Genomic DNA, 230,686 nt, shown 5'->3' with positions numbered 1-230,686 from the left:
ATCCGAATAGTCGCCGCCGGCGACGCGGCGGTCGCCCCTGCCGTCACCCGCCGCCTGATCGAGAAGTTCGCCGACCACCTACCGTCTCCCGGCGTACCGGCCTCGGATCCCCCGGCCGGCCTGACTCCCCGCGAACGCGAAATCCTCCTCGAAATCGCCCGCGGCCACTCCAACAAGGAGATCGGCCGACACCTCCACCTGTCCGAAGCAACCGTCAAGGTCCATGTAGGCCGCCTCCTCACCAAACTCAACCTCCGCGACCGAGCCCAAGTCATAGTCCACGCCTACGAAACCGGCATCGTCCGCCCGGGGAGCTAGCCACCCAACCATTCAGCGGCTTCATCACGTCAGGGCGGATACAAGGGCCGAGGTGAGGAGAACCGATGGCAGGCAGGACGGACCGATCCGGGTTCGAGGAGTTCGCCACCACCAGGCACGGCGCGCTCTATCGCTACGCCTTTCTGCTCGCCGGTGAGCGCGGCCTGGCCGACGACCTGGTGCAGGAGGCGCTCACCAAGACGTACGTCGCCTGGCGGCGGTTGAGCGACCCGACCAACGCCGAGGCCTACACCAGGCGGGTGATCACCAACACGGCGATCACCTGGTGGCGGCGGAAGTCGTGGCATTTCGAGCGCCCGCAGGACGACGTACCGGAGCAGGCCTTCACCGGTGACGACGCGACCGCCCGGATCTGGCTCTGGCACGAGCTGATGCGGCTGGCGCCGAGACAGCGGGCCGCGATCGTTCTGCGGTACTACGAGGACCTGACGGAGGTACAGACCGCCGAGGTGCTCGACTGCTCGGTCGGCACCGTCAAGAGCCAGGTCTCCGACGCGCTCAAGAAACTCCGCAAGAACCTCGGCGACGCCGGACAGATCATCGAGAAGGCAGGACTGAAGTCATGACCGACTTGCTCAAGGACACCCTGGTCGAGCGGGCGGACGCCACCGAGCCGTCGACCCTCGACCTCGACACCATCATGACCACCGGCGAGCGCCGGATGCGCCGTCGCCGGGCCGTCGGCGTACTCGGCGTCGGGGCGATCGCGGCAGTAGTCGTCGCCTCCGGCCTCGGCGTGCTGAACGAGACCAGCCACCGCTCCGGCACCGCCGACCCCGCCGGCCAGACGGCCAAGCCGTTCGCCCAGCGCCGCGCCACCTATGCGGTCCGCGACCAGCTCCATTACGGCCAGGAGGTCTTCTCGATCGGCAAGGGCGAACTGTTCAACAACTACGTCCAGACCGATGCCGGCTTCGTCTACGTCACCATGCCGCACGGCGACGGCGGCCTGGACGGCAAGCCCGCACCCGACGGCTCCGACGCCGGCCGCGGCTACGTCACCCTGCTCGACCGCACCGGCAGCCACCGAATCGGCGGCAAGTACGCGCGCAGCAACCTCGTCGCCGACGATCACGGCAGCCTGGCCGGCTGGGCTGAGTTCGCCACGAAGCAGACCGGCCCGCCGACCGCCATCGTCGTGTACGACGTCGCCGCCCGCCGCCAGCTCCTCCGAATCCCGACCGGGCAGCCAGTGCCCGGAGTCGCCGGCAGCCCCAACGTCAGCCGCCTGCTCGCCATCGACGAAGGAATGGCCTATTTCGCCGCCGACAAGCGCGTCTTCCGCGTCGATCTCAGGACCAAGCAGGGCAAGGTCTTCTCCTGGCCTGCTACCCCCATCCTCATCCTGGACACCCAAGCAATCTCCGACGGCAAGTTCCTGTACCAAACCCTCGACGCCAAGGCACCGAACGGCCGCCTGGTCGTCAGCCCGACTCTCGACCCCGCCGATGGTCACCCCCTCCAGCTGACCTTCCCGCAACCCACCCAGAGCCTCACTGGCGCCTTCTCGCCCGACGCCGAACACGTGGTCGTCACCCGACCCGAGCCAGGCGACCCCAGCGAAACCGGCATCCAACTGTTCGCCACCGACACCGGCCGCGAGATCCCCCTACTGGCAACGGGCTACCAACACCAGCGCTTCGGCCAATGGCTCGACAACGAAACCTTCACCACCGCCGGCACCCGAGCCAACCACCGCACCGACCTCCTCCGCTGCTCCACCCAAACCCTCCGCTGCGACGTCATCGGCCGCGGCGTAGCCGAAAACTTCTCCACCGACCGCGCCAACCTGAACGGCGAACACTTCGCCTTCCCCGTCGGCTACCGAGTCGACTGACCAAATAGGCCCACCCCGACCCACCGAACTGTCCACCCAAACCAATGGCGAGCAGCCCGCCGACGCCAACCAACCCACATCGCGCTCCTTCGACCCCGCCCACGCCAGCACTCAGGCCCCGAGTCAACGAATCGCGCCCACCCGGCCACTAGCCTCGCGTGGGCGGGTGGGCGCCAGCGCCACAGGCGGCGACAAACCATACGATCGGCTCCTACATTCAGTTGGACGCTGGGGGCGAAGTGAATCAATCGTTCGGGCAGCAATTGCGGCGGCTCAGGCTGGCCGCTGGGCTCACCCAGGCGGGGCTGGGTGAGCGGGCGGGGCTGACCGATCAGGCGATCAGGCTCCTCGAGCACGGTGAGCGCCGGTATCCGCGGAGCGGCACCGTGAGGCGGCTGATGGACGCTCTGCAGCTGGACGAGCCGAGCCGAGCAGCCTTGTTGCGATCGGTACCGAGGCGGGGTCGGGGCAACCGACCCCAGCCCACACGGGACGGCCTCGCAGGGCCGCCGTGGACGGTTTCCCAGCAACTGCCACCGATACCGGCGCATTTCACGGGCCGCCAGGCAGAGTTCGAGCAGGCCAGTGAGGTGTTCACCGCCCCACTGATCTCCCCCGGAAGCCCACCTGTGGTGACCATCCAGGGGATGGCAGGCGTCGGAAAGTCTGCCTTGGCATTCGCCGTCGCAGCACATGTAGCAGAGCGGTTCCCGGACGGTCAGCTGTACCTCGACCTGGGCGGCTTCGGTCCTTCACCTCCGCTCCGTGAGGACGAAGCGCTCTACTCGTTGCTTCGCGCAACAGGCCTGGCCGACTCAGAACTCCCCACCCAGGTCGCCGAGGCCGGCGCGCTGCTGCGGAGCAGGTTGTCCGGTCGGCGGGTCCTCATCGTCCTCGACAACGCCACCGGCGCCGACCAGGTCACGCCTCTGTTGCCCGCTGCATCGACCTGCGCAGTCCTGGTAACGAGCCGGGTCTGGCTCACTCTGCTGCCGGCGCAGACCCACCTCCAGCTCGACGCTCTCGACGATTCCGCCGCACTGGAACTCTTTCGTCGTATCGTCGGCGCGGACCGTATCGACGCGGAACCCGGCGCGGCGGCGGAGCTGGTCGAGAATTGTGCCGGGCTGCCGCTGGTGATCCAGATCGCGGCCGGCCGCCTGGTCGCCCAGCCACTCTGGCACGTCGAACGACTGGTCGAACGGCTCCGTGATCAGCGGCATCGGATCGACGAGCTCGCCGTCGACGACGTCACCGTGCGGGCCAGCCTGGCGGTATCGTTCCCGCGCCCAGGTGAAGAATCCGCCTCGGCCGGGGAACCATCCGAGCCCGCCTTCGCCGCTCTCGGTCTCATCAACGTCACCGACCTCACAGCCGCTGCGGCTGCATGCCTCATCGGCACCGAGCAGGCAACTGCCCGCGGTCAGCTCGAGCGCATGGTCGATGCGAACCTGCTCACCTCGTCGGGCCCAAGCCGCTACCGCCTGCACGATCTCCTGCACCTTTATGCCCGTGAGCTGGCGCAGCAACTGATGCCCACGGCCGACCAGGACGAGGCGCTGGACAGACTCCTCGGCCTCTACGAAACGATCGGCTGGCGGACCACCAGGTTGATCGCACCGATGAGCTACATCCGACGCATCGAGCCACCTGACCAGCCTGAGGTCGAGCCGGCGATCACTGAGGTGCCAGATCTGCTCCAATGGCTGGGCGTGGAGCACGAGACCATCGTCAAGCTCGCGAAGCAGCTGACCGAGGCCGGGGTCGACCGCTCGAACCGGCTCGCCGGTCTGACGATCGGGCTGACGCCGTACTTCATCTCCTGCGGCCGCTTCATCGACCTGGCGGCGCTGGCCCGGCAAGCACTCGAGGCCACCTCCAGTCAGGACCTCAAAGCCATCCTGCGTTGCAGTCTCGGCATCGCCCAGGCCGAGCTCGGGCAACCGGACGAAGCCCTGGACAGCTTCCGCACCGCCGGCTCCGAATTCCGCGAGAACGACGATCGGCACGGTGAGGCCGCGGCTCTGAACAATGCGACGCGGCTCCTGGGCGATCTCGGCCGGTCCGCCGAGGCGATCGCGACCGGCGAGCGAGCGCTGGAGGTGAGCCGGTCATCCGGGAACGCCCACTCCATCAACCTGGCGCTGAACAACCTCGGCAACGTTCATTGCCTTTCCGGTGCGTTCGAGACCGGCCGGGACTACTTCGTCCAGAGCCTGAGCCTCTACACCGAAACCGGAGAAGAAACCGGCCGCGGCATCGCCCTGCACAACCTCGGTTGCGTCACGATGGATCTGGGCCGGCCCGACGAAGCGGTTCCGTACCTCGAACAGTCGGTCGGGGTGCTCCGGGCGGTCGGAATGCAACTGACCCTCTGCAACGCGCTGATCGACCTCGCGGACGCCTATTGCCGGCTGCACGTCCACGAGGACGCGGTGGACCGTGTACAGGAAGCACTCGCCATCGCGACCTCGGCCGACGACCGGCTCCGCCTGGCCAGAGCCTCACTCCAACTCGGAAAGATCTACTCCGAGCTCGACGACCCCGCTTCCGCACGCGACCACCTGGAAGACGCTCTCGCCTACTTCGCTTCCCGCGACGAGGCCGCCGCGAACCGGGTCAAGCAGGTCCTTGACAGCTTGCCGGCCGAGTAGCCGTCCACAGAACAGCCGGAGAGTCTCGGATGAGATTCTCCGGCTGCGGGTTCCGATCAGCTTGTGGTCGCCTTGCGGGGAGCCTCGGCGCCGGGCTGGTTTTCTGGGAAGTGGCAGGCTGTTTGGTGGCCGGGGGCGATCTGCAGGAGCGGGGGTTCTACTGTTTTGCAGATGTCCTGGGCTTTCCAGCAGCGGGTGTGGAAGCGGCAGGCCGGCGGCGGGTTGATCGGGCTGGGGACGTCGCCCTGGAGGCGGATGCGTTCCTGTTTGCCGCGGCGCTTGGTGTCCGGGATCGGTACTGCGGACAGCAGTGCCAACGTGTAGGGGTGCATCGGCTTCTCGTAGAGGCTGACGCGGTCAGCGATCTCTACGATCTTGCCGAGGTACATGACCGCTACCCGGTCCGAGACGTGGCGGACTACCGAGAGGTCGTGGGCGATCATCACGTAGGTGAGGTCGAACTCGTTCTGCAGGTCTTCCAGAAGGTTGACCACCTGGGCCTGGATCGAGACGTCCAGGGCCGAGACCGGCTCGTCGGCGACGATCAGCTTCGGGCGCAGGGCCAGCGTGCGGGCGATGCCGATCCGCTGCCGCTGACCGCCGGAGAACTCGTGCGGGTAGCGGTTGTAGTGCTCCGGGCTCAGGCCGACGAGTTCGAGCAACTCCTGGACGGCCTTCTTGGTGCCGCCCTCGGTCTTCACGTGCTGCAGCTTGAACGGTGCGCCGACGATCTTGCCGACGGTATGCCGCGGGTTCAGCGAACCGTACGGGTCCTGGAAGATCATCTGGACGTCTTTGCGCAGCGGCCGCATCTTGCCCTCGGACAGATGACTGATGTCGCGGCCTTCGAAGATGATCGTGCCTTCGGTCGGCTCCAGCAGCCGCGTCAGCAGCCGGCCCGTGGTCGTCTTGCCACAGCCAGACTCCCCCACCAGCGAGAACGTCTCCCCTTTGGTGACGGTGAAGTCGAGGCCGTCGACTGCCTGGACCGCACCGCTCTGACGCTGCAGCAGGCCCTGCCGGATCGGGAAGTGCTTCTTCAGACCCGTGACCTTGAGCAGCTCCTCGCCTGCCGGCGGGGTCGCGGTGCCCGATTCGGTTTCGGTAGTGGTCACAGTGGCGCTCCGTCGTTCCCAGAATCGGCGATGATGGCTCGGGTCTGCACAGGCTCGGCCTTCACAGCTTCGGCTTGATGTCGGTCTCCCAGGCATGTTTGCGCTGCTCGGGCGACAGGTGGCAGGCGACCTGATGACCGCCGCCGATGTCGAGCAGCTCCGGCCTCTCGGTCTCGCTGGCTCCACCGTTCAGGTGCGCGTAGTTGCAGCGCGGGTTGAACGCGCAGCCCGGCGGCACATTGATGAGGCTCGGCGGCGTGCCCTTGATCGGGATCAACCGCTCGGTCCGTTCCCGGTCGATCCGCGGCATCGAGCCGAGCAGGCCCCAGGTGTAGGGGTGCTGCGGCCGGTCGAAGATGTCCTCGGCCGTGCCGTACTCGATCGCGCGGCCGGCGTACATCACCTGGATGTCGTCGGCCAGCTCGGCGACCACACCCAGGTCGTGGGTGATGATGATGACGGCCGAGTTGAACTCGCGCTGAAGATCCCGGATCAGGTCCAGGATCTGCGCCTGCACGGTCACGTCGAGCGCCGTGGTGGGCTCGTCCGCGATCAGCAGGTCGGGGTCGCAGGACAGCGCCATCGCGATCATCGCGCGCTGCCGCATACCGCCGGAGAACTGGTGCGGGTAGGCGTCCACCCGCTTGTCCGGCTGCGGGATGCCGACCCGGTCGAGCATCTCGATCGCGTGCTTGCGGGCGACCTGCTTGGTCACCTGGTTGTGTACCCGATACGCCTCGATGATCTGCGCGCCGACCGTGTAGTACGGATGCATCGCGGACAGCGGGTCCTGGAAGATCATCGCCATCCGCTTGCCGCGTAACAACCGCACCTCTTCGCGGGACGAGCTGATCAGATCCTGCCCGTCGAGCAGGACCTCGCCGCTGATCCGCGCGGTACCGGCCTTGTGCAGGCCCATGATCGACAGGCTGGTGACGCTCTTGCCGGACCCGGACTCGCCGACGATACCGAGCGTCTTGCCACGATCGAGGTTGAAGGACAGACCGTCGACGGACTTCACCACTCCATCGTCGGTCGGGAAGTGGACCCGCAGGTCGCGAACCTGCAGGAAGGCGTCGGAGCTCCGCGCGCTGTCGGTCGGACGCAGGTTCTCGGTCACTGGAGCCGCACTCTCGGGTCGACGACCGCGTACAGCAGGTCGACGACCAGGTTGGAGATCACGATGAAGAAGGCCGCCAGCAAGGTGACGCCCATGATCTTGGGCATGTCCTGGTCGGAGATGCCGGTCACCGCGTACTTGCCGAGGCCGTTCAGGCTGAACACCTTCTCGGTCAGGATCGCGCCACCGAGCAGCAGGCCGAGGTCGAGACCGAAGATCGTCAGGATCGGTGTCAGCGCGGCGCGCAGGCCGTGCCGGACCACCACGACGTTCTCCTTCAGGCCCTTGGCCCGAGCCGTCCGGATGTAGTCCTCGTTCATCGTCTCGAGCATGCCGGCCCGGGTCAGCCGCGCGTACTGCGCCGAGAACAGGAACGCGAGCGTGATCCAGGGCAGCAGCAGCGACTGGAACCAGGCCAGCGGATCCTGGGTGATCGGCTGGTAGCTGGCGCCGTTCGCGAAGATGCCGAACTTGTAGCTCAGATAAGCCAGCGACATCAGACCGGTCCAGAAGATCGGCATCGAGACACCGGCCAGTGCCAGCGTCATCGCAGCCCGATCGAACAGAGATCCTCGTCGCAACGCGGACAGCACACCGATCGAGACACCCGCCAGCAGCCACAGCACCGAAGCGCCCGCCGCCAGGGACAACGTCACCGGCGCTCTGTCGAGCAGATCGGGCCAGACCGGTTGCCGGGTGATGAACGAGTACCCCAGGCAGGGCGCGGGGCAGTGCTCGATCTCGGCACCCATGTCATAGCTGGCACCGACGAAGATGCCCTTCGCCCAATGCCCGTACTGGACCACGATCGGATCGTAGAAACCGAGGTTCTGCGCCGTCAGCTTGACGGTCTCCGCGGTCGCCGTCCGGCCGACGTACCTGGTCGCGAGAGTCTCCGGCGTCGCGCCGGCCAGCCTCGGAACGAGGTAGAAGATCGAGAACGTGATGGCGCTCACGACGAACAGCAGTCCGACCGCGGCGATCAGCCGCCTGATGATGTATGTGACCACAGACCTCGGCGTCGGTGGCCGGTCCGGAAGTGACTTCCGGACCGGCCACCAAGTGCCTTCACCTACCTAATCTGAAGAAGACGGAACGAGTTACGGCTTGCCCAGGGACAGGTAGTCGTACATACCGAACTGCTCGTTGACGAAGACGTTGGTCAGGTCCTTGCCGCGGATCAGCAGGCTCTTGGCGTAGACGCCCGGGTAGATGACCGCCTGCTCCATCACCTTCTGGTCGATGACGGACCAGTCGGCCTCGCGCTTGGCGGTGTCGAGCTCACCCTGCGCCTGGTCGAGCAGCTTGTCGACCTCGGGGATCCGGACGCTGGTGTTCGACGAACCACCGGTGTCGCGGATGACCCGGGAGTCGGTGATCTGGGACAGGAAGCCGAAGCCGTCGTTCCAGTCCGCACCCCAGCCGTTGACGACCAGGCCGAGACCGTTCTTCGCCACGTACGGCGGGTTACCGGCGTAGGTGGAGAAGTAGTCCTTCTTCGGGAAGCCCTTGACCGTGACCTTGATGCCGATCTTGGCCAGCTGCTGCTGGAACGCCTCGGCGGTCGCCTTCTCCTTCGGCCGCTCGTTGCGGTAGGAGATGTTGGTCGAGAAGCCGTTCGGCTGACCGCACGAGGTCAGCAGCTCCTTGGCCTTGTCCAGATCGCCCTTACCGTCCTTGGTCGGGTACAGGTCGAACTGCTTGTAGCCCGGGATGACCGGCGGCAGCAGGGTCGTGGCCAGCGAACCACCGGCGAACTCGCCGCCGTAGGCGGTCTGGTAGGACGTCTTGTCCATCGCGTACTCGACCGCCTTGCGGCAGTCGATGTTGTCGAACGGCTTCACCGTCGGGTTGATCGAGGTGTACCAGAGCCGGCCCAGCGTCGGGTTGTCGGCGCGAGCCTTGAGCGTCGGGTCGCCCAGCACCCGGCTCTGGCTGGCGGCCGACACACCGGTACCGGCCGTGGCGATGTCGAGGTCGCCCGAGATCAACCGGTTGTCGATGTCCTCGGGGTCGACGTTCAGCGAGAACTCGTAACCGTCCGGCAGCGCCTTGCGGTTCGGGTCGCTGGCCTGATCCCAGTTGGGGTTGCGCTTCAGCGTGAAGCTCTTGCCGTCGGCGTACGAGGCGAACATGTACGGGCCGGACGAGATGATGTGCTGCTTCTGCTTCGCGCCCTGGTCCTTGGCGGCCGGCACGGGAGCCGACTGCGGCGTCATGGCCAGGTAGTCGAAGCCGGCGAACGCCGCCTTGAGGTGGAACACGATGGTGGTGTCGTCCGGCGTCGAGATCGCCGAGTCCGTGTTCATACCCTTGGACTTGTACGGGCCTGCCCAGCCTGCCGGCCAGGCGAGCATCGAGTCGAAGTAGGCCGGACCGTCGGGGAAGACGGTCTTGTCGGTCGAGCGCTCGACGCCGTACTTCACGTCCTTGGAGGTGATCGGGGTGCCGTCCTCGAACTTGAGGCCCGCACGGATCTTGTAGGTCCAGGTCTTGCCGCCGTCGCTCGGCGTACCGAGCCCCTCGGCAAGGTCACCGACCAGCTTGCCGCTGGCCGCGCCGGGCGCGACCGCGAACATCGTCAGGGCCCGCGAGTAGAGCCGCACCGTGTTCCAGCTGTAGCCGTAGTAGGTGTCGCCGGTGTCGACCGAGTCGGGTGCGCCCTCGTCGGCGAGCTTGACGATGCCGCCCTTCTTGTCAGAAGGATTGAACACCTTCGTCATGCCGGCGTTGAACTCGGCCTTTGCGGAGTCACCGCCCGACGAAGAACTGTTGTCCTTGCTGCCCCCACAGGCGGACAGCGACAGTGCGAGTACCGCTGTGGCGGCGATCGCTGTCTTGATTCGTTTGGTGTTCATCGTTTCCGATCCACCCCTTCTTCTCAGAGCCAAGTCGAGCAGGAACTGCGGTGAAACTAGCGGGCCTTCGGGTCGAGGGCGTCGCGCAGCCCGTCCCCGAACAGGTTGAAGGCCAAGACCGTGATGAAGATGGCCAGACCGGGCCACAACATGAAGTACGGCATCGTGTAGAAGGTCACGGCGTCCGAGAGCATGCCGCCCCAGGAAGCGGTCGGCGGGCGGATACCGACGCCCAGGAAGGACAGTGCGGCCTCGAACAGGATGTTCGTCGGGATCAGCAGCGTCGAGTACACCAGGATCGGGCCGAGCAGGTTCGGCAACAGTTCGGTGAACAGGATGTACGGCCGCCTGGCACCCAGGCTGCGCGCGGCGTCGACGTACTCACGTTCGCGCAGCGACAGCGTCTGGCCCCGGATGATCCGGCCGATGTAGGGCCAGTTGAAGAAGCCGACGATGAAGATCAGCAGGACGATCCGCAGCGTGTTCCCCTTCAGCCCGAACGCGTCGTCGGGCATCACACCGGCCAGTGCGATCGCGAAGACCAGCAGCGGGAAGGCCAGGAAGATGTCCATCAGGCGGCTGATCACCGCGTCGACCCAGCCACCGAAGAAGCCGGCGACGACTCCCATCGTGGTGCCGATGGCCACCGACAACAGGGTGGCGAAGAACGCGATCAGCAGCGAGATCCGGGAGCCGTAGACGACCCGGCTGAACAGGTCGCGGCCGTTCACCGGCTCCAGGCCCATCAGGTGGTCCCAGCTGATCCCGCCGAAGGTTCCGATCGGGGCCAGCGTGCCGGTCTTGGTGTCGATCAGGTCCTGGTGGAACTCGTTCGGCGGATCACCGAGCAGCTTGACGATCAGTGGCGCGAAGACGGCCATCAGGATCAACAGTCCGATGATCACCGCGCCGGCCATCGCGACCTTGTCCCGCTTGAGCCTGGTCCAGGAGATCCGCCACAGCGACCGGCCCTCGATCCGGGGCATGCCCTGCAGAATCGCTGCCGGATCTCCCGTCGCGCCGGGCTCCTCCTCGAGTGGTGTCGTCACGCGATAGCTACCCCTGTCCGATGTCATGGTCGATCGACCGCCCTGCAGCGGCTGTCGCCTTAACCTGCCGTCATTACTCGCTGGAGTCAAACGCCGAAAGTGCTGCGTTGCCCGATCGTGATGAGCAGGAAATCGTCCCGTATCGTGGGACAACTCGCAGTACAGCATGCACCCACAGAGGGTCGCTGGCGACACACTGTCACTGGCACCGCCGGGCCACCGCGGAACTACTTCCGCAACGGTGAGAAGTACACGAACGACAGCGGATCAAGCGTTTTGTCCACGTTCTCGATCCCCTCCCCCGCGACCACCGTCAGCCGGCCCTGCCAGACCGGGATCACCGGCGCTTCCTGAGCCAGCAGGTTCTGCAGGTCGGTCAGTAACGCTTCGCGTTCGAGCTGGTTCTGCTCGGCGATCTGCTGGTCCATCAACTTGTTCGCCGCCGAGTTGCGATAGCCGTTCTGGAAGAGACCACCGTCGCGGACGAAGGGCTCCAGGTAGTCACCGCTGTCCAGGTAGTCCGGGATGAAACCGGCCTGGTACAGGTCGTACGCACCGGCCCTGGCGAGCTGCTGGTACCTCGGCCAGTCGGCGCTCTTCAGCACGACCTTGAACAGCCCCGACGCCTCCAGTTGCCGCTTCAGCTCCAGTACTTCGGCCTTGGCGCCCGCGCCGTACTGGACCGGCGTCCATCCGACCGTCAGCGTCACCGGCGCGGTGATGCCTCCTTCGCGCAGGATCGCGGTCGCGGCCGTCTTGTTCGGGTCCTTGTACTGCGTCCGGAACGCGTCCACCTGCCCGGCGAACCCGGGCGGCACCACGGAGTACAGCGGCGTCACGTGGTCGCCGTACGCCTTCTTCGCGATGGCCGAGCGGTCGATCAGTTGCGCCACGGCCCGGCGTACCGCGGGCTTGCGCGCGACGAGTGAGGCCATGTGGAAGGTGAAGAACCGGATCTCGGCCGACCCCGCGTCGACGACCTGCAGCTTTCCATCGGCGCGCAATCTGTCCAGCGCGCTCGGTCCGAACCCGTGGACGCCGAAGTCGGCCTTGCCGGTCTTCAGCGCCTGCTCCAGCGACGCGGCCGTCGTCAGCAGGCTGACCTCGACGGTGTCGTTCTGCGCCGCCCGCGGGCCGCGGTACCCCTTGAACTTGCCGAGCACCGCCTCGGAGCCCGCCTTGTACGACTTCAGCTGGTACGGCCCGCTGCCCATCGCGTTGTCGCTGAGCAACTTGCCCGCCGGATAGAACTGCTCGTCGACGATCGACGCGGCCGTGGTGGTCAGCAGATACGGCAGCCGCGCGTCGGGCCGCTTCAACGTGAACACGGCGGTGAGCCGGTCCGGCGTACTGACCGAGGCCACCGAGCTGAACAGTGCGGCCGCTCCGCCGGGCGTCTTCAGCCGCAGCAGCCGGTCGAAGCTGAACTTCACGTCCGACGATTCGAGCTCATGCCCGTTCGGGAAGGTCAGGCCGTCCTTCAGGCTGCACGTGTAGGTCGTGGGCGCGTCGTACTGGCAGTCGGCGGCGTCCGGTACCGGCGTCGGCTTGTCCGGCAGGATCGTGAGCAGCGTCTGGTACAGGTTGGCCTGCAGGGTGCGGGAGCCGATGTCGTACGGTCCGGCCGGGTCGAGCGAGCTGACCGCGTCGGTGGTCGCGACCTTGATGACCATTTCCTTCGGCGCCGTCCCACCCTGGCTCGGGTGATTCGCATCCGGCTTGCCGCAGGCCGCGAGCGACCCCGCCAGCACCCCGACCGCCGCCAGCCACACGGCTCGCCGCTTGAACACCGTCACCACCCTAATCTTGCCCCACCCCTGCCCACTCCCCCAGAACGCCCCCGTAAGCACCCAAAGAAGGTAGCCCCTCAGCGGAGCAAGTCGCGCAGCGCGTCCGGGCTGAGTGATTCAAGTGACTCCAGCACCAGCCGCCGCGGGGCCGGCGGGATCGTCACCCACTGCGGTACGGCGACCACGAACGCGCCTGCCGCGGTACCGGCCTGGGTGCCGCCCGGCGAGTCCTCGATCACTACGCAATTGGCCGGTTCGACGCCCAGTTCTGCCATCGCGGTCAGGTACGGCTCGGGGTGCGGCTTCCCGTTGGTGACCTCGTCGCCGGCGACCACCACGTCGAACAGGTCCGGCGGCAGATGGGACAGCACGGCCTCGATCATCGTCCGGTACGACGCCGACACCAGCGCGCACGGGATGCCCGCCGCCTTGAGCCCGGTCAGCAACTCCAGCGCGCCGGGACGTACCTCGACCTCTTCCTTCAGCGTGCGGATCACCTCGCCGTAGATCCGCCCCGCGAGTTCGTCCGGCTCGATCAGGCCCTCGGGCAACTGCGCCATCCAGACCTTGAGCGCGTCGCTGAGGTCACTGCCGACCAGAGCCAGCGAGTCCTCGGCGGTCCAGGTCGCGCCGAGCTCGGCCAGCACCGCGATCTGGACTCGCACCCAGACGGGCTCCGAATCGACCAACGTGCCGTCCATGTCCCAGAGCACCGCTTGGAGCGTCATGCCCCGATCCTATGTACGCGCGGGGCGACACCTTCCGCTGGCTGCGAAACGACCGCCGCCGGCTGGGCGATGGAAGTAGGCTGGGCAGTCCGACAGTGCACGACTTCGGGGCACAACAGACGACTAGGACAGGGGATGGCGAGTGGCAGATCTCGCGAACCTTAGGGATCCGGTCGTGATCGCCGCGTTCGAAGGCTGGAACGACGCGGCCGAGGCGGCCACCGGAGCAGTTGATCACCTGATCGAGGAATGGGACGCCGAGCTCGTCTTGGCGATCGACCCGGAGGACTACTACGACTTCCAGGTGAAACGGCCGGAGGTCGAGTTCGACGACGAAGGCGTCCGGCGGCTGACCTGGCCGACCACCCGGATCTACCTGGCGCGCCCGGACGACACCGGCCGCGACGTCATCCTGATCCGCGGCATCGAGCCGAACATGCGCTGGCGGGGTTTCTGCCGGGAGCTGCTCGAGGTCGTCGACGAGTCGAACACGCAGCTCGTCGTCGTGCTCGGCGCGTTGCTCGCCGATTCGCCGCACACCCGGCCGATCCCGGTCACGGCGTCGTCGTCCGACCCGGAGCTGAACGCGTCGTGGAGCCTCGAGCCGTCCAGCTACGAGGGCCCGACCGGCATCACCGGCGTCTTCGCGGATCTGTGCACGACTCTCGGCGTACCGGCCGTGTCGATCTGGTCGGCGATCCCGCACTACATCGCGGGTACGCCGTGCCCGAAGGCGTCACTGGCCCTGCTGAGCAAGGTCGAGGCGCTGCTGGACCTGCCGATCCCCGAGGGCGACCTGCCCGAGCTGGCTCGCGCCTGGCAGCGTGGCGCGGACGAGCTGAGCGAGGAGGACCCGGAGGTCGCGGAGTACGTCGCGTCGCTGGAGGAGCAGCGCGACACGACCGATCTGCCCGAGGCCACCGGCGACGCGATCGCCGCCGAGTTCGAGCGGTACCTCCGTCGACGCAACACGGATCGGCCCGAATAAACCGTACTGAGGAGTAGCCTCTTCGCTTCAAGCGTTCTATTGTCGACCGGGACGCTGGGGACCAACGGGGAGCTTTCGTATGCGGAAGGTACGCGCCGACGAGCGCGGCGGTGGATCGATCGGGGCACTTGCCGTGCTCCTGGTCCTCGGTGCCGTCGCGGTCGTCGGGATCCTCGGCAACCGCAAGCACGCCGAGGCCGCGGTCGACCTGTCCACGCTGACCGGTACGTCCACCCAGATGACGATCCCGTCCGCGCCACTCGACCCGGATCCGTTCGCGCTGACCGACGGCCTCGTCGTCCACCCGCGCGCTCAGACCGCCTTGTACTCCGCGCCTGACGGCGACGCCTTCGCCAAGATCGGCCCGACCCAGTTCGGCCCGACCTGGCTGCCCGTCGTCGAGCAGTCGGACGGCTGGCTGCGGGTGCTGCTGCCGTCGAAGCCGAACCGCTCGACCGGGTGGGTCCGCGACGAGGGGCTGGATCGCGCTTCCTCGGCGTACCTGATCCGGGTGCACACGGCGTCGCGGACGATCGAGTTGTTCGAGCACGGCAAGAGTCTCGGCTCCTGGAAGGCCGGCGTCGGCGCTCAGCAGACGCCGACACCGCCCGGGCGGACCTTCCTGCTCGGTTCGATCATCGACAACAAGCGGTCGGCGTCCCCGATCGTGTTGCCGTTGGGTGCGCACAGTCCCACGTTGGACACGTTCGGTGGCGGTCCTGGTACCGTCGCGATCCATGGCTGGCCCCGGCCGGACGTCTTCGGCGCCGCGATCAGCGCCGGCTGCGTCCGGGTGCCGAAGGTCGCGCTGGCCAAGCTCCAGAAGGTCCCGCTCGGGACCCTCGTCCTGATCGACAGCAAGTAAGAGAGCCTTTGAGAGTGGGGATCTTGATGCGACGACAGCTGGTACCGACCATCACGACGTTCGCGGCCGTGACCGGGGTCGTGGCGTTCACCCTGGTGGCGAGTGCTCCGGTGGGCAACGCGGCCGCGCGGCCCTCGTCGGCGTACGCGATCAGCGCCGAGGGACAGGTCCCCGTGGCCCGTACTCCGTACGCCGAATCGCTGGACGGCAAGCGGCACACCACGTCGGCGCTGGAGCTGCCGAAGAACCCGCTGATCTCCTTGCGGGCCGGCACGGCGACGGCAGGCAACGACGCTGCCTCGGTCGAGCTGTTCGACATCACTGTCGGGCCGAACATCCTCGATCAGATCAAGCTCCCACCGGACCTGAAGAAGAGCTGCGACACACTGCCCGCTACGGGTGCCGACGACCTGCCGATCCCGAAGCTGCCGCTGCCCGATCTGGGCATCCCGCTGCCGGACCTGAGCACCATCGACCTGCCGGTCAAGAACCTCCCCGACCTGTGCAAGCTGCTGCTGACGCCTCCGAGCTCCCTGCTCGGCATCGAGGGTGTCAACGTCTGGTGCTCCGGTGACACGGGCGGTGTCGACATCGGGGCGCTGACCCTGCTCGGCCAGCGCATCGCGGTACCGACCGTGAAGCAGAGCGCCTCGATCCCGGCCGCTCCCCTGGCGAACATCACCGTCAACGAGCAGACCAAGCACTCCGACGGCGCCTTCACCATCACCGGCCTGACCATCAACCTGGGCGGCGGCGCCGAGGTCATCCGCCTCGCCTCGGCCACCTGCAACAAGCCCGCAGCCAAGCCGACCCCGAAGCCCACCCCCACCAAGACTCAGCCCCTCCCGCCACGCGAGGCCCCGGCGCCCGCAGCCCCGGTCCCGACCCCGGTCAAGACCCACCACCCGGTCACCGGCTGACCCCCACCATTCACTGTCCAAGCCCACATCTGGTGGGCTTGAACAGGAACGGGTGGGCTTGGACACCAAGCGGCGACCTTGAACACGTTATTTCATGTTCAAGGTCGCCGTTCGGTGTTCAAGGTCGCCGCTTCTGGCCGGTCCGCCGGTCCGCCGGTCCGCCCGTCAGTACGGCGTACGCGTGGCGCTGCTGTCGTGCTGGTTAGAGCTGGACGCCTAGCAGCGCGTCGACGGCCTGAGCGACCAGTGCCGGGGCCTCGGGGTCGTCGCCGTTGGTTTCGGACCACTGGTCGATGGCGGCCAGGGCTGCGACGGTGTCCAGGTCGTTGGTGAGGGCAGCGCGCAGTGCGTCGACAGCAGCGGCCCCATCCGGACCACTGCCCCGGCCGACAGCCCCGCGCCAGACATCCAGGCGCTCCTGGGCTGCCAGCAGATCCGACTCCGTCCAGAACCAGTCGGTGCGATAGTGGTGGGCGAGCAACGTCAAGCGGATCGCCATCGGGTCGGTACCGGCCAGCCGCTCCTTGGAGACGAGCACCAGGTTGCCCTTGGACTTGGACATCTTCTCGCCGTCGAGGCCGACCATCGCCTGGTGCACGTAGGCGCGTGCGAACGGGTGCTCCCCCGTCGCCACCTGCGCCCCGCTCGCCGACATCTCGTGGTGCGGGAAGATCAGGTCACTCCCACCACCCTGTACGTCGAACGTCATCCCCAGATGCTTCAGCGCGATCGCCGAGCACTCCACGTGCCACCCCGGCCGCCCACGCCCGAACGGCGAGTCCCAAGCCGGCTCACCAGGCCGCTCGGCCCGCCACAGCAGGCTGTCCAGCGGGTCGCGCTTACCCTCGCGATCCGGGTCGCCGCCGCGCTCGGCGAACAGCGCCCGCATGGTCTCCACGTCATAGCCCGAGACTCCACCGAACGCCGGGTCGGCCTTCACCGCGAAGTACAGGTCGTCGTCCACGGAGTAGACGGCACCGGCCTTCTGCAGGTCCTCGATCGAGTCGACGACCAGGTCGATCGACTCGACCACGCCGACGTAGTTCTGCGGCGGGATCACCCGCAGCGCGGTCATGTCGTCGCGGAACAACTGGATCTCGGCCAGCGCGAGCTCGGTCCAGTCGACGCCGGTCGCGGTCGCCCGCTCGAGCAGCGGGTCGTCCACATCGGTGATGTTCTGCGTGTAGTGCACGTCGTACCCGGCGTCGCGCCAGAGCCGGTTGATCAGGTCGAATGTGACGTACGTCGCAGCGTGGCCCATGTGGGTCGCGTCGTACGGCGTGATCCCGCAGACGTAGATCCGGGCCGTCCCGTCGGGTCCCGGCGGCACCTCCACCGGACCCGCCGAGGCGGTGTCGTAGAGGCGAAGACGCCGCGCCGGCCCGGGTACGACCGGGATTTCTGGTTTCGTCCACGCCTGCATAGGACGGAGCCTATCCAGTCAGCGAGTTCGCGCCACGACCTGGCTCACTCCCCGATCCGCCGCGCGATTCCGGCGGATCTGCGCTAGCGGGGTCGCCAGGCCTGCGCGGCGTACTCCGCGAAGCCGATCGCCGGCCGCCCGAGCAGCTTCGCGACGGTGTCGGTGGGTTCGGTGATCAGCCCCGACCGCATCACCTCGAACAGCCCGCCCAGCTCTGCCGCGACCTCGACCGGGTAGCCCTCGGTGACCAGCCCCGCCTCGTACTCCGCGCCCGCGATCTCGGCGTACTCCATCGGTCGCCCGCTCGCCTCGGACATCATCCGGACGGCCTCGGCGAAGGTGATCGAATCCGGCCCCGACAGCTCGTACACCTGCCCCGCATGCCCGACCCCGGCCAGCGCCAGCGCCGCCACCTCAGCCACATCCCGTACGTCGATGAACGGCTCCCCCATCGCCCCGATCGGCAACTCCAGCCGCCCCGCCAGCAACGGTTCGCGCCAGGTGTACTCGTCGAAGTTCTGGTTGAAGTTGTTCGCCCGCACCACCGTCCACTCCGCCGCTGACGCTTGGACCACCTGCTCGGCCGTCAGCATCGCGTGCCCGAAAGCGCCACCGGCCTGATCGAGCTTCCGCCCCGACAACACGACGAACCGCTCCACCCCCGACCGCTCGGCCTTGGCCACGAACCGCTCGATCGGCGCGGGATCGTCCGGCGCCACCAGATACACCGCCCGTACGCCGGCCAGCACCGCCTCCCACGTCGCAGGCTCACCCCAGTCGAACCGCACCTCGCCCGACCGCGACGCCGCCCGCACGTCGTTGCCCTCGGCCCGTAATCGCGGAACCAGCCGCCGCCCGGTCTTCCCTGTCGCTGCCAGCACCAGAATCGTCATACCCACAACCCAACCGCGCCGCCCGCGCCCCGGCCATGCGTGAAATCACCACGCGGATGTCCATTGGTCCCACCGTCTAGCGTGGCGCCATGGATCCCCTCGACGAGCTCCTGTACGCCGTCCGCGCGAACGGCGCCGTCCTCGGTACGCCGGTACTCCCCACCGGCTCGGCATTGCGCTTCACCGACGCCGCCGCCCTCACCCTCTGCACCCCACTCCGCGGCGAAGGCTGGCTACTCGTCGACGACCAGACCATCCACCTCAAACCCGGCGACACCGCCGTAGTCCGCGGCCCAGCCCCCTTCGTGTTCACCACCGACCCGACCGCCACCCCAGACCCCATCGACGTCACCTGCGACGGCACCGTCGGTGCGACGCCACTCCGCCCGGCCGACGCCGGCCCCGCCGCCGGCGGGGGCACGGTGCTGCTCGCGGGCGCCTACTACATCCGGCAACAACTCCCCAGGCGTCTGCTCCATGCGCTTCCGCCGGTGATGATCGTCGAGGACGACTACGACTGCGCCCCGCTGCTCGCCTACCTCGAGGACAACCTGGCCGCCGGCAAACTCGGTCGCCAGGTCAGCCTCGACCGCCTCCTCGACTGGCTGATGGTCTGCACCCTGCGCGACTGGTTCGACCTCAACTCCCCGCGCTGGTACACCGCCCTCAGCGACGACGTCATCGGCCCGGTCCTCCAAGCCATGCACAGCTCCCCCGCAGCCCCCTGGACGCTCGCGTCCCTCGCCGAGCACGCGAACGTCTCCCGCACCACCCTCGCCCGACGCTTCACCGACCTCACCGGCGAAAGCCCCCTCGGCTATCTCACCGACCTCCGCATGACGCTGGCCGCCGACCTCCTGGCCGAACCGGGCGCCTCGGTCGCCGCAGTAGCCCGCCGAATCGGCTACGCGGACGCCTACAGCTTCAGCACCGCCTTCAAACGAGAACGAGGAGTAAGCCCCAGCAACCTGAGCCAACCAGCAGGGGTCTAAAACGCCGGCCAGGGAATGGCGGGCCAGTCTTCGCTCGGGGTCGGGAAGTTGCCGGTCTTCAGCAGAGTCGCGCAGCGCTCGCGGGTGACTGCCAGTTCGAGTGGGGTGATCAGGTCGGCCAGCTCAGCACCGACCTCACCAGTCAGCCCGTCGGCCAGTTTGCGGACGTCTTCGAGCAGCTCCGGCGGTACCGGCGTACCGGCCCATCCCCACAGCACCGTCCGCAGCTTGTCGTCAGCGTTGAACGTGACCCCATGGTCGACACCGAACACCCGACCATCCCCAGGGTTCAGCACGTGCCCGCCCTTGCGGTCCGCGTTGTTGACGACGGCATCGAACACCGCCATCCGCTGCAACTCCAGATTGTCCGCGTGCACCAACGTCACCGGCTTGTGCCGCCCGTCAAGCGCGTCGAGCACGCCGACCCAACCGTCAGGCACCCGCCCCTGCGGCACGATGTCGACCAGCTCCGTCTTGCCCGGCGCCAGCTCGATCTCATCGATCCACAGCTGCACCATGCCGACCCCGAGCGGCCCATCCCGAAGCAGCGTCGGCGGTACGACGTGCCACCCGAGCGCCTCGGACACGACGTACGCCGCGTACTCCCGCTCGGCCAGCGTCCCGTCCGGGAAGTCCCACAACGGCCGCTCACCCTCGACGGGCTTGTAGACCACCGTCGCCGACGAGCCGTCGAGGCTCACCGTGCCCTGAAAGGTCCCGTTGGACGCGGCCACCAGCCGGCCGAGCAGATCCAGCTCGCCACGTGCGAGCAGGTCCAGGTCGATCATTCGCGGACGTGCCTGCGGTAGCCGTTGGCGCGCGGGCAGATGTGCCCCTCCGGGTCGATCGGACGGCCGCAGAACGGGCAGCTCGGCCGGCCGGACGCGACCAGCGCGACGGCCCGGCGGGCGAACGCGCGAGCCTGCTCCTCGCTGATCCGGACGATGAACACCTCGGCGTCATCAGCCTCCAGCGCCGCCGCCACCGGGTCGGGCTCCTCCTCGGCCTGCTCGCCGGCCACCACCACCGCGAAGACCTCGATCACCACCTTCTCGGCGTCGGCCTCCCAGGCCAGCGTCATGGTGCCGGCCCGGAACTCCTCCTCGATCGGCTGCTCCAGCGGATCGGTGTCGTCGACCGTGGTCAGCGCGGCCGGCTCGCGGTCGAACCGCCGCGCGACCTCGTCCAGCATCACGTCCAGCCGCTCCGCGAGCGCCATCACCTGTTCCTTCTCACAGGCCACCGAGGTCAGCCGGTTACCCGCCCTGGCCTGCAGGAAAAAGGTCCGGGCACCGGGTTCACCGACGGTTCCGGCGACGAACCGGTCCGGATCGTCATACGAATGCACTACGCGCGCCATGCCTTAGACCCTAGAACATGCCCGGTAGCTTCCTGCAGTCGCGAGCAGATGCCGTGCCGAGTGCCGCGCAGCACGCAGGAAGCTACCGGGCATGTTCTAGTTACCGTCCGCCTACTACGGCGTCAGAGGACTGTACTCCGGACTTCTTCGCCCGGCCCTTCGCCTTCTCCGGCGGCTTCGGGATCAGCGACGTGAGCTCGCTGCCCGAGTCGTTCAGCCGGACCAGGAACGGGCGGGTCTTGGTGTAGGTGATGATCGTGGTCGAGGCGGTGTCGACGACGATCCGCTGGAAGCTGTCCAGATGCTGGCCGAGCGCGTCGGACACGATCGCCTTGATCACGTCGCCGTGCGACACGCCCACCCAGACCGCGCTCTCCCCGTGCGAGGCCGCGATCGCCGCGTCATGCGCGCGGATCGCGTCCACGGCGCGCTGCTGCATCCCGCGCATCGACTCGCCGTTCGGGAACGTGACACCGGACGGGTGCTGCTGGACGACCGCCCAGAGCGGGTCCTTGGCGAGGGTGGCGATCTTCTGCCCGGTCCAGTCGCCGTACCCGCACTCAGTCAGCCGCCGGTCCGTTGCCGGACGCAACGCCGGGTGATGCTTGGCGATCGCCGCCGCCGTCTGCTTGCAGCGGTCCAGAGGCGAGGTGACGATCGCGGCCAGCGGCAGTGCGGCGAGCCGCTCGCCCACCGCGGCCGCCTGCTGGAGGCCGGTCTCGTCGAGCTTCACCCCTGGCGTCCGCCCGGCCAGTACGCCGGAGGTATTGGCACTGCTGCGTCCGTGCCGGACCAGAATCACCGTGGGCATAGACCGCACGTTATCCGGTCGGGCAAGTCACCGATGCCATGATGTGACCGTGATCGTGGATTGCGGGGTCTATTCGGAGGGTCTGCGGCACGACCTGCCCAAGGACCCCGAGACGGTCGCGCGGACCATCGGCGCCGACCAGGAGGCATTCGGCTGGGTCGGCCTGTACGAGCCGTCCGAGGCCGAGCTGGCCCGGGTCCAGGAACTGTTCGGCCTGCACCCGCTCGCCGTCGAGGACGCGCTCGAACCGCATCAGCGGCCCAAGGTCGAGCGCTACGACGACTCGTTCGTGATGGTCCTGCGCACGCTCTGGTACGTCGACGCCGAGGACGCCGTCGAGACCGGCCAGGTCAGCATCTTCGTCGGCCGCCGGTACGTCGTCACCGTCCGGCACGGCGAGGGCGCCCCGCTGACCACCGCCCGCCAGGATCTCGAGGACCGGGCAGCGGTCCTCGGCCACGGCCCGGCCGCCGTGCTCTGGGCGATCTGCGACTCGATCGTGGACGGGTACGAGACGGTCGCGGAGGCCGTCGAGGTCGACGTCGACGAGGTGGAGACCTCGGTCTTCTCCCCCGAGCGCACCAGCGACGCGGAGCGGATCTACACGCTCAAGCGCGAGGTGCTGGAGATGCGCCGGGCGATCGCTCCGCTGCGGGAGCCGATCGAGGCGTTCGCGCACGGCGCCGTACCGGGGATCAGCCACGAGGCCGCGCCGTTCTTCCGCGACGTGGCCGACCACGTGATCCGCGTCTCCGACCAGACCGAGGCGCTCGACACCCTGCTCAGCTCGGCTCTGAACGCGCATCTCGCCCGCGTCTCGGTCCAGCAGAACGACGACATGCGCCGGATCTCCGCCTGGGTCGCGATCGCCGCCGCGCCGACGATGATCGCCGGCGTCTACGGGATGAACTTCCACAACATGCCCGAGCTGCGCTGGCACTACGGCTACTACGCCGTCGTCGCCCTGATGGTCGTCACCTGCACCAGCATGTACGCCGGCTTCCGCAAGGCCGGCTGGCTCGGTCCCTCGTAGACCGACTGAACCAGAACGCTGCCCGGTGCGTCTGAGCCGGTACGACGAGACGCCCGGGCGCTGGGAGCAGCCCGGGCGTCTCGTCGTACCGGCCGTGGCCGGATGCCGGCCGGCGTCAGGTCGCGGTGATCGTGCTGGTGGCGAGCAGGAGCAGGATGACGACGCCGAGCAGGACCCGGTAGAAGGCGAAGATCGAGGTCGAGTGCTTGGCGACGAAGCGGATCAGCCAGGCGACCGAGGCGTAGCCGACGACGAAGCTGACGATCGTGCCGACCAGCAGCGGTACCGGGCCGATGTCGCCGCCGAGCGCGTCCTTCAGCTCGAAGACCGCCGCGCCGACCAGCGCCGGGATGCCGAGCAGGAACGCCATCCGGGTCGAGGCGACCCGGTCCAGGCCGCGGAACAGACCGGCCGTGATGGTCGCGCCGGAGCGGGAAACGCCGGGGATCAGCGCCAGGCACTGGATCAGGCCCATCACGATCGCGTCGATCAGCGTGATCCGGGTCAGCGGCCGCGTCTTGCTGCCCAGTTTCTCGGCCGCGACCATGAAGAACGACCAGACGATCAGCGAGCCCGCGACCCACCACATGCTGCGCAGCGGGCCGGAGATGATGTCCTTGGCCAGGAAGCCGATGACGCAGATCGGCAGCGAGCCGACGATCACGAACCAGCCCATCCGGTGGTCGAACTCACCGCGGTACTCGGGGTGGCGCAGGCCGCGGAACCAGGCGACGGCGTACCGGCTGATGTCCTTCCACATGAACAGCACCACGGCCGCGATCGCGCCGAACTGGATCACCGCGGTGAACGCGGTGACGGCCGGGTCGTCGATCTTCTGGCCGAGCAGCTTCGCGGCGATGGTCAGGTGGCCCGTGCTGGACACGGGCAGGAATTCGGTCAGGCCCTCGACGATGCCGAGGATGATGGCGTCCCAGATCGACATGGGGTGTCAGTCACCGATCCCGGCGAGGTCGAGGGCTTCGGCGACCGTGCGCAGGGTCGCGATGCGCTGCTCCACGGTCGGCTCGAACGGGGTCAGGGCGACGGTCGTCGTCCCGGCTTCGGCGTACGCCGTGAGCTTGTCGGCGATCCGTTCCTTGCCGCCGAGCAGCGAGATCGAGTCGATGAAGCCGAGCGGTACGGCGGCCATCGCCTCGCGGTGCTTCTTGGCCAGGTACAGGTCCTGGATCTCCTTGGCCTCGTCGGCGTAGCCCATCCGGACCGCGAGGTTGTTGTAGAAGTTCTTCTCCCGGCTGCCCATCCCGCCGATGTAGAGCGCGGTGTAGCCGCGGATCGGGTCCGCGCCGGCCTCGATGTCGTCTCCGACCACGACCGGGACCGACGCGACGACGTCGAACCCGTCCATGGCGAGACCAGCTTGGCGGGTCGCTCGACCCGCCTTGATCAAGTTCAACTGCTCTCCCAGGAACGAGGGGTCGTTGAGGATGCCGAGCCAGCCGTCGGCGATCTCGCCGGCCAGCTCGAGGTTCTTCGGGCCGACCGCGGCCAGATAGACCGGTACGTGGTCACGGACCGGTCGGATGGACAGCTTGAGCGGCTTGCCGGGGCCGTCGGGCAGCGGCAGCGTGAAGTACTTGCCCTCGAACTTGACGGTCTCCCTGCGCATCGCCGAGTTCACGATCTCAACGTACTCACGGGTCCTGAGCAACGGCTGAGCAAACCGGACGCCGTGCCAGCCCTCCGACACCTGCGGGCCCGACACGCCGAGGCCGAGGCGGAACCGGCCGTTCGAGAGCCGGTCCAGGGTGGCTGCCGTCATCGCGGTCATGGCCGGCGTCCGGGCCGGGATCTGGAAGACCGCGGCCCCGATGTCGATGGTGGAGGTCTGGGCGGCGATCCAGCTGAGCAGCGTGGCGGCGTCCGAGCCGTACGCCTCCGCGGCCCAGGTGACCGAGAATCCGAGTGCTTCGGCCTCCTTCACCAGCCTCAGATGATCGAGGTGGTCGTCGCCACCGAAGACGAAGCCGATGTTGAGTCCGAGTCGCATGACAGGCGAGCCTAACGAGCCCTTGTCGGTGGCCCGCAATAGGCTCGCTCCATGCAGCAGCGCTATCTCGGTCACAGTGGCCTCACGGTGAGCAGGCTCGGCCTGGGCACCATGTCCTGGGGACGCGACACCGACGAACACGAGGCGCGCGAGCAGCTGGCCGCCTTCGTGGCAGCCGGTGGCACCCTGGTCGACACCGCGGCGGCGTACGGGGACGGTGACAGCGAGCGGCTGATCGGGTCGCTGCTCGGCGACGTGGTGGACCGTGACGACCTGGTGATCGCGACGAAGGCCGGCTTCAGCGTCCGGCGGGGCGAGCGGATCACCGACACCTCTCGCGGCGCGCTCCTACGCGACCTGGAGGGGTCCCTGCGGCGGCTGAACGTCGACTACATCGACCTGTGGCAGCTCCACACCTGGTCGGACGACGTGCCGCTCGAGGAGACCCTGTCGGCGCTGGATCACGCGGTGAGCTCGGGCAAGGTCCGGTACGTCGGCGTGTCCAACTACGCCGGCTGGAAGTCAGCCCGGGCGGTCACCTGGCAGCAGGCCTGGCCAGGGCGCGCCGTACCGGTCTCGAACCAGGTGGAGTACTCGCTGCTCGCCCGGGACGCCGAGGCGGACGCCATCCGGGCCGCTGGTGGGCTCGGCATCGGCGTACTGGCGTGGTCGCCGCTTGGGCGGGGTGTGTTGACTGGGAAGTACCGGACCGGCATCCCGGCGGACTCGCGGGCCGCGTCTCAGCATCTGTCCAGATTCGTCGACCCCTATCTCGACGGGCGAGGTTCGGGCATCGTGGAAGCGGTCGCCCGTGCCGCTGACGGACTGGGCTGGACCCCGCTCGAGGTGGCGCTCACCTGGGTCAGGGACCGGCCCGGGGTGACCGCGGCGATCGTCGGGGCCCGGACGGCGATGCAGCTGAAGTCGGTACTGGGTGTGGAGGAGCTGACTCTGCCGCCGGCCATCGTGGCGGCGCTGGAGGATGTTTCGTGAGGTAATGCTTGTTCCGGAAGGTTCGGAGGTGCGGATGGCCGAATACGAGTTGCAGCAGTTCGAGGTGTCCCGGACGGAGACGCGTGGAGCTGTGCGGCGGCTGCTGACTGAGCATGCCGAGTACGGCGGCTGGGAGCTCGCCCGGCTCCGGCGCTATCCCGACGGCACCCGCCGGGTCTGGCTCCGCCGCCGCATCATCAAGGTGATGCGGACCCTCTAGAGGTCGTGCCGGACCCAGACGTTGGGTTCGACGTACACGGCGTAGTTGTGCTCGACGTCACAACGCACCGGCACCAATGCCTTCGGGACGACGACCTCGCCCGTGCGGTCGAACGGCAGCCCGGTCCATTCGCGCCACTCGGCCAGCGACCCTGCCATCACCATCGACCGCTCCGCGACCTGCACGATCTCGGCGCCGGCCTTCACGTGCACCCGCAGCCAGGGGTCGACCGGCAGGCCGTCATCACGGACCTGCTGGATGTACTCGCTCATCGGCTGGTGCGGATCCTGCTTGCCGTTCGGGCGGACCGGCGCATAGAGCGTCTTCAGGCCCATCGCCTGGACATTGCGGCGCATGGTCGCGAGCATCTCGTGGGACAGTCCCCGGCCGAGGTGGCTGGCGGTGATCGAGATCTCCAGGGCGCTGGCGACTGTCGGCGTACGGCCGTGGCGGTGGTCCGCGACGCCCCAGATCAGCGCCCGGTCCCAGCCTCCGCTGGGGAGGTCGGTGCGGTCCTCGTTCGGGTACTCGAACGGGATGCTCCGTCCGTGCGCGACCAGGACGTCGCCCTCCATCGCCATCAGGCAGTGCTCGGGGAACAGCTCCGGCACCCGGCCCATCAGCGAGCCACCGATCGGGTCCTGCGCCATGAACGTCGGCCAGCCGCCCTTGAACCCGTCCAGCAACTCGAACAGCTCAGGCCGCTCGGCCAGGGTGGTGATCACGATCGCGTCGGACATGAATCGCAGTCTGGCAGGGAGCGCTCTGCGCCGCAGCCGTATTTCTCCTGAGCACCAGGACTGCGAGGGCAACTGCAGCAGTCAAGCAGCCTGCCCCGACCAACGTGTGTTCCGCGCCCGCGGCCGCGATCACCGATCCACCGACCAGCAGGCCGGCCGAGCTGCCCGCGTTCACCACGACGGTCTGCCCGGAGAGCAACGCGCGCCGCTCGGCTCCGGTCGACGATCTCGTGATCACTCGCGAGATCGCCGTGATCCCGAGCACCAGCGTCGCTCCGGAGAGCGCGGCCACGCCTGCGATCGCGGGCGGTGTGGTCCAGATCCCCATCCCGATCCAGCACAGACCCATCAGCGTCCACGCGAGAGCGGCCAGCGGCGCCGGTGAGAAACGCCGGACCACGGCCAGCGACGCGATCGTGCCCACCACCGACCCCAAGCCATAGCCGGACATCCCGGCCGCGAGATACACGCCCGGCCGGCTGCGCTCAGCACCGATCACGGACAACCCGAGCGGAAACGCGAACCAGGTGAAAGAACCGGTACCGCGCGCGATCCAGCCATACAGAACGTCCGGCCGCCCCGCCAGACTCCCCCGGATCGAGGGCGCCTCCACGACATCCGGAGAGCGCTCCCCGACGATGCCGATCGCGAGCAGCCCGGCAATCAATACGGCACCCGCCTCCACCCACAGCATCGAGTCGGTGAACCCAGCCGCCACCGCCAACGCCCCAGCGGGCGCACCCACCACCATCCCGACCCGCCGGATCCCGTCCTGCCAGGTCAGCAACAACACCGCCCGGTCAGGCCCCCACCGATCTCCGGTATCAGCGAGCAGCGCACTCCGCCCCGGAGCCGACAGCGCGTCCGCACAGCCCAGCAGCAGCCCACTCGCGATCAACACCCACGCCTGCAGCAACCCGAACACGGCCGCCGCCGGAACCATCGCCAACGCCGCCGCCTGAACAACCGCGAGCACCGCCAGCCGCGACCCCGAATCAACCCACTGCCTAGCCCGCCGAGCCCACCACGGCGACAACAGAACCGGCACACCAGCACATCCACCGGCCAGCCCGGTCGCCGCCACCGACCCCGTCTGCTGCAACACCACCAGCGGCAACGCCACCTGCGTGAACCGCAGAGCCAGATCCGCGGAACCACTGCCTGCCAACAGAAACAACGCATCCCGGCGAGCTCTCACACCTTCGATGGTCGTCGCGTCGAGTCGCCCCTGGTAGCCGGCAGCAACAGGCCATCAGTCATAGGCTGGGCCTATGGCCTCATTACCTTCGGTCGAGGACCTGCAACTCGTCCTCGCGATCAGCAGAACCGGCGCGGTCGGTACCGCCGCCCGCGAACTGCGGATCTCCCAACCCTCGGCATCCCAGCGCCTGGCTAGGATCGAACGCAGCTGCGGCACCGAACTCTTCACCCGCGACACCCGAGGTGCCCGCCCCACCGCCGCCGGCCACGAACTGGCCCGCCGGGCCGAGCACATCCTCGACCACCTCGACGGGGTCTACGCCGCCACCCGGGCAGCCGTCGCCGGCGAGCGCCTCTCCATCGGCACCTTCGCCAGTCTCGCGCCGGTCCTCTTCCCGGTACTGGACGCCGAGCTTCCCGACGTCGACATCGCCCAAGAGGTCGACCACGGCCGGTTCCTGGTCGGACTAGTTGCCGAGGGCACCATGGACGCCGCCTTCATCGCGATCGCCGACCAGATGGTCCTCCCCCGCGGCGCCGTCGCCCGCCCGGTCGGCCGCGACGAACTGGTCGTCTTCGTCCCAGCCGGCGTCGCCCCACCCGGCACCGGGAAGTACCCGCTGAGAGAGCGCGATCTCCCCTTCTCCACCTACGATCTCGGCGCCGACGAGATCCGCACCCGCCTGATCGCCCACGGCGCCAAGGCCCGCCGCGGCATCACCCTTGCCACCACGGTCGCCATGGCCCGCCGTCGCTCCCAGCTGGCCCTGGTCCCCCGCAGCGCCCTCTCCCATGAGCTCTTCCCCGGCGAACGCCTGGTCCCCGCTCCCTTCCGCTACCGCCTGACCCTCAGCATGATCACCGGCACGACTCCACCCCCACGCCTACTCGCCCTCCTCCCGACCTTGCGGGACGCTCTCCACCTGACGCCTGTGCGTCGTGCCTCGGCACGCTGATCGAGGTCTTGCGCGTCACAGCCAGCCGCGGCGGGCCGCGGTAAGGCTGGCCTGGAAGCGGGTCGAGGCGCCGAGCTCCTGCATCAGCCGATGGATCCGCCGTTGCGTGGTCCGTTCGCTCCAGCCCTGCGAGCGGGCGATCGCCGTATCGGTGAGCCCGGAGGCGAGCAGCTCCAGCAGGCATCGGGTCTCCTCGTCCGGCTGTGTCCCGTCGTCGACCTGCTCTCCGGCCGCTGACAAGACGGCGGCGCGTTCCCATTCGCCTTCGAAGAGGGACTCGAGTGCCACCAGCATCGGCGACTGGCGGATGAGGTACGCCGCCGACTGACCACCGGCCGCCAGGCTGAAGGGGATGATCGCCAGCTGGTTGTCGCTGATCACCAGCTTCAGTGGCAGCTCGGGCCGTACCCGGGCCTTCTCCCCCGCTCTGATGCTGGGCGCGATATCGGAGGTCATCCGGCCCGGCCACGCCACCGCCTCCTGGCTGTAGATCACCCGGTGGCTCACGCCGTGCCGCTGACGCTCGATCTGCAGCTCGAGGTTCACGCCCGGCCTGTCGACGTACGGCGGCCGGTCGAACGCGCGGATCTCCCGGCGGGCGTCCGCCGTCATCCGGGCCACCGCCGAGCTGATGTCGTCGCGATCGGTGAGCAGCTCGACCGCCAGCTCCGGATGCGTGATCCGGGCCGCCTCCCGGTAGGTCTCCATCAGCTGGTGGACCATCGAGCGGGCCTCGTCCAGCCGATGCTGCTGCTCGTCGATCAGTGCGGCGACCGAGACATCGGGGACGGTGGCGGCGAAGCGCGGCGGCCGGCCGGCACTCCGGGTGGCGAGGCCGTCCCTGACCAGACCGGAGAGCAGCCGTCCGACAGTAGCCGCGGTCAGTCCGCAGGCCTCGGCCAGCTCCGAAGCAGTGCAATGCGGCAGCCCGACCAAAGCGGTATAGACGCGCTCCGTTTCGTCGGTGAGTCCCAGCACATCCAGTTTCATGAAACCTCCGCCGTGCCGGTGGCGACTCTCCGCCACCCGGCGTACTTCAGCCACCGGCATTCCTTGTGCCGTTGGCGTCCGCGTTGACATTCTCCATCTGAAGTCCTCCCCACTGTGTCCTATTCGAAGGGCCCGCCAATGCCCCATGCCCAGTTCCGGTACGGCGCCGCGACTCTCACCGTGATGGCTCTGACAGCCACCATCGTCTCCGGCAGCTCCACCCTTGCCTCCGCCGCACCCAGCACTCCGGCTCAGCCGCCTGTTGCCAGTACGCCGCTGGGTAGCGCGGCCACGCCTCCCGGCCAACGGCAGGGCGTAGTACCAGGTCAGGTACTGGTCACTCTGAACCAGAACACCTCGGTGACCGGGCCAGCGCTCGCCGGACCTGCTCAGAGCCGGCTGGCCGCCCGCGCCCCGCAGACCAGCGACAAGACTCTCAACGCCAAGCTGCGCGCGGCGGGCGCAACCTCCCTGCACCCGCTGTTCCCCACGCTCTCCACCGCTGACGCACCTGATCTGTCCAGGACCTACGTGGTCAGCGTCCGGGAGAAGGACTCCGCAGCAGTCGCCAGCACCCTCCAGGGCACCTCGGGAGTCGCGTACGCCGAACCGGATCGCTACGTGAACACCATGAACGCCGGGCCGCAGTCACTGCCCAGCTACGCGACCGAGACGCCGCCTCCACCCGCTGACTCCAGCTCTACCGAAGTACCGACGAACTATGCCGTGTCGAACTCCGCCCAGGCCTTCCTCAACGCCGGCGGGGTCAACGCGATGGGTGCCTTCAGCACCCTTCAGAAGAACTTCGGCCAGCAGCCGGGCACCGGCGAGATCATCACCAACGTGTCCGTCGGCGACCTCACCGACCAGTCGATGGCCGATGCCGGGGACGCCTATGTGAAGGGCTACGGCCCGACCACGGTCCTGAAGGACGGCCGGCGGTACCTCGATCTGCCCTCGATGCCCCTGATCCCCACCTACGTCGCCGGCGCCGACGGTTCGCTCGACCCGGCCGGCTCGACCAAGAACCAGGACCCTGTCCTCGGCGAGGTACTGCTCGACTTCAGCGTGATGGCACCGCTGCCGCACGATCAGCAGCGCGCTGAAGCCACCGGCACCGGCTACACCGACCTGCTCGGCATCGCGCCTGGCGCCGGCTACCGGCTGGTCGTCCCGCAGGAGCCGACGATCAGGCAGATCGCCGGCGCGCTGCTGGCCGCCGCCCACCAGACGCCGCGGCCCAGCGTGATCACCGCGAGCCTCGGCTTCGGCACCGACTCGATCGGTTTCCCGGGCCGCTACCTGGAGGACGACCCGTACGTCCGGTCCGTGGTCGCCTCGATCGTCAAGAACGACGGCATCGTGGTGTCGATCTCCTCCAACGACGGCACCCGGCTCTACACGCCCGCCGCGGTCGGCCCCGACGGTGGCAGCACCCCCACAGACAAGGCCGCGAACGCCGCCTCCGCGACCACGATCGACGATGTCGCGCTGACCACCACGCCGTCACAGGTTCCCGACTCCGGCGCGATCGCCGCCGGTGGGACCACCTTGGACGACACCCTCGCAGTACCGGCGAACTCCGGCGCCGCGCACACCGGCACCTACGCGGAGACCCGGATCAGTGGCTTCGGCACCTTCTCCTCCGGCTTCGGCAGCCGGCTCGACCTGTCCGCCCCGAGTGACAACATCATCGCCTTCCAGCATTCCGCCGGCGGCACCGCGCAGGCGGTCAGCGCGGTGTTCAACGGCGGTACGTCGGCGTCGGCGCCCGAGATCGCCGCGGCTGCCGCAGTGGTGCTGCAGGCCGGTCGGCTGGCAGGTCATCGCCTCACCCCTGGGCAGGTCCGGGACCTGCTCGCGGAGACCGGCCGTAGGGTCGAGACCCCGCCGCAGATCGACCGGAAGCTGCAAGTCGGGCCGCAGATCGACGTGACCGCCGCTACCGAGAAGGCGCTGGGCAGCAAGCTGAAGAACGCCCACCCCTCGATCATCCGGCTCTCGGTCGCCCATCGGGTCACCGTGGGAGGCCTCGGCGGCAACTTCCTCGAGACCACAGACCAGAACCGGATCGACCTCGGTGACATGGCCTCTGGCGGCAACGGCCAGGGCCTGGTCGGCCCCGTCACGTTCGCTGCGGACGTCACCGGGATGCCTCGCGGCGGCAATACGCAGTACCGGCTCACCGTCGGCTCAGACCATCCGGTCAGCTTCACCTCCGCTACCCCGGCGATCAGGGTGACGCCCCGCCAGCTCCTGTCGGCGGCTGGACTTCCGGTGACCTCCACGACCGACCGCAGCGTCGACCTCACCTTCGAGGTGCTGATCAACGGCACGGTGCAGGCCGCTGTCCGCCGTACCCTGACCATTGGCCCGAGCGACGGCCGGTACGTCGAATCCACCGCGCCGCTCGCGCCCGCGACCGCTCGGGTAGGTAAGCCGGTCACCGTCTCGTACGACCTGACCGGCGTCACCACCGCCACCGCTCCCGAACTGGTGGTCTCCACCGTCGGCCACTGGAACCCGTCCCTCGGCCCGATCTTCTCCGCCGGCTGGCACCAGCCCCTGACCGCATCGACCGGCACCGTCACCATCCCGGCCGACGCCTTCAAAGGCGGCGGCGGCCTCTACGGCATCGGCATCGTCCTGTCGGGCTTCGGCGGCAACCCCAGCTTCGTCAAGTACGGCGAATTCGCCCCCATCCGGATCGACGGCGGCTCCGAGTTCAGCCGGCCCGAGGCACCGACCTTCGCCGCGGGTGTCCACAGCGCGGTCGTGACGCGCTCCGCGCCCACCTTCGAGCTGAGCTACGACGTGCACGGCGTTCCCGGCGCGAAGTCGGCGATCGTCGAGTTCTCGGCCCCGGCGCCGACGCTGTTCAACTCGATGAACACGTTCACCAACGCCAACGGCACGACGCTCGACAACGACGGAGTGAACACCCCGTCCGCCGCGACCAAGACGCTCTCGACGACGTCCGGCACCGTCCGGCTCGACGCGCTGTCCCTCGGCCTGGCCACCTCCACCGGCTACAGCGTCCGCGTACTCGCCGTAGACAGCAAGCAGCGCATCACCGGCCAGGCGTCAGCCGTCTCGAACCTGGTCGTCGACGACGGCCTCGCGCCTGAGGGCAGTACGCTCCTGAGCTTCATCGCTGCCGGTGACAACTCGATCGCCGCGCTGCGCACCGTCGCCGGTGGCGCCGAGGTGAGGCGGTACTCGACGGCGACCGGCACGTACGGCGCCGTACTGACCTCGGACCCCGGCGCTGGTTCCGACTACCACGTGATCGGCGTGGCCCCGGACTCGCACCGGGTGCTGCTCGCGCACGCGACCCAGGCGGGTGGCGACGTCCGGCTCGAGACCTGGGACAGTGCGAACGGCACGCTGGTCGGTGATTCGGTACTCCGGGCTTCGGAGTACCGGGTTGTCGCCGGCAGGGTCGATGCCAGGCGCAACCGGGCCGCAGTACTGGTTCGCGCGATCACCGGCAACGTCGACTCGGTCCTGCCTGTCGACCTCGCCAACGGCAGCGCCGGAGGCCCGATCATTGCTGATGGCAACGGTACGGTCGCGGCCGGCACGTACAGCCTGCTGGAGCTGGATCAGTCCACCGGCAGCGTGTTCCTCGGCAAGATCGGCAGCGCGATCCTCTGCCTCGGCGGGGTCGCGCCGGCCAAGATCGACCTCGACACCGCGACAGTGACCACCGTCGGATCGGTGTCGGCCTGTGGTCATGGGATCGCCTCGGACGGGGCGGGCACGCTGTACAACCTGGCGGCCGGCTCGGTCAGCACGAAGATCGCGCCGACGACGACGCTCACGCCGTACGACGAGGCGACCCAGACCGCGGGCGACGGGTTCGCCTTGCGCAAGGGCACGCCGAGCACGCTCGCCGTGGACGGCATCCATCACGTCGCGCTGGTGTCGTTCGCGGCCCCTGAGGGCGCGATCTACTTCGGTGCCCAACAGGGCGTCGTCTCCGACAACAACGCGACCAGCCAGGTGGCGGTCGTCGACCTCGCCAGCGGGAAGGTGATCCGTACGCTCAACACCGGAATTGTCACCAACCGCGGTGGGTTGCTGCTGCACGGCGTACAGGACACCTCGCTCCAGCTGGACCCAGCCAGCCGCTCGGCCTGGACGTACAGCCCGGACGGCACGCAGCTACAGCAGTTCTCCTACTAGCGGTTCTCCTACTAGCGGACCGGGGAGCGGCAGCGCGCCGCTCCCCGGCCTCAGAACTGCACGCCTCGGGTCAGCGCACCGTCGACGACCAGGTTGGTGCCGGTGATGAAGCTGGCGACGGGGCTGGCCAGGAAGACCGCGGCCCGGGCGATCTCGTCGGGGTGGGCCATCCGGCCGGTCGGGTTCAGGGCGAGGGCTTCCTGGAAGAACCCGGGATTGTTCTGCTCGATGCTCTCCCACACGCCGCCCGGGAAGTAAGTGTTGCCGGGCGAGATCGAGTTGGCCCGGATCCCCTTGCCTGCCAGCTGATACGCGAGTCCCTGGGTGTAGTGCACGATGGCCGCCTTGAACGTCCCGTACGCGCCGGCGGCGAAGTCGATCTCGCGGCCGGACACGCTCGACACGGTGACGATCGACGGCGCCCGGCTCTCCTCGAGGAACGGCATCGCGGCGTTGACCAGCCGGACCGTTCCCATCATGTCGACCTGGAAGCTCTGCTGCCAGAACTCCTCGCCCTCGCCGATCGCGAGGGCGCTCACGTTGGAGACCACGATGTCGATGCCACCCAGTTCGGCAGCGCTGTCACGTACCCACTGGGAGAGCGCTTCCGCGTCGCCCACATCCACTGCCCGGCCGCTCACGGTCGCGCCGGCGGCCCTCAATTTCGCTGTCGATGCCGTGACGTCGGCCTCGGTCCGGGCACAGAACGCGACGGCGGCCCCTTCCGCCACCAGGCCTTCGACGATCGCGTGCCCGATCCCCTTGGTCCCACCGGTCACCAACGCCTTGAGCCCCGCCAGCTGCAGATCCATCGTTGTCAGGCCTCCGAGAAGAATCGGTCGAGCACCCGGGAGCCGAACTCCAGGGACGCGGTCGGCACCCGCTCGTCGATGCCGTGGAACATGCCCATGAAGTCCAGATCCGGCGGCAGCTGCAGCGGTACGAACCCGAAGCACCGGACACCGAGCCGGGACCAGGACTTGGCGTCCGTACCGCCCGACATCAGCAACGGCGCCGTCCGGCTCTGCGGGTCCTCCGCCTTGAGTACCGACTTCATGATCTCGACCAGCCGGCCGTCGTAGCCGGTCTCCAGCGCGATGTCCTCGATCACCGTCTCGCGCTGCACCTTGTCGCCGAGCAACTCGTCGATGGTGGCGAAGAACTCGTCCTCGTACCCCGGCAGGAACCGCCCGTCGACATGCGCCTCGGCATCGCCGGGGATCACGTTGACCTTGTACCCGGCGCTGAGCATCGTCGGGTTGGCGGTGTTGCGGATGGTCGCCCCGAACATCCGGCTGAAGCTCCCGAGCTTGGCCAGCGTCTCGGTCATGTCCTCGGGATCGAGCTCGGTCCCGAGCACGTCCTCGAGCGTCTTCAGGAACTCCTTGACCGTCGGGGTCAACCGCAACGGCCACTCGTGGTTGCCGATCCGGGTGACCGCCTCGACCAGGTTCGTCACCGCGTTGTCGTTGTTCACCATCGACCCGTGGCCCGCCGTACCGCGCGCCTTGAGCCGCATCCAGTTCATCCCCTTCTCGGCGGTCTCGATCAGGTACAACCGCAGGTCGTCCTTCATCGTCACCGAGAACCCGCCGACCTCACCGATCCCCTCGGTGCAGTCCGAGACCGTCTCCGGATGGTTCTTGATCAGCCACTGGGCGCCGTACAGCCCGCCGGCCTCCTCGTCCGCCGTGAACACCAGCCGCACCGGCCGCCGCGGCTTCACGCCCGCCCGCTGCCGCGCCCGTACGACGGAGATCACCATCGCGTCGAAGTCCTTCATGTCGACCGCGCCGCGCCCCCACACACACCCGTCGAAGATCTCCCCCGCGAACGGATCAACCTTCCAGTCCTTCGGGTCCGCCGGCACCACATCCAGATGCCCATGCACCAGCAACGGCTCGGCTGTGGGGTCCTCGCCCTCCCAGGTCGCCACCAGCGACGCCCGCCCAGGCTCCGACTCGTAGATCGTGGAGCCGATCCCCACCTCATCCAGCTTCGCCGCGACATACTCCGCCGCGTCCCGCTCCCCGTTGCTCTTCCCGTTCCCGTAGTTCGTGGTGTCGAACCGGATCAGCTCACTACACAGCTCCACCACCTCAGCATCAGGAGCGTAATCCGGCCGGTCCGTGGGGCTCGTAGAAGTCATCCCCCCATCCTGCCAACCCCCGATGTGAATTTCACCCGTGGGGTTTGCTAAGGTTCTCCAGTCGACGTCGCACAACGACAGAGACCACTCGTCCGGGTGGCGGAATGGCAGACGCGCTAGCTTGAGGTGCTAGTGTCCTTTACGGGACGTGGGGGTTCAAGTCCCCCCTCGGACACGCAACTTATCCACACGGTCGGCCAGCGGGTCGACCTCCACGTCGAGAATCTGACCGACGTGGTGATAGACCAGCGAAAGCCTCAGCGCCCGATACAGCTGGCTCCTCTCCTCCGGTTCCGCTCGCTCCAGAGCCCGAGCCATATCTCCCAGCTGATCGACGTACCCCTCCAGTTCCTCGCGGCTCATCACCGCCTCAGGAGGAACCTGTGTGATCGCCGTCTCAGCAGCCCGCTTCTCCGCCACAGCAGCGTTGTACTGCTCCCGCAGCGCCGCCGGATCCCACCCCGCATCCAACGCCCGCTGCAACCGCCCCATCACCACATCTGCCGCCGCTACCCGATCCCGCAACTGCGCCACGTACTCGTCGCGACGCGCCGAACTGTCGTCGCCCTCCAGAAGTAAGTCAATCGTTACCTGCCGATTCAACGGCCCAAACAACTCCCCGATCCACCGATTGATCGCCTGCGTGACCAGGTCCTCCCGAAGATAAATCTGCTGCGGGTGCGCCAGCGCCGTCACCGATTCCGGCAGCAAGGTCCGGGCGTTGCACCGGTAGTACTTCACCTCCTTGTGCCGCGCAGCCCCCTCCATCTTGCGGTCACAGATCCCACACCTGACCCGCCCACGCAGCTCGTAGGTCCGCTTCTTCGAAACCCGCTGGCGGCCCCTGGAGGACCACCCGTTGACCCCGCCGACCCGCCTCTTACGCTTCTCGAGCTGAGCAGCAGTGAATGTCTCCACTGACACGATCGCCGGATGCGCTGGCTCCCGCGACCGCACGATCTTCGCCTGCGGCGACCGCTTGAACCGAGCGATGTAGCCCGCAGCAACATCCTCCGGATCGAGCAACTCCTCGACCTTCTGCCACCGCCCATAGATCGCGTACCCCGTGTACCGCGGATTCTCCAGAATCGCAACGACAGCCGAGTGCTGCCACCCGTCCATCTTCCGGTGCCGATTCTGCTGCGGCGCATGCGCCGACGGACACGGCACCCCATCCCGATTCAACTGCTCCGCGATCGCCTTGCTCCCCCACCCGGCGAGATACATCTCAAAGATCCGCTGAACCACCGCCGCCGCGGCGTCATCCACCACCAACACCCGCAACCGCTGCCCCTCTTGCGCCTTCCGCGGATGCGGATGCGGTCCACCATCAGCAACCAGATACCCGTACGGCGGCCGCCCACCCTGATACCGCCCATCAATCAACACCTGAGCAGCCATCGCCGCCCGAACCCGCCGCTGCACATGCTGCCGCTCAGACTTCGACAACCCACCAGTAATCGTCATCGCCATGTCATGCACCGTGTTCTCCGGATCAAACCGCCCACCCAGACTCGGTATCCACAGGGACACCCCATACCGATCAAACTTCGGCCACGTCAGACTGAACTGATTACTGAACCAACACCGAGTCGCCTCCCCCACCACCAACCCATCCCACCCACGCCCGGGATCCTTGAGCGCCTGCAACACCCGATTGGCCTCGCCCCTACGCTCCCAAGGCAACGACCGAGACTGGCCGATGTCGAAGAACTCCTCAACAATCTCGCCACCCAGCGGCTCAACAAACCGAGCCGCCTCCCCCACCTGCCAGGCCTTCGACGTGGCCGGATCCTGATTGTCCTCAGTCGAACACCGCCCATAAAACGCCAATCGCCCAACCCCACCCGCGTTGCCGGCGTCAGCCGCCAACGCCTCCATCCCCAACAGCTCATCCAAGGTCCCCCACGCTTCAGCCCCATCGCCACTCAAGATCTCTCCTCCTTAGTCCCGCCGGAACCCTCCGCCGGAGGTTCCATCTTCGCCAGCCGCACGACAATCCGGACGAGCAAACGAGCAGCCTGTGGATAGACCACCGGGACCTCGTCCGGAAACACGACATGAACAACACCGTCACCGTCCGGCGTCTCGCTGTCCTCCGCGGATTCCTTGTCAGCCCTCACGCAGTCTCAACGCCTCCGACAGGAGCGTAATTTGCTCCTGTGCCCCACAGCGGACACGCGAACCGAGGATCAATTGCCACCAGCACCCATCACTTTTCGGCGCCACCCATCAAGTCGCGAAGGTGGTACGAACTCGTCTCGGAGGATGGACCATCGCAAGACGGCTCAAGCAGAGGCCCTGAGTCCGCGACGGTGCAGGATTACACCTAGCCACCCGTCGTCCGGCGTTTCCTTCGAAGATGTCGAGGATCTTGCGGGTACAAGCGAGGGCGGATCGGCCACCACGGCTGATCTGCCCTCTGACCTGCGGATTTGTCCTCATTGCTTCTTAGCGCTGATCGTCGTTTGCCGACGTCTCACGGAGCAGTGACGGAGCAGCCAGAGAGTACGCACCTCATATCTCGACCGCATCGCCTGGCCCGACTCTTGCCTTTCTCAGCCAGACGATCAGCCCTCATCGTGGGAGGGCGTCGCGGCGAGCGGCTCCCATAACTCAATAGCCGACGAGGTTGCGACCCAAGGGCGCCCGCTGCGCACGGGCCTTCCTCTTCGCAACGACTCTTCACCTGACCCTGATGGGTGGCAGTCCAGGGTTCGAGCCGCCGCGGTGGGCTCGAGGTTGTGTCCGCACCGGTCGGCTCGGCATTTGCGCAAGTTGACGAAGCTGGTTGCCCGATCATCGGCGGCGCTGGACCTACCAGCCACCCACGATCGAGCGCCACACAACAGGGTCGGCTAGGGCCACGCCGAATATCGCAGTCGCTCAAGACCTAAAGCAGACATCTTAAGCAATTCAGCGGAAACGATGAAACACCAGCCCGACTTGGATACGTGGTATGCCGCTGTGCGTCTTGACCCACGAACTGTCGGACCCACCTGACAGAATCGGCACTCGGACCCACGACAGGACACCGCATGAAGCTTCACTCGGTTTACGCGCGCTTCTACCGATCGCTGAACTACGACTTCATCCGCGCCTCGGGTGAGCACTACGAACCCGACCCATGGGATGAGACGCCTGAGGGCAACTACCCGTTCGTGCGGATCAAACTCCGTCCAGGTATCACGACCGTCGTCGGCGCGAACGAGTCCGGGAAGTCCCAGGTCCTGAGCGCGATCCAGGCGGCCCTCACCGGGATAGGTTTCGAGCGCAGCGACTTCTGCCGCTACTCCCGGTTCTTCGGCGTCCACAACGACCTCGTGCTGCCCGAGTTCGGCGTCGTGTTCGCTGACATCTCCGATGAGGCCGTAAAGCTCATCGAGACCATCTCGGGCCACAGCGATCTTCACGACGTCGAGCGCGTCGCGTTCTTCAGGATGAACCAAACGCCGAAGTTCCGCGTCTACGTTCGCCAGAACGATAAGTGGACCGGGCCAGAGCACGTTGCAAAGCCCTCCGCGCTCGCCGATTTCGGTGTCCCGGTGCCGTTCCGAATCAACGCCGACGTTCCGCTGCCGGACAGCGTCCCCATCGACTACCTCGTCTCGGGTAACAAGACCGCACCGCTCGGTCGCGACCACCTGCGTGAACTCTGGGACGGCTTCCACCAGAACAACTCCTGGTTCCAGTCCGACCAGACCGTTACGACGCACGCCGGCGCAATCTCCAAGATGTTCCGGCCGATTCGACAGGCCACCGAGGACGAGGTCGAGATGTACGAACTCGCCGCCGACCTCATTTTCAAGGTTGCCGGGATCAACAAGGAACTCGTCAGGGAGCTACAGGCACACGTCAAGAAAAAGAACGGCTACGCGAATAGCATTGTCGACACCATCAACAGCGAGCTCGCGAAGGCTCTCGACTTCCCGCACTGGTGGTCTCAGGACTCGCAGTTCGAGCTGTTCGTGGCCTTGTTCGAGTTCGACCTCGTCTTCATGATCCGCGACCGAACCGGACGCACCTATGGATTCGACGAGCGCAGCGCAGGCCTGAAGTACTTCCTCTCGTACTTCGTCCAGTACCTCGCCCACGAAGTTCGGCCGGACGGTCGCCCCGAAATCCTCCTGATGGACGAACCGGACCAGTTTCTGTCCGCCTCGGGCCAGCAGGACCTCCTCCGGATCTTCGACGACTTCGCGGATCCCAAGGATGCGGGTCGCGACCCGATTCAGGTCGTGTACGTTACGCACTCGCCGTTCCTCATCGACAAGAACGAAGCCGACCGCATCCGCGTCCTCGAGAAGGGCGAGCACGACGAGGGCACCCGCGTCGTCACCAGTGCCGCAGCGAACCACTACGAGCCCCTGCGGTCTGCCTTCGGTAGCTTCGTTTCCGAGACCACGTTCATCGGCAACTGCAATCTCATGGTCGAAGGACCGTCCGACCAAGTCCTGATCGCCGGTGCATCGCGGTGGCTGAAGAAGGTCGGCGTCGCCGACCGCGACCGACTCGACCTGAATCACATCACGATTGTTCCCGCCGGCGGCACTCGCCACATTCCGTACCTCGTCTACCTCGCTCGCGGTCGCGACGTCGACAAGCCGCCCGTCGTCGTGCTTCTGGACAACGACAACGCCGGCAACGAAGCGAAGGACGACCTCGCGGCCGGCGGTGCGTACGGCGACAAACTCATCGACTCAGATCTGGTTCTTCAACTCGCACGGGGTCCGCTTGACGGCCTGACAACTGACAACCCGCTCGGCATCGTCGGTATAGAGGACATCGTCCCGTTCCACGTTGCCCTCCTGGCAGCCACGAGCTACTGCAAGGAGTTCGTCCCGAGCGTCAATCCTCTCGCGTTCGGACTGGCCGCAGCGACCGTCTACCCGGACGCAAACGGTCCCGACGGGAAGGCGCCGAAGAACTACGGCACCCTGAAGTTCCTGGAGAAAGCCATCGCGGACAAGTCCGGCATCCCGACCTTCCATCTGGACAAGGTCGCGTTCGCACGTGCCACCGTCGACGCCCTTACCGGCACTGCGGTCGACCTCAAGGTAACCGAGGAAGACCGCGATACAGCTGCCGAGAACTTCAAGCTGCTGCTCAAAAGCATCGCCTTGTGCCAGCGGACGGCCGAGCGGGCCGAGTCCGTCCAGAAGATCTCCGGTCGCATCAACCGCGCGAAGAAAGACTTCACCCGCACGCATGACAGTCAAGCCCGGCGAGAAGACGTGGCGGCACTCATCGAGGAGATCGGCAGCCAGCTCGACCGGAGCCCCGAGGCCGAGGATGTTCGCGCTGAGATGCGCACCTGGCACGCAAAGTTCGAACTCGACACAGACCCACGCAAGCATGTGACCGACTTCGACGGACTCCTCAAGGCGCTCAACGGCCTCGCCTACAAGGCCGTCCGGAAGGCTGCTGCCCGGTAACGGGCGCCCGCTTCAAACCATGAGGACGAACAGATCGCACAGTGCTCCTGGGAGACGACCTGTGGCCTCCATGCTGCGGGGCCGGCTCCGCGATTACGGCGGCCCGATCTGTGTGTGGCTGCAGCGCGCCTGCTGCCCGGGACCGTTGTCAAAGCAGCCGTGCGGAAGCGAACTCGGCGCCCAACGAGGAGCGCTGACCGACGGGCCCTCACCACTATCACTCCACGGTGGTCAGCCGTTGAGCGCCTTCGATTGCGAGAGTGCCTGTGCGAGCGTCGGCGCGGTCTGTAGCTGATCCAGCAGTACCCAGAGTCTTGATGCACGGTACTGGGCGCCGTTCGGCACCTGCTCGAAGGGTGGGATTCGTGGACCGAGTTCATAGATCGCGTGCGGTCGTACCGTGTCTTCGGTCGGCGGAATGTCCGGCCATCGCTCCAGAAGGTTGGGCACCACCTCGGCGGCAATCACTCGATGGATCCGCCGAACCGCGCCACCCCAGCGAAATGCGATGAAGTTGGGCGGTTCGGTCGGCCATCCACTGATGCCGTATGGGTGGAAGTAGCACAGGCGATCGGTGACGAACTCGCGGAACGTCAGCGCGCCACCGCCACCTGGTCGTTGGTCGTTCAAGGCGACGCAGTACGTCCAGCTGTCCGCCACATTCCGCACTTTGATCACTCCCGCAAGGTAGATATCAAGCTGGTCGAGCCACATGCGCTCACGTCCACGGCAAGATCCCCTGACCGCGGAGATGTGCGCAAGGACCTGCCGCCACGGAACGTGGACCACCGGTACACCATCGATCTCGGCAGGTACCTGCGTCCGGGCCAGACTTTCGCTTGCCTGGGACAAGGTGACCAGGGCACCGCCACCACGCATCTGAATCCTCGGTGCGTAGCTCGCGAGTTGGGCAACAGACGGCAACAGCCAGCCGCGCTTCGCCTCAAAGACGAACACCTCGCCCGGGACAGAGATCTCCAGGTCGGTACGTCCTCCGGCGCCACGAACCTCCAGGTCGATGGAGATCTGATCGCGATCCAGTCCGCTCAGTCTCGGCGCGACCCTCCTGACGATCGACTCGAGCAAGCCAGAGCAGTTCGCCAAGGTGAACCCGAGCGCGGCCGTCAGATCGTTCTCGTCGCGCCCGAGAAGGTCGAAGACTGCTCTGACCCCAGTGCCGTGCCTGGTCAGGCTGTCCACAGTCGGCCTCCGGGATTTGGTGTCCAGTGCCTACCCACCTTCCCCGGTAGCGCAGGACCCAACCGCCAGAGCGGGGCCTCGGTCTGACGAGGCCCCGCGTGGATCAGTGGTCAATGCTGCCGTGTCCTCCGTGTCCTCCGCGTCCTCCGGTCCAGAAGTCCCGGAGGACGCGGAGAAGAAGATGAAGCATCCGGCGCAGTTCGCGCAGTACCCGGATACCGCTCTTCCGCTGGGTATCCTTCTTCAGTACGACTGACAGGATCGCCACCGCCGCAACAGTGAGCGAAATGATCAGCACTGCCGCTACCAGGCCGGCGACCAGGACGAGTACGGGGCCGATCGGTTGGGTCGAGACCATGCCGGCGCACAACGCAGGAAGACTGGTCTGCATGGTGAGGTTCCTCCAGAGACGAGTGATGGGTAGGGTCGGCGGCCCTGTGCTAGCCGAGGGCCGCCATGCGCCGGTGCAAGACCATTGGTCCCATGTCCCAACAACGGGCTCTAGTCGTCCCGAGCTCGTCCCAAAGGTCTCTTGTTCCCTGTTTGGGACGAGGGCGAGGCGGGCCCGTTGGGAGCCTGGAAGTCCGAGGCCGGCCAGCTGGGGCAGCAGCGAGCGATGCTGTAGCGATCGGGGAACTACGATTGCGTGATGGTGAGCCAGCCGCCGACGGGCAACAGGGCCGACGGGCCACTCCGAATTCCGGATCCCGAGGTCGAGCGCCAATGGCAAGCTGAGCTCAGTCGGCTGCTGGCCGGTAAGAGGCGTGGGGGTGGGATCAACCCGCCGTGGGACTCCGCTGAGCCGTGCAAACTCTTGAACGCCCACGTCGCCGAGGTACTCGGCATCCGGAGTACGGAGCTTGCCAGCGCAGTTACCTGGCAGCTCATCCTGAGGTCGGTTTCCGCCCATGAGTCGAAAACGGCACCACGGCGGCCGATGCTGGTTGCCTATCTACTGCTCGGACTTGGCACCCCGGGCTTCTACCCGCGGACAGTCAGCGAGCCGTGGCCCGAGATCGGGTGCAGCCTGAAGGAGGCGCAGAAGCGGGTCGATACGAGCATGAAGCCCGCTCTGCACGATCCGCAACGAGCAGGGCACCGGCAAGCCCTAGCGATCGCGGTCGAATACCCCGCCCAGAGCTCGGAGCGCAGCGCTCGCAAGTACTTCTCCGGGTCTGAGAGCCAAGGCGTTCTCGACACGGCGAAGGCGCTCCTCGAGCAGGTCCTCGAACGACTGCGAAGCGACCAGGAGGTCACCGCTGCGAGGGCCGACGCGCTGAAGGCGGTCGAGCGTCGGCGAGCGGGAGCGGTCGCCTCGTCCCACGATTCGACCGATGATGTCGGCGCGCCGTCTACCGCTCCGGGAATTGCTGAGCGACTGTCCCCCGCGATCATCAGGAGCACCCCGTGGGCGCGACTGAAGCACATGTCGCGATTGCTGGCGCAAGATCTAGACAGTGGCGTACTGCGGGACGAGGAGTTGATCGGCCTTTCGGCCGGGTTGTACGTGTCCCGAGAGATCGAGGACGACCTGTTCGCGGAGATTCTGGACCCGCGACAGCCCTCCCAGCTGGTCGTTCGAGCGGATGCCGGCCATGGCAAGAGCAGCCTGTTGTGGTCCCTCCACCGACGATTGTCGGTTCACCAGGTCGAGCCTCTCCTACTGTCGTCGACGTGGCTTCTGTCCGATGACGGTCAGGCACCATCGCTGACCCCGTCGGATCTACTCGACGTCATCCGTGACATTCACCAAGCCGGCCTCAGGCCTGTCGTACTCCTCGATACGGCCGATCTCCTGCTGCACGACGAGAGGCTTCGGCTGGAGACCCGGGTACTGCTCGATTCGATCAGTGACCTGGGCGTCGACTGGGTGATCACTTCACGGCCACACGAGACCCGATACCTGCGACTCGAAGGTGCGCGCTTCGTGCCCTTGGCCGCCTACAGCGACGCCGAACTCGATGACGCCGTCCAGGTACTCGCAGGCGCCCTCTGCCCGGACGTGGACCGTGGTTCTCTCGGTCAACACATCCGCTCGTCGGTGGCCCGAGGCCAGCCGGTTTCCGAGGTATGCCGCAGCCCACTCTTGCTGCGTCTGCTCTTCGAGTTGAACGCACCGAACGAACCTGCTCTGGAGATCGACACCAGCGGGCTCTACGCACGGTTCTGGCAGCGGCGAGTACAGGCCGATCCCAGATCCGATACCGACACCAGCCATCGTCCTGAGAACGACCTCGGAGCGACTGCATCCGCCATCGCGATCGCGATGCTGGCCGAAGGAACACCGGACTGCCCTGAAGCGGTGCTTGCCGCAACAGTCCCCCGCGTTCTGGCGGCGATGCCCGCGGCCGCGAGGCCCACGTATCCGGATGGATTGGAAACCCTCCGCCGCCGAGGAGTCGTTTACGTCACGCAGGGACGAGTGAGATTCCTGCACCAGACGATGTTCGAGTACGCCGCTGCCCAGGGGCTGTTTCAGCGGCACCGCGACAGCGACTTGGACAGTCTCCTCGCCCGGGTACGGACGAAGCCGCAGGACCTTCTCACCGGGGCGGTCCTCGAGCACCTGTTGATCGTCAGCGGCTACGACACAACGGCCCGTACTGCTACGGCGGACGTCGTCCACAGTCTGCTGCAGACAGACGAAGTCGCACTGCACGAGATCGGGCTGACCGCCCTCGCGCACCACCCTCGCCTCCTGCCGACACCCACCGTCATCATCGAAGCCTTGCCGATCTCCTCCGTGCGCCATCTCGCGCACGTCCTGCCGACGATCTACCACAGCGACGAAGCTGCCGTGATGGATCTCCTGGCCTCGCTTTGGATGGCAGATGACGAACATCTGCGGCTCAGCGTGGTCGAGGCCCTGAGCCGGATCTCCCATCGGATCCCGGCCGACGCCGCGCGTTTCGCTCGAGAACACGACATCTGCGTCTATGTCGTCGAGCACCAGGCTGCCAGCCCGACCGCGCAGCGCACCTTGCCTCGCTTGATCTCCCGTACTGCTTCGATCGACCCCTCGTGGGCGCGGGACGCACTGCGGATCTTGCTCGACTCGGCGCTGTCCCTTGGAGAAGGCCGAGCCATCGCTACCGCGTTGCTGACGTCAGGCGGCGCGATCTGGGAGCAGATAGGCAGTGAGCAGTACCTCGACCAGATCGTCGCATCCGTGGTTCTCGGACAGGCCCGCCGCGACACGGACTCGCGATCGGTTCGGGAGTCGCTGGGTGTGCTCTACGCCGCGCAATGGAGACTCAGCGGGCTCCTTGACCGCCCGGATGCATGGAACGAACTGGTTGCTGAGACTCTGGCTGCCCTTCAGGACAACGATGAATCCATCAGTGCCGGCGCCGCCGTCGTCGCCTTGATGTACGTCCTTGCCGAGTCGCCGGACCACGATCCTCGGATTCCGTTGACCCTCGACGCAATGCTCTCTATGGGTCACGAAGCCGCGACTCGCCAACTCCAACGCAGTGCACTACCGGTGGGGCTGGCCACGCCCAGCCCGCTCGCCTCCCAGATCTCGAGGCGACTCCAGGATGCCTTGGAACACCTGGTTGACGAGCAGGCCAGCGAGCTCGAAGTCCGCTTGGGCGAAGTCGCCCGGCTCGCCCTGGCGAACGAACGCGTCACCAGTGACCTGTTCCTCCGAACACTGCCAGACTCCTTTCGCCGCAACGTCGACGTATGGCTCGATCGACGCGGAGTCGTGATGCTCACCGCCCGCGCGTCCGCCCTTGGAGTCGCGGCAGCTCAAGAGGCCCTGGCTGTGGCGATTTTGGAGCCCACACACCTCGACGTCGTGTCCCGAAACCTGCTGCTCGACGGTTGCGTTCAATGGAACAGAAACGATCCTGAGCTCATCCGGGGAACCGTCCAGCTCTCGATCAGCCTCAACCGCATCCCACCGATCCAGGACCTCTGCCGCTCCTCGGACGGACCGGCGCTGCTCGAACGACATGCCGACGACCTTCGTACCATGATCAGCCGGAACCTGGCCTCGAATCCAAAGGACCAGTCGGCAGGCGCCCGGCTGATGCTGGAGCTGATGACCGCCGGCGTTCTACCGATTGACTTGAGCGTCATCGAGTCCTCGATCCATGCGGTGACCCACCCGGAGGCAACAGCAGCGTTGATCAGGTCACTCGCCCTGTTCATCCACGACAGGCAGCCTGCGATCGCCGACGCCATCCAGCTCTGCCGGCGATACTTGAGCATTCGCCCGCATGACACCCCACAGCTCTCGACGAACCCTTCGCATAAACGCCTGGTGCAGCCGGTAGTCCTCGATGCATGTCGCGACACCTGGCTCGAACTGGCGGCGTTCGACGAGTCAGCGACAGCAGGCCACTGGCCGACTGTCTTGACGCTCACGCTGTCGCCTCGGCTTCTAGGTAAGCAAGTGCCGGATCTCACCGGATTCGGGAACGCCGGCCGATTCATCAGCGGCCTCGCTGTTCGAGGCGAACAGACCGCTGCCAGGGACGCGTTGCTCGAGCTTGTCGGAGTTCTTCAGGACGGCCGCTTCAGCAAGAAGCAGATCCATACCGGCATCTACAAACTCCGCTCGGCCGTCAGAACTGTCGTCATCGAGGGCTCGCCCGAGGATCTCAACACCATCCTGACCTGGCTACCTGGTCAAAACCCGGTGGTCGCAGCACTCATGGCGCGATCGATCGTCCAGCACGCCGGGTCCCAGGGAGTCCAGGCCTTGATCGACTCGATCGGATCCTTCCATGACTCCGTTCAAAGCCAGATCAACGAAGAACTTCGCCAACGAAAGCTCGTCACCGGCGCTGGAGCCTTCCCTGAGATCCTGTGACGACAAGCCTGACTTGAGGCGACTTGGAACGGCGACCTCCCGAGCCGGTCCTGGCACGGTTTCACCAGCGACACAGTCGCTGGTGGCGTCACTGAGGTCGCCCCGGTGAGCCGGTCGCCCTGACCCCAGACACTGCTCTGGGATCGGGGCGACCTGGCGTCATGTTCGTCGAACTTTCCGTGCGGCTCAGCAGTGCCCGATCGAGCTGGCCCGATCCTCGGATCGTCCCGCGCTGCCCGTCGATCGCGAGCTCGGGGAGACCCATGAAACCCCGAGTAGCAGGGTCCGTACTGCTGAGCGTGAGGCGGCAGCGCAGCCTGGCGTCATATCGCCGAACGTCACCGCGAGCGGGGGAAGGGTTTGCGGGAGTTGCGCAAACGCGTGGCGGAGCCACTAAACGAGTACTCACTTGACCCAACGCTCCAGGCCGGCAACAGTGACGGCCGCCCCCACCTCGTGGGGGTTGCGTATTCCGCCGCTCGCCGTCCCCCTGGTCCCCGATATATCGTGCTCCGCCGACGCGGGTACACACCCCAGACCAGCAAAAGCTCCTCGCGGACTTGGTCAAGATCGCACTCGGACTGGCAGCGGGAGTTGGCGCCGCGATTTGCACTCGTTGTCGGGTACCGACGCGCACGATTGGAGGAAGCCAGCAGCCACCGTGACGACCGCCGGCTTGCAGGCCTCTGATCCGTGGATCCCTTCCGCCAGGTTCGCTAGTGCTTCGCGAGGCTCTGTCGCGCTACCTTGCGGATGAAGGAGTCAGGGTGTTCCTCCGCTATGCGGCCGACCCGGATGGGATCAGTTTTGCCATCCCACACCTTGGCAAGAGCCCTGATCGATGAACCCAACCTGAGATCCTGCCACCTGCCGAGATCGGCATCGATGATGCTTCGGCAGAATTCGCCTACACGATCGTCACGGATCTTGGCGAGTGAGTCGAACCAGTAGTTCCGGACATCCTCAATATCGCCTTCGAAGGTGAGATTGGTATCGCTGCACATCTCCAGCACGAGATCGAGATCGGCCGGCCCGGCACCGTATTTGAACGCCTGCCCGAGCCTCTCGGCCACACGCAGGAACACGCCCGAGGTGCCGACATCTGCACGCAGTTGATGCAAGACCTGCCAGCCCATCTCTGCGAGCAGACGGTGAACCCTCCTCAGATGGTAGGAGTTGCGTAGCCCTGCGACGAGTTCGGAGAGTACCTCAGGCGACGGCCCAGAGGCGACCAGGTCCTCGCATCGTTTGAGCATCTCGTCGCTAGGTTCAAGAACATAGTCCTCCCCCAACTCGACCTCGGTGAGATCAATGCCCAGGGCAACCTCGAGCACGCTGACCGCGTGCTCCTCGTTCTCACTCATCGCCTGCATCGTGACCTGCCTTTAGCGGTGTGGGACCGTCCCATCAATACCGGACCAACCTGATCGCTCCGGACTGGATAAGAGACTTTAGCGGCCCGCTGAGGTTGACGCCGCGGTTGACCTTGAGGGTGAAGGTTCCGCCGCGCAGCCTGGCCCAGTCTGCGAAATCACGGATCTGTCGGGTCGCGGCCAGTGTCCGTCCTACCCGGTAGTTCTTGACTTCCACGATGTTCCTGCCGTCCTTGCCAGATCTACCGTCGGGGATCCGTGTGCGGCCGTGGATGGTGATCTTCTTGGTGTTCTGGCTCACCTTCGCTTGGTTCATGCCTTTCTTGCCTTGCATCGTGGCATGACGGCTGCGATTGATTCTTTCGAGTCTGTCCTGGATTCGGTTGAGGTGGCGAAGTCCGTACCGGTAGCCACCTGAGGAGCTTGTGACAGTCGTGCGCGTTGGCGGCCTGCGCAGCTCTACTCTGCGGGAGCCGCCGAAGTCGGCGCCTCGGGATCTGCCGCCCTGATCGGCTCGACACATCCGGCCATCGAGATCGAACGTGTTGACGGGGTCAGTCGGATAGGTGTAGTCGTTCGCATTCCCGCCGGGGATTGGGTCCATCGACGTAAATAGACCGGTGGCGGGGTTGTAGAGACGTGCGCCCATCAGTGTCAGGTCCGCACCCGAGTGCGCTCGCTGTCGTGCACCAAGCCAGCCGTACTTCACAGGTGTTGTCGTGGCGGTGTGCTGACGTTGCTGACCATACTCGTCGTAGTCGTTCCAGCCTGAGATGGCGGTGGCAACGGCACTAGCAGTCGACAGGTCAACGGTCGTGACGACGTCGCCATGCAGGTTGCTGAGGGTGAGGTCGCCCGAGCCGTTCTGGGAGACGGTGAGCGCGAGTTCTCCGCCGATCAGTTCGGTGAATCGCTGCGTTGTGGTCCCTTGAGTCACCCAGGTTGGGTTGTCCGACTCATCGGTGTAGTGCCTGACTGATTGGGTGGTGATTCCGCCTGCTACGGCGGTCTCGGTCGCTCGCCGGTCCAGCGCATCGAGCGTGAAGCTGGTGGTGACACCGGCTTGGGTGATGCTCTTGGCGAGATCGTTGTCGTAATAGGCGAAGGTGACGTCGCCATCTTGAGGCGTTGGCGCATCGGCGCCTGGCATCGTGAGAGTGCGGCCGAGTGGGTCGTAGACGTATGTTCCCTGTCCGTTTGCTCCGCTCGTCGGCCGGTCTGCCGTGTCGAACGCACGGTTCGACGCGGTACCGCCGCCGGTCGGGCATGCACCAGTCGAGCCGGATGTGTTAGTTGTCTTGGCCAGCCTGTTGTCGTTGCTATCGAAACTGTAGGTGCGCGTTACGCATGCGGACTGGGCCGGGTCTTCGATGTCGACGCCTGCAACGCCGGTGCGGTCTCTCACCTGAGTGAGGCGTCCTGCTGCATCGTAGAAGTAGGCGCGGTCGTAGGGTGCGGCGTCACCGACGTCGGTTGGGCCGGTGTCGTTGGCTGGTTCAGTGAAGGCTGCGCCGCTGGGCGTCCACTCTCTCGCCAGCCGGCCGTTGACGTCGTTGTCCATCGACCAGGCAAGCCAGCTGCCATCCGGCTGGACCGTCGTGGAGCCGTCTTCGTTTGTCGTGGTGACCTGACCGGTGTATTCCAGACCGACGGGCTCGCCGACATGATCGAACTGATTGATCGCGGTGATCCCGCCGGGAAGCCTCTGCAGCGTCATATCGCCTGCCGAGTCGTAAGCGGCAGTTGACACCCAGGTGCCACCGGCAGTCGTGACCTCGACCTTGGTGGGTAGCTGACGTGTCTCGATGCCTCCGGCCGCGTCGGCACCGGCATAGGTGTAGGTGGTGGCACCGTTGGCATCGACAACGGTTGCTACAGAACCGGCAGCGTTGTAGGTGGTCGTTGTGGCGCTTTCACCTGACGGCTGGTAGCTGACTTGGCGGCCCCAGGTGTCGTAGCCCGTGGTGACAGTACCTGCGACCGAGTTGTCCGCGTTCAAAGCAATCGCGACCGTGGGCAGCCCAGTAACAGGGTCGTAGGTGGTGTCCTTCCGCGTCACTGGTGTCGAGGTGGGTAGGCCAACAACACTGGTAGAGCTGGTCTTCAGACGTCCGTCGAGCTCGTAGCCAAGAGTCGTCGTTCTGGTCACCGATCCGGACGTCTCAGTGGTGACTGTTGGATTCAGCATGTAGTTGTAGCTGCCAACCGTGATCGTCGGAATTGTCGGCGTCGCTGGCTGCCCCGCGGCCGACACCGGTGATCCGCCAGGGTAGGTCGTACAGACCTGTCCAGCCCACTGCGGCTTGCCTCCACAGGCCGGGAAGGCGGAGTTGGGCGCTGCGCTGTAGTGAACGGTCTTTGTCGTCCCCGCGTCGCTGCCATTGCCTGAAGCCGATCCAGCTGCACGGCCCTCGATCACACGCCCCTCGGAGTCGTAGCGAGTGATGTGAATCTGATCTCCAGCACTCTTGGATCCGTCGAGGTCCATGTCCGTGATGGACTCACCGACAAGTCCCCAGTCCCAGCCGTCGGCCTCCCCGGCGAGCGAATATCTGGTCAAGGAGCCGGCGATAACCTCAATGTCTGCGCCCGTACCAGGGTCACTCACTGATGCCTGTTCGCTGGTCTCGAGTCGGTAAGGCAAGGTAGTAGACGGATTGATCCCGTTGTTGGGAGCCTCCTGGTCATACTTCGTCCGGACGTGTCGACGCAGCCACTGGACCGAACCGTCTCTCAACACCGCCTGCCGCGACGGCTCATACGTGTCCGTCACAAGCGTGCCAGCAGGGGTGAGAACCTCGCCGGTAGCGTCCTTGCTGTCAAGGTTGTAGATCGTCAACGTCGCGAGCTGGTCGACGGCTGCCCCGGCAGGAAGCGGATCGTCGATGACCTTCCGTAGAGCACGCGCGTCCAGTTCTCGGACGGCGTTGCCTTGGTCGTTGTAGTCGATTGCGGTGTATTGCCATTTGTTCGCGCCGAACTCTGCGGTGTTGACTGTGTAGCCGCTGGCATCGGTGTACTGGAGATCGGCGTATTTCCAGTCACCTTCAGTTGGGGTTCCTGTGACGGGATGTTCCGGCCCGAAGACCGCAAAGCCCTTGGTGGGGGCGCTCTTCTGATTCCAGCGGCCAACCGATGCGGCCGTCATGTCTGGCAGACCGGCTCCGGACACCGGCACGTCATAAACGAACCTGGCAAGGACGGCCGTCCCCCCTGCCGGGTCGTTCACTGGCCGGGCCCGCGTGACCTCCAAGAGTCGTTCCTGGCCATCCACCAGCTCGTAGTTCAACTGGACTGGCACCTGGCCGGGTGGCTTGATGGAGGTGAGGTGATTGGCAGCGTTGTAGCCGTACTCGGTGGACAGGTTCGAGCGTGGATCCGTCAGCTTCTGGAGCCGTCCCGCAGAGTCGTAGCTATAGGTTCCGACCCTGATGGAATCCATTCCGGCACCGCCGGCTTTGTCTGGGTTGTAGATGTCCAACCAGACACCGGTAAGGCGAATCCCTGGCGTTCCGATGGATGAGTACTCCATCCTGAGCGCTCGACACCCCGGATTCAGCGCGCCAGTTGCCGGGCAACTCACGCCCGCCGGGCTTGGGGCCAGTATCCGTGCCACCCGTCCGGATCCGTCGTAGGAATACGTCGTATCCGTCGCGACGCCTGGGACCGCGATCCCCGTTACTCGGAACGCGGCATCTACTCCGGCTCCTGGGGCCGCCGTCACTTTGAATGTGGTGACCGTGCCGTCATCTTCTGTATAAGCAAGCACCGTTGCAGCTCCGCTGCCGGATACAGTCAACCGGCCGGCATCCAAGTCGGTAGCTTCATCGGCAGGTACCCAATCCCCTACCTGAAAAGCTGCGCCGGTACGCCGTAGCCCGTTCGGCGCCTCATATACCAGACCGGTTCCGTCGCCGCTGAGCAGCGCGATCGATCCGTCGACGCGGCTGGAATCGACCACCTCAAAACCCGCGACGCCATCAGCGATGCCGTCGAATCCCGCCTTCCAGCCAGGTCCGAAGACGCCGTTGACATCATCGCTGGGTCCTGCATAGGTCGAGTGGGTGCGAGACAGGGTCAGATCGTCGGCGTAGCCAGGAACCTCTACGTCGGTCGAACTCACCGTGAACTCGCCGGTCCAGAGCGCCACCTCGCCAGAACCCGCGCCTGCAGTCGGAAATCCATCACCGAACGCATGCGGGACCCGCTGAACGGTCGTGTCCGGTTTCTGCGACCAGGTGCACTGGGAAGCGGTCCCGTAAACGAAGCAGACCTGAACATCCAGGAGCACCGGAACCCGGTCATTCAGCGTGGTGGGTTCAATTACCGGCGTCGACGGGTCCGCGTCGAGATTGGTGTCGATCTTGGCGTTGTTGGTGTCCCAAAGCGTGTCGACGCTGACCCCGCCCGCGCCTTTGTCGACCACGGGGAGCGGTGTAGCGTCTTCATTCCAGCCGACAGTGTCCTGGGAGCCGCCGTACCCGGACAATCTCCACCGAACTCGCGCCGTTGGCGTTGCCGATTGGCCCTTCGGCGGACCGGACGCGGTGATGCGGACCGCGCCACTCGTCGTGACCCGAGGGCTCGCCGCGGGCGAGGTGAGATTGGTGCCGCCCCAACCAACGTTGTGGGTTTTCGTTGTGGACAGCTTCCCGGCGGGTGTTTCGGCCTGGGCAGCGATGGTGTGCAGGCCCGGGGTGTCCTTAGGGAGCGAAACCGAGTACTTCGCGATCGCTGGGTCGCTAGACGGCGTGATCTTTATTTGGCCTGGCGGCCCGCCGACGACATTCGTCGGCAACAGCTTGCCATCAACCGTCACCCGGACATAGCCGGGCGCGGAGTAACTGGCGCCGGTTGCGGCGATGACACACTCCACATTTGCGGTCGGCGCGTTGTCTTGCCAGGTGCCGTCGGAGTATGGGGCAGGACAGGTCACCACAGGCTGCGCAGGCTGCTGGGTGCCGGTGATAACACGCACGAAGTTGGACCAGACGCCGTCGATGCGGCCGTCGTTGGCTTTCGCACGCACATAAATCGGCGTGTTGTCAGGCAGGTCGATGCTCGGTCGGCAGCCCGCAGTGGTGCCGGAGGCATACACCGATGAAGTGCACGTAGCTTTCAGGCTGGTGCTGTTCACCGGCGTGGTGTGGAACTCGTAGACATACTTAACGGTATTGAGGTCTGGATCATTGGCCTTGGTCGTTACCCACGGCCTCAGCGTCGGTGAATACAGCCACGACTCCGTCGCTCCAGGTGCGGCGTAGGCGACAGCCTCGGTGTAGGTCGGGGCGGCCGGCTTGCCCGGCGCCCGGTTCCAGGTAAGCGAGATATAGGGATCGGCGTCGCCCTCGCTGGACACGAACCGCTTCCATGCGTTCGCGTCCGCTTCGTTCGCCGCCTTTAATGCCACGCCCACCGTTGTGTCAGTGGTGCCGGACCAGTACTTGGCCAGCTCAGTGATAGGCACGGCGATTCGCCCACCAGGACACGCGCCCGAAAATCCCTTCGCCGCCGACACCGAGCCCCAGATCTGCTGACTGGTCACCGGCTGCGCCGTCCACCGAGTCGACGTCGACGCCGGCAAAGCGGCGTGCAAATTCATCGGCGTCGCCGTGCACGTCGTCGCACCGTACTGATACAAGAACAAGCTCGCCGATGTGATGTCCTTGCCCTGGAATGTCGTCCCGGCGAAGTTCAGGAAGGAACGCTCAGTCGTGGTGCCGTTCTTGCCGACCCGAAGGTCCACCGTCGTCGACAGGTCCGAGGTGAAGCCGCTCTGCACGAATGTGTCGAAACTCGAATACACCGGTGTGTTCGCATACGTCGGGTCGACCGTGACCGGGAAAACTCGCGCAGAATCGAGGAACCATTGCGCATCCGGGGCGATCACCAGCGTCGCCTTGCCCGCAGAGACCTGCTCCACGGTGACTTTCACGGCCGTCTTGTGGACCGGCTGCCCGGTGGCGGGGTCGGTGACCGAGTCCCACATGTAGCTGACCGGGATCGTCGAACGAACAACATTCTTGGCGTCGAGGAAGTCGATCGACCCATCTGGCAACGCCTTCGGGGTCAGTCCCTTCGTGCGCAGCGGGATCCGCCACACCGGCGCAACGGTCGGGCGTTGTTTGACGATGAAGTCGGTCTCGAACCCCGAGCGGCGCACGTCCATCTTCAGGTCCACACCTGGCTGCACGTCGGCATAGGTCGCCTTCGTGCCGTCCAGCGACGGCTCCGGCAGCTTCCACGGAGCCATCCACTCGACTTGCCGGCCGGTTCCTGCCGACACCGCTGCAAATACCTGACCAGTCGTAGCGTTGCGCTTTCCCAACCGCAGAGCAAGTTTGTGGCCACGTGGAGCGACAAACCCGTCAATGCCCCGTTGCAGCGTCAAATCGATCGACTGCCACTCCCCGCCCGGGGTCTTGAATCGAATCGGCGCCGCATGCGCCTCCGTGGTCATCGTCCCATCAGGATTGACCCACGTGGTCGCGTTCTCGGTCCGCAGCGACTCCACCTCGACCTTGGAACCCTGCGAACGTGCCGTCACCACTGCCGACACCAGATCCGGCCGCGACGAAACCTTCTGCGCCACATGCACAGGATCAGCCAACGGAGAGGCCGCCTCCGCGGGCTGACGCGCCTCGACCGTAGTGGTCAGCAGTGCCAAGACCACCACACCAGCCATGACGCGTGGGAACTTCTGCACCCGCGCACGCTGCGAACGATCCAGAACAAACACGGCAAGCTCCCAGCGCAGTCGCTGACCGGGACGGCACCGGCAACCACACACGGTTACCGAGCGGATCAGCAACCGCTTCATCGCTCACCAAGCGTTAGACGTTACAAACGAGCGCAACAAGCTGTTGCAGCTGAGACATCAACTTGCCATCCGGGTAGGCCATCCTGACAGCTCCTCCCCGTGATGAGAGGCCTGAGCTGCGTGAAGCCCAGGCCGACGCCGGATCCTCCTGGCCGAACCAGGGCGCCAGGCGGCCTCAGCCGTAACCGCTACCGAGGTCGCGGCTGCCGGGGTGACGCGTTCGGGGGCCTCGGGAACCTGCGAACCAGGCAAGGAAATCTCGCATCCGACAGAAGCCATAAGTCAGCGGCCGCAGCGTCGCCAACACACTCTACTTACAAACAGTTCCGCGTGTCGGCGGCGCTCGAAAACTGAACACTTTCGGCGGTGAAAAGTGAGCACTCGACGATGGGAGAGTGATCACTTTGGAGGACTGGGCGCTGATCAGGAGGTTGGCTGCTGAGGGGGTGCCGGAGGCGCAGATCGCGCAGCGGTTGGGGATCTCGCGGACGACGGTGATCAAGGCGGTCAACTCGGATGCCCCGCCGCGGTATGAGCGCAGGCCGGCACCGACGTCGTTCACGGTGTTCGAGGTGCGGGTGCGGGAGCTGCTGGTGCAGACACCTGACATGCCGGCCACGGTGCTGGCCGAGCGGGTCGGGTGGACCGGATCGATCCGGTGGTTCCGCGAGAACGTGGCGCGGTTGCGGCCCGAGCAGCGGCCGATCGATCCGGTCGACCGGATCGTGTGGGCGGCTGGTGATGCCGCGCAGTGTGATTTGTGGTTCCCGCCGCGGAAGATCCCGTTGGAAGACGGCAGCGCGAAGTTGTTGCCGGTGCTGGTGATCACGGCCGCGTATTCGAGGTTCGTGACGGCGCGGATGATCCCGACCCGCAAGACCGAGGACCTGCTGTTGGGGTCGTGGGAACTGATCCAGCAACTGGGGCGGGTCCCGCGCCGGCTGATCTGGGACAACGAGCCTGGCATCGGCCGCGGGCAGCGTCGCGCCGAAGGGGTTGGGTCGTTCATGGGCACGTTGGCCACCAAACTCGTGCTGCTGCCGCCCAGAGACCCTGAATCCAAGGGCATTGTGGAGCGTCGCAACGGCTGGTTCGAAACCTCGTTCATTCCCGGCCGGACGTTCAGTTCACCGGCAGATTTCAACGCCCAGTTCACCGACTGGCTGACGAAGGCGAACGCACGGGTGGTCCGCACGATCAAGGCCGCACCGGCCGATCTGGTCGACACGGATCGGGCGGCGATGCTGGCGTTGCCGCCGATCCCGTTGCACCTGGGCTGGCGCAACAAGATCCGGCTGGGCCGCGACTATTACGTCCGGCTCGACACCAACGACTACTCCGTCGATCCGGCCGTGATCGGCCGGATGGTCGACGTCGCTGCAGACTTGGACCGGGTGCGGGTCCGCGCCGACGGCCGCGTTGTGGCCGAGCACTGCCGGGTCTGGGCCAGAGGAACCACCGTCACCGACCCCGCCCACGTTCAGACGGCCGCCTGGCTGCGCAAACAGTTCCAGCAACCCCGTGCCGTCGTCGCCGGTGATGATCTGGCCCGCGATCTCGCCGACTACGACCGCGCCTTCGGACTCACCGCCGAGGAAGGAATCAGCTGATGGCAGCCACCAACTCCAGCACGAAACCCGCCGCGACCACGGAGGCGGTCAAGCAGATCACCTATCTGGCCGCCGCGCTGAAAGCACCCCGGATCACCGAGGCCGCCGCCCGGCTGGCCGATCAAGCCCGTGACGCGGGCTGGACCCACGAGGACTACCTGGCTGCCGTCCTCGAACGCGAAGTCAGCGCCCGCAACTCATCTGGCGCCCGGCTACGGATCCGTGCCGCCGGGTTCGGTGCCGTCAAAACCCTCGAGGACTTCGACTTCGATGCCCAACCAGCAGCACGTCAACAAATCGCAGCACTCGCATCAGGCGGGTTCCTCACCGAGGCCCGCAACGTCGTCCTCCTTGGCCCGCCCGGCACCGGCAAGACCCACCTGGCCACCGCGCTGGGTGTCGCGGCCGCCAGGCACGGTCACCGGGTGCTGTTCGCGACCGCGACCGACTGGGTCGCCCGCCTTACCGATGCCCACCGAGCCGGAAAGCTCCCCAACGAGCTCGCCAGGCTGCGCCGCTACGGCCTCATCATCGTCGACGAGGTCGGCTACCTCCCGTTCGAGCAAGACGCCGCGAACCTGTTCTTCCAGCTCGTCTCATCGCGCTACGAACACGCCTCGCTGGTCCTCACCTCGAACCTGCCGTTCTCCGGCTGGGGCGGTGTCTTCGGAGACCAAGCCGTCGCTGCCGCGATGATCGACCGCATCGTCCACCACGCCGACGTCCTCACCCTCAAAGGCGCCAGCTATCGGCTCCGCGGACGCGGCATCGACAGCCTCCCCAGCATCCGCACCACCACAGACAACAACGAGTCATAGACTGCCAACAACCGCTCACTTTTCAACCGCCGAAACCGACCAGCTTTCAAGCGCCGTCGACACCGCGTCCCGGCAGCGCGTCATGGCCGCTGGCCGAAAGACCCTGACAGACCTTGGATGAACCCGGGACTCGCTGACGCCATCGCGAAAAGATGCTTGACCGTGAGCCGCTGGGGGCGGGCGGTCGAGGTTCGAGCGATCCAGGCCGTGGGCGGCAGGGTGGAGCCGGATACCTTGGGCTTGTCCAAAATAATCCTACCGAACTGAGCCGCGACGACCGAGGGTCGTCGGCAGGATTCTCAACTACCAGACCGGAACTCGCGCGGGGTGGAGCTACCTAAAGGTTGGTATTGAACCGACCTCCTGACTAACCGGAAGACTGACAGCGTCATGTAGGGCCACTTCGGAGTGTCGCAGGCGAGCTGTGCTTCGTAATATCGAGCACATGACCCTCGATCCGACTGATGCGCAGCAACTTCAGGCTGCTCATCTCGTGAAGCAGATAAGTGATCGCCACGCAGGCCGCCGCGACTACGGCATGGGCGACGGCTGGGTACTTGGCATACTCTTCGACCAAGTCGGACTAAACATCGATTCGAAGCGGTGGGCAACACTTCAACTTGTTCGAGCAAACTGTCTATGCGACGAGGTGACATCGCGGGCGATGGACGAGGCCTGGGTTCTCGACAACTCCCCCGAAGCGCTCATCCCCGCCAGTGAATGGCTGGAGGCATTTGGGGCGACAGGATATCTGAGCGACTGGGATGATCCAGTACCGCAGCCGACTAGCACGATGACGGTCTACCGAGGAGCACCTGTCGATCGGCGTTGCGGCCTGGCATGGAGCGAAGAACGTGATGTCGCCCAAGTCTTTGCCGACGACGCCAGCCGCCGTGAGTTGCCTAGTGCAATATTCGTTGCCGACGTTGAGCCGTGGCGAGTCAAAGCACGATACCGATCTCGCAGTGAGAGCGAAGTGATCGTCGACACTCGTGGACTCATCATGGCAAGCGAAGGACAGGATGATCTAGAACCCTGTTGATCGGTAGGCCGCCAGATAATCAGAGCCGACGATCGAGAACGGACCGACGGCTTGCCACTCACCGGGCGACGTCGTTGGGGCCTGACTTACCTAGCACGGGTTCGGACTGGACGCATCCGCACTTCGCGGACCTAAGTGGCACTAGTCCACTCACCACGACGGCAGACTCAGCCATGCCGCACTCCGCCGCAACGAAGGCCACGACGCCTGATCGTCAGCTACCGGAAATCTCGGGATTTTGTTTTGGCGGCGAGTGGGAGGGGTTGGAGTTTTTCGGCGTTGAGGTTGACTACTTGGCCGGTGCGTTGGATGCGGCCGGTGACGATGACGGCGGCTGCGCCGCGGGCAACCTTGGCGTTGGCGGTCCAGGCGCCGATGGAGACGACGATGTTGGACATGCCGGTTTCGTCTCTTCGACGTTGATGAAGGTGACGCCGGAGGCGGTATTCAGCTTGCCAAGCAGCCCTGCGCTCTTGCTCGCAGGCAGGGCAGCTTGGCAACGACGCCATTTCATCAACTCGACGATTGAAGCGCAGGTCGCAGACCGGACATTTCCACCCCACCTCCCGCCGTCCAGACACCCCCACGGTCTCCCACGAGGCGGAGTCATTCCTCTCCTGATCCCACCAGCGCAGCACGGGCAGCCCAGAGTCTTTGAGCAGCTCCTTACGCCGCGGCCCTGACACGTTGGCCGTCTGACGGTCACGGCGAGGATTGGACTGGCATGAGCAGCCGAAGCTCAGATCGGATAAGCGAGTCGCCGAAATCCGCTGACAGAGCCGGCACCGCACCCGATGTGGATCGTCATGCAATGAAGGCTGGGTCAGTGACCCGAGATAATCGAACCCGCTCGCCTCGGCGTGCGAGCGAGCCTCTTCTTCACTGGCTGCCGAGACCGGGAGTCCTTGTAAGGCTCTGGTCGTTTGTGCCCAGCCCCTCCAGAAACACGCCCGGCAGACCGGTTCGCCGAGTTTGTTGCGGTCCAGGACGTACTCGAGCCGATAGTGCGCCTCACAGTCACAGACCAGGCACCTGGTCAGCCGCCAACTGGTCAACTTGACGAAGGCCTCGAGTGGCTCGATCCCGCCGAGGCGAAGCACCGCGGTGATGTGTTCGTCGCACCAACTGGGTCGCGTCCTCGTCTTGAACACAGCCGCCCTCCTGCAGCCAACCTCGGAGCAGGTCTGTCCAGTAGCGCTCACGCCCCAATCATCCCATCAGGCTCATCGAGCCTTAGATCTGCACAGGAGCCTGTGCAGTTACACGTAACACCGGCGGTTCCAGCGCGATGGGAGACACATCGCTTCGACAGGCCGTCCCGGAGAGACGGGACAGGATCGTGCTGCCACAGGGAACTGGTTGCAGACCGTCGGAGGGCGTGATGAAGGCAACCTCACCCTCGCCCACACAGTGGCCCAGGAATTCCAAAACCGCCGATTCACCCCAGAATCCATCCGCCCAATGGCCGACCGCCCCCTCCACCCCTCCGAAGTCCCCGTCCGCTACGTCACCCGGCCCCGGCACTGGAGCCGAAGATCGCCTAGTAGGGCAACGTGTTGTCTGAGGCATCTTCTCCGCCCGCTGATGTCGTCGGCAGGCCGGCGGCGACCTCCCGCTCAGGAGATGCTGCAGGCGGGGCGGCCTGGGACTCCAGATGTCCTTTGCGCTTCCAGTTCGCGACGAGAGGTCTGATGTCGACACCGACCGCCGTACACATGCCCTTGAAATGCTCCTCGTCGCAGGTCCAGATGAAACGCAGGACCTGGCCTAGTTCGTCGGGGACGTTCGCCGAGAAGGACACCGAAGGGTTCGGTTCCTCTCGGTGCGATGAGCCATGAGCGAAGCGAACGACGCGCTGAGTGAGTTCCTCGGGGACTTTCGCCTGTTTGGCGGTGCTCTCGATCTTGCCCTGGAAGTCACCGCCCGTCGGCGATCTGAACGCCACGAACCCTTCGAGCAGCCGGCGGGCGGCGTTGCCGAGCAGGATCAGGTCAGAGGTGTTGCTATCGGTCACTGCCTCGGCGATGCGATAGAAGATGTAGTGATAGTCCGTCGGCTGATTGAGCAGCCTCTCCGGCATTGCTCGGAGATTCACCCGACGGTCGCCGGCGGGGCCGTCACAGACTCTCGTCTCCAGAAACTGGATCCGGGGGAACTTGATCTCCTCCTGGTCGTTCTTGCCGATCGCACCGCGTGAAGCGCGCAGTAGTTTCTTGTACCGCATCAGGAACAGCCGGAACAGCTCGTAGTCGTGGGTCAGCACGACGACCTGACCGAAGCTCTTGGTCCGCTCGTCCACCAGGGCGTACGCGGCGAAGAGCGCGTCTTTGTCGAGGCCGGTGACCGGGTCGTCGATCACGACAAGGTCGTTGTCCGGAGTCACGCCGTCCGCCTCGAGGCTCCGCAAGAAGTACAGGAGCGCCAGACAGTGTCGCTCGCCCTCGCTCAGATGCAGCGCCGGACCGTTGTTCCGTAGTACTTCGTAGCTGGTCCCATCCGCAGTCACTCGCAGCGACAGATGCACGTGCCCGAAAGCGTCCGCGAGGTCGTCGTTAATTAGCTCCGCCGTCTTGCCCACATCATGTTGCTGGCTCCGCAACTTCTCACTCTCCAGTTGCAATTGCTTGATGCGGTTCTCGAGGCGAACGCCAGCGTTCTTGGCAGCCGGCTCGGTACGCAGGGCGCGGGCGTAGTCGGCTCGGAAAGGCTCGACCAGGTGTGCGATCAGACGGGCTTCTGTCTGCGCTCGCAGACCGGTCTGACTCCCGACATCCGTGTTGTGGCCGACCACTGATCCGGCCAGCTCGTTGAGATCTATCGGAGCAGGTGCCGTCGGCAACGGTTCGAGAACCGGGCGGTAGGGGTCGGTTGTCCTTTTGCCGACCAGCACCGCCAGTGCGTCAAGATACGAGCTCCAGTTGTCGATAGGTACCTTGAGCTCATCCAGCGCGGCTTGGTAGCCAGACCGCTGGTCAGGAAGGACATCATCCGGCGATGGAAGGCTCTCGCGCCAGGCTGAGAGAGCTTGACTCGTTCGAGCAAGGTCCTCCGCTGCCTGCTTCAGATCCGCCTGCAGAGCACTCAGCGACTGGTCGAAATGTTCAGCGTAGGCATCACGCGTCTTTGCCGAGAGCACACCGTCGTTACAGAACCTGCATGGATCGCCGCCTGCCGGGTGCAACGCCAGGCCGACCTGTACCCAGTCCGCCAGCGCGCGGTCGGCTTCCAGAGCTGCGCTTATCCGACTGGTCAGCTCCCGCGCAGCAACCTCGGCCACCCGGGCCGCCAAGACGCTGGCCGCGCCGGTCGGATCTGGTGGGACCTTCAGCGATTCGAACTCTTCGGCCGACAAGAACTCGACATCCGCGGCGACCTGGTCGTCGGCGAGAACCACCGCTGGCGGGTCGATCAGCGCCTTGTGTGCCTTGGCAATGGTGTAGATCTGAGTCGTGTATCGGTTTGGCAAGACCGGACCGAGAACGTCGAGAACTCGACGCTTGGCGTCCCCCTTGAGCTTGTCGACGCGGCCGGCAGACTCCTTGCCTGCGGCCATCACCGCGACGAGCCTTACCCGCTGCCGTTCAACCTCCTGCTCGAGCTCACGACGAGAAGACTCCGCAGCGACGTTCGCGGCGCCCAATTTGAGAATTCCGGCAGAGGATCCGTTGCCGTCGAGAAAGAATGCCAGGTGCTCCTCGATGTAGTACCTGTTGAAGACGCGGACGCACCCGCCGACGGCAGCCGATAGGGCTCCCTTGCGCCAGCCGTTGTTCTCGAAGTACTCGGCCGTCAGAGCTACATCACCGCGGGCCGCCTGTCGGAGCAACTCTGCGAAGGTGGTCTTGCCAGTTCCGTTGCGGCCGTAGACGAAGGTCTTCGCGCCCAGGCAGCAGTCAGTGAACAGATCGTCAGCGATACCGCGAAAGGTTTGGTCCGGTGCAACAAGGCGCACCTTGACCGATGCAATCGATGTCATGCTTCCCCCACCACACGGCTCAGCCGTGCGTGCTTCAGAACTAGGCGAAATGGCGGCGCACCGCGGCAACCTGTCTGTGCAGGTCGCGGGCGCGTCGAAGCTGCCGACGTGATGATCGGCCTCGACGCCAGATGCGTTCCTACCCGAGGAAGCCGGTGCTCCCGAGTTCTGTCCCCCAAGAGAACCGCTGCTGCTGCAGCGGCGCCTCTACTGTCAGTAGCCACTATGCTCCGCAGAGACCCACTTGCCAAGCCCTGAACGCACTTTTGGTCACAGCGAGTACTGACAAGACAATTCCTAATTCTGCCTTCCATCCAGGGCGGCGTTGGCGACATGACGTCTGTATCGTCCTTGCGTGGACAGTTCCAGGGCCTTTCCGCCGGCGCTGGCGCCGCTGTGCACGGCGGCTGTCCACTGGGCAGCCGGTGAGCAAAGTACGGGTCGGGCCGTGACCGACGCCCAGCGGGGGGCGCTGGCTGATCTGCTCGGGCTTGACCGGCTTCCTGCGGAGTTCACGGAGGTCAAGCTGACCAACAGCTCGTTGTCTTCTCTTTACTTCCCTCCATACCGCCCACTCGACAGGCCGGCTCGCGCCGGAGACTGACACTTGACTGTCCACCGTGAGCGTCGACCTACCTGAAAGGAACCGTGGTTCGATTCCCGAGAGTCCTGGATTTCGCCGAGAATCGTGCTGATGCCCGCACGGACGAGGCCGAGCGCTGGGCCCACGTCAGCGCCTCGACCGGCTACTGAACCAAGAAGTCCTCGATCAAGGAGTTCACCTCGACCGGGTTCTCCAGCGCCGCGAGGTGCGCCGTGTTCTCCAGTACGGCGAACCGCGCGCCGGGAATCGCGTCGGCCATCGCCCGCGACTCCGCGACCGGGAACGTCGCGTCCTCGCGGCCGGCCACGACCAGCACCGGTGCCTTGATGGACCCGAACAACTCTCGCTGGTCCGGCCGCTTGGGGACGACACTGGTGACCGCGTGCCGCACCGACCCGACGTCGGCCTGGGAGGCCAGATCGTTGACGAAGGCAACGCATTCGGGCCGGTCGCGCTTGCTGGTCGGGCCTAGGAACGCGTCGCGGACGGGACCGACCAGCGGGCCGCGTAGCCCGCCCAGCAGGCGCGCGGTGACGACCAGCATCGGGTACTCGAGCCGGTGCCGCAGGCCCGCCGGGGAAGCGGTCGCGTTCATCAGGACGGCGCGATCGATCCGGTCAGGATGCAGCGCGGCAAAGGTCCCACCGATCATCCCGCCCCACGAGTTACCGAGCAGGTGGGCGCGGTCGATGCCGAGGGCATCGAGAATCTGCACCACGACTTGGGCGCACTCGGTGAAGCTGAACTCCCGCGTCAACGGGCTGCTGCCCCCGTGCCCCGGCGGGTCCACGAGGACGACGCGGAATCGGTCCGCGAAGTACGCCGCCTGCGCGTTCCACAAGGTCCCGTCCATCAGCAGACTCGGCCAGCAGACCATCGCCGGCCCCTCGCCCCCGACCCGCAGGTGGATCCGCCCGAGCACCGTCTCGACGTACTGGTCTTTCATGAGCGGGACCTTAAGCCCCAAGAAGCCGCAGCGCTACTTCGGTGGCGAGATCACGTCGAATGTGAAGCCCAGCAAGACCCGGCGACCACCGCTAGGCTCGGATTAACTCGTTGCAGTTAGAAGGGCGGTCACCTGTTCCGCGGATCTGCGGGTTGCGTCGGCGAGTGTTTGCAGCATTTGGTAGATCCGGATCATCGGTCGAGGTGCCATGCGTTAGGCCCGCGTCCCACCAGGCCATCAGCTTCTCGAGTCGAGTTCCCCGACCTCGGGAAGGCCTGCGTCGCCAACTCAGCCAGCTTGACGCCACCGCCGGCTTCGTCGACGGGTCAACCGTCACCGTGTTGAGCCGACTGACATCGATCATCAACCCCGGCTTCAGCACCTTCGGCTCGTCTGACATGGCACCGGGGGCGCGCGCCCCCGATTTCGCCGGCTCTGATCCGGATGGTCCGGGCTCGGGCGCTACTCCCCCACGCCGGTGCCCAACTGGAGCAGTGACGGCCGGCGGCGTGTTAACAGTGGGGTACCTGGGATTGGCTGTAGACGCTTGCAGAGTGGACAAATCCGGTGAGCGTTCCGGCTTCGATCTTGAACCAGCGATCTGAGGCGTAGTTGGCTCTCGGGGGCCGCAGCATCTGGTGATCTGACCAGCACAACATCTGGACAGATGCGCGATTCGGAATCCGGCCCACGACGTGAGAGTTGGTCGTGCTGTCAGACCAAACCGTCACATCCGACTCTCCATGCATGAAGACACACGGGCCGCTCTCGCAGTGAGGGTCGCCGGCGAACCTACGGGTCAGTGTTACCCCACCGAACGCGCCAGCCGCGATGACACCGACGACCAGCCCAAGTACGGTCGCTCGACGTCGAGTCAGCCAACGCAACTCGGCCGCGGGCCAACCGACGACCACCTCGTTCGACTTCTCCTTGGCCGGTCCTCGGAGCGGCTGCGGCGCTTCACCACCACGCACCAGATCCCGGGTGTCTTGCCAGTCGTCCAGCCATGAACGAACATCACCGTCGCACGCCATGACGTAAGCCTCGACGGTCTCCCAACTTGGCAGATGGTCTCCACCCGCAGCCTCCGACAAGGCCGTGCGCGACCGGCCAGTACGGCGCTGCATCGACAAATAAGTCGGAGAGCCCGCAGACTTCCGCAGTTCGCGAAGCCTGCTCGCGAACTCCGCGATCGGACCGCCAGCCGGGTCCAGCGGGCGTTCTGGCCGTGACAAGACTCCCCCTCCACCTTGCCGGTATGCATCTTGACCGTCGCAGCAGGTAGTCAAGTATTGATGACCGTCGCCGGATCGGACAACGTCGAACGGCCCTACAACTGAACTGCTGAGCCATTCAGCCAAGGGGCCCTGGCACCGGCCGGGGACGTTGAGGGAGGTCTCCATGGGAATCTCGAACAAACGATCCAACCAGCGGCGAGCCGCTGTCGCCACAGCAGGCGCGGCCGTCCTGATTGCCAGCTTGGCCGTTGCATCCGCGGGTCCTGCGCAGGCCAGCCCGTGGAACTGTCCGGTGAGCGGCAGCGGCGTGAGCCGTTCGACGATGTGCTGGAACGGCACAGGGTCGTACCGGGTCGCGATCCAGTGCAAGAACATCTACACCGGCCTGTGGAGCAAGGACGTGTACGGTCCTTGGATCAAGATCACCGAGGCCAAGCCTTCCGTGGCCTGGTGCGACTGGTGGTCTGAGTCGGTGATGAACGCCTGGGCGCAGACAAAGGACTGACGAGGCGCCATTTGAGCGAGTCTTAACGAGCGAACTGCTAAGCGGCCGCCAGCATCGAGTGTGGCGTGAGCCTGGTGACCTCCACGGGCATGGCAGTCACCAGGCATCCGCGAGGACGGGGAACCGCCGACTTCCTCGCGGGCAGACCAGGACGACGAACTTCGCATCAACAATGTCGGTAGCGCGCTCTATGGTCGGCAGATGTGCATCTTTCAGCCTCAGGCTCAGAGGTTCTCGTTGTGATTGAGCCGATGACGTCCATGGCGGCGGCCATCTCAGGCGGCATCGTCAAGGTGGCGACGCGGTCCGCGAGCGTCTTGATCAAGTCAGGTCTGGCCTGGCTTGTGGTGCTGTCGATCTACCGTCAGCAGACCCCTGCCGAGGTGTTGCAGTCTGCCGTCGACTGGTCCGGTGCCGAGTTGTCGTTGACACCCGTAGTGGACTGGGTTCACACCAGAGGAAGCGTGATCGAAGCGTTCGCTCTCTTTGTCCTGTCCGTGTCCATCTCGGGTGTCCGGTTCGGATCCACCTCGTGGACCAGCACGCACGGTCCGATGGGGATGAGCCTCGGTGTCATCCTTCTTGTCGAGACTGGCGCTCCGAACATCGCGCTGGTCGTCGCGATGACAGCCGGGCCGCTGTTCGCGACAGCCCTCGAGCGAGATATCGGTAGCGGGGCCGTTGTCTTCGTCTCCCCCTGGATCTACCTCATCGCTCCCGCAGTCGTTCTATCCGACCTCCTCGGATTCAGAGGCGCCGCAAGCAAACAGCGATCTCACCATCAAGCGCGCCTGGACAGGACTGGCCCGGCTGCATCTCGTGCCGCACGCGTTGGTGGTGAGGGCTTCCTGGGATCGCCTGCGGATGTCTGATGGCGGCAGCGCCCCGCCAGTTGCTCGTACCTCGCAGGGCGCTGCTGGTCCAACTGCTACAGGAACGGCGGGTACGTCGGGTTCGCGCCGTCCTCGCCGGTGATCTCGTTCAGGACCTCGTCCTCGATCTTCGTACCTGACTGGTCGGTCAGATACTCGGGCTCAGCGGACTGGCCGGGTGCCGAGGCTTCCTTCTTCGGTGACATCTGATTTCCTTCTTCGCTGAATGTGATTGGCTGTATCAGTTCGCCATCGAGCTCTTCAGTTCGACCGACACCGGTACCTCCGAGTAGCTCAGGACTTCCAATCCCTGCCCACTGCTCGCCGCCGGGATGAAGGTCATGAACATGTCGAGGCGAACGATCGTGAAGTACCTCGCGCGTGCGCCGCCCGGGCGCCCGAACTGGGCCACGTCGCCACCGCCGGCGCGCAACGTCCCGCGGAAACCGAAGCCGAGGAACCTTGATCCGCGGCTCAAGGACCCGCGGAGGCTCGATCGATCGGCAACAAGAGGCCTATGTGGTCGATTGGGGCTACCGGCTCTGGTGGGTTCAGGGGCTTGAACCCACCACCATCCCGGTGCCAGTGCTGCGCTCAGCCCTTGCCTACCAGTCGATGCGCGGCAGCGAAGGCGGCGCCCGCAGCCACCATCCCGGCCACGATCGCAGCCGCAACCGGCTGGTGTGCCAGGTAGGTCAGGACGCCGATCGAGACACCGAGCACTAGGGCCAGGAGCATCAGCACGGTAGTGCGGAGGGAGAAGGGGGGATCGGGCTCGTTCGAGTCCGGGGTCGAGTTGTCGATCTGGTCGGACATGGTCACTTTGGTGTCTCCCAACAGACGGTGGAGCAGGTTTGCCTGCGACTATTGAGCCACTAGCGCGCACCATCTGTGGGGGAACCGAACGATGCCGAACGATGCCGAACACCCGCCCGAGGGCGACGAACGGATAGCCAGGTTCGCGGGATGGCTCCGGAGCCTGCATCTGGAGGCTGGCGAGCCTTCGCTGAGCGAGATCTCCAAGCTGAGCGTGGGAAAGTTCGGAATCCACATCAGCAAGGCGTCCCTCTCCGAGTGGCTGACCGGCAAGCGCCTACCGCCGTGGGAGAAAGTCGAGCACCTCGCGCGGTTCCTCGGAGGTGAAGAGGGCGTCAACGAGTGCAAACGCCGCTGGAGGATCGCTCGTGGGGAAATCGCTGAACCTGACCGGCGGTGGCCGGTGTGGATTGGGAGCAAGTTGACTCGTCCCGACTCGTTCCAGCCTCGCCAGGTCGAGCGCGCGGCACTGGCCGCCGCGGGAGTAACAGGACGGGCCGCGATCGTGTCAGGGTTCCCCGGCACAGGAAAGACACATCTGGCCGCCGCCTACGCCGCCGAGCTAATGCCTCATGACGCGGCCGACAGCAGCAAGTGCATGGTGGACCTCACGGTATGGGCACCGGCCGGCAAGCGCGTCGACATCGTCACAGCGTACGCGGCCGCAGCGGCTCAGGTTGGGATCGGTGACCCTGCAGATCCCGACGAGACCGCGCACAAGTTCCTGGACTGGCTGGACATCACCGACGCCCGCTGGCTGGTCGTTCTCGACAACGTCACGGACGCGAAAGCCGTCGCGGGCCTGTGGCCAGTCCCGCGTCCGGGGACAGGACAGGTGATCGGCACCACCTCCCGCACCGACAGCACCCTCTTCGAAGGCCGCGACAAGGTTCTCCTTGAGGCGTTCACCGATGATCAAGCGAACACCTACCTGAATGAGGCCCTGAATCCCAGCCTGTCCGACGATCCCGCAAGTGTCGCTACAGCCCTGCAACGGCTGCCCCTGGCGCTAGCTCACGCCGTCGCCTTCATGAACGACAGACACCTACGCTGCGCCAGCTACCGCGACCTGTTCGACAAGAGAAAACACAGCCTCCAAGACCTGTTTCCCGACGAAGCGGAACTGTTCGGGCGCGAGGCACTGCTCACAGTCGCGGCAACCATGTCCCTGGCCATCGACCGCGCGAACCAGGCCAAACCGGCTGGAGTCGCAGGGGCCTTGCTGGAGCTGGGCTGTCTACTTGATCCGAATGGGATCCCACTTGACGCCTTCCACACCCTCCCTGCACATGCATACATTGCTGGTCGAACAGACCTTGAGATCGACGACGTCACCGCCCTAGTTGTGACCAGCGCCCTGGCCAACCTTGACAGATTCAGCATTGCCACTCGCGATGCCCACGCCATCCGCATTCATGCGCTTGTGCAGCATGCGGCTCACGATCTGCTTCTCGGCATCCCCACACTTGCCGACTCGGCCACGATCATCGCGGCCGAGATGCTTATCGCTGTTTGGCCAGACGTCGAACGCGATCGATACCAAGCGCAGCTCCTTCGCGCCAACACCACCACACTCGCAAGCACACTTCATGAACGGGTTTTGTGGGGACATGGCAGTGGCGCGCATCCAGTTCTGTTCAGGGCTGCCCGCAGCCTCGGGCGAGCTGGACTTCTCGCTGACGCGATCGAGGCCTACCGCGCCCTTCACGTCAGAGCGCTAGAACGATTGGGGCCTGACCACCTGGAGACACTCGGTATTCGCGGCAATCTCGCGTATTGGCGCGGCGTCGCCGGCGATGCCGCGGGCGCGGCAATCGCTTCCGAGGCCTTGTTCAAAGATCGCCTGCGTGTACTCGGCCCTGACCACCCGGATACCCTCAAGTCCCGTAGCAGCCTCGCGCACTGGCGTGCTGAGGCCGGCAACCCAGCTGGCGCAGCAGCCGGGTTCGCGGCCTTGAAGAACGATCACCTTCAAGTTTTGGGGCCTGATCACCCAGATACGCTTGTCACCCGGAACAACCTCGCAGTTTCACGGGGGATGGCCGGTGATCCAGCAGGGGCCGCGGCCGAGCTCGAATCCTTACTTGATGACCGCCTCCGGGTCTCGGGATCTGATCACCCCGAGACGCTCCGAACCCGCAGCAACCTCGCCGACTGGCGTCGCCTGGCCGGGGACCCAGCCGGAGCTCTAGTCGAGTTCGCTGCCCTACTTACGGACCTGGAACGCGTCCTGGGAGCCGAGAACCCCTACACGCTTGATACCCGCGGCAGACTCGCATCCTCGCGCGGCGAAGCCGGGGACCTTAACGGAGCTGCTGAAGCATTCAAGGCCCTGCTCGCCGACCAGTTACGGATCGTCGGACCTGATCATCCCGACACCCTCAGTATCCGCAACAACATTGCCCACTGGCTCGGGCGCGCCGGGGACCCAGCCAAGGCGGCCGTCCTCAGCGAGGCTGTGCTCAAGGACCGCCTCCGGCTCCTCGGACCCGAGCACCCCGATACCCTCCAGAGCCGGAGTAATCTCGCCGCTTGGCGTGGTGAGGCTGGCGACCCGGCCGGAGCCATAGTCGAGTTCGATGACCTCCTCGCCGATCAGATACGAATCTTGGGGCCTGACCACCCCGGCACTTTCAACAGCCGCAGCAACCGTGCCTCCTGGCAGGGCCAAGCTGGCGACCCGGCCGGAGCCGCAGCGAGATTCGACGAACTACTCGCCGACGAGCTCCGCGTTCTAGGACCAGACCACCCCGAGACTCTCGCCACACGAGGAAATCATGCTGGATGGAGCGGGCAGGCCGGAGACCTAGCTGGGGCTAAGGCCGGGTACGAGAAACTGCTCGCTGACCGTCTCCGAATCCTAGGTCCAGACCACCCCGACACCCTGCTGACCCGTGAAAATCTTGCCTATTGGAGGCAACAATCCCTGCGGGATCGCTAGCGGATTGATTCCGGCGGCGTGTTCGACCCCACCAAGGCTTCGAATGATTCCGATCGGAACGGCGATCGCGCTTTCACCTAGCGGAAGTCTCGGGATTTGGTTTTGGCGGCCAATGGAAGCGACTGGAGCTTTTCGGCGTTGAGGTTGACGACTTGGCCGGTGCGTTGGATGCGGCCGGTGACGATGACTGCGGCGGCTCCGCGGGCGACTTTGGGGTTGTGGTTCCAGGCGCCGATGGAGATGACGATGTTGGACATGCCGGTCTCGTCTTCGAGGTTGATGAAGGTGACGCCGGAGGCGGTGGCCGGGCGTTGGCGGTGAGTGATGACTCCGGCGACGCGGACGCGTGAGCCGTCGTCGGCTTGGCGGAGGTCGGCGGCGGACAGGATGCCTTGTTCTTTGAGCCAGCCGCGGATGCGTTGGATGGGGTGGCTGGTGGGGGTGATGCTGGTGGACCAGAGGTCGGCCATGTCGGTCTCGATCTCGGTCATGCCGGGCAGCATCGGTGGTGGCCCGGCGGCGGTGATGCCGGGGAGCCGGTCGGGGCGTTCTTCGGCGGCGGCACCGGCTTGCCAGATGGCTTGGCGGCGGTCGAGGCCGAAGCTGTCGAACGCTCCGGCGGTGGCGAGCGCGTCGACTTGTTTGGCGGTGATGCCGGTGCGCCGGACCAGGTCGGCCATCGACGCGTAGGGACCGTTGGTGTCGCGTTCGGCGACGATCCTCTCGGCGTCCTTCTCGCCTATCGAACGGACATCGGTCAGGCCAAGCCGGACCGCGTAGGCGCCATCGCGGCGATGCGTGGCCGTGGTGAATGGCGCGTTGAGGTCGAACGGTCCGACGACAGGTTGCGGGTCAACGAGGCAAGCTGGGTCGCCGGTCGGGCCGGTGAGTTGCTGGCCGTCGACCAGGGGTTCGAGGGTGGCGTTGATGCCGGAGTGGTCGAGATCGGGGCGGCGGGTCTCAACACCGTGGTGGCGGGCGTCGGCGACCAGCGATTGGGGCGAGTAGAAGCCCATCGGCTGCGCCCGCAGGAGCGCGGCGAGGAAGGCGGCTGGGTAGTGGAGACGGAACCAGGTGGAGGTGTAGACCAGTAGGCCGAAGCTGATCGAGTGCGATTCGGCGAACCCGAAGTTCGCGAACGCCTCGATCTTGTCGTAGATCTCCTCCGCCAACTCGCCGGTGATCCCGTTGGCCGCCATGCCGTCGAACAGCTTGGTTTTCAGGGACGAGATTTTCTCGATGCCGCGTTTGGAGCCCATCGCGCGGCGCAGCAGATCGGCCTCGTCACCGTCGATACCGCCGACGGCCATCGCCATCTGCATCAACTGCTCCTGGAACAGCGGCACACCGAGAGTCCGCTCGAGGACCGGTTCGAGCTTGGGATGCAGGTAGGTGATGGGTTCCTCGCCGGTGCGTCGCCGGATGTAGGGATGGACGGCGCCGCCTTGGATCGGACCGGGCCGGATCAGCGCGATCTCGGTGACCAGGTCGTAGAACCGGCGCGGCAGCAACCTGGGGAGGGTGGCCATCTGGGCGCGGGACTCGACCTGGAACACCCCGACCGAGTCACCGCGGCAGAGCTGGTCGTAGACGCCGGCTTCTTCCTTGGGGATGGTGTGCAGCGACCAGGCCTCGCTGGTGTGGTCGCGGACGAGGTCGATGCAGTACTGGAGGGCGGCGAGCATGCCGAGGCCGAGGAGGTCGAACTTGACCAGGCCCATCCAGGCGCAGTCGTCCTTGTCCCACTGCAGCACCGTCCGCTTCTCTTTGCGGGCGTGCTCGATCGGTACCACCTCCCCCACCGGCCGCTCGGTCAGCACCATCCCACCCGAGTGGATCCCCAGGTGCCGTGGGAACTTCAGCAACTGGGTCGCCAGCGCGGTGACCCGTTGCGGGATGTCGCCGTCTCCCCCGCCGCCGGCTGCGATATCTGCGGACCAGCCGTCGACGTTCTTGGACCAGGCGTCTTGCTGGCCGACGGAGTATCCGAGGGCTTTGGCGGCGTCACGGATGGCGGACTTCGGCCGGTAGGAGATGACGTTGGCTACCTGGGCGGCGTTGCGGCGCCCGTACTTGCCGTAGACGAACTGGATCACTTCTTCGCGCCGGTCGGAGTCGAAGTCGACATCGATGTCGGGTTCCTCGGTGCGGGTCGCGGCCAGGAACCGCTCGAACGGCAAGTCGTACAAGATGCTGTCCACCGCGGTGATCTCCAGTGCGTAACAGACCGCGGAGTTCGCGGCAGATCCTCTGCCCTGGTAGAGGATCTGTTTGTTGCGGGCGAACCGGCAGATGTCGAACACGATCAGGAAATAGCCCGGGAAGCCACGCTCCTCGATCACCGCCAGCTCCCGGTCGAGGCGCTGGTAGGCGTCCGGGCGTTGGCTCCGGGTACCGTAGCGGGTCTTCGCGCCGGTGTAGGTGAGGTGCCGCAGCCAACTCATCGGGGTCTGCCCCTCGGGCACATCTCGCAGCGGCAGCTTGGGTTTGGCCCGGCGTAGATCGAACCCGAGTTGCTCGGCCAGCCGGACCGAGTACTCGACCGCGCCGGGGAAGCGGTGGAACTGTTGGCGCATCTCGGCACCGGAGCGCAGGAACGCCATCCCGGCCGGCGGCAGCCAGCCGTCCATCGCGTCCAGGTCACGCCGGGCCCGTACTGCGGCGAGGGCGGCGGCAAGCTGGTGATCGCGCGGGTTCGCGTAGTGCACGTTGTTCGTTGCCACCACCGCCAGTCCACGCGCCGCAGCCAGGTCGGCCAGGATCCGGTTGCGGGTCGAATCAGTCGGCAGCTGGTGATCGATCAGCTCGACCACGACCCGGTCGGCGCCGAACAGCGCGACCAGACGGTCGAGCTCGCGGTCGGCGGCGGCCGGGCCGTCTGCTGCTCCCCCGGCCTCGAGCGCCCGTCTGATGGCGCCCTTGCGGCAACCGGTGAGAACGACCCAGTGATCCCGGCCGCGAGCTGAGAGCTCCTCCAAGTCATAGACGGGTCGGCCTTTCTCGCCACCCGCGAGCTGGGCTTCGGTGATCGCGCCGGCCAACCGGTGGTAGCCCTCCTGGCCCTCGGCCAGCACCAGCAGATGATCGCCTTCGGGGTCCGCGACACCGTTCTGCGGACCCGACAACCCCAGCGACAGCTCTGCACCGAAGACTGTCGGCACGCCATGCGCGGTAGCCGCCTCAGCGAACCTCGCCGCGCCGTAGAAGCCATCGTGATCGGTCAGCGCCAACCCGTGCAGGCCGAGATCGGCCGCGGTCTCCACCAGCCGCTCCGGCTGAGACGCACCATCGAGGAACGAGAACGTCGAGTGCGCATGTAGCTCCGCGTACGGGACCGCGTCCGCGCGGAGCCGGGCCGCACGATCGATCGGCGACTCACCGTCAGCGGCAGGAACGTACGGGCCGCGATGCTGACTCCACGCCGGCGAATCACCACCGTCACCTGCGGCGGGACGGCCGCCATCGCTGCCCGGCCGCGACCGGTTCGACAGCCGCCGCTCCAGCTCCGACCACTTCACCGGCGGATTGTTGTAGCCCATCTATGGTTTTCCCTGTTCCTCCCGTTGATATCCGAGACTAGAACATATGTTCGAAAATCGGCTATCGTGGGTCCCATGCTTGGACGGTTCACGGTGCGCCCCTCAGACGCCGGCGACGGCACCTACGGCGTGTGGGACGGCGCGGTCAACGGCTGGCGCGTGGCCACCTCGACAAGGCCGCAGCCGAGCAGATGAAGACCGATCTCGATCTGCAGTTCAACGCCCACGGGCCACGTCCGGCGGATGAGATCCGCTCCGTCGACCCGCCCCAGCCCGTCGAGCACCTGGTCGCCTGGGAATCAGGGGAACTGGACGCATGGCTCCGCGAAGGCGGCCAATGGCTCGGCCGCGTCCGCGACCGCGACGGCCACCTCGCCTGGATCCCACAATCGGACCTACGGCCTGCCGGACAGGAGACCCCGTGATGGTAACGAGTGTGACCTGATGGCAGGTGGTCCAACGATCAGGCTCGACGGCGGACCTGGGCACGGCCAGATCTACTTCGAAGCGGAGTTCCGCGATCGGATTAAGGCTGCACAGCGGATGCACCGCACCGAGCCGGATGCCGCTGGGTGGGCGCTCGGCTATGAACCCGGCGGGCCCTCCGCTGGCGGCGGGAGACTGTGGACTTGGCGGGGCGTCAACTGTCACCCTGTCGATCTCGGGGACCCTGACTTGGCTCGCTACGGCGCCGTCTTTGCAGCCGAATTGCATGGCACACCTGCAACTGCCGCGTAGCAGGCTCGGTAGTACTACTTTCGCTCGGATTTCTATCGCAGGCGGCCGAGCAGATCCTGAACTGCAGCAGCCCATGCCGGGTCGTCGGGCTCTGCCCACAGCTCTCGCAGCTCAGAATTCTCGGCAATGACTCGCTCAGCTGCGCGCACTGCGAGCGGAATTAGCTCGACAAGGCCGGACCGGCCAACTGCCCAGCCGAGTGCCTTCTCGTTGTACGGGTTCGATGCAGTCGCCCGCCCGGCTGCAGCAGCGACAACCTCGGCCGCGGCGAGGGCCTCCACACCCTCGGAATACTCGAGATAGTGGACACAGTCAGGCCCGACCGCTCGCTCCAGCGCATCTCTCACGAGCTGTTCGTCGCCGGCATCCACCAAGCCAGCAGCCCAGTCAGCAGCCGCATCGTTGCCGAACACCGTTGCATCCCAAGTACCCATGACCGGCACCGTACCGTCAGCGGCGGAACCTGGTTACGCGGGCGTTGGCGCATGCTCACCGTTCCTGCCGGCAGGAAGCCCACGCACGCCAAACACCGCCGGACACTGCAGTTATCCACAGGTGAGACACCAGTGTCCAGCGTCATTGGGCGCAGAGTCAGTAGCGTGTTGGCCAAGAACAGATGGATCGGGTCGTCGACAGCGGCTTGGTTCGCCGCTAAATGTCCCCAAATGTCCTAGGTTAGGGTCTGTGTCGAAGGAACAGCTGCCGAAGTCACCTAACGAACGGCTGCGGAGGGCGATGGCGGAGCACGGGCTCACGAACCTCGCGCTCGCCGAAGAGCTCGATGTGAATGTGAAGACTGTCGTGCGCTGGATCACGGAGAGCCGCATACCGTACCCGAGGTACCGGTATCAGCTGGCGACCAGATTCAAGGTCGACGAGTCGTACCTGTGGCCGGATGCGCTGCCGCGGAGCCGGGCTGTCGCGGTGTCGCAGAGCGAGATCGTCCAGGTGTATCCGCACCGTGCCGATATGCCCCGCGACGACTGGCTGCGGCTGTTCAAGTCGGCCAAGGACGAAATCGGCGTCTTGGTGTACGCGGGGCTGTTCTTTGCCGAAGACACCGGGCTCGAGCGCATCTTGCTGAGGAAGGCGAAGGCCGGTGTGCGTGTTCGGGTGATGCTCGGTGACCCCAACGATGCGCACATCACTGAGCGGGGTGAGGAAGAGGGAATCGGCGATGGGCTCGCCTCGAAGATCCGCAACGCTCTCCTCCTCTTTCGAAAGCTCCGGGAGACGGAAGGCATCGAGTTCCGTCTTCATCGCACGGTGCTCTACAACTCGATCTATGTCGTCGACGACCAACTGCTGGTCAACACGCACATCTACGGTCTGGCGGCCGCACGTGCTCCGATCTGGCATTTGAAGAAGATTCCTGGAGGCGAGCTGGCGGCCCCGTACCGGGAGAGCTTCGAGGCCGTATGGGACCTCAGCGTTCCGCTGAGTGAGGAGGACTGATGGCCAGGAGAATCGACTACTACGACGATCCTGATGCGCCGGCCGCGAACAGCATGGTGCCGTCGACCAACGTCCTCATCGAGAACGAGGCCGGCGAGCTCCTGATGATCCGCCGCTCCGACAACGGCAACTGGGCCGTTCCCGGAGGTGCGATCGACCTCGGCGAGTCACTCGCTCAAGCGGCGATAAGGGAGACGAAAGAAGAGTCGGGCATCGACTGCGAGGTGATCGATGTCGTGGGCATCTATACCGATCCCAAGCACATCATCCTCTACACCAGCAACGGTGAAGCGCGTCAGGAGTTCTCGATCGTCGTCCGAGCTAGAGCGACGGGCGGCGAACTCACCCCCAGCTCCGAGTCCACCGAAGTGCGTTGGATTTCCCGATCCGAGCTGCCGGATCTGACGATGGACCGCTCGATGCGACGGCGCATCGACTACTACCTCGAGAACCCGGGCACGCCCTACATCGACTGATCGTCAGCTGCCGAAAGACAGCAGCGGTACGTCGTACAGGTCAGGCCGCGGGACTCGGCTGAACTCTGGCGACTTCACCTCGACGACGTACATCTCGGTGAGAAACTGAACCTTGGCGTCGAGGAGATGACTGGTGTGTGCGGTGGCCGCCTGCGCCTTCAAGCCAACTGACACATGAATGTGAGGCCGTACGCCACCTGAGGCTGCGTCGTATGCCAGGGTGCCACCGCCGAACGCCTCCACATTCTCAAGGTGCACGGCACTCCAAACTGGCGCGGCCGGGTCATCCAGCTCCTCGCACGTTCCGACGAGCTGGACCTCGCGCAGGCCGGCGACGAACATCGGAATGAAGCCCTGCCGGACGTCTCGCTCGACACAGAACTTCGCGAGTGCGCTGTAGAAGTCGTCGCCATGATCGAAGCGGACCGCGAAAGTCCGGCCCATTGTCAGCTCAACTGCATGCAAGATAGCTTCCTTCGATCGCATCGATGTGCGCAACGTAGCGAATCGCTGTATCAAGGCCTCGAGTGGACAGATGACGACTCCGCGGCTGAGCGATCCCTTCGATCCCCGCCACAGCCAACTCTTCACACCTACGCCGGAACCATCGCCAAGGCACGCCGAGGTAGTCGGCCATCGCCTCCAACCGCCCCGCTGAGCACTCGACGGCAATCATCGACCTCGCCGCGAGGCGCCTCTCGATCTCTCGGTACTCCGAGACGCGCCGCGGTCGCGGGCGAGCATCAACGCGCCAGATCCCCTCGCCGCCCAACCAATTCGCCTCGATCGCCTCGTCGGCCACAACGAAGCCGCCGACCTCGCTCAACGTCGGGTCCACCGTCAGTTCCACTGTGATCCCGAACGCCTCCATGAGGGCCATCGCCAGAAGGAGAAGCACCCGTTCGTACCGGGGCGAGGCATCGACTTCGGCCTCAGGAATGCAGAACGCCCGACGCATCCGGATGAAGCGCCGTGAGGTGTACCTCAGGTAGTCGAGCTTGTGGTTCCACAACAGCCAGGACGAGGCATCCTCACCTCGCTGTTCCCGGGTCCAGAAGAATGGGGTTTCGGAGAGTCGCCCCAGGTGCCGGCTGATGTGCCGCGAGCAGAATGTCGATCCCAGCCACTGTGCGGCAACCGCGTTGAGTTCGGGCACCTCACTCAACGAAGCCTCAGACGCCGACTGCTCCACGTAGTGGGCCAGCCTCGCCTGGCTCACCTCCAGTTGGGCGTCATCGGCGAGCAATGCAGTGTCCGCGTTGACGACGGCCCAGATGATGCCGGCCGTGAGGTCGTCGATCACGTTGGCGGACGCGACAGGCTGCCGGATAGCGATGCGACTTGCCCGGCGTACGAATCGCCGAGCGTCGGACACGTAGTACTTGCCATCGGCATCGGACGTGACGACGGCACTCCATCGATCCGTGCGGCGAAGCGACGTTGTGAGCTGTTCGGTCGGCTCGACCATCAGCCAATCAAGCCCGGTCTCTTCTGCGCTGCAATGATGCACCAACAGTTCGGCGCCGGCGAACGACTTCCCGGACGGTAGTTCAACGATGTTGCTTGCCTCAGTCGTGAGGAGCGCTCGTCCTCCGATCAGATCCGGCAATGCTGCGGGCGGAACGTTGCGCTGCGTACGCCGGAAGACGAAACCGAGATCCGAGGGGTCGGATACTCGAAGTACTTCACAAAGCGCCGCGCGAACGTCAGCCGACGGCCACGAGTACCACCCACGCTCCCAATCCGAGATCGACTTCGCCGTGATCGTCACTTCGCGGCCCGTTGCGCGGTAGATCGCAGTGTTGACCTGGTCTGCGAGGCTCCCCTGGGACATCGCTCCTCGAGCTCTTCGTAGAGCCTCGTTGGGCTTTCGGTCGCGACCGCTCATTGCCCAAGCCTGCGGCTTGGGCAATGGACGGGGTAAGGGCATGGTCAGACATCTCTAGATGTCTCCGGCCCAGAGATGTCCTATCCAGCAGCCAAACGACGGCGAACGTTCCGCGCGGACTCCAGTAGAACAGGTTTGGCGCGGGTAACTGACCTGTGGACCACATGATCGACGGGATAGCGCGACAAGATTTCGGTCAGACGTTCGTCGACATCGACTGGCCGACCATCGACGCCGGCAGTCAGGTCGCAATATGTCAGCGCGTCGAGCAAATCCTGCCGGGACGGCGCGAACTCCTCCGCCAATGTAGCGATCCCCCGCTCAACCGCCTCGATGACGGCGCAGGTGTGATGCGCTACCAATCGGCAGACACGCTCGTCGACCCCCGCCACATCGCGAAGGTAGCGCGCGCCATCCAGCGGATGGAAGCCCGTGACCTTGATGGTTGAGGCGTAGCCGATGTCGTGCAGCCAACTGGCAACTTCAACCAGCTCGGCTTCCGGACCAAGCACGACAGCAAGCTCTCGTGCGCGACTCGCGACGCATTGGGTATGGGCCCATCGTCTGGGCAACTCTTCGGCCAGCAGGTCGCGCGCCAATGCCTCCGCATCCGTCGCACTGATCATGCTCATGACATTACATGCGGCCGGCTCCCACCGCAGCGGAACGACCAAGTGACCAGATCCGTTCGAAGCTGGTCGCGTATGACTGGAACATCTCGCTGTCGTCGCCTCCACGGAAGCGATACACAGGCGACCGGGCCGCAGGGATGCCGAGCGCGTGCTGGTTGACCAGCAGTTGATCGTCCGACCAATACATCGAGTTGTAGAGCACCGTGTCGTGCAACCTGAGCTCGACCTGGTCGTGCGCCAGGACGGGCTCGAGCAAGGTGATCGCGTTTCTGATCTTCAGGCTCATCGCCTCGCCGATCTCCTCCTCGACCCCTCGGCGGTCGACGTTGTGCCCGCCCGGATCACCGAGGGCGATACGCACTCGCACTCCCTGCTCAGCCTTGTCACCGAGAAGGCGGATAAGCCTCACGTCCTCGGCCAGAAACAAGGCGCTGTAAGCAAGGACCCCGATCTGAGACTCTGCCGAGGCAAAGAAGTCCCGCCACATTGCTTGGGAGATCGACAACCTGCGCGGGTACACGGCAACAAGCTCGGTGGGGTGTTCGACTGGCGAAGCCAGGGCGGGCCAGAGCACGGTTTGATCGACCTCGAGGAGTCGAGCCAGCGCAGCGCGTCTGCCCGGATGTGGCACCTGACCGCGCAACCAGTTCCGGACTGTCTTCGGCTCCACACCCAGCCTCGCCGCCAAATCCACCTCGGTGAGCTGAGCGCCGTACATCGCGCCCCGCAAGACCTCGTTCACCACAGCCGCATCCTTACCAGCGAGTAGATGTCCCTAAATGTCTACTCGGACCGTAACACGAAATGTCCCTAAATGTCCGCGAATGCGGTGCCGCTGTCCGCCCATCCGCGAGCAAGCTTGGGACGCCGCGGCAATAGTCGCCAAGCGAGCTGAGAAGCGAGAATTGAGGAGCCGATGAACGTCGCAGCAGTACCTCGGCGCCCGCCCCAGGAACTCGACGAGTCCAGTGAAGACGACCTCGGGCGGCCTCTGCTACTCGGCTACATCCGGCGCGAGCTGATCGCCACCGCTGGCGATGTCCAGAAGATCGAGCGCCAGATGTCGAGCTTCGCTGAAGCCGAAGGCTTCTCGATGGGCTTCGTTTTCGTGGACGAGCCGGCCATCTGGCCGGCGGTCTTCGAAGTTCTGACCGACGCCGTCCGCCGCCACAACATCACCGCCGTCGTCCTGCCAAGCCCTCTGCATTTTGCAGTACTGGGAGCCAGCAATGACATCAAGGGCACGTTTGAGCGTGCCACTGGCGCCCGAGTCCTTCTACTCAATTCCAGGAGCTGAGAGACCCTCCTCCTCGCTCCGCCCAAACCCGGTCCGGTTGGTGCTCACACCTCTGAGCATCAACCGGACCGGCTACATCCTGAACTCCTGACAGAGAGCTCCAACTGCATGCCTTCTCCCAACCTTGCCCTCCGCGAGGCACGGCGGCGGACGCCATCTCCAAGAGATCCAAGCCGGCCCATGTCTCGTGCAGAACTCGCCGAAGCCGTCTGTATCTGGCTTTGGCACACCAGGCGCGTGCGCGTACCGCTGGACGGTAACTACATCGCCAAGCTCGAGCGGGGAGCTGTACGCCGAACCGGTAGCGTCTACCGGGAAGGGTTGCGGGCTGTGCTCGATGTGCCAACCGATAGCCAACTCGGGATGGATCAAGGAAGCTAGTCATCCCCGGGGAGCTGCCCGTCGAGCTTGTCGAACCACTCGATGACCTCGTCGGACTTGTATCGGAGATGCCGTCCGACCCTACGGGCCGGCGGACCGGACTTCTTGGTCCGCCAACCGTACAAGGTTGCCTTTGGCACCTTCAGGTAGGCCGCCACCTGGTCGGCGTCCCAGATAGGACTCGGCTCAGCTTCCGGCGACATCAGGGTCTCCCAGCCTCGCTTCGCGTTCACGCTCAGCCTTCATGGTTCTGCGGACCTCGCGGATGCTCCAACCGAGGATCTCGGCTGCGGCCTCCGCGGAACCACAGATCCGGGCCAGTTGCGATGCTTCGCTCCCCGATCGAGCCTCCGCGGCAGCTACCCGTTCTTCGCACCGCCGGATCGCCGCTTCCTTGGCCTGGATTGCGCGAGCCAGCGAGGCCTGGGCGTTGATCGCGCGAGCGGTCGCCGCCTCTATTCTCGCCTGGCGCTGACGTGCACGCTGTAGCGCGGCGACCCGCTCACTTGCTCCCATCGCCGGCTCACAGCTCGGGGCCGAGGTACGGAGCCTGCGTTCCCGCCTCGGGCTCAAGGCGTTTGCCGATTGTCTTCGGCATCGGCGAAATCTGATGGCCGGTCGCTTCGAGGAACCTCCTCGAAGCGACCACTGCGCGGGTACCGATCGCTTTGATCACCGACTCGGGTGACCGGGGTTGAACCGCGTCTGCCAGGAGCAGGACGCGATCGAAGGACGATGTCTCCATGGGGAGCCCGAATCGCGCCAGCGCGATGTGTGCGAATGAGTCAGCCTCGACTTCCTCAATGCCGTAGCAGGCCTCGGCCTTGCCTTGTTGACCCGGGTGCATGCGCAGGTGGCCGACCTCATGCGCTAAGCGCGCGACCTTGGCGACAAGGTCTAGTCGGTTCGAGACCACGATCCGTCCGGCGCCGTGATCTGTATAGCTATCCATCTCGGGCGCCGTCCACCGAACGTCCACGGTGAGCCCATGCGCACGCGAATCACCTACCAGGGCATCCCACAGCTTGACGGTCGTTCCCTGCGAGACCATCGCCGGCAACGAGATCCGGGGACCGACGGTATGTGCGACGTCCCACACGTTCGCCACCTTGAACCCGATGATCCCCTGCCGGATCGAACCTTGGGGATCCATCGTCGGTTCCCCGGCCTCGTCCTCGAAGAGCACCTCGGCCCGCACCGGTGCAAGGATCTTGATGGCGCCACTCTTCACGACCTGGCGTCCCAGCCGCGCCCACGCCGGCGCGCCGGCGATGAAGTTCGCATGAGGCATTTGGAGATTGATCAGGACGGCATTCCCAAAGCCGTACGTCGGGAACAAAGCCGCGGCGTCGAGCCACCGTGCCCACCCGACACCTGAGTTCACCTTCCGAATCTCTTGTGTGAGCACGGTGTGCAGAACCTCGGCGCTCACATTCATCTTGGTCACGAGAAACCTCCTGATCGACGGCTCTAGTTGGTCAACGGCCTGGCGGGTCGGGCTCTTGTCCCAGATCTGGCAATCCGGTGCTCTCGGCAACGAGAGCCTTGGAGACCAGCAGGGGCGGCGGATGGAGTCGCGGAGACCTGTCGCCGAACGGCCGGCTGTGGTGGCTGGTACCTGACAAGCGGCGAGCCACGTCTGCGGCAATCGCCAGGTGGGCGGCGCTCTGGGCAAGGGTGCTCGTCAGTTCCGTGAAATACATGGCGACGCTGGTACGCATCCACCGGCTCGCCACCGCGGGACGGGCCACGCGGCGGCTGTAGTGCGGCAGCTCCATGGACGCGATGTCTCGTACCGGCAAGAAGAGGTGACCGCTTCGGATCAGGTCATCAACGGCAGCCTGCTGGAAACGCGCTATCCGCGAAGCAGAGTCGACCATCTCGTCGAGCGCATCCAGCGCTGCGATCGCCTGCCTGTGATCCGGTATCAGATCCTTCGGTGCCAACAGATCGCCGTCGGCCCGCAGGAACACGTCAAAGGTTGACTTCAAATCAAGGAAGGCGACCTCGCCCGGTGTGCCACTCTGGCCACCGATGTCCGAGAGCCTTCGTTGCCACGAGCGGGCCACTCGAGCGGCGGCCGTATCAAAGGCACGCAATGCCTCTCTCAGTCGTGCCAGGTCCAGCCGCTGTTGCGCGTCCAGACCAGCGTTCTCGGCTACGGACGCGATGCAGTCCGTGAGATGCCATGCGTAGCCACAGATCGTCCGAAGCTGAGATGTGCCCGACCGCAGATCTCGCGTCAGCAACGTGTGTGCGTCGATGTCCAGGTGGGCGCGTTCCCACCGCACCGCCATCCAAGCAAGCTGCGACAGCTTGTCAGTCCCGTACTGCGGGCGATTCGTCGCGAGGTTCCGAAGATCGCCGAGCCCAGAGGCGCCGCGGCCTCTTGTGACGATCTCCCCGAGTTGCGCCACCGCCTTGAGTACATGACGGTACTCCTTGCTCCGCTTCGGCATTCCGAGGTCACGGAGAACAGTCCGGCCCGCGATCCGTGCCACGTCGGCGACCTCGGCCCGAGCCGCGAAGAGATCGTGGTAGTTGTCGAGAGCTGCGGCGTTGTACGCATCCTGTGTCGCCAGGAGATCGGCACCCGCACCAAGCGCCCAAGCCACTGGCATCAGTCCCTTAGAGGGATCCAGGTTGTTGAGAGCCACCGCGTCGCCGGTGAGATCGATGTCGCAACGCAACCAGCCAAGATGAGACCGCGTTGCGATCAGGACGGCCTGCCATCCAGACAGGAGCTCGCCGTTGTCGGTGTGCTGGACCTGATGAGCCTGTACTGCTGCCCGACGAGCCGCGCGGAGGAGATCCTCATACGTCGCGCGCATCCCGGACTCTCCGGACGTCGGCCGCAGCCGACCTGAGTGCGTCGCCAAGCGCCAGACGCCACCCGACATCCTCGATTGGCACGTCCAGGTCGTTGAGCGCCTCGATGGCCTCGTCATACAGCGCTGCGGGATCGCCATCCAACGCGCCGTCGTACCTGAGGTACGGGAGGATGCCGAGCAGTTCGCAGACCCGGTACCGGCTGAACGCCGTCATGGCCCATCGCCCGTCGGCCGCGGTGACCTCCGCTGCCTCGACGATCGCCTCAGCCTGGGTAGCCAACTCCGTGATCCGCCGGCGTACGTCGCCGACGTCATTGAGGTTGTTCATCGCACATCCCTTCGGTTGCCCACAGCCACTCAACGGAGGTGACGTCGAAGGTTTGGGCCATGCGAAGGAACAACCACCACTACACTTCTTGCACTTAAGGCGCTTCCGCTTCGGGAACGACGCGAAACGAGCTCTGCTGCGCCCGACCGTTGACCGCTGTATGGAGACCATCCAGCATCGATCCAGCACGCATCGGGCACGGCGGAAGTTGTGCTAGGCATCCATCGGCTATCCGCCGGCGAGGGCTATCTGTACCTGCTGCGGCACGTCGCCTCGGGGGATGTCGAGCGTTCGCTGACCACGCCATTGACGGCGTACTACGCGGCCTCGGGGTACCCACCTGGCCGTTGGGTCGGCGCCGGGTTACCTGGCCTCCCCAGTCGGAGCGTGGCCGTCGGCGCGGAAGTGACCGAGAGCCAGATGGCCGCTCTTTTCGGACGCGCCGAAGACCCGTGCAGTGGACAGCCTCTTGGGCGTCCGTACCCCGTTTTCAAGAGTCCCTCCGTACGGATAGAGAACCTGATCAGCGCCCTAGACCCGGCTCTGGATGACGACTCCAGGCATCAGGCAATCCGTCAGATTCGAGCAGCTGTGATGCGAGAGAAGACCAAACAGGCGGTCGCCGGGTTCGATTTGACCTTCTCCCCTTCGAAGTCCGTCTCAGCCCTGTGGGCGACCACCGACGTCGGGACTCAGGAGCAGATCGTCGCCGCACACCATGAAGCGGTTGACGACGTAGTACGACTGATCGAGCAGCACGCCGTCCTGACTCGCACCGGTGAACACGGCATCGCTCAGGTCGAGACTCGCGGACTTGTCGGAGCCGCCTTCGACCACTGGGACACTCGTGCCGGTGATCCGCAGCTACATACTCACGTCGTCGTGGCCAACCGGGTTCAGGGGCCAGACGGCGCCTGGCGAAGCATCGACGGGCGCGTTCTGTTCCGTTCGGCGGTGGCGATGTCAGAGATCCACAACGTGTTCCTCGCGGACAATCTCAGTCGGCGCTTAGGCGTCGATTGGGAGCTGCGGCAGCGCGGCAAGCGCCGGAACCCGGCCTTCGAACTGACGGTCATTCCCGACCAGCTGATCGAGGAGTTCTCGGCCAGAACCGAGCAGATCGAGTCGAACCTTGCGGTACTTCTCGACGAGCGCGCAGACGGTCTGCCCACACCTAGGCGCAACGAAATGTACGTCCTACGCCAACGAGCGACGCTTATGAATCGACCACCCAAACATCACGCGCGACCGCTTGCAATGCTCATGCAGAGCTGGCGCCGGAGGGCCGATCTCAAGGTCGGCAGGGAGGTCATCGAGACGATTCAGCAGTCCCTTGACCAAGCGGGCGACCGGCCGTTGGCAGCAGCCGATCTCAGCCCACAGACTCTCGAGGCGTACGCCGCTGCGACGGTCATCACCCTGCAGACCAAGCGGGCCACCTGGACTCGCTGGAACCTCCTGGCAGAGGCCGCACGTCAGACACGGCTGATCCGTTTGGTGTCGTCGGCCGAGCGGTTCGCAGTACTGGAATCGATCGTGGCGAGCGCGGAGCAGCAGTCGATCAATCTGACGGCCCCGGCGATCGTCACCGTGCCCGAGACCCGCGCAGACGGCGAGAGCGTCTTCACGATTCACAACGGACAGATCTTCACCTCGCCCGTCGTCCTCGGAGCGGAGTCGCTTCTCCTGGACCTCGCTCGCAACGCAACCGGACCGAAGATTGCTGCTCCGGTGACCGCCGCCGGGTTGAGCGCAGACAAGCAGGCGGCGCTCAGGCGAATCGCCACCAGCGGCCAAATAGTGGAAGCGCTCGTTGGCCCTGCCGGCACTGGCAAGACCAGCCTGTTGGCGGCCATGACAATGGACTGGGAGTCCGCTCACGGCGAAGGTTCTGTCATCGCGTTGGCACCATCGTCGGCGGCATCGGCAGTCCTGTCCGATGCCATCGGATCGCCGGCGGAGAACATCGCCAAGTGGATCTACGAGTCGGCAGGGCTCGGCGCCGAGGAACGTCGCGACCGGATCCGGCAGACGGAGCACGCATTACGGGAGGCTCGTCATGCAGGACGACGACGTCGCGAGTATCGGCTGTCAGAGCTTCTCGCCGCGCTACGCGCCGAGCAGGACCGCTGGAAGTTCCGGTCAGGCCAACTGGTCATCGTGGACGAAGCGTCGATGGCCAGCACGATGGAGCTCGCGACTCTCGCGCGCGAAGCAGACTCCGCTGGCGCGAAACTCCTACTCGTGGGCGATGACGCACAACTCAGCGCTGCTGACACCGGCGGTGCGTTTCGCCTCATCGCCCGCGACACCGAAGCCGCCGAACTCAGCGATGTGTGGCGTTTCAGCAATGCCTGGGAACGCGAGGCGAGCCTCGAGCTACGAGCAGGTTCCGTCGACGTCATCGACGCGTACGACGACCAGCACCGCCTCGCCGCCGGCTCGAGCGACGCCATGGAGGACGCCGCGTACCGCGCGTGGATGGCCGACATCGCAGCTGGCAAATCCAGCCTCCTGATCGCCGCCGACAACGCCACCGTCGCCCGGCTCAACGCCCGGGCCCGGCTCGATCGGATCATCACCGGCGAGGTCGAACCAGACGGAATCGCACTCCATGACAAAACCCAGGTCGGCGTCGGCGACCACATAGTCACCCGCCTCAACAACCGCCGCCTACGCCACGGCCGACACGGATTCGTCCAGAACGGCGACCAGTGGACCGTCGTACATCGCTGGGAGGACGGCTCCCTCACAGTAGAGAACGCTCACCACGCTCAGGTGACTCTTCCGGCCGCCTACGTCCAGCAATCCGTGGAACTCGCCTACGCAACAACCACACACCGAGCCCAAGGCTCAACCGTCGACACTGCCCACCTACTCGTCACCGACCGCCTCACCCGAGCCCTCCTGTACGTCGGCATGACCCGCGGCCGCCACAGCAACCACGCCTACGTCGCAACCCATCAATCAACCACCGACCTCCACGAACCACGCATCGAACAGACAATGCAAGACGTCTTAGAAGCCATCCTCGAAAACCCTGGAGTCGAACTCTCCGCCCACGAAGTCATGCGCCAAGAACTGGACAACGCTACCCGCCTGGACCGCCTCATACCCATCCACGAACACCTCTGCCAACTCGACGCCCGCAACCGCTTCGCCCCCGCGATCTCCGCCAGCGGCCTGGACCGAGTCGACCTGGCCGCACTAGAAGCCTCCACGGCCTACGGCCCCCTAGTCACCGCCCTCCGCCGAGCCGAAACCGCCGGCCTAGACGTCACCGAAGTACTACAACGGGCCGTCCAGCAGTCATCTCTGAACAACGCCGCCGATATCGCCGCAGTGCTGCACACTCGAGTCGAGCGACTTACCTCCCGTGCAGTACGCCGCACGGGCTACCGGCCAACCCTCATCGCCGGCCTCGTCTCCCCGGCTGACCACGTCTCCGACCCAACCCTGATCGGCCCGCTCCGCGAACTCGAAGCCCAAATCGCCCATCGCGGGACCTGGCTAGCCGACCAGGCAATCGCCGAGGAGCCACCGTGGCACAGAGCGCTCCCACGTCAACTGCTCGTCGAGATCGCCGCCTACCGCGAGCGTTACGGCGTCAAGGGTCACCTTGTCTTAGGCGAAAAGCCACCGACTAACGCCTTGACTCGGGCGGCCCATTACCAGCGCCTCAGTCAGAGTATCCAAGTCATCGGACCGCACCCGTCTGCCGTTCGGCAGTCAGCGGAAGATCTCCAGACAACTCGTCCGGCACAGGATCTATGACACTTGGTTGACTGCTCAGTCAACCAAGTCAGGAAGGTCGCCTCTCTTCAAGGGAACTAGACTTTGATCTCGCTAATGATGCAGTCACTCAGGGTCCCCTCCTCGAGGATTCTCATCAACCGATCCGAGACGCAGAGTTCCAAAGAATCATCTAACCAGGCGTCGGCTCCCTCGGAATTCTCTAACTGAAGCCAGAGATAGTTGCGGTGAGGGACTTCGCCGAATGCTGCGAGGAACTCCTCACTAGGTCGTACCTCCGCGTGCGCGAGCCTGATCCCAGTCAAACCCGCCTGGCCGACACGATCCGCCAGTAGATCAGATATGAGATAGACCGGGAAAGACTGAACAAGATCGTCGGTCTCGGGAGAGTCGAGGACGAACTCCACTCGGCTGACGGCCGGCGGGTGCACCGACGAGTCCATCACGGTGCCCTCGCCAAGTTCGCCTGCAACTTGTGGATCTACGGAGTAAGGCACGTGGTCACCTCGATGGTAGGAACTCGGACCCGAACTGCTTGTCGACGGCGGTTGCATGTCGCAGCACCTCTTCGCGAGTCGGAGAGGCGTGTGACCTGTAGAAAGCATTCCACGATCTACGAATCTCACTCAAGTGAATTGTGTTGTTTTTCGCAAGCGGTATGCCGCGGAGGTTCTCCAACGAGTGTATCTCGGACGCAGAGAACAGATTTGGATACCGCTTCAAGACCTGCTGCTCGATCGCGTGATGAACGACGACCTTGCCACGAAGTGAAGGGTGCGCCCCAAAAAATGTCTCGCGATAGTTGCTGGAGGCAGACTTGCCGACAGTTGCGCCGACCTCGCTCGCCTTCGGAGTGGCTGTCTTCGGACCTGGAGTCTCGGTCGGGGGACACTTGTACTGGCCTCGAAGTTTAGCCGGCAAGTGGCGGACGATGTTCTGCTCGACCCATTGGACGGCTTTGGTCTTGGCGAAGAGCTTTCCAAGTCCTTTGGCGCCGAATCCCAGGGCGAGTGTGGTTCCGGCTCCCCAAAGGAAGTCTTTGCCTGCGTCGCTCCAGCTGTAGTCGTCGCCCCAGATGAGGGAGTTGAGGTAGCCGCCGGCGGCGTTCCCGGCGCCTGCGCACGCCGCCATCGCGTAGATGCCGCCACCGGCGCAAAGGCCGGCAGCTCCTCCTGAGAGGCCGCCCTGGATTGCGCCCTTGCCAGCACCTTCCCAGGTTGCACCCCAATCGCCGCCGCTGCTCTTGTAGGCGCTGATGCCACCTGAGATTCCGCCGATGATGGCGCCGCCGACGGCTCCGACCACGCCACAGACCCAGCAGGCTCCGGAGGGGTCTGTGTAGGTGGCAGGGTTGTTATAGCCGTAGGAGTAGGACTGGGCGAAGCCGGCGCGGGGGGATGCCGCGACTGGGTCGGGTCCGGTGAAGCGGCCCTGGGCGGCGTCGTAGTCGCGGAGGCGTACGTCGTAAAGACTCGTCTTCGAGTCTTGAAACTGGCCGTGGAAGCGCAGGGGATTGGTGGCCATAGCGCCGGTGGGGGCGGTGATGGCGGTGCCGAAGGGGTCCCAGGTGGCGGTGCCGGTGAGGGTTGTGCCGGTACCTACCGTGTCGGTGATGGAGCCTTGGTAGTCGCCGAGGAGCCAGGTCGGGGTGGTGCCTACGGTGTCGATGTAGGCGCCGCCGAGGCCGCTGACCGGGTCGTTGGCCCATTGGTGGGTCGCAGTACCCGCAGCGTTGGCTTCGGTGGTGCGGATTGGGAGGGCGCCGGAGGTGTCCCAGGTCCATTTGAACTGGAGTGCGCCGTCGGCGGTGGAGGTCAGGCGGTTGCCGGCTTCGTCGTAGGTGTAGTCGATGACGGTGCCGGCGGTCGTGGTTGTCTGGGCGAGGTTGCCGTCCAGGCGGTAGGTGAAGGCTTCCGTACCAGTGGGGGAACCGCGGTTCTTCAGGTAACCGTTGGCGTCGTAGGTGCTGGTGGTGACACTGGCGCCGGTGGTTTCCGTCTGGATGCGGTCGTCGGCGTCGACGACAGTTGCGGTGACGACATCAGCCTGCCCTGGGGTGACCTTGGTGGTGGTCTTGCGGTTACCGCTGGAGTCGTAGGTGTACTGCGAGCCAGGTGCGCCGTCACAGGTCGTGGCCACAGCCGACGGTGTACAGAAGCTCGTCAGTTGTCCGGCCGTGTCGTAGCCGTAGAGGCTGCGTTTGACGGTCGCTCCGCGCGTGGTGTCGATCGTGGTCGGTCGGCCCGCAGCGTCGTACGCGACCGTTTGGGACATCAGGGCGGTGCCGGAGCGGCCGTGTTCGATCTTGGTGAGCTGACCGGCGGCATCGTAGGTGCGGTCGGTGACCAGTCCGCCCGCGTCGGTCTTCTTGAGGTGACCGGCAGTGTCGTAGGTGTAGGTCGTCGCGATCGGCGTGCTGATCGAGCCGCCGCTGAGCGTCGCTGTCGCGACCAGGCCGTCGGTGTCGTACGTGAAGGCCTGCGAGCGGCCATCCGGGTAGGTGCGCTTGGAGAGCCTGCCTTGCGTGTCGTGGCCGTAGGCGAAGGCGGCGGAGCCTCTGGTCAGACCCGTGAGTCGTCCCGCCTTGTCGTAGCTGTACGCCGTTGACGCTGCCCCGGCCGTCACGGTCTTCGGGCGGCCAGCTGCGTCGTACGTCGAGGTGACGTCCGGTGTGCTGTCGGAGTAGTCGACCTTCGTCGTGTGGCCGAGATTGTCGTAGGTGTACGACACCGATCCCGCAGGCAAGGTAGTCGAGGCGAGGGCACCGGAGGGTGTGTAGGCCATCCGAGTCTCGCGCCCTGTTGGCGTGGTGTTGGTGGCTAGTCGTCCGGCGGCGTCGTAGGTGTTGACGTAGGCGCCGTTGCGGGGCGTGGTGGTCTTGGTGAGATTGCCGGCCTTGTCGTAGTCGTAGGCCGTGACCGCACCCGTAGGCGTCGTGACCGACTTCAGTTGCCCGAGGGCGTCATAGGTGTAGTCGACCTTGCCGCCGGCCGGATCGGTGACCGAGGAGACCTGCCCCGCAGGGTCATAGGTGGTGACGGCTGAGCGACCCAACGGGTCAGTCGACTTGGTCTGCCGACCGTTGGCGTCGTACTCGTAGCTGGTGATCTTGCCCAACGGGTCCATGGTCGAGCTGACCTGACCGTCGGCGTCGTATGACGTCACCGTCGCGCGACCGGACTGGCTCTCCACCCGCGTCTGCTGTCCGGCCTTGTCGAACGTGAAGGTCGTCGTGGTCCCCGCAGAGGTGCTCGTGACGACCCGGCCCAACTTGTCATAGGTCTGCGAGGCCTTCAGACCGGTCGGATCCGTCGTCTCTACCACCCGACCGAGTACGTCGTAGGTGGTGCTCGTGGTGCTCATGTCCGCGTTGGTGACCTGCACCGGCCGGCCCTGATCGTCATACGTGGTGACCGTGGCGAGCTTCTTGGCCGGGTTGTTCGGATCGGACACCAGCGTGTGCGTCAACTGGCCTTCGGCGTCGTAGGTGAACCGTGCCGTGTACTTCTCCCGGGTCGCGGCGTCGGCGCCGGCGACGTTGCCTTCGGGGCCGGTCGTCGAGGACAGGTCGCCGGTGACGGCGTCGTAGGTGTTGGTGGTCTTGGCTCCGCCCGGGGCGGTGGTGCTGATGAGTCGCCCGGCGTCGTCGTACTCGCTGGTCGTTACACGACCTTCGGGGTCGGTGGTTTTGGTGACCTGGCCTGAGGCGTTGTATTCGTACTTGGTGACGCCGCCGGCGGGGTCGGTCGTCGTGAGGATTTGGCCGAGGGCGTCGTAGGTGTTGGTGGTCACCCGGTCGAGCTGGTCGGTGTGGGTGAGGACCTGGCCGAAGGAGTCGTACGTCCAGTGTTCGGTGTTCTGCTCGACGACCTCAGGTGTTGCGCCCGGAACGTTGCCGAGGGGGTTGGTCTGGGACAGGCGCTGGTGTTTGGCGTCGAAGGTCGAGGTGACTACGGCTCCGCCGGGGCTGGTGACCTTGATGGGGTCGCCTTTGGCGTTGTAGGTGAAGGTGGTGACCTTGCCGAGTTGGTCGGTCGACGTGGCGACCTGGCCGAGTGCGGTGTAGGTCTGCGATGTGGTCGAGGCGTCCGGGTAGGTCGTTTTCAGGAGTTGGCCGCTCGAGTCGTACTCATACGTCGTCTCGTTGCCGGCGGCATCCTTGTAGGACGTGACGCGGTTGCCGGCGTCGTAGGTCCACTGTTCGAAGGCGCCGGCCGCGTCGGTGGTGCCGGTGGGGAGGTATTGCTTGAGGAGGTTGCCGCGGGTGTCGTACTCGCTGCGGGTCAGCTCCTGGCCGGGACTGGTCGTCGCGGTGACGTGGTTATTGGAGCCGTAGTACAGGTCTTCGGAGCGTCCGTCGCCGCCGACGTGGGAGACCAAGACGTTGCCTTGGTAGATGTCTTGCGTCTTGACCCCGGCAGGGTCCGTGATCGTCGCGGTTTCGCTGGCCGCGTCCCAGGCGAAGGTCCAGGTGCCGCCGGCCTCGTCAATCTGGGAGATGGCGCGCTTGGTAGTGGGGTCGTAGGTGGTGCGTGCGCTGACGGCGCCGGTTGGGTCGGTGATGCTGTTTAGGAGGCCGACAGTTGCGTCGTACCCGTAGGTGGTGGTTTTGCCGTCGATGCCCTTGACCGAGGTGAGCTGGCCGCCGGTGTAGCCGTATTCGGTGACGTCGCCGGTGGAGGCGGTGATCTTGCTGATCAGCGCGCCGTTCCACTCGATGGTGAACGTCTGGGTCAGGTCGTCGGTGATGGTTGCGAGCTTGCCGCCGGAGTAGGTGAGCGAGACGCCGCGACCTTGGGGATCGCGGTCGGCGATGAGTTGGCCTGCCGCGTTGAAGGTCATCTTGTCGCCGGCAATGTTGGTCAGCACCCAGCCGCCGCCGGACTTGTCCGTGAGCGTCGCAGTGACCCCTGGGTCAGGGGTGACGTAGGCAGTGCCGGATTTCGTGTACTTCGTGACGCCGCCGGTCCCGTTGCGGATGTCGAGGGAGTTGTCGGCGTTCTGGGTCAGCGACACGTCGTACCCGAACGTCCAGCCCTTACCGAACGACCCGACATGATCGTCGAGGCTGTTGTACGTCCTCGTCCCGGTCAGCGAACGTCCCGGGCCGGCGACGGCCAGGTCGGTGAAGTACTCGGTCAGCGAACCGGTCGCCGTGTTGACCGGGTCGGCGGCGAGACGCGTGTTGACCATGCCGCGGCCGTCCCAGCACGAGCAGCCCCAGGTACGGCGCAACGGTTGCGGGTTGGGTCCGCCGTAGCCGCTTTGCGAGATGCTCTTCAAGAAGATCGAGCGGGCGCCGTCGGACTTGGACGCGTCGACACCGTTGTGGCCGGTGTAGTCGCGCTCCTCCATGTGTGCCCAGTCGCTGATCGCCGTACCGTCCGCGGTCAGGTGCTTGAACTCGCCGCCATCGGAGCCGAACCGGTAGAGCTTCGACCGGTCGGAGTACAGCTGATAGTCGGTGAACTGCTGCGTCTCGTCACCGAGTTGCTTGCGCAGGTGGTTGTTGTGGAAGACGTTGTTCTCCCCCGACGACCCCGACCACTTGACGGCCTTCTTGCCCGCCGCCCACCAGATCGGATACCAATCCGAATCGTCCGGATCGGACCCGCCTTCGTCGCCGCAGTTGCTCTGGCAGTTGGAGGACTTGTGCTCGTACGGGACGGTGACCTCGTTCAGCTCGAACAGGTTGTTCCGCTCGAAACCACCGTGCAGGTTGAGGTCGGAGTCGAAGCTGTTCGCGATCGCGACGTTGCCGCTCGACGACCACTGGAACGTGAAGTGCCGCAGATCGCGGGTCGTGTTCCCGGCATACACCGAGTCCCAGACCCGGGAGCCACGGAAGTACCCGTTGCCGCCCTTGCCCTTGTTCCACGAGCCTTCGAGCTTGTTATCGATCACCGAGATGTTCGCCGCGGCCTCGGTGACGATCGGGTGCGACCCGGTCATCTCCGAGTGCACATTGCGGATCCACGAGTTGTTGACCCACTTCAGCACGATGCCGTGCATCGCCGCGGCCGGGTCCATGTTGCCGTAGTTGTGCTTGGCCGACTCCTTGTCCAGCCCAGGCATCACCTGCGTGAAGGCCAGGTCCTCGATACCGACGCCAGTGACCAGGTCGACCATCGGCGACACCTTCGACGGGAACACCTCACCGTTGAGCGGCGCCGAACCGTCCGACGTCGAGTTGACCGGCAGGTCGTACTCGAGCGGCTTGTCCAGCGTGAGCGTCCCGGCCAGCGGATCACCCGACGTCACCATGAACATCTGCTGGCGCATGTGCAGGTTGTCCAACGGGAACTCCGTCGGCGTCGCCTCCATGCTGTCGTAGAACTTCTTCGAGTTCGCGGCCATCACGTTCACGAAGCCGCCGACCTTGAGGTTGTCGAACGGCGTCCCCGGAGCCAGCTGGATGACCTTGTCGCCCTTGCGGGCGCTGTAGTTCGCGTCCCCGGCCTTGCCGCCCAGCAGCAGACCGGTCGTCCAGTGGTCGTTGACGGTGCCCTCGAACAGGTCCTTGCGGTTCGGCGCCGCGGCGGCGTACTGCTCGGCATACTTCGGAGCGACCGCCCGCGACTGCACCCGGATCATGCCGCGACCCGGCCAGATCCACCCGCCGGTCGCCTCACCCGACGTCATCGCGTCCAAGTCCCAGCGCGAACCGTCCTTGGTGATCTTGTCGTAGCGCGTGTTCGCATCCGGCGCGAAGACGAGCTGCGTACCGCCGGTACCGGAGCCCGCACCGCGCAGCAGCATGTAGTCGGCGTCGATGTGGAGCTCGTGGCTCAGGTTGATCTTGCCCGCGGGCAACATCACTTTGGCCATCGAATCGATCCGGGACGTCGGCGAGCAATCCGTACGAATGTGGTCGATGACCGCCTGCAGCGCGTTCGTGTCGTCCTTGTCGTCGTTCGGGATCACGTTGTACGTCGACTGAACCGTCGCCGCCGTCAAGTTGCAGGCAGCGTCGCTGCGGTAGTTCGACGGCGCCGGCAGCGGGGTCCCGCCGCCGAAGCCGGCGTGGCTCCAGTCGTAGACACCCGCGATCGGAGTACGCCGGTTGTCGGACGTGGCCCACAAGTTCTTGATCGCCGGGCCGGGCTCCTCATCCACCGGCGGCGCGACACGGAAGTCCGGCATCGTGCCGACCGTGAAGACCGCGGTGACATCCTTGGTCGCGCCCGTGCCGGTGTTGATCACCCAACGGGCCTTCAACTTGTGCTGTCCATTGGTCGTGGTCACCGTGAACTGATGCGGCGGCGCGGTGCTCTTCCCGATGAAACTGTCGTCCAGCAACCACGTGACATCACCGCTCACACCGACCGGGTTCGACAACACAGCGGTGAACGGCGAGTTGACCTTGCCCGCGTGCAACGGCGTACCAGCCGAGGACAGGAACGGCCCGTCCTGAACGTTGGCAGAGGCAACAACCTCTTTGGCCTGCTGATTCGACGGATCCGTCCACGTCGCCCTCACCTGATGCGAGCCGGCAATGGTGGTGATGTTGGCCTGGAACGGCGACGACGTGTCCTTGATGACCAGAGCACCATCAAGCAGGAACGTCACACCACCCGGGATCGACGTCGGTACGCCGGCCAGGTCCGCGCGAAACGGCGAGTTCACCGTCGCGCCCTGCAGCGGCTCGCTGCCTGCCATGAGAGTCGGCTGCGTCGGCGTCGTACCGACCGTGAAGTTCGCGAACGTCTCCGCCGTCGCACCAGTCGTGGTGTCGATGACCCAGCGCGCCTTCAGCTTGTGCGGACCGGCCGTGTACGTGGCCGAGTACGAATGCGGAGGCGTCGGTGTCTTCGCGGCGAACTTGTCGTCCACCAGCCACGTCACCTCACCCGTGGCCGCCGGAGCATCAGTCAGATCAGCCTTGAACGTCGCCGGCTGCGTCGAACCAGCCAACGCAACACCAGCCACGGTCAACGTCGGCGAGGCAGCAGCCGACGCCGTCGGCGTGACCTTCACCAAACCGGCCGTCAGCAAAGCCGCCGACAACACGATCGCCAAGAATTTGGGCAGGGCAAAAGAACGCAACCGACCAACCACGAGAAACCCCCAGTATCAGCACCCCCGAGGTGCAACTGCCCGGGACGAGGCAGCCGAGCCAGCGTGCGGGCCACCAGCTAGTCCTGACAAGGTGATTCGTAGAAGTTGCAGCAACATGCAATTCCCTTGTGAACAGCGGGAGTCCATGCGGAATCGGATGCGCCAACTCAATTGACATCACCGTCGGCCTGGACTAGTGGAGCTGTCTAGAAATTGCACCCTGGGCAGGGCAGTTCCGGAGGGCTGTGGCAGGTGAGCCATGATGTTGCCTCAGGAGGTCCTACTCATGTTCCGACCACGTAACTCGCTGCTCGAGGCCGCGCTGGCTTATGCGGCAGCGGGGATCGCTGTCCGGCCGGCGCCTGCGCTGGTACGGTCGCCAGCCCAGCACGATGCCTTTGGGCGCTGGATCTGCTCCTGTGGCGATCTGCTCTGCGAACTTCCTGGCGCACATGCTGACGCGGAAGCTGACTGGACAACGCATCCTGATGAAGTCGCTTCTACCTGGCAGACACCGACTCCGCCCAACCTCCTCGCAACATCAGGTTCGCGGGTGTCCTTCTGGCAGGTGCCTCGTATCAGCGGAGCCGAAGGATTGCGGCTCTTCGAGCAGCAGCGTCCTGGACCGTGGACGCCGCAACTGAAGCTGCCCAGCGGAGATTGGGTGCTGGCGACGTTGCCGCCGACGGGAGATATCTCTCTGCCGGCAGGCGTGGTTTACCTGGAGCCTGGGGTGCCGGTGCTCGTGCCGCCGTCGCATCGTACCTCCAGCGCTGCCCTGCTGGGGTCGCGGACGCGCCTGCGCTGGCAGGATGCGTCGCGGTTCCCGAAGGCGCCGCTGCCGTCCGCCGAGGACGTCTTGCGACTGGTGGGTCAGGCGGAGCAGGAGCGGCTTGAGTTGCTCAGCGGCGTCCGCAACCTGGCCTAGTCGAGCAGACCGTCGACGATCGCAGATGACGGATTGGTTGGCGCGTCATAGGCCGACCATTCCGCAGTCTCGAAGACCATGTCGATCGCATCCCGCCGGCTGTAGGGTTCCCATCTCGTGAGGCTCGGATGGATCAGCCACCGGATCCTTTTGGTAGCCCCGATCTTGGTGCTGGGCGTCGGTACCCATCCGTCGGGACCCGAGATCACCCGGCCTCCAGCGTGCTCGGCGAGTTCGGCGGGCACCGAGCCTTGGGTGACGAAGAACTGCCACGTTCGGCTTGCAGGGACGATGGCTGTGGGGCAGGTGCCCTTCAGCTGGTCGTGGAGCGGAGCTCCGAGTCGTGCGGGTAGTTCCAGCACGTCGAAGTGGTGAGTGGTTAGTGCGATCTCCCACCTGCCATCCGAGAACGCTTCCGCGGCCTCGTCTTGCGTGTGGATCGCGGGCACGTCCGCAAGCACCAAATGTGGCTCAAGGCAACCGACGAGACCGCAGGCACAGCCTGTGCTGTGAGGAACGGCCAGCCGAGCGATCGGCCAGTCGTTCTGGACGTACCGCATGGCGAGGCGCCGCAGATGATCTCTGCGGCGCCTTTCCAGCGGGGAGAGTCGGTCAGGCACGCCTACCTATTGCGAGGAGCAGGGAGCTGGCGTGGACGAGGTGGGGCTGCCCGTCGGCCAGCCGCGAGCACGCAAGAGCGGTCTCAAGGGGATCCGGGGCACCGATCGAGGGCGGTAGCGGCATGTCCTTGAAGTGCGCATCGATCACGACCGTCAACCAGCCACCTGGGCCGGTCAGTCCGGAGATCCGGACCCGGTCGACGAATGGCGCAAGCTCGCTCCGGAGCTGAGCGACCGTGTGGTACGTCGTCTCTGCCATTCGCTCGTTCTCGAAGCTGTACCCGTCGTTGAGGATGTCCTCGACGACTTCACGCCGGGTCTGCAGCGTGTTCGCCAGCGTTGAGCCGATCAGGTTTGCGTTCCGGTTGATCGCTATGACCGCGAGTACGCCGCCAGGACGAAGTACCCGAACGGCCTCGCGGACTGCCAGGCGTCGCTCCTCGTCCCTGGTCAGGTGGTACATCGGACCAGCCATGAGGACAACGTCCTTGCTCTCGTTGTCCCATGGCAGCCGACGCGCATCCCCGATAACGGCGTTGATACCGGCGGCCCTCGCCTGCTCGACATGCCGCTCGACCGGGTCCAGGAGTACGACGTCGTGGCCGAGTTCAGCAAGCCATTCAGCGTGCCTTCCAGGTCCTCCGCCGACGTCCGCGATCTGGGCCGGTGCTGGTGGGAGATGCTCGGCGAGCAACTCCTTCAGCCGTTGGAGTTCGAGGCGACCCTTGAGTGTTGTCTGCAGCCGGTCGGCCTCGTTGTGACGATCGGTGTAGTGGTCCCGGATCTCGCTGACGATATCGGGAGGCCCTGGCTTGGTGCTTTGCACGTTTGGGTCCTTTCATTCGCGCTGCTGGACTTCGGAGGTGGAACGGCGGGCGAGCGGCCCTCGGTCGGACACTCGCCCACCGGCTTGAGAGGAGTCCTCGGCCGTGCGCCCCACAGGGGAACGGGAGATCTCACGGACGAGGACTCCGACAGTGGGATCCGGACCTGGTCCGGCGCGGAATCAAGTCGCGCCCACCAGGCAGAGGGGCCTTGTCCCACTGGTTCGGCTACAGATCCTCGGGATCGGCGATTGGCGTGCAGGTGACCAGCAGATTGGGGAATCGGCGCCTCATCGCGGCGGCATACCGCTCGGCCAGTGCCGGCTCTGCGGCGTACTCCGCGATCGCGAACTCGCCGTACAAGACCTGAACCAGGTGGCGAGGTTCTGGAGTCAGCAAGGTCGGCATCACTGTCCCCGGACTTCCTGAGCAACATCGCGAGCGATTGCGAGGTACGCCAGTACGGCAAGGACGATTAGGCCGTCGCGCACGACGGGGGCTGCGGTCACGAGCCAGTAGCCAGTCATGGGATTCTCTCCGATGGTTGGGCGATTGGATCTGCATAACCACCAAAGCGCAACTCGGCGAGTTGCGAACAGAGATCGACTGTTGCCTCGCTGTTGCCTTCTCCACTTGATGTTGCGTCGATGTTGCGCCGAAATCGATTGCCCTCGGCATGGATTAATGACACGACAAAAAGCCGCACAGCCAAGACGGCATGTACGGCTCATGGATCGAAGTGACTAACGCCTAACCGCTCCGAGCCAGAAAGTCTTGGGCCGACCGGGTAGTGCGATAGGAAGCCAGAGACTTGCGGAAGTCATCCAACGCACCGGCTGGCCGAGAGGAGTCGACTCCATCGCTTTGGGCGAGGGCCTGTGAGGCTGCAGCACAGGCAGCATCGACGTCACCCAGCCTCAAGTGGGCATCGGCCGACCTCACGAGGAAGAGTGCGTTGTCCCGCGCATAGCCGTCGGCGGCATAGGAGTTCTCGCGGGCTGCCGCGAAGCTGGCCAACGCCTGGCGCGGGTTCTCCAGCTCCAGGGCTGCCGAGGCGGCAGTCATCTCGATCTCCGCCGCTGACATCCAGTACGCCCACGACGGATCGTCGTCGCTGCTGCCGGCCGCGTAACTGGTCCTCGCAGCATCGAGTTCGCGGGCGCTTCCCACCCGGTCACCGATCTTCGACAACGCCCGCCCAGCCCGCATGTGAAGCATCGCCTGTACAAGCGGAGTCGCCGTCCGTGCGTCTCGCTGGGCAGTGCGGACCAAGTTGACAGCATCTTGCGGGTTACCCACCGAGTACGTCTGAATCGCCATGAACGCGAGCACGTTGGCACCGCTCGCGCGATCCCCTGCCGACGCCGAGGCACGCAGGGCGGAGATGTAGTACGACTGCGCGGCTGCGTGTCGGCCGGCGTCGAAGTGGAGCCAGCCGCAGATTCGCGCAGCCTCGGCCAAGGTGGAGAACAACCGACGCCCGGTCTCAGCGTCGTACACGGCATCGTCGGCCAGTTGGCTGAGGAGGTTGAACTCGGCGACCGCCAGCGGACGAATCTCGCCGCCGCCGAGGACGTCATCTAAGCGACGCAGGTCGTCCAGCCGCCGCTCGAGACGGGTGATCGTCGCCTCGGTGACCCGACGTCTGCCAGTAGCGACCGCAGCCGGCGGATCCGCGAGCGCGCCGGCCCAGTCCGCACCGAGCGACGACAGCGTCGCACCGGTCGCGATCAAGAAACCACGACGGTCCATGGATCCTCCCTGCGCGGCAGCGGCGGTTGAGACCACCGTACCTTCGGGAGTCCATGGACTGTGGAGGACCGCGTGGTCGTCTGGGAACGCTTGTAGCAACCACCCCGGCCAACCGAGTTGCTTCACTACCTTGTGAGGTACGCCGTGCAGCTCCCCCATTGCGTGTTGCGCCGCCGCGTCCGGCACAACGCTGCCTGACTCCCAGCGAGTCACCTTCTCGCGCCGGAGCGCCATCGGTCCGTAGCCCAACCGACGGTGCTGCTCGTCGACCTTGCGGAGATATGCCAGAGCCGGCAATCCAGCCTGATGACGCAGCGCAGCGAGCGGGTGGCGCAGACGCCCCGTTCCCATCAGCTGCCGCCTTCTCCGTCTGGGTGTGTCGGCACCCTGATCAGCCCCACTTCCTGACCCCATCGGGAGCCTCGCTCGGAAGATTGCTCTCTGTGATCAAGTCTGGCCCTCTTGACAGGCTCCGCACTCGCAGAGTTTTTGCGACTCCACGCTGCATGGTCAGAGGCAGTGAGAGACTTTCCAGTGGGATGCAGCAGTCCGTATGCGGAGAGGCAGGGACGATGACGAGCAAGACCGCCGGGGAGCGGGTCGCCCGTGCGCGTAAGCGCAGGGGCTGGACTCAGCGCCAACTGGCCGACGCTCTCGGGTACTCCGTCAGCTGGGTCAGTCAGGCCGAGCGGGGCGCCATCCCGCTCGACCGCTTCAGCGTCCTCGACCGGGTCGCCGACGTACTCGGCGTCGAAATGGTCGAACTCACCGGCCAGCCCTACCGGCACGGCACCCCAGACCTCGACTCCGGCCACAACGGCATCCCCGCTCTGCGGCTCGCACTCCAGCGAGCCCTCATGCCGACGTACCGCGACCCCGCACGCGCCCCGCGGACACTCGCCGAGCTTCGTACTGAGGTCACCGCAGCCGAAGACCTCCGCCAGGCCGCCAACTTCACCGCCCTCGGCGGCATCATGCCCGCCCTGGTCGACGATGTCTCAGCCGCTCTAGGGGCCGCCGAAGGCCCTACCCACGACGAACTCGCCGCACTCTTCGTCCGCGTCTGCCACATCGCCCGCGTCACCGCCGACCTCACCGGCCACCACGACCTCGCCTGGACAGCCGTCGAACTAGAGGTACGCACCGCCGAAACCCTTGGCGCCCCCGCTCCCCTAGCCGCAGCGTCCTGGGACCTGTGCGGCGTGTGGCTCCACGCCGGCGGCGACGCCCTCCGCTCAGCTCGCTCAGCAGCAATCGACGGCATTGACCGCCTCGAAGAGCACGTCGGCAAGGATGCCGAACTATCCGCCCTCTGGGGTGCCCTCCACCTACGAGCCGCCGTCACCAGCTCCCGCCTATGGGCCGAAGACGACGTCCGCACCCACTTAGCCGAAGCCGCCCGCGTTGCCCCCGCCTCAGGCAACACCTGGCAAACCCAGTTCAACGCCTCGAACGTAGCCCTGCACGCCCTAGAGACTGCCGTAGAACTAGGCCAACCAAACGACGCCCTAGGCCTCTCAGACCGAGTCCCAGTAGACGCCATCAGCTCCACCGAACGCCGAACCCACTACTGGACCTGCCGAGCCCGCAGCCTAGCCATGGTCCACCAGGACGACGCCGCCCTAGACGCCCTCCTAACCGCCGAACGCCTAGCCCCCGCCCACGTCCACAACCGCCCCATGGCCCGCCAACTAGTCATGGACCTCCTCCACCGAGGAAAACGCTCAGCGCCTCCGGTCCGCCAACTCGCCAGACGGATGGGCCTGACAACCTGAAGCAGTGGATTCGAGCAGCCGACTCACCGTAGGCGATCGGAAATTGCAGGAACGTGCAACAGCCTCATCATTGACGAGGATCCACAGACAGCGGTTTGGTGACAGCACGACCTTCGCGACGGTTCCGTGAATCATCAATGATCATCAGCCACCGGTACCTTTACCGCTAGCGGATGATCCCCACTGCTTGGACTCGGGCGTCGGACCGTCGTTGCCTGGCGCCCACAACCCGTTCAGGGGGAATCGTGAGGCGTAAGAAAACTGCACTACTCGTGACATTCTTTTTGACAGCCGGACTGCTACAGACGCCGTCGGCCGTGGCATCAACTCCACCACCGGCACCCGGCGTTCAGCTGGACGACAGCGCACAGCGTGCCTGCATCGCTGAAGCCAAGCGAATGCCGAAGTCTGCTTGGACCTGCATGGCTGGAATGCTCACGGCCCGCATCGAGGTCCCTGGCGGTGCGCCTCGTACCGAGATCAAGGAGTTCGGATCCGGGATCGTACAGCTGACGCCGCCACCAGCCACCAAAGCTGCAGCCGGCGCCGACATCCTTGCCGACGACTACGACTCCTGGTGCGAGGATGGAACGGTCTGCGGCCGAAAGATCAGCGACTACATCGCCGAAGTGAAAGGCAATGGCGTATACGGTGTCGGTGGCACCGTCATCGGCAGGGTCGATTTCATCGTCCGCCAAGCGTTCAACGGACCGTACCCACGCTGGCGGGGATTGCTGATCTGGGACAGTGGCCCAACCATCCGCCCGAATGCCTTTTGGGCGGACTGCCGGATCAACCGCAGCGGACCTGACGGATTCTGCGACAATGTTCAGCTCGACTTCTCCCCCATCACCTCGACTACCTGGCGATCGTGGGCGCCGTCTTCGACGGGCTACGAACAGACGGATACCAAGCTGTCCAACAACACGACGTACCACGACGATCTACATGGCAGCTTCAAAGCCGACGGCCACTCGGAACTGTTCGCGGCCGGCACCATTCACACCGGCCGTTGGCGCCAGTGCGGACCGAACTGCAAGTACTACCAAGTTCCTTGGGTGCCGTGAGCAATCACCTACCGAACAGCTCCTGAACCGTTCGCTGCGCATGTCGTACGAACTCAGGATTGCAACTCGGCACAAGCTCGCTACCCGCCGCTAGTGCCAGCTCGATCATCTGGTCGATGACGTCCTGCACCGAGGTGAGCCCGGGCGGCGGCTTCAGCAGCCAGAGCCGGCCCGCTGGCCGAGGCGGAACCCCCGCTTCGGCCAGCAGCGCATTGAGGTCCGACTCGATCTCTTCGTACAGGTCCGCAGACCACGGCACTCGGTCGAGCACGACGCCATCACGTGAATTCTCAACCCACCTCGTTGAACGATCCGCTACCCACGCTCGATGGGTACCGGGCCAGATCGCAGGTAGGAAGACCCACATCGGCTCGTCCGGCGCGAGGGTCCACCCCTGGCTCTGCAGTTCGGTCACCTCGGGCAGGTCAGCAGCCTCGACGGGCAAAGGTTCGCCGGTGGGCGCCGCTGGCTCATCGCTGACCCCCCAGTCAAAAGTCGCCATGAGCACCACGTTAACGGGTACCACCGCCGAGCTGGAACTCCCGCAGCTGGGATGAAAGCGTGACCCCCGTGTATCACTCTGGTCTGTGTAACGTTCGGGAGCAACCGAGCATGGAGCTCCAATCTCGGAGGCGACGGAGAGCCAGAGTCAGGTCTCGATGGAAGCTGAGCGGGTCTGATGGGGATGCATCTTCTAGGTAGCAGGCTTCCCAGAAGGTGCGGAGGGCGGAGAGTTCTTCGACTAGGGCACCGTGGTTGGGCCAGCAGGGTGGGATGACCTTGTGGTCTAGGCGGTAGCGGTCGGTGGCCCAATTGACCCAGGTGGTGAGGCGGTCGAGCTCGTCGCCTAGGTCTGCGGCGTCTAGGTCGCGCCAGCAGACCACGTACGGGTCGTTTGTTGGGATCAGGCCTAGGGCTTTGGTCAGGTCGTCGGTCACGAGGTTTCGAGGATGCTGCGGCGGATCTGGTCGGCGTCTGGGCGGTTTGGCCATGGGGTCATCTTCAGGAGGATTGGTGGAGCGGTACGGGCTAGGAGTACGCCGGTGCCGAAGGGCAGGGTGCGGATGACGTCCGCAGGGAGGATGGGCAGCCTGCGGGTGCTGGTGGAGATGGTGCGGGCGCCGTCGGGGCCGCGGCTCCAGTTGCGTAGCTCTTCGTCTCGTTCGCCGCAGACGGCGGCGAGGTCTTGGAGGTCGCGGGGTTGGGCGGAGCCGCCGAGGATCAGGCGGAGGGTCGCTGCGTCCCACATTGCTGCGGCGGCTTGTTCGCCCCAGCGGTCACGGGCCTGGGCAAGGGATTGGATGACCACCAGCGTCGAGATGCCCGAGCCGCCGCCGTCTGCCATGAGGCCGGGCAGGGACGGTACTGCGCAGAGATTGGCTATCTCGTCGAGCACCATCGCCAAAGGTGGTTCCAGCCGGCCGCCCGTGTTCCCTGCGGCCATCTGGCGCGCTGACTCGGTGATGTCCTCCAGCAGAGCTGCGATGAAAGATGAGGTCGCACTGGCGCCGGCTCCAGTTCCGAGGAGGTAGATGGTGCCCTTGGCCTGGATGAAGGTCTTCGGGTCGAGGCCCTCCCCCGGCGGCGGGTCGAAGGCCTTGCGAACGGCGGGATCGGCGAGGGCGGAGAGAGCTGAGCGGACGCCGGCCCAGATGGCGTCGCGTGTACGGCTCTCCATTCTGACGATGCCATCGAGGGTGTCGCCCCAGCCTTCGGCGGCTAGTGAGGACTGGTTGAGGATGGTGACGGCCTCGATCGCAGATGCTGGCTCGAGTCCCCATCGGTACAGCTGGGAGATACCCGTGTCATCGATCGCGGCGGCGTGGAGAAGACCTCGCAAGGCCATCTCGGTCTGACCGTGCCAGAAGGCACCATCGCTGACACCGCCCTTGGCGAAGCCCGCGCCTGCAGCAAGACCACTTGCTCTGACCATCGCGGTCGTCGGGTTCTCGCATCCACGGACCGGGGACCAGCGAATGCCCTCTGCCTTCGAAAGCCCTTGCGGATCGAAGATCGCGACCGGGCCGGTCTTCCGGCGGAGCCCGAGCGTCGCGATCAGGTTGTCCGGCCGGGTGGAGGTCGTCACGGCGGCGCCAGGCGCATCGATGATCGTGCCGATGATCTGGTGGAGGCCTTTGCCCGCGCGAGGTGGACCAACGACGATCACCGAGTCCTCGACTGATGCCCAGCACTCACGCCTCCGCGAGTGGCCGAGCAAGTTCCCAACCTCAGAAGGCGAACTGCTTGGCGCGAGTGGCCGCGCCGAATGTCCCCGGCGTACGACCTGCTGGCGCCCAACGGTCGCTTCGATATCGGACTTCGTGGCGAGCCCTGGGCGACCCGCAAGAGCACGCCCTCGACTCGCGGCACCTGCCCGTCTTCGCAAAATCAGCTGCCCGACTGCCGTCCCGCTCACCAGCGGCAGAGCGATCAACAGGCCCAAGATCGTCCAATACGTCGCCGGCGGCAACTCGTCTCGCTGAAGCCCGAAGGCCGAGGCGGGATCACTCGGATTGAACAACACGCCGAGGCCGTCTATCCAAGGCGCGTTGACCCACCTGCCGGTGGTCACCAGGCAGCCGAGACCGCCAGCCAGATGCAACATGCCGGCACATCCCAGCAGTACGGCTGCTCCCGCGATCAGGAGGTCGGACGGTTCAAGCGGCTCGGAGCTCCTAGGAAAGCGCATCGCTACATCCGCCCGTCAGTGTCGAACAACTCCACCTCGCGAACATGCCGCACCAACTGGACGACGAACGAACGGCTTGGCAGCCGCCAGAGCGCCCGTCCCTTCGGGAGCTTCGCTATCGTCGCTATCTCGACGTCGGTGAGTCCCAGCAGACTCGCGGTCCGTTCGAGCTGGTCCGATTCCTGACGAAGCATGATGCGTGTCGAACAGTCGGCCAGGAGCCCCTCGGCCAGCGCTCTCGCCTCAGAACCGAGATCGCCAACTGCCGCCAGATCCGACAGACGATGGACGATGATGACGTTCGAGATACCCCAGGCCCGGGACAGCTTCCACTGCTCCTGCATCCGGCGCAACAAGGCAGGATCACGCATCACACGCCAGCCCTCGTCGTACACGATGTAGCGGTTGCCGCCTGCCGGATCAGCTACGGCGGCCTCCATCCAGGAAGACGCACAGGCGAGCGTAAGCCGGAGTGCCTGGTCGTTGCCGCCACTGCCGATCCATGACGAGTCCAGAGAGACCATCGGGGTAGCGGGGTCGAACTCAGTCGTGGACGGTCCATCGAACATGCCGGACAGGTCGCCATGGACCAGACGTCTGATTGCGTGGGCGACCTCGCGCCCATCGTCAGTCAAGCTCCTCGCGGTCAGGCCCGCGCGCTCAGCCCACCTGGTGTCTGGCGTGAAGAGGGCAACCACTACGTCTGGGATCGTGGGAGCAGCGACCTGTGCCGCGACCGTCTCGAGCGCGAGATCCAGCGCAGTATGTTCGATGGCGGCTAGTGAGCGCCCCAGGGTGGATTCCGCCAAGGTACCCAGCAGAGCGCGACGTCGGGTCCAGACGACTCTGTCCCATTCGTCGGCTGCGATCGATTGGGGTCGAGGTCCGGCGTCTAGGGGGTTCAGCCGGGTGGGAAGGCCAGGACCGAGCTTGATCGCGGTACCACCCATCGCTTCCGTGACAAGGGTCCACTCCCCCTTCGGGTCGCACGGGACGTAGGCCTTGTGGCCGAGGGCAATCGACCTCGTGATGAGAGCCTTGGCGGTGGACGACTTCCCGCTCCCGATCACTCCGGCAAGAAGGATGTTCGGGTTGGTGATCACCCGAGCCTGATAGAGAACCCACGGGTCGTAGACGAACGAACCGCCGCTGAACACGTCGGAGCCGATGTAGGTGCCGTCGGCCCCGAGCCCGCCCTCCGCGAGGAAGGGGTAAGCGACTTGGGCGATCCGGGTCGTTGCCCGGTGCGCATCGAGGAGAAGTGCCATCAGAGTCCAATCCCGAAAGGAAGGGCCGCAGCCAGAAATCCGTCGGCCTGTTGACCCACGAGTCGGCGAAGGTCCAGCAGCGATTGCGTTGCGGCGATCTCGATCTCCATGCAGGCGTCGTCGAGCTTCTCCTCGTCATCTGCCGAGACAACGACGAGCCCCAGCCACCGGACGTCGCCGTGGCCGGCGGCCAGGTCGCGTTCGCGCTGTGCGACATCCGCGTCGTACTGCCGGTCTTCCTCTGTTTCCAGCCGCCCGATCCGAGCGCGGGTACTGCGGTCTGTGATCCGCTCGACCTGGTGCCTACGGGCGTCGCGCATGGCCTTGGCCATCGGAATCGGCTGGAGAACCAGCGTGAAGGTGCGTCGGATGCCTGGCCTCAGCAGCAGCGGGCTCAGGAAGGACGGTGTAGTGCGCACCCGCGGCCACTCGGAGATGACATAGACGCGATGGAACGACGAGTCCGTCCGCAAGAGGTCCCAGTCCGCATCCATGGCCAGCGGACCAACGTCAGCGGCTTCCAGCACCTTTGATCCACGAGCCGCAGTCGGGTCGAACGCCAGACGCAGGCTCATTGTCAGATCCTCGGCCGACAGCCACGAACCTGTGACCCCTGCGGTACCGAGGGAACTCTGGAACGCTCTGGCCTCGGACTCGAGTACGGCGACCGCTCCAGTGATGCCGCCGCCATGCTTCCTGACTTCGCGCGATACCGCGTCGAGGTTGATCGCGAAGGCGAAGAGCGTCTCGTGCCTCGCAGCCGCGGGTGCCGCCCGGTCGAGCAGCTCGACGTAGACCGAGCCTGCTGGTGTCGATGGATCAACGTTCCTCATCCTCGCCCAGGCGCCGACTTCATCCCCGGCATCGGGAAGCGTCCGTTCGAGAATCTGCGCTCGAGCGATCCGGTTGTTCTGGCAAAGACCCGCGATCATCCGCCCGTACGCCGTGACCCGCCGGTCCTGCTCATCCGAGTTCTGCAGCAGGTGTGCCGGCCCTTCTATCCTCGCCACCGCGATCAGCCGTCGTCTCTTCAGGTCGTGGACGATCCCGATCGAGGAGTTCCAGCTCAACAGATTCAGCTTCTCGCCAGGCAGCTCCAGCCGACCGTGCTTGCGTGGCTGCATCACCTGCGCACGGTACGAGCGTGGTCGCCAAAACTGAGCAGCTCGCAGTACGAGCCACCGGTGCATCTCCACGCCTTCCACCCGCGTGAACGCCACCGTCACGAACAGGGCCGAGACCAGCAGTCCGACCGCCTTCATCGTCGACGTCGTGTCCATGACCACCGCGAGCGTCATGACGAGTACGCAAGCGGCGATCAGAGCGAGCTGGATCGGCCGGAGTCCGAGGAGCACCGTGGTGCGTTCCGGTCGTGGGAACCGGGTCGAAAGCGTGCTCATCAACGACCCTCACCGTGGTTGGATCCAGCCCGGTCATCCGAAGGCTCCGAGGCCTTGCCGGTCACATCTCCGATCGGGTTTGTGATCACACTCGCGTCGTCACGATTCGGCGCCGGCGCACCGCCGACATCGGCACCGCTCCCAGATCCCACTCGACCGGTAGTCGGTCTGGCTGCTGTCTCCGATGATTCAAGTCCTGAGGGCGCGACCAGCGGCTCCCCTTGTGTCGGCGCACCAGACACCCGACCGCCCTTCTCGTGACGATCAGAGTCTCCGCCCTCGCTCCCCTGCGGCGTCGTACCGCGCGAGCCGTCTCCTCCCAGGTCGTCCTCGCTCCAACCAACCACGGTCGAGCCGTCGGAGTCCTCATCGGAGTCGCCTCCGACGATCGGGTCCATAACGCCACCGCCGGAGCTGCCGAAGTGCTCCGCGCGCCACTGCTGCACCTGTGCAGCCTTCTCTCTTCCCGACGCGGCACCAGCCAAGCTTTGCTCGAGGGCCTGCCCGGCGGCCTGGGCGTGATCCCCCATCCAATACACGAACTTGAGCGTTGCCAGCGGCGTCAAAGCAGCCATCCCGAGCAGCAGAACGCCCGCAAGGAACGTGCCGATGCTGGTTCCACCAGTCGATCCACCATTGCCGAGGGCGGAGACACCGAGAGCGAAAACGACTGCCATGGGGGCCTTGCAAAAGACCAAGGCGCCGACGACCTCGAGATAGCGGCGAAGCCAGTGCCTCGTTGCGTCCCAGGTCCAGCTGCCCAGCGCCAGCGGCGCGAACACGACGAACGCGATGATCGCTACATCCCTGAGCAACATCACGACGTACAGGGAGATGGTGGCGATCAGCCCGAGGAAGACCGCCACAAGAACGTAGCCGCCCAGGGTCCCTGCAGAGAGCACCACGCTGAGGTCGACCATGCGCTTCAGTCCGTCTGCCGTTGCCTGGTTGCCAAGGATCGCCAGAGCGATCTCGTCAACTGCTTTCCCGCACGAGGCGATGACCGCAACGGCGAATGGCACTCCCGCGGTGCCGATCAAGACGCCAACCAAGGCGCGTCCGAGACCGCCGGGTTCGCGGCGTATGGCGGCGGAAACACATTGCAGAATGAACAGCCCAACGAGGATAGGCAGAGAGATCGCGACCAGCAGGCCCAGATTGTCCTTCCACCACTGCTGGTCGAATCGTGGAGACGTACTGGAGCTGAATGCTTTGAAGACGAAGTTGGTGAGGTCGGTCAGGCCGCCGGCGGCCCAGCGCAGGAACGAATCCCAGACTGAGCTGGCAGCGGCACCGGCGGTGTTGTCGACGACACAGGACACTGGATTGAGAAGACAGTCGGACCAGGCCATCGCGATCAGGCAATCGGGATGTTGCTGAAGAACGCGACGATCTTGTTCGACGAGGCGATTAAGATCGCGGCACCTGCAGCAATCAGGCAGGCGATCTTGCCCTTGCCTGCGTAGTGGGGACTGCTGTTGAGGCTCCCCAACGCCCACGCTGCTGCGCCGACGACAACGACGCCGACGCAGACCACCAGCGTCATCGTTTGGAGAGCACCTACCATCTGCCGGATCGCAGACAGACCAGGAAGGCCGTTGCTGTTAGGGGTCACGCCCGGGTCTTGGAGCGGATGGATATACACGTCAGGTCCTTCAGTAGATGGGAGGCGCCCAGCCGAGGTACGTCGCACCCCAGCGGGTCTCGATCAGGCCGAACGCGACGTCGTAGACGCCGCCCTCACCGGGGTATCGGTCGTTGATGTCGTTGGAGACGATGCGGCCGTCGCCGATGTACACGGCGACATGCCCGTACGGTCCGCCGGTCGCCCAGAACACCAGGGCTCCAACGGGTGGCCGCATGTCGTTGCGATGTGCCTTGCCCAGGGCAACCATCTGCCGCCATTGCTCGGCGGCCGAGTAGTAGCCAGCCCGTGGGCGGCCCCAGATATTGGCGGCCAGCCGTGCACACAACTGGTAGTAGCCATGGCTCCCCACCAGTCGGAGTGCGCGCGCGACAGCGCCTGGCGCATCAGGTAGCTCACCGGTGCCGCTTGGCGCCGTGGTTTCACTAGGCGGCTTGCAGTCCTTCGGTGCCGCTTCGGCCGGCGTGGCAATGCAGGTGTCAGAGCCGCCAGCCGCCATCGCGAGTGGAGCCACCAAGCCGACGCCGCTGATCAGCAGCGCGCCCGCCAGGGCGGCCTTGGCGATCACGGGTTGATCTGGGCCGACGCCGACCAGAACTTGCAGATCGACGTACAGACGATGCCGACTGCCATCTGCCTACTGGAGACGATCGTGTCTGTGTCGAGCAGAGTCGTCTGCTTCCCATGGATGACGTAGCCGGTCCAACCGTCGGGCGCTGCCTCGCTCTGCTGGAGCCGCTTCATCTCCGGAGTGATCTCTGCAGTGATCTGATCGACGGTTGCTTTCGCATGGTGGAGCTCGAGCTGTTGCCACTCCCCCATGAGCGGCAACAGGCTCCGGGCAACCCGTGGACCTTCGCCGTACGGATCGGCGAAGACGCTGACCGCGTCCTGCCAGTCCTTGAGGCTGTGCTTCGAGGTGTCGTATGTCCAGATCGCCCGGGCGTACCCGATCGCCATCGGCTTTGGATCTGACGTCGTGGGTCGCTTCCACGCCTCGAGTTGTGCGGGCTCATCGTCGGCCAGGCTCGGTACGAGCGTCGGTTGGGACGTCTTCGCTTGTTCCTCGTCCCGGCCATTCGATCCGAAGACCAAGATCGAAACGATCGTGATGACGGTGAGAAGGATCGCGATAGGGAGCACGAAGCGTGCCCAGCTGGAGCGGTTCACGTGAGTTTTCCTCTCTTGGGGACTGCGGTACGCCGGAGCCACCGGAGGCCGGCCAACGCAACGGGAGGCGGCAACAGGCGCAGGCCGGCAAGCAGGTACAGCCAGAACTTGAACTGCGCGCGGTAGTAGCGGACGAGCCAGTTGCGACGGCATGAGTCGGTCATGCGGTCTCAACGGTCTGGCCCGGAAGACTTTCCTCAGGCGGATCTAGCGAGGTCGTTCCACCGGTTCTCGCTAGTCCGTTGTCCGAAAAACAGCAGGTCACGGCCGGTGGCCGCCTTCAACCAGTTCCGGACAGCTGGATCAGCAAAGACCTGCTCAGGTGGCTGACCGGCTGCGAGTCGGGCTAGCGCAGAGGGTCTGGCCGCACCGCCACGGAGGAGCCAAGCGAGTCCCTCTGCCCGAGATCGGGTGACCCCTATCCCTCGCAGCCTGCTGATGATGGCTGCCCGATAGAACGGGGGCCCGTCGGCAGCCGTACGGACCAGTTGCCGGCCTATCGCGCTCGAGATGCCGTGACGCTCTAGCTCGGCGACGATCTGCTCCAGGTGCAGGCCGAGCGTCGGCAGCTCCGGCAACTCGGAGTCCGGTGCTGCCGGAGTCAGGGGGAATCGCTGGCGATGGCGAAGCTCCGTCAACGCCGCATCCTTCACACGCCAGCGGACATGGTTGGCGAGATATCCCCATGAGACACCGCCCCGAGGTGGATTGACCGCCAGGACCTGACACTTGCGCCAAGCAATCACCCGAGCGAGCTGAGCGGCCTCATCGCGCCCGAGAACCGTCTTCATCCAGTGCGGTAGCGGTACGACGATGTGCTGCTCGATAGCCTCGATCAACTCGACGGACGGCTCCTCGGCCCACGCCGACGTCGCCGCGGCGCTGATGAGTACCTCCAGCTCGTCATCCATGAGCATCAATCTGCTGTCTGCCGAACCCGTTATGAACCTGGATCCCTGTTCTGAAACGTCCTGGAACCCAGATCCAGGTCGGCCTCCAGGTCATCGGCGGACGCGCCTGCTCTCGGCCGGCGGCCGACGCAGGCCAGGAGCTCCCGCGACACCACTCGTTCTTCGAGGTTGAGGTGAGCGGCCAGCCGGACAACCTGGGTCCCAATCCGGTCGCTTGGAAGCCTCACCACGAGAGGCGCCACGGCTCGCAACGCATCCACCTGTCCGCTGACGTGGTCGAGTACCCTTACCCACCGCGCCAGCTCGGCGTCTATCGCAAACTCGAGTAACGGTCGTGTTTGCCGGATCGCGGTGCGCAGCAAGCCGGGATCGGCGGAGTACAGAGCAGCTGGGTCTCGGCGTTCGGGAAGCTCCGCGATCAGGACCGTGCCGAACAGCGGGGCCAGCAGGGCAAGGCTCCGTTCTGCCCCCGCCCGGCCGCCCGCGTCGGCATCGAACATCATGATCACCGAGTCGGCGACGGCGTGCTCCCTGATCATCAACGCCTGATGTCGCGTGAGCGCAGTACCGCACGGCGTGAGGCCCGCCCATTGATCGCCGAGCAGGCTGACCGCATAGGCATCCATCGGCCCCTCGACAACCACCGGGACCGCGCCGGAGGCGAGCCGCTTCCTTTGCGCGACGAGGCCGACCAGGGACCTGCCCTTGGTGTAGACCTTCGTCGATCGAGTGTTGAGGTAGCGCGGCTCACCGCTTCGCGACCGCGCGACGAAGCCCACCGGCCTCAGGTCGATGTCATGAGCCACAAAGGTGATGCGGTCGCGGAACCTGGCCGCGAGGTAGCCAGACGGTGTCGGGCTGGCCAGGCCGGCTGCCACTATGACGTCGTCGTCAACGCCGTTCGATCGCAGGTGATCGACCAGCCGGGTCCACCTGTCAGGAGCGAAGCCGATCTCCCAGGTGCTGTCGGAGTTGAGTGCTGCACCCAATCGTCTCCTGATCAGGTGGTCGGCCGCCCAGCCGGAGCGACGGTTCCGCAACTCGCGACGAAAGAGTTCTGCGGCCAGTTCGTTGGCCCGAACCAAGGCATTCATCGATCACAGACTCGGTCCAGGGTCTTCATTGCCCAAGGTGGCGTCGTGATCGTTGTCGCTGCTCGGGCCGCTGGATCGGCTGCTCACCACCAGGTCGGCGATTACCTGCATCTGCTCGGCGTTCCCCAGCAACGGACCAGGCGGCCGTTGGTAAACCCGGATCTCGTCGAAGGCGAACGTCAACTCGAGGGCGTTCTCCAGTGCAAGTTCGGCCGGCTCCACCTCATGGGAAACTGTGACGATCAACCGGCTGGGGTCGCTGTGCTGCTGCAAGATCCGCGCCTGAACCTGCGACACTGCGCCGAGCAGCGGAATCCCGACGTACCTCGAATCTCGCGCATGAGCGACGGCAAGCTGAACCCCGATCGCGTCCAGGGGATGATCGACGATCACGGCCATCGCGCCCGCCTTGAACGCGTCGGCCTGCTCCAGTACGCCGACAAGCGACGCGGCAGGCCGATGTACTGGCGTCTCTGGCGTGATCACCGTCGCCTGACCGTGACAATCGATCCCCACGAACCCCACTGGCTCCAGCTTCTGGTCACGGGAAACCATGACCAGCTGGTCCTGGTAGCGGTCGGCAACCCCACGATCGTTGGTCCAGCTCATCAGTCCTGCCCGCATCAGGGTCTCTCGTCCGAAGCCCTGCTTCTGCAGGTGGTCGATCAGCCGAGTTCCGCTGTCCGGCGCATATCCGATCGACCATGCCGACCCCGGATCCAGCACCTCCTCGACGTGCCAACGTTCAAGAACCGCGGTTGGCCAGTCCGGTGCCGCATGCAGCAACTCCTCCCGATAGAAGGCCGCCGCCGCGGCATTTGCCTCATGCAACCATCGCTTCTCCCCCTCGGACGTACCGCGTCCAGCCTCCTGGTCACCCATCACAACCTCCGAAACGCGAGCTCAAAGCCTTCACTTCGAAGGTCCCGGCTCGGCCGCTGCGCCAGAACCTGGATCATCGGTTCAAGGAACATGGCCAGGGCCGTCCGACCCGTGATCGATCTCTGGATCGAGATGCTGTGCAAGGTCGCCTCGCCGATCAGCCTCCGGCGGGTTCAGGTACAGGTCGGCGAGGAATTCCAGCCGCGACGGGTTCGCCACCAGGGGTCCGGGAGGGCATTCGAGCATCCTGACGCGGTCGAAGTGTTCGGTCAGGTTGACGGCACTACGCAGTGCCCGCTGCCCACTCTCCGGCTCAAAGGGCACCGTCACGATCACCCAGTTGGTGGCGGTGTACTGCCGCAAGATCGAGGCCTGATCCTTCGAGATCGGCACCCCGCACAACGGAATCCCGACGTGCCTCCTGCCGCCCTCACGACTACCAATCTCGACAGCGACCGCATCGAGCGGGTGGTCGACGATGACCGGCGTCGCTCCCGACTCAAGCAAATCGATCTGCTCCAGTACACCGATGAGTGCAGCCGGCTGACGAGGTACCGGTGCCTCCGGCGAAGTCTGCCGGGCTCGTCCATCACGATCGATACCGACGAACCCCACCGGATCCAGCCGTCGATCGTGCGATTGCATCACCAATTGATCCCGGTACCGATCCACCAGCCGGCCATCGTCGGTCAAGCTCGCCAGCCCAGACCGCAGGAGAGTCTCGTGCCCCAAACCGGCTACTCGTAGGTGATCGACCAATCGGGTACCACCATCGGGTGCAAGGCCCACCTGCCAGACTGACCCTGGAGTCAGAACTCGGCCGACACCCCAACTCTCAAGCACAGCGGCCGGCCATGATGCCGTCGTACGCAGCAGTTCTTGCCGGAAGAAGATGGCTGCTACGACATTGGCCTCCTGGAGCCGCCGCGCCTCATCAGGATTGATGCTGCCTGCGTCACCGATACTCATCACAAGCCCAGCCCAGGACCCGGATCGTCGATCTCCAAGGAGGTGTGCTGGGTTCCGTTGTCGTTGACGCCGTCCTGGTGGCCGATCAATGGTTTGGCCAGTGAGAGGTACGTGAGCATCGTCTGACGCTCGCGCGGCGAGTGCGTCAACGTGGACATCGCATCATCAGGCGGCAGCGGAATGATGCGGATACGGTCGAAGAAGAGCGCGAGGTCGAGCGACGCACCGATCGCTCTTTCGCGGCCGGCACGTTCGGGCGGGATCATCACGATCGCGTGGTCGGTCTCGCTGTGTCGCGCCAGCATCCGTGCCTGGGCGCTGGACAGCGGAGACTCGGCTAATGGAATACCGACGTGCTCCTTCGTCGTTGCCCGGCTCAGCTCCTCGATCGCCAGAGCATCCGTCAACTTGTCGACGATGACCGGAGTCGCGCCGGCTTCGAGCAGATCCAGCTGGTCGTACAGCCCGACCAGGCCATTCGATGGATGATGCGCGGCTGTTGGTGGCGCTTGCGAGGCCACCCTGCCATCTCTGTCGATCCCGACGAAGCTGACCAGCTCCAGCTGGGCGTCGCGCGAGACGAACATGATTTGGTCACGGTGCCTGTCGATCGGCGCCCCCTCGTTCGTCCAGGTCATCAGGCCAGCTCTGATCAACGTGGCGAAGTCGAATCCTTGCTTCTGGAGGTGATCCGTCAGCCGCGAGTAGCTATCTGGGGCATAGCCGACCCTCCATGTCGCGCCTGGGTCAGCGGAACTCTCCAGCCCGCGCTCCTTGAGAAACTGTCCCGGCCAATCGGCGGTTGCTCTCAGCAACTCCGCCCGAAAGAACCTGCCGGCCTCTTTCATCGCCGCATGGACCCGAGCTCGCTCCTCGTTCGAGGGAACGAATCCGGGATCGATGACCTCACCCATCAAAACCTCCGATGTGCACCAGATTGCTGTCGCACTCGAAGATCGCCGCCGGATCACGCGTCAAGAACCCTGATCCCACCCTCAAGGACTCAGTCCCCGATCTGGGTCCGAGTCAGGATCATCGCGAGGCGCCTTCCCCACCGGAGGACGCCATGCCTTAAACGGCTCGCCTCTCGAGAGCTGCTCGCCAGCCGCATCGATGCCCTGATCAACCAACTCGATCAGCCGCTGGATACTCCACCGCAGTATCTGAAGGTCCCGATCCCCACTCATGCCAACGAACATCCGCCTAGCAAGAGAACTCGGCGACCAGGATTCAGCGATCCAGGACAGACGTGGCCTCGACTGACGCGAACCGGTCAAGTACGTCCGCCCGGAATTTGCCGCGGCAGGAGTCCGAGAGTGCGCGTTTCCCCAACAATGGGTCGTAAAGGCGCTGCACCAGGTTGGCACCCCAGCCGAGCCTGTTCGGCGACTGACCCACGGAAACGGTGCCCAGCACTGCGATGCCGACGGCGACACCTACCTGCCGGGCGGTGCTGATCGTGCCGGCGGCCGTGCCGGCGCGCTCGGCCGGGACGCTGCCCATGGCGGTCGAGGTAAAGGTCGGCGCGGCCAGCCCGGTGCCGATGCCGGCCAGGGTGAAGCCGGCCGTCAGCGCGGGCCAGCTCGCGCTCCGTGTGCAGCCCGGTTGCCGGCAGGAACGCCTGCTGGGAAAGCCGCCTAGCGACCTCTGGCTGAAATCGGTCAGTAGCCGCCACCGCTGACAGATGCGGGCGCCATTCCTCCAACACATCTGCGGGTTGGTCGCCGGCCTTCAGATGGTTGTAGAGCATCTGCTGCTTCTCAGCGGCGCTCAGCTTGGTGACGTCGATGACGACTTGCTGTTCCTGCAACCTTGGGTAGGCATAGACCTTCAGCCTGGGGCGGGCATCGCGATAGATGTAGTCGCGGCTGGTCATCAGCACACGAGCCCCGTGTCCGACCGCGGTCATGACTTCGGACATGCGGCGCGCCCAGCGGTCGGTCAGGTATGGGTCATGCCTGATGCTACCGAAGGCGTCATCGATCCAGAACATTTGCCGTGGGTCGTCCGGATTCCAGTGGGCGAGCATGTCCTCCGGGCCATCTACCCGCATTACGTCGCACTGCCAATTGTCGAGTGCGGTCATGCACCGCATCGCGGCGATCGTCGACTTCCCACAGGCCGGTTCTCCCAGGAGCAGAACGAATCCGTGGTCCGCGATCGCGTCGCTCGCCATTCGATACGCGTTGGTGGGACGAACGTCTCCAGCTCGCGGGTCAAACTCGTCAGGAGCGCGCGGGCCTGGCGCATCCGCCGCTCGTCCAGGATGGTCGACAGGTCTCCGAGCCCATACACGCGGGGCACATCGCGGCGCAGATTCCAGTTCTTCTCAATCTGGGTACAGATCCAGGGGCCGTCGAGTATCAGCGCCGCCTTCGGGCCGCGCTTGCGAACCCCCTCGACGAACCAGGCTCGAGTCCGGCCAGTGACGCGCAGGTTGGTCAGTACCAGGTAGCCCTCGCATAGACCCCGGGCGTGCAGGTCCTCGATCTTGGCCAGCTCGCCGGTCAGATCCGACGGAGTCAACGTCCCGGACGGGGCGGTACTGAACTTGCACTGCGCGACAACGGGCATAGCACTGGATGCGAAGCCCCCAGCTCCGGCGCCGGTGCGTCGCCGGACCCGGCCCAGATGCAGTGGAAGGCGCCGTCCTGTCCGGCGTCGTTCGTGTCCGCGAACACGGTGAATGTCTGACCCAGGACCTCCTGCAAGACGACACCGCACAGATCCTGGAAGGCGCGCCGACCGAGCTTGTGCAGGTCGTAGTTCGGTTCGGGCACGCGGATAATCTAGACGAGCCGCCATTGAGGGAACCGCGGCCCGCTAGCTCGACGTCACATCGGCTGGACCGGGAGTGGAGGACACGGGTTTGGAGTTCTTGGTTACGACGATCCTCGCGGTCATCGCGGCCGCTCTGACAGGCATCACTCTCCTCTGGCAGAAGCGAGGAACCGGCTTCAAACGAGTGCATTACACGGCGGCCTGCGACCAGCTTCTCCTCGACCGGGACGATGATGCCTTGGCCTCGTTCCTGAGCGGCCCCGTTTCCGTCCACTTGGAGCCGAGCGGCACCAAGCTCGTCTGGCCGATGGCATTCAAGCTGAGACTCGCGAACACAGGTATGGCTCCCATCCAGCCGGGCGACTTCAGCAGCACGCTCAATATCGACTTCGGGCGGTATTGCGAACTCCTGGGAGGATCCATCACGGTCAACCGGGGCCGCGCGGACGAGTTCCTCGGCACCGATTCCGCGGTCCTCGACCACGGCTGCCTCAAGCTCACTCCGTTCCTGCTCAATCCTGGTGACGAGATCACGATCTCCGGCATGCTGAACGGAGTTGTCCCCGACGAGGGAATAGTCGTCAGCGGAAGAGTTACCGGCATGGAGGCATTTGTTCGCCTGCGAGCTCAGGACCGTGGCCCGAGAGCGAAGCTCGTGGTCAACTCATTGATCTACGAGCTGGTCGAGCAGCAGCCCGTCGCACCCGACATCGATGTGAAGATCTTCGTCCTACCGAAGTTCCTCCCCTTCGAAGACCTGGGATCCGCCCCCAGTGGCGGGCGCGGGATCTCCACCCGTCTCAACGGCTCTGTAGTAGAGCAGATGCACCAAGTCTCGTTCCAGATCACGAACTGCAGCAGGAACGAGGTGGACCTCGCGGACTGGCTGAGATGCCAGGTGGCGGACAAGACGTTCTTGCATCTCCACGAAGTCCGTCGATCGCACGAAACGATCGCGAGCGACTCACACTCCGAGTTCGTCGACTGGGACTCGCGATCCGTTGGAATTCGACCTGGAAAACTTGGCCCGCGTGAGACCTTCAGCGCAACGTTCATCGCCGAAGGCACCCTGGAGGACATCGAGGTGAGCGCCCGCCCCGAAGAGATCGAAGACGTACAGATCGCTAGGATGGCCTTCCCTGACACGTCGCTGGAGCGCCACCTCGCGGCGATGCGGCCCCGAGTGATCCTCATCACCCCAGGAATCCATCGGGGACTTCAGAAGCTCAAGGATGCGCTGAGCGGTTCGTCGCGGTAGCCGGTGGTCACTGGCGTCAGCGGAGGCTGCGAGGTAGTCGCCGAGGGGACTGAGCTGGGTCGAACAGCCCCGATTCAGCGATCAGAGCGTCCATCTCGGTGTCCGCAGCGTAAGCCCGGCCGTCGTAGATCACGTCCACCAGCTCCTTGGTGGACTCGTCGAAGACAAAGATGCACCCTCGATCAATCTGCAGTTGATACTTCTTCGCCCGTAGGTACTCACCGAGCCGACCGGCGAACATCTCGGGGTCTTGCCTTGCAGGACGCCCTACCCAGACCAGCACCCACGCATCCTGCTTGGTCGAGCCGATGGCGGTCGTCATGCTCCGGCCGCGCCCCGTCGGATCAGGCGTCGCCAGAAGCTTCTCGGCAGCGCGGACCAGCTCCTCTTGAACATCACCTGAGGCAGACAGCAGGGTGGCTCCGATGCTGAGCCAGGCCTTGGCACCCGCGTCTTCGAGCTTTTGGATGAAGCCACTCATGGCTGCCTTCGACATCGTCGGCTTCGGAACGTCCGAACGTCCGGCCAATTCCCCGTAGTACCAGGCGTCAAGGGCATCGGTCCGGCTGGTGAGGTATCGCCAGCGCTGTCGTTGGCGGCGCTTGACGTCAGTCGCACGCACCTTCACATAGGGCAGATCCTTGCGTACCAGCCGCGGGTCGGGCTCCACATAGAGGCCGGTATCGAGGAAGTACAGAAACAGATCCAGCTCGTCTGGTGCGGCATAGTAGGCGGTGGTCTCCGGGTCTCTGCGGCGTCGCAAATAGAGGAGGAACTCCGACGGCAGATCGACCAGGTCGCAGATGAGCTGGAGGTCGTGCAACGAGACGGTCCAGGGGACATCAACCGACTCCAGCAACCCGGCGTCGACCAGCTCCTGAGAGGTCGTCGCGACGCCTGTCAGGTCGTCCAGACTGACCGCGACGGTGTGAATCTCCCGCACGTCTGGCAGGGCGACCCAATCGTTGCCGCGGGTGCGAAATCCGCCGTCCCTCTCCAGGATCGACTTCAGCCGGCGAGCCTGGGCAGCGGCGCTCGTGATGATCCTCGTCAGGTCGCTCTGCAGCCGGCCTCTGCTTCCGGCCCTGGCCTTCGAAGCAAGCGCCACCGCCTTCGCCTCGACGATCAGTGCTACGTCGTCCTTGACCACCAGCAGGTCGCCCTCGACCAGCTTGGAGTAGCCGGACGGGACACCAGCTGCCTCGTCGGCATTCGCCGGCACGAAGTACTCGAAACCTTCCCAAGACTCGGCGTCGGGTATCACTCGAGCCAGGTTCTCCGAGATCCTGCGCTCAAGCACCTTGCCCCGGTGGGCCTGGTATTGCTCCCATCCGGGCGTGGCTTTCAAGACCTGTTCAAGGTTCTCGCGTACCGCGTCCAGGGTCAGCGCATCATGCACCAGCATCAGCCGCCCCGAGTCCGTCACGAGCAAAGGATTCGTCCGCAAGGGATTGTTGCCCGAGGTGAACTCGCGAACGGCCTGCAGAGGTGTCCAGTCGTCGATGTCGAGACGGAACTGCCGCACGACCGCAGCTACGACCGCCGGCTCGAGACCGGCGGCCGCAGCGACAGCCTCCTGCGCGACCGACACCGCCTGCTCGTCGGGCTCCTGAGCTGCATCGAGCTTGGCCCGGAGACCCTCGCGCCGGTCTTCAGTGAGCTCGGCTGCCTCAGCCATGGCTTCTTCGATCGACCCGAGAAACGAAAACTGCCGATGGTTGAAGGCTTGAACCTGCAGGTCATGGCATGCCTTCAGCGCACGCACTGCATCATCAGCGTCGAACCCGACCTGACCCCGCAGCGCTGCGCGGACGCTCTCCGGGTCGAAGAGCTGTCCTACGGTCTCCTCGACCATCTCCGGATACGACGAGTTGCGGATCCAGATCTCACGACCGCGGCTAGCCGCAAGGATGTACCCGAGCGGGTCTGGCTCCGTGGCCGCTGCAGCGGTGAGGATGTGCTCCGCGGTTGATAGATCGATCAGCTGATGAGCTTGATCAGCCATCGCTGCCAGGCGCCGCGGCAGCCGCTCGTCCGTGCTGTTCACATCCTCGGCTTGCCCGGCGAAGGCCATCAGGGTCAACAGCTCGGCCTTGGTAGCCCCGCCTTCAGTTCCGGGTCGCGGCGGACCTCCGGCGCTCCACGGCAGGCAGGCAAATCGCACGCCTTCGCAGAGCTCAAACCTGTTGTACGCCCGTACCTCGCTCGAGAGGGCGATCTCGTGACTGTTTGCAGGCGACGATCGGCTTCCTCGAGCGGGTCCTCCGCCCGAAGGATGTCGCGAATCTTCGCGTCGATCCCCTGCAGCGACTCGAGAACCGCCAGAAGGTGCCGATCGATCGTCCCGGCACCCCGCGCCGCCGCTCGACGCTCCCGCTTGCGTCGCCGCTGTGCTTTGCTTTTCCGCCCCATGCCCCGATCAAACCACGGGTCGAGTGCGCCCGGAAGCGTCGCCATCCCGTGCCGCCGCTCGTGGCGGCAGATGGCTCCGGCGCGTCGCCCGCACAGGAACCGGACGTTTGTTCGGCAACCACGGCATGATGGCGCCATGGCGGGTGAGTTGGAGGTCGGTAGCCCACGGATCGGCGTGTTCTGGTGCAGGCCGTCCCTGATGGCCATCCGGCTATGCTTCACGACACCGGCTCTCAGATCGAGCTGTCGTTTATGTTCGAGTATGGGACGGAACTCGAACGCATGGTGACCGGCAGGATGGTCGTCTGGGGCGACGACCCCGAGTATCGCAATCACGACTATGAGCTGCCTGAGGTGGCTTGGTTCGCGGACGCCCGTGGCAGCTTCTGTCTCGTCGATCCGCGCGGCTGGCGAACCATCGGCGGGCTCGGTCGCGAGGGACGTATCCGGTTCCGGACGGCGGTCCTGACGGGGCACCGTGGTATCACCTACGCCAAGATCAACGCAGTCCGATCGCGCGTCGAAGGGCTCGAGCGGTGGATGGCGATCACGTCGGTCCACCATGAACGCCTCCGGAATCGCGACGACGGTGCGACCGACCTGATCACGCTCAAACGCCACGAGCCGGTTGTCTTCTCGCGTCAGCTGAACGCCGCCCTCGTTCCCAGCTATGTGTTCAAGGAGTCCGGCGTTCCGGGACAGAAGCTCATCAACGACGAGATCCACGTCCTGACCAAGGCAACGACCGCGCGGGACTGGAACGATGACCTCGACCTGCACCGCAGCATCCGCGAACTGTTGGTCGTCGCCGGCTGGGAGCGCTGTGGGATCAAGGACATCGAGGTCCGCCGCGACAGCGACCCGGAGCGCGCAATCGCCGGCAACGTCCTCGCGCCACGATGGGCTCCGGTCACCACCTACGCTCTCGACCGGCCCAAGGGCGCTGCGCATCAGGACCGGTTTCTGTTCTCGTACGACGACATCGGCGCGACCGGCGTACGGCGTTGGGCGCGGCTTCGCGGCACCTACCGCCGCGGGCGACCCGCGTTATCCGTTTCCGGCACGGGCGTTGCTCTCCGCCTGCGGATCGGCCGGATCCGGAGGCGGCGGCTCCGGAGAATGGCTCGGCCTAGCTGCCGCAGTGCTGTGGGCCGGCGCCCGCGAGGTCGTCGCAACCGCTTGGCCGATCTGGGACCTGCCGTTCACGCGCGACTTCGACCTCAGGCTGGCTGACGCACTGCGATCCCCCGACTCTGCCGCGGCAAGCCTTCGGAAGCTCCAACTCGAGTGCCTCGCGCAATGGCGTGCGTCAACACATGACCTCACCTCAGACCGAAACCTCCCACCGCACCTGCACAGCCACGCCTTTCCCTTGGTCTGGGCCGCATACCAGGTAGTTGGCGTGTGCTGACGCAACTGCCGGCCCCTACTCAGCTCATGCGCGACGCGGGCCTGCACAAGCGCACGACGCGGGACTGACCAGCAAGCTGTACCGACCGCCGCCTACCTCCTCCCCTCCCCCCACGACCGCCTCCGCCCTAGCGTGACCGTGTCGACGTACGTCTCGAGGTCCTCGCGGGTGTCCGCGCTGCCAGCAGGCGTAGGTGGTCCTCGACCAGGGTCAGACCGCTGCGGTTGATGTCGCGCTTGACCTCACGCATCACGCGCTCGGTCTCCACGATCTCGTCGGCGGTCGCCTCCGCGGTGCCCTTGGCGGCCGAGCGGCGCTGTTCCTTCGCGCTCTTGCGGGTCTCGTCGACCAGGTGCCGCGCGGTCTTCTTCGTCAGGACGCGGAACCGGACCGAGGCCCACTGTCGTACCAATTCACACGCAGCAGCGGCAGTGCATTCGCGGTCTCGCCCTGAGCCATGAGCTCGTGGATGTGCATCGCGTGATCCACCTGGACGCCGCTGCGGAGTGAGGTGCCGGTGACCCTGGGTCGCCGCGGCCGCGAGCACGTAGCCGACGTCGACATACTTCGCACTGTGCGATCGCATCCGGGGGTCCCGAGGCTCGTAACGTTCGGCCGCACCATCCGATAAGCCAGCAAGGGCGCACTTCGGCGACCTGCCATGAGGTAGAGCATCACCCTTGATGCTGATGCGAAGAAACCGGAACCCCACCAATGTTTCCATCCCGCACGTCGTCGGGTACCACCTTGGCTGCAGTGGCCTTCGCGGCCCTCGCGATTGGCTGCTCGTCCGTCGGCGGCAAGACCAACACGGACCCAACGGTGCCGCCCACGGTCCTGGGTGCCACCGCCACCCAGGGCCAGGCAACCCAGTCGTCGTCCACCGAAGCACCGACCACGCAGGAGGACAGCCCGGCGCCAACGACTCCGGCCGGCCCCAAGATGCCCTGGCCGGAGATCAAAACCACTCATCCGCACACCGTCCGAGTGACCGGCCTCGTCCTCGAGCAGATCGAGGCCGAGTGCCCGACCGACCCGGGTAAGGCGATTAACGCCAGCTGGAACCCCAACACGACCGGCGGCAACAAGTACTCGGATGACGGGGTGGGGTTCATGGTGGGGAAGCGGAGCATCACCATCGACAACGACCCGCGGACGAAGGTTCACTACCTGTCCGTTGTCTTCAGCGACGGCAGCGGTCCACAGTCAGCGGTGGACTTCAAGGTCCTCAAGCCGGTCGCGGCCGGTACCTGGAAATTCACTGGAGTCGGCGACGGGTTCATCACTCTGGTGAACGTTATTGCCTGCGCTCCGTATCTCTACTAAGCGGTCAAGCCGCGGCATCGTCACCAGGAGTTCCTCGCGTTCCTCAAACAGTTTGCCGCGCCCACCCAGACCGCGAGTTGCACCTGGCGGTGGACAACTACCCCGCCCACAAACACCCCAACGCCTCGCTGGCCGGCGACCCGCGCGCGAGCGTTCACCTCACCCCGACCCGCGCGTCATGGATGAACCTGGGTCGAGGTGTGGTTCTCGATCACCAAGCGCCAAGCCATCCACCACGGCACCTTCCGGTCCGTGACCGACGTACACCAAGATTCGGGTTTTCATCAACGGCTGGAACGACCGATCCCACCCCTTCGCCTGGACCAAAACCACCGACCCAGATCCTCAAGAAAGCCAACCGTCAGACGCGGCACTAGGTTCCGAGGCCATGCTCGAGCTCTAGTGCAGCACCTCGGCACGCTTCGACCCTTCTCGCACACCGCAGTTCAGTGGGGAATAACACGGGGACGACCCAACGTCGAATCGAGTCAAATGGAGTTGAAACCGGTCAAACTGGTGATGCCTCGTTAGGCTCGCAAGGGCTGGTGTCGATGGGTCCCTCGGTTTCCTAAACGAGCGTCTGTCGGTTCCGGCTGAATACTGACCCTCTGGTTCCGGGTGAACTTTGACCCACCTCCGTGACGATCGTGAGGTGTTGAACGTGGAGGACTGGGCGGAGATCCGCCGGTTGTATCGGGCGGAGGGATGGCGATCCGGGCCATTGCTCGCCGGCTGGGGATCTCGAGGAACACGGTGCGCAAGGCGTTGGGTGCGCATGAGCCGCCGCGGCATGTGCGGGCGGCGAAGGGCTCGATCGTGGACGCGGTCGAGCCGCAGATCCGGGCGTTGCTGGCGGAGTTTCCCGAGATGCCGTCGACGGTGATCTTGGAGCGGGTCGGCTGGCAACGCGGGAAGACGGTGTTCTTCGAGCGGGTTCAGGCGTTGCGGCCGTTGTTCGCGCCGGCCGATCCGGCGTCGCGCACGGAGTATCAGGCCGGTGAGTTGGCGCAGTGCGATCTGTGGTTCCCGCCGGTGGATGCGCCGCTGGGTTTCGGGCAGCTCGGCCGGCCGCCGGTGCTGGTGATGGTGCCGGGGTACTCGCGGATGATCACCGCGCGGATGCTGCCGTCGCGGCGGTCACCGGATCTGCTGGCCGGGCATTGGGTGCTGATCAGCGGGTGGGGTCGGGTTCCGAGAGCGCTGGTGTGGGACAACGAGTCCGCGGTCGGGCAGTGGCGCGGTGGGCGGCCGCAGCTGACCGAGGCGATGAACGCGTTCCGCGGAACGCTGGGGATCAAAGTGATCCAGTGCCGACCGGCCGATCCGGAAGCCAAGGGCCTGGTGGAGCGGGCGAACGGATACCTGGAGACCTCGTTCCTGCCCGGCCGCAGCTTCACCTCACCCGCCGACTTCAACGCCCAACTCACCGACTGGCTCGGGCGGGCCAACACCCGTCGGCACCGGCGGCTGGGCTGCCGCCCTGTCGACCGGTCCGCAATGCTCCAGCTCCCGCCGGTCGATCCGGTGGTCGGGTGGCGGCTGACGACCCGGCTGCCGCGCGATCACTACGTGCGGCTGGACTCCAACGACTACTCGGTGCACCCCAGCGCGATCGGTCGACGAGTAGAGATCAGCGCCGGCCTCGATCGGGTGACGGTGACCTGCGACGGGCGCCTCGTTGCCGACCACGAGCATTGCTGGGCCGATCATCAGACCATCACCGACACGATTCACGCCGCAGCAGCTGCTGAGATGCGCCAAGCACGCCGGCTGCGCGAGATCATCGCCTCGACGCCGGTCGACACCGGCGTCGAGCAACGCAGCCTGGCCGACTACGACCGGATGTTCGGCCTGGACCAGCACAACACCACCGACGTCACGGCCTCCACCAGCACCAAGGGGGTGGCGTGATGGCCACCAAATCCAACGCCAGCAACACAGCCGGCAACACGAACAGCCGCAATATGACCTCCGAGCTCGCCTATCTCACCCGCGCGTTGAAAGCGCCGTCGCTGGCCGGCGCGGTCGAGCGGCTGGCCGAACGCGCCCGCACCGAGGGCTGGTCGCACGAGGAGTTCCTGGCCGCCTGCCTGCAACGCGAGGTTGCCGCCCGCGAAGCTCACGGCGGCGAGGGCCGGATCCGCGCCGCCCGGTTCCCCGCCCGCAAGTCGCTGGAGGAGTTCGACTTCGACCACCAGCGCTCCCTCAAACGCGACACGATCACCCACCTCGGCACCTTGGACTTCATCGCAGGCAAGGAGAACGTCGTGTTCCTCGGCCCGCCCGGCACCGGCAAGACCCATCTGTCCATCGGGCTCGGGATCCGCGCCTGCCAGGCAGGCCACCGGGTCGCCTTCGCCACCGCCGCCGAATGGGTCGCCCGGCTCGCCGACGCCCACCACACCGGCCGGCTCCAAGACGAACTGGTCAAGCTCGGCCGGATCCCGCTGCTCATCGTCGACGAGGTCGGCTACATCCCGTTCGAGGCCGAAGCCGCGAACCTGTTCTTCCAGCTCGTCTCCTCCCGCTACGAACGCGCCACGCTGATCGTCACCAGTAACAAGCCGTTCGGCCGCTGGGGCGAAGTCTTCGGCGACGACGTCGTCGCCGCAGCCATGATCGACCGTCTCGTCCACCACGCCGAAGTCATCTCGCTCAAAGGCGACAGCTACCGACTCAACGACCGCGACCTCGGCCGCGTCCCCGCAGCCACCAAAACCAACGACTAACAACAACCAACCCGGGTGGGTCAACCTTCACCCGGAACAACTGGGTCAAGGTTCGACCGGCGTTGACAGCGTCGGCTGACCTTGCCGGCGCAGGCGGCCGTTGCGTTGGGCTAATCGCCTCGGCGGGGGTACGCCGCCGACACAAGGATTGCTGAACATCCCATGAGACCGCACAAGGAACGCAGTCCGTGGCAGTCTGCTCGAGGCGGTCGCCGTAACGCATAGCGGTCGCCTTCCGATGTAAGGAGCAAGGGGCTAGGGTCGTCAGCCGCAGTCGGGCAGCTGGGCAACCCGCAGCCCTGGGGGTGACTGTGGTGTTAGGTACGAGTCGAAGGATGCTATGCCTTGTCGCGGCAGGTGCAGCAATTCTCGCTGGCTGTGGTTCCAGCGAAAAGGAGTCCACAGCCGCGCCGAACCAACCCAGCCGGGCCGCCACTGCGTCGTCGGAGCCGGTGCCTAGCCCATCCCCGGCTCCGGTTCCCCCAGCCACCTCAGCGGCGGTCGGTCACGCCGATGGCAACCGCGTGTTCGATGACCTATGCCAGACGCCTAGCGCGAGCGAGGTGTCCGCTGGCCTACATTTCAAGAGTCGCGCTCAGACGACCCCGAAATTCGAGTTCTATTGCATTTATGAGGACCCGTCTACGGGTCTAAGCGTGTCCCTCCCGGTTTTCTACATGTCTGCGGATCTCCACCACACCGACGTCGAGCACCTCGACTCCGCCGCCCACCTCAGCGGGTTCCCAGATGGCACCGATGCTTGGGCACGAGTGCAGTCTGATGGCGTCAAGTTCGTCTCTGTCTGGCTATCCAGGCAACTAGTGCGCGCCGACTGCCGTTCGGTCATGCCTGACAACGGCGACAGTGAGGCGTTCAACGAAGAAGCTTGCCGATGGTACGCCGATTACTTGCTCGGAAAGCTTCCCGCTCTTGAGTGAGCGACGCACCTCCCCTGCCAGCTGGGGCTCATGTGGACGGCAGCCCTGGCCCCGTCGGTCTCGACTCGCCAGTACCAGTACGTCGCCAACAAGCTGATCCACCACTAGGGGCAAGAGGGCGCTGGCGCGGGACCAAGCCGTGCTGCTCGCGCCAAACTATCACCGTCGGTGGCCACCCGGTCAGGCTCGCCGAGCTCGCCTCGAGCCACCATCCGTCAATCATTGAGATCTTCCGGCTGCCGTCACCGGCATCAGTCGCCTGAGGAAACCGTTGCACCTGAAGGGCAGGAATCTGCTATGCGTTTTCGATCTCGAACCACCAAGTTGGCGCTGGGGTTCATCGCCACGCTCGCAATCGCAGGGGTAGCGACGTTCACCTTGGTCCGCGATCCCAAGCACCACGGTGGGAATGTCGTCGCCACGGGCATCCCGTCCTCGTCCACCTCTGCTTCGGCGCCAGGCAGGCCGCCGGCGCCCCACCTCACTGAACGAGCGGCCAACCGGCTCGGCCAGGAACTGCGCAGCCACAACGCCAAGCGCGTCGCGGCGGCCATCCAGTCGCCAAAGGGCTGGAAGGCTCCGCCGGCCACGGTCGACGCGTTCGCGCGTTACCGGTCCATGACCGTGGAACCGGGCAGCGTGCGCATCACCGGCAACGGCATGGCCACCGCGATCTACCAGACCGTATCGTCCTCCGGCACCAACCGCTGGATGGTCAGCCTGGTCTACATCGACGGCCAGTGGAAACTGGTCACCAGCCCCGAGGAGGACTGATGAAGTTGCGCACGCTCACTGCATCACTCGTCCCAGTGGCGCTGGCGGCCAGCCTGATGGCCGCGCCCACGACTGCCGCAGCCGCCGACTGCCCCGCTCAGTCGATCGGCCACCTGTCGGCTGGTATCCAGCCAGTCGTGCTAGCCCACGGGTGGAACGGCAACGCCAACAATATGGACGCGGTCGCTACCTACCTCGAGCGCGCACCCAAGTTGGCCGTCACGACGCATCAGTTCAACTACGGCAGCGTCAGTTACAAATGGGCATCGCAGTCCGGCATCGCCGACTGTCTGGCGGAGTACATCACCCAGGTCTCGACCGCGCACAAGCGGCTCGGCGGCAGCGGCAAGGTCATCGTGGTCGCCCACTCCATGGGAGGGCTGGCCGCGCGATTCGCCACCGACTCAAGGTACGCGAACTTGCCCATCGACGACATCTTGGGAGGGCTCGTCACCTTCGACACCCCCCACCTCGGCTCACCGTTCGGCAGCCAGCCGATCGCCCGAGCGGCCGAATTGAAGAACCCGGGCGCCTGGTGGCCGTTCCCGAAGGCCGGCACCGACGGGTCGCGCTGCCTCGCGCTGCACGACCGCCAGAGCCCCCTGCCCAATGGTTGTGCCTATCCGCCCTACCTGCCCACGAGCGTCCCGCTCACACAGATAGCGGGAGATATCACCGTCAAGCGCAGCCTCTTCGGCGTTCCCCTCTACGACATCAACCTCGGCGGCGACGGCATCGTGTGGACCGACTCGTCTCAGGGCTACCTGGAGTCAGGACCACTCGATACGCGAGCAGCCAAAGGAAGCCAAGTCACCCTGCGGCCCGAGCCCTGCTCAATCAACCTCGATCAGATCGGTGCCATCGCGGTCGCTCAGGGTCTCGTCGACCAGGGCGGCTGGGGATCCATCGCCAACGTCGTCTCCGGTCTGAATCTGAGCATCTTCACCGACAACATGGCTATGGACGACATCCTGGGCGACCGGCAAGGCCCGACGCTCATGCCGATGCTCCTCGCGGCCAACATTGGCGCCAAGTGCTCGCACACGAATGTGCTGCACAACGCATCTGCACTAGACGACGCGGCAGAGGCCATTCGGGGGTACATCCAGCATTTCCGCGCAGCCAGCCCCAACCGGTTCGTAGGGCACTGGACTACCCACGGGGGCCTTCTCGACATCAAGTCAGACGGCACCGCGACGGAGTCCTTCAACATAGGGCCCTGCCACCCGGAGCACTTGGCAGACTCTGCGATGTGCAACACCAACGTCGATCTCAAGGTCACCCCGACCAAGAGCGGCGTGCTGCTCACGGTTACAAGAGTCTCGTACTCCACCTGGGACGGGATACCGCAACCGCCCCCGCCTGATCCGACCACGCTGCCCGGCGATCAGTCCGAGCTGACAGTGAAGGATACGGGTCTGCTCTTCGACCGCGTCGTCAAACTCAGCGGCCCACGCATCGACTACGACACCGGTTTCTACTGGTGCGGAAAAGGAGTAAGCAAATTGAGCGTCAGAAACTGCGGCGCCTAGTACGGCAGTCGAACTTCGTGATGATGGGCACATTGGCGTGAGTGAGCGCGGCCACCCGCTCGATGATCCCGGTTTGTGCGGACGCCAGATGATGTGGCAGGGCCTGGGCTGCGCGTGACATGGCTCGTGACATCAAATTCCGTCAAACAGAGTGGATCGAGTCAGGTAGAGGTGTCGCTGCTCGAACTCCGGAAGCCTGAAGTTGACCGTGGCAAGTGGCGTGGCTCTCACAATTCTTGCCGCCCCGGGCAGCAAGGTAGGTGGTCCTGCGCCCGGCGCCCACCTAGCCATTTGAGATTCGTCAATGGGGACGGCGTCGCCTTGTCGGCCAGAGTCGAATATTCCCAGTGGGCTTTCGGTCATGGAAGGCCAATGCGCGATGCAGATACGCCCTTCGCAGGTAAACACCAACCGAGGCCGCGATATTGAGGAGGAAAACTGTCACGAGACACGCCCAGACGACGGACCTAATACCTAGTACCGAGTAGCCGCCCGGAATCTTCCGATCAGTCACCATTTTCGCTGCACCAAGGTACAGAATGCTTGCACCGATCGATGATGCAATCGTAACCACCTGCGAAACGGTAGCAATGAGCGAAGTAGAGCCTCAGGCATTGCAGATCTGGCTAAGTAGGTGTAAGCCGAAGTTGTAGGGGGTTCGGCGGGGAATCGATCGATGTCGCAGGTTGCTCGACAAGGTAGCTGCAAACACCTTCACAAGCCGCAGGGACCCGGGACGCACGGTGGGGAAGGGGCGGTGGGATCGAGATGACCGAAGACAACCTGGCGAGACTCGCGGAGAAGGCCAGAAGCGATCCTGAATTTTTCCACGCACTAATTTTCAATCCTGAGCGTGTGCTGGCTGACCTGGACTTCCTCGACAAGCGCACCAGAGGTGCGCTGGTCGCGTTGGACCCGGACAGGCTGCTGGGCATGTTGACCGGCAGCGGACTGAGCTATTGCGATGTCACCTGTACCAGCAGCTGCGGCGTCACATGTAGCGGATCCAGTTGTGGGTACACCACCAACTTGACCGCCGAACAGATCCTGGGACGAGTAGGTGGCGTCGGACCGATCAGCGGGTGCGATGTCACTTGTACCAGCAGTTGCGGCGCCACCTGCGGCTCGAGTTGTGGGTACACGACAAACCTTCAAATGGACCTGTTTTCCCGATATGCACGCTGAACGCCTGAGAACCTTCAAGAGATGACGTTGACCAGCGACTTAGCTGTTCGAACTCATCCCTCCGGAAGGAGTCACGGATGAGCTACGAGAGCGACTTCTTATCCGCGGTCCACGACCGAGTTGCTCAGAGCCCGACGTTGCTACACGCGCTTCTATTTGACCGGCAAGAGGCGATCCGGCTTCTTAGCGACCTACCCGGGGCTGCGCAGCGGCTCGCGAAGCCAATCGACCCCAGCCGAGTCTGGCTACGTCTAGCCGACGTAGCGTTCGCAGCCGGATGTGACGCCTCACAAACGTGCTCGTGCACGACCGGCACCTGCGAGGGGACCTGCGGCGGAAGCACATGCGGCGTCACTTGTTCGGGCGAGAGCTGTGGGAGGACGTGTGATGACAGTTGCGGCCACACGACCAACTGGGCGGCTGCTTACATGTGGCGCTTCGGCCAGCAATGACGATCACACCGGACGTCATCGAGGACCTTGCTGCCGACCTGGAAAGGCGCGGGCTGACAGTGTCCGTGAACGGTCCTTGGGCCGTTCACGGACAGCCGAAGCGAACCGGAGGATGGAAGCTCCATCTGTCCTCCACTCCGGTGTGCGCGGGTCGCGTGCTCGATGCAGCGGTGCCGGTTCTCGCTGAGGCCCGTGTGCCGTTCAAAGTAGCTAAGTCCATTGAGATCTTGATATTGCTCAACGAAGGAGAGCTCGGCGAGACCCAGGTTGGGAAGTTCCTTACCGTCTACCCGACGAGCGACGAGCAGGCCGTCGACCTAGCAGACAAGCTAGTAGCGGCCACAGCGGGTCTGGATGGTCCCAGCGTTCCATCAGATGCTCACCTCGGCTCGGTGGTCTACGCGCGAGTGGGCACGTTCAAGCCGATCGTGCGCCGCGATGTCCTCGGCCAGCCGAGCCTTTGGCTCCATGCCCCGAATGGCACCCTAGTGCAGGACTCATACTCGGTGCCGTTCGTTCTCGACTCCAGGTGGACCTGGCCGTTCCGAATGCATCCGCCGCATCGACGAGATGAGACGCCGGCCGCACGATTGCACGGGCCGGGCTACCTGCTACTGGAGGTGGCCAAGGCACACCCGAAAGGCTGCGTGTTCACCGCACTTGATTGCCGCAATCAGGAGGAGGTTCGGCCAGTCATCGTCAAGCAGGGGCGCCGCCATTGCCTCAGCGACCGACTAGGACGGGATATGCGCGACCGCCTCGCCGCCCAGCGTGACTGGTGGCCCACACTGGCTGGGCTGGGTGTTCGAACCCCAGCGGTTCTGGATTATTACGAAACCGATGACGGTGCCTATCTGGTAACTGAATATGTGCCCGGAGCAACGATCGAGGCGACGGCCGCAAAGTCACACGCCGCGAACACCGATCTCGGCCAGCTACACCACCTGTACGTGTGCCTCGTCGATCAAGTCCGGCAATTACATGACGCCGGGATCATTCATCGGGACCTGAGTGCGTCTAACATTTGGATCGACCAACTGGGTTTCCCGCAACTGCTCGACTTCGAGTTGGCGTGGGACCTCTCCGACCCGCATGGTCCCTTCACTGGCGGCACCCCTGGCTTCATGTCACCACAGCAGCAACAACGAGAGCCTCCTGCAGCTAGTGACGACGTCTACTCGCTCGGTGCGCTCGCGTTCCTACTCCTGACTGGCATTGATCCGCGCCGTGTAACCGGCGAGCATGCAAATCCCGGACTGGCACTTCGCACGATCACGCGAGCGGAGCTCACCGGCGAATTCCTTGACGCTGTCGAGTCATCCCTGGCGCCGAACCGAGAGGAGCGACCAAGGCTCCAAGAGCTGCAACAAGCCCTCGGAGCCGCGACGTGGCATCGGCGCGTGGCCTACCCGAAGGCACCATCCGTTACCAAAACGGCGAACCTTTGCGACCGGTTAATGAAGGGCCTCCTCGAGGCGCCGACTAGCCCTGGGTCCACTCTGGGTCTCGGCCGCGCTCGGAAACGGCGCGAATCCGGCAGGTGAGTATGAGGTACGTCGCAGCGCCAACCGCGGCGTCGCAGGCGTCATCATCGCCTTGTCTCGGATCTCCATGTATTCGTCAACCAGCCCGCAAGCCGTTGACTACATTCATTCGGCCCTCGACTGGCTTGAAGATGATCAGGCCTCAGCGGACGCCGGGATGGCAGGACTTCACTTCGGAGACGCCGGCGTCACGGTCGCCTTTGCTGAGGCCGCCAGATCCGGATTCATCACCCAGTCGCGAGCACTCACCTTCGCGAGACGCCATCTGACCGCTCCCTGCGACTGGCTTGACGTGACACATGGTGCAGCAGGTCAAGCCCTCGCCGCGTTGTCGTGCACGCGGCTGCTCGGCCCTGACCCGATCTTCCGGAATGTACTTGGAGAAGCAGCGCGGCATCTGGTCACTACGCAAAACTCAGACGGTGCGTGGATCACACCAGATGGTGTCGCTGGCATGTCCGGTGACATCCTCACTGGCTTCGCACACGGCGTTGCCGGCTGTGGGTATGCCCTTGCTCAGGTGGCAATGGCCACGAAAGACGCTGAGGCGTCGGCGGCGGCGGAGGCCGCGGGAGACTGGCTATTGCGGACCGCCGCGCGTGACGGGAACTCTATTGCCTGGGCGTACAGCGTTCAGGAGCCCAACCGGTGGTCATGGTGGTGCCACGGTGCGCCGGGCATCGGACTTACGCTAGCCGCGCTGTACACCTTAACCGGCCGAGGCCGGTACGCCGACGCCGCCCGCGCGACCATCACCGACCCTGAGTCGGCACATAGCAATCTTTCCCAGTGCCACGGCACCAGCGGGCTGTTGGAGGCTGCAATCGATGTCCACCGCGCTCTCGACACGACCAGTCGGCCGGCGTATTCGAGATTGACCCAATGCTTGCTATCGATGGCTCGAGAGACCCGTGGGCACGGACTGACGTAGCTCGCCGAAGACCCGTGGGTCATCACTGCCGATCTGATGGTCGGATCAGGAGGCGTCGCCCATGGCATTCTTCGCGCCATCCTTCCGAACGACGAAGACCCTGGGCCGCTACTGCGTGAATGACGGCAATGTTCTAGGTGACCAAGGTCGAGCCTGCCAGGTTCAACTCCAGTGAGCCCAATGCTCGCCCTCCGTATCACGCGTTTCTTGACGACGGTGGGCTCCCCTGTCCAGCCCCGTGGGAATGAACGATCATCGAAGGAATCGATTGGCGCAAGTAGGCAACTTGCATCCCAGCTTTCGCTGGTCAGGGGATGGATCGAGCCAGGAGTCAGCAGCACCCGAGCATCGTGAATCGGAATCGGCGGCTACGGGGTTCGCTCGACAAGATCCAGGCTGAGTTGGAGGCGTGTGGTTAAGGTGTGTGTCCTCCTCGGACACACGTGCTAACCACACGCGGGACAGGCCGGATAGAAACATCGGCCGCCCGCGTTTCGTGGTTATAGGAGACTTCTAGACCCAGCGCTCTGTACAGCTCCGCGAGATCCCCGCGATCCGCCTCGTCCAGCGCAATCTTCATCGCGCCCAGCTCTTTCACCATCGCCTGGATATCAACACCACTCATCCACTCGGCCGGCTCGAGAGCATCCAACCCCGCGAGCGCAGCCTTCCTCTCAGCCACAGCCGCGTTGTACTGACTCGTCAGCGCCTCCGGATCCCATCCAGCCTCCAGTGCCCGCTGCAGCCTGGCCATCGCCGCATCGGCAGCCGCGATCCGCTCCCGGAAGGTCCGCTCAGCCGCATCAAGCGCGTCAGCCTCGCCCTGAGCACCGGCCAGAACTGCAACGGTCTCATCAAGATTCTCCGGACTGAACAAACTTGAGATCCACTCATTCACACCATCCGACAGGCGGTCCTCCCGGAGATACACCGTCCGCGGGTGACCAAGCAGGCCGACGGATGCTGACGGCCGAGTTGGCCAAGCCGCAGAGTGCTCACATGGTGCTAGCTTTGGCAACCGGACGCATTGGCGTCAACGACGTCCCGCGATGGCGTCCACGTGACGATCAGTTCGTCCGAAACGACAGCTGGGGCGCGTCCTACGACTCCACGATCGTGACTACCGATGGCGCACCTGCGATCCGCGGATCTCTCCAGTACCTGATGCCCCACCACATGCTCTCGACCGTCACCGCGGTCGTTGATGCCGAGATCGACTTCGAGCGGTGCCAACCAGATATCTCGGTCCCGAATCCGCTGTCTCTCACACAGATCGTCAACTTCTTCGCAACCGCGTGGGCGATCGCGTTCGATATTCTGCCGCTGGCACTCGGCAATCCCTCCGCACCGGCCGATTCTGCTGGCCGGCCGCGAGTAAGCCTCCACATCATCAGCGAGCACCCATCTAGCAATGGCGAAGGCAGGACCCTCCGCCTCGCAGACCTGGTTGACCTCAGCCCGTTCGGCATGACCCACAAGCAACAACTCGGACGGCTCGATATCGGCGTACTTGGCCGCGCTGCGCTACCCGACTCGGAGGCACTCCTCGTGGTCAGGCAAGCCCTCGCCCGCGTAGCCGAGGATGCCGGCTTTGACGCCGCCGACCTCGTACAATGGTGACTGGCGAGTCAGCACTGATCGGCTAGCCCGAGGGCAAACTAGGCGACATGGTGAAAGTGTCCGAGGAGCAGGGACACCGTCGACGGCTGCCGCAACTCGCCGACCGTGCAGGTCATGACAGCGACCGGTACATCCTCCAGCCGGATTCTCACTGAAGCCATCCACCGTAGCGTAGGGCTGACCAGCGCGAACGGGATCCGATAGGGACGACGATCAAGTGTTGCTATCGGCAATAGCGTCTGGCTCGTCAGTTCAGCGAGCGGCTTCCTGCTTTGGCCAGACCGACCACGAGCAGACTGGAGACCGCCCATCCGGCGAGTGTGGCCACGTTGAACCAGGCGAGCATCCACGCTCCACCGGCGTCGCTGCTCGGAGACCAAGTACTACGTTGTTTCAGGTCGACAATGGGTACGACAGTGTCGACGGCGTACAGCCAGGGATTGAAACAGCGCACCTTGCCCTTGCCGCACGTCTCGCCTGGCTGCTGACCGGACTCGACCAGGCTCAACTCCCCTCGCGGTGTATAGACAACACCCGATGGATCCGTCGCACGCATGACCTGGCTCTCGCGAGCCGGGAGAAGTGGGCCGGCGACAGCGATCACCAACAGCGCGAGCGGGATGAGCGCTCGAAGTGGCCGGTAGCCGTATCCACGGAACCAATCGTTGAAGATCCTGTCCAGCCCGCGCAGCAGGCGACTGCGAGCCCATCCGACCCGCCGTTGACGCTTCGTCCGCTGATATGCCACCAGTATCTGCTCGGAGCCAGTCGAGTCGCCGTGGTTCTTGAGTATCTGTGCGGCTTGCTCCCATGGCCCAGTATCTCCAGGCTCGTCACTTGCCGCTGGGTCGCGGTCGCGTAGCCAGCGCACACGAGCCTTCCATCCCCACTCTCCTGACCCGTGCATCGAAATGCTCGCATAGCGTTCGTACTTGAATCCGCTCAGATAACTGTCATGCAGAGGCCAGTCCTGTGCTGGCCCGTCGGCCAGATACGTGGTGCGAGCGTCGGTAAAGTCAACAGCGCCCACGATCGACCAGCCGAGCCCCACACCGCCACGAAACGTCGCTGAGATGGACTCAAAGGCCACCGCGCGATCGTTGCGCTCGGTGAGTCGGCTATCTCCCGCTTCCCGGGGATGCCACTCGAACGTGCCTCCATCGCACCGTAGCCGTCCTTCCACCAAGGCTCGATTCAAGGCTACGAAGCCAATGGAGCGGAACCCGTTGCACAGCCGCAGATTGCCCGAGATTCGCGCTTGGTGGAGGTTCAAGGACTTATCGCCAGGGCTGACGACTTGCGCCCCCTCGGCGTTGAACATTCCGCGGAGCTCAGCTCCCCGGAAGCCGACACCACCGCTGCCTCCAGGGATCGTGGCTGGGTAGGTGCCTCCGATCTTTGCATCGACCAGCCTCACGTCACCGTGCACTACGGCGCGGATTGCTGTCAGGCAATACCGCCTGACCGGTCGGCCGATCTCGGCCCTCGTCAGGTCGAGCGGACCCGCTACCTCGGCGCCATCCAGATCCACCGTCCCGTGGATGTTCGCTGCCACGGCGGAGAGTTTCGACCCGATCTCCGCGTGCGTGAGGTCCAGGGCGACGTCAGATGCGTTGTGGATCGTAGCGCCGTCGATGAGGATGCCGCCGCCGATCGCTGCCCCAGCGAAGGTTATGCCGCCGTCCACCGATGTCTTCTCATCGATACTGAGTTCGCCGCGGATGCTGGCCCCCTGTGCCACGATCGCCAGCCGCTGAGCGGGATCCTTGGCGTTGTAATGGTGCCGCCCGACACCGGCAGCCGGCGCGCTCAAGGTGGCCTCGCGAACGAGCACGCGACCGTTGATGGAGGCACGTCCCAGCTCCAGGCGGCCCCGGATCAGTGGCGCGTGTCGAGGGCTGTCATTGATGAACAGACTCCCTCCTATAGTGGCCTCGGCAAGGTCTAGGGCGCGTCCGTTGCGCGGCACCAGCTGACAGCCGGCGAGGTCCAGTGAACCGCCCAGTTGAGCACCGATGAGCCTGATTTCGGCGTTGGCTGTAAAGCCTTGAATGAGTCTGACGTCACCGGTGACCTGACATCTGTCTGCCTGGATCGCGCGATCGCCCGTCGCGTCGATGACTGTGCCTACGGCGAGGACCCGGCCGCCGATCTCAGCCTCGGTCAGCCAGACCGCGGATGAACTGCTGATAGAGGACGTGGTCTGATGCGCGCCGGTGATCAAGGTGTGTGACAGCAGGAGATCGCGTTGGATACGTACGCCGTTGCCGAGGATGCCCGGCACCGACGACTTCGCGGTATTTCCTTCTGTCGGCGGCGTACCAACGAGAAAGAGCGAATGAAGGGCGCCTCCTTCGATCAGGATCGGCTCGACGAACCGGCAGTCGTGAAAGTAGATAGGAAAATCGACACGACACGCGCTCAAGTCCAGTTGCCCAGTAATCCGTGCGTTGCTGATCCGTACTCCGAACTGGCTCACCTCGGCGGCCCGCTCCACGATGACCCCTCGTAGGCTGACAGCGGCAACTTCTCCAGCCAAGCCTGACGCGGCAGCACAATCCAGCACGACCCTGCGGCGTGATGCAGCGATGAGCGCGCTGCCTCCCGCATGACGCCGAGAGTTAAACGACACGTGGCGAACCCCCTAGCTAGCCTCAGTGCCGCCAGAGCACCGTATGGGTCAGCATCATCGCTGCCGAAACACACGACCGTCTACGGGCCTGGACCATCCCAGTCGAGGTAGTCAGGGCTGCATCGTGATCCCGACCTGAAACCGCTTATGCCTTGCAGGCACTCGCGGCGTTGGAGGTCCCGACAGGCGCGTTGTCTTGAGAACGCCGCTGTCGATGCGACCTACCTGCACAGTCGCCTTCACCCGAGTGCAGGCTTCGCGCCGCCCGTCGCAGATTCTCTCGACAGCCCCGCCACAGCCTCGCGTGCCAGCGACTACCTATCCCCCGCGACCGAACCAGCGCCTGCGGCAGCGCAGCCTAGATGGGGCCCGAAGAGGCCGAGAGCGCCGGCCCGCCTGGTCCACCCGCGAGACGTTGACGAACGCATGATCAGTGGGTTGCCACGCGCGCACCGCATGAGGATCCGTGCTTGAGAAGTCGCTCAGGCGTAGGTCGAAGACCTGCGCCCTCGGCCAGAGAGCCGGCTACCCAACGTTGTCGAGCGGAAACTCTGGCGGCGGGTGCTCCTGATCCCAGGGCTCCTCGATCGTGGGCAGCATCCGAACCATGACGTACACCGGGCCAGTCTCGCTGACGGATTCATCGGTGTATTGGCGGACGGCGTTGCGTACCTCGGTCCTAATGGTGTGGCCCACCAGACCCGTCTTGCATTTTACGAAAAGCTCATTTCGTTCCTGAAGTTCAGCCACGCCCATATGGTCGTAGAGGAATCCACGTAGTCGGGGGTTTGAGAAGTCGGATCGGATGGCCGTCGCCACCGCTTCCCAGAAGGCAGCTCGGTCGGCTGCCAGCACCGCCTCGTCGATGATTTCCGTCGCATCACTACGATGGGTCGTAATCATTGGATTCTCACTAGCAAGGGTCACCCAAACAGAAGGAAACAGCGGGGCGATCTCACTCAAAGACCTGATATCATTCTCGTCCAGCGTGAACCCGGATTGGATCTCAGGCAGTAGGTCGACAAGCCTCCGGACATACTTGTCATGGTGACGGCCGACCATGAACGAAAGAAGCGAAACTTTAACGACGTCATCAAAAATACTGAGAAACAGTCTGGACACCTCAGCAGCGCCAATTTCGTCAGGCGGAAGAAGCGTTAGGTTCGCCCCCTTTAGGCACGTGAATGACTCATCGGCGAGGTCCGCCGCAGCTTGGGGACTCCGCGTGACATCATCCATGACGACTTCATCGCCCTGCAAGAGGCTATTCAATAGACCCACCCGGGCATTGTGACGTTCCTCTGCTTCGGCGCGCGCCTCATCCGTCGCGAGAAGTGTCCCATCGAGAGTTCCCTCTAACGCACCACGCAGTTTCTCCACGTCCGCGCTTGGTAGCATCACGCCATGACCGTCGACGACGGAATAGTCACCCCCTGACCACCACGCGACCCAATAGTGGGCGCCCGCATAGTAGACGGCGTCCAATCGGACTGGAGTCCTGCGCAGTTGTGCATTCAGCGCTTCGCGCACATCTTTCTCAACAGCCACTTCCCCACGCTGCGCAGCGAGTTCTAACAGATCCCTTCCGTCAAAAACAAAGAGAGCAGAATCTTTAGACCTGAGGCTTCGCAGACTACCCGCCACATTCCCATTAATACCGCTGAGCGCCACGAGCATGCCGATTGTATTGACGTCATCGAATCGCTCGATAAGCAGTTTACCCAGGAATCGCTGCCATACTGGCATGCTCACTGGGTCCGCATAGGCCTTGGCCTCACACATGAGTGGCGTGACCTGGACGGATCCAATGACTGCCGCTTCCCGGGTGGCGACGACATCCAGTTCGTTGCCACCAGCCCCAACCTGATTAGTACGCAGATTCTTGTATCCCTGCTGCTCAAGCACTGTGCGAACCAGGACCTCGAGCTGAGCGCCCTTGTCATCGGCTGTCAAACCCAGAATCAGCATCGCCCCCTCCTTCGCTACATCGACGACCTTGCTTGCCATTGTCGATCCAGGACACACAACCGCACCCGAATACCGCGACAACGGTCAAGTCATCCCAGAAGCCAGTAATGGCCGTACTATGATTGTCGAACCTTCTGTCTCCACTGCGGCTAGTATCTTGCGAACACTGGGAGAGCGAGGTAGTATCCAACAGCAATTTGAAGGATTGCTGCGAAGTGCTTGGAGAACCAAGGTTCGACCTTCATGTCGGTTAGTTCCCGTCCTCAATTCGACCAAGCTCCGAGGACTCTTCCAGGACAGCCTGTGCTTCGGCTACGAGATCCGACATGTTCAAGTACCCCTCCCTGCCTAGGTAGTCGATCAAATCACGCGCCGCTTCCGCTGTGGCCTCATCGGTGCTGGCCAGAGCGTGGGCGATGACTTGAGGTGCGTGCTCGATCAGGTCGTACCGAGCCCAGGACACGGTGACTCGCCGGACGACGGTGCTCAACACCTCGACGGCGGTTGCCGGATCATGCTGAGCGGCTTCCACCAGATGCTCGCCGAGGTACGTCAGGCCCTCCAGGTCCGTCGAGAGCGCGACCTCCCGCAGCCGCGGAAGCCACCAGTCGACCGCGAACTTGCCCGAGTGGACCCAGGTATAGAAGTCCTTGAGTTCAACCATCGAAGTCGAGTCCTGTTTCGCGACCTCTGCACGGGCGTCCCACAAGGAACGCGCTCGGGCAAGAACGTCCTCCGGCACGCGATCGTCCTGAGCAAGCCTGCGCCCGATGTCGGAGAGCACCGCGCCGCGGACTTCCGCTTGGACGCTAAGGAGGTACTGGCTTACAAGCTCATCAGTCAGGTCGCGTTCGCCGAGCAAGACCAGTCGCAGCAGGCACTCACCCAGCCGTTCGATGATCGACTCGCGCTGCGTCCAGGTCCAGTCGAAGGGCTCGCCTTGACCCGATCTGGCGATGAATTCCGCGAGCTTGCCGTCCATCACTCTGAGGAACAGAGGGCGCTCGTAGGAGAGCAAGGCAACCGACGCCACGACGTCGCCGTACCAGTCTTCCCCGAGAAGTTGTGCAGAGTGGACCTCCAGCCATTCAGGCACAAGCCAGTACAGCTGGCCGAATGACGTACCGAATGCGGCGGCCAGCGCAGATGACTCCACGCGTTCAGGCTGCAGAAGGCCCGAAAGAGCCTCCGTAACCCGGGTGATCATGTCAGCCGCAGTCGAGCTCTCCTTTGCCTTCGCGAAGTACGCAAGTCGGATACTCGTTGCGACGGCGATCGGCCGTACGGCGTTCAACGCTGTAGTCAGCGGATCACCAGCGATCTCACCTACGGACATTGGAGAGTCGGGTAGTGGCTCTGGGTCGCCCATGTATCGGAGAGTGAAGTCGAGACTCTTGTCCACATAACCCGCCACGAAGCCCGACGACGACGCTTTGCCTTGTCCCGCTTGAAGCACATACATGGCTGCACGGATCGAGTACGTAGGCCTCCTATCAGTTGCTGCAGCAACTGAAGGGCCGCCCGGCATTGCAGACAGAGCGTCCAGCAACATCGGCCAATCGATGGTCTTCGCGGAGTCGATCGCCTGGCGTAGTCCGTCGAAGAACCGGCCGACGAACAGCTCCGGCAGTACCACGACATCATGCGCGTGCTGCGAGAACTCGAGTGGTCGTTCCTCTACCGCGCTCGCAAAGGCCTGACCGACGTCGAACGAGTCGGTGTCCCATTCGCCGCGGCCCGATGGCGTCCAGCCGCGGGCAAACTCTATGATCTCGTCGACGGTGAGGCCCCGTAGCTTCGTGGCTTCAGCATCAGCCGCGCCATCTCGCTCCACGGTGATTCCGGCGAGTGAGGGGTCGTGGGGAGCACCGAGCGAGGCCGTCAGGCCCGCCAGCCGTACGTGTGCTTGCCCGCGCAGCGCTCCCGCCCCGATTGTTCCGAGGACGTCGAGCAGCCAGCGCTCGGCGTACTCCGTCCAGACTCCATCCTCTGTTTGTCCTGGTTTGAGATGCGCACGGATTCGTTCGCGCTTTCCTGCGCTGTCCTGCGGCCCCGCAAGGGCCAGCGCTTCCCATTCTCGATATCTACCGTCGTCGAGGAGCGGGAGAGTCGCGGAGGCGAGTTCCAGATACTCCCGCGGAGTCGCTAGGCCATTCAGCGGTCCTGTGTCGAGGAGTCGTTCAAATGCGAGGTCCAGCGCAGGTGAGGTTCCCGTAACCGTTTCAGCCAATACGTGCCGAGCGATTCGTCGAAGGACCTGGTAGCCGCCTCCCTCGAGCGAGGTGATGACCTGCTCCGGCGTCACTGTGGTCGCCAAGGTGGCGATGGCGACATCCCGGACAGCATCGACCAGCACCTCGCGCATGTCGTGACGGCCATCGCGTCGGCCGGCATCGCCGATGGCCGGCCTCCAGAGATAACTCAGGTCGTACGCGGCGCTGGGATCTGCTCCTTCGGCATCCAGCGCGAGCTTCAGCCACCTGATCAAGGTCGGCAGGAGCCTGGGGTTGTCTGCCAGGCCGGCGCAGAAATGTCCCACAGCCTCGCCATACCAATACGACTCGATACCTGCGGTGACCTCGGACCAGCGTTGACCGCTTGGCGATACTCGTGGGCGCAGGAGTTCACCGCCGAGCCTCAAGGCCGCCTTTCCATGACCTCCCAGACCGAGCTTCTCGATGAGCCGCGCAATACCCAGTCCGATGACCGGGTCGAGCGTCACAGCCGGAATCAGCTGGAGTACTGGCACAAGGCTGGCAACCACCTCAGCAGGCATGCGCGCCGCCGACTTGACGGCGAAGTCGCGCACTTCCCGAGTCTGGTCTTGCTGACGGAGGATCAGCTCGAGGGCTGTGGAGACATCTTGCGGATTCTCGGCTGCAACCTTGACGAGATACGGGCCAGCAGGCCACGGGATCCAGCCGTTGGCATCGTCGGGCGGCACCGTCGGAGGCTTCAGTGCCCCGGCCTTCAGGAGCCTCGAGACCCACAGGGGATTGCGGAGTTCTGCAAAGAAGACCCGCCGGTGTTGAAGGTCACCGATCCGAGAGATGACCCGGGCGAATAGTTCGTCTGTCGGAGGTTGCCAATCGCCGCCGTCGCTCCGTCGGTTGACCTCGATCAAGAGCGCTCGTACGTCCTCCACTACCTCGAAGAAGCTGCCAATGCGCCCTTCGATGGCATCCTCGATCACGCGGAGATGTGGCAGCAAGGGTTCGGCGTCGCGGGGCCATCCCTGCGTGTTGCCTTGTGGATGTCGGAAACGTTCGAACGCGTCAGTGGCCCGCTTGAAGCTCTTGACCGTGGGATTGTCGAGTTCGACCGAGTTGCCAACTGCAAGCACACTCCGCAGCGATACAGCGCTAGCTCGACCAGCGTCGAAGCTGCCGACGACGGAACGAACCGAGTCGATGAGCGCCGTCAGCTCCAATTGTGGCGCCGACTCACCCGACTCCGCCGCATGGATGACTGGCTCACTGTTGACGGCCCAGACCTTCGCTAGACCTTCTACTGCGCTGGTCAGACCCAGGCCCTTTCCCGTAAGGACGTCGCCACGAAGGCGTCCGAGCCGGTTGACAAGCTCACGGATACAGTGCGAGGCGATGACGAGCGCACCGTCCGTCAGCGGGTCCTCGCCCAGAGCGTCCAGCGCCCGCTCATACAACTCGCCGCAGATTGAATCCTGTTTGCCGAGCACTCGTTGTAGAGCCCTGCGCCGCGCGTCCCAGATTCTGGCAGTGCGGACGCGAGCGATCTCGCCACCCTGAGCACCCATGCACGTCCAATCCCTGCCATCGCATCAACCTATTCACGATGTCACACACCGACATTCACTGACGGCAGCGACACGAACGTTGGCTCCGTGGCGAACGAGGCCACGGGCCGGACACGTTCCACCGGTAGCGTGAGAACACGAAGTCGGAGGAACGAGGGAGCGGCGTTGATCAGGTTCACGGACTTCATGACGGTGCCGGAACCAGGGCTGACCAAGGTCAAGTTCAACATCCAAGCCGGGGTGGGCGGCGCCGAGGCGTGGGACCTGCTCCTCGCTGACAACCCCGAGGACTGGCTGGACATGAACCGTCATCAGAACAACAACCTCGGGCGCGCCCAGTACCTGCTGAGCTTCGCCCAGTACTACCCCTACGGACCCCAGTACTTCATCTTCGACGGCTTCTTTCGGGTCACGCCGATCGTGCCCGAGCTCATCGGCAGCGCGGGGTACGCTCTAACCTCTCTCCCCCAGCACTCGGAATACATCAAGCCGCTCATCATCAAGCTCAAGAAGCCGGTCGGCCGCGACCTCTATCTGCGGTGGTACGAGACCCTGCAGGATAGCAAGCTCAACCCCGAGGTGCACGAGCTGGCTCCCGACATCAAGCTCGGCAGGTTCCCGGGCTACCAGAACGTCATGCTCAAGCACCACGAACTCCAGCGCATATCGCCAACGACGGACCGAACTGGAAGGACGCGCTCTCGAACGTGAAGGGCGTCTACGTCCATCACGGACCTCAGCAGCGGCCGCCTGTACGTCGGCTCGGCTTCGGGCGAGGCCAACGGGCTCTGGCGGAGGTGGACCGGCTACGGGCACCTGCGCAACCTCACCGGCGGCAACAGCGAGCTTGAGCAGATGCGGGCCGACCTCGGCGATGACCACATCGTCGGCAACTTCCAGTACTCCATCCTCGAGATCTTCGACCCGAAGACGAAGGCCGAGACGATAGTCAAGCGCGAGTCTTTCTGGAAGCTCGCGCTTGACAGCCGAACGCACGGGATGAATCGGAACTGATTTCCCAACACGCAGACCGAACCCGACGGTCGCCGCGTGAGATCTCCCACGGACGCAGACTAACTTGAAGGATGTCGCGCAACGACCACGAGAGACTGCGATGCCACGATCCATTGCACCCTCGCAGATAACGCTGGTATCCCTGTCTGAACCCGTTGGTCTAGGCCCTGACGACCTCGATCCGGAGTTCACGGTCGAGTACGACGACGCAGGGGCCCGCACGCGATCCATCAGTCGGCGGTGGAGTTCGGCTGTGGCCCGTTGTCCCTCAGGTTCTCTGCCCGTTCCATCTGTCCGATGAGCCTGTCCAGTACGCCAACCGTTCGCGTGCGATCTTGATGGACTGGCCGCGATCTTTACCTCTGTAGTGTTGTCCAGCGCCCCGGATTAACGGTCGCCGGAACACCAACACCACAAGTACGACCACGAGCGGCCAGGTCACTAGCCGTACGATCTCGATCCAATCCCCCATCGTCATTGCCCTTCCCAACACTCGACGTCGACCTCCGAGCGTGGCGGTGAAGGGGATGCGAAGCAAAATGCCGACGAGTGGTCTCAAGAGGAAGCGCAGAATTGGACATTGTTCGGGCCGTAGATGGCGTACATCAGGGGGAAGTAGTTGCCTTGTGCCGCCGCATCGTTGATCGCGGATCGCAGTGCGGTACGTAGCGAGACACGGTGATCACAGACCTCGGACAGAAGCTTTCGCCCGATGGCGTCGGCGATTGCCGCCTGGACCGGCCAGTCGGTGCCTATGAAGGCTTGTGCGCCCCATTGCTCGGTGAAGAAGTCAACGAAGGGCGCACCCGTGAGAACGTCGCCTTGGCCGGACGCGCACGCGTTCAGGATGACCACTGGATTGGCCGGTCGGACCGGCGTCCACCACCTCCGCAGCTGACTCAGCGTGATCCGTGAACGGCTTTGTTCGGTTGGTCCGAACACGAGTGAGCTCTTGTCGGGTTTTGCGATATCGACTGTCGCCGGGTCAACCGGCACCGCGTGGCAGTACAGGTACAGCAGGTCGCTCGGCTCATCGGTCTCGGCCCAGGCTCGGACCTCCTTCGGAGACCTCGAGGGGTCTTGGACGACCGATTCAGGATCCTTGAGCGCCTGAGCCATCTCTTCGATGAAGGCAAGCTGTTGCCTACCTCTGGGAACGGTGTCGCCGACGATGGGCTTCAGTCGGCAACGGCGCCCTCGCCGTGGCAGTATCCCAACCGGCGCCGGAACGACGTCTCGGTAGATGTCGAAGCGCATACCCCAGAAGCCCGCAGGATCAACTTCCTTCACGCCGGCGTTCTTCTTCAGCGGCCGGTCGTACAAGATGCCCCACGGAAGTGAGTAGCCGCTCGTCACCAACTGCATCAACGGCGGATGTTCGCGATCTCCCAGCCGGCTCAGGTCATCGGCCAGTTGCTGCATCTTCGCCGGTGCCGGCCGGTCGGTCCAGGTGGTGAACACCCGCTGGTGCAGTCTGCTCCCGATCATGGCTAGTGCAACCAGAGCGTCGTCGCCGTCCTGGCCGAGAAGTGCGAGGCCGGTCCCAGCTGCGAACTTCTCAGACAGTCCACGAAGCTCCCGATAGGCCTGTCGAGCGACCGGATCTACTTGCCTGGGAAGATCTTGACTCCACACGAATCGACTTTGAAGCCGGCCGTCTGCCCAAAGCCATGCGCTCTGCGGTTCGAGATGGAGGCCGACATCCGCGCCGGCGGGCTCAGTGATCGCCGCGATCGAGATGGGCAACGATCCGCGACCGCGAGTCCGTCGGCGTTCGAGGCGCTCCTTCGCGCCGCGCACCTCGAGTTCGATCGTCTGGCGGGCGACACTTCCACCATCGACCAAGAGGAGCGCCTCGATCCTTGCCTCACCGACGTGTCCGGCGCGGTAGCTGACGTCCAGCGGTGCGGTGCCTTCCTCGGTGCACTGGAACTCAGCCGACATGACGACCTGGTGCCAGTCCTGACTATCACCGGGGAGCTTGAAGGAGCCGTTCGTGGCATTGAACGCGTAAACGATCTTCTTTCCCTGCAACTGCTCGGCAGAGACGCTGGTGCTCAAGCCATCGAGCCAAGCTGTTCGTTCTAGCGCCGTCTGCAGCGGGTACTCGCGACCGCCGACGACAACGTGCGGCTGGGTACGCAGAATGTCTGCATGCTCGGGGAAACGGATATTCCAGTACAGCTCATCAGGTCGGAGGATCTCGAGATCTCCGCCCTTTGGACGGTAGTGAGATCCCACATTGCTGAATACCGCGTCAGGCCAACTTAGAGTCGTGTCGGCCAGAAGTCGGCGAATCACTGGCATGGTGGCGGCTGCGATCGGTCTTGCTCGGCCGATGCTCACCTCGCCGGCAGCCATCCTTACGACGTCGCCGAGACTGGTGTTATCCCCCGCCGTGGCGACGTGTTCTTGGATCTGGCTGATCATCTCGTCAGCGACCTGGCCGCCGAATCGCGCCAACCGCCGTCCCAACAGCCGCTGAAGCTTCTCGTCCGGCCGCTCGCCTGACTCGAGCAGCGGCTGGAAGGACCAGTCGTCGCCCGGCTCGACGTACGAGTCGGCGCCCGCGAGCACCGCACGGAGGCGGTCAATGCGTCCGGCACGGTCTCCCTGGACGACGATCGAAGCTGTCGTCCCGGCGCGGACGCGACCGATCAAGTCCCTGACCTGATCCCAGTCGTCCTCTTCGTTGACCACCACCAGGTTGAAGTCGCGCACGCCGACCAGGGCCGCCGCTTCGGCGTTCGAGCCGACCAACTGAATCTGGACGTTGCCCAATGTTCGCAGCGCAGCGAGAGCCGTCGGACTCTCATCCGTGACTGACAAGATCGTGAAAGGGCGGCCGCCCAGTGCGTCCTCCAGAGCCCTGACGTCCATCAAGACCTCCGAGACGCCGCGTCAGCCGTACGGATCATCCGTGAAAACCTCATCAAAGTCCTCGAGTCCCAGAGTCTGCGACTTGAAGCGCCCGAACAGCGTCTTTTTCACCTTCACGCAGTGGTACAGCGGAGTTCCTGGCTTGCACAGCGAACTGAACCCCGATCCCTGCCAACTCGACGCGGTCCACCCCAGTTTGGGATCCGAGATGCCAACCTTCTCCAATGCCCACGGCAACGCTGCATTGGCGTGCAGCGAGAACTTGGACGATTTCGCCGCGGACACCACGAGCGTCGCGGCCTTGGCCTCGATCACCTCCGTGACGAGAACCCACTCCTCCTGCCACTGTTCCTTCTTCGCCAGGGCGACGATCTGGCGCTGAACCTCCGGCACCTCACGAACCTTGTGTCGCCAGGCGGCCTCGTAGGACAGCGCAAAACCTCCGGCTCGCGAGAAGGACAAGGATACGGTCGCCTCCGCGCCAAGGCCGACGGGAGTCTTCACCCCGGCACCGCCCTCGACCGCCTTCTCGCGCTCACACCCGGCGTAGTAGGTCTCGGACCCCTTGATCTTGTCCTTGTCGACCGGGATCGCATCCTTCCATCCGGGCCAGTTGAACACGTTGCCCAGATGAACCAGCACGCCCTGCTTGCTCAGCTCGAAGTAGTCGCCGACCTTCACCGGAACCACGAGCGGATAAGCGCCCCGAAACCCCGTCGTGCTCTTCACGAGCTCGTTGTACTGCTCCGCAGACATCAAGTCCCCATCCCGAACCCGCGTGAATGCGTCAGCGCAATCCACAAGTTCTCCCTGCCGCTAGTGTGCCGCAACCACAACCGAAGCGGAACCTCCCACCCGGCAAGCGCAGGGCGTATAAGTCGTCCCGCTCGGGGCTCTTATAGGGGAAAGGATCACAAGTCCGCTGGACACGCGCTACGTCGGCAGATGCTGGCAGGTATTGGACAGCGCCGGCGGCAAATCCGAGGTTACGGGGTTCGGCCGACGAAATCAGAGTCGAGGTCGAGGCGTGTGGTTAGGGTGTGTGTCTGTCCTCGGACACGTGGGGGTTCATGTCCCTAGGGACATGAACCCTTTCTCATCTGTGGGCTCTGCAGTGGTGCCTATCCGGCGTCCACCACGATCGCCGCGCGCCGGATAGGTACGAACCCAGATCAACAAGTCCCGGACTCCTGGGGTCGCGGTCGCGGCATAGACGACGTGGTGTCGCCAGGTGTACGCGTTTGGGTAGAGGTCGCGCGCCGATTGTCGTCATGTGGATGAGAGCGTGATGATGACATCGGCGGCCTTGGTCCAGACATCGTCGGCCTGATCGGCCACTTTGGCGCGGCGCGGCCTGGATGTGGCTGAAACCATCGCATCGACGAAGGCGGCCCTGCCTTGAGCCGCGATCTCGGCGATGGTCAGCTCCTTCAGCCGTCGGCCTATAGCCGAGTTCTGATCGATGCCCTCCACCGACAGCCGGTCCCCGGTCCATTTGCCGACGGGTGCCGTCGTCAGCTGCCCGGCCTCCTCGAAGGCCTTGATCGCCTCCGGGCGGAGGGAGCGCTCGAGCTTGGTCCGGATCTCGCGCTCCCTCGGCGGTGCTTCGGCCTCGCAGGAGAAGTAGAAGCTGCCGAACGAAGCGACGTACCGGCGGTGGCTGTCGCAGTCGATGGTCGTGATCGCTCCGCCCTCGACGGTGAGGTCGGCCAGGATCACCCACGGCGCGGTTGGGCAGGTCGCGCATTGCGGGCAGTTGCAGCCCTGCTTCGCGTCGGCGCGTGGTGGGCAGGACACCGAATGACTCACCTCAGGCGGTTTCGCGCCGGGCGGGTAGGTCGACGGTAGGTCGTCTAGGACGACCAGTCGGTACGAGTCCCGGATGCGGCTGTACTCGCACAACGTGTCGTCGCAGCCGCAGCCGTCCGACACCGCGCGTACCGGCCGGGACAGGCAATCGGCGTACGCGACCGCGAGGTAGACCGGGCGCCCGGACGGGCGATCGACCCGGACGTCGGCACACCAAGGTTCGACCGGTCCGCAGGACGAGGCGACGTTGCCGTCGAGGTCCTCACTGCAGACGTCGACGGCGATGGCTGCGTCGAGTTGGATCTCGTCGCCGTACGGCCCGAGGATGTAGCCCGCTTCCACCACCACCTCGCACGGGACCGAACCCAATCGCACCCGCGCGCCGCACACGATGCCCCAGCCGTGCAGCATGCGGTTGTGCCGGCGAGACTTCTCCCGCTGGTAGAGCTGGTCCTGGGTCAGGTCGTCCGCCCCGACGAGCTGACGGGCGAAGTACCGCGTCCGCTCCCGGCTCACCGAAGCAAAGCCGGTGCATCCCGTCGTACTCGCGACCGCCGCCGAGCCGACCGCCACCGCCGACCCACCGCAACCGCAGCCACTCAAGGTCTCGTTCGTCATCGCTTCCCGTCCTTCCTCAGCCAAGCTCGCGGACGAGCTCGAACCACGCGTGGAACAGACCACCCGGTACGCCGTCGCCCGACTTCGGCAGCGTCGCCCCGGTGTCGACCATCGCGTCCCACACCTCACGCGGAATCCGCTGCTCGACCATCTCCCAGATCTTCTCGAGCAACTCGTCCGGGATCTGGCTGCCGGCGAACTCCGCGTCCAGAAGCACCGCAGTGGGGTCGGCCGACACGATCGACGTACCCCGCGCCCGGATCTGCACCAACGCCGCGGCCGGCGACAGGTCGATGATCGGAGCATCCAGTGTGTACGTCGCCGTGAAGCCGTCGGGGCCCGTCCCGACGTCGGCCAGACCGAGTGCGAACCGCTGGATCAGCGTCGTCTTCGCGTCTCCCGGTGGTGTCACGATCCAGAGCCGCAGCCAGTCGTCGGGAGCGCGAAGATTCCCGCCGTCCATCTCCTGGTCGAAGGCCACCCGCAGCATCGGTTCCTTGGCCCAGGCAGTGCCCGCGTCACCGTCGTCCACGACAATCACCTCGGCGGGCCTGGGCCGCAGGCCGACGACGACCGGTGGCCGCACGGGCGGGGGCCGCTCACCGGTGATCCAGGCGGAGAACACGACCCGGGCTCCGTCGGCCAGGGTCGCCTCGACCGACACCGGACCCGGATCCGGCCCCAGTTCGAGCGCAGCTCCGGCCGATCCGTCCGGCCCGCTCACGACAACGACGCGGTCGGCGACCGTCGCCCCGTCGCTCACCCTGCCATTGCCGGCCTGAACGTGGAAGGTGACGTCCGTTTCCCCGATCGGCCGATTCAGGTGGTCGACCACTCGGACCTGGAGGGGGTCGGGTAGCCGATCGCCCGGCTTACCCCGCTGGGCGTCACCGGCGACGTACCTGAGCTCGGTGACGGCACAGCACTTCGCGAACATCTCGGCCAGACAGGCCAGGAGATCGAAGAGGCGGCTGTTGCTGTAGATCGTGTTCCGTGGTTCGCACATCTCGACCGCGGCTGGAGCCCCGGCCGCATCGATGCGTACGACGCCCAGCGCGACACAACTCTCGTCGGGCGGCGCACAGTCATGGTCCAGCAAGCTGCATGTGGCTCGTCGCAGATCGAACTGCGAGGGCAGCGGTGTGGGGAAGAGCGCGGCGCACTCTTCATCGGTGAGGCCGGGCAGCCGGCTCGGGAGGCCCTCGCGAACGATGAGCTTGAAGCGCTCGACCGTGACTCCCGGTTCGAATCCGTTGCGGCTGTCGCAGTCACCGACCAGCACCGGCGCCGGATCGGCGGCGCACTCGGTATAGCAGAGGTAGAGCGTCACCGGACCATCCAGGACCTTGTCCCCGACCGGGCGGCCGTTGTCGTCGGTGGGCTGGGCGGGATCTTCCACGCAGTAGCTGGCCGGCACCGTGATCTCGCGACCGAGGCCGTCGATGGCAACCCCGGGACGTACCAGCAGACCGCGCTCGCCGGGCTCGAGCCGCAGACCGCACAGCACCCCGGACCCGAGTCCCAGCCGGTTCATCAGCCGGCGCTGGGTGACGCCGTACGTCTGCTCGACTTCGAGCTGCCGGACGTCGAGCAGCTTGCCGTAGAAGTACCGGTTCCGCTGCGGCGCCCGGAGCTGACCGAGCACCTGTTCGTTCAGCATGAGTTCCGTCATGGCCGGCTCCTCGTCCAGGCAGGGGTGGCATTCATGTCAGCTGCAGTCCTTTCCCGAGCGCGGCGGCACCGACGCGGACGCTTCGGCCGGGATCCGGCGGGCTCTCGCGATCCAGGGCCGAGTCGAGCCCGAGACCGGCACCGGTATCGAGGACCAGGTCACCGGCGGGGCCGGCCACGATGGCGTCGACGCCGACCCGGGCCTGGAATCCGACCCGGGCCGCCGCATCGATCAGGCAGAGGTGGTAGACGAGATGAGCCGGCTTCTCGGCATCGACCAGCCGCTGGAGCTCACGCACGTCCGGCAGGTCCGCGGCGTACGCCTGCACACAGAACTGATGTGCACCGGCCTCGTACAGCGGTGCCCCGTAGTCAGTGCCGTCCGTCAGCGTCGACCCGCCCGGGATGGCGGTCGAGTCGACGACCGCTCCACCGGGTGCCGATGCGGCCAGCCGGGTGGAGAGACCGAGCGCAGGCTGCGGGCCACCGACATCGTCGAGCACCCAGAGATTCACCGAATCCGGCGGATCGAGTACCGCGACGGGCGCGTCCAGGCAGAGGCTCAGCAGTCGCTCGAGTCCGCCGGCGGTGCCTCGCATCGCGTGCAGACGATGGGCCTCGGCCGTCACCGCACGCCGTCGTGACTCAGGCCATTGCTCGTCGAGGGTGACGCCCAGCCAGCCGGCCAGTTCGTCGAGCGTCGTCCGCGTTCCCGTGTCGTCGGCGGCCCGCGGATCGAAGCGAGCCGGCAGTTGGTCCAGCAGCTCTTCGTTGTCGCGAAGGTCGCTCTGCAACCACCGCAGCATCCGGTCGAGGAACTCCGCCGACGGCCCGGGTTCGGCGTACAGCGGTGGCAGATAGGAGAGCCAGGAGCCGGTGGCGACATCGACCCGGACCTGTTCGACCGTAGGACTCCCCCGCCCGTCACCCGTCAGCAGTCCGCCGAGCCAGAGGTACGGCGCGGCCTCGCTTGCTACGAGCGCACCCCGCGGGTCGCCCGGGAGCGGTGTCCAGGCAAGGGTCGAGGGCGCGCTCAGGTCACCAGGAATACTGTCCGCGTCCGGCGGCACCTCGTCGAAGGAGCCGAGCGTCCACAACCGGAGTCCGCCACCGACGGGCACCGTCGTTCGGGCCCGCAGCTCACGCCAGACAGCCTGCATCGCACCGGTGCTGATCGGCCCGCACACAAACGTTCCAAGCCGGGCCCACGCGCCGAACGGGTCGAGCACGAGCGCAGCTCCGGCGTCGACCCCGGTGACGACGTATCGCGTCGTGTCGCACTGCCCTGGCACGGCGAACATCCGCCGGCTTCGCCACCCGGTCGGCGTCTCGGCGCGACCGATCCAGCGGCCGGCCAGGTCGAAGCAGAGAACGTCGCCCTGGGCAACGACCACGAGCCGGTCACCGGCCACATCGACCGCCAGCCCGGTCAGCGCTCCGACCCTGCCGACCTGCCAGCGCCCGGTCCGCGGGTCACGACGACGCTCCTCGAGCGAGTTCCAGGCAGCGCCGGCCGTCTCGTCCTGGGCGCCGCCGAGGTCCGCGACCAGGATCCTGGTTCCCTCGTCGGCGGCGTCGGCCTCGGCGAGAACGACGACACGAGCCCCGGCTGCCAGCTCGACCAGCTCGATGCCCAGGGCAACCACCGGGCCGGACCAGGCCGACATCGTGGCCCACCACGTCTCGTCCACGATCCCTTCCGCGTCGAGTCGGGTGATCGCCCGCGCGTCGGCTTCGACGACAAAGACAGCATCCGCATCGCCAACGACGGACGACGGACCGGCGAACGGCCCCCAGACCGCAACCGGCTGCCCCGACGGTGGATCGACGACCAAAACCGTGCCCGTGTCCGGCTGCACGACGTACCGGTGTCCGCGCGGGCCGATCGTCTCGGTCAGCACCGGCAAGCAGACCTGACCGGCCGGGTCCACGCCGGGTACGACGACCAGTCCCAGCCGGCCGTCGGCATCGATCGTCACCCCGTCGGTGCCAAGGCCCGGCCACCCGTCGCCGGTGTTGAAGAACCGGTACGTCGGACGTTGCGTCGAGGTCGTCACCATCAGCCCTCAACCCCCACCCACACGACGTGCCAGCCGAGCTGGACGCTCAGCATCTGCGGGAAGCTCGAGTCGTGGACAACCTCTGCCGGGTTGAGCCGCACCGTGTTGTCGCCCTGCCCGGCGTAGCCCTCGAGCGGCAGGATCACCCGGAGCTCGAAGCCAGATGCCCCGGCCCCGGCGACGTCCGGATAGCCCTCGACGACACCACGCTCACCGCCCTCGATGCCGAACTCGACATCCCTCGGTCCGATCACGTGCGCGAGGTACCGCGGGGTCGCGCCGAAGCCGGCCTCCGCCGTACTCACCTGGGTCGCCACTCCGATCGGCGACTTGTCGTCGGGCCAGAACCGCCAGACGGTTCCGCCGGGCGGCGTCTGACCCGAGAAGACGTACGGAATCTCCTCGGGCATCGCGTTGCGCCGCTCGGCGCCCGACACATCACTGGCCAGTCGGCACCGCTGTACCGCCACACTGGCCAGTACGACGTCGAGCCCCGGCCGGAACGCACTGCCCGGCATCCGGTCGTTCGGGTCCTGCCAGCGCAGGTTCACGGTCTCCGGCCGCCGGACCGCACCCGACGTCCCGCAGATCCCGGTCCGTACCTCGGCGTCGATGTCCTCGTCGTCCAGCCAGGACACGGTCAAGAAATACGTCGCGGGATCACCCTTCGCGTCACCGGCGACCGCCGGGACCGGAAGGATCTGCTCCTCGGTCAGGATCAGCTCATGCCCCTGGCTGTCGAGGGCGAACCCCGCGCCTACCACCACCTGGCTCTCACCGGTGCGCCCGGTGACCGAGTACCCGGTGGCCAGCCCCCAGTTGTGCAGACTGCGGTTGTGCAGCCAGGAGAGCTCACGGTGGTACGCCGTCAGCGCGCCGAGATCAGCCGCCCGTAACTGCTGTCCCGAGAAGAAGGCCGGCCTGGTCAGGATCGGGATGTCGTTCTCCGTGGTCACTGCGGACCTCCTACAGAGCCGGCGATACGAGATGTGCCCGGTGCGGCTCGGCCGGACCATTCGATGCCGACCCAGTGCACCGGCACGGGGTTGAGGTCGATCCGGATCGAGGCCCGGAAGGCGTGCCGCTCGGGCAGACCGTGACGAACCGTCAACCGGAACCGCGTCCGGCTTCGATCCCACACCTCCAGGAACGGCCCCTGTCCGTACGGCAACTGGTCGGCCAACACCTCGCGGGCCGACACCACCTCGCCGGCGTCACCGGAGTTGAACCCCGAGGTCTCCCCCCACGGATGTGCACCGAGAGCGACAAGGTACGTCGTGTCCGCCGAGGTGAAGCCGCCCTCGTCGGTATCCACCAAGAGGCTCCACCGGCGATGATCGCTGCCCGGGTCGAGGTCGACGACTCCCTGCCGGATCGTCCCGCCGGCGATGTGCGGGCGCGCGAGTCCGTGCGCCGTACGCCGGGTGGACAGGTCGAGCTGGTCCGTTCCGCCGTCCGGGTTGATCAGGATCCGCGCCAACGGCAGGTCGAGCCCGAGCCGGACGCCATCGCCGTACCGGGACGGGTGGGTCGCAATGCCGTTCTGGTACTGCGCCGGGCCTGCGTCGGCCCACCGCAGCAGCGGGTGCTCCTCGTAGACCGCCGAATCAGCAGGTTCACGTCCGGCCCGCAGGTCTTCGAGGCCGGCCCATCGCATCACCAGATCGAACCAGTGGCTGACCCCATCGCTCGACGGCTCCGGGGGCGGCATCTCGATCGAACGCCCGCTGACCACTTCGCGGCCGAGCCGGTCGTACGCCAGTCCCGGAGCGACCGTGAGCTCGCCCCGACGCGAGTAGGCGTTGACCCCGAAGCCCAGCGCGATCCCCCAGGCGTCGTGCACGATGCTGGTGTGCAGCCTGCGGGTGAAGGCCTCCCGGCCGTGCTGGTCCGCGAGGTCAGCTGCCTCCAGCCGCTGCTTGTCCAGCCAGGTGATCCGCCGGATCGACTCCGTGCTGCTCATCTCAGCTCACCTCCACCTGATGCTTGCCCGAGGCAACCAGCATGGTCGGCGCGACCGCGACGTTGCCGCAGCCGCCGGGCAGCGGTGGGCAGCCGGGCGTCTGCGCGGTCAGTTCGAGGCCCACCACGTAGTTCACGCCGGGGACCGATGCCACGATCTGCAGGACCTCACCGCGCACGACGTCGCGCCCGAACGGCCAACCGAGACCGGCCGGTCCTCCGGACAACGGATCGAGGAACGCCGTCAGCGCCGTCGTCACCTCGGCCTTGATCCGGAGGCGATCCGCACCCTCGATCGCCGCGACGGACGCCGCCACCGCGACTTCGACGTACCGCGGGCCGACGACTTGCAACTTGGTCCCGAGCGTACGGCGGGCCGACAGGTACGCGCGGACGGTCCGGAGCAGGCCCGGGGTGGGCTCGGGACGCGCCGCCGGTACCGACGGCACGACCACGATGGCCACGGTTCCGGGCGCAGCCAGGCACGGGTGCCCGGTGTCCAGCGCGGACCACGCGCGGGCGCGGGCCACCGACGTACCAGGAACTCCACGGGCCAACCGCTCGAAGTCGATGAGGGTGCCGGCCCGGTCGGGGGCAGCGCGGCCGAGAACGACTTCGGAGCCGACCTGATCGAGCGACGGCGGGGAGCCGGTGGCGATTTCGAGGAGACGCTCGTGCGCCCACAACTCTTCGGCGGCAAGGCCTTCGGCTTCGGCGAGATCGCCTGCGTCGGATCCCGGCCGGACCGAGGATGCGACCAGGGTGATGGCCAGGTCCGCACGGACGATGCCGAGATCGACGTCCGGGCCGAATACGGCGCGGTTGCGCGGATCATCGGCGAGCTCCCAGGTTGCCAGCGGGCCTGGCGTCCCGGACGCGCCGGCCGTCAGATCCGCACTGACCCAGGCGTGGTGTCCACTCGGCAACGTACGACCGTGGTCGCCGTCGCCGAAGGTGAGCGTCCCGGTGACCGGATCCACGGTGTACGCCGCATCCTTCGCGGTGGCCGCGTCGAAGTCGGCCACGGCAGACCATCGCTGCTCCGTCGCGCCATCCGGGTCCGTGGTCCATACTCGCAGCGACGCGGGCAGAATCGGCGCACCGGGGACGACGACCGTCTCAGCCGGCTCGCCACGCAGAGGCCCGGCCCGCGACACGGCCGCGACGGCCTGGACGATGGGGACGGCATCACTGACGACTGCGGACAGCTGCGGCGCGGCGTCCGGACGGCCTTCGGACAGCCGGCATCGCAGCCAGCGAAGGGGAATCGTCACCGCGCCGAGCACCGAGCCTGGCCAACTCGGCGGGACTTCGATCCTGGCGGCGCCGCTCAGTGTGAGGGCACGAGTGTCGTCGACGACAGCGCTCGCGGGGAACGCCTGCCAGGTGTCGCCGTCGTACCACTCCCAGAGGGTGCGGCAACCGTGATGCACGCGCGGATCGATGTCGGCCGCCGCCATCGCATCGGCATCGTCGGACCCGCTCACCACCAAGGCGAGGGTGAACACCTCCCCCGCGACAAGCGGTGGATCGGCCTCGAGACCCACCAGCAATGCTGCCTCGGACCGGCTGTCCGGGTCGGCACCGAACGCGGCGATCGGCTGGCCCGCACGCAGGTCCGCCGACCGGTCGATCACCTGCGACGTCCCGTCGGCGAGAGTGCTGGCGACCTGGACCGCAGCAACCGTCAGTCCTGTGATGGTGACCCCGCGATCAAGCTGGTACAGCAGCGGGGCGTCGCCCGCCGAGAGCACAGTCCCCGCCGGAAGCTGCCGCGGTACGCCGGAAACGGTGCTCAGGGCAACCGTTGCCACGGCGGGCCGCGGTGGTGAGGCGGTGAGCCCGACGAGCGCGAGGAACTTCCGCCGGAAGCGATCCGTCACCCTGTTCACCCGGTACAGATCGGCCTCGATCACCCAGGCCAGCAGGTCGAGCAGCGTCATGCCCGGGTCCGAGACGTTGTGGTCCGTCCAGCCAGGTGCGTACCGCGGGATCAGGGCGCGGCCTTCTTCGACCAGATCGGCCCAGCGCCGGTCGTCGAGGTTCGGCAAGGGGAGTGGCATGTCAGCTCTCCCCTCCCGCGAGACGCAGCACCAGCGGGCCGCAGACCACGATCCGCTCCGCCGGTACCGCGACAACGTCGCCCCGAGGGATGCCGTCCGCCAGCAACTCGACGGCCTCCAGGTGGTCGACACCGGGGATGAGCTCGATCAACCGTGCGACGTCGGACAGGTGGACGTCCCGCCCGAACGGCCAACCACGCCCGTCCGGCCCACCACCGAGCGGATGCAGGAAGGCGGTCAACGCAGAACTCACGGCGGCGATCACCACACCACCTTGATCCAGGTCGACCGGTACGACGGTGGCCGAGGCGCCGACCGGGTGGTACTGCGGTGACACCACGGTCACCTGCCCGCCCATCGAGGCCGGGCACCGGGCGCGCAGGTAGTTCTCGACCTCCCGGCGCAATCCGAACGATGGCATCGGCCGCGGGTCGAAGCTGTGCGGAACGATCGCGATCCGCACCCACCCCGGCGCCGGGCGACCCGCCGCGTCGGTACACGGCAGGGCTCGGGCGACGGCCACCGCAGGCGATGCCTCCTGCGCCAATGCCTCGTAGTCCGCTGGAGTCATGGCCTGCACCCGGCTGCGGACCAGGCCCGAACCGCGCGCCGCGACCGCGTCCACGGTCTCGTTGTCCGCGCCGCCCTCGGCCGCGCGGACGTTCGACACGGACGTGGCCAGGATCCCGGAGAGCAGTTGCGAGATCGCCCCGGCCGGAACGTTGCCCTGGGCACCACCACCGGACAGGTAGCTCGCCATCCGCACGTTGTCGGTGCCGGCCGGCGGGATGCGGCCGTGCCGATCGTCACCGAAGACGATCCGGCCTTGCGACCGCTCGATCACGTAATGCCGGTCGCCAGGACCGGAGAAGTGCAGGTTCGGTTGCTCGATCCAACGAACCCACACCTCCGTGGTCCGGCCGGTCCGGGGATCGGTGACCAGGCGAAGCGCATCATCCCCGAGTCCGGCCGCGAGTACCTCGGCCCGGAGGATTTCCTGCTCGACATCGGCGCGAGCGCCGGACAGCTCGCGGATCTCCAGTACCTGCCCCGGCAGCACCGGAGTCTGCCGGCACGTCACGACCTGTCCCGGTTGCCCGGTGCCACCACCGAGGACCTCGCCGCGGACGGTCTGCACCTGCGCCACCCACGCCGCGTTCAGGAACAGCCCGCCGAGCTCGGCCTGTCGCGGCTCACCGTCGATCCGCAGTCTGGCCCGCAACCAGGCATCGCGCGGTGTGCCGAACCTCGGCAGGCCGGCAATGGTCAGAAAGGCCCGGCTGTACTCCTGGCTGAGTGGCGTCGTGAACATCACGGTCGGGCCGTTGATCTCGGCCACCGTGACAGTCTCCGACGCGGTGTCGGTGAACACGGTGACCAGGTCTCCGGCCCGGAAGGACGACGCGGCCACCTCGTCGACGAGCTCAGCGGTCGTCAGGGATGCCGTGAGCACCGACACCAGCGGGGGCGGGACCGCGCCCGGCGAGGCGACTGCGACCATCCCGGGCAGCGCCAGATTCGCCGTCTCGTCCCGGACCGTGACGGCCACCCATTCCGTCCCGCTCCAGTGCTCCCAGACCAGGCCAGGGCCGCTGATGAGCCCTTCGGTCTCAGCCACGTCAAGATACATGCTGACGACGTCGGCGGGCAGTCTGCGGTCGAACCCGCAGTACAGGGTCGGTGTCATGTCGCGCACCGGGACGAACGGCGCGAAGGCCGAACCGCGGTCCCTGGCCGCCGCGGTGTGATCGATGTAGCTGAAGTCGTTGTAGGCCAGGCACGCCTCGGGCACCACTTGCGGCGAGCGGTAGACGTACCCGCCCCGGAGGCTGCCGAGAACAGGCGGCCTCGGCTCGACCACCCGGAAGTCGTGGTGGGCTCCGCCCGAGTCCTCCCAGTTCGTTGTCAGCGTCGCCCCAAAGGTCTGATTGGTGATCCGGAAGCGGATCCAGGGCGCCTCCTCGCCGGCGAGCTCGGTCAGCGCGACATCGGCCGGCACGGTGAAGGTGATCAGCTTCTGCCAGTCCGCGGTGAACAGCCCGAGCACCGTCGACTCGGCGATCCCCAGGTCGGACCAGCCGCGGCCGTCGAAGTACTCGCCCACCACCTTCGGCACCAGGTCGGTGACCGTGACGCCGGTCGGCGCACTGGTGAGCCGGCCGGTGCTGGCCGCCACCGACAGCAAACTGACCGTCGCCAGCGGCTTGCTCATCGCCTCGGCGAGCGAGATCGCGAAGACGCTGCCGGTCTGTGGGTTCTGCCCGAACGGGAAGAAGGTCGTCGTCAGGTCCACGGGCAGCCCGTCGTTCACCGCCTTGTCGAGCGCCAGGCCGCTGAAATCGGTGACCAGGAAGTACATACTCGCGCCCGCGACGGGCGTGATGGTCTGGACCAGGGTGGTGTACCCGGGCACGGTGACCTGCACGGTGTAGTCGTGGTACTCGATGCCGTCCCACTGGGCCGAGCCGGAGGCCAGGCTCTGGGTCGGGTACGTCTTGTCCGGCTCGGTGGGATCGGACAGTACGGCGAACGCGTCGCTCAGATCGATCCCCTGCCCGGACAGCCCGGACGACGACAGCCAGATCTGTTGGTCACGGCCCCCGTCCGGGCCGGCCAGCCGGATCACGCCCATGCTCGGGGCAACGACCGAGCGCAGCCGGACCCGATCGACGGCAGGTCGCGCACCGGCCCGGTTCGGCGGCAGCACGGCGGCGAGCCGGCCGCGGATCCAGTGCGACTCGATCCCGGCGACGATGCGGGGTTCGGACTTCGAGCAGTCGGCCACCAGCCGGACCGTGCCGCTGCGGGTCAGGCCGAGGGTCCCGTCGACGCTGTCACTGTTGATGGCGGTCGCCACCGGTACGAACGTTTTGAAGGCACGCCAGGTCTCCCCGTCCCAGTACTCCCACACCATGTCCATCGGCGCCGGCGCCACCTGCGACAACTCCAGCGTGACCTCGACGGTGACGGCACCCGACAACGCCAGCAGCGTGCGATGGGCGAGATAGAGCTCATGCGGTACGGGACTCAACGGATCGAACAGCGTGAACGGCGACCCGGACCGGGCAGCGGCGCCGTGGTCGGCCCAGGAATCCTGGCCCGGCCAGACGGTCGCCACCTCGACCAGTCGCGCGGCGCACAGACCGGTATCGGCCTCGGTCTCGAAGACCAGCGGCTCGACCCGGTCGGCGACCGTGGCGGCTACCTGAGACCCAGCCGGTGCGCGGGTGTCTCCACCACCGGGCGGCAGGCTGAACACCACCGGCGCACGAGCGGGCTTCGCCGGCAGCAGGGAGACGCCGAGCAGATCGAGGAACGCCAACCGGCTCTTGTCCGGAGCCCGGTCGAGCCGGTCGCCGAGGGTGGACAGGAAGCGAGCGTAGGCGCGCAACAGCGCCGCCCCAGGCCCGGACCCCACCGACCAGCCGGGCTCGAATCCCGGCAGCCGCTGCAGCAGGTCCGCGTAGACCTCCTCGGGGTCGTGCGGTCCGACGACGGGAACCCGGCTCATCATTCGCCACCCTCGAGCAGGTAGAACGGGTAGACGAGGTTGTAGAAGGTGTTGGTGGACCTGACCAGGTAGGACACCTCGATGTCCATCCGGCTGTCCTGCCGAGCCGCCCGGACCACGACCTCGCGGACGTCGATCCGGGGTTCCCAGATGGCCAGCGCCACTTCGACACGATACCGAGCCAGCGCCATCGTCGTCGTACTGAGTGGCTCGAACACCAGGTCGCGCAGGCCCGCGCCGAACGTCGGCCGCATCACCCGCTCCCCCGGCGAGGTGCCGAGAATGATCCGGATCGCCTGCCGGACGCCTTCCTCGTACGCCGCGACGCTGACATCACCGTTCGGGCCGGCCGACGGCGGGAAGGCCCAGCCCACCCCGAGGAAGGCCTGTTCCGATCCGGGTGCCACGTCAGCCTCCGATCAGCACGGTCGGCGCACCGGCGATGATCGGCGCACCACATCCGGCCATGTCACCCATCCGTAGCGCCGGCCGGGCGCCGATCAGGACGGTGGTGCTTCCGGTCGGGAAAGGGCTCGGTGGATGCGGACCCGCGGTCGGCGGCATCGAGCAGGCGTGCATGTCGCCGACCACCGCGGCGGGCATTCCGGCGATCAGGACGTTCGCCACCCCAGGTCCGGTGACGGTTCCGGGGTGGGCGGTCGGATCGCCCACCCGGGCTGCGAAGGGCATCGGAACTCCTAGTTGATCTTCACGATGGAGCCGGTCAGGCTGCAGGCACCACCGGCGCTGAGACTCACCGCGCCGGAACCGGTCACCGAGACACTGGTGCCGCTGGTGGACACAGCGCCCGTACTTGTCACCGTGACGGCCGGCGCGGTGATGGTGACCCCGGCCGGGCTGAGCACCAGCCGGGTCGCGCCACATTGCAGGGTGATCATCGTGTTGCTGGCCAAGGTGATCCCTGGCGGCAGACCGGCTGCAGCCTGGGTCATGTCCGGCGTCGTGAGGGTGATCGCGGGCGGCGCTTCCCGGAAGGCCACCTGATTGCCCAATGGCGTACGGATCGCGCGGATCTGCGGCAGCGGGCTGGGCAACGGTGGCGGCGTGGTCGCGTTCCACAAACACCCCAGGATGTACGGCGCGTTGACGTCACCGTGCTCGAACGCGACCAGAACCTCGTCGCCCGGATCGGGAATCATGTACTGGCCGGACAGCAGCCCGGCCATCGGCGTCGCGACCCGCGCCCAGGCGGCCAGATCGGCGGAGTCGATGAACGGCACCTGCACCTTGACCCGGCCGAGCATCAACGGGTCGGTGGTGAGGATGACCTTGCCGACCACGACGCCGTAGAACTTCTTCTGCAGTTCGTCCTGCTCGCTCGCGCGGGCGTCCAGTACCTCTTCGATCATGGCAGGATCTCCTTGCAGACCTCGAAGTTCGTCCGGTAGCCGCCGGTGTCGATCGTGTGGGTCGCCGCGGTGACCCGGTAGTCACCGCTGAAGTCAGGCCCGAGCCCCTCCAGCCGGATCACGGCGCCGGCCCGGATCGCCGGGTCGCCGATCGCCGAGGCCGAGCCGGTCAGCCTGCTGTTCAATCGCCGCCGCAAGTCGCTGTAGATCCGCAACGCACTCGTGGTGATGTCGGCCGGTGATGCGATCGGCTGGTCGATGACGGTGAGCGCTGGTCCGGAGAACGGCAGGCCCGCGGCCGCGGCGACCCCGGGCAGGACCGAGACCCCCAGCGTCTCGCGGTCGAAGTCCCAGAACACCGTGACCAGGAAGTCGAGCGGGATCTCCCGCAGCGTGAACTTCATCGAGACCCCGGCCACCTGGCCGACCGTGCTGATCCGCGGTGCGAAGTCGAGCAGCGACTGGCCCCACGCCAGCGACATCCTCGGCGTGTACTCCTTGAGGAACCGGGACAGGTAGAGAACGTTGCCCTCCACCCAGAAGTCGGCGTCGTACGAGTTCGCGATCTCGGCCAGGAACTGCAGGTCGCTCTGGCCGCGTTGCTTGCGTCCACTACCACCGAACACGAAGTTGACCGCCGCGATCGCCGTCGACGCCCCGATGATCGTGGGGTCGATCGAGGGCAGCAGCAGGTTCTCCGCGGCCAGGATGGACGCGACCAGGAAGTCGGGCAGCAGCCCGAACCCGCGGGCGGCCGAGCCTTGGGCCAACCGGTGCAGGTGGTCGTGCGCGATCAGGGTGACCGATGGCATGCCGCCGTTCGGAAAGCTCATCGACAACCCGGTGAGGTCGCCCTCGAAGACCGGCTCGAGTTGCGACCCGGCATAGCCGAGCGACAGATTGACCGCGTTGTCCAGGTCGAGCAGGCCTGGTGGTACGCCGGTCACGCCGACCGGGCCGATCCGTACGCCCGTCGGGAGACTGAAACCGAGCCCGCGCACGTGTTCGCGCAGCCAGCGCAGATCCGGGTTCGCCAGACCGACCTCGACCCGATCCGCCGCCTGGCGCCCGTCCTGATACCGCACGCTGCTGACCGCCGCACGCAACGGCGCGGGCAGCGGGCTGCCGTTGATCGTGATCGCGTAGTCCGGTGCGTACCGCGGGCTCAGGGCAACGGTCATCAGCGCATCACCACACCTGACTCGAGATCGGTGTACGGCAAGCGCGGCACGGACAACGCCGTACCGGCGATCAGCGCGAGTGGGTCGTCGATCCGGTTGGCCACCGCGATCGGCCGCCACTGGGTCGGGTCCGCGTAGACATCGGCGGCGATCGCGGCCAGCGTCTCACCCTGGCCGACGACACGGACCTTGGTGTAGTCGGCGGTCTCCCGCTTGATCTCCTTGGCTTCGAGCTCGGCGTTGGTGAACTCGTTGAAGGTCACCTGGATCCGCGCCCGGACCGGAGTCCCGTCCGGCAGGAACATCACGAACCGCTGCGCGGCCCGCGCGAGTACACAGGTGAACGTCAGGCTCCCCCAGGTGAAGAGGACGACCGGGGGCGCGTGGGTCGTCGGGTCGATGTTCATCAGATCGGTCACCTGGGCGACCGACGCCCGTACGTCGTCGCCGGCCGCGTTGACCACCCTGGTGCCGTCGCGATGCGACTCGTAGGTGTCCAGGAACAGTTCCATTTCGAGGGTCCGCATGCCGCCGTGGACGAACTGCAGCAGGGGTGCCGACAGGCCTGGGATTGCTGCCTGGGCGTAGGTGACGTCGCGGTTGACGGTGTACTCGCCGGGGTTGAACATCACCGGCGTGCGCCGGCCGGTGACGGTGTTCGTCAAGGTCGCCTTCTCGAGCCCGCTCATCGCCAGCCCCTCCCGGTCCGCTCGAGATGCGCGATCAGCCGCCGGTCGATGGCAGCCACAACCTGGTCGGTCAACCGCTCGACGTCAGCCGGAGGCGGCGGGCCGGGGTTCTGCGGGGCGCGCGCCCACGGAGCCGCATCCGGCATCTCCCAGCCAGGCAGCGCGGTCGGCATCTGCGGGACCGCCGCCTCGGTAGTTGAAGCACTCCTCCGCCGCAAGGTCGTCGGTACGGGCGGAGTCGTGGCGGGGCGGACCACCGGAGGTGGTGGCGCGGTGAATGACTCACGAGTGGTCTGTGAGCTGAGCACCCTGGACAGCACAGTCAGGGCGGAACGTTCGACCGCTCTGGTCTGCTGCGTCCGTAAGGCGACAGTCTCCGTCCGGGAGTGGACGCTTGTCTGCCGGGTCGCGACCGTCGCAACAGTTCGAACGGTCGGCACCTCTCGAACCTTCGAGCGACGGCTGGCCAGAGGTGACATCGATTGGTTGCCAGGATCAGCGATAGTCACCCGCACGGTCGGTCGGATCGTCCAGTGCGTCGTACGCCGCTGGTCGACCTGGTGGATTTGACTGCCCGGCAGCCGACGCAGTACGGAGGGACCCGCGTGCAGCCGCGTGACGGTTCGGCGATGCTGGTCGGCCAGGCGCAGGGTGAAGGCGCGGTGTCGGTTCACGGTTGCTCACTGCCTCCCGTCGTCGGCGTTCGCCCGTTCGTTGAGCGCGGACACCTTGGTCGTCCACAGCCTCCGGTCGCGGTGCTCGAGTTCCATCAGTTCGTCGTGCGGCCAATGCAGGTGGTAGCTGAGGAAGGCCACCTCCTCGATCAGCTGATCGACGGGGTAGCCACGGATCCCCCCAGGCTGTCCACCTCCAGCTCGAAGCTCCGCCGACAGTTCGGGCAGCTGACCGACCGGCTCCGGTCGTCGACCCGGTTGACCTCGTTGTAGAGGTCCTGCAGGTGGGCGAGATCGGCCGCGAACAGCCCCTCGATGACCTGCGGGGTGACGGTGTCGACGCCGTCGAGCGCGGTGATGACCCGCGACATCAAGATGACGACGAGGTACGCCGGGTTCTTCTGCACCCGTGGATCGCGCAGGGGGAGGATCTCGTCGGCCGCCGTGGCCAGCCGCATCGTGCCGGTCCGCCGCAATCCGCCGTCGGCATCGACGTAGCCCATCGGCAGGGTGAACTCGTACTCGGTCCGGAACATGTCAGCCTCGCTCGAGACCCTCGTGCGCGAGCTCCAGCGTCTCGATCGCGACATCGTTGCCCTTGGCAGAGAACTCCCCGGCCGACCACTTCGTCGGCCAGGCGTCCCGGAAGTTCCAGCGCACCTGCTCCGCACCGGTCAGGTCGTTGATCACGATCGAGCCGCTGCGGCGGTCCGGCGTACCGCGGACGATGCCGAGCAGCCAGTCGTACAGCTCGTGGTCGTCGGTGATCCCGCGCTTGAGGGTGATGTTGCCGTACTTCGTCGGCCCGGGCAGCTTGCGCATCGTCGTGTTGTCCCCGCCCTCGCGGTACTCGTGTACGTCGATCGTGGTGTCGAACCCGCTCGCATCGGCGAAGCCGGCTCTGGTGATGCCGTCGATCTCCACCAGGAAGGTGAAGTTGGCGTACGGGTCGATCCGTTGCCCGGTGGCCATCGATGTCTCCTCTTCTCAGCTGTGATTGATGCGGTACGACGATCAGGACTCGCTCACCTCGGCACCGCCGTCCCAGATCCCGATCCGCAGCACGATGAACTCCGCGGGATAGGTCGGGACGACGCCGACCTCGATGTACAACCGGCCGAGTGACCTGGTCGACGGCGGGTTCAGTACTTCGTCGATCCGCACGTAGAACGCTTCCTCCGGCTTCGCGCCGAACAGGGCGCCGTCCTTCCACACCTGGGTCAGGAAGTTGGTGATCGTCCGCTTGAGCTTCTGCCACAGCCGCAGGTCGTTCGGCTCGAACACCGATCCGCGGATGCCGCGCTCGATCGACTGCTCGAGGAAGATGAACAGCCGGCGGATATTGACGTACTGCCAGTTGCGATCCAGGTCCCCGGCGGTCGTCCTGGCTCCCCACACGACCGGCTGCGCCTGGCCGGGGAAGACCCGCAGGGCGTTGATGCCGAGCAGGTTGATCGGTCCCTGTTCGGCGTTGCTGAGCAGGGATTCGACGCCGAGCGAGCCTCTGATGTTGATGTTCGCCGGCGCCTTGTGCACACCTCTCGTCTGGTCGGTACGCGCGTAGATCCCGGCGATGTGACCGGCCGGCGGCCAGAACTCGGCGGCTCCGGTCGAAGGGTTGACCACCTGGATCCAGGGGTAGTACAGCGCCGCGAAGCCCTTGCTCGACCGGACCGTCGCGAACTGGTCGGTGATGCCCTCGATAGTTGCCTCAGGCAATGGGTCGAGCAGCGCGAACCGGTTGTACAGACGCTCGCAGTGCCCGACCAGGGCGGTCTGGAGGTTGGCGGCCGTACCGCCGGGCACCACGACGAGTGAGATGTCCTGACGAGCCCTCAGCGGGTCGAGGTACGTGTTCGGACTGGTCAGCAGTTTCTGCCACGAAGCGGACCGGTCATCGGCCACCCCGCCGCTGAGCGGGTAGGTGCTCGCCGCCGGCCGTGAGTCGGGCTCCGCAACCTGTTCAGGACCGGTCAGCCTGACGACGGGAGAATCGACGACGGTCTCCCAGTACGTCGGATGCCGCGAGTCCACCCCCAGACGCGGGTACGTCGTCGACGCGCCGGCCGATCCGTCGAACACGACCAGATCGAACTCCGCGCTGGTCAGAACCACCGGAGTCTCCGGATCGGTGAGCACGTAACTGCGGGTGAGCCCGGGAGCATCCAGCGCGATGACGTCGCCGCCCGACGATGCCACCCGCACGTACTCGGTCGTCGCACCGGCGGTGACCGCCAGCAGCGTGCCGGGCGGAACGACCTGGTTGAGTGCGACCGTGGCCGGGCCGACCACGCGCAGCCGCCGGGCGCCGAGCGGGAGATCGGCGAGGTGCAGCGTGCCGCCGGTGTAATCCTCAGCGCCGAGCAGCGCGCCGGCCAGCGTGACCGTTGCGCCGGAGACGCCCTGGACCGTACCGGGTGACTCCTTGGCGCCGGTCTTGGCGATGACGCTATCGCCAGGACTGAGTCCGTGGTTCGCATCGCTCATGGCCAGGACGGTGCGACTCGTCATCGTTGTGATGAGGGCGGGCGCCGCGGTCGACACGACGAGAGCGCCGGTGATCAGGCCGTTGGTGAAATCCGGCGTACTGGGTAGCGCTGTCGTCAGGACGACACTGTCGGCGGCCACGGAACCCACCAGCCGGGTGACCCGCTCGGCGCCCTTGACCACCGTCACGAAGCTGCCCGCCACGAACGGGGCCGAGGCTGCGACCGTCAACGTCTTACGGGCGTTCTTCACTTCCAGGACGGGCAGTCCGCCGACCTTGGCCAGCGCGTCGTCGACCCGGCTGGAGTCGGTCACGGTGACCCTGACGGTGTCGCCGGCCGGTCCTTCAGCCACGGCCGTCGCGGTCAGCGCGACACCGGTGCCGCGGTCGGGCAGGTCGGCCGTGGACTCGTCGGCATCGGAGACCCGGACGACGTAGGCCGTCGTACCGCCGTTGAGGAAGAAGCCGTACGCGCCTTGGGCGAGCCAGGCCTCGGGGCCGGACAGGAACCCGCCGAAGACCTCCTGGAACTTGTCCCAGCTCTGGATCAGAGTGGCGGTGTTCCGTGGTCCCTTCTCGGCGACCCCGAGGAACGCGGCCGTGCTCGTACTCACCCCTTCGATCGGGGCCGCCGGACCGAACTCCTCGATGTACACGCCTGGATAGGAAACCTGGACAGCCATGGGTACTCCTCGGCGCCGCCCTACGGGACGGCGATGTCGTATCGTCCATGCGGGTCGGGGACGTCGATCGCGACGCTGTGGCTCGGGACCCCAGGAGCGCTTACCTGGAGGACATGTGGCACCGGGCGCAACCCGGCGAACGTGAACCGCCCGTCGGCGCCGGTGTCGACCGACTGCAGCAGAACATCGTCACGGCGGATACTGACGACCGCGTGCTCGAGTGCCTCGTCAGCCCTCGTCACGGTGCCGGCGATCTGGACGAACACCTCGGCCGTCGCCGGATCGCTGCCGGGGCGGAACTCGATGATCCGCGTCGTCACCATCGGGCCGCTGACCTCGGTGCGCAGGCCGACCGGGACGGTGACGATCAGCCAGATTGCGGGCTTCCAGCGGATCCCGGTCCCCATCGATCCCCAGAACTCGGCCAGCTTGAGGAACCCCTCGGGCGGGACGACCTCGACCGGTAGCGAACTCTCGGCGATCAGTGGATCGAGGTCCTTGAAGGCCTGCGAGTCCCTCGGGTAGATCGTCGCGGGGACCAGTGGCATCGACCGCAACAACACGGCCATCGCGTCGTACAACAGCTTGTGCTCGTCAAGAGTGGGCTCGGTCGCTGGAGTCACCGTCGCCGGGCTCCACGCCGACACCAGGTAGTGGCAATCGACCCGCACAGGGTCGGGAGTCCGCGTCGGGCCTTGCGATCCACTGCCGCTGCTCCACTCGTTGGAGCGCAGGTCCCGCCGCTCCCGGACGTCGAAGAGGTAGACGTTGAGAGCGTTCACGCGCAACTGGCTCACGCTGGCCAGCCACGCCTCGTCCGGCGGCTGAAAGCGCACCTGCTCCTCACCGCTGACACCGGGCACCCCCGCCATCAACACGGTCCGCAGCAAGTTGTCCACCTGGTCAAGCACCCGCCGATCATGCGCGGCCCCCCGTCATCCCACCGTGACCCCACCGTCTTTCCCGCGTCATTCGCGGGGTTCTCACAGGTCGGGCACACCGATCGTCGGCACGATCTTCCGCGGCATGACTGTCTTCGTCCCCGTCATCCAGACTTCAACGGCGTACGGCGCCTTCTCACTGCCGCGATACAGCGGCGTGATCCCGAACGTCACCGTCTCGCCGTTCCGGAGCGCCTTGCGGAGCACATGCTCGAACTCGAGCTTGTACTTCGACAAGTTGACCTTCTGGTGCATCCACACCAGGTTGCGGGGATCGGTACCGGAACCACCGAACTGATTTCCGAGCAGATGGCCGAGGTGCGGACGCTGGCCGGTGGATCCCTCCAGACCTGGTGGCTTGTAAACGCCGGTCGCGGAACCGGTACGCAGATCGGACGGATGCAGTTCTCCCATCACACCGGTCGGACGGCCGTTCTCTAGGGCGCCGAATTGCACACGTTGCTCGAACGGCTTCAGAATCGGCTGGCCGGCGGCTTTGGCTTTGGCGCGCCGCCGTACTGCCGCTTCGTCGGACTTCTGCATGGCGACGGTGGCCGCGTCCAGTTCGCCCGCGATCGCCTGGTCCGCTTCCGCCGGGTCGCTTCTGCCGCTGAGCAGCTCCAGGTCCTCGTCGACCTCCGTGCGCAGCGACTCAACCTTTGCATCAGCATCCTCGGCGAGTCGACGCGCACCGTCCGGATCGGATTTCGCCTGCTTCCGGATGCGTCTCGCTACCTTCTTGACCGGCTTGGTGAGCTCAGCAGGTACGTCGGTCTCGATCCGCGCGAGCAAGGCATCCATCTCGGGATCCCCAGTCGGTTCCGGAGACTTCTTCGGCTTGGTCGTCTTGGGTTTCGAGGTCTCGGGTGGGGCCGCGGCGGGCTGGGGGGCGGGTGCGGCTGTTGTCATGGGTTCGGCCGGGGTGGCTTCTGGTGCCGTGGCGACGGGTGGTTCGACGGCTTCGGTCTTGGGCGCCGCCGCCGGCTCGGGTGGCTCGGGCTTCTTGACCGGCTCGGGCGTCGTCAGAGGCTCCGCTGCGTCGGGTGCCTTGACCGGCTCGGGTGGCTCGGGTGCCTTGACCGGCTCCGGGGCGTCGGGGGTCTTTGTGGGCTCCGAGGGTTTGACTGGCTCGGGTGTCTTGGGGAGTTCTGCCGCGGTGGTGGGCTCGGGGGTTGCCGCGGTGGGTGGGTGTTCGAGAGCTTCGGAGGCCTTCGACGGGAGGGATTTGGCCGGTGGTTTCGGGGTGGCGCGGAGGGCGTCGTCGGTGAGGGTTGCCGCGGCCTTGCCTGCGGCGGCCTCGACTGCGGGCGCGGCCTGCTTCTTAGCGACCCCGAGGAGGTTCTCCAGGAACGTCTTCAGCGCCGCCATGGCCTCCTCGAACGGCTGCAGTATGGGGCCGAGGATCTTCTCCAGCGGTTTCAGCACCTTGCTCATCGCCGCACCGAGCAGCATCTCCACCGCACCGATCGCCTTGCCCACGGTCGCCGCCAGCTCGGCCGCCCTGCCCACGACCATCCCGGCACCCTTGGAGACCCGTTCCAGCGCTACCGCGACCTTCGCGACCCCGGCCGCGACCTGCTCGACCGCGTTGCCGACACCCGAGGTGAACAGCAGCAGCGCGATCTGGACGGCCACGAACCCCACGGCGTACCCGAGCTTGCCACCGATCTGTGCCCACGGGGTGTTGAGGACCGCGGCCTCGCCACCCTTCCACTTCGACTCGGCCCACTCCACCGCTCCCATGAATCCGGATGCCTCGGCCGGCTTCCCCGCCGGTTGAGGGAGGACCGGCCCAGTCAGGCTGTCGACCACCGCGGTGGCGCCGGCCTTGCCGAGGCTCCGGGCCTGCTGTTTGGCGAACTCGGCGAGGTTCCCTTGCGCCTCGAGGATCCCGACGATGGTGGCCGCGGGATCGTGCTTGGCCGCCTCCCAGGCGACGCCGACCTGCGTTCCGATCGCGCCGACCTTGGTCGCCACGGCCTGCGCGTCGGCAGCCAGACCGCCGGGATTGGTCAGCACGCTGGCCAGAATCCGGGGGCCCAGCAGCGCGAGCTTCTCGGCCAGCACCGCCAGGCTGAACAGGTCCGTGATCGGGCTGATCACCCCCAGCACCAGTCCGGCGTAGTAGCCCTTGACGAGCTGCGCGACATCGCCCGCGCTCATCCGGAGCATCGCCTTCAGGAAGTCGATGCCCTTGGTGCCGGTCCACAGCTGGGCGATCAGCTCCTCGACGAACCCGATGACGGCGTACTGGACCAGGTCCGACGCGGTCGACTGAACACCGAGCGAGCCCATCACCTGGTTGACCAACCGCGTCTGCAACTGTCGCAGCAGCCGGCGGGACAGACCCTCTTCCTTGCTCTCGTCGCCACCCGCGAGTCCGACCGGCGCGCCCGGCCCGACATCGACGGACCGGCGGCCCGTCAGCGCTCCCTCGACCGCCCGATCCGCGAGCCCTTCGTTGGCCGCGGCCGGCCGGCCGGGGCTGAGCCCGCGGCCGCGTTCCTGCTGCACGCTGTGCGCGAGCTCGTGCACGAGCAACGGGAAGTTATCGCTGCCGAGCACGATGTGAGACCCCACGGTGTACGCCGAGGTGCCCGCTTCGCGGTTTGCCTGCTCGGCGGTCGATCCGGTGTGCACGCGGACCGCGGAGAGGTCGGAGCCGAAGGCCTGATTGGCCCAGCTCCGCACCTCCGGGTCCAGCGGCGTACCCAGATCGCCGCGGGCCGGCGGGTGACTTTCGACCACCCGCGCGTACGCCGCGTTCCCCATCCTCGCGGCCGCCGGCTCCGGCCCGGACTCGACCGGACCTGAACGTCCCGGCTCGCGCTCTGCCTCGTCGGGTTCGCTGATCGGCGCGCTGCGAGTACGGTTCATCGTGCTTCCTCCACCGACGAGCCCTCGATCGGTCGGCCGAGCTTCTGGTACTCGCGCCGTACGGCGTGCTCCACGTGAAGCGCGTGCACCGTGTCGCCTTCGGTTCGCGCCAGGTACGCCGACGCCACCGCCACGTTCCGGATCTGGCCCCCGGACAGCCGGTGCCGAGCAGCCACGGCAGGCAGGTCGAGGTCGGGCGCGAGGTTGACCTGGGCCGGGAAGACGCGCTGCCAGATCAGCAGCCTGTCCCGCTCGTCCGGTAGCGGGAAGTGAATGTCGAAGGCCAGCCTGCGCAGGAACGCCTCGTCGAGATTGGTCCGCAGGTTGGTGGCGAGGATCGTGACGCCGTCATGCTCCTCCATCCGCTGGAGCAGGTACGAGATCTCCACGTTCGCGTACCGGTCGTGGGAGTCCCGGATCGCCGATCGCTTCCCGAACAACGCGTCCGCCTCGTCGAAGATCAGCACGACGTCGGCAGTCTTCGCCGCGGTGAAGATCCGGTCCAGGTTCTTCTCGGTCTCACCGATGTATTTGCTGACCACCGTCGACAGCTCGACCCGCCAGAGTTGCAGACCGAGTTCCCCGGCGACGATCTGCGCGGCCGCCGTCTTGCCGGTGCCGGACGGGCCGCTGAACAGCGCGTGCAGGCTGTTGCTGGTAGTCCCCTGCCTCATCCCCCAGTCATCGAGCACCTCCGTCTGCAGGCGGACCCGGTTGCTCAACTCACGCAGCTGGTCGGTCGTGTCGGGCGGGAAAACGAGGTCATCCCATCGGTGGCAGAGCTCGACCTGCCGCGCCACTGTCGCCACCCCACGGGCCGCCAACTCCCCCGCGGCCTCCGCGGCGCGCTCAGGGTTGGAGACGGTGCGGTCTCCCAAGGTCGTGACCGTACGAGCCATCCGCACCGCGTCGTCGATGTCCGACGTACTCAATCGGTACGACCGCGCCAGGGTGTCGACCGCATCCGCCGCCAACTCGAGCCCGACCTCATGCGCTGCCGTGAGCCAGCGCGCAGTGCGGATCCGCAGGTCGGCAGGTGGGATCACGACGGGCAGGAATCCTAGCGACAGCAGCGCCGGGGTGGTCTCAGGCGCGGTGACCACGACCAGGTCGAGCCCACCGAGGAGGTCGTACCGCTGGTCGTCTACGCCGTCCAAGGGTGCGACGATCACCGCCTGCAGCCACCGCGCCTCGCGCTGGATGAGTTCGGCCTGCTGACACCTCGTCGGGTCCACCGTGATCATCGGCCGACCGCTGCCGGCGACCATCGCATCGGCAACCTGTCGAAGCAGTCGACTGTCCCGGCCCGTCACCTGCACCCGCGCGCGCTCACCCTTGAGCAAGGTGGCCACAGCTGCCACTTGCCCGGCCACCTCGGACGGCAGCGGCAGCGAGCCGATGTCGCCAACGGCCCGGGACAGCCGCACAACCGAAGCCAGCCGCTCGTCGAGATCTCCGCCCCCGAGGAAGAGACGGCGGACCTGGCGATCGAGCTGGAACGGCTGTGCGATCAACGGCCAGGATCGGGTGGCGTCGTCGCCCACCTCGATGAGGCGGTCGGCCCGGAGCCTCGCGCCACGCTCGAACAGCCCGACGTAGCTCAGCCGCTGCTCGGCGTCGTGGCAGAAGAGATCGAGCACCAGTCCGACGGTCGGCTGCCGCCGGGTGACGTCGTCCTGCAGATAGCCGTAGATGCGCCCGTACTTGCCATCGATCTCGGGAGCGAGCGCAAGCAGCAACACCGCGCTCTCCACCGGGCTCAGACCGAGGGCCGGCCCGAGGACCGCCGATCCGGCTCCGACCAGCAACGGCACCCCCGGTGCGCGCGCGACCAATCGATCGAGCTCGTCGAGCCCGACGTACAGGCCGCGGTAGGGATCGCTGTTCGGCGCGACGCCGTACCGCTCTCGGGCGGCCGTTGTGGCGAGGTCCAGTACGTCGTCGAGGCGTTCGAGCCAGCCGAGGACATCGCCGGCGTTCGGAACCGGCCACTGCCCTCCACCCAGCCACGGGATCTCGGCCACGGCAGTCATCCGTCGCAGTGGTCGGCGCCGCCGAGGAAGCCGGCCAGCCACCGCTCGATCTCGAACCGCAACTCGTCCACGCCCACGACGGTGATACTGGCGCGCGGCTGATCGCGGACGGACACGCTGCTGGTGATCCGGTAGAGATCCGTACCGCCGGCCTGATCGTCGAGCGCGCGGATCGTCAACACGCCTACCCGCCCCGTCGGCCTGGGGATCGGAAGTCCTCGTATCGGAGCGACCATAGTCGAGATGGTCACCCGGGGGTCGTCACGCCACCGTGATTCCAACGTCATGCAGGTCGAGGCCGCCGATCGAGCGGGCCAGCAGGTCGGTCATCACCTCGGACGGCCGCAGCCCCAGGTCATCGCGAAGGAGCCGCGCACAGGACTGGTACTGATGAATCGCCGCGCTCCGGTTGCCCTGTTCCAGGTACACCCTCATGAGCAGCAGGTGCGCGGTTTCCCGCAACGGCTCGCACGCGATCGCGTCAAGACCGGCGACCACCGCCTGTGCGTGCCGGCCGAGCAGCAGAAGTTGCTCCCCGAGCGCCTCGAGCGCGTGCAGCCGAAGTTGCCGAAACTGTTCCTGGGCGACCAGGATCCAGTCCTCGGCCCAATCCACCAGCATCTCCTGGCGGAGCAACTGGAGCGTACCGGGTACGTCGCCGAGGTCGTACTGGCCGTCGATCAACTGGCGGGCGCGAAGAGCAGCCTCGTGCGCGTCGACCACCACGGTCGCCTTCAAGCTCAGCGTCGTCGGGGTGACCTGGACCAGCGGTACGTTCAGTCGCGAGAGGTTCCAGACCGCCGTCCGCAGACTCGACAGCGCTCGCTCTTCGGTCGTGTCCGGCCACAGCGTCCCGGCCACCGTCACCCGGCGGGCTCGCCCGGAGTGGATGGCGAGGAAGGCCAGCACGCGTTCCGCCCGGCTGCAGATGGGGACCGCGCCCTCTCCGACGGCGACGCCCAACTGCGGCAGCAGGTGCAGATCGACATGGAGCCCCCCTTCAGTCTGAGCCGGTGGCGGACGACTCTGGTCGAGCACTGACATTCTCGAGTCACGCATGTCTGGCTCCCACGCTGAATATGCCGTCAACGATGCCAGGCGCAACGTCACTCGGACGTGACGGCACCGTCACGCGAGCAGCCTGCTCGAGCCAAGGCCGTGGTCCAAACCACAGCGCAGCCCCTGCGATCCCAGGCGCCACCGCCAGCCTGACCCCCGGCCGCCACACCCGGCTTTCCACTCTGGCATGCCCACTCACCCACGCCAAGACGTCGGGGCGTCAAGCGTGCGATCGAGGTGCGTATCGGGCTGTGCTGAGGACCATGCAATCAAGAAGGAGGAGCACGGCACCCGACCTTGCGGTGCAGCTGGTCGGCAGGCAGCAATGTTGTCGGGGTTCAAACGCATGACCGCCAGCCACTCGCTTGTCCATAGCGACGCTTCGCGGAAGACCCCGTGACGTGAGTGCCCGGCGCGAACAATCGCCGGCGGCTCGCTACAAATATGCGGTTGTCCAGGAGACCAAACAGGTGCACCTTTGAAGCAGACCTGGGGGCCAGGGGGCGGCAGCTATGGAATCGTTGGGGATCTCGCTTGCATTGCTCGGGGCGGTGAGTCTGGTCGCCGCGATAACGAACGGCCTCCACTTCATCAACGTCGAGATTCCGGCCCTGACCTCGCCGGCCCTACGCTGGACCCTGGCGATCGTCGGCTTGGCGTTCCTCTACGTCGGGTTTGCCGTGAGAACGGAACCTCCTACGAGCCCCGGGGACGGGCCCAGACCTACGGCGATACCCGCCACTGTCCAGCCGACATCGTCAGTCCTCACGTCAGAGTCAGTCCCAACCGCGAAAGTTCCGCCCTCCACAATCGCTGTGAGCTACTCGCAGCGCGCGATGACTTTCTGCGCAGCCTCGGTCAAAGAGATCAAGGCCCTCGGCACACCTGCGACAGATGAGGATTACCTCAACCGCACGTTTGACCTAGCCGCCATACTCGAGCAGCTAGGTACGAAGCTAGACAGCCTGACGCCCCAAGCTCCCGATCCGAACAGGCACGCCCAACTCCTATCCCACCTCAGCAGCACAGCCCAAAGCCTCGACAGTGCCGGCATTGCCCTCCGCGCCGGCGACCTGATCGGCTACCAGCAACACTTGACGAACGGAGACCAGTTCCTCGCTGACTTCAACCGCGTCGCGACACGACTGTCTCTCAACAACTGTCAGATCAGGTAGACCTTGGCCACGATCAGCAGCTGAGCCACCTGCGATCGACGACCGAGCCGCCCGCGCCTGATACGTCGTTGCGGCTAACGCCCGACGGTACTCCGCGACGAACACAGCCAAGGAACCACAAGAGCCGTTCTAGTCCCGTCGACCCACGACGACCAATGGGTGATTCGCCGCCTCCGGCGCCCAATCAGGCGCAGCGACCGTCACCCCAGATGCTGTGGGACGGCCGGAGACGCTGAAGCCAGCCCCCTGATGGATGCGACCGCCCTGCGCTCCCCCACCGGCGAGCCCTGGATAGGCGCCGTCGTATTGGGCGAAGTACGCCTGCTTCTCCTCGACGGTCGAGTCCTTTCGTGCGCCGTTGCGGGTCGCGGAGTTTGCGAGGTTGGAGACATCCTTCAGGTCTTGAGCTCCAGGCGTGTGATTAAGGTGTGTGTTGCTCCAGCGATTCCATCCCCAATAACTCATCCAGCGTCGTCCTCGGCTGATCGCCGCTCAGATATCCTCCTCAGCCCGTAGCTGTTCTCCGCCGAACGCTCCATCCTGGCCAACCGCACAACAATCCGGCATAGAGCCCGCGCAGCTTGTGGATAGACCACCGGAAGCCTCTCAGGAACCCGGACATCCACAGGCGACCCGACAACCGCCCGCTTGGCCTGCCGTCTCAAGTTCTCATCGGACTCCATGTACGAATCAACGTCCGGAGATCCACACTTTCACCAGCGGCTGACCGATCGGGTCAGGCAAGCTCGCGCCGCAGCAACTGACGATCGCCGATGTTGATCAACGGTTGCCGTAGCTTCCATCGCCCTCAGTTGAAAAGCTCGTCAAGCTCTTCGGTCAGCCTGATTGCCTGGTCCCACCCTGCTCGCACGAATACCTCCAGAAGCGATCGGACAGCGGAGAGGCGGTCCACATCATCACGCGGAAGTTCTCGCAACAGGCGTCCCAGCCTGTACGCCGATGGTCACCGCAATTCACAACGGCCCACTCACGGTCTCCTCAGGCGTTGCGTGCTTCAACGGCGCAACCATCTCAGGCCCCGTCAATGTTTCTCCCGGCGCCGCCCTCTACGCAACCAACTCTGAATTCCGCGGCCCGGTAACAGCAACCTGAGCAACCAACGTCCTACTCTGCGGGACCACCATCCCCGGCCCAGTAACCATCATCGGCGCAACCCGAGTCCGGCTAGGCAACGGCTCCGACTGCACACCCACAACAATCAGAGGCCCTGTAAAGGTCGCCAACTCGGCAGGCCAGGTCACCATCGACAACGCCACCATCTCCGGCCGCCTGGTCCTCCAGAACAACACCGACCCAACAACCATCTCCGCCAACAACATCAACGGCCCCCACCAACGCCGGCCACCCCAACACCACCTCCGGCCCGAAGTCAGGCCGATGTAAGACCCTCTAACTACTCCAGCCCCGTGATGGGAGCCGCGGCTCCCATCACGGGGTGAAGCGCTCCTGAATGGAGATGATCTGGTTGTTGGCGATGTGCAGCGTGTAGATGGCGCCGGACGCTGGAGCATAGGTGGCGAGTTCTTGGAGCGTCGTCGGGCGCCAGGTTGATCCGCCGAACTGGTTGACGACCTCCAGCTTGGCGACGGAGAGTACGGAGTTGATCCGGAGCAGATCGTTGGCATTGCGCCAGTAGTAGTCGTGGCACCATTCCGACTCGCTGCTGACGAGGTCTTCCTTGCAAGCCTTCTCGGCCGCCTTGCCGCTGAACCATTGGACGACGTCGTACGTCACCACCCGCCGTCCCGCGTCGACCGAGGTGATCAGGGCATCGACGACCGGACCAGGCGCCGCCTTCTCGGGCGCCTCCTTGGGATAGGTCTCGGTGCTGCTGAGATTGCGGAACTTGGAACCGTCCCACTGATAGACATCGCGGGCGACGTGGTCAGCGCAACACAGCGGATCCTTTCCGCCGACGCTGGTTCCTGCCACCACGACGGTCTTGCCCTCTACCGTCAAGGTCGCCTGACGGTAGTAGTGTTCCTCTCCCAGCGCCCCCAGCACCCGCGGCGTCGCGGTCGAGTCGTCGAAGACCGCGTACTCCGTCGGATGCGACGAGGTCGTCGACGGACACTGCGCCTCCACCACCGCCTCGGGCTTGCCGTCCCCGGTCACGTCCAGGCGGCGTGGTACCACTGCGGCCTTGTCCCAGACGTTCGTCTTGAAGTCGGGCTCGTCGGGCGGCAGGGTGCAGCCGATCGCGCGCAGCGCCTGGTCCCGCCAGCGATCCGCGTCGAGCGTGCCGTCGCAGGCCGTCCGGTCGTTGTAGCAGGCCAGCAGGCGTTCGGCGTACGCCGCTTGTCCGTGAACGTTCGGATGCATGCTGCCCTCCTTCGCCTTGGCGTCGGTCCAGTCGTTCCAGAACCGGAACCTGTTGACCCAGCGTTCGCCATTACCCGCCTTGTCGTCCGGGCCCTGGTCCTGGCACAGCCCGTGGTCCTCCCGGCTCCCGGCCTTCACGCCCCGGCCGACGAACGCATACGTCATGTCCACGAAGTCCACGCCCTCCTTCGCGGCCGCGACCCGCAGTACCCCGTTGATCGTGTCGACCAGAGTGTTGATCGCCGCCTGCTCCGTCTTCCCCATGCTCGCCTCGCCGGTGCCGACGCCGCAGGCCTTCGGATTGCCGTCCGGGAACAGATGCGGGTACGACGTCAGGATCACTCGCCCGCCTGCCGGAGTACGCCTCTTCAGGTCACGGACCACCTCGGCGACCCCCGGTTGGAGATGGCCGCTCTTGTCAAGCTCAGGGCCCAGCCGTTTCGCGGCCACCTCGATCAGCTTGCGCGTGTACGGCGTACAGCTGGTCCAATCGCTGTTCGTGACCTCCTTCAGCGCGAGCAGATCGGCCTGCGTCTCCTGATCGACCTTCAGCTCCCGCAGGAACTGCTGCATCGACCGCCCAGTGGCGATACAGACCTTCACGACCTGCGCGAAGAGGGCGTTGTTCCCACCGAACCCCGCGGTCACCAACTTCGTACCGGCCGGAAACTGCGGTGCCTCGCCGAACTCAGGACACTGTGCGGTCGCACATTGCTGAGCGAAGGTGCGGCCATCCTGACTGTTCGCATAGTCGCCGCTGACCGCGCCACTGCAGGCGCGGAACTCCAGCGTCAGCTTCAGTTCCCGGGCGACCCTGGGCGCATAGGCCTCTGGTGACCGGTGGCAGGTGTTCCCATCGCCGCCGTCCGTGCCGGCGTAGTAGCCCGACGCACCATCCCAGACCCGATCCTTACTCGTACCCACCCGGAGACAAGACCGCTCGAACGCATTGCAATCAGCCAGCCGCAGATCGAACTGTCCACGGGTGATGATCTTGTACTGATCCGTGCTCGGAGCTCCCTCACCAGCCGAGAACGAGTCCCCGAAGCTGACCATCGTTCCCCCGTCGCCGACCGGCAACGGCCCAGGCCCCGCATGACCAGGCTGCGGACACTTCGCCGGCCGCCCCAACGCCGGCCCGGCACAGTGCTTCTTGACCCAAGCGTCGTTCCGCACCCCATCAGACATCAAGGCATACGGCACACTGCCCGACGCATACGCCCCACCCGCAGCCCCCACAGCGAGCAAGGCCACCACGGCAGCCACCATCACCTCACGACGGCGTCTCACCGCACTCTCCCCGAACCACTCGAGCACAGGCATGACGAAGCAATGCATTACACCGGCGCATTAGTTTCCCCCCCAACGCGGCCATTGAACATCACGGACCGTAACAGCTGTCTGGATCTTCAGCCAGGCTTCGGATCTGGTTGATCAATTGCGATCACCGGACGGTTCGCCGAAGACGAGTTACCGGCGAGGCTGGCGAGTCGCTCCCGGACGATCGAGTGGCAGAAGGCGAGCTTGTTGCCGCCATACGGCTGCAACAAGGAGAGCCTGGCGGCCTGATGGACGATGTTGCAAAGTCGTCGGGAATGAAGCCGCCGCGGCAGCCAGCCGCGCCTGTAGGACGTATCAGAGCGCGCCGAGCATCCATCTAGTACGCGTCTCGCTCGAAGGTCATGAACAGGCCGCTGTACGTCTGTGCGTTGGTGCCGGGCGCCAGTTGAAGCAGTCGCCAGCCGGCGGCGGACCAGGCGTTCGCGACCCTGTCGATCTCGGTGCATTCATAGGGGACCTGTTCATGGTTGGCATCGCCTGGCCTTCTGGTACTGGCGGCATGCTCCTGGACCCAGATGGTCCGGTACTCCTTCATGACCTGTCTCCTCGCTGACGGTGCTCGTGCTACTGGGACCTTGCCGCGGTCCCGGTCAGCCGACGCGGAACTGGTCCAGGTGCAGGGACTGGTCCAGGCCGTGTCTGACCTGGTCGAGTCTGGCCGCCAGGGCCGGGGCGACCGTGTGCAGTTTGGCGTGGTCAGCTCGGATCTGCAGCAGTTGCGACCACAGCACAGATCGTCCTTCTTCGAGCAGCTCGACCGCGGTGGCGTACTGGCCGGCGGCGACGGCGGTGGCGCCGGCCGCGCTCACGATGTCGTCGAACGAAGCCAGCCGCTGCTCGCGAACCTCACGTCCCAGCCCCGGCCACGCCACGATCGGCAGCAGCCTGACGCCCCTGGTGTAGGCGGCCAGAGCCTCGGCCTGCGTTGAGGCATTCAAGGCCAGCACGCCCCACTCGCGCGCCGCTCGTAGCTGATCCGTCGCCGGAGCAGCACGAACGTGCGCCGCCTCGCTCAAGTACCGCAGCGCTCCGCTGAAGTCATCCGGCCCGCCCCGCCGAGCCAGCAACATGCTGAACCGGCGCAGAATCACACTCCGGTCCGGATAATCCGGCGGGCAACCGTCCACTGCCTGTTGACCGAGTCGAATGCTCTCGGCCAAGTCCGCCTCAGCACCAGTGATCTCGAACAGCTCTGTGCTCATCAGGCAGAGGTTGTGCATCACCAGGTACCGCGCTGGATGGTCCGACGCCAGCAGCGCCGCACCGGCCCGGCCGGCGCCCAGCGCCGTCTCGAGGTCGGCCCGAAGGCGGCTCCTGGAGAAGCGAGCGAACAACGCTGTCGCATAGTCGACGAGGTGCGCTCCCTTGAGCGGATGGTCGTCCGGCGTCGTGACGCAGGTCTGCTCGGACAGCGCGACAGCCTCGTCGAGGTCCTGCAGGTTGCCATCGCGGCGGTACCGGAGCTGCAGCGCGTAGGCCAGACTGCTCAAGTACTGCGAACGCATCCGGTCATTGAGCGGGGTGATGGCGACGGTCTCCCGGCCCGCGGTGACAGCGCTCTCGAGATCGGCCGCGGCGCTCGTCGCCAGGTAGCGAGAGGTGAAAGCCATCATCAGCACGTTGACCCGCAACGCCCGTTCGGGAGCTCGCGGGTCGGTGGCATTCACCGATTGGAGGGCTGCCCCGATGGCTGACTGGAGGTCGAGCAACTCCCCCGTCGCCTCGTAGCGGTGGAACAGAGAATGAGCAAGGTTGTTCAGGGCTGCCGCAGGTGTCGTCGACGCCGGCGCACCTTCGACCGCCTGCCTGGCCGCCCAGATCGCGGTGTCGATGTCGGCACGGTTCCCCAGTCGCTGAAAGCGGCTCCGGAGCGGGATCGACAGGTCGGACAGGTGGCCCAGCCGCCGGTCCCGGTCCGGGTCGAACGAATCCACCGCATCGCGAAGGCGGAACACCGCCTCATCGAGATCGGCTAGCCCGTCGTACCGCTCGTAGCGTTGCCACAGCGCGTTGCCCAGCAGGGCAAGCAGCAACGGCCGGTCGGGGTCACCAGCCGGAAGCGGCCTGAGGCCGAAGCGCAACCACCAGATCACTCGCTCCAACTGGCGGTAGTCAGTCGTCCGCTCGAACTTGACCTTGTGGAACAGCGCGACCAACGCGGCCACGTCCGCACGCAAAGACACTTGGTCCCCCTCCCCGCCGAGTCACACCCTGACATCTGACGGACAGCCGGTCCAGCCCTCACTGTGGACTCCCGGCATTTGGTCGCGTAGAAGTTCTGCATGAATCGCGCTGCCGGCTCCGGACCGCTGGAGCAGGTCGAGCGCCTCATCAGGCAGAACTGGAAACGCCGCTGGCAGACGCTGTCCGACCATCCCGTCCTGATTCACCCCAGCGTCGCCCGGCTCTGCAACGCTCACGATCCGCTGCTGGCCACCGCTGTACGCCGTACTGCGATGGTCGGCCTCGACCAAGCCAGATCCGAAAGCAGCCGCCGAGCTGGTCGAGTCGCTGATCGCGGAAGCACCACCCGTGGGTTGGCTGGCCGACCACCTCGTGAGGTGCTCCGACGCCACCCGACAAAGCGCTGCCGACAGCTCCACTTCGAACTGCTGCGCCACTCGTCCGGGGTGAGCAAGCGCGACGTCGCCGAGGTGATGAGACTCCTCCGAAGCACCCGACGCGAACTCCGCAAGGCATTGGAAGAACCGCGGCCGAGGTGCCGACGACTGACTGTAGCGGCAAGCGCCGTCGAGGCGCAGGACCAGGCCTTCGCCGTACTGGGCAAGCGCCCTGCGGCAGACCTGGTCGCCGTGATCGAGCGCGCGTCCGACGCAGGTGTCGAACCAGCGATGCGGGAGCTGAGGCTGATCAGGCGTGCCCGCAAAGCCCGGCGCGGGCTCGACCGGGGCGACGACGCGCTCGGCCTCGCCATGAAGTACCTCCACCGTCTGGTCCTCTGGAGCGCGAAGAGGTCGAGCCGCTGGGTCAGTGTTGAAGCTGCCCGCCTAGCCTGCGCCGCGGTCCCCGCAGTACCTGCCCATCATCCGCACCGCTCCGACTGGCTGGACATCGCTGCATCCGCAGTGACCGAGGCGCTCACCAACGCGCCTGACGTCATCAGCACCATAGATCTGACCGCAGCGGTCGCCTGGTCCGAGGAAGCCCTCGCGTGTGCGGACCACCCGGCTGACCGGATGCACCTCGCCAACAACCTCGGCTATCGCATCAGTCTGGCTGTGCAGCAGGCGGCCATGCCGCGGAAGCTCTGCTTCGGGCCGTTGCAGTACACCGAGAAGCACTGGAGCTGGCCACGCCCGGCACAACCACCTACCGTCTCCGGCAGACCAACCTCGCATCCCGGATCAGCGAGGCTGTCTTCGCCAATCAACTGCTGGCCGACCAACTACGCGAGAGCCTCGCACTGCAGCGCTCGGCCTTGGCCGGCTGCCCGCGGTCCGATCCGGACCGGTCGATGCTGCTCCTCAATCTGAGCCTTGCCTTGTCGGGTGCCGTGGACGCGGGCCTGCTCGAGCCCAAGGTTCGGAGGAAGGCGCTCAAGCTGGCCGAAGCGTCCGCCCGGAAGGCCCGGACGTCGTCCCAGCGAGGGCACTGCCTGGACACGGTCGCGACCGCCATCGGGGAAGCGGTCCGGTCCGGCACGATCCCGCCGGACCGGCTGGCCGAGGCTGTGGCTGCCCACCGTACCGCTGTCTCGCTGACCCCGGGCACCCATCCGTACTGGCCACAGCGGACCAGCAACCTCGCGACCCGTATAGCGCAGGCAGTCGGCACGGGTGCGGCCTCCGCCACCGAGTTGCTGGAGGCAATTGCCTTACAACGCGCGGCTCTGGATCGCGCGCCGTCCGGCCATCCGGACAGGGCCGGTTCCTTCGAGGACCGATGCGAGATCAGTGGACGATGCATGCCGGACCAACTCCCCCGTCACCCGGCCTGGAATGAACGAGGCCATGTCTGCGCTCCGCACCATCCGTTGCCCTCTGGCGTGCAGGCCCCACCCTGGTCGAAGCGATGCGCTGATGATAGCGGCGACTATGCCAACGACACGGGTGCATGCTTGAACACAGGTTCGTCCACGTCACCGCCCTGAGGCAACCAGCCCCGTACTGGCTCTCACTGTCATCGATCGAGCGTCGCAGCTCCCGCCGAGAGGCTCCGAACGTCATTCGTCTGGAACATATCTGCTGTCAGCATCACCTGCGAAGGCCGCTCTCGGGGGTCCGGCCAGTTTCGCCGACTACCTGACCAGAGGTTGTCGGATCAGCTCAGCAAGGGGCTCCGACCCCAGTCGCTTGAGCGCCCAGTCGAGCCACTCTTGCTCGGCATTCGTCAGCGATGCAACAATCCGTAGCTGGTCTGGCAGGAGCAGGCGGCGATGGACGGTGACCGTCTCACGCACTACTCCCCCAGGCAGCCCTCGCTGTACCGCGAAGCCCGATCGATCAACGACGTCATCGTTGATCGGCGCCTGTGCACGCACCGCCCGAGTCCAGATCACACCCCCCACATGGAGCCGGTCAGCAAGCATGGGTTCCGCCAGTGCACCGAATGCGCGCAGCTTGTCCTGAAGTGGCATCGTGACGAACGGCGTGTACGGATAGAGCCCGCCATAGTCCTCGACCCAGACCCACGCGACCCCGGCATCCCGCGTCTGCACCGCCTTCTTATCCAATACGTCGTACAGACGAGCCCCGAGGTTTACGTTCACCTGCGGACCGTGCAGAACTCGCCCCTCCGGTTCCTCACCGGGACGAACAATGAGGATGCCCCAGGAGCCAGCTACCTCGACCGCCGAACTCGATTCCTTGCACCGCGCCGCCGCATGGATGGTCTCTGCTTCCCATCTCGCTTCGTCGGCCTTGTTGAGGAATCCAGGAACGTTACCTTCCCAGTGCACACCATCTTCGTTGGTGATTAGGTGCAGTACATGCCTGTCGTAGGCGAGGTCGTCGCCGTTCGGGACTGGTCCGAAGGTGACAACCTCCAGGAAGAGTTCGCGGTTACCAAGACGGATCAGGACGTCCCCTGGGCCCGCGGCTTTGGCAGGCTCCAGTACGACCTCTGCGCCGATGCTGGCGGCCACCGCAGCAAGCCTGGCCTGAGCGAGTGTGTGTCTAAATCGGTCCGTCGAGATATCGGAGCGCGCGACACGGCGAATAGTCCCGATGCCGCCGACATCTCGTTCGAGCAGGAACTGAAGGGCCGCCCACCAGCGCAACGCCTCAATGAAGGCATCAGGACGCCGACGCGGGGTCGGGCTGAGGACCGGCGAGGCAGCACCGAGTTCGTTGACCCGCCGTCCCCCTCCCGGCTGCGTAGCCTGCGGCAGCCACTTCGGGCCAAAGAAGGAGGTCAGGTCCGCGGCTGCCCGCTCCGCGGTATCTTTGCCCGCCGGCGTCAGGTAGTCGGCTCCCTCGGGCTGGCCGAACCAGGCTGGCCAGTCGAGCGGTCTCTCGCCGCGGTCGATCGCCCGCCAAACGTCACGATCTGCAGAATGCACCCTGCCATCCTCGCTTGCGCTGCGAGCGCTCGATGGGCAGGGTCGGAGCCTGCGGCGACAACGCCGCGATGGAGTCGTTCTTCGCGCTGCTCCGAAAGAATGTCCTGGACCGGCAGCGCTGGACAGCCGGTACGAACTGAGGCTGGCGACCGTGTCGCGGATCGAGACCAGGTACCACCGGCGCCGCCGTCAACGCCGGCTGGGGAAACTCACACCCATCGAGTTTGAGATGATTCAACCCGCCGCACTCGCGGCCTTAACCACCACACCCCGCCAGTCAACCGAACCCGGGGCAGTCCCAACCATCGAGACGATGTCATGGCTGCGCACGGCATGGGTCAGGCCATGTACTACCGCTCACTCGATCAGCTTGGCTCCGACGACCGCATCGCCATCCTGCTCCCCGGTCGGCTCGGTGACGAGGTTCGGCGTCTACTTTGGGTCTACGACGTCGGGCTCATCTACCGCAACGGCGAGGGATTCAACGAAGAGTGGCCGTAGGCGCCGGCCGAGGCGTGCTAGATGTCCTAGCGACCAAGTTGACGGTCGAGCGTGTCCAGCACGAACTGGGCCAGAGAACACGCTTCACGGACCACGAGGAGCGCTGCCTCGGCGGACAGTGCTGTTGGCAGCGTCCGACCATGGCCGGTACCCATGAGGTTGCGGAGGCTGTTCACCTGCTCGGCGATCGTCCACGAGGCACCCAGTATCTTTCGAACCTGGTCGGAACCAGTCTGGCTGGCGATAACGTCCTCAGGCCGGACACCGAGCCTCTCGCGGGCGAGATACCAGAGCTGACCGAAGTCGGCGCTCTGGGACACGGGGAAGGACAGTTCCTCCAGGACAAACTTGGCGACGGCCTCCAGCAGGTCCTTCGCGCTCCCGATGAGCTGAGCTGGGTCGTCGGTCGAGCGACGCAACCGGTCGATTTGCTCGTCCAGCGCGCCCCGATTGCCGGTCTGAAGATCGATGGCCCCGAGCGTCAGCAGTGTGCCGTCTTCCGAGGTGGAGAAGCCAGACCGACGAAGGGCGGATCGCAACGTGGCGACCTGTGCCACGTACATCGACTCCGCCTGAAAGCACCCATGTAAGCGAAGCTGGGTGAGCATCCCCTCAGTGAGGTCCCTCGCACGATCCGGGCGTCGGATCGCTCGGCGCACCGCTGACTGAACGCGCTGCTCCTTGTTGGGGTTGTCCATCCGGCCCGCGACGTAGCCATCGCCCTCCGAGTACCCACTGCGCAGAAGGACTCCCGTGATCGTCGAGTGGCTCGGGCCGGTGCCCCCATGGAAGAACGCGCCAAGAGCTCCAGCGATCTCATCAGACACGGGTACAGGCATGCACCGATGATCGCATCTGGATCTGACGCACTCATTCAAGCGTGCCGTACTCAGACCACTCAGTCATCATTCGGAGCTAGCTCATCGATCTAGTTCTATGCGTGAGCTCCATGAGAATTGCAACAGTCTCATCAAGATGGTGAGGACTGAACAGCCCTGCGATCCAACTCGTTCAGGCCGTCAGCCAGCTGGCGACACGTGGCTGGTCGTGTGGATGGTGTTGGAGGAAGGTGGAGAGTTGTTCAGGAGAGATTGGAGCGCGGCCAATTGGTCGGCCAGGTGAGGGTTTGCTCGTCTCAGACGGCGCAGGCCGAACATCGCGTCGACCCAGAGGACGGATCGGCCCGATTCCAGCGCAAGCAGTGCGTCGATGTTCGACTCGGCTTCCAGTTGCGAGGCCGCGGCTTCGCCAGGGAGGCCTTGAATGCGTGCCAGATTCTCTTCCTGCGATCTGCGGTCCGGAGTCGCCGACACCGCGAAACGGATCAGTGCGATCGCCATCTTGAAGAGGTCAGCGGCAGGAGCCGTCCGGGCGAGACTCGCAGCGAGCTGGCCGCCCCAGCGCGCGGCCAGTAACCGTCTGAACGGCGCTCCGCTCCGGATGGCCGCAGCACGCGAGTAATGGGCCAACGCCTGCTCGACGTCGACGGTGGAGCCGGTCGCGCGGCTGCGTGCGGTCAGCGCAATCGCCAGATTCACCAAGTAGGTGGTGACGTCGGGGTCGGTGTTCTGAGCGAGGCCTACGACCTGTTCAGCCAGGGCTACCGCCTCATCGAGACCGGCTGGATCCGAACTCAACTCGGCCTGCGTACGTAACGTGAACGATAGGTTGGAAAGCATGGCCAGACGCTCGTGCATCTCGTGCCCTGCAGCGGACAGAGCACGCCGACTGACCTCGATTGCCTCGTCGATGTCCCCGACGGTCTTGTTCTCCTGAGCTTGCAGGTGCAGGGCACTGCCGAGGTTGGTCAGCCGGCCCGCCAGATCTGGGCTGGTAGTCGGCGTGTTCGCCAAGGCGCCGCGAGCGACCGCAACGGCCTCGTTGAGGTCGTCCGAGGTGCCCAAGCCTCCCCATCGGCTCTGCAAGGCTCCACCCAGGACCGTGAGGTGGTCCCCGTATGCCTGGTTGCCAAGCGTACTCCTTTCGACCGCCTCACGCGCGCAATCGACGCTCTCGTCGATGTCCGGGATCGCTTGCAGGCTCTCGTACCTGGCGCGGAGCGCGGCGCTCAGATTGCTGAGGCGCGTCGATCTCATCCAGTCGTTGCCTGGCGTCGCGGCAAGCGCTGCGCGGCCGGCTTCGACCGACTGGTCGATATCCCGGACCTGACCGGTGAGTTCGAAACGAGCGCAGAGCGCCGCACACAGGTTCGACAGGGCAGCTGCCCTGTCATCGTCTCCGGCAGCAACGGAGCGGGAGCGCTCGAGCAGATCGATCGCCTCATCGAGGTCAGCAGTAGTGCCCCGTACGCCGGCGCGGTCCTGCAGGATCGCAGCCAGATTAGTGAGGAACGGCGCAGCCGGTCGGCCTCCGCGTTCCGTGTGATGGAGCGCCCTTCGGGCCAGGCTGACGGCTTCGTCAAGGACAGTCACATCAGCGTGCAGTCGGGTGCGTGCTTGCAGCACCAACGCCAGGGTGGACTGCGCCCGTGCCAGGTCGGTATGCGTGGCCGGAAGAGCCGACACGGCTCGACGACCTATGTCCTCCGCCCTCTCGAGGTCGGACGGGTCAGCGGCTGTTTCGTAGCGGGTCAGCAGGTGCGTTGCCAGTGTGGCCAGGTGCTGCCCGAAATACGGGCTCTCCGAATCGACGAGGGTCACGGCCAGATCAGCCAGTCGGACCGCTTCATCGAGGATCTGCGACGCGCCTGTGCTTTCGAACCGCAGATACAGGACGTTGGCCAGGTTCGCAGTACACATGGCGTCCTCGGGCTCTGCGTTCACGGCGGCGCGGGCCAGTTCCTCTGCTTCGCCGAGGTCGGTCGGTTCGCCAAGCCGCTCGAAGCGGAGAACGAGCGTGGCGGAAAGGTTCGTCCCCGCCCCGCCCTGCCCAGCAGCGACCGCTGCGCGGCCAGATTCGACCGCACCGTCCAGATCGCTGGGTACGCCGAATGCCGCATAGCGCTCTTTGAACGCTAGACACAACGTGGAGAAGCCGGCAGCCCGGCGCGCAGCCTCGACAGCAACGTCGCCGTCTTCGGCCATCCCGCGCTGCTCGAACCGGGTGAGGACGACGACAGCCAGATTGCCGAGAAAGGTGGCCTGGTGTTCTGCGCCTTCAGGGCAAAGCACCACCGCTCTATGCGCGGCCGCGACCGCCTCATCCAGATCCTCGGCGGAACCGCTGAGATTGAACCTGCCGAACAGAGCCATCGAAAGGTTCGACAGGTGCCGGGCGAGCAGTGGTTCCCTCTCACCGGTAATGGCGGCCACCGCGCGCAGCAGATCGATGCTCTGATCGAGGAAAGCCGGGTCCCCCGTCTCCAGGTACGCCCGATAGAACTGCACACCGGTCACCGGCCGGCCCTCGCGGCCGGCTGCCAACAGGTCCCGCAGTTGGCTCGGCACGTGGTCGGGCAGTACGTCGTAGACAGCTGAGAACAGATCGATGCTCAACTCGACGTCCCGCTCGGCTTCAGCAACGCTTTCCCGGACCTCGGCCCGCAGCCAAATCAACCAGGCCACCGCGACGACGGTTTCGACGTCGAGGCCAGGATCGACCCGGTCCGTCTCCCACCCGACCAGCTCAAGAAGTGCTCGTGAGTCGGCCTCCGCCTCAGCCGCCAGCAGAAGCGATGGGTCACGAGTCCGTGCGAACTCCTCCACCCGCCCCTCGACCCGGGCCAGCAGGACTGCCCGCGTCACCGGACCACCCTCGGATTCGCGGCATACTCCCGCAGTGGCGCGTCCGAGCTCGCCACGTCCGCCCGCCCGGAGATCTGGTCGCGGATCGTCTCCAGACGGCTCAAGAGGTGCGGTGCAGCCAAACCAAGATCGGTCAGTTCCGTGCGAGTCTCCACCGACTGGGACCAGAGCACTGCACGCCCTTGTTCGAGGCAGGCCAGTGCTTCCTCGTAGCGCCCGGCCGCGAGCATCGCAGCCGCGCCCTGGCTCGCCAAACCGTCGTACTTCGTGAGCTGGTTCTCTCGATTTCGCCGAGCCGTTCCCCGCCAGGCAAGCACGGGAAGAAGCGCAATGGCGGTTGCGTAGGCCTTCGCGGCCAAGGCCCAATCTCCCTCCTCGGAAGCGACCAGACCCATCTCGCACGCAGCAGCGACGCGTACCTGGATCGGCGCCCCCTCGGCGTTGGCCGCGTTGGTCCACATCGTGACCGCTTGGTCGAGCCGCGACGCGTCAGATGTCAACTTGTAGACGTCCCACAAGGCATTTCCGAGATTCGACGCCACCTGCGCTCTCAACGGACTGCCAGCGTGCAGCCTCTCGAGCGCGCGGCGCCACATGTCGATCGCCTCCAAGAGTCCCTTCGCATCTCCCAGAGCGCGATATCTATCCTGGAGTCCGTTCGCGAGGTTGACCTCAACGCCTAGACGTAGTTCCGGGCCGCCCTGGATCGTGAGAGCAGTTCGCCATAACCGGATCGAGTGCTCGAGATCGGCGATATCTCCAGACAGGTGGAAGCGCTCGCGCAGGGCATTTGCCAGGTTGGTCTGCATTATCGCGACCTCCGCGGCATCGTCTGCCCGGACGCCATTCAGCGCGGCCGTCGCTGATTCGATCGCGTCGTCGATGTCTGCCTTGTTGCCCAGACGGTCGAAACGCGCTCGAAGCGCGTTTCCGAGGCTTGAGTGGTACGAGTACATGGACGACGTTTCTCCGTACCCTCGCAAGGCTTCCCGCGAGACGTCGATCGCCTCGTCAAGATCGCTCAGATTGCCGGTCAGCCGGTATCGGTCGCGCAATGCGAGCGTGAGGGTGTGCTGCCGCGCAGACTTGCTGTCGTCAGTCTGATCCCCGACATCCGCAGCCTCGCGGCACAGCGTCACCGCCTCGTTGATGTCGTCGGTTCGCCCTGAGAACTCGAAGCGGGTCTGCAGCAGATAGCCCAGGTTGGCCAGATAGGTCGCCCAGTTGGGGTCTTGTCTGGGCAGATCCTCAAGCGAGTGCCGGGCGCATCCGATCGCGTAATCGTAGTCGTCAGTGCTCGCTGCCTCCCGCGCCCTGTACTGCAGGGCGATACTGAGCTTGAAGAACCAATAGCCGCGGGACAGTTCCTCCTTCGGTGATTTGTCGAGTGCCTCGTGCAACAGATCGATGCCCTCGTCGAGGACGGAGCTGTCACCAGCGGCCGACTGCAGCGAATCCCGGGCATCAGCTGCGAAATGCAGTCCGAGGGCTGCTTGGAACACGTACAGCGGTGCTGGGAACGGGCCGGTATAGCCGTGCTTCGTAAGGCTGAGAACGAAGAATGCCGCGGAGACCAGATCCTCATCGTTGTCCGGCAGCAGTTCGTGCCGCCACCAGTGGTACCAGCCCAGGGCGAACGCAACGCGCTCCGTTGCGATCTCGGGGGTGTTGATCAACTGCAGCAACGCGCTCACCTCGGACTGCACCTCAGGCGCGAGTATCTGATCCTGGTCAGCAGTACTGCGAAAGGCCGCGAGCCGACGTTCGAGCGCCTCGAGCAGACGCAGCTTCTCTGTCATCTTCGGCATCGCGCTACTCCTGATAGAGAGACATGCTCCAGTTGCAGGTGGTGATGACGGTGAGGGTTCGGCTGCCGGCGCTGGCGAACTGGTCGAAGGTGCCGCTCTGGCCCGGGCCGGTTCTTGCGATGGGCGCCAAGTTGCCCATCAGCGAGTCGGTGACGGTGAACTTTCCGCTGCTGCCGCCACAGTCGAACTCCCAGGCAATATGCCATGGGTTCTCCAGCACGGGGGTTTCGATGCTGTCGTTCCCTTGTCCTTCGTACGTCGCGATCGGACGCCCGGGCGGTGGTCCGTCGACAGGCGTTACCGGAGCACGGTCCGCCACCTTGTGTGGTGCGGGCCGGTCAGGTTCGTCAGATCCGTAGCCACACCCGGCAACGAGTGCCACCAGGACAGTACCGAGTGCTGTCTTCGCCAGAACCTGCATCGCTTCTCCTTTGGGCATTGCCTGAAATCGCCATCCGTCACTCACGAGGAATCCTCGCTCCGCAGTTCGGCCGCCCCCCGCGCCACGAGCACATCGAGCCGCTCGCGGAGGACAACCAGCCGGTCGGCCAACTCTGGCGCCTCGGCCTGAAGCGTGGCGACCTCCCGTTGCTGCAGGCCGTCATCCCACAGAACGCTCCGCCCGTGTTCGACAAAGGCGAGTGCGTCCAGGCATCGGCCGGCTGCGACCGCGGCGGCCATCGCATCGCAGGCCAGGCCGGCGAATTCGATCAACCCGCGTTCTCGCTCAGTCCGCCGCAGGCCTGACCAGGCAACTTCTCGCAGGAGGTCGACGGCACGCGCATAGCCATCCGTCGCAGTACGGGCGTCGCCCAGCTCCATGGACCACTGTCCGGCGAGCTGACCCGACTGCGCTCTCGCGGCAGCTGAGCCGAACGGCTGGCGTGCTGCTTGCAGACGGCTCTCGACCGCTCGCTGGCCATCCTGACGATCCAGGCGTCGTTGGAACCGGAGCCAATAGGCGCGACCCAACCCAGCCAATGCCAATGCGCGATCGGGGCTCTCCGACCGGCTCACGGACAGTACGTCGGCCGCCGCAGTCACCGCCACATCGAGTAGGGCCGCATCCGCGGACTCCAGCGTCGCCTTGACGCGAGTGGCGTACGCCGAGTTCAGCAAGATCAACGTGAGGTCGGGATCACCTGGGTCGACGATCGCGGCGGCCTCGCCGAGCAACGAGATACCCAGGTCCAACGCGTCGGTCGCGCCGGTCAACTGGTGGAGGTCCACGCACGCCAGGGCAGCATTGATCAGAAACCCTGATCGGTCGGCTGGGTAGGCGGCCTCGCTTGTAACCGAGGCCATCGCCAGCTCCACGGCGTCGCGGAGGAGGTCACGGTCGCGGTCGGCTGTTCCCTTCAACCGCATCACCACTGCCAGGTTCGACCCGATCCTGCTGCGCTGCGGCTCGGTCTCAGCAGCCAGATCGCGGGCCCGGCGGAATCCGTCCAGGGAATCAGCCAGGTCCTGCCGCCGCTCGAGCAACTCGTACCGGCTCCTCAGCGAGAGGGCCAGGTTGGACCAACGTTGTGCCTGGATCGCAGGAGACAGCGTCGCCTCGAGTCCCCGGCGGGCACGAGCGATCGACTCGTCGAGATCGCGCCGCTCCCCCGTCGCTTCGAACCGCAGCCGCAGTGCGTTCGCCAAATTCGACTCCTGCCGGGCACGTGGTGGCCCCTCCTGCGAAGCCGCCACCACAGCGGTCCCGAGATCGATGGCCTCGTCCAGCATCTCGGGTTGCCCCGACCAGCCATACTGCAACTGCAAGCCGACAAAGAGATCCGAGCGAGCAGAATCCAGCTCCGGGCCTGCTTCGGCGGACGCAACCAGCCAACGGAAGGTGTCCATTCCCATCAGGAGTAGGTCGGTACGTCCGTGGCTCTGATACTCCTCCGTCCATCCCTGCGCGGCCGTACGCAGCGATCGACGTAAGTTGCCAGGTTCCTCCATCAGCCGGTGCCGATCATGCGGGCCGTCGACAAGATCTCAGGGCGTCGACTGAGTGCATTTCTCGACCACCCGTAGCCCACCGGCGTCACTCAACCGCACGTCCTGCTGACCCGCGCTGGTCTTCAGCGTCAGGACCCCGCCGGCAAGTTCGACCACTTCGCCGCACCGATCCCCCGCCGGTGTCACGACCGTCACCTTTGGCTGGTCCTTCGCCGGCCCGTACCACGTCACCCCGACGGCGAGGACCAGGAAACCAGCACAGAAGCCAACTGCGTAACAGCCCGCGCGTAGTGCGCCGGCTGAGGCTTCCGCCTCTTCGTTCTCGGCATCGCGTACAGGATCTGGCGACTGTTTCTGCATCAGTTGTGTCATCGACGCGCCCGACAAGGAACCGTGCGCCGCGCGAAGGAGCCAGACGGCGGCAAGTGCGCCTGCGACCAGAGACACCAGCAACGCCAGGCCTGCTGCCGTGGCGTACGGCGTGGCGAGTTCTCCGACGTCCGTACGGCCTTTGACCAACCCGAATCCGACCAAACCGGCCAGCAGCGCCCCCAGTCCGTTCCGCCAGGCCACGGCCCTCGCCCGAACCGTGACGAGATAGTCCTTCGCAAGGCTGAGCTGGGCCTTGGCGAGCACTCTGTCGGACGGACTGTTGCCAGCGAAACCCTTGACGACGTACCTGGTCATTCCACCGACACCTCGACGGTCCAGTAGGCGCCACATCCCTCGTCGTCGGCCGGACATCCGGAGTGAGCTCGTTTGCAGGTACACATCACGTGCACCACTCCGGTACTCTCCGCTCGGGGCTCCGATGCAACCTTGCCCCGGCGAAGGGCCTTGGAGAATTTCTCCACCTTGTCGTAACTCATCATCCCCTCACACCGAGGGCACTTGTTGCTGAGCCGAATCCCTCGCGCGGTGGGTGAGACCTCGCAGCCGGTGGCGAAGGCGATGCCGTACTCCTTATCGGTGATCTCCGCAAACGGCTTGCACGGCTGGGTTTGTTCTGCCTCTGTCATCTCTACTCCTCAACTGCGATCAGGGACCGGTATGGGTGAACGGCGTCCATCTGTGCGGATACCCCGGATCCCGGTCGCGGAGGGTGCGTACCGCGTCGTGCAGCGCCACGGCCGCGACATCTGGGCGCAGCTGCCCATCCGCCGCCATGCGCTGGTAGATGCCGGTGAAGATCTCACTGGAGTGGTCGTTCGTGACCGACCACAGGGTCGCGACGACGTGCCGGTACCCGAGGTAGTGCAGGGCCGCCGCCAGGGTGATCGCCTCATCCAGCAGATCGATGCCACCCATCGCCGTCTTGCAGGCCGAGAGACCGGCGAAGTCACCGTCGAACTGCTCGGTGGTGAGATCGTCGATGGTCAACATCCCATCGTGTAACCACACCCCGCCCTGGGACGGGTCACGGAGATCCTGATCTCCATGACAGCTGAAGTGCACCCACCGGTGCGCGCCGAGTGCTTGCCGGACCCGCTCCCGGGTCGCATCGTCCTCGTTCAGATCCGTGCAGAGGTCGCCTGGGAACAGTTCCAGCAGCACATCTCGTTCCCGACCGGTCTCGAGCGGTATCTGCCCTTCGGCCTTGCCGACCGAGACAAGTAGCAGGCGATCGGTCTCACCCGCCGGCGTCGGTTTCCGGCGGCCCGGATCACGCGCGTCGAGAAGCGCTCGCAGAGTCGGTGTGTAGGAGGAGACGACGCGATCGAGCACCGTGCGGCGCTGGTCCGCCGGGTCCGAGTGATAGCCCGCCGTGTGGATCGGAAGCACTGTCAGGGCGCCGGTCGGGCACCACCACAGCCGTGGCCAGGTCGACGTACCACCGGGCGGAGTCTGGTCGAACCCGAGTTCGGCCAGCACCGGAGCAGCGATCGTGTCCCACATCCATACCTGGAGATCTGCCAGCATCTCGTCGACCGCGGTCTGCGTCCGGTCGACTTCCTGGGTGGCCGTCCGCTCACGGCGGATGGCTTCCCGCCCGGACTCCGCACCGAGGGCATTCTGCGCGTCGATCAACGCGGCGTCCGCTGCCTCCACAGCACGAAGCTTGTCGAGGTAGTCGTTCGCCCGTCGCGCCGTCTCCTCGAGCGTCAGCGCCGGGAGCGGCACCGGATGTACCCCATCCGGACGGACGATCAGCGCGTCGCAGCGCCAACGACTCGCGTTGATCACGACGACCGGGCCACGTTCCGCGGCAGGTAACAGGTCCTCCACCGCGGGCGGCCTCAGGAAGTCCTTGAACCCGTCGAGTTTGCGGACCTGCGCGACCAATTCGTCCCATTCCAGCGCCAAAGCCATCCGGCGATCGTTCGGATTCTCTTCAGCGGTCCCCACCGTCATACATCCCCCTACTCGACCGACAACATCCGGCCGGTCAGCTCTTGTTCGGTCCGTGGTCATCCGACGAGCTCAGTTCTCACCTCCCACAGGCGCTCCGCGAGTGCAGGTGCGACTGCGGAGACAGCGGACAGATCCCTGCGCCTGTTGAGAATTCCCGCCCAGATCACCGCCCGCCCGGCGTCGCTCAACTCGAGCGCCTGCTCTGGCTTCCCGGCGTACAGGCCCATCGCCATCGCTGTCTGGCACACGTCCGACACCGCCACCAGCCGGAACTCACGATCGCGCCGGCTGACTCCTGGCCACGCGAGCACCGGCAGCAGACCGACGCCCCGATCACACGCGGACAGGGCGAGTACCGGACGTTCGTCCTCGATCGCCGCCGCCGCGAGAAGACGGGCAGCCTCGATCCGGCTGAGCGGCCTTGCCGTCACGTGATCGACGGCGCTGTTCAACAGCCGTCCCGCGCGAGCGAGATCAGCGGCAGCGCCGGACTCACTCCACCGCGCCAGGAGTGCTTGCGCCGCAACGATCCAGTACTCCGCACGATCGGCGTCGTCATCAGGCTGCCGCTCGAGGACAGTGTCAGCTCTGCGGATCGACTCCTCAAGGTCCGAGGCGGCGCCGGTGGCACCGTATCTGGCCAGGTACGCACGGGCGAGTCCGATCGCGGACCAGGCCCACATCGCTGTGCCGTCAGCTTGGTCGGTCACCAGCGTCAGCTCCGACAACACCCGCTTCAACAAGCCGAGATCCTGCTCAGCCGCGGGTACCGATCGATCGACCCGCACCAGTTGCCCCGGCGTCACACGGTCGCCTGCCACTGCGATGATCGCCGCCGCCCAGTTGGCGATGATGACCGGCCGGACCGACGGTATCTGGTCAAGGACCGCCAGGCACATCTCATAGTGCCCGATGCAGCTCGCGCGAACAGTTGGATCTCCGGTCCGTTCGTAAAGGTCATGCTCGAGCGACGCCAGATGGGCGAGGTGGCCCGGCCGCTCCGGGTGGAGCGCCGGTTCCTCGTCGACAACCCACCTAGCCAGTTGCAGCGCCTCGGTGAGATCGGCAGTCTCTCCGACCGCTTCATACCTGCCCGACAGGACTGTGCTCAGCATGTAGGCCGTCTTCACCCGGAACATCTCGGGGGCGCCTTGATGCGCCTCACGTGCCTGGACCGCCGCCTCTGCCAAGTACTTCGGATCTCCGGTCCGTTCGTAGACGTGCCGCAGATTGGAGGCGAGATTGGCTTGGATCTTGAACCGGTCCTCGGCCGAGGCGACGGCCTTGCGCAGGCAGTCGAGGGACAGATCCATGTCCTCCTGAAGTCCGGACAGGGCGGAGCGGGCGCTGTGAATTCCCGCGAGTGCCGACCAGAAGGCGACCGGTACCGAGGCCTCGGTGGGCATCTCACCCAACGCCTGCCGGCCCCGTTGGAGCCCTTCCTCGAGAAGGACAGCGGCGTCGGTCTCCACGAAACTCAGCCGCAGGCAGACCAACAGATTGGCCGTCACGGCGATCCGCACTGACGCCGGCACCACCGGACCTGCATCGAGAAGCCCGCGGAAGCCGGCGATCACCGGAGGAAGATCCATGGGCTCCGTGCCAGCCGACGCGATGTAGCTGGCAAAGGCTTCTTGGGCAGCCGTCAGCCCTCGGCGGACTGTTGCCTCGTCGCTCGGACCTTGCCTGGTCACGACAGACCACCCAGCGTCGGAATACTCGAGGCAGACGGATCGAGGACGGCCGCGATCTCAGTCAACCGGTTTGCGATGCGCGGATTGTGCGTGAGCAACTCCGTGCGGCTGTAGCGATACCGCAGCAGGTGGGACCACAGGACACCTCGGCCCTCCTCCAGAAGCTCGACCGCTCTCGCCGGGTTCGCGCCCTCCAGCTGAGCCGCTGCAGCTGCTGTCGCCACCCCGGAGAACTCGCTGGTCGCCCCGACGAACTCGCTCAGCTGACCTTCCTGGCTGACCCGATCCAAACCGTGCCAAGCGGCGGCCGCGAGGCGCCCGGTCGCCGCCGCGTAACTGTCGGCCGCGGCAGGGTGGCCGATATCGAGGAGAGCCTCGGCGGCGTACAGCGCGGAAATGACCAACTCGCCCGATGACATGGTCCGGACCTCAGCGAGCATCTGGAGAAGGCCGGCCACCTCGTCCGCAGCGGAACGATCGCCGTCCAGGCCCGCCGTCACGAGCGCTGCGATCAACGTCCTCGCGGTAGCCGTCCACAGCGGGTCAGGAGGATGGGCGGCCGCCTCGACGGCTCGAAGGCTCGCGATGGCTTCCGGAAGGCGGCCATCCGCAAGCCGGACCAGATGACCTGCCAAACCGACGGCAATGAAGGGTACCCGCGAGTCATCCGGCGCGAGGAGGCGCTGTGCAGCCGCGAGGTTGACCTCGACGCCTGCTGCAGCTTCCGAACTACCGGTCAGAGAATAGACCACGGTCCAGGAGCTGGCGAGGATCTGATACCGGTCGGCTCGAAGCGGATCCTCTAGAGCCGTCTTGGCGAGTGCCTCCTTGGCCAGGCTCACCGCGCTCAAGGCCGATGCCTCTGCATCCTCCATGTCCCTGCACCGCTGCCATTCTGCACGTATCTGCAAGGCTTGCGCCTGGCACGCGAGGGCTCTGGCCCGCATCTGCTCATCCGGCGAACTCAGCGCACGACCGGCAAACTCCATCACCGCCTCGACGTCGCGCAACGAGCCCAGATACCGGTAGCGCGTCAGGCGAGTGGTTGCGATCTCGGTCAGCGCGATGCCCGCCTCAGCGTGATGGTCATCCAGTAGATCAGCGACCTCGGACTGATATGCGACCGCCGAATCGAGGTCCACCAGTGACCCGGTGCGCTGGAACCGCAGCCGGCAAGCACCAGCCGCGACCAGGAGCGCGGACATCCGCTCATCGTCTCCGGGCGCGGTGAGCTCGACGCTCCGGAATGCATGTCGCACGCCTTCATTCAGGTCCTCGTCCCTCCCCGAGAAGCGGAAGCGCAAGAGGTACGAACCGGCAAGGGTCGCATGGGACAGCGGACTGACCGAGGGGCCCCCGTCGGCGACTGCCCGCTGTCCGTGCTCGATCGAGCGATCCAGGTCTGTCAGGTTGCCGGTCCGGCTGAACCTGATCCGGAGCAGGCCGGACATGTTGCCGTGCAGCGCGGGCACACCGCCGCCCGTCCGTCGCAGACCTTCCTCACCGAAGACGACAGCCCTGTCCAGATCGGCGATATCACCCCGACGTTGGAATCGGAAGGCCAGGTTGGCAACGATTCCGCAGTACGCGGTCGCAGTGCGCACGACGGAGTCGCCAAGGTGCGGCAAAGCCTGCTCCAGATACTCGAGAGCCCGATCCAGGTCCACTGGATCGCGTCGACGCCGATAACGATCGGTCAACGCTGTCGCAGACTCCAAATACTTCCCGACAACACTTTCCTCCACGTGCCCCACCCTCAGCCGTCCAAAACGGCGCCCCCACAGCGACCATCCCGGCCCAGTAGGCCAGCTCTGCCCGTCGGCCGCAAGAGCACGCTGCGTAACAATTCGCCGAACTCACGAATTGGTCGCTCCTACCTCGGTCGAGTATCTGCCAGTGATGCCAGCGCGTTGAGTCGCTGACCAACTTCAGCCAGCCTGCGGGCCAGTTCTGGCCCGGTCGTCGGCAGCGTCATTGAGATGCGCCGGTGCGCCAACCGCTGTGACCACAGAACGCCCCGGCCCTGTTCTGACAATCGCATCGCAAGTGCGACCTCACCGGCGTCAAGGGCAGCAGCGAGCGCTTCATTGGCCAACGGAGAGAAAACCGTCAGCAGAGCCTCCCGATCGGCGCGTGCCAGCCCCCGCCAAGCAAGCTGATCCAGCAGTTCCGTGGCGGCTGCGTAATCATCACAGGTTCGCCTTGGATCTGCGAAAACCGATCGCGACCAGATTGCGGCGAGCAAGGCCGATTGAAGCCTGATAAAAGCCGGTCCGGTCGGCAAGGCACTGGCGGCCCGCCACGCCCGCCAGGCATTCTCGCGAGCATCGGCATCGTCGTCGCGCTCGGCGATCGCCTGATTGGCCAGGGCCAGCACCTGCAGCCGCCAGGCCAAGGCTCGGTCATCAGGCGGGGTCCGATCGACTGCCTCCTTGGCCAGCTCCACAGCATGATCGGGGTCGGTTCCCGCTTCGGTCAGCGAATGTGCCAAGTTGCCCGCCACCAAGGGCCAACGCGGATGATGTCTGTCGAAGCCGTCGAGGATCTCACTCAACAACTCCACGGCCCGCCCCAGGTCGCCAAGGGCCCTGACCGCCAGTGCGACGTTCACCGCGATGGCAGGACGTTGCTCGGCCGGGAGGTCGGGGTCGGAAAGCAGTGACTGCCCGAGCTCGGCAGCCTCTGCAGAATCGCCGCTCTGCCACAAGATCTCCAGCAGGTTGGCGGCTACCGCGAGCCGCTCCGGCTCAGTTTGCGGCCAGCCTTGGTAGGCCGTTCGGGTCAAGTCGGCCGCCTCCGTCAGATCGGCTGGACGCCGGTACGCCGTGTACCGCGCTCGCAGGCCGGCGGCGAGGTTCGTTTGCGCGAATGCCAGGCGGTGGCCCGAGCTGATACCGACGGCGCGACGTCCCATCTCGATCGCTTCTTTGAGCAATGGGGCTTTCCCTTGACGCTTATAGAGTGCGACCAGGTCCGCACTGTAGTTGGACAAGTACCGACCCAGCTCTTGGTCGTTCTCTTGGCACCTCGCAACGACGTCACGACCGATGTGCACGGCTTCCAGGAGATCACGCTCGTCACCGCTCAACGAGTAGCGCACCTTGAGTACCGCCGAGAGGCTGGCCTGGTTCGCCTGCGTCGGCGGCATCTCTCGCGCAGCCACCAGCGCTCGGTCGAGATCGACTGGATCGGCACTGATCCTGAACCGGGCGTGCAGCGCCCTTGCCAGGACTTCCTGAACTCCCGCCCGGCCGTGCGCGTCGGACTTATGCCAGACCCGCATCCGACGGAGCATGTCGACCGCCAGGTCAGCCTGCTCAAGATCGCTGGACCGACGAGCCTCGTCCATCACTTCGGCTACACCCCGTCCCCACTGCTGCAGGTCATCACCCATCGCTGCCTGTTCGTCGAGCAGATTCCGGATACGTACAGGTACTCCGTCGTCGATACGGCTGAAGCACGTCATCGCCGCCTCGAGATCGAACGTGTCCGACTCGAACGGCAGCAGCGCAAATCGAACGTAGTGAAAACAGCCCAGCGGCATCGCGGCGTCATTGGGAACGACGCCGGTTCCTGCCCGCAGCTCCGACCAGATCGAGTCGGCGACCGCCCAGGCCTCATCAGAGGTGATGACCTCACTAGAGCCCGATGCCGACCACTCCGCGAGGTAGCCGATGACCTGCTGAATGAGGCGCTCTACGCGCTCATGATCCGTCATGTGTCTCTGCCGGCATGATCCGACGCATCGTCCCCAGAGCCGCCCTCGATACCGCCGTGCGAGCGCTGGTGGTACTCACCTGGCGCCGTCCAATCGCTCGCTGTACAACGAGGGAAGCACCATTCTGCACGCCGAGAAGCATCAGCCCAGGGGAGTCTCTTTCCGCTCACGTGACGCGCGGCAGGCATCTGCTGCTGATCAGCGGTTTGCGGGGTTGGAGACATCTCTTCAGGCCCTGAGCTCGAGACGTGGTTGTGGTGCGAGCTGCTTCTCGGACACGCGGGGCTTCTCACCGCTAGGGATACGAACCCATTCCCTTTGACCGGCCGGCGCTCCCCGGCATCTCCATCTCGCCCGACGGCGAAACATCTGACCCCGGATCTGCAAGTCCCGGATCGCTCCGAAATTGTGGCGCCCGAGCCGTGACCGCTCCTCACAGTCGGCTGCCAGAGTGGCCGAGGATACCGTCGAGAAGCTTCTCGCCGAAGACGTGGACGTGTGATACCCGCCCACCTATCCATAGGCGCACAACCCAGCCCATGCCCAGGGCGCGGTGCCAGGCATGGTCGCGAGCGGCCCGGCGCCGGGGCGGGTGAGTCGCGTCGGCGGATCTGCGAGGTATTCGGCTCGTGCGCGGCGGAGAGCCTCAGCTGGCGTAACACCGGCGCGGATCTCTCGAATCACGGTCGCGACGAGTCGGCCAGTGCAGGCCGGATCAGCAGGAAGGGCATACAGTCCTGCGATCGTCGACCCAGCTCCACCGATCAAGGCAGCCGTGGCCATCGAGAACTGCTCACCTGTTCTGGAACCGAAGTACCGGCCGCTCCAGCAGGCCTCGAGTACGAAGACACCACCGGCGGACCGGCGACTCAGCAGGTCTCCTGCGGTGAGCACCACGGTGCCGTCCGTCGTCACCAAAGCCCCGGTCAGGCCCGGGGACGCTTCGCCGTGACAGCCGACGACAGTCAGAGCGTCGTTCGCGAGCGAGTCTCTGAGCTCCTGAGGTGACGTCAGTGGAGTCGTTCCGAGTGCTTCACGCTCCGGCCCCCAGTCGAGTGCAGGGTCAAGGAAGCCGATCACGCTGTCGACGCGGGTCGCAACCTGTCGTTTTGCCGCCACAGGCAGGCGTCTCATCGCGACCCGAACGCCCAGCGGACTGCCGTCGATGTCGAACGCCTCGACGGGAAGATGTGCGAGTACGGGCGGAAGGACAAGCATGAGTTCCGAGGCACTGCCCGACATAGCCCAATCAGCAAGCGCACCGTTCAGGATCAGATCGGCGAGATTGTGCCGCCACCGTTGTGCGTCATCCGACCACAACGCCTTCCAGTCAGCACCGCGCTCTCCAAGACGGCCGATCATGTCGATGTCCCGCACCATCTCATCGGTCAGGTGCTTGAGTTCGAAGCCAGGTTCAGCATCTGGCAGAGCGGTCACGACCGGCAGCCGTCCTCCAGGCGTCGGCGCGCCGACCACGAGTACCGCTGCCGCGAGGTGCGACTGTCTGAGCATCTTGAGGGTGAGCGGTTCTGGGGGGGCATCCTGACGAATGGTTGCCAACGAAACCGCGAGTTGATCCAGCAGCGAACGCTCCGTTTTGGAGCCCGGCCCCTGCGCAGACCGCACTCGATCGATCCGGGAGAGGATCGCTCTGGACTCTGCCGTCAGCACGCCTGTCTCGAATGTCTGGCGGAGGCCCAGCGGAGCGTCGTCGACAACCGTGTCCGCAGCGACCTCGATCGCCGCGGGGGAACCGAGTTCCGCACATACCTCGAGAATCCCAGCCGTCACGTCTCGGAGCGAGAAATCCTGATCCGATCGCCGGCCTGGATCTGCCACGCGGCACCGGGCCAGGTGCAGGCTCCGCAATGCTCCGCGTGCCAACTCCAAAGCAACGCTGGCTTGCCCGGACTTCATTGCAGCGCGAGCGCCTTGCGATAGCGCGTACGAAACGCCCAAAGGCATGTCAAGTGCGCGATAGAGATCTGCAGCCTCTGCCGCCGCCTCGCCTCGGGAGGGGACGTGTGGGTCGATCTCTGCTTGCAGCAACCGATTGCCCGCGATCGCCAGCGGGCTGTTGATTTTTCTTGCCAGCGTCAGTGAGCTCTCAAGTGTCTCGAGCGCTGCAGTGATGTCCCCGTTCGACGCGTAGATGCGTGCATGCGCCTTGAGGGCGCCGGTGAGTCCAAGCGTGTCGCCTGATGCCTCGAAGCACTCGCGACTTTCCTCGACGTCCTCCAGCCCACCGGGAGCATCGCCAAGGGCCAGCCTGACCAGACCCCGCTCCTGGAGCGTGTAGCCAAGCCCTGAGTTGTTATCCAACCCGCGGTACAGATCAACCGCTCGGCTCAGGTGCGTCAGCCCGCTCGCGTTCCTGCCGAGGAGAAGATCGTTGACTCCGAGCGCTTTCTCCGCGTTTGCAGTCCCCAAGAGATCGCTGTGGGCCGCGTACTCGACCGATGCAGCCACGTACGACGCATCGGCGGCCATGAAATCCTGCGCATACGAGAGGATGTTTCCTTGCTCGAGCAGGAGGTTCGCTCTGGTGTGTGGATGCTGTTCCTCCGAGAGGACTGCCTGCACCGTCGCCAGAGCATCAGCCAGCTTGCCGCGCTGTCGATTGATGACTGCCTGCTGCGTCAGAGCTCGTCTCAGAATACGACGGTCATCGGCCGCCTCGGCGTGCATGATCGCTTCCTCGACTATCGGGACGGCCTCTTCTGACCGGCCAAGTCCGCAGAGCGATACCGCCAGGTGCGTCAACGCCCACGCGGTGCCGCTGCCGTCCTCTAGACACTTGAAACTGTCGACCGCCGACTCGAGGTGGGCGGATGCCCGTTGCTGGTGATCAGCCTGATTAAGGCTCATGCCGGCCTCGAGATGCAGCAGCGCGGCAACCGGGCTGCCAGGCGGGGCAGCGGCCAGGCCGCTCTCCGCGGCCTCCAGTGCCTGATCGAGCTGGTCAAGGAACCGAAGGGCCTGCGCACGCAAGTGGAGGCCCCACAACAGCGCAGTCGAGCGAGTCCAGGTCGCCAACTCCGGCATGATCTCGCTCAATTGTTGCAGGACCTCCGACGGGTTGTCCCCGACCCGATCGGCAAGCTGCTGCAGGAGCGCCTGGACCTCGCGTATCCGGCCCGCCGTCGGAACGCCGTCGCCGGTCATCCTGGCTCAGCGGACGCGGACGTGGACCAATTGGCCCGCCTCATCACCCAACGCCTCGAAGGCCATCGAGTCAGCGGTACCGCGCAGGGACCAACCATGGCCCGGAACGTGACGGACTTCTGTCGCTTTGACATCGGAGAATCCTGAGGACAACAAGTAGCCGACGACGACATCGCGAACCGACGCCGCGTCGACTGGCCGCTTCAGGCGCATGCGGCCTCGGGCCACCAACCCTGCGACAAGGGCCTTGATGACGTCGAAGGTGATCCCGGCGGCCACGGCTTCGACGACGAACGACTCGACCTCCCCGGCTCCGAGCGTGCCGTCGGGCTGTCCAACCTCAGCAGGTCCGTACACGTCGACCTCGGTCAGCAGGATACTGCTGCCGTCGTCCAGCGTCACGATGTCCACGCCTACCTCGATCCCCTCCGAACGCCACCCCGACGTCCAGTCAGGGTAGCGAACTGTGCGATGTCTGGACGGCGACGCGCGTACGAACGAACTGCGTACTCGCCCCGGAGGCCGGGGAACGAGGGATAGGACGAGCCACATGCGCTCGACTTCGGCGGCGCTCAGCCTCGACAGCAACGACAGCTCTCCGCGGCGCTATTCGCTCCACGAAGGCCGAGTCGCAACGTCCGATGTCAATCGATTGAAAGGGCAATATCTCCAAGAATTTTCGTCGAAGATGAATCAGGCGCCCGGATAAGATGCTCCATCTAAGAAGACCTGCAGCGGACGCGGCAGACCGCCTCTGTCGGCGGCCGACTGAATGTGTCGAGGTTCGCCGGCCGGGCAACTGCTGCAACTGGTAGAGGGATTGCAAATGGTCATCAGGCTGATCGCAGACGGCGATCTCACTGTTTCGGTTGCTGAGTCCTGGCTCGAAGCTTTGAGTGCAGACCGACCCGCGGCCGCGCTCCTCGACCTCAGTGGCTGCCGGTCGATCCACAGTGGTGCAGGTTGGCGGATAGGGAACGCACTCCGCCGGTTCGACGGTCCAGCGGGATACTGCGAGGTCATCGCACGGGCACCGGCCAACCTGGGCGACGACAAATGGTGGTACCGAAACTTCACCCGCTCTGGCTTGGGCTACGCGATAGGTCGCTACGCGGCTGGCGTCACCTCTACGTCGGGGACGGACGTCACGCGCCCGATCAGGGAGTACTACGAACGGATCGTGGAACAGGAAGGTGGGCGCAATCACGGGCTCTACGGATTGGCCGCGATCCGTGGACTGATCCCCAGCGAGGAGGACTTCAACTCTATTTTTCGCGGGTGGATCAGCGAGTGGCTGCTCAGTCATCAACAGTCGGCGATGCCGGACATCTTGCTGCTCTGTTGGGAGGCAGTGACGAATCTGATCGATCACTCCGGAAAAGCACCGCTTCCTCCGTCGACCCGAACCTTTGGATCCGTCTCGGTGCGCTGGTACACACCGCCCGAATTGGAGAGCGCTCACGGCAGGTATGCCCACTGGCTGGCCGCCACCCGACGCTCGGCGGCGAACCGCACTCTCCGGGGCTATCTCACAATTGTCGTCACGGACGACGGAGTCGGAATCGCTGCCCGCCAGTCACAGGACCCCGCGATCTACCGGGGGGATCCACAGCTAGAGCGCGCGGCTGTTCTATCCGCTCTCGCCGACGGCGGAACGATCAAGACGACAGCGCTCGACTCGACCATCCGCGGCCGCCCTGGCTCCGGTTTCACCAACATCGCCAGCAGTTTGCGTCACCTTGGCGCATGGGCACTGCTTCGAACCGGCCGGCATGCATTCGAGTTCGACGGGAGCCGCCCGGACTCGGCGGCCTTCGAGCTGTCCGAGGCGCACCTGGCGTACATGCCGGGCACCTGCCTCGAGGTGACCGTGCCGGTACCGGAAGCAGGCGAGGTGTGGGCGCCGCCAGACACCTTACCCATCGAACTCCCAAGCGATCGGCTCTGATCATGCCGCTGGTCTACCGGGTAGCAGGGGACGAACTGTCGTTCGATGTCGAGGACTTGTTCTCCGATCATCTGATCATGCTGTACGACCCACGGTTGGAGCAGAGCACCGCATCGGTCGGTAACCGCTTCCGAGCCCTTGATGCCGGTGAGCGCGGCGCGGACATCGTCATCTTTCGGGGAAATGCCGAATGCACACCACTGATCGAGCGCGACGAACTCCTACCCGAATTGCTCAAGGACCAAGATGCTTACATCCTCGCGCCGCGCGACACGGCGAATTCGGGCCCGGTTCTTCGCCGGGCAGTCTGGTCAAGGCACGCGAACGGCCAACCTTCCCCTGACTGGACCGCCGACCTGTGCCAAGCCGAAGTCAGTGCGATGCTCTACCGCTCGCACGCATTCTGGCGCGCGACCGACCGCACCCACTTCGAACTGCCCTCTGGCGAGCACGCCGACTCCTTCATCCGACTAGGTGGAGCTCTGTCTGAGCCGGTCAACGTCTCTCGGCTGGCCGACTGGCTTCTCCCGCATGTCAAGGATGGCACGGCGATCCTGGCGGACACTGGTAGCCTGCTGGCGGTCCTGTTGCAATTGAAGCTCGATGCCTTCGAGCGCTTCGGGTGGCGAATCACCATCGACACGCTGAGACAATACCCGCGCGGCAGAATCGACATCAGCGATCTGCTGCCGGTGATTTTGCCACCTCTGGATGCTTCGAGAAGCGTCTTGTTCATCGAGAGCGTCAACGCGTCCGGCCGATTGCTGCAGACGGTGAGTAGCCTCATCGGCCCTGATGCGACCTTCGAATCGATCGCCCTCTGCGATACGTCAGGGCGCTCATCCGTCGGGCTCAAGCCCTTGTCGACCCAAGCAATCCTTCGATGGCCGGTTGACACCGACGGCGAATGCGAACGTTGCATTGAAGGGGCATCGGTCGTACAGATCGACCCCAGCACCTACGAGCGTGTTGCAGCTAACGAAGGACGACCGAACGGCATCGAACTCAACAAGGACCGTGCCGGTAGGCACGAGCCGTTCTGGTCGGCAGTCCAGCGCACCCAAGCTGTCAGGCTGCACGTGAACACCTCGGGGGCGCCGGCCGAGTCGCGCCACCACGCCGTCTATCTGGACATTCCCAAGCTTCTCACCGACAGGCAGTTCAGAGCGCGCGCCATCGAGAAACTATCCGCCTTCATCACCACTTTCGGTCCGGACCTCATACTGATTCCGGAGCACAGTGGAACGGAGGCCTTGGAATCCCTTCTGAAAGCGACCATCGAGAACGAGACTCCACAGTTTGTTGGGGTACCGGTCGCGCTGGTCAAGGACACGTCTTTGTCTCCAGACGCAGCGCGCATCGTCGGTCCGGCGCAACGGATCCTTATCCTTGACGATGCTGTTCTCACCGGCTCGACCGCGAAGTGGCTCAGACAACGGATTTATCAGGCCAACCAGATCCACCACGGAAGCGCGGAGGTCGGCCTCTTCGCAGTGGTATTCCGGCCGAAAGACTTCGAAGTGCGAGTGATGCTGCGGCGCACGTTCACCACGCAGCAAGGAGTCTCGATTGACTCGGTGGAGGACATCTATCTGCCGAGCGGCAAAGCGTGCTCATGGTGCCTCGAGCAGAAGCTCCTCACGCGATGGAGCAACAGTTTCCGGCCACCGAATCCCCTGCTCTACGATCGAGCGAAACGACTTGACGCCGAACTCTCGCCGCCCTTGCTGTTCGGCGACGGACCCGAACGCGTTGGCCTATTCACCGAGAACGCGTTCTGGGGCCGACTCGACGAACGGGTGGCCTTTGCTGCGGTGTCCGCTGCCGCCCAGGAGCTAGCCCTGGAGGTCGCGAAGCCGATCGAACCCGCGCTTCAGTCGTACGCCAGCCTCGCACTGATATTCAGTGCGTACTACGACCCCATCATCAAAGCTGCGGCCTTCCGCACTCTCCAACGGAACCAGATCCACCACAGCCAGCACGACGCCAAGATCACCGAGTGGCTTCGAGGCGAGCGAGGCGATTCGACCCCCGGCTACTTGTCCGAGCTCACACTCGCCGCTGCGACCGGCAAGATCCCGGATATCGCAGTACGAGAACTACTGGACAAGGCCGATCAGAGTGAGCTGACCCTCCTGTTGAAGAAGCTCCTCGCTACCGCACTCGACGGCCAACAGCACGAAGCCGAGAGTCCGTGACAAGCGCTCCGGTTGGTACCACCATCGATAGCATGACGCTCGAACAGGGAATCGACAGAAACTGGCTGCGCGAGGCGGCAAAGGTAGCGCTGACGAAGGGGTATGCCTACCTTCCCGGCGCACTCCATCCGTCGCATGTCGTTGCACATCTGGAACGCGCCAGCTCAGCTGCCTGGCGTCCCTTGGTGGCCGCGGATGGACCGGTCACACAGTGCGTAGAAGAACATGCTTTGCTGCTCAGCGAGCCGGCGGCCAGAACGGTCGTCGACCTGTTCTCGAGCGTCTTCGACATCCCTGACAGCTGGTCCCCGGAGCTGACGTACCTGCGCTATCCCCGCTCACATGGATATATCTCTCCGCATAAGGACCATCGACGGTACCTTCGAATCGTCAGCTGCCTCTCGCTGGCCGGGACGACATCGTTCTCCATCTACCACAAGAATTCGAGGACCCAGGTTGCGGAGACCTGGACCGTCGCACCAGGCGACGTCGTGCTTCTCGCCGGTGCGGCATCGACCGGAGATCCTCGACCGATGCACGCTGTCGGCGGCCCCGGCAACAGCGACCGGATCTCGCTGACGCTTAGATTCCTGAACGGCGCCCAACCGTCTGAGACCTGACCGGCGTCCACCTGGGCTCGCCGTCCGTGGATTGGTTCATGGCTCCGAGTTCAGCAGTCGCTGGTACAGATCGCGCACTCTCCTGTCGTGCTCGATACCCAACGAGCTGTAGTGGTCAAGCCCCGGAGAGGCATTCACTTCCAGTACGGAGTACGCCCCATCGGCCTTGGTCAGGTCGTTGCACGCGAGGTCGACTCCGCAGAGCCGAAGACCGAACTCTCGTGCGACCCGGCACGCCAGCTCCGTCCAGCGCGGGTGGACGACGGTGGTCAGATCGACGGGCGTCCCGCCAGCCGAGAGATTCGAGAGATCCAGAAGTTGCACAACCTGACCACCAGCTGGGACGTCCTCCCACTTGGCGCCAAGAGCGACGAGCCGAGAAGACACTCGGCCGTCCCGTGGATTGAGCGAGATCTTCCGACCGGCGGACGCGAGCTCGTAGAGCCGCCTTTGTAGGAGCCCGGAGATGGATGATCGCCCGTCTCCCACGATCGACAGCGGCAGTCTCTGGTATGCAGCCACCAGCCCACCATCGAGAACCGCGAGCCGAAAGTCCGGGAGATCCACCGCACACTCGACCACTGCTACACGGATGCGCTCCTCGTCGAACAGCCTGATAGCTGCCACCAGGTCGCCGTCGTTTCGGCACCGCCAGACGTTCACCCCTTTTGAGCCGTCCACGGGCTTCACGTAGACGGGATACTGCAACTGACCGTCGACTCGCGCGAGCAAGCTCTCGACCGAGCTATGGCCGTCCGAATCTGATTTGATCCTCGCGGCCCACCACGGCAAGACGAACGTCTCCCCCGGAGGACAGTCAAACCCACTCCACGACAGGAGCTTCTTCGCGTACCCCTTGTCCTTCACAACCTCGGACGCGGCGGAGGGGTTGATCCCGATGTTGCTTCCATACGTCACCCGTACCGCACCGCTCAGGTATCTGATCCGCGTGATGTATCCGTAGTCTGGCTCTACATCAACGCCAGAAACATTCGTGAGAGATCCGCTCTCGAAAAGAGAGATGATTAGTCGCGTGCCCGAAGGAAAGGCCGGCTTGATCGGGATCGTCATCTCAACTGCCCTTCCTCAACCACGTGCGAGCCGCGAATATAGCCCGTCGACGGCCCGGGCGGAATAGGCTCACATTGCTATCGAGCTCGAGCCGACTCCGAGCTCGCGGTCCAGTCCGCCGAGTGCTGCGGCGCATCGCCCGCCATGATCGAGAACATGAGTACGAAGAGGACTGCGACTGCGCAGCGCGACGTCTACCACCCCATGGAGTAGGAACGGCTGCTCGATGGTAGCCACCCTCACTGGTGAGCCCCACCGACTCGCGACCACCTGACGCCGCCGCGGTGCCGCCTCGACGGAGGCGGCAACCGGCGGCCCGCGCGACTTGTCGGTGAGCCATAGCCACGCAGCGCGGTTACGTGCAGACTTTCTGAACGCCGTGAGTTAACTAACGGCGTTGTCCGGCAGTTGACTGAAGAAACGCGTGTCGTCGTCAACCCCGATCCTGCGCCTGTCGTCGATCGGCTTGCCAACCTCGGCGTTCCCCGGGACAACATCACGTCCGTTGACGGTGACGATTGCGTCGAGGCCTATGGCGACCAGCTCGAGCAAGAGTTCACACCTGAGCTGGACCCACACTCCTCGATATCGACGTCGCAATTGGTAACAGCGGTCGTGGGCATGCGGATGCCGGCCCAGCCACGGTGTTGTCCGGCTCACGGCAGCTTCAATCCACTCAGACGGGCCGGAGACCAAACTTACGGGTCCCCTGAGCGAATTACTCCGAGACGGCGACCCGACGTCCATCGAGATCGACTACCGCGAAAGGCCGCTCAGCAGAGTTGTGAGCGTCAGCGTCGCGTCAGATCCATCTGGCGCCCCCGATGATGTCGTGTCGACACCAACCGTCATTCCAGGCGACCTCTCATGAGGTGATGGTCAGAGCCATCGCATCGGCTGCAAGTTCAGCGGATTACCGGTTTGGCGCTGGTCGCCCCATCTCGAGGCGTGTGGTCAAGGTGCGTGTTCGGCCTCGGACACAAACAGCCGCAGACCTAAGGGTCAGCGGCTTCTTTGTTTCCCACGCTCCATCAGGACCCCTTCGATGTGGCCCTTCCCCTGCTGCTCCTCCACGTCTCGTGAGCCATCCGTGTGATGCCCGTCTCAGCAACCCACTTCTCCGCCACAGCAGCGTTGTACTGCTCACGCAGCGCCGCCGGATCCCATCCCGCGGCCAACGCCCGTTGCAGCCGCCCCATCACCACGTCGGCCGCCACAACGCGATCCCGCAACTGCGCCACACGCTCGTCGCGACGCGCCGAACTGTCATCAGCCGCCAGAAGTAAGTCAATCGTTACCTGCCGATTCAACGGCCCAAACAGCTCCCCGATCCACCGATAGATCGCCGGCGTGACCAAGTCCTCCCGAAGGTAGATCTGCGGCGGATGCGCCAAGGCGGTAGCCGATTCCGGCACCAAGGTCCGCGCATTGCACCGGTAGTACTTGACCTCCTGGCGCCGCGCCGCGCCCTCCATCTTCCGGTCACAGATCCCACACCTGATCCGCCCTCGAAGCTCGTACGTCCGCTTCGTCGAAATCCGCTGCCGACTCCTCGACGACCACCCGGCGACCCCACCGATCCGCCTCTTCCGCTTCTCCAGTTGAACCGCGGTGAACGTCTCCACCGACACAATCGCCGGATGCGCAGGCTCCCGCGACCGCACAATCTTCGCCAGCGGCGACCGCCTGAACCTCGCGATGTAGCCGGCGGCAACGTCTTCCGGATCCAGCAACTTCTCGGCCTTCTGCCACCGCCCGTAGATCGCGTACCCCCGTGTACCGAGGATTCTCCAGAATCGCCACCACAGACGAGTGCTGTCACCCATCCATCTGCCTCGGGAGCGAGTTACCGAACTCGTCGGCGACGGCCACGGCGACCCGTTCGCGCCCGCAGGCAAAGTCTTCCGCGAGTGGGTCTCGATCCCTGCGGTCGATCCGCAGCTCTGGCGCGACCTACTCACCGAAGCAGCCGACTTCGCGCGGAAGTCATTGCGCGACGAGCGATAAATCCGCTGGTACCGGCATCATGGCTGCGTGATGCATCTGCGGCTCATCGTGCCGACCGACCGGACCGACCTCGTGGTGGACACCCTCGTCGGCGACGCCCGGGTCACCAACGTCGTCGTACTACGGGGCGCCGCGAAGCGACCCGCCGGCGATGTCGTCCAGTGCGACGTAACCCGGGAGGCAACTTCCGACATCCTCAGCTGGCTGAAGACCCAGGGCCTGTACGACGACGGCGCGGTCGCGCTCTCCGGCGTCGACGCCGCTCCGTCCCGGAACGCCTGGCACACGGAGGAAGCGGCTCCCGGCGCACCCGACGACGCGGTCGTGTGGGATGCGGTGGTGGATCAGGGATACGCCGAGGCGCGCGGGTCCTGGGCGTTCTACGCGTTCCTGACACTGGCCACCATGATCGCCGCGATCGCCGTCGTCACGGACTCGGCGATCCTGGTGGTCGGCGCCATGGTCGTCGGTCCCGAGTTCGGGGTGGTGGCGGCGCTCGCCCTCGGGCTGGCGCTGGGGCGGCGCAAGCTCGCGGCGCAATCACTGATCCTGCTCACCAAAGGGTTCCTGGTCGCGATCCTGCTCACCATCGGGGCGGCCCTGCTGGCCCGGGCGGCCGGCTGGATCGATGTCGGCGACGTGACCGCCGTGCGTCCCTTGACCGGATTCATCTGGCGGCCGGACAGGTGGTCCGCGGTGGTCGCGGTGCTGGCCGGTTGCGCCGGCGTACTGTCCCAGACCGCCGGCCGATCCAACGCCTTGGTCGGCGTCTTCATCTCCGTCACGACAGTCCCAGCCGCAGGCGACCTAGCCCTCTCAACTGCCGTCTGGGCACCATCCCAGATCGGCGGCTCAGCCGCCCAACTAGGCATCAACCTGGCCGGCATGACCTGCGCCGGCGTCGCCACCCTCCTCGTCCAGCGATTGCTCTGGCGCTGGACCCGAACAGGCTGATCTCGTCCTCATCGAGGAGGTGGTTGACCGGACGTACGGCTGGGAGCGCGTTGCGAGTGAAAACGAGGCGTCCGTACTTGACTGTGGACAGCAAGTGAATCGCCTCGGCCGGAGTCAGCTCGTGCAGCTTTCTCGCCGGCTGGCTGCTTTCCGGACTGAGGCTGCTCGTCGGTCTTCGCCGCCTTGCCCGTGATCGCTGTTCAGTCGACCTCGGCGCTATCTGTTACTTCGAACAGCCGAGGGCGACCTCTCGAAGGTGCCGCACCGCGTGCTGCTCGAACAGGGCTGATCCGCGACAGGCCAGAAGCCTGGTGACCACCTGGACGCCGGCCAACATACGCACCTGCCGATGCGCGGGCAGTCCCTTTGGTTGTGGTGATGCGCTGCGCTATGGGTGGGTGTGTTCTCTGGTGTGGGGGTGTACGGGGGCTGGGGCCGCTCGGTTGGTGATTGGGCGGATGTGGACTCGGCGGCCGCTCTGGGCAGCTTCGCGGACCAGTTCGGGGACGCCTGCGGCGTCGGTGATGACGGGGGTCTCGGCGTCGTGGTCCGGCGGGAACCGGGTTACTTCGTAGCGCATCGCTGTCTCCGTTGACTATCGAGTGAGCGGTCGGACCGTCGGGTTCGTGCTGGGTCAGCCCAAGGGCCTCGGCAGGCTGGGCGCCTCCGGCGGTACGGCCACGCCGTTGTCCATCGCCAGCCGGAGCAGGCTGTCGAGTTCGCCGGCGTAGACGCGCTCGCTGTCCAGTTCACCGGCGTCACGCGCAGCGGACAACGCCTGCCTCGCCGCACTGATCCGGTGCAGCAACTCGTCATCGAACGAACTCACGGATCCACTCCTCGAAGGTTGCTGTCCGGCGCGTCCTGGCCGGTGCCGGACCGCGGTTACCTGACAGTCTAGTGACTTGCAGAATTCTTCAATTCATGATGCCATCCATTGTGCGCGCTGTGAAGGCGTGCGCCTTACCCAGGTCGAAAGGTGAGCAGGTGGACGGGACGGCAGAATCACTCGTGCGGTTCGCGGCCGAGACGGCCGGCTGCACGTCGGCGGGTCTCGCGCTGAACCGCCAGGGCGCTCTGCAACTCGCGGCAGTGACCGATCCGCGGCTCGAGCCGATCTACCGCTTCAAGTTCGCCACCGGCGAGGGTCCCCTCGTCACGGCTTTCACCTACGACACGATCGTCCGGGTCCGCGATGTCGGAACCGATCCACGCTGGCCGATCTGGAGCGAGCGGATCGCGGCGACCGGCGTGCGGAGCGTTCTGCAGGCCCCGCTGCGGGTCGGCGGTCGGATCGTCGGCGTGCTGGGTATCTACAGCTCCGAGCCGGATGCGATCAGCGCCGAGGTCGAAGCCATCGCTGCGGATGCCGAAGCACTGGAAGTCGTCCGGCTCCTCGTCGACCAGCGGCCGGCGGCCGCCCGTTCAGCGGTGAAGGGCTGAGGACAGGAACATGACCACACCGTTGCACCAGCTCAAGGCGGAGTTCTTCAAGACGCTGGGGCATCCGGCCCGGATCCGGATCCTCGAGCTGCTGAGTGAACGTGAGATGGCGGTAGGAGAGCTGCTGCCCGAGCTACGTCTCGAAGCCTCGAACTTGTCCCAGCAGTTGGCCGTACTACGACGGGCCGGGCTGGTCACCACTCGCAAAGAAGGATCGGTCGTCTTCTACTCGCTGACCAGCGAGCAGGTGGCCGAGCTGCTGGCTGTCGCCCGCAGGATCCTGACCAGCGTGCTGACGGATCGGACCGAGCTGCTCGACGGCCTGAAGGCCGACGCCCAAGCGAGCGGCCGAGCACGGGTTCTGCGCGGAACGAAGTGAGAAGTCTGCTGCGCAAGATCCTCGCCACCGGTCGGGTCGCCGAGCCCGCACCGGTCCGGGACGCCGCGCACAAGGCAGCAGACCCGGGCGTACTGCGCGGCTCGGTCCAGGTACGCCACGTCGACGCCGGATCCTGCAACGGCTGCGAGCTCGAGATCGCCTCGGCGTTCGGCCCGGTCTACGACGCCGAACGCTATGGGGTGAGGCTGGTCGCATCTCCGAGGCATGCGGACGTACTGCTGGTGACCGGGCCGGTGACTCGCAACATGGAAGATCCGCTGCGTAAGGCCTATGAGGCGACCCCGGCCCCGAAGCGCGTTGTGGCAGTGGGCGATTGCGCCCGCAACTGTGGCGTGTTCGCGGGTGGCTACGGGGTCGTCGGAGCGGTCAGCGATGTGGTTCCGGTAGACGTGGAGATCAAGGGGTGCCCTCCGGAGCCGGATGTGATCATCGCTGCGCTGCGGGATCTGACTGATCGATGAGCTTGATCCAGCAGGCACTGCTCGGTGCCAGTACCGTCGCCGTGTCCGGAGCAGTGGGCGCTGCCGTATCGGGTCCGAAGCTGCGCGCGGTCGTCGCCGGCGGCTCGACCGCCGCGTGCGGCGCTGGCGGCCTGATAGCCGGCATCGCTCTACTGACTGGACAGACCTACTCTGCAACGGCGCCCGGTCTGTTGCCGCTCGGTACTGCTGCCATATCAGGCGACGCCTTGTCAGGCGTCTTCCTGGCCTTGGTGGGAGCGGTCGCGGTGGTCGCCGGGCTCTACAGCATCGGCTACACCCAGCCGGCCCCGCAGACCGATCACGGGCCGGGGTCTGGAGCATCGTCACGGACTGTCCAGGCAACTCTTCCGCTCTTCGTCGCCGCGATGATCTGGGTGCCTGTAGCCGGCAATGTCACCACGTTCCTGGTGGTCTGGGAGCTGATGGCACTGACCTCGCTGGTGCTGGTACTGGCCGAGCATCAGGCCCGTCAGGAGGTCCGGACTGCCGGCGCCTGGTACGCATCGATGACGCACGCCGGGTTCGCTGCCATCGTGCTCGGGTTGCTCCTGTTCTCGGCGCGGGCTGGTGGCGACTCCTTCGCTGCATTGAGATCCGGCGCTGCCGGTTTGCCGTCCTGGTCGAGATCGCTGATCTTCGTGCTGGTCTTCATCGGGTTCGGTTCGAAGGCCGGTCTCGTGCCGCTACACGTCTGGCTGCCCAGAGCGCATCCGGAAGCACCTAGCCACGTCTCGGCGCTGATGTCTGCGGCGATGGTGAAGCTCGGTCTCTACGGGATCTTGCGGGTGGGGTTCGATCTGCTCGGTGGCGGCCAACGCTGGTGGTGGGTCCTCGTGCTGGCCACCGGCGCCGTCTCGGCCTTGTACGGCGTACTGCAGGCGAGCGTCGCCGTGGATCTGAAACGGCTGCTCGGCTACTCGACCACCGAGAACATGGGCCTGGTCATGATGGGAGTCGGCGCGGCGGGCATTTTCGCCGTCGACGGCAACCGGCTGCTCGCGAGCCTCTTGCTGGCCGCTGCTGTGCTGCATGCGATCAACCATGCCGGGTTCAAGACGCTGCTCTTCCTCGGCGCCGGGTCGGTACTGCGGTCGACCGGCTCACGCGATCTCGACAGCTTGGGCGGCCTGGCCTCGAGGATGCCTGTCACCACCGCGCTGTTCGGGATCGGCGCGCTCGCTGCGGCCGCGTTGCCACCGGGCAACGGATTCGTGTCGGAGTGGCTGCTGTTGCAGGGCCTGATTCACAGCCTGCCCGCTGCTGGGTCTCCATCTGTTCTGGTCGCGGTGACGATGCCGCTCGCGGTCGGTGTGGTCGCGCTGACAGCGGGCCTGGGCGTGGCGACGTTCGTGAAGGCGTTCGGCGTGGGATTCCTGGCCCGGCCCCGGTCTGCCGCCGCCGAACGTGCTACCGAGAGCCCGGCCATCATGCGCGCCGCGATGGTGTTCGCCGCCGTCGGATGTGCCGCACTCGCGATCGCACCCGCCGCTCTGGGCCCGTCGCTGAACCGGGTCCTCACGGTCCTCCCCACGGTCCACGACGGCGCCCCGCTACAGGGCGGGGTGACCCTGCGGCTGAACGGAATCAGCGGCTCCATGTCACCGCTGCTGATCCTGTGCGGGCTGCTGGCAGCTGCATTCGGCGCCATTGCGGTACTCCGGTACGCCGGCCGTGGACTGCCCAGACGCAAGGCATTGGTCTGGGGCTGCGGAGGCACCCGGCTCGACCCGCGGATGGAATACACAGCGACCTCGTTCGCCGAACCACTCACCCGGGTCTTCGACGATGTCCTCGCTCCTGAGCAGGACGTCAACGTCACGCACTATGCCGAGTCGCAGTACCTGATCGAGAGCGTCCAGTACCGCCAGCAGGTCGCCGACCGGATCGAGACCGCCTTGTACCCGCCACTGCTCGGCGTCATGGCCAGGTGGGGCCGGTTGGCCGGCCGGCTGCAGAACGGCAGCGTGCACAGGTACCTGGCGTTCGGGCTCGTGGGCCTGTTGACCGTCCTGATCGTGGTGGGGGTGACGTCGTGACCCAACTGAGCCCCGGCACGCTGGCCGGTCTGGCGCTCCAGCTCGCGCTCCTGATCCTCGTCGCGCCTTACCTGGTGGGGGTGATGCGCCAGGTCAGGGCCCGGATGGAAGGCCGTGCCGGAGCAGGAATCGGGCAGCCCTGGCGTGACCTGCGCAAACAACTCGCCAAGGAGCCGATCAGCCCTGAGGGGTCTAGCTGGATCTTCACCGCCGCAGCCCCGGTTCTGCTGGCGTCCACTCTGGTGATCGCTGCCGTCGCCCCCTTCGTCAGCACGAAGTCGCCGCTGGACCGGGTTGCGGACCTGTTCGCGATCGTCGCCTTGCTCCTGCTCGGAACTGTCGCCCTCGCACTGGCCGGGCTGGACACCGGCACAGCGTTCGGCGGCATGGGAGCCAGCCGGGAGATCACGATCGCGGCGCTGGCCGAACCGACGATCCTGCTGGTCGGCTTCGCCGTCTCGGCCCGGGTCGACTCGTCCAATCTCGCCGCGATCGTGGAGCGCATCCAGCACAGTCCCGCCGAGGTCCTGTCCCCCGCCAGTCTGCTCGCCGCGGTCGCGCTGGCGGTTGTCGTGATCGCCGAGGCCGGTCGTCTCCCGGTGGACAACCCGTCCACGCACCTCGAGTTGACCATGATCCACGAGGCGATGGTGCTGGAGTACTCCGGCCGGGACCTCGCCATGGTCGAGTTCGCCGCCGGCCTGCGACTCACCGTCCTGCTCGGGCTCTGGGCGAATCTCTTCCTGCCTTGGGGTGTGGCGACCAGCGCCTCGCCGCTGGCGCTGGGGCTCGGCGCGGTCGTGTTCGCCGTCAAGGTGACCGTCCTGGCCGTCGGCGTGGCGGCAGCAGAGGTGTTCATGGCGAAGTTGCGGCTCTTCCGCGTTCCGGAGCTGCTCGCCGGATCCTTCCTGTTCGGAGTCCTGGCCGTGTCGTCGTCCTTCTTCCTCGCCTGAGGAGTATTCCCGTGAACAACAGCCTCTACGTGCAACTCCTCTACCTGGCCGTCGGCGGGCTCCTGCTCTCATCGGTCCTGGTGCTGTGGCGACGTGAGTTGTCGGCCATCGTGCGGCTCCTGGTCATGCAAGGCGCGCTGATGGCGTGCGTGGCTCTGCTGCTCGCCGTCCAGCGCGACAGCATCGAACTGGGCGTGGTCGCCGCTGAGGTAGTCGTGCTCAAGGCCGTACTGATCCCCGCTGTCCTGCGGCGAGTACTGCGCGACAGCGCGGAGGCACGTGAGACCGCGCCGCTGATGAACGTCGCTGCCTCCATCCTCACCGCGGCCGTCCTCATTCTCGTTGCCTATGGCATCAGCCGGCCGCTGGTCCGGCTGGCGCCGTCGACCGAGACCCAGGCCGTGCCGGTGGGCCTGGCCATGGTGCTGATCGGCTTCTTCGTCCTGGTCACACGACGCCGCGCCCTGTCGCAGATCGTCGGTTTCCTCTTGCTGGACAACGGGATCGCGACCACCGCGTTCCTGCTCACCGGCGGAGTTCCGGGCGTGGTCGAGCTGGCCGTGTCACTCGACGTACTGCTGATCGTGCTCGTTCTGCAGGTCCTGACCGGCAGAGTACAGCTGGCCTTCGGCGGCACCGATATCGACGAACTCCGCGAACTCCGCGACTGACACCCTGAACGAGACGAGCTCCTGATGATCCCCGCACTCACCACCGGCACCGGTTCGGCCGCCGCCCTGGTGGTCGTCGTGCCCTTACTCGGTCCGTTGGCGGCCGCGGCAGCAGCCGCGGTCATGGGCTGGCGCCGTGCCACCGGGCTCACCACAGTCGGCGCGGCCGCCGTCATCCTGACCGCCGGGGTCGTGACCGCCGTCCGGACCACCGATGGCGCCGCCCTGGCCATCGGTGGCTGGTTGCGCGTCGATGCCCTGTCGGCGCTGATGCTGATCGTCATCGGCGCCGTTGGACTGATCGCGACGTTCGCCGGCCTCACCCACCTCGACAGCGACCTCGACAACGGCCGCATCGACGAGCGCGGCGCTCGCCTGTACGGCGTACTGGTGCCCCTGTTCCTGGCCGCGATGGTGCTCGCCGTGCTGGCGAACAACCTCGGCCTGCTCTGGGCGGCCATCGAAACGACAACCATCGTGACCGCGTTCCTGGTCGGGCATCGCCGCACCCGCGGTGCGCTCGAGGCGACCTGGAAGTACGTGATCATCTGCTCCGTCGGAATCGCGCTGGCCTACCTCGGCACCGTCCTGGTCAACTACGCCGCACAGCAAGCAGGTATCGCCGAGCACGGCACCCTCGACTGGACCCAACTGTCGGCCCGCGCCGGTGAACTCGACCCTGGGGTGATGCGGCTCGCGTTCGCGCTGCTGGTACTCGGCTTCGGCGCCAAGGCGGGCATGATTCCCCTGCACAGCTGGCTGCCCGATGCTCACAGCCAGGCGCCGGCCCCGGTATCCGCACTGATGTCCGGCGTCCTGCTCCCAGTCGCCGTCTACGCGTTGCTGCGCTACCGCGTGATCGCCGTTGCCAGCATCGACGCGACCTTCGTCCGCGCCCTGCTGCTCACCATCGCGATCGCCTCGTTGCTGCTGGCAACCTCATTGCTGCTCACCCAACGCGACTACAAACGCCTGCTGGCCTACTCCAGCATCGAACACATGGCACTGGTGATGATCGGCGTGGCTGCCGGGACACCACTCGCACTCGCTGCCGCCCTGCTGCACATCGTCGGACATGGGCTCAGCAAGGCCGTCCTGTTCTGCGGCGCCGGCGAGATCCTGGCCCGCACCGGAACGACCGTCATCACCGACGTCCGCAGTCTGCTCACCCGTGCTCCCATCCTGGGCGGCGTCTTCGGCCTCGGTCTGGCGGCGCTGCTCGGCCTGCCGCCCTTCAGCCTCTTCTTCAGCGAGATCGCACTGGTACGAGCGGGCCTCGAAGCCGGCCTCGGCTGGGTCGTCGCCGCGATGCTCGTGCTGTTGCTGGCCGTGTTCGTCGCCATCGCCGTCAAAGGCAGCACGATGTTGTTCGGCGCCCCTACCGACCGCCCATCCGCTCCCGGACCAGTGCTCGCTGCCCTGCCGTTCACCATCGCAGGGCCTGCGATCACCGGCCTGTGCGTGGTCGCCGCGCTCGGCATCGCAGACTGGCCACTCGGCCCGCTGCTGCACAGCGCCAGCATGATTGCAGGCACCCCATGACCGAGACTCCCTCACCGCAGCAGCTCGCAGACCAACGCTCCTACCCCAACCGCCGGCAGATCCCCGTCTCCGCCACCGAACTGCCACAACGGGCCGGCAGCCTGCTCGACGACGGCTACAGACTGGCGCTGATCGCCGGCCACGACGATCTCGACAGCCTTCGCGTCGTCTACCTGTTCACGGCAGGCCAACCCGACCGCCGGGTCGAACTGATCCTCCGCACCGACCTTGCCACGCCGCAGATCCCCAGCCTGGCCGGTCTGTCATTCCCCGCTGGACGGTTCGAACGCGAACTGGCCGACCTGTACGGCGTCGACGTACAGAATCACCCACTGCCCAGGCGTCTCGTACTGCACCAGCACTGGCCTGACGGCTGGCATCCGATGCGCCACGATGCCGGCCCCCCACCCGCATTCGGTTCACCCGACGAGCCGTACCCGTTCCTCGCCGTCGGCGGATCCGGCGTGTACGAGATACCGGTCGGCCCGATCCATGCCGGGCTGATCGAACCCGGCCACTTCCGCTTCTCGGTGGTCGGCGAGACCATTCTCAAACTCAAAGCCCGTCTGTGGTTCACCCACAAGGGCATCGAGAAGCTCGCCGAGGGACGGCTGCTGGCCGACGTACTGCCGCTGGCCGAACGCATCTCCGGCGACACCGCCGTCGGACATGCCCTGGCGTTCTGCCTGGCCGTCGAGGAAGCCCGGGACTGGCCCGTACCGCGTCAGGCAGCGATACTTCGCGCGATCCTGCTCGAACTCGAACGGCTCTACAACCATGTCGCCGACATCGGGGCCCTCTGCAACGACGTCGGCTACGGCATCGTCAACGCCCACGCACAACGGATCAGGGAACAACTGCTGCGGATCAACAAACACGTCACCGGCCACCGGCTGCTGCGCGGCGCGGTCGTACCCGGTGGTGCCCGGCTCCACGCCCTCCCCCAGATCGACGAACTCAAAGCCATCGGCTCCGACCTCCAGCAGATCGTCGACATCGCCCTGCACAACAGCGTCGTCGTCGACCGGATGACCGGAACCTCCATCCTGACCAGCGAACAGGCCCGCGACATCGGCACCCTCGGCTATGTCGCGCGAGCCAGCGGCCTCCTGCAGGACGCCCGCTCGGACCATCCATTCGCTCCGACCGCGGCCGCCGAAGTCCCGGAACACGCCGAAGGAGACGTCCTGGCACGCTTCCTCACCCGCGCGACAGAAGCGCGAGCATCCATCGCGCTGATCGACCACCTGCTCAGCACCAGCCCGCCGACCAGCGCCGACACCTCCAAACCAACCTGGCTCGCCGCCGGACGAACCTCCGGCGTCGGACTCGTCGAAGGATGGCGCGGCACCATCGCCCACCGCCTCGAAATGGCACCCGACGGAACCGTCGCCCGGCTCAAGATCGTCGACCCGTCCTTCTTCAACTGGCCGGCCCTACCCGTCGCTCTCAAGGACACGATCGTCCCCGACTTCCCCCTCACCAACAAGAGCTTCAACCTCTCCTACGCAGGGAACGACTTGTGAACCCCGAACTCGAGCCCCGCCCGCAACCACCCCGCCGGACCCTGCGCAGCCACCCGTCGAAACGCCGGGGAATGAAGATCGAAACCGTCCAACGGTGGGTCTTCGCGGTCATCCTCATCCACATCGGCGGATCCCCCACCGTCGCCCTCGCGGCCTACAGCCCCCACATGGAACAGATCAAACACTCCTCCGGAGTAGGCCTCTGGATCATGTCCGGCGTCGTCGGACTCGCCACCACCGCCGGCGTCCTGCTCGTCCACCAACGCTCCCTCCTGTCCCCCTGGCTGATCCTCGGAATACTCCCGATGACCGTCTCAGCCTTCTACGTCTTCTGAGCCGCAATGAACTCCAGCACCGACGAGAACCGGCCCGGCGCACAGACGCCGGTCGACCTGACCCGGGCCGAGGCACTCCACCTGTTGTCGACCGTCAGCTACGGACGAGTCGTGTTCACGCGCAACGCACTCCCCGCGATCCGCCCGGTCACGCATCTCCTCGACGGGGACGAGATCATCATCCGTACCAGGCTGTCGGCCAAGGTCGCCATCGCCGTCGACCCCGGCACCGTCGTCGCCTACGAGGTCGACCAGATCGACCCGGTCCAGCGGCTCGGTTGGAGCGTGGTCGTCACCGGAACCGCCCGGCAGATCATCGAACCGGACCGCCTGGCCCGCTACGAAAAGCTCCTGACGCCCTGGGTCGATCTCGCCATGGACGTTGCCGTCGGCATCCAGGCCGACCTCGTCACCGGCATCAGGTTCGGCGGCGCCGGCTGACCCCAGCCAGGCCGACGCTGTGGACCTGAGAAGCCGGTGACCATCATGTCGTCGAGGACGCAGAGCGACCACCGCCGATCGGCCGCCGCGACGGGCACGGCGCCGGCGTCCGACGCCAGCAGCGCGCAGGCGACCGGCTTGAACGGCAGGCCCGGAGTGACCGTGACCGGCGACCGGGTCATGACCGCGCCGACGACTGTTTCGCGCATCCCACGCCTACCTGGTTTCAGAATTGCTAAGATTGGCAATTGAGCAGACCCGCAGTAAAGATCATCCGCAAGGAGCTCACGATGAGCAGGCCGCTCTACCAACTGAAGGCAGAGTTCTTCAAGACGCTGGCCCACCCGGCGCGGATCCGGGTCCTCGAACTGCTCAGCCGGCGCGACCACACCGTGGCCGAGCTGCTGCCCGAGGTCGGCGTCGGCCCCTCGAACCTCTCCCAGCACCTCGCGGTGCTACGCCGCGAAGGCCTCGTCACGTCCCGCAAAGAGGAATCAGCCGTCACCTACACCCTGACCTCGCCGGACGTCGCAGAACTCCTCAGCGTGGCCCGGCGAATCCTGACCGGCGTCCTGACCGAACAAGTCGGCCTCCTGGACGACCTGCGGAGCTGACCGTCCGCCGGCGTTGCCGCGTGACCCCGTGACGAGAAGGCCGGACGGCACCACGGTCCCAGTCATGGCGCGGGCCGGCAAGCAGACGAGTGCACCCGGAGAGAGGACCTTCGGCCCTCACCATCGTCGGCCGGATCGTCTCTACTGGAGCGGACACGATCTGCGATCGCCGAAAGGTCCTGCGCCATGAGCACTTCATTGCCAAAAGGCCCCAGCAGGGCCCATCGTGAGGACCGTGAGTCCCGTGGAACGGGCGCGAAAGTGACGACTCCGTTGACCCCGGAGCGCCGGGCGCGCGCGGCCACGCGATCCCCCTGGCTGATGCTGGCCGTCGCGACCATCGGGTTCGCGGTCAACTTCTGGGCCTGGGCGCTGATCAGCCCGCTCGGTCCGTTGTACCGGACCACCGGCACGCTCGGCGCGCTGACCGAATCCGATGTCGCCCTGATGGTCGCCGTTCCCGTGGTCGTGGGATCGCTCGGCCGGATCGTCGTGGGTGGGCTGACCGACAGGTTCGGCGGCCGGGTGATGTTCCCGATCATCTCGGGCGTCACCGTCGTGCCGATCCTGTTCCTCGCCTTCTTCGCCCTGGACTCCTACCCCCTGCTGCTGGTCGGAGGCTTCTTCCTGGGTATCGCCGGTACCGCGTTCGCCGTCGGCGTCCCGTTCGTGAACGCGTGGTTCCCGCCCGACAAGCGCGGCCTCGCCATCGGCATCTTCGGCGCGGGTATGGGCGGCACCGCGATCAGCGCCCTGACCACGGTCAAGCTCACCGATCACCTGGGCGCCAAGGCCCCCTTCCTCATCACCGGCGCCGTGCTGGCCTGCTATGCCGCCGGGTCCTGGCTGATCCTTCGCGACGCACCGGGCAGAGTCGTGCCCACCACCTCGCTGGCGTCACGGATCTCGGCCAACGCCCGGCTGCCGATCACCTGGCAGGCGTGCCTGCTGTACGCGGTCGCCTTCGGTGGATACGTCGCGTTCTCGGTCTATCTGCCGGCGTACCTCAAGACCGCCCACCACCTCACCCCCGCGGACGCGGCCAACCGGATGGCCGGTTTTGTGGTCATCGCCGTCATCATGCGCCCGGTCGGCGGCTGGCTCGCGGACAAGCTGGGCGCGATCCCGGTACTGGCCACCGGCTTCGGAGTGGTCGTCGTCTGCGCCGGCATCTCGGCGGGCACGCCGCCACTGCACGGTGTCGGAACAGTCGCGTTCCTGGCGATGGCCGCGGCCCTCGGCTCTGGCAGCGGTGCCACCTTCGCCCTGATCGCCCAGGTCACCGAGCCGTCCCGCGTCGGCGGGGTGACCGGACTCGTCGGCGCCGCCGGCGGGCTGGGCGGCTTCGTTCCGCCACTGATCATGGGCTACGTCTACGGCCGTACCGAGTCCTACGCCATCGGCCTGTGGCTGCTCAGCGGTACCGCGGTACTGGCCCTGGTCCTCACGCTCACCGTCGTCCGGCGTACCGAACCTCGGAAACAGGAGTCACATTGATCCCCTCGCGGAAGAAGTCCACGGCAGCTCCCGGGATGGACGGCTCCCTCACGGAAGCGCTCGTCCGGAGCCGGAGGTTCTTCACCCGGGGGACCGTCTCCGACGACCTGCGAACCCTCACCAAGGCCGGCGGACGCGAGGCCGACGACTTCTACCGCGACCGCTGGAGCCACGACAAGGTGGTGCGGTCCACGCACGGGGTGAACTGCACCGGTTCGTGCTCGTGGAAGGTGTACGTCAAGGACGGCATCATCACCTGGGAGACCCAGCAGACCGACTATCCCTCGGTCGGCCCGGACTCCCCGGAGTATGAGCCGCGGGGCTGCCCTCGCGGCGCGGCGTTCTCCTGGTACACCTACTCCCCCACCCGGGTGCGCTATCCCTATGTGCGCGGTGTCCTGCTCGAGATGTTCCGCGAGGCCAAGGCCCAGCACGGTGGCGACCCGGTGAAGGCCTGGGAGCACATCGTCGAGAATCCGCTGCGCGCCAAGGCCTACAAATCCGCCCGCGGGAAAGGTGGCCTGGTCCGGGCCGGCTGGGACGAGGCCAGCGAGATCGTCGCCGCGGCCCATGTCCACACGATCAAGAAGTACGGTCCCGACCGGGTCGCCGGCTTCTCGCCGATCCCCGCGATGTCGATGGTCTCGCACGCCTCCGGCGCCAGGTTCGTCAACCTGATCGGCGGCTCGATGCTGAGTTTCTACGACTGGTACGCCGATCTGCCGGTCGCCTCCCCGCAGGTCTTCGGCGACCAGACCGACGTGCCCGAGTCCGGCGACTGGTGGAACGCCGGCTACCTCATCATGTGGGGCTCCAACCTGCCGGTCACCCGGACGCCGGACGCGCACTGGATGACCGAGGCGAGGTACCGCGGCCAGAAGGTCGTCGCGGTCGCTCCGGACTATGCCGACAACGTCAAGTTCGCCGACGAGTGGCTGCCCGCCAAGCCCGGGACCGACGCCGCCCTCGCGATGGCGATGGGGCATGTCGTGCTCCGGGAGTTCTTCGTCGACCGGCAGACGCCCTACTTCACCGAGTACGTGAAGACCTACACCGATCTTCCGCACCTGGTCCGCTTGGAGGAGGCCGCCGACGGCGAGTACACGGCCGGCAAGTTCCTCACCGCCGCCGATCTCGCGGACCATTCCGCTGACGAGAACGCCGCTTTCAAGACCGTCCTGATCGATTCCCGCACCGGCGCCGCCGTCGTTCCCAATGGTTGCCTGGGGCATCGGTACGGCGAGGCCGGGGTCGGCAACTGGAACCTCGACCTCGGCGAGGTGGACCCGGTTCTCTCGCTCCTCGACACCGCGACTGCCTCGGTCAGCGTCCGGATGCCACGCTTCGACACTCCCGACGGCGCCGCCGCCGACCTCCCCCGAGGCGTGCCCGTGCGTCGCATCGACGGCCACCTGGTCACCACCGTCTTCGACCTCCTGCTGGCCCAGTACGGCGTCAGCCGCACCCACCAAGGCCAACCACTCCCCGGGAGCTGGCCAACCGGGGACAACAAGGGCTACGACGACGCGCAATCGCCGTACACACCGGCCTGGCAGGAAATGATCACCGGCGTACCGGCCGCTACCGCCGCCCGGATCGGCCGCGAGTTCGCCCAGAACGCCGAGGACTCCAAGGGCCGGTCCATGATCGTCATGGGTGCGGGCACGAACCACTGGTTCCACTCCGACACGATCTATCGTTCCTTCCTCACCCTCACCAACCTCACCGGCTGCCAAGGTGTCAACGGCGGCGGCTGGGCGCACTACGTCGGTCAGGAGAAGGTCCGGCCGATCACCGGGTACACCCAGATCGCCAACGCGCTCGACTGGAACCGGCCTCCGCGCAACATGGTCCAGACCGCCTACTGGTACCTCCACACCAACCAGTTCCGCTACGACCAGTTCGGCGCCGACACGCTGTCGGCCACGACAGGGAAGGGACAACTCGCGGGCAAGTCGACCGCCGACGTCATCGCGCAGAGCGCCCGGATGGGCTGGATGCCGTCGTACCCGACCTTCGATCGCAACCCACTCGAGCTCAGCGACGACGCGGCCGCAGCGGGCCGGCCGGTCGGCGAGTACGTCGTCGACCAACTCAAGTCCGGTGAGCTCGCGTTCGCCGGCGAGGATCCCGATGCCCCCGGCAACTATCCGCGGATCCTGTCGATCTGGCGGGCCAACCTGCTCGGCTCGTCCGGCAAGGGCAACGAGTACTTCCTCAAGCACCTGCTCGGCACCGACTCCTCGGTCCGGGCCACCGAGACGCCGCCGGCGCAGCGGCCGGTCGACGTCACCTGGCGCGACGAAGCACCCGAGGGCAAGCTCGACCTGCTGATGACGATCGACTTCCGCCAGACCAGTACGACGATCTTCTCCGACGTCGTCCTGCCGGCCGCGACCTGGTACGAGAAGCACGACCTCAACACCACCGACATGCACCCCTTCGTGCACTCCTTCAATCCGGCCATCGCGCCACCGTGGCAGACCCGGACCGACTGGGATGCCTGGCAGACGATCGCGGCGAAGTTCAGCGAGCTCGCCGCCACCCATCTCGGCGTCCGCACGGACGTCGTCGCGGTACCCCTCACCCACGACACCCCGGACGCGATGGCCACCCCGCACGGCGTCGTCCGCGACTGGAAGAAGGGCGAGTGCGAGCCGATCCCGGGCGTGACGATGCCCAAACTCGTCGAGGTCGTCCGTGACTACGGCGCGGTCGCCGAGAAGATGAATTCCCTCGGTCCACTGGTCGACACACTCGGCGCGACCACCAAGGGCGTCACCTTCGAGCTGAGCAAGCAGGTCGACTACCTGCGCGCCAAGAACGGAGCCGTCCGGGGCGGCGTGGCCGACGGCCGGCCGTCACTGAAGAAGGACGTCAACGTGTGCGAAGCGATCCTGGCGATGTCCGGCACCACCAACGGGCAGTTGGCGACCCAGGGCTTCAAGACTCTCGAGAAGCGCACCGGCGTCCGGCTGGCCGACCTGGCCGAGGAACACCAGGGCAAGCAGATCACCTTCGCCGACACCCAAGGCCCACCCGTCCCGGTGATCACCTCACCGGAATGGTCGGGCTCCGAGACCGGCGGACGACGCTACTCGCCCTTCACCATCAACGTGGAGCGCAAGAAACCCTGGCACACGCTCACCGGGCGGATGCACTTCTACCTCGACCATGACTGGATGACGGAACTAGGCGAAGGCCTGCCCGTCTACCGTCCGCCTCTGAACATGGCGGCGTTGTTCGCGGAGCCGGCCCTCGGCAACCTCTCCGACGGGTCGGCCGGTCAGGTCGAGGGTCTGACGGTGCGGTACCTGACCCCGCACAACAAGTGGTCGATCCACTCGGAGTACCAGGACAACCTCTTCATGCTCTCGCTGTCCCGCGGTGGCCAGAACATCTGGATGAGCGACCGCGACGCGGCCAAGGTCGGCATCGCGGACAACGACTGGATCGAAGCGGTCAACCGCAACGGCGTCGTGGTGGCCCGGGCGATCGTCTCGCACCGGATGCCCGAGGGGACGGTCTACATGTACCACGCCCAGGACCGGCTGATCGACGTACCGCTGGCTGAGACCTCGGGAAAGCGCGGAGGAATCCACAACTCGCTGACCCGGCTGCTGGTGAAGCCGTCCCACCTCATCGGCGGCTACGCCCAGCTGACCTTCGCCTTCAACTACCTCGGGCCCACCGGCAACCAGCGTGACGAGGTCACCATCATCCGCAAGCGCAGTCAGGACGTGACGTACTGATGAAGGTCATGGCGCAGATGGCGATGGTGATGAACCTCGACAAATGCATCGGGTGTCACACCTGCTCCGTCACGTGTAAGCAGGCTTGGACCAATCGCTCCGGCACCGAGTACGTCTGGTTCAACAATGTCGAGACCAGGCCCGGGCTCGGCTACCCACGCACCTATGAGGACCAGGAGAAGTGGCAGGGCGGCTGGGAGCTCACCAAGCGGGGCCGGATGAAGCTCAAGGGCGGCGGCCGGCTGAAGAACCTGCTGACGATCTTCTCCAACCCCAAGCTGCCCTCGATCAACGAGTACTACGAGCCGTGGACCTACGACTACTCCACCCTCACCGACGCCCCGGCCCAGGAGCACACCCCGGTCGCCCGGCCCAAGTCGCTGATCAGTGGCAAGAACCTGAAGATCGAGTGGTCGGCCAACTGGGACGACGACCTCGGCGGCTCGACCGCCACCGCGCACCGCGA

At 65.7% G+C, this 230,686-nt stretch carries 180 protein-coding genes, 1 tRNA gene and 4 pseudogenes (1 of these 185 cut by a window edge); 68 read left to right on the top strand and 117 right to left on the bottom strand.

What is annotated here, in order from left to right; genetic code table 11:
* From ABD768_RS00910 to ABD768_RS00895, 4 genes are all read left to right on the top strand, one after another.
* Window positions 1–318 carry the 3' portion of a response regulator gene (locus tag ABD768_RS00910; protein ID WP_344836262.1) on the top strand. It extends 342 nt beyond the left edge of the window, so only the last 318 of its 660 coding nucleotides appear in the window; its start codon lies off the left edge, out of view; it ends in the stop codon at window positions 316–318.
* 65 nt (window positions 319–383) lie between these two features.
* On the top strand, window positions 384–905 hold the full coding sequence (locus tag ABD768_RS00905; RefSeq protein ID WP_343972577.1) for a SigE family RNA polymerase sigma factor: 522 nt from the start codon (window positions 384–386) through the stop codon (window positions 903–905).
* Window positions 902–2,176, top strand: a complete 1,275-nt coding sequence (locus tag ABD768_RS00900) for a hypothetical protein (RefSeq protein WP_344836260.1) — start codon at window positions 902–904, stop codon at window positions 2,174–2,176. The genes ABD768_RS00905 and ABD768_RS00900 overlap by 4 nt, the downstream gene beginning before the upstream one ends.
* Before the next feature lie 239 nt (window positions 2,177–2,415).
* Window positions 2,416–4,830 carry an ATP-binding protein gene (locus tag ABD768_RS00895; RefSeq protein ID WP_344836258.1) on the top strand — a complete coding sequence of 805 codons (2,415 nt, stop codon included), beginning with the start codon at window positions 2,416–2,418 and terminating at the stop codon, window positions 4,828–4,830.
* Between the two features lie 56 nt (window positions 4,831–4,886).
* On the opposite strand, the gene ABD768_RS00890 is transcribed toward ABD768_RS00895, so the two are convergent.
* From ABD768_RS00890 to ABD768_RS00860, 7 genes are all read right to left on the bottom strand, one after another.
* A complete protein-coding gene (locus tag ABD768_RS00890) occupies window positions 4,887–5,945 on the bottom strand; it encodes an ABC transporter ATP-binding protein (protein WP_343972582.1) in 1,059 nt (352 codons plus the stop codon).
* A gap of 61 nt (window positions 5,946–6,006) precedes the next feature.
* A complete protein-coding gene (locus ABD768_RS00885; protein ID WP_343972585.1) occupies window positions 6,007–7,065 on the bottom strand; it encodes an ABC transporter ATP-binding protein in 1,059 nt (352 codons plus the stop codon).
* Window positions 7,062–8,075: an ABC transporter permease gene (locus ABD768_RS00880; RefSeq protein WP_343972588.1), complete on the bottom strand. Its 1,014-nt coding sequence runs from the start codon at window positions 8,073–8,075 to the stop codon at window positions 7,062–7,064. Before ABD768_RS00880 ends, ABD768_RS00885 begins: the two co-directional genes overlap by 4 nt.
* A gap of 90 nt (window positions 8,076–8,165) precedes the next feature.
* Complete coding sequence (locus ABD768_RS00875; RefSeq protein WP_343972591.1) at window positions 8,166–9,923, bottom strand: ABC transporter substrate-binding protein; 1,758 nt, start codon at window positions 9,921–9,923, stop codon at window positions 8,166–8,168.
* 56 nt (window positions 9,924–9,979) lie between these two features.
* Complete coding sequence (locus tag ABD768_RS00870) at window positions 9,980–10,972, bottom strand: ABC transporter permease (protein WP_343972594.1); 993 nt, start codon at window positions 10,970–10,972, stop codon at window positions 9,980–9,982.
* 227 nt (window positions 10,973–11,199) lie between these two features.
* Entirely contained in the window at window positions 11,200–12,768 is a 1,569-nt protein-coding gene (locus tag ABD768_RS00865) for an ABC transporter substrate-binding protein (RefSeq protein WP_344836255.1), read from the bottom strand.
* 71 nt (window positions 12,769–12,839) lie between these two features.
* Window positions 12,840–13,490: an HAD family hydrolase gene (locus tag ABD768_RS00860; protein ID WP_343972600.1), complete on the bottom strand. Its 651-nt coding sequence runs from the start codon at window positions 13,488–13,490 to the stop codon at window positions 12,840–12,842.
* Window positions 13,491–13,632: 142 nt separating this feature from the next.
* Between ABD768_RS00860 and ABD768_RS00855 the strand changes: the two genes are divergently transcribed.
* From ABD768_RS00855 to ABD768_RS00845, 3 genes are all read left to right on the top strand, one after another.
* Complete coding sequence (locus ABD768_RS00855; protein ID WP_343972602.1) at window positions 13,633–14,478, top strand: PAC2 family protein; 846 nt, start codon at window positions 13,633–13,635, stop codon at window positions 14,476–14,478.
* 79 nt (window positions 14,479–14,557) lie between these two features.
* Window positions 14,558–15,343 carry a L,D-transpeptidase gene (locus ABD768_RS00850; protein ID WP_344836251.1) on the top strand — a complete coding sequence of 262 codons (786 nt, stop codon included), beginning with the start codon at window positions 14,558–14,560 and terminating at the stop codon, window positions 15,341–15,343.
* A 26-nt stretch (window positions 15,344–15,369) separates the two neighbouring features.
* Window positions 15,370–16,263 carry a hypothetical protein gene (locus tag ABD768_RS00845; protein ID WP_344836248.1) on the top strand — a complete coding sequence of 298 codons (894 nt, stop codon included), beginning with the start codon at window positions 15,370–15,372 and terminating at the stop codon, window positions 16,261–16,263.
* 202 nt (window positions 16,264–16,465) lie between these two features.
* Here ABD768_RS00845 and mshC read toward each other — a convergent pair whose 3' ends face one another.
* A complete protein-coding gene (mshC, locus tag ABD768_RS00840) occupies window positions 16,466–17,686 on the bottom strand; it encodes a cysteine--1-D-myo-inosityl 2-amino-2-deoxy-alpha-D-glucopyranoside ligase (RefSeq protein ID WP_344836245.1) in 1,221 nt (406 codons plus the stop codon).
* Window positions 17,687–17,769: 83 nt separating this feature from the next.
* Window positions 17,770–18,579, bottom strand: a complete 810-nt coding sequence (locus tag ABD768_RS00835; protein WP_344836243.1) for an NAD(P)H-binding protein — start codon at window positions 18,577–18,579, stop codon at window positions 17,770–17,772.
* An 89-nt stretch (window positions 18,580–18,668) separates the two neighbouring features.
* Between ABD768_RS00835 and ABD768_RS00830 the strand changes: the two genes are divergently transcribed.
* A complete protein-coding gene (locus ABD768_RS00830; protein WP_344836241.1) occupies window positions 18,669–19,571 on the top strand; it encodes an AraC family transcriptional regulator in 903 nt (300 codons plus the stop codon).
* Here the strand turns inward: ABD768_RS00830 and ABD768_RS00825 are convergent.
* The 3 genes from ABD768_RS00825 to ABD768_RS00815 form a co-directional block, all read right to left on the bottom strand.
* Window positions 19,568–20,359 carry an SCO1664 family protein gene (locus tag ABD768_RS00825; protein WP_344836238.1) on the bottom strand — a complete coding sequence of 264 codons (792 nt, stop codon included), beginning with the start codon at window positions 20,357–20,359 and terminating at the stop codon, window positions 19,568–19,570. The two genes, ABD768_RS00830 and ABD768_RS00825, sit on opposite strands and share 4 nt — an antisense overlap.
* Window positions 20,356–20,931 (bottom strand): DUF3090 domain-containing protein, encoded by a 576-nt coding sequence (locus ABD768_RS00820; protein WP_343972622.1) that lies wholly within the window; start codon window positions 20,929–20,931, stop codon window positions 20,356–20,358. Before ABD768_RS00820 ends, ABD768_RS00825 begins: the two co-directional genes overlap by 4 nt.
* 100 nt (window positions 20,932–21,031) lie before the next feature.
* Window positions 21,032–21,742, bottom strand: a complete 711-nt coding sequence (locus tag ABD768_RS00815) for a histidine phosphatase family protein (RefSeq protein WP_344836235.1) — start codon at window positions 21,740–21,742, stop codon at window positions 21,032–21,034.
* A 49-nt stretch (window positions 21,743–21,791) separates the two neighbouring features.
* On the opposite strand from ABD768_RS00815, the gene corA reads away from it, so the two are divergent.
* Window positions 21,792–22,775 (top strand): magnesium/cobalt transporter CorA, encoded by a 984-nt coding sequence (gene corA / locus ABD768_RS00810; protein ID WP_344836233.1) that lies wholly within the window; start codon window positions 21,792–21,794, stop codon window positions 22,773–22,775.
* Between the two features lie 115 nt (window positions 22,776–22,890).
* Here corA and ABD768_RS00805 read toward each other — a convergent pair whose 3' ends face one another.
* Window positions 22,891–23,718: an undecaprenyl-diphosphate phosphatase gene (locus tag ABD768_RS00805; protein ID WP_344836231.1), complete on the bottom strand. Its 828-nt coding sequence runs from the start codon at window positions 23,716–23,718 to the stop codon at window positions 22,891–22,893.
* A 6-nt stretch (window positions 23,719–23,724) separates the two neighbouring features.
* On the bottom strand, window positions 23,725–24,783 hold the full coding sequence (locus ABD768_RS00800) for an LLM class F420-dependent oxidoreductase (RefSeq protein WP_344836229.1): 1,059 nt from the start codon (window positions 24,781–24,783) through the stop codon (window positions 23,725–23,727).
* A gap of 51 nt (window positions 24,784–24,834) precedes the next feature.
* On the opposite strand from ABD768_RS00800, the gene ABD768_RS00795 reads away from it, so the two are divergent.
* A complete protein-coding gene (locus ABD768_RS00795) occupies window positions 24,835–25,776 on the top strand; it encodes an aldo/keto reductase (protein WP_270138833.1) in 942 nt (313 codons plus the stop codon).
* A gap of 34 nt (window positions 25,777–25,810) precedes the next feature.
* Window positions 25,811–25,996 (top strand): DUF5703 family protein, encoded by a 186-nt coding sequence (locus tag ABD768_RS00790; RefSeq protein ID WP_185445878.1) that lies wholly within the window; start codon window positions 25,811–25,813, stop codon window positions 25,994–25,996.
* On the opposite strand, the gene ABD768_RS00785 is transcribed toward ABD768_RS00790, so the two are convergent.
* Window positions 25,993–26,736, bottom strand: a complete 744-nt coding sequence (locus tag ABD768_RS00785; protein ID WP_343972642.1) for an N-acetyltransferase — start codon at window positions 26,734–26,736, stop codon at window positions 25,993–25,995. The genes ABD768_RS00790 and ABD768_RS00785 overlap by 4 nt on opposite strands.
* The gene (locus tag ABD768_RS00780) at window positions 26,693–27,934 is read right to left on the bottom strand and encodes an MFS transporter (RefSeq protein ID WP_344836225.1); all 1,242 of its coding nucleotides are present in this window, start codon (window positions 27,932–27,934) and stop codon (window positions 26,693–26,695) included. The genes ABD768_RS00785 and ABD768_RS00780 overlap by 44 nt, the downstream gene beginning before the upstream one ends.
* A gap of 73 nt (window positions 27,935–28,007) precedes the next feature.
* Here ABD768_RS00780 and ABD768_RS00775 point away from each other — a divergent pair, with 73 nt between their 5' ends.
* Window positions 28,008–28,892 (top strand): LysR family transcriptional regulator, encoded by an 885-nt coding sequence (locus ABD768_RS00775; RefSeq protein ID WP_344836223.1) that lies wholly within the window; start codon window positions 28,008–28,010, stop codon window positions 28,890–28,892.
* Between the two features lie 15 nt (window positions 28,893–28,907).
* On the opposite strand, the gene ABD768_RS00770 is transcribed toward ABD768_RS00775, so the two are convergent.
* Window positions 28,908–29,882 carry a helix-turn-helix domain-containing protein gene (locus tag ABD768_RS00770; protein WP_344836221.1) on the bottom strand — a complete coding sequence of 325 codons (975 nt, stop codon included), beginning with the start codon at window positions 29,880–29,882 and terminating at the stop codon, window positions 28,908–28,910.
* Between the two features lie 138 nt (window positions 29,883–30,020).
* On the opposite strand from ABD768_RS00770, the gene ABD768_RS00765 reads away from it, so the two are divergent.
* Window positions 30,021–34,070, top strand: a complete 4,050-nt coding sequence (locus ABD768_RS00765) for a S8 family serine peptidase (protein ID WP_344836219.1) — start codon at window positions 30,021–30,023, stop codon at window positions 34,068–34,070.
* Window positions 34,071–34,120: 50 nt separating this feature from the next.
* Here the strand turns inward: ABD768_RS00765 and ABD768_RS00760 are convergent, their stop codons facing one another.
* The gene (locus tag ABD768_RS00760) at window positions 34,121–34,882 is read right to left on the bottom strand and encodes an SDR family NAD(P)-dependent oxidoreductase (RefSeq protein WP_344836217.1); all 762 of its coding nucleotides are present in this window, start codon (window positions 34,880–34,882) and stop codon (window positions 34,121–34,123) included.
* Window positions 34,883–34,887: 5 nt separating this feature from the next.
* Window positions 34,888–36,219, bottom strand: a complete 1,332-nt coding sequence (locus ABD768_RS00755; protein ID WP_344836214.1) for a M20/M25/M40 family metallo-hydrolase — start codon at window positions 36,217–36,219, stop codon at window positions 34,888–34,890.
* A gap of 90 nt (window positions 36,220–36,309) precedes the next feature.
* Here ABD768_RS00755 and ABD768_RS00750 point away from each other — a divergent pair.
* Window positions 36,310–36,394: transfer RNA gene (locus ABD768_RS00750), tRNA-Leu, on the top strand.
* Here the strand turns inward: ABD768_RS00750 and ABD768_RS00745 are convergent.
* Both ABD768_RS00745 and ABD768_RS00740 read right to left on the bottom strand, forming a co-directional pair.
* Entirely contained in the window at window positions 36,376–38,100 is a 1,725-nt protein-coding gene (locus ABD768_RS00745; protein WP_344838639.1) for a recombinase family protein, read from the bottom strand. The genes ABD768_RS00750 and ABD768_RS00745 overlap by 19 nt on opposite strands.
* Window positions 38,101–38,147: 47 nt before the next feature.
* Entirely contained in the window at window positions 38,148–38,342 is a 195-nt protein-coding gene (locus tag ABD768_RS00740) for a hypothetical protein (RefSeq protein ID WP_343972665.1), read from the bottom strand.
* A gap of 915 nt (window positions 38,343–39,257) precedes the next feature.
* On the opposite strand from ABD768_RS00740, the gene ABD768_RS00735 reads away from it, so the two are divergent.
* On the top strand, window positions 39,258–41,654 hold the full coding sequence (locus ABD768_RS00735; protein ID WP_343972668.1) for an AAA family ATPase: 2,397 nt from the start codon (window positions 39,258–39,260) through the stop codon (window positions 41,652–41,654).
* Window positions 41,655–41,885: 231 nt separating this feature from the next.
* Here ABD768_RS00735 and ABD768_RS00730 read toward each other — a convergent pair whose 3' ends face one another.
* Window positions 41,886–42,740, bottom strand: a complete 855-nt coding sequence (locus ABD768_RS00730) for a hypothetical protein (RefSeq protein ID WP_343972671.1) — start codon at window positions 42,738–42,740, stop codon at window positions 41,886–41,888.
* 217 nt (window positions 42,741–42,957) lie between these two features.
* Window positions 42,958–43,245 (bottom strand): hypothetical protein, encoded by a 288-nt coding sequence (locus ABD768_RS00725; protein ID WP_343972674.1) that lies wholly within the window; start codon window positions 43,243–43,245, stop codon window positions 42,958–42,960.
* 258 nt (window positions 43,246–43,503) lie between these two features.
* Here ABD768_RS00725 and ABD768_RS00720 point away from each other — a divergent pair, with 258 nt between their 5' ends.
* On the top strand, window positions 43,504–47,676 hold the full coding sequence (locus tag ABD768_RS00720; protein ID WP_344836210.1) for an NACHT domain-containing protein: 4,173 nt from the start codon (window positions 43,504–43,506) through the stop codon (window positions 47,674–47,676).
* Between the two features lie 716 nt (window positions 47,677–48,392).
* On the opposite strand, the gene ABD768_RS00715 is transcribed toward ABD768_RS00720, so the two are convergent.
* Together ABD768_RS00715 and ABD768_RS00710 are read right to left on the bottom strand one after the other, a co-directional pair.
* The gene (locus tag ABD768_RS00715) at window positions 48,393–49,040 is read right to left on the bottom strand and encodes a hypothetical protein (RefSeq protein WP_343972680.1); all 648 of its coding nucleotides are present in this window, start codon (window positions 49,038–49,040) and stop codon (window positions 48,393–48,395) included.
* A gap of 43 nt (window positions 49,041–49,083) precedes the next feature.
* On the bottom strand, window positions 49,084–55,869 hold the full coding sequence (locus tag ABD768_RS00710; RefSeq protein WP_344836207.1) for a DNRLRE domain-containing protein: 6,786 nt from the start codon (window positions 55,867–55,869) through the stop codon (window positions 49,084–49,086).
* Window positions 55,870–56,264: 395 nt separating this feature from the next.
* On the opposite strand from ABD768_RS00710, the gene istA (ABD768_RS00705) reads away from it, so the two are divergent.
* From istA (ABD768_RS00705) to ABD768_RS00695, 3 genes are all read left to right on the top strand, one after another.
* Entirely contained in the window at window positions 56,265–57,479 is a 1,215-nt protein-coding gene (gene istA, locus ABD768_RS00705; RefSeq protein ID WP_344836204.1) for an IS21 family transposase, read from the top strand.
* Window positions 57,479–58,297, top strand: coding sequence for an IS21-like element helper ATPase IstB (gene istB, locus ABD768_RS00700; protein WP_344836201.1), 819 nt, complete (start codon window positions 57,479–57,481; stop codon window positions 58,295–58,297). Before istA (ABD768_RS00705) ends, istB (ABD768_RS00700) begins: the two co-directional genes overlap by 1 nt.
* Before the next feature lie 445 nt (window positions 58,298–58,742).
* Window positions 58,743–59,339, top strand: coding sequence for a hypothetical protein (locus ABD768_RS00695; protein WP_343972686.1), 597 nt, complete (start codon window positions 58,743–58,745; stop codon window positions 59,337–59,339).
* A gap of 218 nt (window positions 59,340–59,557) precedes the next feature.
* Here the strand turns inward: ABD768_RS00695 and ABD768_RS00690 are convergent, their stop codons facing one another.
* The 3 genes from ABD768_RS00690 to ABD768_RS00680 all read right to left on the bottom strand — a co-directional run bounded on the left by ABD768_RS00690 (window position 59,558) and on the right by ABD768_RS00680 (window position 64,865).
* The gene (locus ABD768_RS00690) at window positions 59,558–60,490 is read right to left on the bottom strand and encodes a zinc-ribbon domain-containing protein (protein WP_344836198.1); all 933 of its coding nucleotides are present in this window, start codon (window positions 60,488–60,490) and stop codon (window positions 59,558–59,560) included.
* A 389-nt stretch (window positions 60,491–60,879) separates the two neighbouring features.
* On the bottom strand, window positions 60,880–63,315 hold the full coding sequence (locus ABD768_RS00685) for an AAA family ATPase (protein WP_344836195.1): 2,436 nt from the start codon (window positions 63,313–63,315) through the stop codon (window positions 60,880–60,882).
* Between the two features lie 746 nt (window positions 63,316–64,061).
* A complete protein-coding gene (locus ABD768_RS00680; protein WP_344836192.1) occupies window positions 64,062–64,865 on the bottom strand; it encodes an alpha/beta fold hydrolase in 804 nt (267 codons plus the stop codon).
* 1,401 nt (window positions 64,866–66,266) lie between these two features.
* Between ABD768_RS00680 and ABD768_RS00675 the strand changes: the two genes are divergently transcribed.
* Together ABD768_RS00675 and ABD768_RS00670 are read left to right on the top strand one after the other, a co-directional pair.
* Window positions 66,267–66,608, top strand: a complete 342-nt coding sequence (locus ABD768_RS00675; RefSeq protein ID WP_343972699.1) for a hypothetical protein — start codon at window positions 66,267–66,269, stop codon at window positions 66,606–66,608.
* A 239-nt stretch (window positions 66,609–66,847) separates the two neighbouring features.
* The gene (locus ABD768_RS00670) at window positions 66,848–67,480 is read left to right on the top strand and encodes a hypothetical protein (RefSeq protein WP_344836189.1); all 633 of its coding nucleotides are present in this window, start codon (window positions 66,848–66,850) and stop codon (window positions 67,478–67,480) included.
* 56 nt (window positions 67,481–67,536) lie between these two features.
* Here the strand turns inward: ABD768_RS00670 and ABD768_RS00665 are convergent, their stop codons facing one another.
* From ABD768_RS00665 to ABD768_RS00655, 3 genes are all read right to left on the bottom strand, one after another.
* Window positions 67,537–67,686: a hypothetical protein gene (locus ABD768_RS00665; protein ID WP_343972705.1), complete on the bottom strand. Its 150-nt coding sequence runs from the start codon at window positions 67,684–67,686 to the stop codon at window positions 67,537–67,539.
* Window positions 67,687–67,721: 35 nt separating this feature from the next.
* Window positions 67,722–67,958, bottom strand: coding sequence for a hypothetical protein (locus ABD768_RS00660; RefSeq protein ID WP_344836186.1), 237 nt, complete (start codon window positions 67,956–67,958; stop codon window positions 67,722–67,724).
* A 116-nt stretch (window positions 67,959–68,074) separates the two neighbouring features.
* On the bottom strand, window positions 68,075–68,296 hold the full coding sequence (locus ABD768_RS00655; RefSeq protein WP_343972711.1) for a hypothetical protein: 222 nt from the start codon (window positions 68,294–68,296) through the stop codon (window positions 68,075–68,077).
* A 91-nt stretch (window positions 68,297–68,387) separates the two neighbouring features.
* Here ABD768_RS00655 and ABD768_RS00650 point away from each other — a divergent pair, with 91 nt between their 5' ends.
* Window positions 68,388–71,237 (top strand): tetratricopeptide repeat protein, encoded by a 2,850-nt coding sequence (locus tag ABD768_RS00650; RefSeq protein ID WP_343972714.1) that lies wholly within the window; start codon window positions 68,388–68,390, stop codon window positions 71,235–71,237.
* 77 nt (window positions 71,238–71,314) lie between these two features.
* On the opposite strand, the gene ABD768_RS00645 is transcribed toward ABD768_RS00650, so the two are convergent.
* Complete coding sequence (locus tag ABD768_RS00645) at window positions 71,315–74,776, bottom strand: error-prone DNA polymerase (RefSeq protein WP_344836181.1); 3,462 nt, start codon at window positions 74,774–74,776, stop codon at window positions 71,315–71,317.
* Window positions 74,777–74,967: 191 nt separating this feature from the next.
* Between ABD768_RS00645 and ABD768_RS00640 the strand changes: the two genes are divergently transcribed.
* The gene (locus ABD768_RS00640; protein WP_344836178.1) at window positions 74,968–75,201 is read left to right on the top strand and encodes a hypothetical protein; all 234 of its coding nucleotides are present in this window, start codon (window positions 74,968–74,970) and stop codon (window positions 75,199–75,201) included.
* A gap of 345 nt (window positions 75,202–75,546) precedes the next feature.
* Here the strand turns inward: ABD768_RS00640 and ABD768_RS00635 are convergent, their stop codons facing one another.
* Window positions 75,547–75,948, bottom strand: coding sequence for a DUF4259 domain-containing protein (locus tag ABD768_RS00635; protein ID WP_344836176.1), 402 nt, complete (start codon window positions 75,946–75,948; stop codon window positions 75,547–75,549).
* 250 nt (window positions 75,949–76,198) lie between these two features.
* Between ABD768_RS00635 and ABD768_RS00630 the strand changes: the two genes are divergently transcribed.
* Window positions 76,199–76,969 carry an XRE family transcriptional regulator gene (locus ABD768_RS00630; RefSeq protein ID WP_344836173.1) on the top strand — a complete coding sequence of 257 codons (771 nt, stop codon included), beginning with the start codon at window positions 76,199–76,201 and terminating at the stop codon, window positions 76,967–76,969.
* Window positions 76,969–77,445, top strand: coding sequence for an NUDIX domain-containing protein (locus tag ABD768_RS00625; protein WP_344836170.1), 477 nt, complete (start codon window positions 76,969–76,971; stop codon window positions 77,443–77,445). The genes ABD768_RS00630 and ABD768_RS00625 overlap by 1 nt, the downstream gene beginning before the upstream one ends.
* Window positions 77,446–77,448: 3 nt before the next feature.
* Here the strand turns inward: ABD768_RS00625 and ABD768_RS00620 are convergent, their stop codons facing one another.
* The 4 genes from ABD768_RS00620 to ABD768_RS00605 form a co-directional block, all read right to left on the bottom strand.
* A complete protein-coding gene (locus ABD768_RS00620) occupies window positions 77,449–77,889 on the bottom strand; it encodes a PPC domain-containing DNA-binding protein (RefSeq protein ID WP_344836167.1) in 441 nt (146 codons plus the stop codon).
* A gap of 7 nt (window positions 77,890–77,896) precedes the next feature.
* Complete coding sequence (locus ABD768_RS00615) at window positions 77,897–79,333, bottom strand: helix-turn-helix transcriptional regulator (RefSeq protein ID WP_344836164.1); 1,437 nt, start codon at window positions 79,331–79,333, stop codon at window positions 77,897–77,899.
* A gap of 80 nt (window positions 79,334–79,413) precedes the next feature.
* Entirely contained in the window at window positions 79,414–79,959 is a 546-nt protein-coding gene (locus ABD768_RS00610; protein WP_344836161.1) for an HD domain-containing protein, read from the bottom strand.
* Window positions 79,960–79,969: 10 nt separating this feature from the next.
* Window positions 79,970–80,710, bottom strand: a complete 741-nt coding sequence (locus ABD768_RS00605; protein ID WP_344836158.1) for an XRE family transcriptional regulator — start codon at window positions 80,708–80,710, stop codon at window positions 79,970–79,972.
* 171 nt (window positions 80,711–80,881) lie between these two features.
* Here ABD768_RS00605 and ABD768_RS00600 point away from each other — a divergent pair, with 171 nt between their 5' ends.
* Complete coding sequence (locus ABD768_RS00600) at window positions 80,882–81,262, top strand: hypothetical protein (RefSeq protein ID WP_344836155.1); 381 nt, start codon at window positions 80,882–80,884, stop codon at window positions 81,260–81,262.
* Between the two features lie 377 nt (window positions 81,263–81,639).
* On the opposite strand, the gene ABD768_RS00595 is transcribed toward ABD768_RS00600, so the two are convergent.
* From ABD768_RS00595 to ABD768_RS00580, 4 genes are all read right to left on the bottom strand, one after another.
* Complete coding sequence (locus ABD768_RS00595) at window positions 81,640–81,876, bottom strand: helix-turn-helix domain-containing protein (protein ID WP_344836152.1); 237 nt, start codon at window positions 81,874–81,876, stop codon at window positions 81,640–81,642.
* A gap of 290 nt (window positions 81,877–82,166) precedes the next feature.
* On the bottom strand, window positions 82,167–83,081 hold the full coding sequence (locus ABD768_RS00590; RefSeq protein WP_344838637.1) for an ImmA/IrrE family metallo-endopeptidase: 915 nt from the start codon (window positions 83,079–83,081) through the stop codon (window positions 82,167–82,169).
* A gap of 40 nt (window positions 83,082–83,121) precedes the next feature.
* Window positions 83,122–84,474 (bottom strand): hypothetical protein, encoded by a 1,353-nt coding sequence (locus ABD768_RS00585; protein WP_344836149.1) that lies wholly within the window; start codon window positions 84,472–84,474, stop codon window positions 83,122–83,124.
* A complete protein-coding gene (locus ABD768_RS00580; RefSeq protein WP_344836146.1) occupies window positions 84,458–84,802 on the bottom strand; it encodes a hypothetical protein in 345 nt (114 codons plus the stop codon). The genes ABD768_RS00585 and ABD768_RS00580 overlap by 17 nt, the downstream gene beginning before the upstream one ends.
* Before the next feature lie 210 nt (window positions 84,803–85,012).
* Here ABD768_RS00580 and mobF point away from each other — a divergent pair, with 210 nt between their 5' ends.
* Window positions 85,013–88,576, top strand: a complete 3,564-nt coding sequence (gene mobF, locus ABD768_RS00575) for a MobF family relaxase (RefSeq protein WP_344836143.1) — start codon at window positions 85,013–85,015, stop codon at window positions 88,574–88,576.
* Window positions 88,577–88,632: 56 nt separating this feature from the next.
* On the opposite strand, the gene ABD768_RS00570 is transcribed toward mobF, so the two are convergent.
* Together ABD768_RS00570 and ABD768_RS00565 are read right to left on the bottom strand one after the other, a co-directional pair.
* A complete protein-coding gene (locus tag ABD768_RS00570; protein WP_344836141.1) occupies window positions 88,633–89,052 on the bottom strand; it encodes a hypothetical protein in 420 nt (139 codons plus the stop codon).
* A 4-nt stretch (window positions 89,053–89,056) separates the two neighbouring features.
* A complete protein-coding gene (locus ABD768_RS00565) occupies window positions 89,057–96,601 on the bottom strand; it encodes an RHS repeat-associated core domain-containing protein (protein ID WP_344836139.1) in 7,545 nt (2,514 codons plus the stop codon).
* A gap of 565 nt (window positions 96,602–97,166) precedes the next feature.
* On the opposite strand from ABD768_RS00565, the gene ABD768_RS00560 reads away from it, so the two are divergent.
* A complete protein-coding gene (locus ABD768_RS00560; RefSeq protein ID WP_344836136.1) occupies window positions 97,167–97,541 on the top strand; it encodes a hypothetical protein in 375 nt (124 codons plus the stop codon).
* Here the strand turns inward: ABD768_RS00560 and ABD768_RS00555 are convergent.
* The 4 genes from ABD768_RS00555 to ABD768_RS00540 form a co-directional block, all read right to left on the bottom strand.
* Window positions 97,538–97,990 carry a hypothetical protein gene (locus tag ABD768_RS00555; RefSeq protein WP_344836133.1) on the bottom strand — a complete coding sequence of 151 codons (453 nt, stop codon included), beginning with the start codon at window positions 97,988–97,990 and terminating at the stop codon, window positions 97,538–97,540. The genes ABD768_RS00560 and ABD768_RS00555 overlap by 4 nt on opposite strands.
* A gap of 163 nt (window positions 97,991–98,153) precedes the next feature.
* Window positions 98,154–98,987: a class I SAM-dependent methyltransferase gene (locus ABD768_RS00550; protein ID WP_344836130.1), complete on the bottom strand. Its 834-nt coding sequence runs from the start codon at window positions 98,985–98,987 to the stop codon at window positions 98,154–98,156.
* Between the two features lie 226 nt (window positions 98,988–99,213).
* On the bottom strand, window positions 99,214–99,393 hold the full coding sequence (locus tag ABD768_RS00545; protein WP_344836127.1) for a hypothetical protein: 180 nt from the start codon (window positions 99,391–99,393) through the stop codon (window positions 99,214–99,216).
* Between the two features lie 342 nt (window positions 99,394–99,735).
* Window positions 99,736–101,088 carry an NsdA family TPR-like regulatory protein gene (locus ABD768_RS00540; RefSeq protein ID WP_486327387.1) on the bottom strand — a complete coding sequence of 451 codons (1,353 nt, stop codon included), beginning with the start codon at window positions 101,086–101,088 and terminating at the stop codon, window positions 99,736–99,738.
* A 221-nt stretch (window positions 101,089–101,309) separates the two neighbouring features.
* On the opposite strand from ABD768_RS00540, the gene ABD768_RS00535 reads away from it, so the two are divergent.
* Window positions 101,310–102,512 (top strand): helix-turn-helix domain-containing protein, encoded by a 1,203-nt coding sequence (locus ABD768_RS00535; RefSeq protein WP_344836121.1) that lies wholly within the window; start codon window positions 101,310–101,312, stop codon window positions 102,510–102,512.
* 272 nt (window positions 102,513–102,784) lie between these two features.
* On the top strand, window positions 102,785–103,579 hold the full coding sequence (locus tag ABD768_RS00530) for a hypothetical protein (protein WP_344836118.1): 795 nt from the start codon (window positions 102,785–102,787) through the stop codon (window positions 103,577–103,579).
* A 4-nt stretch (window positions 103,580–103,583) separates the two neighbouring features.
* Here ABD768_RS00530 and ABD768_RS00525 read toward each other — a convergent pair whose 3' ends face one another.
* The 16 genes from ABD768_RS00525 to ABD768_RS00450 form a co-directional block, all read right to left on the bottom strand.
* The gene (locus ABD768_RS00525) at window positions 103,584–104,081 is read right to left on the bottom strand and encodes a DUF5956 family protein (protein WP_344838635.1); all 498 of its coding nucleotides are present in this window, start codon (window positions 104,079–104,081) and stop codon (window positions 103,584–103,586) included.
* Between the two features lie 432 nt (window positions 104,082–104,513).
* A complete protein-coding gene (locus ABD768_RS00520) occupies window positions 104,514–105,746 on the bottom strand; it encodes a type IV secretory system conjugative DNA transfer family protein (RefSeq protein WP_344836115.1) in 1,233 nt (410 codons plus the stop codon).
* Window positions 105,747–106,270: 524 nt separating this feature from the next.
* Window positions 106,271–107,536, bottom strand: coding sequence for an ATP-binding protein (locus tag ABD768_RS00515; RefSeq protein WP_344836112.1), 1,266 nt, complete (start codon window positions 107,534–107,536; stop codon window positions 106,271–106,273).
* Window positions 107,536–108,936: an SCO6880 family protein gene (locus ABD768_RS00510; RefSeq protein ID WP_344836110.1), complete on the bottom strand. Its 1,401-nt coding sequence runs from the start codon at window positions 108,934–108,936 to the stop codon at window positions 107,536–107,538. Before ABD768_RS00510 ends, ABD768_RS00515 begins: the two co-directional genes overlap by 1 nt.
* Window positions 108,936–110,288, bottom strand: a complete 1,353-nt coding sequence (locus tag ABD768_RS00505) for a TrbL/VirB6 family protein (protein ID WP_344836107.1) — start codon at window positions 110,286–110,288, stop codon at window positions 108,936–108,938. Before ABD768_RS00505 ends, ABD768_RS00510 begins: the two co-directional genes overlap by 1 nt.
* 5 nt (window positions 110,289–110,293) lie before the next feature.
* Window positions 110,294–110,551, bottom strand: a complete 258-nt coding sequence (locus ABD768_RS00500; RefSeq protein ID WP_344838634.1) for a DUF6112 family protein — start codon at window positions 110,549–110,551, stop codon at window positions 110,294–110,296.
* A 40-nt stretch (window positions 110,552–110,591) separates the two neighbouring features.
* A complete protein-coding gene (locus ABD768_RS00495; RefSeq protein ID WP_344836105.1) occupies window positions 110,592–111,149 on the bottom strand; it encodes a CHAP domain-containing protein in 558 nt (185 codons plus the stop codon).
* Window positions 111,146–111,751, bottom strand: a complete 606-nt coding sequence (locus ABD768_RS00490; protein ID WP_344836102.1) for a hypothetical protein — start codon at window positions 111,749–111,751, stop codon at window positions 111,146–111,148. The genes ABD768_RS00495 and ABD768_RS00490 overlap by 4 nt, the downstream gene beginning before the upstream one ends.
* Window positions 111,748–111,915 (bottom strand): hypothetical protein, encoded by a 168-nt coding sequence (locus ABD768_RS00485; protein ID WP_344836099.1) that lies wholly within the window; start codon window positions 111,913–111,915, stop codon window positions 111,748–111,750. The genes ABD768_RS00490 and ABD768_RS00485 overlap by 4 nt, the downstream gene beginning before the upstream one ends.
* Before the next feature lie 33 nt (window positions 111,916–111,948).
* Window positions 111,949–112,662 carry a hypothetical protein gene (locus ABD768_RS00480; RefSeq protein WP_344836097.1) on the bottom strand — a complete coding sequence of 238 codons (714 nt, stop codon included), beginning with the start codon at window positions 112,660–112,662 and terminating at the stop codon, window positions 111,949–111,951.
* A 29-nt stretch (window positions 112,663–112,691) separates the two neighbouring features.
* Window positions 112,692–113,756: a toprim domain-containing protein gene (locus ABD768_RS00475; RefSeq protein ID WP_344836094.1), complete on the bottom strand. Its 1,065-nt coding sequence runs from the start codon at window positions 113,754–113,756 to the stop codon at window positions 112,692–112,694.
* A gap of 3 nt (window positions 113,757–113,759) precedes the next feature.
* Entirely contained in the window at window positions 113,760–114,638 is an 879-nt protein-coding gene (locus tag ABD768_RS00470) for a hypothetical protein (RefSeq protein ID WP_344836092.1), read from the bottom strand.
* A gap of 81 nt (window positions 114,639–114,719) precedes the next feature.
* Window positions 114,720–115,331 carry a hypothetical protein gene (locus ABD768_RS00465; RefSeq protein WP_344836089.1) on the bottom strand — a complete coding sequence of 204 codons (612 nt, stop codon included), beginning with the start codon at window positions 115,329–115,331 and terminating at the stop codon, window positions 114,720–114,722.
* A gap of 275 nt (window positions 115,332–115,606) precedes the next feature.
* Window positions 115,607–116,521: a hypothetical protein gene (locus ABD768_RS00460; protein WP_344836086.1), complete on the bottom strand. Its 915-nt coding sequence runs from the start codon at window positions 116,519–116,521 to the stop codon at window positions 115,607–115,609.
* A gap of 359 nt (window positions 116,522–116,880) precedes the next feature.
* A complete protein-coding gene (locus ABD768_RS00455; protein WP_344836083.1) occupies window positions 116,881–117,783 on the bottom strand; it encodes an nSTAND3 domain-containing NTPase in 903 nt (300 codons plus the stop codon).
* A complete protein-coding gene (locus tag ABD768_RS00450; RefSeq protein WP_344836081.1) occupies window positions 117,690–118,181 on the bottom strand; it encodes a hypothetical protein in 492 nt (163 codons plus the stop codon). Before ABD768_RS00450 ends, ABD768_RS00455 begins: the two co-directional genes overlap by 94 nt.
* Window positions 118,182–118,476: 295 nt before the next feature.
* On the opposite strand from ABD768_RS00450, the gene ABD768_RS00445 reads away from it, so the two are divergent.
* Window positions 118,477–119,646: a hypothetical protein gene (locus ABD768_RS00445; RefSeq protein ID WP_344836079.1), complete on the top strand. Its 1,170-nt coding sequence runs from the start codon at window positions 118,477–118,479 to the stop codon at window positions 119,644–119,646.
* A 16-nt stretch (window positions 119,647–119,662) separates the two neighbouring features.
* On the opposite strand, the gene ABD768_RS00440 is transcribed toward ABD768_RS00445, so the two are convergent.
* The gene (locus tag ABD768_RS00440; protein WP_344836076.1) at window positions 119,663–121,411 is read right to left on the bottom strand and encodes a hypothetical protein; all 1,749 of its coding nucleotides are present in this window, start codon (window positions 121,409–121,411) and stop codon (window positions 119,663–119,665) included.
* Window positions 121,412–121,875: 464 nt separating this feature from the next.
* Between ABD768_RS00440 and ABD768_RS00435 the strand changes: the two genes are divergently transcribed.
* From ABD768_RS00435 to ABD768_RS43070, 3 genes and pseudogenes are all read left to right on the top strand, one after another.
* Window positions 121,876–122,187 carry a hypothetical protein gene (locus tag ABD768_RS00435; protein ID WP_344836073.1) on the top strand — a complete coding sequence of 104 codons (312 nt, stop codon included), beginning with the start codon at window positions 121,876–121,878 and terminating at the stop codon, window positions 122,185–122,187.
* Between the two features lie 84 nt (window positions 122,188–122,271).
* A pseudogene (locus ABD768_RS00430) lies at window positions 122,272–123,039 on the top strand (ApeA N-terminal domain 1-containing protein); the annotation flags it as partial.
* 88 nt (window positions 123,040–123,127) lie between these two features.
* Window positions 123,128–123,469 carry a CHAT domain-containing protein gene (locus ABD768_RS43070; RefSeq protein WP_425558397.1) on the top strand — a complete coding sequence of 114 codons (342 nt, stop codon included), beginning with the start codon at window positions 123,128–123,130 and terminating at the stop codon, window positions 123,467–123,469.
* Between the two features lie 127 nt (window positions 123,470–123,596).
* Here the strand turns inward: ABD768_RS43070 and ABD768_RS00425 are convergent, their stop codons facing one another.
* Complete coding sequence (locus ABD768_RS00425) at window positions 123,597–124,055, bottom strand: hypothetical protein (protein WP_344836067.1); 459 nt, start codon at window positions 124,053–124,055, stop codon at window positions 123,597–123,599.
* 170 nt (window positions 124,056–124,225) lie between these two features.
* Between ABD768_RS00425 and ABD768_RS00420 the strand changes: the two genes are divergently transcribed.
* The 8 genes and pseudogenes from ABD768_RS00420 to ABD768_RS43065 all read left to right on the top strand — a co-directional run bounded on the left by ABD768_RS00420 (window position 124,226) and on the right by ABD768_RS43065 (window position 134,880).
* On the top strand, window positions 124,226–124,795 hold the full coding sequence (locus tag ABD768_RS00420; RefSeq protein ID WP_344836064.1) for a hypothetical protein: 570 nt from the start codon (window positions 124,226–124,228) through the stop codon (window positions 124,793–124,795).
* Window positions 124,796–125,447: 652 nt separating this feature from the next.
* Window positions 125,448–126,706: pseudogene (gene istA / locus ABD768_RS00415) on the top strand (IS21 family transposase).
* Window positions 126,706–127,524, top strand: a complete 819-nt coding sequence (gene istB / locus ABD768_RS00410; RefSeq protein WP_344836061.1) for an IS21-like element helper ATPase IstB — start codon at window positions 126,706–126,708, stop codon at window positions 127,522–127,524. Before istA (ABD768_RS00415) ends, istB (ABD768_RS00410) begins: the two are co-directional and overlap by 1 nt.
* 1,235 nt (window positions 127,525–128,759) lie before the next feature.
* Window positions 128,760–129,236, top strand: coding sequence for a hypothetical protein (locus tag ABD768_RS00405; RefSeq protein WP_344836058.1), 477 nt, complete (start codon window positions 128,760–128,762; stop codon window positions 129,234–129,236).
* A complete protein-coding gene (locus tag ABD768_RS00400; protein ID WP_344836056.1) occupies window positions 129,236–130,768 on the top strand; it encodes an esterase/lipase family protein in 1,533 nt (510 codons plus the stop codon). Before ABD768_RS00405 ends, ABD768_RS00400 begins: the two co-directional genes overlap by 1 nt.
* A gap of 768 nt (window positions 130,769–131,536) precedes the next feature.
* Window positions 131,537–131,953 (top strand): hypothetical protein, encoded by a 417-nt coding sequence (locus ABD768_RS00395; RefSeq protein ID WP_344836054.1) that lies wholly within the window; start codon window positions 131,537–131,539, stop codon window positions 131,951–131,953.
* A 448-nt stretch (window positions 131,954–132,401) separates the two neighbouring features.
* Window positions 132,402–133,949: a class III lanthionine synthetase LanKC N-terminal domain-containing protein gene (locus tag ABD768_RS00390; protein ID WP_344836052.1), complete on the top strand. Its 1,548-nt coding sequence runs from the start codon at window positions 132,402–132,404 to the stop codon at window positions 133,947–133,949.
* The gene (locus ABD768_RS43065) at window positions 133,894–134,880 is read left to right on the top strand and encodes a lanthionine synthetase LanC family protein (protein ID WP_425558409.1); all 987 of its coding nucleotides are present in this window, start codon (window positions 133,894–133,896) and stop codon (window positions 134,878–134,880) included. Before ABD768_RS00390 ends, ABD768_RS43065 begins: the two co-directional genes overlap by 56 nt.
* A 415-nt stretch (window positions 134,881–135,295) precedes the next feature.
* Here ABD768_RS43065 and ABD768_RS00385 read toward each other — a convergent pair whose 3' ends face one another.
* Window positions 135,296–135,811, bottom strand: a complete 516-nt coding sequence (locus ABD768_RS00385; protein WP_344836050.1) for a hypothetical protein — start codon at window positions 135,809–135,811, stop codon at window positions 135,296–135,298.
* 29 nt (window positions 135,812–135,840) lie between these two features.
* Here ABD768_RS00385 and ABD768_RS00380 point away from each other — a divergent pair, with 29 nt between their 5' ends.
* Entirely contained in the window at window positions 135,841–136,500 is a 660-nt protein-coding gene (locus ABD768_RS00380) for a hypothetical protein (RefSeq protein ID WP_344836047.1), read from the top strand.
* A 38-nt stretch (window positions 136,501–136,538) separates the two neighbouring features.
* Here the strand turns inward: ABD768_RS00380 and ABD768_RS00375 are convergent, their stop codons facing one another.
* The 4 genes from ABD768_RS00375 to ABD768_RS00360 all read right to left on the bottom strand — a co-directional run bounded on the left by ABD768_RS00375 (window position 136,539) and on the right by ABD768_RS00360 (window position 144,875).
* Window positions 136,539–136,661, bottom strand: a complete 123-nt coding sequence (locus ABD768_RS00375) for a hypothetical protein (RefSeq protein WP_344836045.1) — start codon at window positions 136,659–136,661, stop codon at window positions 136,539–136,541.
* An 86-nt stretch (window positions 136,662–136,747) separates the two neighbouring features.
* Complete coding sequence (locus ABD768_RS00370; protein ID WP_344836042.1) at window positions 136,748–138,997, bottom strand: hypothetical protein; 2,250 nt, start codon at window positions 138,995–138,997, stop codon at window positions 136,748–136,750.
* Between the two features lie 660 nt (window positions 138,998–139,657).
* Window positions 139,658–141,139, bottom strand: a complete 1,482-nt coding sequence (locus tag ABD768_RS00365; RefSeq protein ID WP_344836040.1) for a restriction endonuclease — start codon at window positions 141,137–141,139, stop codon at window positions 139,658–139,660.
* A gap of 211 nt (window positions 141,140–141,350) precedes the next feature.
* Window positions 141,351–144,875 (bottom strand): hypothetical protein, encoded by a 3,525-nt coding sequence (locus ABD768_RS00360; RefSeq protein WP_344836038.1) that lies wholly within the window; start codon window positions 144,873–144,875, stop codon window positions 141,351–141,353.
* An 87-nt stretch (window positions 144,876–144,962) separates the two neighbouring features.
* Here ABD768_RS00360 and ABD768_RS00355 point away from each other — a divergent pair, with 87 nt between their 5' ends.
* Window positions 144,963–145,586: a hypothetical protein gene (locus ABD768_RS00355; RefSeq protein ID WP_344836036.1), complete on the top strand. Its 624-nt coding sequence runs from the start codon at window positions 144,963–144,965 to the stop codon at window positions 145,584–145,586.
* 144 nt (window positions 145,587–145,730) lie between these two features.
* Window positions 145,731–145,889 carry a GIY-YIG nuclease family protein gene (locus ABD768_RS00350; protein ID WP_344836033.1) on the top strand — a complete coding sequence of 53 codons (159 nt, stop codon included), beginning with the start codon at window positions 145,731–145,733 and terminating at the stop codon, window positions 145,887–145,889.
* A gap of 555 nt (window positions 145,890–146,444) precedes the next feature.
* Here ABD768_RS00350 and ABD768_RS00345 read toward each other — a convergent pair.
* From ABD768_RS00345 to ABD768_RS00230, 24 genes are all read right to left on the bottom strand, one after another.
* Entirely contained in the window at window positions 146,445–148,769 is a 2,325-nt protein-coding gene (locus tag ABD768_RS00345; protein ID WP_344836030.1) for a CHAT domain-containing protein, read from the bottom strand.
* Between the two features lie 21 nt (window positions 148,770–148,790).
* Window positions 148,791–149,450, bottom strand: coding sequence for a hypothetical protein (locus ABD768_RS00340; protein WP_344836027.1), 660 nt, complete (start codon window positions 149,448–149,450; stop codon window positions 148,791–148,793).
* A gap of 588 nt (window positions 149,451–150,038) precedes the next feature.
* Window positions 150,039–151,196, bottom strand: a complete 1,158-nt coding sequence (locus ABD768_RS00335) for a hypothetical protein (protein ID WP_344836024.1) — start codon at window positions 151,194–151,196, stop codon at window positions 150,039–150,041.
* 16 nt (window positions 151,197–151,212) lie between these two features.
* The gene (locus ABD768_RS00330; RefSeq protein ID WP_344836021.1) at window positions 151,213–152,868 is read right to left on the bottom strand and encodes a hypothetical protein; all 1,656 of its coding nucleotides are present in this window, start codon (window positions 152,866–152,868) and stop codon (window positions 151,213–151,215) included.
* A 31-nt stretch (window positions 152,869–152,899) separates the two neighbouring features.
* Entirely contained in the window at window positions 152,900–154,927 is a 2,028-nt protein-coding gene (locus ABD768_RS00325; RefSeq protein ID WP_344836018.1) for a phage tail protein, read from the bottom strand.
* Window positions 154,927–155,883, bottom strand: coding sequence for a hypothetical protein (locus ABD768_RS00320; RefSeq protein ID WP_344836015.1), 957 nt, complete (start codon window positions 155,881–155,883; stop codon window positions 154,927–154,929). The genes ABD768_RS00325 and ABD768_RS00320 overlap by 1 nt, the downstream gene beginning before the upstream one ends.
* Complete coding sequence (locus ABD768_RS00315; RefSeq protein ID WP_344836012.1) at window positions 155,880–156,890, bottom strand: hypothetical protein; 1,011 nt, start codon at window positions 156,888–156,890, stop codon at window positions 155,880–155,882. The genes ABD768_RS00320 and ABD768_RS00315 overlap by 4 nt, the downstream gene beginning before the upstream one ends.
* Before the next feature lies 1 nt (window position 156,891).
* Complete coding sequence (locus tag ABD768_RS00310) at window positions 156,892–158,952, bottom strand: baseplate J/gp47 family protein (RefSeq protein WP_344836007.1); 2,061 nt, start codon at window positions 158,950–158,952, stop codon at window positions 156,892–156,894.
* Between the two features lies 1 nt (window position 158,953).
* A complete protein-coding gene (locus ABD768_RS00305) occupies window positions 158,954–162,463 on the bottom strand; it encodes a baseplate J/gp47 family protein (RefSeq protein ID WP_344836005.1) in 3,510 nt (1,169 codons plus the stop codon).
* Window positions 162,463–162,870: a GPW/gp25 family protein gene (locus ABD768_RS00300; protein WP_344836003.1), complete on the bottom strand. Its 408-nt coding sequence runs from the start codon at window positions 162,868–162,870 to the stop codon at window positions 162,463–162,465. Before ABD768_RS00300 ends, ABD768_RS00305 begins: the two co-directional genes overlap by 1 nt.
* A 1-nt stretch (window position 162,871) precedes the next feature.
* Window positions 162,872–163,153 (bottom strand): PAAR domain-containing protein, encoded by a 282-nt coding sequence (locus ABD768_RS00295; RefSeq protein ID WP_344836001.1) that lies wholly within the window; start codon window positions 163,151–163,153, stop codon window positions 162,872–162,874.
* Between the two features lie 8 nt (window positions 163,154–163,161).
* Complete coding sequence (locus tag ABD768_RS00290) at window positions 163,162–163,833, bottom strand: phage baseplate assembly protein V (RefSeq protein ID WP_344835999.1); 672 nt, start codon at window positions 163,831–163,833, stop codon at window positions 163,162–163,164.
* Window positions 163,830–165,014 (bottom strand): phage late control D family protein, encoded by a 1,185-nt coding sequence (locus ABD768_RS00285; RefSeq protein WP_344835996.1) that lies wholly within the window; start codon window positions 165,012–165,014, stop codon window positions 163,830–163,832. Before ABD768_RS00285 ends, ABD768_RS00290 begins: the two co-directional genes overlap by 4 nt.
* The gene (locus tag ABD768_RS00280; RefSeq protein ID WP_344835993.1) at window positions 165,014–165,703 is read right to left on the bottom strand and encodes a CIS tube protein; all 690 of its coding nucleotides are present in this window, start codon (window positions 165,701–165,703) and stop codon (window positions 165,014–165,016) included. The genes ABD768_RS00285 and ABD768_RS00280 overlap by 1 nt, the downstream gene beginning before the upstream one ends.
* Complete coding sequence (locus tag ABD768_RS00275) at window positions 165,700–166,377, bottom strand: hypothetical protein (protein ID WP_344835990.1); 678 nt, start codon at window positions 166,375–166,377, stop codon at window positions 165,700–165,702. The genes ABD768_RS00280 and ABD768_RS00275 overlap by 4 nt, the downstream gene beginning before the upstream one ends.
* A gap of 6 nt (window positions 166,378–166,383) precedes the next feature.
* Window positions 166,384–166,518 carry a DUF6760 family protein gene (locus ABD768_RS00270; RefSeq protein ID WP_344835987.1) on the bottom strand — a complete coding sequence of 45 codons (135 nt, stop codon included), beginning with the start codon at window positions 166,516–166,518 and terminating at the stop codon, window positions 166,384–166,386.
* An 8-nt stretch (window positions 166,519–166,526) separates the two neighbouring features.
* On the bottom strand, window positions 166,527–166,913 hold the full coding sequence (locus ABD768_RS00265) for a hypothetical protein (protein ID WP_344835984.1): 387 nt from the start codon (window positions 166,911–166,913) through the stop codon (window positions 166,527–166,529).
* Window position 166,914: 1 nt separating this feature from the next.
* Complete coding sequence (locus ABD768_RS00260) at window positions 166,915–167,349, bottom strand: phage tail protein (RefSeq protein WP_344835981.1); 435 nt, start codon at window positions 167,347–167,349, stop codon at window positions 166,915–166,917.
* Between the two features lie 42 nt (window positions 167,350–167,391).
* Entirely contained in the window at window positions 167,392–169,548 is a 2,157-nt protein-coding gene (locus tag ABD768_RS00255; protein WP_344835978.1) for a phage tail sheath subtilisin-like domain-containing protein, read from the bottom strand.
* Between the two features lie 20 nt (window positions 169,549–169,568).
* Window positions 169,569–170,459, bottom strand: coding sequence for a Pvc16 family protein (locus tag ABD768_RS00250; RefSeq protein WP_344835975.1), 891 nt, complete (start codon window positions 170,457–170,459; stop codon window positions 169,569–169,571).
* Window positions 170,460–170,531: 72 nt separating this feature from the next.
* Window positions 170,532–173,366, bottom strand: a complete 2,835-nt coding sequence (locus ABD768_RS00245) for an eCIS core domain-containing protein (RefSeq protein ID WP_344835972.1) — start codon at window positions 173,364–173,366, stop codon at window positions 170,532–170,534.
* A complete protein-coding gene (locus ABD768_RS00240) occupies window positions 173,363–175,399 on the bottom strand; it encodes an ATP-binding protein (RefSeq protein WP_344835970.1) in 2,037 nt (678 codons plus the stop codon). The genes ABD768_RS00245 and ABD768_RS00240 overlap by 4 nt, the downstream gene beginning before the upstream one ends.
* Entirely contained in the window at window positions 175,396–175,581 is a 186-nt protein-coding gene (locus tag ABD768_RS00235; RefSeq protein WP_344835967.1) for a hypothetical protein, read from the bottom strand. The genes ABD768_RS00240 and ABD768_RS00235 overlap by 4 nt, the downstream gene beginning before the upstream one ends.
* Window positions 175,582–175,660: 79 nt before the next feature.
* Complete coding sequence (locus ABD768_RS00230; RefSeq protein ID WP_344835964.1) at window positions 175,661–176,458, bottom strand: AfsR/SARP family transcriptional regulator; 798 nt, start codon at window positions 176,456–176,458, stop codon at window positions 175,661–175,663.
* Between the two features lie 512 nt (window positions 176,459–176,970).
* On the opposite strand from ABD768_RS00230, the gene ABD768_RS00225 reads away from it, so the two are divergent.
* Window positions 176,971–177,633: a hypothetical protein gene (locus ABD768_RS00225; protein WP_344835961.1), complete on the top strand. Its 663-nt coding sequence runs from the start codon at window positions 176,971–176,973 to the stop codon at window positions 177,631–177,633.
* A gap of 1,449 nt (window positions 177,634–179,082) precedes the next feature.
* Here ABD768_RS00225 and ABD768_RS00220 read toward each other — a convergent pair.
* From ABD768_RS00220 to ABD768_RS00210, 3 genes are all read right to left on the bottom strand, one after another.
* The gene (locus ABD768_RS00220) at window positions 179,083–181,266 is read right to left on the bottom strand and encodes an SGNH/GDSL hydrolase family protein (protein WP_344835959.1); all 2,184 of its coding nucleotides are present in this window, start codon (window positions 181,264–181,266) and stop codon (window positions 179,083–179,085) included.
* Window positions 181,267–181,633: 367 nt separating this feature from the next.
* Entirely contained in the window at window positions 181,634–181,852 is a 219-nt protein-coding gene (locus ABD768_RS00215; RefSeq protein ID WP_344835956.1) for a hypothetical protein, read from the bottom strand.
* A 55-nt stretch (window positions 181,853–181,907) separates the two neighbouring features.
* Window positions 181,908–183,500, bottom strand: a complete 1,593-nt coding sequence (locus tag ABD768_RS00210) for a tetratricopeptide repeat protein (RefSeq protein ID WP_344835953.1) — start codon at window positions 183,498–183,500, stop codon at window positions 181,908–181,910.
* 99 nt (window positions 183,501–183,599) lie between these two features.
* Between ABD768_RS00210 and ABD768_RS00205 the strand changes: the two genes are divergently transcribed.
* Window positions 183,600–184,811: a hypothetical protein gene (locus ABD768_RS00205; RefSeq protein WP_344835950.1), complete on the top strand. Its 1,212-nt coding sequence runs from the start codon at window positions 183,600–183,602 to the stop codon at window positions 184,809–184,811.
* A 764-nt stretch (window positions 184,812–185,575) separates the two neighbouring features.
* Here the strand turns inward: ABD768_RS00205 and ABD768_RS00200 are convergent.
* Entirely contained in the window at window positions 185,576–186,838 is a 1,263-nt protein-coding gene (locus ABD768_RS00200) for a hypothetical protein (RefSeq protein ID WP_344835948.1), read from the bottom strand.
* A gap of 29 nt (window positions 186,839–186,867) precedes the next feature.
* Between ABD768_RS00200 and ABD768_RS00195 the strand changes: the two are divergent.
* Window positions 186,868–187,094 (top strand): annotated as a pseudogene (locus ABD768_RS00195) (integrase core domain-containing protein); the annotation flags it as partial.
* A gap of 62 nt (window positions 187,095–187,156) precedes the next feature.
* On the top strand, window positions 187,157–187,339 hold the full coding sequence (locus ABD768_RS00190; protein WP_344838669.1) for a hypothetical protein: 183 nt from the start codon (window positions 187,157–187,159) through the stop codon (window positions 187,337–187,339).
* Window positions 187,340–187,365: 26 nt separating this feature from the next.
* Here ABD768_RS00190 and ABD768_RS00185 read toward each other — a convergent pair whose 3' ends face one another.
* From ABD768_RS00185 to ABD768_RS00125, 13 genes are all read right to left on the bottom strand, one after another.
* A complete protein-coding gene (locus tag ABD768_RS00185) occupies window positions 187,366–188,178 on the bottom strand; it encodes an abortive infection family protein (protein ID WP_344835945.1) in 813 nt (270 codons plus the stop codon).
* Between the two features lie 180 nt (window positions 188,179–188,358).
* On the bottom strand, window positions 188,359–191,043 hold the full coding sequence (locus ABD768_RS00180) for a tetratricopeptide repeat protein (protein WP_344835943.1): 2,685 nt from the start codon (window positions 191,041–191,043) through the stop codon (window positions 188,359–188,361).
* Entirely contained in the window at window positions 191,040–192,851 is a 1,812-nt protein-coding gene (locus ABD768_RS00175; protein ID WP_344835941.1) for a tetratricopeptide repeat protein, read from the bottom strand. The genes ABD768_RS00180 and ABD768_RS00175 overlap by 4 nt, the downstream gene beginning before the upstream one ends.
* A gap of 4 nt (window positions 192,852–192,855) precedes the next feature.
* Window positions 192,856–193,317: a hypothetical protein gene (locus tag ABD768_RS00170; RefSeq protein WP_344835939.1), complete on the bottom strand. Its 462-nt coding sequence runs from the start codon at window positions 193,315–193,317 to the stop codon at window positions 192,856–192,858.
* Window positions 193,314–194,699: a hypothetical protein gene (locus ABD768_RS00165; RefSeq protein WP_344835937.1), complete on the bottom strand. Its 1,386-nt coding sequence runs from the start codon at window positions 194,697–194,699 to the stop codon at window positions 193,314–193,316. Before ABD768_RS00165 ends, ABD768_RS00170 begins: the two co-directional genes overlap by 4 nt.
* A gap of 138 nt (window positions 194,700–194,837) precedes the next feature.
* Window positions 194,838–195,488: a hypothetical protein gene (locus ABD768_RS00160; RefSeq protein ID WP_344835934.1), complete on the bottom strand. Its 651-nt coding sequence runs from the start codon at window positions 195,486–195,488 to the stop codon at window positions 194,838–194,840.
* Window positions 195,485–195,820: a hypothetical protein gene (locus tag ABD768_RS00155; RefSeq protein WP_344835931.1), complete on the bottom strand. Its 336-nt coding sequence runs from the start codon at window positions 195,818–195,820 to the stop codon at window positions 195,485–195,487. The genes ABD768_RS00160 and ABD768_RS00155 overlap by 4 nt, the downstream gene beginning before the upstream one ends.
* Window positions 195,821–195,839: 19 nt before the next feature.
* Window positions 195,840–197,111, bottom strand: coding sequence for a CHAT domain-containing protein (locus tag ABD768_RS00150; RefSeq protein WP_344835929.1), 1,272 nt, complete (start codon window positions 197,109–197,111; stop codon window positions 195,840–195,842).
* Window positions 197,112–197,209: 98 nt separating this feature from the next.
* A complete protein-coding gene (locus tag ABD768_RS00145) occupies window positions 197,210–198,745 on the bottom strand; it encodes a hypothetical protein (RefSeq protein WP_344835927.1) in 1,536 nt (511 codons plus the stop codon).
* A 98-nt stretch (window positions 198,746–198,843) separates the two neighbouring features.
* On the bottom strand, window positions 198,844–200,592 hold the full coding sequence (locus ABD768_RS00140; RefSeq protein WP_344835924.1) for a hypothetical protein: 1,749 nt from the start codon (window positions 200,590–200,592) through the stop codon (window positions 198,844–198,846).
* 128 nt (window positions 200,593–200,720) lie between these two features.
* Window positions 200,721–202,565, bottom strand: coding sequence for a tetratricopeptide repeat protein (locus tag ABD768_RS00135; RefSeq protein WP_344835921.1), 1,845 nt, complete (start codon window positions 202,563–202,565; stop codon window positions 200,721–200,723).
* A 513-nt stretch (window positions 202,566–203,078) separates the two neighbouring features.
* The gene (locus tag ABD768_RS00130; RefSeq protein WP_344835919.1) at window positions 203,079–205,730 is read right to left on the bottom strand and encodes a CHAT domain-containing protein; all 2,652 of its coding nucleotides are present in this window, start codon (window positions 205,728–205,730) and stop codon (window positions 203,079–203,081) included.
* 6 nt (window positions 205,731–205,736) lie between these two features.
* Window positions 205,737–206,141, bottom strand: coding sequence for a hypothetical protein (locus tag ABD768_RS00125; protein ID WP_344835916.1), 405 nt, complete (start codon window positions 206,139–206,141; stop codon window positions 205,737–205,739).
* Window positions 206,142–206,556: 415 nt separating this feature from the next.
* On the opposite strand from ABD768_RS00125, the gene ABD768_RS00120 reads away from it, so the two are divergent.
* Genes ABD768_RS00120 through ABD768_RS00110 form a run of 3 tightly spaced genes read left to right on the top strand, consistent with a single transcriptional unit; the run spans window position 206,557 to window position 210,496 of the window.
* Window positions 206,557–207,678, top strand: coding sequence for a hypothetical protein (locus tag ABD768_RS00120; RefSeq protein WP_344835914.1), 1,122 nt, complete (start codon window positions 206,557–206,559; stop codon window positions 207,676–207,678).
* 2 nt (window positions 207,679–207,680) lie between these two features.
* The gene (locus ABD768_RS00115; protein ID WP_344835912.1) at window positions 207,681–209,876 is read left to right on the top strand and encodes a hypothetical protein; all 2,196 of its coding nucleotides are present in this window, start codon (window positions 207,681–207,683) and stop codon (window positions 209,874–209,876) included.
* A gap of 32 nt (window positions 209,877–209,908) precedes the next feature.
* Entirely contained in the window at window positions 209,909–210,496 is a 588-nt protein-coding gene (locus tag ABD768_RS00110) for a hypothetical protein (protein WP_344835910.1), read from the top strand.
* A gap of 36 nt (window positions 210,497–210,532) precedes the next feature.
* Here ABD768_RS00110 and ABD768_RS00105 read toward each other — a convergent pair whose 3' ends face one another.
* The 3 genes from ABD768_RS00105 to ABD768_RS00095 form a co-directional block, all read right to left on the bottom strand.
* Complete coding sequence (locus tag ABD768_RS00105) at window positions 210,533–211,567, bottom strand: hypothetical protein (RefSeq protein WP_344835907.1); 1,035 nt, start codon at window positions 211,565–211,567, stop codon at window positions 210,533–210,535.
* A 384-nt stretch (window positions 211,568–211,951) separates the two neighbouring features.
* Entirely contained in the window at window positions 211,952–212,119 is a 168-nt protein-coding gene (locus ABD768_RS00100) for a hypothetical protein (protein ID WP_344835903.1), read from the bottom strand.
* A gap of 479 nt (window positions 212,120–212,598) precedes the next feature.
* Window positions 212,599–213,393: a recombinase zinc ribbon domain-containing protein gene (locus ABD768_RS00095; RefSeq protein WP_344835900.1), complete on the bottom strand. Its 795-nt coding sequence runs from the start codon at window positions 213,391–213,393 to the stop codon at window positions 212,599–212,601.
* On the opposite strand from ABD768_RS00095, the gene ABD768_RS00090 reads away from it, so the two are divergent.
* Together ABD768_RS00090 and ABD768_RS00085 are read left to right on the top strand one after the other, a co-directional pair.
* Window positions 213,380–213,574, top strand: a complete 195-nt coding sequence (locus tag ABD768_RS00090; RefSeq protein ID WP_344835898.1) for a hypothetical protein — start codon at window positions 213,380–213,382, stop codon at window positions 213,572–213,574. The two genes, ABD768_RS00095 and ABD768_RS00090, sit on opposite strands and share 14 nt — an antisense overlap.
* A gap of 30 nt (window positions 213,575–213,604) precedes the next feature.
* The gene (locus ABD768_RS00085) at window positions 213,605–214,528 is read left to right on the top strand and encodes a DUF389 domain-containing protein (protein ID WP_344838632.1); all 924 of its coding nucleotides are present in this window, start codon (window positions 213,605–213,607) and stop codon (window positions 214,526–214,528) included.
* On the opposite strand, the gene ABD768_RS43060 is transcribed toward ABD768_RS00085, so the two are convergent.
* The 3 genes from ABD768_RS43060 to ABD768_RS00075 form a co-directional block, all read right to left on the bottom strand.
* The gene (locus ABD768_RS43060) at window positions 214,446–214,622 is read right to left on the bottom strand and encodes a pyridoxamine 5'-phosphate oxidase family protein (RefSeq protein ID WP_425552111.1); all 177 of its coding nucleotides are present in this window, start codon (window positions 214,620–214,622) and stop codon (window positions 214,446–214,448) included. The genes ABD768_RS00085 and ABD768_RS43060 overlap by 83 nt on opposite strands.
* Window positions 214,623–214,916: 294 nt before the next feature.
* The gene (locus tag ABD768_RS00080) at window positions 214,917–215,108 is read right to left on the bottom strand and encodes a hypothetical protein (RefSeq protein ID WP_343973027.1); all 192 of its coding nucleotides are present in this window, start codon (window positions 215,106–215,108) and stop codon (window positions 214,917–214,919) included.
* Between the two features lie 54 nt (window positions 215,109–215,162).
* Window positions 215,163–215,357 carry a hypothetical protein gene (locus tag ABD768_RS00075; RefSeq protein WP_344835896.1) on the bottom strand — a complete coding sequence of 65 codons (195 nt, stop codon included), beginning with the start codon at window positions 215,355–215,357 and terminating at the stop codon, window positions 215,163–215,165.
* A 158-nt stretch (window positions 215,358–215,515) separates the two neighbouring features.
* Between ABD768_RS00075 and ABD768_RS00070 the strand changes: the two genes are divergently transcribed.
* The 14 genes and pseudogenes from ABD768_RS00070 to narY all read left to right on the top strand — a co-directional run.
* Window positions 215,516–215,971 (top strand): GAF domain-containing protein, encoded by a 456-nt coding sequence (locus ABD768_RS00070; RefSeq protein WP_344835894.1) that lies wholly within the window; start codon window positions 215,516–215,518, stop codon window positions 215,969–215,971.
* Window positions 215,972–215,981: 10 nt separating this feature from the next.
* Window positions 215,982–216,350: an ArsR/SmtB family transcription factor gene (locus ABD768_RS00065; RefSeq protein WP_343973036.1), complete on the top strand. Its 369-nt coding sequence runs from the start codon at window positions 215,982–215,984 to the stop codon at window positions 216,348–216,350.
* On the top strand, window positions 216,347–216,832 hold the full coding sequence (locus ABD768_RS00060; RefSeq protein ID WP_343973039.1) for an NADH-quinone oxidoreductase subunit B family protein: 486 nt from the start codon (window positions 216,347–216,349) through the stop codon (window positions 216,830–216,832). The genes ABD768_RS00065 and ABD768_RS00060 overlap by 4 nt, the downstream gene beginning before the upstream one ends.
* A complete protein-coding gene (locus tag ABD768_RS00055; protein ID WP_344835890.1) occupies window positions 216,829–218,889 on the top strand; it encodes a proton-conducting transporter transmembrane domain-containing protein in 2,061 nt (686 codons plus the stop codon). Before ABD768_RS00060 ends, ABD768_RS00055 begins: the two co-directional genes overlap by 4 nt.
* Window positions 218,886–219,842 carry a respiratory chain complex I subunit 1 family protein gene (locus ABD768_RS00050; protein ID WP_344835888.1) on the top strand — a complete coding sequence of 319 codons (957 nt, stop codon included), beginning with the start codon at window positions 218,886–218,888 and terminating at the stop codon, window positions 219,840–219,842. Before ABD768_RS00055 ends, ABD768_RS00050 begins: the two co-directional genes overlap by 4 nt.
* 11 nt (window positions 219,843–219,853) lie before the next feature.
* Window positions 219,854–220,513, top strand: a complete 660-nt coding sequence (locus ABD768_RS00045) for a hypothetical protein (protein ID WP_344835886.1) — start codon at window positions 219,854–219,856, stop codon at window positions 220,511–220,513.
* 24 nt (window positions 220,514–220,537) lie between these two features.
* Entirely contained in the window at window positions 220,538–222,055 is a 1,518-nt protein-coding gene (locus ABD768_RS00040) for a proton-conducting transporter transmembrane domain-containing protein (RefSeq protein WP_344835884.1), read from the top strand.
* The gene (locus ABD768_RS00035; protein WP_344835882.1) at window positions 222,052–223,581 is read left to right on the top strand and encodes a hydrogenase large subunit; all 1,530 of its coding nucleotides are present in this window, start codon (window positions 222,052–222,054) and stop codon (window positions 223,579–223,581) included. Before ABD768_RS00040 ends, ABD768_RS00035 begins: the two co-directional genes overlap by 4 nt.
* A 71-nt stretch (window positions 223,582–223,652) precedes the next feature.
* On the top strand, window positions 223,653–223,916 hold the full coding sequence (locus tag ABD768_RS00030) for a hypothetical protein (RefSeq protein WP_344835879.1): 264 nt from the start codon (window positions 223,653–223,655) through the stop codon (window positions 223,914–223,916).
* A 6-nt stretch (window positions 223,917–223,922) separates the two neighbouring features.
* Window positions 223,923–224,357 (top strand): pyridoxamine 5'-phosphate oxidase family protein, encoded by a 435-nt coding sequence (locus ABD768_RS00025; RefSeq protein WP_343973059.1) that lies wholly within the window; start codon window positions 223,923–223,925, stop codon window positions 224,355–224,357.
* Between the two features lie 290 nt (window positions 224,358–224,647).
* Window positions 224,648–224,971 (top strand): ArsR/SmtB family transcription factor, encoded by a 324-nt coding sequence (locus tag ABD768_RS00020; RefSeq protein WP_344835875.1) that lies wholly within the window; start codon window positions 224,648–224,650, stop codon window positions 224,969–224,971.
* A gap of 261 nt (window positions 224,972–225,232) precedes the next feature.
* Window positions 225,233–226,468, top strand: a complete 1,236-nt coding sequence (locus tag ABD768_RS00015; RefSeq protein ID WP_344835872.1) for an MFS transporter — start codon at window positions 225,233–225,235, stop codon at window positions 226,466–226,468.
* Window positions 226,469–226,503: 35 nt separating this feature from the next.
* Window positions 226,504–230,220, top strand: coding sequence for a nitrate reductase subunit alpha (locus ABD768_RS00010; RefSeq protein WP_344838630.1), 3,717 nt, complete (start codon window positions 226,504–226,506; stop codon window positions 230,218–230,220).
* Window positions 230,220–230,686 (top strand): annotated as a pseudogene (narY, locus tag ABD768_RS00005) (nitrate reductase subunit beta); the annotation flags it as partial. The gene ABD768_RS00010 and the pseudogene narY, both read left to right, overlap by 1 nt.

Source organism: Kribbella ginsengisoli, assembly GCF_039537185.1.
In the GTDB taxonomy this organism is placed as follows: Bacteria; Actinomycetota; Actinomycetes; order Propionibacteriales; family Kribbellaceae; genus Kribbella; species Kribbella koreensis.
This window is presented reverse-complemented; position numbering and strand designations above follow the sequence as displayed.

Coding starts and splice junctions, on each gene's coding strand:
- ABD768_RS00295 (WP_344836001.1), bottom strand. CDS start 163,153: ATGCCCTTCGCAGCCCGGGTGGGCGATCCGACCGCCCACCCCGGAACC.
- ABD768_RS00795 (WP_270138833.1), top strand. CDS start 24,835: ATGCAGCAGCGCTATCTCGGTCACAGTGGCCTCACGGTGAGCAGGCTC.
- ABD768_RS00515 (WP_344836112.1), bottom strand. CDS start 107,536: ATGGCACTTCTCCTCGATGCGCACCGGGCAACGACCCGGATCGCCCAA.
- ABD768_RS00245 (WP_344835972.1), bottom strand. CDS start 173,366: ATGAACCGTACTCGCAGCGCGCCGATCAGCGAACCCGACGAGGCAGAG.
- ABD768_RS00545 (WP_344836127.1), bottom strand. CDS start 99,393: ATGCCGACCTTGCTGACTCCAGAACCTCGCCACCTGGTTCAGGTCTTG.
- ABD768_RS00405 (WP_344836058.1), top strand. CDS start 128,760: ATGCGTTTTCGATCTCGAACCACCAAGTTGGCGCTGGGGTTCATCGCC.
- ABD768_RS00365 (WP_344836040.1), bottom strand. CDS start 141,139: ATGGCAAGCAAGGTCGTCGATGTAGCGAAGGAGGGGGCGATGCTGATT.
- ABD768_RS00875 (WP_343972591.1), bottom strand. CDS start 9,923: ATGAACACCAAACGAATCAAGACAGCGATCGCCGCCACAGCGGTACTC.
- ABD768_RS00505 (WP_344836107.1), bottom strand. CDS start 110,288: ATGGCCTGGTCCGACTGTCTTCTCAATCCAGTGTCCTGTGTCGTCGAC.
- ABD768_RS00480 (WP_344836097.1), bottom strand. CDS start 112,662: ATGGATGACGAGCTGGAGGTACTCATCAGCGCCGCGGCGACGTCGGCG.
- ABD768_RS00615 (WP_344836164.1), bottom strand. CDS start 79,333: ATGAGCGGTCGCGACCGAAAGCCCAACGAGGCTCTACGAAGAGCTCGA.
- ABD768_RS00285 (WP_344835996.1), bottom strand. CDS start 165,014: ATGACCGTTGCCCTGAGCCCGCGGTACGCACCGGACTACGCGATCACG.
- ABD768_RS00390 (WP_344836052.1), top strand. CDS start 132,402: ATGACGATCACACCGGACGTCATCGAGGACCTTGCTGCCGACCTGGAA.
- ABD768_RS00665 (WP_343972705.1), bottom strand. CDS start 67,686: ATGTCACCGAAGAAGGAAGCCTCGGCACCCGGCCAGTCCGCTGAGCCC.
- ABD768_RS00360 (WP_344836038.1), bottom strand. CDS start 144,875: ATGGGTGCTCAGGGTGGCGAGATCGCTCGCGTCCGCACTGCCAGAATC.
- ABD768_RS00395 (WP_344836054.1), top strand. CDS start 131,537: ATGACCGAAGACAACCTGGCGAGACTCGCGGAGAAGGCCAGAAGCGAT.
- ABD768_RS00635 (WP_344836176.1), bottom strand. CDS start 75,948: ATGGGTACTTGGGATGCAACGGTGTTCGGCAACGATGCGGCTGCTGAC.
- ABD768_RS00260 (WP_344835981.1), bottom strand. CDS start 167,349: ATGGCCACCGGGCAACGGATCGACCCGTACGCCAACTTCACCTTCCTG.
- ABD768_RS00020 (WP_344835875.1), top strand. CDS start 224,648: ATGAGCAGGCCGCTCTACCAACTGAAGGCAGAGTTCTTCAAGACGCTG.
- ABD768_RS00380 (WP_344836047.1), top strand. CDS start 135,841: ATGCTGACGGCCGAGTTGGCCAAGCCGCAGAGTGCTCACATGGTGCTA.
- ABD768_RS00825 (WP_344836238.1), bottom strand. CDS start 20,359: ATGATCGACCTGGACCTGCTCGCACGTGGCGAGCTGGATCTGCTCGGC.
- ABD768_RS00330 (WP_344836021.1), bottom strand. CDS start 152,868: ATGACGGAACTCATGCTGAACGAACAGGTGCTCGGTCAGCTCCGGGCG.
- ABD768_RS00215 (WP_344835956.1), bottom strand. CDS start 181,852: ATGAAGGAGTACCGGACCATCTGGGTCCAGGAGCATGCCGCCAGTACC.
- ABD768_RS00650 (WP_343972714.1), top strand. CDS start 68,388: ATGCCGAACGATGCCGAACACCCGCCCGAGGGCGACGAACGGATAGCC.
- ABD768_RS00585 (WP_344836149.1), bottom strand. CDS start 84,474: ATGCGCGCGACGTATGAGGATCTCCTCCGCGCGGCTCGTCGGGCAGCA.
- ABD768_RS00775 (WP_344836223.1), top strand. CDS start 28,008: ATGGCCTCATTACCTTCGGTCGAGGACCTGCAACTCGTCCTCGCGATC.
- ABD768_RS00375 (WP_344836045.1), bottom strand. CDS start 136,661: ATGGCTTCAGTGAGAATCCGGCTGGAGGATGTACCGGTCGCTGTCATG.
- ABD768_RS00525 (WP_344838635.1), bottom strand. CDS start 104,081: ATGGCGACTTTTGACTGGGGGGTCAGCGATGAGCCAGCGGCGCCCACC.
- ABD768_RS00280 (WP_344835993.1), bottom strand. CDS start 165,703: ATGAGCGGGCTCGAGAAGGCGACCTTGACGAACACCGTCACCGGCCGG.
- ABD768_RS00255 (WP_344835978.1), bottom strand. CDS start 169,548: ATGGCTGTCCAGGTTTCCTATCCAGGCGTGTACATCGAGGAGTTCGGT.
- ABD768_RS00735 (WP_343972668.1), top strand. CDS start 39,258: ATGAAGCTTCACTCGGTTTACGCGCGCTTCTACCGATCGCTGAACTAC.
- ABD768_RS00625 (WP_344836170.1), top strand. CDS start 76,969: ATGGCCAGGAGAATCGACTACTACGACGATCCTGATGCGCCGGCCGCG.
- ABD768_RS00835 (WP_344836243.1), bottom strand. CDS start 18,579: ATGACGATTCTGGTGCTGGCAGCGACAGGGAAGACCGGGCGGCGGCTG.
- ABD768_RS00755 (WP_344836214.1), bottom strand. CDS start 36,219: ATGACTTCTACGAGCCCCACGGACCGGCCGGATTACGCTCCTGATGCT.
- ABD768_RS00600 (WP_344836155.1), top strand. CDS start 80,882: ATGAACGTCGCAGCAGTACCTCGGCGCCCGCCCCAGGAACTCGACGAG.
- ABD768_RS00080 (WP_343973027.1), bottom strand. CDS start 215,108: ATGCGCTACGAAGTAACCCGGTTCCCGCCGGACCACGACGCCGAGACC.
- ABD768_RS00640 (WP_344836178.1), top strand. CDS start 74,968: ATGAAGACCGATCTCGATCTGCAGTTCAACGCCCACGGGCCACGTCCG.
- ABD768_RS00540 (WP_486327387.1), bottom strand. CDS start 101,088: ATGGGAACGGGGCGTCTGCGCCACCCGCTCGCTGCGCTGCGTCATCAG.
- ABD768_RS00040 (WP_344835884.1), top strand. CDS start 220,538: ATGATCCCCGCACTCACCACCGGCACCGGTTCGGCCGCCGCCCTGGTG.
- ABD768_RS00055 (WP_344835890.1), top strand. CDS start 216,829: ATGAGCTTGATCCAGCAGGCACTGCTCGGTGCCAGTACCGTCGCCGTG.
- ABD768_RS00610 (WP_344836161.1), bottom strand. CDS start 79,959: ATGATCAGTGCGACGGATGCGGAGGCATTGGCGCGCGACCTGCTGGCC.
- ABD768_RS00190 (WP_344838669.1), top strand. CDS start 187,157: ATGGCTGCGCACGGCATGGGTCAGGCCATGTACTACCGCTCACTCGAT.
- ABD768_RS00400 (WP_344836056.1), top strand. CDS start 129,236: ATGAAGTTGCGCACGCTCACTGCATCACTCGTCCCAGTGGCGCTGGCG.
- ABD768_RS00720 (WP_344836210.1), top strand. CDS start 43,504: ATGGTGAGCCAGCCGCCGACGGGCAACAGGGCCGACGGGCCACTCCGA.
- ABD768_RS00305 (WP_344836005.1), bottom strand. CDS start 162,463: ATGAGCCGGGTTCCCGTCGTCGGACCGCACGACCCCGAGGAGGTCTAC.
- ABD768_RS00815 (WP_344836235.1), bottom strand. CDS start 21,742: ATGCCCACGGTGATTCTGGTCCGGCACGGACGCAGCAGTGCCAATACC.
- ABD768_RS00725 (WP_343972674.1), bottom strand. CDS start 43,245: ATGCAGACCAGTCTTCCTGCGTTGTGCGCCGGCATGGTCTCGACCCAA.
- ABD768_RS00470 (WP_344836092.1), bottom strand. CDS start 114,638: ATGGGTGACCAGGAGGCTGGACGCGGTACGTCCGAGGGGGAGAAGCGA.
- ABD768_RS00760 (WP_344836217.1), bottom strand. CDS start 34,882: ATGGATCTGCAGCTGGCGGGGCTCAAGGCGTTGGTGACCGGTGGGACC.
- ABD768_RS00790 (WP_185445878.1), top strand. CDS start 25,811: ATGGCCGAATACGAGTTGCAGCAGTTCGAGGTGTCCCGGACGGAGACG.
- ABD768_RS00745 (WP_344838639.1), bottom strand. CDS start 38,100: ATGGAGGCGTTGGCGGCTGACGCCGGCAACGCGGGTGGGGTTGGGCGA.
- ABD768_RS00085 (WP_344838632.1), top strand. CDS start 213,605: ATGCATCTGCGGCTCATCGTGCCGACCGACCGGACCGACCTCGTGGTG.
- ABD768_RS00025 (WP_343973059.1), top strand. CDS start 223,923: ATGAACTCCAGCACCGACGAGAACCGGCCCGGCGCACAGACGCCGGTC.
- istB (WP_344836201.1), top strand. CDS start 57,479: ATGGCAGCCACCAACTCCAGCACGAAACCCGCCGCGACCACGGAGGCG.
- ABD768_RS00145 (WP_344835927.1), bottom strand. CDS start 198,745: ATGGATCTTCCTCCGGTGATCGCCGGCTTCCGCGGGCTTCTCGATGCA.
- ABD768_RS00580 (WP_344836146.1), bottom strand. CDS start 84,802: ATGAACAACCTCAATGACGTCGGCGACGTACGCCGGCGGATCACGGAG.
- ABD768_RS00485 (WP_344836099.1), bottom strand. CDS start 111,915: ATGACCGACTCATGCCGTCGCAACTGGCTCGTCCGCTACTACCGCGCG.
- ABD768_RS00230 (WP_344835964.1), bottom strand. CDS start 176,458: ATGCGTGACTCGAGAATGTCAGTGCTCGACCAGAGTCGTCCGCCACCG.
- ABD768_RS00350 (WP_344836033.1), top strand. CDS start 145,731: ATGCGGGCCGACCTCGGCGATGACCACATCGTCGGCAACTTCCAGTAC.
- ABD768_RS00130 (WP_344835919.1), bottom strand. CDS start 205,730: ATGACCGGCGACGGCGTTCCGACGGCGGGCCGGATACGCGAGGTCCAG.
- ABD768_RS00110 (WP_344835910.1), top strand. CDS start 209,909: ATGACGCTCGAACAGGGAATCGACAGAAACTGGCTGCGCGAGGCGGCA.
- ABD768_RS00035 (WP_344835882.1), top strand. CDS start 222,052: ATGACCGAGACTCCCTCACCGCAGCAGCTCGCAGACCAACGCTCCTAC.
- ABD768_RS00645 (WP_344836181.1), bottom strand. CDS start 74,776: ATGGGCTACAACAATCCGCCGGTGAAGTGGTCGGAGCTGGAGCGGCGG.
- ABD768_RS00590 (WP_344838637.1), bottom strand. CDS start 83,081: ATGAATGTGAGCGCCGAGGTTCTGCACACCGTGCTCACACAAGAGATT.
- ABD768_RS00010 (WP_344838630.1), top strand. CDS start 226,504: ATGGACGGCTCCCTCACGGAAGCGCTCGTCCGGAGCCGGAGGTTCTTC.
- ABD768_RS00805 (WP_344836231.1), bottom strand. CDS start 23,718: ATGTCGATCTGGGACGCCATCATCCTCGGCATCGTCGAGGGCCTGACC.
- ABD768_RS00160 (WP_344835934.1), bottom strand. CDS start 195,488: ATGACCAGGTACGTCGTCAAGGGTTTCGCTGGCAACAGTCCGTCCGAC.
- ABD768_RS00905 (WP_343972577.1), top strand. CDS start 384: ATGGCAGGCAGGACGGACCGATCCGGGTTCGAGGAGTTCGCCACCACC.
- ABD768_RS00115 (WP_344835912.1), top strand. CDS start 207,681: ATGCCGCTGGTCTACCGGGTAGCAGGGGACGAACTGTCGTTCGATGTC.
- ABD768_RS00655 (WP_343972711.1), bottom strand. CDS start 68,296: ATGTCCGACCAGATCGACAACTCGACCCCGGACTCGAACGAGCCCGAT.
- ABD768_RS00315 (WP_344836012.1), bottom strand. CDS start 156,890: ATGAGCAGCACGGAGTCGATCCGGCGGATCACCTGGCTGGACAAGCAG.
- ABD768_RS00185 (WP_344835945.1), bottom strand. CDS start 188,178: ATGCCTGTACCCGTGTCTGATGAGATCGCTGGAGCTCTTGGCGCGTTC.
- ABD768_RS00105 (WP_344835907.1), bottom strand. CDS start 211,567: ATGACGATCCCGATCAAGCCGGCCTTTCCTTCGGGCACGCGACTAATC.
- ABD768_RS00535 (WP_344836121.1), top strand. CDS start 101,310: ATGACGAGCAAGACCGCCGGGGAGCGGGTCGCCCGTGCGCGTAAGCGC.
- ABD768_RS00685 (WP_344836195.1), bottom strand. CDS start 63,315: ATGACATCGATTGCATCGGTCAAGGTGCGCCTTGTTGCACCGGACCAA.
- ABD768_RS00225 (WP_344835961.1), top strand. CDS start 176,971: ATGGAATCGTTGGGGATCTCGCTTGCATTGCTCGGGGCGGTGAGTCTG.
- ABD768_RS00770 (WP_344836221.1), bottom strand. CDS start 29,882: ATGAAACTGGATGTGCTGGGACTCACCGACGAAACGGAGCGCGTCTAT.
- ABD768_RS00620 (WP_344836167.1), bottom strand. CDS start 77,889: ATGGGCCGGACTTTCGCGGTCCGCTTCGATCATGGCGACGACTTCTAC.
- istB (WP_344836061.1), top strand. CDS start 126,706: ATGGCCACCAAATCCAACGCCAGCAACACAGCCGGCAACACGAACAGC.
- ABD768_RS00845 (WP_344836248.1), top strand. CDS start 15,370: ATGCGACGACAGCTGGTACCGACCATCACGACGTTCGCGGCCGTGACC.
- ABD768_RS00830 (WP_344836241.1), top strand. CDS start 18,669: ATGGATCCCCTCGACGAGCTCCTGTACGCCGTCCGCGCGAACGGCGCC.
- ABD768_RS00290 (WP_344835999.1), bottom strand. CDS start 163,833: ATGATCGAAGAGGTACTGGACGCCCGCGCGAGCGAGCAGGACGAACTG.
- ABD768_RS00240 (WP_344835970.1), bottom strand. CDS start 175,399: ATGACTGCCGTGGCCGAGATCCCGTGGCTGGGTGGAGGGCAGTGGCCG.
- ABD768_RS00765 (WP_344836219.1), top strand. CDS start 30,021: ATGCCCCATGCCCAGTTCCGGTACGGCGCCGCGACTCTCACCGTGATG.
- ABD768_RS00135 (WP_344835921.1), bottom strand. CDS start 202,565: ATGACGGATCATGAGCGCGTAGAGCGCCTCATTCAGCAGGTCATCGGC.
- ABD768_RS00310 (WP_344836007.1), bottom strand. CDS start 158,952: ATGCCACTCCCCTTGCCGAACCTCGACGACCGGCGCTGGGCCGATCTG.
- ABD768_RS00120 (WP_344835914.1), top strand. CDS start 206,557: ATGGTCATCAGGCTGATCGCAGACGGCGATCTCACTGTTTCGGTTGCT.
- ABD768_RS00065 (WP_343973036.1), top strand. CDS start 215,982: ATGACCACACCGTTGCACCAGCTCAAGGCGGAGTTCTTCAAGACGCTG.
- ABD768_RS00710 (WP_344836207.1), bottom strand. CDS start 55,869: ATGAAGCGGTTGCTGATCCGCTCGGTAACCGTGTGTGGTTGCCGGTGC.
- ABD768_RS00325 (WP_344836018.1), bottom strand. CDS start 154,927: ATGGTGACGACCTCGACGCAACGTCCGACGTACCGGTTCTTCAACACC.
- ABD768_RS00860 (WP_343972600.1), bottom strand. CDS start 13,490: ATGACGCTCCAAGCGGTGCTCTGGGACATGGACGGCACGTTGGTCGAT.
- ABD768_RS00425 (WP_344836067.1), bottom strand. CDS start 124,055: ATGCGATCGCACAGTGCGAAGTATGTCGACGTCGGCTACGTGCTCGCG.
- ABD768_RS00455 (WP_344836083.1), bottom strand. CDS start 117,783: ATGGCGAGCGACGCGATCGCGGACCACGGATTCGTTCTGCTCCTGGGA.
- ABD768_RS00850 (WP_344836251.1), top strand. CDS start 14,558: ATGCGGAAGGTACGCGCCGACGAGCGCGGCGGTGGATCGATCGGGGCA.
- ABD768_RS00165 (WP_344835937.1), bottom strand. CDS start 194,699: ATGGACACCTTCCGTTGGCTGGTTGCGTCCGCCGAAGCAGGCCCGGAG.
- ABD768_RS00265 (WP_344835984.1), bottom strand. CDS start 166,913: ATGTTCCGGACCGAGTACGAGTTCACCCTGCCGATGGGCTACGTCGAT.
- ABD768_RS00510 (WP_344836110.1), bottom strand. CDS start 108,936: ATGAGCACGCTTTCGACCCGGTTCCCACGACCGGAACGCACCACGGTG.
- ABD768_RS00715 (WP_343972680.1), bottom strand. CDS start 49,040: ATGAGTGAGAACGAGGAGCACGCGGTCAGCGTGCTCGAGGTTGCCCTG.
- ABD768_RS00095 (WP_344835900.1), bottom strand. CDS start 213,393: ATGGGTGACAGCACTCGTCTGTGGTGGCGATTCTGGAGAATCCTCGGT.
- ABD768_RS00675 (WP_343972699.1), top strand. CDS start 66,267: ATGGGAATCTCGAACAAACGATCCAACCAGCGGCGAGCCGCTGTCGCC.
- ABD768_RS00900 (WP_344836260.1), top strand. CDS start 902: ATGACCGACTTGCTCAAGGACACCCTGGTCGAGCGGGCGGACGCCACC.
- ABD768_RS00820 (WP_343972622.1), bottom strand. CDS start 20,931: ATGGCGCGCGTAGTGCATTCGTATGACGATCCGGACCGGTTCGTCGCC.
- ABD768_RS00175 (WP_344835941.1), bottom strand. CDS start 192,851: ATGCCGAAGATGACAGAGAAGCTGCGTCTGCTCGAGGCGCTCGAACGT.
- mshC (WP_344836245.1), bottom strand. CDS start 17,686: ATGCAGGCGTGGACGAAACCAGAAATCCCGGTCGTACCCGGGCCGGCG.
- ABD768_RS00695 (WP_343972686.1), top strand. CDS start 58,743: ATGACCCTCGATCCGACTGATGCGCAGCAACTTCAGGCTGCTCATCTC.
- ABD768_RS00030 (WP_344835879.1), top strand. CDS start 223,653: ATGAAGATCGAAACCGTCCAACGGTGGGTCTTCGCGGTCATCCTCATC.
- ABD768_RS00345 (WP_344836030.1), bottom strand. CDS start 148,769: ATGGACGTCAGGGCTCTGGAGGACGCACTGGGCGGCCGCCCTTTCACG.
- ABD768_RS00800 (WP_344836229.1), bottom strand. CDS start 24,783: ATGCGACTCGGACTCAACATCGGCTTCGTCTTCGGTGGCGACGACCAC.
- ABD768_RS00155 (WP_344835931.1), bottom strand. CDS start 195,820: ATGACAGAGGCAGAACAAACCCAGCCGTGCAAGCCGTTTGCGGAGATC.
- ABD768_RS00335 (WP_344836024.1), bottom strand. CDS start 151,196: ATGACGAACGAGACCTTGAGTGGCTGCGGTTGCGGTGGGTCGGCGGTG.
- ABD768_RS00475 (WP_344836094.1), bottom strand. CDS start 113,756: ATGAATGCCTTGGTTCGGGCCAACGAACTGGCCGCAGAACTCTTTCGT.
- ABD768_RS00150 (WP_344835929.1), bottom strand. CDS start 197,111: ATGGCTTTGGCGCTGGAATGGGACGAATTGGTCGCGCAGGTCCGCAAA.
- ABD768_RS00450 (WP_344836081.1), bottom strand. CDS start 118,181: ATGCCCGTTGTCGCGCAGTGCAAGTTCAGTACCGCCCCGTCCGGGACG.
- ABD768_RS00680 (WP_344836192.1), bottom strand. CDS start 64,865: ATGAAAGACCAGTACGTCGAGACGGTGCTCGGGCGGATCCACCTGCGG.
- ABD768_RS00205 (WP_344835950.1), top strand. CDS start 183,600: ATGAATCGCGCTGCCGGCTCCGGACCGCTGGAGCAGGTCGAGCGCCTC.
- ABD768_RS00785 (WP_343972642.1), bottom strand. CDS start 26,736: ATGTCCGACGCGATCGTGATCACCACCCTGGCCGAGCGGCCTGAGCTG.
- ABD768_RS00460 (WP_344836086.1), bottom strand. CDS start 116,521: ATGGGTGAGGTCATCGATCCCGGATTCGTTCCCTCGAACGAGGAGCGA.